We start from the raw sequence: 230,686 nt of genomic DNA, 5'->3' as shown, positions 1-230,686 counted from the left end.
CATGCGGCGCTCGGCGAACTGGAATTCGTTCCAGCCGCCCACCACCCTCACCCACTGCGGATTCGGCGTGCGGTCGGCCTGTTCCTTCAGCATGCGCAGGGCGTCAGCCAGCGAGGGCACGCCTTCCCAGCGCAGCTCGAGGTTGTAGTTGAGGCCTCCGCGGATCAGGTGCAGGTGCGAGTCGTTCAGGCCCGGCACCACGGTGCGGCCGTTCAGGTCGATCACCTGGCTGCCGTCGCGGCGGTGGCGCATCACGTAGTCGGTGTCGCCCACGGCCAGGAAGCGCCCGTCCTGGATGGCGACGGCGCTGGCCTGGGGCTGTTCGCGGTCGATCGTGTTGAAGCAACCGTTAATCAGGATGAGAGGCGGCAGAATGAGCGGTGGGGTGGACTGTGCTTGGTTCATGCGTGTACTCCAAATGTCGCCGGGCGTGACGCGCCCGGCGGGTTTGCGGCAACCGCCGCGCGCTTTGGAGGGCGTGCGGCGGCGATAACTTCGGTAAAACTTAGCGTGCTGGAACGGGCGCCAGCACCTCGTGCGTGCCCTGGGCGCGCGCCGGGGCCTTGTGCACCATGGTGTAGGCATAGTCCACGCCCATGCCGTAGGCGCCCGAGTGCTCGGTGACGATCTTCATCACGTCGTTATAGGTATCGCGGTGGGCCCAGTCGCGCTGCCACTCGAGCAGCACCTGCTGCCAGGTCACCGGCACCACGCCGGCCTGCACCATGCGCAGCATGGCCATGTCGTGCGCTTCCTTGGTGGTGCCGCCCGAGGCGTCCGACACCATATAGATCTCATAGTCGCCTTCCAGCATCGCGCACAGGGCGAAGGTGGTGTTGCACACCTCGGTCCACAGGCCGGCCACGATGACCTTCTTGCGGCCGTTGGCCTTGAGCGCATCGCGCACCTTCTGGTCGTCCCACGAGTTCATCGAGGTACGCTCCAGGATCTGATGGCCCGGGAACACGTCCAGCAGCTCCGGGTAGGTGTTGCCCGAGAACGATTCGGTTTCGACCGTGGTGATCGTGGTCGGGATGTTGAACACCTTGGCCGCCTTGGCGAGGCCGACGACGTTGTTCTTCAGGGTCTGGCGGTCGATCGACTGCACGCCGAACGCCATCTGTGGCTGGTGGTCGATGACGATCAGCTGCGAATTCTGCGGGGTCAGGACTTCGAGTTTTGGATTGCTCATGATGTTCTCCTTTTGGTGATGAAAATTTGAGGATCAGCCCTGGCGCGGGCCGTCCTTGACGCCAGGCTCCGGCGCCTTGGCGGCCACGCCGGTGATCTTGGGTTTGCATTCGCTGGCGAACCAGCTGGCGGTGATCGGAGCGCCCTCGATCAGGCGCTTGGCGACCGGGACGATCTGTTCGCCGATCAGCATGCCGAGCAGGCCGATCAGGGCAATGGCGGGCGGCGCCGGCGAGCGCACGTTGATCAGGCCGTACAACAGGCCGGCCAGGATGCCGGCGCCCAGTGAAATCAGATACATGTCCAGCTCCTCCTTGCGGGAGGCGCCAACCCGGCGCCCGTTCATTCCAGTATCGTTAGACCATCGCCGCGGCGATAGAATCAGATTGCTATTTTCAAAGCCCGGGGGCTTGGTGTGTTCCGCGCCTTGGCGCTACCATGGCGCCATCACGCACCACGGGACCTACAATTGCTCAAGCTCAGCCTCGACGCCCTCCAGATCATCGAAACCATCGCCCGCCGCGGCTCCTTCGCCGGGGCCGCGAAAGAACTGTTTCGCGTGCCCTCGACCATCTCCTACACGGTCTCCAAGCTCGAGGACGACCTCGGCGTGCGCCTGTTCGACCGCTTCGGCCCCAAGGTGACCCTCACCGCGGCCGGCCAGGAACTGCTCAAGGAAGGCCGCTACCTGTTGCGCGCCGCCGGCGACCTCGAATCGCGGGTGCGGCGCGTGGCCTCGGGCTGGGAGACCGAGATCGCCCTGGGCATGGATTCGGTGCTGTCGGCCGGCGCCCTGCAGCCCGATATCGAAGCCTTCTATGGCGTGGCCGACCAGACCCGGCTACGCATCGTGCGCGAGTCGCTGTCGGGCACCTGGGACGCCCTGCTCGACCGCCGCGTCGACCTGCTGGTGGGCGCCGCCGGCGAGGGCCCGTCGGGCGGCGGCTATACCGCCGAACCGCTCGGCACCAGCGCCTTCGTGTTCACGGTCGCCCCGCACCATCCGCTGGCAAGGCTAGAACATCCGCTCGACAAGACCGACTTGCTTCCCTACCGGGCGATCTCGGTTTCGGACTCGGCGCGGGTGCTCGGCGCACGCACCGTCGGCCTGCTGTTCGGGCAGGAGACACTGGCGGTGCCCGATATGCGCACCAAGTACGAGTTCCAGGTCCAGGGCCTCGGCTTCGGTTTTCTACCGGAAGCATGGGCGCGACCAGCCATCGACCAGGGCTTGCTGATCGAAAAACAGGTGGTGGAGCCGAAGGCGGACGAGACTTTCTATCTCGCCTGGCGCAGCGGCGAGGATGGCGCCGCGCTCAAGTGGTGGATCGAGCGCATGCGGATGGGCGCGACATTCGCCCGCATGCTGCCCGACCCGTGCGCGGGTCCCGTAGAGGCTTAAACGGCCTCGGTGTGGATGTGGATCGTGCCGGATAGGGTCTTGTGGACCGGGCACTTGTTGGCGATGTCGAGCAGGCGGGCGCGTTCGTCATCGCTCAATTGGCCGACGAATTCGATCTGGCGGCGCAGCTCGTAGGCGCCGTCCTGCTGGCCGTGGTCGATGGCGACCCGCACGTCGTCGAGTTGCATGCCTTTGCGCTTCGCGTACATCGTCACGGTCAGCGCGGTGCAGGCGGCCAGGGACGCGGCCAGCAGATCGTGCGGTTCGGGGCCGCTGTCGTCGCCGCCGAAGGCTTCCGGCGCATCGGTGGTCAAGCAGTGCTTGCCGATCCTGATCTTGTATTGAAGCTTATCGTTGCCGCGGGTGGTCGTCACTTGCATGGTCGTCTCCTGTTATCGTGGTGATCGTGGCGCCGCCCCGCTGGCGGGACGGCGTTCTACATGGCTCCTGATGCTTGCTTACTGTGGCAGGTCGAACAATAACACTTCGGCGCCGGCGGCCTGGGCCAGGGTCACGGCTTCTTCACCCGTGACCTTCAGCGCGTCGCCGCCTTCCAGGGCGATGCCATTGACCGTCACCTGGCCACGCACCACGTGGACATATGCCTGGCGGCCGGCGCCCAGAGTAAGTTTGACCTCGTCCTCGCCATCGAGGATGGTCGCATACAGGGCGGCATCCTGGCGGATCGAGACCGAACCTTCGCGGCCGTCGGGCGACCCGATCAGGCGCAGCTTGCCGGTCTTGTCGGCCGCGTCGAAGTGCTTTTCCTCGTAGCGTGGCTCGGCGCCGCCCACGTTCGGCATGATCCAGATTTGCAGGAAGTGCACGCCCTCGGTTTTCGAGTGGTTGTACTCGCTGTGCACCACACCGGAACCCGCGCTCATGATCTGCACGTCGCCGTAGCGCAGCACCGAACCGTTGCCCATGCTGTCCTTGTGCTCCAGCGCGCCGTCGAGCACATAGGAGATGATCTCCATGTCGCGGTGGCCGTGCGAATCGAAACCGCGGCCTGGTTGCACCTTGTCCTCGTTGATGACGCGCAGCGGACCGAAGCCCATGTGCTTCGGATCGTGGTAGTGGCCGAAGGAAAAGGTGTGCTTCGAGTCCAGCCAGCCAAAGCTTGCGCCGCCGCGTTCATTGCTTTTACGTACGTTCAACATGGTGTCATCCTTTCGTGGTGGTGATCATCGAAGCGCTCGATCGCCAGGGCGGGGAATCCGCCGGTCGATCTGTCTTGCGTTCGATGCGATGGAGTCATTATGCTCGCGCCACGAGGACTTGAAAAACGGGTAATTTAGCGTCCTATCATCGAGATTTTCGAACATACCCTCGAAGCCCTGCGGGCGGCCGCGACGCTGCCACCCGCAGGGTCTCTCCCTCATCAGAACTTCAGACTGGCGCGGGCATAGTAATAGCCGCCGTTGATGCCGAAGGGAGAGAAGGCCGGGTAGATCGTCACCGCGCCATTGTCCAGGTTGGCGCGCTGCTCCGCCAGCACTAAAGGGTTGACCATGTCCGGGTACTCGTTGAACAGGTTGTTGGCGCCCAGCGACAGGGTCCACGCCTTGCTGAACTGGTAGCTCACCTCGAGATCGGTCAGCAGCTTGTGCTTGATCGTGTTCTCGTAGTAGATCGAGCCGTCCGACGAGAACTGCTCCGACGATTTGCCGAAGTAGTTCTCGCGCAGGTTGACGGTCCAGGCGCCCACCTTCCACAGCGCGCCCAGGTTCACCCGCATGCGCGGCGAGGCGGTCTCCAGGTGCGAGATCGCGGTCTCGTCGAGCAGGGTCTGCGGTTGCAGCTGGGGCGGCGCCTGGTTGATCTTGATGACCTCCACATGGTTGTAGTTGGCCGCCGCCGACCAGTCGACCCGCCCGTAGCTGCCGTAGTTGCTGGTCATGGTGGCCACCGCCTCCATGCCCCGGCTGCGCGTATTGACCGCGTTGGAGAAGATGTTGATCCCGGTCTGGACCACGGTCGGGTCGAGCACATTGCCGTTGGCGAGGATGGCCGCCGTCACCGCCGGCGCATTGACCGCGCCGCCGGAGCCGTACAGCGCGCCGCTGCCGACGATGCGGTCGCGGATCGTGATCTGGTAGGCGTCGAGCGTGATCGCCAGGCCGGGTCTCGGGTTGAGCACCAGGCCGGCGCTGATATTGGTCGAGGCTTCGGGCTTGAGGCCATCGATGCCCACCAGCCGCGCGCCCGGTGAATTCGGCGCCAGCTGCACGAAGGCGCTGCGCGGCGAGACGTTGGTGGCCGAGTAATACGACTCGGCCAGGGTCGGCGCGCGGAAGCCGTTGCTGTAGGTCGCGCGCAGCGCCACCGCCGGCGAGAAGTCGTAGCGGCTGGTCAGCTTGCCGACCTTGGCGTTGCCGAAGTCGCTGAAGCGCTCGTAGCGGCCGGCGATGTCCACCGTCCAGCCGGGCAGCGGCTGGACCGCCAGGTTGACGTAGGCGGCCTTGTTGTTGCGGTCATGGCTGCCGGCATCGGTGAGCGAGAAGCCCGGGTACGACTGCGAGCCCTCCTTGTAGCGTGAGGCCGCATCGCCGGCGACGATCTCGTAGGTGTCGCGGCGGTGCTCGAGGCCCAGGGCCAAGGTCAGCGGCGAGGCCCAGCCGACGTCGAATTCGCGGCTCAGGTCGAAGTTATTGGCCCACTGGCTGGCGCGGAACTCGCCGGCATCGAACTCGAGCGGCGTGGCGCCGGTGTCGGTGTACAGCGAGATATTGGCCGAGTTGGCCACCCCGAGCTTGGCCACGTCCTTGCCGTAGGTGCTCGACAGGTCCCAGTTCCAGGTGCCGAACAGCCGGCCCTTGATGCCGAGGGTGAAGGCATAGTCTTCCTCGTCGAAGGTCTCTTGCGGGCTGAAGCCGAAGGGATAGATCTGCGGCAGCCGGTTCGGCATGCGGTAGTTCTCCCAGGCGCGCGCTTCCTTCTTGCCATAGGTCGCGAAGCTGTACAGCGAGGTATCGCTGTTGAAGTCGACCCCGAAATTGGCGGCGGCGATGTGCTGGCGGTACTGGGCGTCGCCCTGGATCTTGTTCAGGTAGGGGTAGCCGGGTGCGTTGACCAGGGAAGGCATCTCGGCCATGGTGGCCGGGTCCACCACGCGCGGATCGATGCCGCCGCGCTCCGAGAAGCCGTGGTATTTGGTCTCGGCGGTCAGGCTCAGGAAGGCGTCGGCGAACGGGGTCAGGCCGATATTGGCCATGCCATCGCCGGTATGGCCGCCGCCGTCCATATAGCCGCCGCCGTTGACGTTGGCGGTGCCGCCGCGGCTGTTCGACTTGAGGATGATGTTGATCACGCCGGCGATGGCGTCGGTGCCGTATTGCGCCGCGGCACCGTCCTGCAGCACCTCGATGCGGTCGATCGCCGCCACCGGAATGTAGTTCAGGTCGGCCGCCGCGCCGCCCTGGTAAGGGCCGCCCAGCACCGCCAGGTTGGCGGTGCCGTGACGCCGCTTGCCGTTGACCAGCACCAGCGTATTGTTCGGACTCAGGCCGCGCAGCCGCGCCGACAGCGTCATGTTCGCCATATCGCTGCCGAAGGCCTGGGCATTCAGCGAAGGCAGGTTCTGCGACAGCGCCTGGATCAGGTCGGGCTGGCCCGTGCGGCCCAGCGAGGCCGCGTCCAGCACCTGGATCGGCGAGGCGCTGTTCTCGACCGTGAGGCCCGCGGCCCGGGTGCCGGTGACGATCACCACGCCGCTGTTGGCGACGCCCTGCGCGGCGGCATCAGGCGCCGGCGCCGCGGCGCTGGCGGGCGCATTGTCCTCGTCGCGCCCGGCGTCCGGGCCGGGTTCGGCGGCGGCGTGGGCGCAGATGCCGCAGGTGAGCAGGCCGGCGATGCCGGTATGAAGAAAGCCTTTGACCATGTGTTTCCCCTAGTTGGAATTGTTGGACGAGAACAGCCCTGCTTGCTTCTTGCGTTTTGCTTGCCTACTTCTTCGCGGCGACCACCTCGATCTCCACCAGCCAGCCCGGATTGCTCAGGGCCGCCACCTGCATCACCGCGCGCGCCGGCAGATTGGGCTGGGCGCCGCCGAAGAACTGGGTATAGCCGGCCATGAAGCCGGTGACGTCGGCGCGGCCGCCGTGCTCCGGGTCGCCCACCAGGAACACCTGCATCTTGACCACGTCGCCCATGCCCAGGCCCATTCCCTGCAGGATGTCGCGGATGCGCTGCAGGACGCCGACCGTCTGGGTGCGGGTGTCGCCGAAGGCCGCGATCGAGTTCGGATCGCGCTCCTTGTGCACGACCGGCGGCACCTGGCCGCTGATGAAGTGAATGGTGGCGTTGGGCGGCACGCTCACTGCCTGGGCGATCGGGAAATCGGAGTTCGGGATCTTGTGGCGCACGATGTCCTGGGCGCTGGCCGCGACCGGCAACAGCAGGGGCAGCAGGAGCAGCGAGGCGGCGAGTCGTATGGCGGGACGGCGGTCGACAATCTTCATCAGCAGGCCTTTCATGGTGGTTGGAAGAAAACGGTTCAATGCTTGTTGCCGAAACGGTTACGGCTGGCCGGCGGCAGTTGCAGGGCAGTGCGCAGCGCGCCGACCTCGGCGTCCCCGACCGGCGCGGCGCGGTTGCCCCAGCTGGCGCGGACATAGCTCAGTACGGCTGCGATGTCGGCGTCATCGAGGCTGCCGCTGAAGTCGGGCATGCCGCCGCGGCCCTTGAGCAGCACCTCGGTCGCCTCGGCCGGGGCGCCAATCGCCAGCGCGCTGCCGGCCAGCGCCGGGAAGGCGCCGGGGATGCCGCGTCCGTCGGCCTGGTGGCAGGCCGCGCAATTCTTCGCGAACAGGGTCTTGCCGTCGGCGGCTACTGGCGCCGTCTGGGCCAAGGCCGCACCCGCGCACAGCCAGGCAGCCAGCGCCAAACGCGTGAAAATGGGCTTCATGCGCTCGCCCTCCGGTGCAGCCGTTCGATCTGCTGCCAGGCCGATTCGATGGCCCCGGCCTGCCAGCCGGTGAGATAACTCAGGTGTTCGCCGGCGAGCTGCACCCTGCCCTCGCCCTCGAGCAGCAGCGGATAGGCGTCGCGGCGCGCCGCCTCGTTCCATTCGGCCCAGCCACCCAGGCTGTACTGCACGCGGTGCCAGGCCACCGAGAACGCGTTCTCGTAGGCGCTGCGATAGGCGGGGAAGATTTTTTCGCCGGCGGCCAGCGCGAATTCGGCCCGCTGCGCCGGCGACAGCGCACTGACTTCGATGGCGTCGAGCGCGTAGTTGTAGTAGCCGAGCACCACACCCTTGCGCTGCTGCCAGCCGCTCGACGGCAGCGAGATCGTGTTGATGCCCTTGAGATCGGTGAGGACGTGGCCGCCGTAGATATGGTCGTCCTCTTCCCAGAAGCGGCGCCCCATCTGCAGGCCGATCTTGCCGACCGGGGCATAGGGCACGGCCTTGAGCGCCGCCTTGAAGCCGGGCGAGAAATCGGTGTCGATCATGCGCAGCACCGATAGCGGCAAGGTGCACAGGCAATAATCGGCCTTCACGCTCGAGGCCTGGCCGCTGGCGGTGTCGTGCAGGTCGATGGTGACGCCGGCGGCGTCCTGGCGGATACGCCGCACCTCGGCCCCGTAGCGGATCGTGTCGCCCAGGCGGGCGGCGAAGGCCTGCGGGATGCGGTCCATGCCGCCCACCGGCTGGAACATGGTCGCGTGCATCGGAAATTCTTGCACCGCGCTGTACACCTTGCCCACCCTGGCCGCGAGCAGGTCGCCGAAGGCCAGCGGGTCGGACGGCGTGCCGGCGCCCGGCACCAGGCCGGCGCCCGGATTGGTGGCGAAGCCACGCCCGCTGCGGCCCTTGTAGGCCAGGTCGCCCGCGCCGAGGGCGCCTTCGCGCGCCAGGTAGTCGAGCAGCAGCATCTGGTCCTCGCTGCTCAATCGCACGTCGAGCTGGCGCGACTGGACCGACTTGGCCAGCAGTTCGGCGACGTGGCCGCGCATGTCGGCCTTGATCTGCGCCCCGCGCAGGCGCCGCTTCGACAATGGTCCGCCTTCCTCAAGATAGACCCAGGCGTGGTCGTTCTCGTTCACCATCACCTCGAGCGGCACCGCGAATTCGCGGGCGTAATGCAGGGTCGACTGGTGGTCGAGCGGGATGCGCCACGGTCCGTGGTTGATGTAGTGGCCGCGGTCGAAGCGGCACAGCTGTTCCTCGCCACCGAGCTCGCGCAGCCTGAAACCCCGGCGCGCCGTCTGGCAGCGCCCGCCGGCGTAGGGGCGCGCCTCGAGCACCTGCACCCGGTAGCCCAGCTTGCGGAGCTCGTAGGCCGCGCAGAGGCCAGCCAGCCCGGCGCCGAGGATGGCGACCTTCTTGCCCTTGCCGCTGCCCGTGAGCGGCGGCGGCGCCGTCACCTTCGAGGCGATGCCCATGCCCCACGCATTCATCGACTTCAACAACAGCGCCGAGCCGCCGACGGCGGCCGCGCGGTACAGGAAAGCACGCCGGGTCAGCGGCGATTTCACAGCGCTCATCCACACCTCCACATGTCAATACAAAGGACTCAAACAGGTGGCCTCAGAGCAATCGCCATGCCATCAAGGCGAGGATTTCGCGCTATAAAATCCGGACAAAATAAAGATTATTTATCAATGATCCGAATGTAAGAAGGCTGTAAGTCAATCTATGCATACGGAATTCGGCGCCGTCAGTTCACACTCGTATGTACAGAAAAGTCTGGCGAAATTTGAATGATGGCGGCGCAAACATTATTCAGATCCACCGATAGCAGCAGCGCAGCGGCCCGGGCGGTGGGCGGCATGCGACCCGCCAAGGTCCGCCGACGCGGCCGTGCACCGCCGTGGCGTCACGACGCACCTTATTGGGCTGGGGAAATAATCAACGCACCGCTGCGGGCGGCAGCAAGCCGTCGCGCACGATCCAGTAGCTGAACTGGCCGTAGCTCGGGATGGCTCCGGGCGCGGCATCGACGAAGTGCTCGGCCAGCATCTGGCGGTAGGCCGCGGCCGGCGAGAAACGGCGGTGCGTCGCCGCGTAGCGCGCCACCGCGTCGCGGAACAGCGCACGCAGCGCATCGTCGATGTTGGCGCCCGGCGCCGCGTCCTTGCGCGGCCGACCACGCTTGACGCCAGCACTCGTCATGCGCGTCTTGCCGCGCGCGCCTGAGTTGGCGTAATCCGGCAGCAGCGCGTCGGTGGTCTGGCCCCGTTCCCAGTAGCGGCGCAGGTAACGCATGATGTTGGCGGGAGCGATGCCATGCGCGGCGCTGCATGCCGCCACCATGGCGGCGCGCTCGCGCGGCAGGTACAGCGCCGGGAGGTCCTGGTGCAGCGTGCGCACCACGTTCCAGGCCTTCAGTTGACGGCGGCGCTGGCTATCGGACGGGGCGCCCGCGGGGCTGACGGCGCGCCAGGGATCGGGCCGCAGCAGGCGCGCGCGCCGCTCCCGTACCGCCGCGTACAAGACGCGCAAGGACGCCGTCCGGGGCACGGCTCCCGGAATGCCAAGCGCATAAAAATAGACCTGGGCGCCGGCCGGGTCGATCCACAGGATGCGGAGCGGACGGCCGGGAGCATCAAGATACTCGATGACGTCGTTCGGGAGGAACATGGGCGGGTCCTGTCGTTCAGGTGCCTCGCCCGTATGCAAGGACCGCGCCAGTGGCGCGGAAGCGGCGGCGCCGGGCGGCGCCGCCGATGAATCATTTCTGTGCCAGGATCCACTTGGCCAGCGTCTGCGCCTCGGCATCGCTGACCTGCGGATTGGCCGGCATCGGAATCGGGCCCCAGGTGCCGCTGCTGCCCTTCTGGATCTTCAATGCCAGGCGCGCCTCCGCTCCGGCGTCCTTCGCGTACTTGGTCGCGACATCCTTGTAGGACGGGCCGACCAGCTTGGAGGCGACGGTGTGGCAGGCCATGCAGGCCTTGGCCTTGGCCAGGTCGGCGCTGGCGTGGGCTGCGGGCATCGCGGCGGCGGCGGCGATGGTCGCGGCCAGGATCATGGTGTTCTTCATAGGTGCTCCTGTAAGGACTGTAGTGACAATGGGGCGCTGTGCAGAGGGACCGACCGCCTCGTCCCTCACGCACCCGGCATGATAGCCGACAATGCCGCGCGATTGCGACCCCATCAAGTGAGGATCGCCAGTTGCGGCCAGGGCGTATGGACGATGATCGCGGTCGATCCGCACGCGACCAGCATGACCGCGGCGGCCATCAGTGCGATCCGCAGGTATTCACTCGGACGCATGGCGGCCTCCCGCCACGGTGAGTGTGGCGCCGTCATGCCGGTTGTGGCGCAGCCAGCCTGCGCGCACCGCGACGATCCCCCTCCAGCGCCGGGGCGCTTGTGGCTGGAGCCAGGCGGAAGGCCGCGACCAGGCGACCCAAGCCGACCGCCTGCCGTTCCAGTTCCGCGGTCGCGGCAAGCGAATGGCCGGCCAGGTCGGCGTCGTGGCGCGTGGCCTCGTCGATCGACACCAGCGAGCGGCTCAGTTGCTCGACGCCGGTGCTCTGCTCGCGCGAGGCGGCGCTGATCTCGGCCATGATGGCCGCCACCTGGCCGGCGCCGGTCGCGACCTCCTTGACCGCCGCGCCGGCGTCGCCCGCCACCCGGGCCCCGGCCTGCACCCGCGCCAGCGCTTCCTCGATCAATTGGCGGATCTCGCGCGCCGAAGCGGCGCTGCGGTTGGCCAGGTGGCGCACCTCACCGGCCACCACGGCGAAACCACGCCCGCTCTCGCCGGCGCGCGCCGCCTCGACCGCCGCGTTCAGCGACAGCAGATTGGTCTGGAACGCGATCTCGTCGATCACGGCCACGATGCCCGACATGCGCTGGGCCGATTCGCTGATGCTATCCATGGTGGCGCCCACTTCCGCCATTGCGCCGGCACCGTCGACCGCGGCGCGCGCGCCGCTGGCGGCCAGCTCGCTGGCGCGCAGCGCATTGGCCGCGTTGTTGGCGACCGTGGCGCTCATCTCTTCCATCGTGGCCGCGGTTTCCTCCAGCGTCGCCGCCTGGGTGCTGGCGCGCTGGGCCAGCTCGCGGCTGCCCGCCACGATGTCGCCCGCCACCCGCTCGACGTGCACCGCGCCGGCGCGGATCTGGCGCACCATATCCTCCAGCCGCGCATGCATGCGGGCCAGCGCCACCAGCAGCTGGCCCGTTTCGTCGTTGCCGCGGGCGACGATCTCGCCGTCGAGCCGGCCCTGGGCCACGCGTCCGGCGATCGCCACCGCTTCCTGCAGCGGCGCCGCGATCTGGCGCGCGATCCAGTACGCCAGCAGGCCGCCGACGATCACCGCGCCCACCAGCAGAGCGACGATCCGCGCGTGGGCCTGGCGATAGACCGTCTCGGCCTGCGCCGCGGCGGCCGCGCTGCCCGCCTCGTCGAGGTCGACCAGCCGGTTCACCAGGTCGGTACTGCGGAAATTATGGCGCCGCGATTCGCCCCGCAGCAGCGTACGCGCCGCGGCCTTGTCGCCGGCCCGCGACAGCGCCGTCACCTGGCCCGCGGCGTCCTGGTAGGTCTTCAGCGACGCCTCGAACTGCACCAGCGTGTCGCCTTCGGCGCCGGGGAGCGCCAGGCCGCGGTAGGTGTCGAGCTGCGAACGCAGGGTGGCCATCTGGCGCGCCATTTCGGACTCGTAATAGACATGGTCGGCGTCGCCGTCGGACAGCACGTGCTGCACCTCGTAGGTGCGGTAGCGCAGAAGGGAACCCTTGATCTGCAGGATCCCGCTCACGCTGGGCTGCCATTTGTGCTGCATCTCGCCCACCGCCGCGTGCAGCTTGCCCATCTGGGCCACGCCGAAGGCGGCCAGCAATACCATCAGCGCCGCCATCGCGGCGACGGCCAGCATGATCTTGGTGGCGATTTTCAAGTCCTGGAACCATTTCATTATTCATTATCCTTCTCAGGTTGCGGGCCGCGTCGGGGCCCGGAACGGTGCGTGGGACCGCTCATGAGACTGATGATATGCAGGCAAGCCCGGCCCCACCATGCGATGTTGGTATCGGCTAGCTATACCTAGGTTTAATGCCGGCCCACTCCCGCCAGACGGTTACTTGCCATATACTCCAGTTGGTCGAAAGACCAGGACAAGGGATGCGGCAAGCGCCGCCTATAACAAAAGAAAGAGGACATGTTCCAGTCACCGGATTCGAACCTGCGCGCCGCCGGGGTGGTGCTGCTCACGCTCGCGATCTTCGCGGTCGACGCCTTCACGGCGCTCGACATCGCCATCGCGGTGCTGTACGTGGTGGTAGTGCTGTGCGCCACCAGCGTCTGGTCGCGCCGCGGCGTACTGCTTACCGGCGTCGCCTGCGCGACGCTGACGGTGGGCGCCTTCGCCCTCACCCACCACGAGGTGGTGTCCAGCCCGATGGCGCGCTGCCTGGTCAGCGTCGCCGCGATCGCGATCACCACGGTGCTGGCCCTGGCCGGCATGGCGGCCACCGATGCACTGCGCCAGCGTTCGGAGTCGCTGCGCCTGTCCGAGGCCTTCCTCGCCAGCACCCAGCGCATCAGCCGCACCAGCAGCTTCCGCTTCCAGGCCCCGGGCGGCGCGATGCACTGGTCGGAAGAAGCCGCGCGCATCTACGGCGTCGGACTCGACGTCACGCCCACGCAGGCGCTGGTGCGCGAACGCACCCATCCCGACGACTTGCCGCTGCTGGAGGACGTCATCGCCCAGTCCGACCGCGGCGAGGCGACGATCGAGCTGCGCCACCGCCTGCGCATGCCGGACGGCGCGGTCAAGCACGTGCACATGATCGCGCGCCTGGCGGCGGACCGCGACGGCAAGTTCGAATACCTGGGCGCGCTGATGGACGTCAGCGCCGCCCACGAGGCGGCCGAGACCCTGCACCGTACCCAGGCCCAGCTGGCGCACGCGACCCGCGTCACCACCCTGGGCGAGCTGGCGGCCTCGATCGCGCACGAAGTCAACCAGCCGCTGGCGGCGGTGTCCACCAACGGCAACGCCTGCCTGCGCTGGCTGAACCGTCCCGAGCCCGACCTGCTGGAAGCGCGCCTGGCGCTCGACCGGATCCTGGCCGACACCTGCCGCGCCAGCGAAGTGATCAAGCGTATCCGCGCGCTGGCGCGCAAGGGCGAGGCCCAGCGCCTGCCGCTCGACGTCAATACCCTGCTGCGCGATACCGCGGCCCTGGTCCAGCGCGAACTGAGCAACCACCGCATCGTGCTCCTGCTGAACCTGGCGCCGGGCCTGCCGCCGGTCGAAGGGGACGCGGTCCAGCTGCAGCAGGTGGTGATCAACCTCCTGATGAACGCGATGCAGGCGATCGACGGCGCGGCGCCGGAGTGGCTGCGGCGCCAGCAACGCATCGTGTTGTCCACGCGGCTGGACGGCGGCCAGGTCGAGATCGAGGTGGCCGACAGCGGTCCGGGCCTGAGCGAACTCCAGGCCGGCCGCCTGTTCGAGGCCTTCTATACCACCAAGGCCGACGGCATGGGCATGGGCCTGGCGATCTGCCGCTCGATCGTCGAGGCGCACGGCGGCAGCATTCGCGCCGTGGCGCAGGCCGGACCGGGGGCGACCCTGGCGTTCACGCTGCCGTGCGCCGCAGCGAAGGTGGAGGATACGATGAACGCCGTGACGGGGGCGCCGGCATGAGTGCAGACCTGAATGCGGAAAAAAGCGCGCCGACGGTCTTCATCGTCGACGACGACGCCCCGCTGCGCGCCGCGCTCGCGAGCCTGCTCGGCTCCTGCGGCTTCCAGGCCGTGGCCTGCGCCTCGGGCGCCGAATTCCTGGCCAGCGCGCTGCCCGACGGACCCTGCTGCCTGCTGCTCGACGTGCGCCTGCAGGGCGCCAGCGGACTCGATTTCCAGGCCGAGCTGGGGCGGCGCCGGATCGACCTGCCGATCGTGTTCATGACCGGCCACGGCGACATCCCGATGACGGTGCGCGCGATGAAGGCCGGCGCGGTCGACTTCCTGGCCAAGCCGTTCCGCGAGCAGGACCTGCTCGACGCGGTGGCGACGGCGCTGGCGCGCGACGGCGAGCGGCGTGCCAGCGCACGCGCGGCCGACGAACTGGCGGCGCGCTATGCCGGCCTCACGCCGCGCGAACGCGAGATCATGGGACTGGCCGCGAGTGGCCTGATGAACAAGCAGATCGCCGGCCAGGTGGGCACCAGCGAAATCACGGTCAAGATCCACCGCGCGAACGCGATGCGCAAGATGCAGGCCAAGACCTTCGCCGACCTGGTGCGCATGGCCGAGGCGCTGGGCCTGGACGTAGCGCAAGCGCGACCCGGATCCTATACCCGGGTATGATGTCGCGCGGCCGGGAATGCCGTTATCCTGCTTGCGAGAACAGGACGCCTTTCGCCTCCTGAACCGGAGCGCCCAGTGTCACAGTTAACCATTTCCATCATCGACGACGACGACTCGGTGCGCCAGGCGCTCGGCAGCCTGGTGCGCTCGCTCGGCTTCGCCGCCGCGCTGTTCGGCTCGGCCGAGCAGTTCATCGAGGCCGGCGGCGTCAAGGCCAGCGCGGTCGTCGTCACCGACGTCCAGATGCCCGGCATGAACGGGGTCGACCTGCAGGATCGCCTGCGCCGCGAAGGGCACACCGTGCCCATGATCTTCATCACCGCCTTCCCCGAGGAGGCGCTGCGCAAGCGCGCCTTTGCCGCCGGCGCCTGCTGCTTCCTGGGCAAGCCCTTCGACGGCGACATCATGATCCGCTGTATCGAAGCGGCGCTGTCGCCCGACACCCCGATCTATTGAGGCGCGACTCATCCCCGACCATACTCAGGTGTGATGGCAGGCAAGGCAATAGCTGCATACGATGGCCGGCATGGAGGAACCGAACATGCCCGAGCAATCCCAACTGCGCCTGCCGCGCCGCCTGACCGAATGGATCCTGTTCGCCGCCGGACTCCTGTCGAGCGGGGCGATCCTGGTGTACATGATTCTTGCCGAGCGCGCCAGCGCGATCGACGGCGACGCCGCGCGCATGCGCGCCCAGGCGCTGGTGATCGACCAGGCGCTGCATCGCCAGCTGGCCGGCGTGCGTTCGGCGCTCGAGAGCGCGCGCCAGGCCCTGCAGCCCGGCAGCGCCTGCGACGCCGCCTGCCGCCACACGCTGCTGCAGTCGCTGCGGCGCTCGATGCCCGGGGTGCGCGCCCTGCTGTCGATCGGGCCCGACGGCCGCATCGCGCTGTCCGACGACGACATCGGCGACCACCGCCTGGACGACCGGCGCTACCTGGACGGCCTGCACCACCTGTGCAATGCGCGCACCATGACGGTGTCCGATCCGTTCGAGAATGCGCCCGGTGAATTCAATATCAAGGTGTCGATGTCGCGCGGCCTGGACAACGGCTGCGGCCGCGGCGCGGTCAGCGCGATCCTGAATCCCGACTACTTCGACGCCGTGATGCGCTCGGCCCTGTATGCGCCCGATATGTATATCGCGATCGCCGATGCCGGCGGCCGGCGCCTGCTCTACGTGCCGCCTGACCCGGCCATGATGCGGCGCGGCCTGCCGGACCGCATGGTCGGCCGCCACCGGGCCGGCGGCGAGCCGGTGTCGGTCACGCGCGACCGGCGCGACGACGGCGTCGAGCAACTGGTGGTCCAGCGCAGCATGACGCTGGACGGCCTGCAGATCGACCGCGAGCTGGTAATCGCGCTCGGACGCGACGCCTCCGAAGTGACGCGGGCCTGGCGCCGCCTGGCCCTGACCTGCGGCATCGGCTGGGCCGCGTTCTGGCTGACCTGCTGCGCCGGCTTGCTGATGGCGCAAGCCCGGCGCCGCTCCCTGCGCGCGCTCGAACGGGCCGCGGAACTGGACCGGATCGATGCCGCCGAGCGCGTCGAGCTGGCCCTGAACGGCGCCAGCCTGGCGCTGTGGGACTGGGACCTGGCGGGCGGCCGCCTGCAGGTCGACGCGCGCGGCTGCGCCATGCTTGGCTACACGATGCCGGAACAGGAGCAGGGTCGCATCGACTGGTCCGCGCTGGTACACCCGGAAGACGCCGACGCCTTCCTGGGCGAGCTCGAACGCCACCAGGCCGGGCTGACTCCGAGCTTCGAGGCCGAATTCCGCATGCGCCACCGCGCCGGCCACTGGATCTGGATCCAGTCGCGCGGCAAGGTCGTGGCGCGGGCCGCCGACGGCGCCGCACTGCGCATGGTCGGCACCCGCTCCGACATCAGCGCGCGCCGCCAGGCCGAGGCCGAGATCGCCCACCTGGCCTTCTACGACGGCCTGACCAAGCTGCCCAACCGGCGCCTGCTGATGGACCGCCTGAGCCACGCGCTGGCCAAGGCCGAACGCGCCGGCGAATTCGGCGCCGTGCTGTTCGTCGACCTGGACAACTTCAAGACCCTGAACGACACCCTGGGCCACGACATGGGCGACCGCCTGCTCGAGATGGTGGCGTTCCGCCTGCAGCTGGTCACGCGCGAAGCCGATACCGTGGCGCGCCTGGGCGGCGACGAATTCGTGGTGCTGCTCGAAGACCTCGGCAAATCGGCAGTCACCGCCTCGGCCACCGCCGAGATCGTGGCGCAAAAGGTCCTCGACACCCTGAGCATGCCCTACCAGCTCGACGGCCACGAGCTGCGCAGCACGCCGAGCATCGGCGTGGTGCTGTTCGGCGACGTCCACCATACGATCGGCGACCTGCTGCGCCAGGCCGATATGGCGATGTACGAGGCCAAGGCGGCCGGCCGCGCCACCTTCCGCTTCTTCGATCCCGGCATGCAGGCGGCGGTCGATGCCGCCACCCGGCTGGAAGCCGACCTGCGCCAGGCGCTGGCGGCGCGCCAGTTCGCGCTCCACTACCAGCCGGTGGTCGACGCCGACGGCAGCCTGGTCGGGGTCGAGGCCCTGATCCGCTGGCACCATCCGCAGCATGGCCTGGTCTCGCCGGCCGCCTTCATCGGCCAGGCCGAAAAGGCGGGCCTGATCGTCGCCATCGGCGACTGGGTGCTCGAAGAAGCCTGCGCCCAGCTCGCGGCCTGGGCCGCTCACCCCGCGGCGGCCCGCCTGTCGGTCGCGGTCAACGTCAGCGCCGGCCAGTTCCACGGCAGCGGCTTCGTCGACCGGGTGCGCGCCATCCTCGAGCGTAGCGGCGCCGATCCGCGCCTGCTCAAGTTCGAGCTCACCGAAAGCATGCTGTTGCACGACGCCGAGGACATGGCCGGGCGGATCGGCGCCCTGCGCGCCTGCGGCATCGGCTTCGCGCTGGACGACTTCGGCACCGGATATTCCTCGCTCAACTACCTGCGCCGCCTGCCGCTCGACCAGCTCAAGATCGACCAGTCCTTCGTGCGCGACATGCTGGCCAATCCCAGCGCCGCCGGCATCGTGCAAGCCATCGTGCACCTGGCCGACAGCCTGGGGCTTGACTTGGTGGCGGAAGGCGTCGAAAGCGCCGAACAATGGCGCCACCTGCGCGACCTCGGTTGCGAGCGCTTCCAGGGCTTCCTGTTCGCGGCGCCCATGCGGGCCGCCGAACTGATGCATCGCTACCACCTCGGGGCCGCCGTCCGCGCGGCCTGATCCCCGTCCTCGCCTTGTTCCCGGCCGTTTGGCCGGGGCGTTTCGTCTCATTCTTGCTACCTGGTCACAAATAGGAATAGGAATGATTCGTATTTGTGTTTAGAATGTTGCCGGTTAGACCTCTTTACATAAATTTACAGCTGTAATTACAGTCCTTAAAACAACAACGGAACCGAGATGCCCACACCTACTTTCCACGCGCCGCTGCTGCGCCGCACCCTGCTCAGCCTCGCCGTCGGCGCCCTGCCCTTCGCCGCCCACGCCAACGTCGGCGGCACTGCCGCACCGGCCGACATGGCGACCGTCGTCATCTCGGCCTCGGGCTTCGAGCAGACCATCCGCGAAGCGCCGGCCTCGATCACCGTGCTGACCCGCGAACAGCTCGAGAAGGAACGCTTCGGCAACCTGGCCCAGGCGCTGGAAAGCGTGGAAGGCATCGACGTTGCCGCCGCCGGCGACAAGACCGGCGGCATGAATATCAGCGTGCGCGGCATGCCGAGCGACTACACCCTGATCCTGATCGACGGCCGGCGTCAGAACGCGGCCGGCAACGTGACGCCGAACGGCTTCGGCGGCACCTCGACCAGCTTCATGCCGCCGGTCAGCGCCATCGAGCGCATCGAGGTCATCCGCGGCCCGATGTCGACCCTGTACGGTTCGGACGCGATGGGCGGCGTGATCAACATCATCACGCGCAAGGTCGGCAAGCAATGGGGCGGCACGGTGTCGGCCGACTACACCCTGCAAGAGGAATCGCGCTTTGGCGACGTCAAGGGCGCCAAGTTCTACCTGAACGGTCCGCTCGCCACCGACGTGCTGGGCCTGGCGCTGCGCGGCAGCGTCCTGCGCCGCAATGAAGCCACCATCAGCTATGACAACCAGAACGGCGAAGTGAACCTGAACATGGGTTCCAATCCGGTCAAGGCCAAGGTCGACAACGTCGGCGCGCGCCTGGCCTTCACGCCCAACCGCTACCACGAGTTCACCCTGGACGCGGACCGCACCCGCCAGACCTACGACAATTCGCGCGGCCAGGTCGGCACCCAGAGCGTGCAAGGCGGCTACGGTCCGGAACAGAAATACAACCGCGACCAGGCCACCCTGGCCTACAAGGCGCGCCTGCCGTTCGGCACCTGGGACAGCAGCTATATGGTCAACAAGACCGAGACCATCGGGCGCACCATCCCGCCCGGCACGCCGGGCATGGTGGCAGGCAGCGCGCGCGTGCTGGAAGTGGAAAGCAAGGTGTTCGATACCAAGCTGCTGGTCCCATGGGGCAACCACCTGACCACCATCGGCGCCCAGCACTGGGATGCCGAGATGGTCGACGGCGTCGCGCCCGAAGTCTTCGCCTTCACCCAGAAAGCGCTGTTCCTGGAAGACGAATGGCGCTTCCACGAGCGCCTGGCCCTGACCCTCGGCGCGCGCTACGACGACCACAGCATCTTCGGCGGCCAGACCAGCCCGCGCGCCTACCTGGTGTGGACGACGTCGCCGCGCTGGACCTTCAAGGGCGGCATCAGCAAGGGCTATAAAACCCCGCGCGTCGAGCAGCTCTCGCCCGGCATCAACGGCTTCGGCGGCCAGGGCACGATCCCTCTGGTCGGCAGCCCGAACCTGAAACCCGAAACCAGCGTGACGACTGAGCTGGGCGCCTACTTCGACAACGGCGCCGGCTGGACCGCCAACGCGACCGTGTTCAACAATGAGTTCGAGGACAAGATCACCAGCGGCACCGGCCTCTTGAACTGCTCCTACCGCCTGGCGCCGAACCGCCCTGGTTGCGTCAGCTTCGGCAACTGGCCGAACGTCGATGCCTTCGGCCAGTCGATCAACGTCGACGAGGCGGTGACCCGCGGCCTGGAACTGGCGACGCGCTTCCCGATCGCCGCCGGCTGGGCCGCGAGCGCGAACTACACCTATACCGAGAGCGAACAGAAAAGCGGCGCCAGCGCCGGCAAGCCGCTGTCCGACACGCCCGAGCACTCGCTCAATGCGCGCCTGACCTGGGACATCTCGCCGCAGTGGAACACGTGGCTGCGCGCTGAATACCGCAGCGAGCGCTATCGCGACCCAGGTACCTCGGCCGCCACCCGCGCCGCCAAGGCGACGCTGGGCGACTACAAGGCCTACGGCATGCTGCACCTGGGCACCGCCTACCAGCTCAGCCCAACCATCTCGATCAATGCCGCCGTCTACAACCTGCTCAACAAGGACTTCGTCGATTACCGTCCTTACCAGTCGTCGCCGACGGCGGCGCCGACCTATAGCAGCGTGTACGTCAACAATATGGATGGCCGTCGCTTGTGGGTGTCGATGAACGTCGACTTCTGACCAATCCGGTCAACGCTTCTTCTTGCCCGGCTTCGGGCAGGGGAAGCGCCGGCGCAGCTCGGCCAGCACCAGCGGCGCCGCGTTTTCTTTGAGTTCGGCCGGCTTGCGCGTCGCCTTCAGGCGGCGCACGACGGCCAGGTTCAGTTCTTGCGGCAGCACTGGCCTCGCCAGACACCATTCGCGGCCATGGCCGGCATCCTTGATGCCGTTCAGGTAGGCGTCCACCTTTTCGCGGTTGATGTAGTCGAGCTGGGTCTTCGGCTCCTTGAGCCGATGCTCGACCACTTCCTGGCCGGTCATCGCATTGAACGGATACACATAGGGAATCGCGGCCAGCGCGCCGGCTGGCATGCAGGCCACGAGCGCTATCCAGGCGCCGGCTTTCATGGTGTCTCCTGTGGAGCAGTCAGCGCCCCATGGTGCGGTGGCGTCCCCTGCCGCCGCTTGCGGACCCTCAATCGTGCGCCAGCCGCAGGTCCGGGTCGGCGTCGAACACCCCCGCCAGCCAGTCGGCAAAGGCGCGCAGGCGCGGATTGGCGATGCCGCCTTGCGGATACAGCAGCGACACCGGCATCGGCGTTGGGCACACCCCCGGCAACACCTCCACCAGCCGGCCCGCCTGGCCACGCAGCTGGTAGCGCGCCAGCTGGGTCAATCCCAGGCCCTGCAGCGCGAGAATCAGGTTGGCGTCGGCGTCGTTGACCGAGACACTGCCTTTCACGGCGACCTTGCGCACCCCGTCCGCCCCCTGCAATTCCCAGTCGAAGGCGCGCCCGGTGCGGCCCGAGAAGTGGACAATGCCGTCGTGGCCTGCCAGCTCGTCGAGCGAGGACGGCACGCCGCGCCGGGCCAGGTAGTCGGGCGCGGCCGCGATCGTGAATTGCATCAGGCCGATGCGGCGCGCCACCAGGCTGGAATCCGGCAGCTCGCCCACCCGCAGCGCGCAATCGATGCCCTCGCCGGTCAGGTCGACCAGGCGGTCGCCGATGCCGATGGAGAGCTCAATGCCGGGCCAGGCGCGGCGGAATTCGGCGATACGGGGCAGCACGATGGCGCGGCCCAGGGCGCCCGGCAGGTCGATGCGCAGCCGTCCCTGCATGCGGCGCCCGTCGACGCCCAGGAAATCGGCTTCCGCCGTCTCGATCGCGGCCAGGATGGCGGCGCATTGTTCATAGTAGCGCTCACCGTCCCGCGTGAGCGACAGGCGGCGCGTGGTGCGCTGCAAGAGCTGGGCGCCCAGGTGGCGCTCGAGGTTCTGCATGGTCGCCGTTAGCGAGGCGCGCGGCAGGTTGAGCGATTCGGCGGCCTTCGTGAAGCTATTGGCCTCGACGATCCGCACGAAGGTCTGCATCGCCTTGACCTTGTCCATGATTGTTCACATTAAATGAATTGTATGTGGGCATTATGCCCTAATTATCCTTGCCTCATGCCTGCCTAGAATGGAACTGTTCAAATAGCCCATCGAGGAGCACGCCATGACAACAAGCACCCAGACACATATATCGAGCGGCATGACGATGCTGCTGGCCGCCGCCGCCGGCATCATCGTCGCCAACCTGTATTACGCCCAGCCGCTGGTCGGCCCGATCGGCGCCGCCCTCGGCATGCCCCCGGGCGCCGCCGGCCTGGTGGTCACCCTCACCCAGATCGGCTACTGTCTCGGCCTGCTGTTCATCGTCCCCCTGGGCGACCTGGTCGAGAACCGGCGCCTGATCGTGAGCGGCCTGGTCGCCACCGGCGCCGCCCTGGCGCTGGCCGCGAATGCCGGCGCGGCCTGGCAGTTCCTGCTGGCCGCCCTGGCCATCGGCCTGGGCGCCGTGGTGGCCCAGGTGCTGGTGCCGTTCGCGGCCCACCTGGCGCCGGAAGCGACGCGCGGCCAGACCGTGGGCAAGGTAGTCAGCGGCCTGCTGCTCGGGATCATGGTGGCGCGGCCGGTGGCCAGCGTACTGGCCGGCTTCGGTGGCTGGCAAGCCGTGTTCGGGATCGCCGCGGCGCTGGTGCTGCTGCTGGCCGTGGTGCTGCACTTCAAGCTGCCGCAGCGCCGACCGGCCGCCACCCAGCGCTACGGCGCCCTGATCGCGTCGCTGTGGCCGGTGCTGGCCAATACGGTCGTGCTGCGCCGCCGTGCGCTGTACCACGCCGGCCTGTTCGGCGCCTTCAGCCTGTTCTGGACGGTGGTGCCGCAAGCCCTGGCCGGCCCGGACTTCGGCCTGAGCCAGAACGGCATCGCGCTGTTCGCCCTGGTGGGCATGGCCGGTGCGGTGGCCTCGCCGATCGCCGGCCGCCTGGCTGACAACGGACACACGCTGGGCGCCACCGCGATCGCGCTGGCGGTCGGCGCGCTGAGCTTCACGCTGCCGCTGTTTGCGCCGGATTCGAAGCCGCTGGCGCTCGGCCTGCTGGCCCTGGCCGCCATCGCGCTCGACGCCGCCGTCGCCGCCAACCTGGTGCTGGGCCAGCGCGCGCTGTTCGCCCTCGGCGCCGAGATCCGCAGCCGCCTGAATGGCTTGTACTTCGCCCTGTTCTTCGCCGGCGGCGCGCTCGGCTCGGCCCTCGGCGGCTGGATCTACGCCGAATATGGCTGGCATGCGGCGTTGGTGACCGGCATGCTGCTGCCTGCCCTGGCGCTGCCGGCCTGGTTGTGGGAAGCGGCCGAGCACACGGCCAACCGCCAGCAAGCCTGAAGCGCAGCCTGCGTGGCCGCCCCGGATATGCTTTAATCAGGCATCACAATGACTCCCGGGGCCAGCATGCAAGCCAATGAAACCACCCCGCCGGCCGCGCCGGCGGAACTCGACGAAGCCACCCTCGAATGGGTGCGCAAGGTCTTCCAGCACGCCCGCGCCGGCGATGCCGAACCGCTCGGCGCGCTGCTGGCCCAGGGCTTGCCGCCCAATCTGCGCAACGAGCGCGGCGACAGCCTCCTGATGCTGGCCTGCTACCACGGCCATCACGATGCCGCGCGCGTGCTGCTGGAGCACGGCGCCGATCCGCAATTGATGAACGATGCATCCCAGACGCCGCTGCACGGCGCCGCCTTCAAGGGTGACTTGACGGTGACAAAGCTGCTGCTGGACCACGGCGCCATCGCCGACCATGCGGGACCGGCGGGCAAGACCGCGCTGATGTTCGCCGCCATGTTCAACCGGGTCGAGATCGCCCGCCTGCTGATCGAACGCGGCGCCGACCCGTCACGGCGCGATGCCGACGGCGTCAGCGCCCACGATCTGGCGCAGCGCATGGGCGCGGCCGACACCGCGGCCTTGCTGGCGCCGCAGGCCTGAATCGAAGCTCCGGAATCAGCGCGCCCGGCGCCGGCGTGCGAACCCGATGGCCGCCAGGCCCAGGCCGGCCAGCAGCACGCTCGACGGTTCCGGCACCTCGCCCACGATCGGCGCGTTGGACAGGTAGCCGGTCGAGCCCGAGCAGGGGTCGTACTGGTAGCCGCAGCCGAACGGCTCGTCGCTATGCGCGTCCAGGACCGTGAACAGGCTGCCGAGGCTCTCGATTTCGAAGTGCGAATTGCCGTCGTTGGCGTAGATGTATCCGTTCAGCAGGCCGCCGGGCAGGAAGGTCACGTTCAGCCGGATCTGATCGAAATAGTGCTCGGGCAGCTTGAGGTGGCCATAGTCGATGGAATTCGCGCGGCCATCTTCCGCCCACGGATCCTCATACCAGTAGCGCAGCGACAGCAGGCTGTCCTGTTTGTCGAGGCACGGCTCGCCCAGGTCACACATATTGACGAAGTCGAGCTCCAGGCTGCCCTGCGCGACCGCTTCGTCCGAAAAGACGAGTTCGATGTTCAGGCCCGGCGGCGAGGTCGCCGAAGTGCTGGCCTCGTGCCATGAATAGGTGACGGCGGCCTGCGCCGGCTGGGCCAGCAGTGCGGCCGCGAACAGTAATGGGGTGATACGTACCATCGGCTTACTCCTTGTGGGTATTCACCCTGGATGAGCAAAAAGCGGGCCCATCACGTTCACAGCGACAACTCCTTGATTTTACGAAATATTTTCGAGAGGCTGTAAAGACGCTGGCCCAGAGTGTTAAATTTTCCGACAGCTCTCTTATTGGAACTAGTGCTTAAGGACATCTCCAAGGGTCTGTTTTTGATGTATATTGAATGCATCTTCAGCAGGAGGTCCGCATGCGCGCGAACGCCGCCACCGATCCGCTTCCCGGCCGTTATCCAACACCCATCTCGGCCGACGCGCCGCTGTGGCGGCTGGGCTTTCGCCCCTTCTACCTGCTGGCCGCCGCCTTTGCCGCGACGGCGGTGCCGGCCTGGTTGCTGGCCTATCTGGGCCTGCTGCCCCACGGGCCGGTGAACCTGCTGTGGCATGTACACGAGATGGTATTAGGGTTCGCGGTCGCGGTGGTCGCCGGCTTCCTGTTGACAGCGGTGCAGAGCTGGACCGGCCTGCCGACGCCGCGCGGCCGCAGCCTGCAGGCCCTGGTGCTGCTGTGGATCGCCGGGCGCTGCGCCGCCCTTGGCGCGCCGCCGCTGCTGTATGCCGTGGTCGACGTGGCCTTCCTGTTCGCGGTGGCGGGCGTGATCCTGCGCCTGCTGCTGCGCGCCAACAACCGCCGCAACCTGCCGATCTGCCTCGTGATCGCCCTGCTGGGGGTGTGCAACCTGGTCTTCCACCTGGCGATGCACGGCGTGCTGGCGGTCTCGCCGCTGACGCCCGTGCATGGCGCGATCCTGCTGCTGGTGCTGCTGGTGGCGGTCATCGGCGGCCGCGTCGGCCCCATGTTCACCCGTAACGGGGCGCCAGGCAGCCGCGCGCGCAACCTGCCGCGGCTCGACCTGACCTGCATCGTCTCGATCGCCGTGCTTGCCCTGTGCTGGCTGGCCGGGGCGCCCGGCTGGGCGCTGCTGGCGGCGGGCGTCGTGGCGGCGGTGCTCAATGGCGGGCGCTTCATCCTGTGGGATCCGCTGTCGACGCTGCGTACGCCGCTCCTGTGGTCGTTCCACCTGTCGTATGCGATGCTGGTGGCCGGCCTGCTGGCCCTGGGCCTGGCCGGCGTCGGCGTGGTCTCGGGCAGCGCCGCCCTGCACCTGCTGGCGGCGGGCGCCATGACCGGCATGATCGGCGCCATGATCACCCGTACCGCGCGCGGCCATACCGGCCGCACCCTGCAGGCGGAGCGCCCCGAGGTGGCGATGTTTGCGCTGCTGCCGCTGGCGGTCGGCGCGCGGCTGGCTGCCAACCTGTTCGACGGCCCGGCGCGCGGCCACACGCTGGCCCTGTCGGCCGCACTGTGGTCGCTGGCCTTCATCATCTACCTGCTGCGCTATGGGCCCTGGCTGGCCAGTCCACGCCTCGACGGCAAACCAGGATGATGGCGATGAGCGCACGAGACGACTTACCCCTGCCCCTGGATCGCCCGGCCCTTGCCGTGCTGGTCGACGTCTTCTATGACCAGGTCAGGCGCGATCCGCTGCTCGGCCCCGTGTTCGCCGGCGTGATCGCGGACGGCGAGTGGGAGCACCACAAGGAGCGCATGGTGGCATTCTGGAGCACCGCGATGTTGAAGGCGCGCGAATTTCGCGGCAACGTCTTCGGCAAGCACCAGGCCATGCCCCAACTCACGCCGGCGCACTTCGCGCGCTGGCTGGCCCTGTTCGAGGTGACGGCCGGCACGCTATTCGCGCCCGCCGACACCGAGGCCCTGGTCGACGCGGCGCGCGGCATGGCGCGCGGCCTGCAGATCGGGCTGTTCGGCCGGGCCGCCTGAAGCGGAACTGCCCGTCAGCCAGCGGGCGTATATTTGCGCACCGCCACCGGACGATCGACCAGCGCCGGCAGGTCGGCCACCAGGGCTGCCATGTGCGCGCTGGCGTCGTGCAGCGCCACCGCCTCGGCATCGCGCCAGTATTCCACCATGATGAACTCGCGCGGGTCGTCGTTCGAGCGCTGCAAATCGTACAGGATGCAGCCGGCTTCCTTGCGGGTCTCGCTCGTCATCTCCTGCATGCGGGCCGCGAGCGCGGCTTCCTGGCCTGCCTTGGCGTACAGGGTGGCGATGATGGTCACTTGTGGGTGCATGATATTCCTTCGTAATGGAGGCGCCACGGTCCGAAAATTGCCTGGCGCCGCCCAGCAGTATAGGACGTCCCGCGGCCGCCTGCCGGGCGCCCACGATTTCCACTCCGGCATCCGCATCCCCTATAATCGTAGCCGCCCCCGCCCTGCCCGGGGGCGAGCTACCACCACTACCTAGGATTCCGATGAAAGCCCTGCCTCTTGCCGTATTGCTCCTTGCCTCCGGTTCCGCGCTCGCCAATGACGCTGCCATCCTGAAATGCCGCGCCGTGAGCGACGTCGCGGCACGCGTGGCCTGCTATGACGCGATTCCCGTCGGAGCGGCCAGGCCGGCGGCGGCCGGCGCGCCGGTGGCGGCGGCCGCCACCGCCGAGGAACACTTCGGCATGGAAGCGGTCAAGCAGCGCGAGGCGCAGCCCAAATCGGTGCAGAGCACCATTGTCGGCAGCTTCGATGGCTGGGGTCCGGGTTCGCAGATCCGCCTGGCCAACGGTCAGGTGTGGCGCGTGATCGACGGCAGCGACGCGGTCCTGGCGCCGCGTAACGACGTCAAGGTCAGCATCGAACGCAATCTGCTGGGCACCATCTTCATGCGCGTGGACGGCACCAACGCCTCGGCCAAGGTGCGCCGCGTCCAGTGATTCAGTTTAGCGGGCGCGCCATATAGACCGCGCCCGCCGGATACGTGAGCAGTCCCGCATCGCCGGTCGCCCGAGCCGCGAAGCCGAAGCCGTTCCAGAAGCGCGTGCTGTCCTGCACCGAGACCAGCGCGGCATGAGACAAACCCAGGCCGCGGCCGAGATCTAGCAGACCTTCCACCAGCGCGCGCGCAAGGCCCTGCCCGAGCGCGCGCGGCTCGACCGCCAGGTCATGCAGGTACAGGGTATCGGCATCCGGCGCGACCTCGAACGTCGCCCCCAGCTCGGTCACCCGCCCCAGGCGCGAGGGATAGGCGAACAGGTAGCCGCATACGCCGTCGGCGTCGCTCACGGCCAGGCAGCTGGCGGCGGCAGCATCCAGTCGCGCCTTCACCACCGCGGCCGGTTCCTGCATCGGCGGCGGATAGCAGGCCGCCTGCACGCGCAGCACGGCATCGAGATCGGCGGGCAGCATCGGACGAATGGTCATCGGCATGGCGGTTCGGGAAAAGCGCGCATCGTAGCACGCATGACGCACACGCTTGACGGCGCCTGCCTCATCCCTCATTCTATATATTCTGACAACATCGCAACATCGTAACATCGCCTTTGCCAGCGCCGCCGACCGGGCAGCGCCGGATACCAGAGCTGCCGCCGGCCCACCTGGCCGGTGTCGCGTGAAGGACGGGCACATTGCATCCAGCCCCTAACCGACAGGAATCACTCATGAGCAGCATCGCCCCGGCGTCCACCGGCCGCATCGAATACATCCTCAACGCCAGCTGCCCGGCCGGCACCGGCATCGTCGCCGCCGTGGCGACCTTCCTCGCCGAGCGCGACTGCTATATCTGCGCGCTGGAGCAGTTCGACGACGATTCGACCGCGCGCTTCTTCATGCGCGCCGTGTTTCGCCAGCAAGAACATTCGCCGCCAATCGAGCGCATCCGCAGCGAGTTCGCCGAGCTCGTGGCCGGCAACCTCGACATGCAGTGGAAGATGTTCGACCCGCTCGATCCGGTGCGCACCGTGATCATGGTCTCGAAGACCGACCATTGCCTGGACGATCTGCTGTACCGCCGCCGCAATGGCGAACTGAATATGCAGATCACGGCGGTGGTGTCGAACCACCTCGACCTGCGCCCGATGGTCGAGCGCGAAGGCATCCGCTTCGTGTTCCTGCCGGTCGACAAGGACAACAAGACGCAGCAAGAGGCGCGCCTGTTCGAGATTTTCGAGGAGACCGGTTCCGAGCTGGTGATCCTGGCGCGCTATATGCAGATCCTGTCGGACGAGCTGGCGCGGCGCCTTGCCGGCAAGTGCATCAATATCCACCACTCCTTCCTGCCCGGCTTCAAGGGCGCCAAGCCCTACCAGCAAGCCTTCGACCGCGGCGTCAAGCTGATCGGCGCAACCGCCCACTACGCCACGCCGGACCTCGACGAAGGCCCGATCATCGAGCAGGTGCTGACGCGGGTCGACCACAACTACCGGGTCGACCAGCTGACCCGTGTCGGGCGCGACAACGAATGCCTGGCGCTGGCGACGGCGGTCAAGTTCCACATCGAGCGCCGCGTCTTTGTCGACGGCAATAAAACGGTGGTATTCCGCGGTCCCTGAGCAAAATTACAACTAAGCTCAGGAATGGGTGCGTCACCTAACCGTGACGCCCCCGCTGCACGGGTAAGGTCATGGCTTCTCATAGAGGGGAAATGACCATGGAACTTCACCAGCAGTATCCGGTCCGCCTGCGTATCAACGGGCAAGACCGCGAATTCAACGTCGAGTCCTGGGTGACCTTGCTTGACCTGTTGCGCGAACGCGCAGGCATGACCGGCACCAAGAAGGGCTGCGACCAGGGACAATGCGGCGCATGCACGGTGCTGGTGGACGGCAAGCGCATCAATTCCTGCCTGACCCTGGCGGTCATGCAGGACGGCAAGGAAATCACCACGGTCGAAGGCCTGGCGAATGGCGAAGACCTGCACCCGCTCCAGCAAGCCTTCATCGAGTGCGACGCCTTCCAGTGCGGCTACTGTACCCCCGGACAGCTGTGTTCGGCGGTGGGCCTGATGAACGAGGGCCAGGCCCAGTCGCGCGACGATGTGCGCGAACTCATGAGCGGCAATATCTGCCGCTGCGGCGCCTATCCGCAGATCGCGGACGCCGTGATCCAGGTGATGGACCTGCGCAAGAACCAGAGTGGCGACAAGCCGGCCTTCACGACCGGGGCGGTGCTCGCATGAATCCATTCATCTTCACCCAATCGAAAGACCTCGATGGCGTGCTGGCGGCCTTGAGCGCCGGCGAAGCGCGCCCGATCGCAGGCGGCACCAACCTGCTCGACCTGATGAAGGAAGGCGTGATGCGCCCTTCGCAGCTGGTCGACATCAACGGGCTCAAGATCGAGGGGCTCGACCTGGATAAAGTCGAGATCGGCGACGACGGTGGCCTGCTGCTGGGCGCCCTCGCCCGCAACGCCGATACGGCCTACGACCCGCTGGTGCGCGAGCGCTATCCGCTGCTGTCGAGCGCGATCCTGGCCGGCGCCTCGCCCCAGTTGCGCAATATGGCGAGCAATGGCGGCAACCTGATGCAGCGCACCCGCTGCGTCTATTTCTATGACGTCGGCACCGCCTGCAACAAGCGCGAGCCCGGCACCGGCTGCCCGGCCAAGGACGGCGTCAACCGCCAGCACGCGATCCTGGGCACGAGCGAGAGCTGCATCGCGACCCACCCGTCCGATATGTGCGTGGCCCTGCGCGCGCTCGACGCGACCGTGCACGTCCAGTCCAGCAGCGGCAAGCGCCAGATCCCCTTCGCCGACTTCCACCGCCTGCCCGAAGACCGCCCCGAGATCGACAACACCCTGCAGCCGGGCGAGCTGATCACCCACATCACCGTGCCGCAGGCCGAGCGCTTCATGGCCCACAGCGCCTACATCAAGGTGCGCGACCGTCTGTCCTATGCGTTCGCGCTCGTGTCGGTGGCGGCCGCGCTCGACCTCGATGCCGGCGGCACGATCAAGGCCGCGCGCATCGCGCTCGGCGGCGTGGCCCATAAACCGTGGCGGGTCGAAGCGGCCGAAGCCCAACTGGTGGGCAAGGCAGCCGGCGAACAAGCCTTCGCCGCCGCAGCCGACGCCATCCTGCAAGGCGCGCGCGGCTACGGCCACAACGATTTCAAGCTGACCCTGGCGAAGAACGCCATCGTTCAGGCCCTGACCAGCGCCGCCCGCGGCACCGATATTGCAAGCGGAAGCGACCGCGCCCCAGAGGGAGACAACGCATGACCGACCTGATTCCAGAACTGCGTGCCCCGAGCGCGCCGGCCGGCACCGGCCGCGTCAAGAGCGGCATGGCCGTCTCGCGCGTCGACGGCCGCGCCAAGGTTACCGGCCAGGCCCAGTACGCGGCCGAAGTGTTCGCCCCCGACCTGTGCTACGGCGTGGTCGTCAGCGGCACCGTGGCCAAGGGCCGCATCACCCGCATCGACACCGTCGACGCCCTCACCGCGCATGGCGTGATTTCCGTGATGACCCACGAGAACCGCCCCAAGATGCGCTCCTTCGACATCGCCTGGAAGGACATGACGGCGCCCGCCGGCTCGCCTTTCCGCCCCCTGTTCTCGGACCAGATCTTCTACAGCGGCCAGCCGGTCGCGCTGGTGATCGCCGACACCTTCGAAGCGGCGCGCCACGCGGCCCAGCTGGTGCGGGTGCACTACGACGTCGAGGAGCACGAGACCAATCACCTTGAACGCCTCGACGAAGCCTACGAGCCCAAGAAGATGAAGGCCGGCTTCACGCCGCCCAGCTCCACCGGCGACGGCGAAAAGGCGTTCGCGAATGCCCCGGTCAAGATCGACTCGCAGTACTACAACGGCGTCGAGCACCACAATCCGATGGAGATGTTCGCCTCCACCGTGATCTACGGCGAGGATGGCCACCTCACCATCTACGACAAGACGCAAAGCTCGCAGAACAGCCGCTGGTACGTCTCGCACGGCTTCGGCATCTCGAAGGACAAGGTCACGGTGCGCAATCCCTACGTCGGCGGCGCCTTCGGTTCCGGCCTGCGTCCGCAGTACCAGCTGCCGCTGGCCGTGATGGGCGCGCTGCAGCTGAAGCGCTCGGTGCGCGTCGTGCTCACCCGCCAGCAGATGTTCAGCTTCGGCCACCGCCCCGAGACCTGGCACCGCGTCCGCCTCGGCGCCGACCAGGACGGCACGCTCAAGGCGATCTGGCACGAGGCGATCCAGGAGACCTCGCGCCTCGAGGACTACGTGGAAGTGATCGTCAACTGGTCCGGCCAGCTGTATGCCTGCCCCGACGTCAAGCTGGGCTACCACGTGGTGGCGCATGACCGCTTCACCCCGCTGGACATGCGCGCGCCGGGCGCCGCCCACGGCGTTCACGCGCTCGAAGTGGCGATGGACGAGCTGGCGTACGAACTCAAGATGGACCCGCTGGCCCTGCGCCTGAAGAACTACACCGACGTCGCCCCGATCGAGGACAAGCCGTTCTCGACCAAGGAGCTGCGCGAATGCTACCGCCAGGGCGCCGAGCGCTTCGGCTGGGACCAGCGCCCGCTCGAACCGCGCACGATGCGCGACGGCGAAGAGCTGGTGGGCTGGGGTATGGCGACCGGGATCTGGGATGCGCTGGTCATGGTGGCGCGCGTGAGCGCCGTGATGCACGCCGACGGCCGCCTGGTGGTCAGCAGCGCGGCGACCGACATCGGCACCGGGACCTATACCGCGATGTCGATCGTGGCCGCCGAACAACTGGGCCTGCCGATGGAAAAGGTGACCTTCCAGCTGGGCGACTCAACCTTGCCGATGGCGCCGATCGAGGGCGGCTCCTCGCATATGGCGACCGTGGGTTCGGGCGTGCATGGCGCCTGCGAGAAGCTCAAGAAGACGCTGCTCAAGATGGCCACCGGGATCAAGGATTCGCCCATCGACGGCGCCCGCATGCGCGACGTCGAATTCGGCGACGGCGCCATCTTCCTCAAGAAGGATCCGGCGCGGCGCGTCGAAATCGCCAGCGTGCTGCGTGAGGAGGGCAAGGACAGCGTCGAGGAGAAATTCTTCATGACGCCGCAGATGCTCAAGCAGCGCAAGTACGCGCGCGCGGTGCACTCGGCCGTGTTCTGCGAAGTGCGCGTCAACGAGAAGCTGGGCATGGTGCGCGTGACCCGCGTGGTGAGTGCGATCGCGGCCGGGCGCATCATCAGCGCCAAGACCGCGGCCAGCCAGATCAGCGGCGGCGTGGTGTGGGGCATCAGCCAGGCCCTGCATGAAGAAACCCATACCGATGAAAAGTACGGGCGCTTCATGAACCACAACTTCGCCGAATACCACGTGGCGGTGAACGCCGACATCCACGACATCGACGTGATCTTCGTGGAAGAAGACGACCGCATCGTGAGCAAGCAGCTCGGCGCCAAGGGCGTGGGCGAGATCGGGATCGTGGGCGTGGCGGCGGCTGTATCGAACGCCATCTTCCACGCGACCGGCAAACGCCTGCGCACCACGCCGATGACCCCGGCCAAGCTGCTGATGGGCGACCGGGAACTTCCGGTGCCAGCGCCGGTGTAAGCCGGTTCTGCCGGCACTGATCAGACGCCGACGGCCTTCACCGTCGGCGTTGTCGTTTCGACTTTTTCATCTTGTGGTGTGCTGCTTTTGCCGACCCTCGTCACACCCATGCGACATACGTATTTCCACGTAGTTGCATATCAATATGTTTACTGGTACAACCCTAGCTGCGTAAGACAACGCTAGAGCGCAGCGATGCACCACAAAGGTGCGGGCCGCCGACCCCATACCAAAAACGAGATTGACGAGGACGACAAACATGAAGCTCAAGATGCTGTGCGCTGTCGCGTGCCTGGCTGCCTTCGGCAGCGGCCTGGCCCAGGCCCAGAACTACCCCACCAAGACCATCACCATGATCGTGCCGTTCGCGGCCGGCGGCCCGACCGACACGGTCGCGCGCCTGGTCGCGCAATCGATGGGCACCACCCTCAAGCAGCAGATCATCATCGAGAACGTCGGCGGCGCCGGCGGCACCATCGGTGCGGCGCGCGCGGCCAAGGCCGCGCCCGACGGCTACACCCTGTTCCTGCACCACATCGGCCAGTCGACCGCCCCTGCCCTGTACCGCAAGCTGCCGTACAACGCGATCGACAGCTTCGAGCCGATCGGCCTGATCACCGACGTGCCGATGACCGTGGTCGCCCGCGGCAACTTCCCGGCCAAGGACATGAAAGAGCTGATCACCTACGTGAAGGCCAACAAGGACAAGGTCACCTACGCCCACGCCGGCCTGGGTTCGGCCTCGCACCTGTGCGGCATGCTGCTGCAGACCGCGATGGGCGTCGAGCTGACCACCGTGCCCTACAAAGGCACCGGCCCGGCGATGAACGATCTGCTGGGCGGCCAGGTGGACTTCATGTGCGACCAGACCACCAATACCACCAGCCAGATCAAGAGCGGCAAGATCAAGGCCTATGGCGTGACGACCAAGACCGTCGTGCCGTCGCTGCCGAACCTGCCGACCCTGGCCTCGGGCGCGCTGCCGGGCTTCGAAGTGGGCGTCTGGCACGGCCTGTACGCGCCGAAGGGCACGCCGAAGCCGGTCGTGGACGCGCTGGCCAACGCCCTGCGCGCCTCGCTGCGCGATCCGAACGTGGTCAAGCGCTTCAACGACCTGGGCACCGAACCGGTGCCGACCAACCAGGCGACGCCGGAAGCGCTGCGCACCCACCTCAAGCAGCAGATCGACCTGTGGGGTCCGATCATCAAGAAGGCCGGCGCTTTCGCCGACTGAGCATGAGCATCTGATATTACGCACCGTACCGGTTCCACCGGGACGGTGCGTTTTGCTGTACCTGTCGTACCCGTCGTACCTGCCGCACCGTAGCTGAAACACATTTCGAACCACTGCATCTGTAACACCGCATTTGCACCACAAAAAAAGGGGACCACCACGTGCCAGCATTCATACGCCACCCAAAGGATTTTTGGAGTGGCATCGTCTTTCTCTTATTCGGCCTCTCCGCCATAGTCATCGGCCAGGACTATGAAATGGGCACGGCCGGCCGCATGGGTCCGGCCTACTTCCCGTCCGTGCTCGGCGGCCTGCTGTCGCTGGTCGGCGCTGCGTCGCTGATCCGCTCGTTCTTCCGCGAGGGCGAACCGATCGGCCGCCTGTACTGGCGCGAGCTGGCCCTGGTGCTGGTCGCCGTGCTGCTGTTCGGCTTCCTGGTGCGCGACGCCGGCCTGATTCCCGCAACCCTGGTGCTGATCATGATCAGCTCCTACGCCGGCCAGAAATTCAACCTGGCCAAGGCGATCGCACTCGCGATCGGCGCGGCGCTGTTTGCGGTGGGCCTGTTCGTCAAGCTGCTTGGCTTGCCGATGCCCATGTTCGGTCCCTGGTTCGGTGGAGCATAATTAAAAATGGAACTCTTCAGCAATCTCGCACTCGGCCTGGAAACGGCCTTTACCCTCCAGAACCTGTTCTACTGCCTGGTGGGCGTGTTCGTCGGCACCGCCGTCGGCGTGCTGCCGGGCTTGGGCCCTGTCGCCACCATCGCCATGCTGCTGCCGGCCACCTTCGGCCTGCCGCCGGAATCGGCCCTCATCATGTTGGCCGGTATCTACTACGGCGCGCAGTATGGCGGCTCCACCACAGCGATCCTGGTCAACCTGCCGGGTGAATCGTCTTCGGTCGTGACAGCCCTTGACGGCTACCAGATGGCGCGCAACGGCCAGGCCGGCAAGGCCCTGGCGACCGCCGCCATCGGCTCGTTCTTTGCCGGCACCATCGCCACCGTGCTGCTGGCCGTCGCGGCGCCGCCGCTGGCCGATATGGCGCTCGAATTCGGCCCGGCCGAGTACTTCTCGCTGATGGTGCTTGGCCTGGTGGCTTCGGTGGTCCTGGCCAGCGGTTCGCTGCTCAAGGCGATCGGCATGGTGCTACTGGGCCTGTTGCTGGGCGTAGTCGGCACCGACGTCAACTCGGGTTCGGCGCGCTACACCTTCGACTTGCCCGAACTGGCCGATGGCATCAACTTCGTGATCGTGGCGATGGGCATGTTCGGTATCGGCGAGATCATCCGCAACCTGGAGCACGACGAAAGCCGCAACCTGGTGATGAAGAAGGTCCAGGGCCTGATGCTCAACAAGGACGATTTCAAGCGTATCTTCTGGCCAGTCATCCGCGGCACCGGCCTCGGCTCGGTCCTGGGCATCCTGCCGGGCGGCGGCGCCATGCTGGCCTCGTTCGCCTCGTACTCGCTCGAAAAGAAAGTCTCCAAGAACGCGGCGCAGTTCGGCAAGGGCGCAATCGAAGGCGTTGCGGCGCCTGAAGCGGCGAACAATGCGGGCGCCCAGACCTCGTTCATCCCGATGCTGACCCTGGGCATTCCGTCGAACCCGGTGATGGCGCTGATGATCGGCGCGATGATCATCCAGGGCATCCAGCCAGGTCCGGCCGTGATGACCGAGCAGCCTGGCCTGTTCTGGGGCCTGATCGTCTCGATGTGGATCGGTAACCTGTTCCTGGTGGTGCTGAACCTGCCGATGATCGGCATCTGGGTGCGCATGATCATGGTGCCTTACCAGCTGCTGTATCCAGCTATCCTGCTGTTCTGCGCAATCGGTGTGTTCAGCCTCAACAACAGCACCTTCGACGTCTACCTGATGGCGATCTTCGGCCTCCTGGGCTACCTGTGCGCCAAGCTGGAACTGGAGCCTGCGCCGATGCTGCTCGGCTTCATCATCGGACCGATGATGGAAGAGTACCTGCGCCGCGCCCTGCTGCTGTCGCGCGCCGATCCGATGGTGTTCATCGAGCGTCCGATCTCGGGCGTGATGCTGGGCCTGGCCGCGGCGGCGATGATCGTCGTGCTGCTGCCGTCGCTGCGCAAGAAGCGCGAAGAGGCGTTCCAGGAAGACTGATTGTAACTGTAATTAACTCCTTCTGACGCCGTCAGTACCACTCTAGTGAGTAGTATTGACGGCTTTTTTATTTTTTAAATATCGCTTGTGGTCATTCAACTCTACTCCTGTGGGGGGATAGCAACATAAGGTGGATGGACCCTCTGTAGATGTCTGCACTTACCTATGAAATAATAATTAATCAACTACTAGACTAGATTAATAAATGCTTCCTCCACATGAAAAACCTCTAATCGCCCCAGAAGAAATACTCAAAGTGGCTGACGAAATTGACAGGCTTCGAAAGTGCTGCGCACCGTATAGTTGGGGACATGTTGAATTCCACATTGCGTCGTTGGACAGGAGACTCGTTGCTGCTCTCGGTGTGGATGGACGAGACGCGCTGATGGGATCTAGAGAAATTTCACAAAAGCCACTGACAAAAAATAAGCATAAGAAACTTGCAGATATTAGAATATCTCTCATTAAACTTTTCCGGGATCGCAATAGCTCTATTGCCCACGACTATTCGTTGAACTACCTAATCCCGTTTCGCTACCGCCAGCGAATTTTAAAAAAGGGTAATGAGCCGAATGTGTTGCCGTCGATTTCATATCTCGCATTGCTTTCTACACATAGTGCTAAGATCGTTGCCCGAATCGCATTAATCGCTACTTGGATTCTTATATACTTCGGATTTAAAGAACAGATTTCTAGCGAACTTCCCGCAATTGCTTCCTATCTCGATATTATTTTCTGGTCAGTCACAGTATTACTCTACATTACTTTAGCAAAACGAATATGGCACGCCATGCGCCATTCTCTTAGAAATATCGTCTTGATAAATAAAAAGAGCAGTAGCCAGATTGCGTTTGAAATCACGAATTACCTTGCCTTCGCAACCGTCGCATGTTTTACCGCAATAATAGCTCTTGTGCTTTTTGACCTAAGCGCTCATGACGCTGCTGCCGAGTTGGCTGATAGACAAGCCTTGGCATTGAAGGCTTTAAATCAAGCAGATGACCGTCATTGGCGAATTCAATTAGAACTACCTAACATTCCCGAAGTGGAATCGAGTTTCTTAGCTGATTTCGGTGGCTATGCTGGAACATTCGGGGATTTCTTGGGCGGCATTCTAAATCCAATCCTTACATTTGGAACGTTGCTGGCGCTTGCGATCACAGTGTTAATACAGCGAATTCAGTTAATAGACGAGAAAAAGCGCGCAGATGAATCGGCGCTCGTATCTAATCTGCAGACATTCGAAACAACTTTCTTTAACCTATTAAATCTGCACAGTGCGACGACTCTTGACTTAAAGTTCGCTCCGGACGAGATACTGCTTCCAAGCGAGGAGCAGCAACGCGAACAAAAAAAAATCAACGCTATTCAAGTAGAGAATCGGCAGGGAGCTGAGGTGAAGGGCCGGCCAATATTCCTTCATATAATGACAACGATACGTCAAAAATTCGACAAGGTAAATCGTTACAGTCCGGTCGATAAACACATAACTCAACCATCTCAAATATATGAAATCATTCAGAATAAGCACAACCATGTACTCGGGCACTATTTCAGGAACTTGTATCAAATTTTATCTTTTGTTGACCAGTATGCAGTGCACCTTACCAATGGCGACGACACAGAGGAATATCAAGCCAGAAAGAGATACACCAATATCCTTCGAGCCCAACTGTCTGCGCATGAGTTAAATATACTATTCTTTAATTGCATGGATTCCATTGTCGATGATGGGACGTTCCGCGCCCTACTGATAGAATATGAGTTTCTTGAGCACATGCCGATTGAGTACGTGTATAGCGAACACGAGTTGCGAATAAGTGGCTCGAATATTTCGATAAACTCAAAAATTGATCAGTATACTTCGCTTCCGGGCCTCTCAATATCTTCGACTGGCGCCTTCGGAAGAAATCCGCAATTTGATGAGTATCTAACAATCGGCAAGTTGTATATTTAATATCTGGTGAGAATGCAAATTCACTCACTCCGTTTATTGCCATGTAATTGGCGAAGTACCTATAAATGGTGCAATACACACGTTTATCTATAGTTTTTCTCCGCCGGATAAATATCATGGCCGTCAACGAGCTAGGCTTATTCATTTATTGAAGGGCTCATCCAATTTCATCTACCCAATGCGTGTTCCGCATAATGGCCGCGCCCTGATTGGAACATCGCGCCCATTGGAAGGCTGAAGCTGATATGTCAATAGCAAGACAAAAATCAATGCTCAAAATTGTAGATCAGCTTCTATGTGACTTGTTGGGCTCGGAGGTTATATTAGCTTGCAATATTGCGCGCTGGGCAGTGCTGGCATATGGAACTTGACTTTTAAGATACAGATGCAGTGCTTAATCATTCCGATTTTCCATTACAGCGTCGCCGCACGAATCCGGCGGACACGGCCAAGGCTGCGAACGACGATACCGCCACGTTTGCTGAAACGCGTTCCATGACGAAGCCGAACGCCATCGCGCCCAGGGTCTGGCCCACCGCAAGCGCCAGGAAAGCCAACGTCACGCCGGTCGCGGGTCGTTCGGGCAGCGCCGAGATGCCCCACACCAGATAGACACCGGTCAGCATCAAGTAGGCGGCGCCGAACAGGCCACCGCCCATGAGTACCAGCCACGGTAGCGCGCCGTCCAGGCCGACCGCGGCGACGGCCAGCCCCAACGCAATGTGAAACACGAGGTGCACGGCGCGCATGCCGAAACGCGCGATCAGGGATCCGGCCATCGCCCCCACCACGCCCGCACACCCGATGACGGCCCACAGCATGCCGACCTGACCACCGCTCCAGTCCAGATTGGCCGCCAGCAGGTCGGCGCCGAAGCTCCAGACCACCGTGCTCGCGGCCCCGCTCAGGCCCGCGGCCGCGGCCAGGCGCTTCAGGTCGGGAGTCAGCGGCGGCATCAGGGGCGATCGCCCGGCCGGCTGCGCGGCCGCGCCGGCCAACACTTTCAGCGTGGCCCAGGCCATCAGGACAGCGGCGCCGGCAAAGCCGGCATAAGCCAGCCGCCACTCGGCGCCCATCAGCGCCGCGACGGGGCCGGACAGGGCGACGCCGGCGCTGGTGCCGGCATTGATGAAGGTATTGGTCGCGTCCTGGCGGTCCGCAGGCACCATCGAGGTCACGGCCGCCGCCAGCGCCGGCGAGGCGAGCCCGGTGCTCGAGCCGGCCAGGATCACGTAGGCGGCGAGCCAGGCGGGCGAGGCGCTGCTGGCGATCCCGATCATGCCGACGGCGCCGGCCGCTCCTGCGGCGACGGCCACGCTGCACGGGCCGACCCGCTCGGTCAGCCAGGCCGCCACCACGATCGCCAGGCAAAAGCCGAGGAAGGAGCCGGCCGAGATGATTCCGGCCAGCGTGGAAGAGAGTTCGAAATCGTCTGCGATCGCCGGCAGGAACAGGCCGAAGGCGAAGCGCGCGAAGCCGTAGCAGACTGCGATCAGGCCAAAGCCGGTCGCGCCGAGAATGACGGTCCGGTTCATGCCGCGCGCGCCGCTGCAACCAGGTCCAGCGCCGCCCCGCATGCCGCCTCGATCGCGGCCGCCCCCTGCCAGGCACTGGCCGCCACCGCGCCCTCGAACAGTAGCACGATGTGCTCGGCCAGCACGTCGTCGGCGCGCCCGAGATCGGCCCCGACGATGCGCGCCACGTGCCGGCGCAGCCTGGCCTTGTGGGCCAATACCGCCGCCACGATCGCCGGTTCGGCGCCGCCAGTCTCGCAAAGGATGCGCAGGAACAAGCAGCCACGCGCGCCTTCGCGCCCGATCCAGCCTGCCAGCGCGCCGAACAGCGCCCGCACGTCGAGCCCGTCGACCTGCTCGAAGAAGCGCCGGTCGCGCGCAGCCAGCACTTCGCCCACTAGGGCGGCCTTGCTGCCGGCATGCTTGTACAGGGTGCGGCTCGACATCCTGGCCGCGCGGGCCAGGGTGTCCATATTGGTGGCCATATAGCCGTGCTCGTAGAACAGGCGTTCGGCGGTCGCGATTAGTGCTGGGTTCGTATCCATGGTCCAAGTGTAAAACGATCGTTTTACGTCACGGCGCACGCTTCAATCAGATTGATTTCTAATCGCCGGACCCCGTCAACTCGACAGATTGTAATTTGGTGCATCCAAGAACTTGAAAGATCGACAACCGCGCCCCACTTTACTGATGCCGGCTCCTGCTGTGGTCGGTAGCTCAGATAGGATAGGCAATCTCCAATTTCAAAATTGGAGAAAAATTGTCTAGCAAGAAAAAGGTGGTCAACGCGTTTATACTCGTGTTTTCCCACGTTGCAAAAAACTTTACGATGTACTTAAGCTTGATTGGAGCCTTATACACTGCTGATTACACCCACTTGCTATTTATCCTAATGCGACTGATATACAAGTTTGCATTTCCATTGTGGAATGATTATATTAAATCAAAGAAAGCGAAGAGAAATGATATCAATTCATAAATATAAAGCGCTGTAAACTTATCTTAGCCCGGAGGTTGACCCTCCACACCGGCATTCGACTACCAGACAGTCGTTTGAAGCGGTATCACAGCTAGGGCACACGCAACTTTGGCGATTACAGGAGCATCAGCGTTGGAACAGACACATCAACTTGAGAATAATTATGCCGTGCCGCAGGGCGATACGGATAATTCTGCTCGCGTTGACGAGTCGTCTCAGCAGCTGGAATTTGCTTTCCCTGATACGCCAGCCGATTTGCCTGACAGGGCGTTTGACGATGAGGGTCCTGTAATTCGCAGACTCCCAATTCGCGCGATCAAGAGCGTTACGCAATGGGCTTTAATGATGGCCGAAGGCATTGCGCTTTCCTCCCATCAATCCCGACGTTCAAATGACCTAAATAGTCAAATCAGGGACGCGTTCTTTCGATTTGTGAGCTCCGCAAGAGAAGAGCTCAAGTATACAGCGCATCCAGTTGCAATGAGCGTAACGCTAGGCCTTCCGTTCCGCAATAAAGAAATTTTTCACCGCCCGACTTTTCGTCCGGTTTTTAGGTTTGGCCCGAAAGCGCGCGCGCCGCCATGGAAAATCCCAACCGAATTACATCAAGCGACCTGTTGCCATTCCACTTGATTCCAAGTCCACACCACAATCATCTATAAAGCTTTAACCTAGAGGAAGCACTTAACTGATGCTCACTCTAAGTTTACCTCGAATACTTCTAGTCGAACCTGCGCTGCATGGCCAGCAGCACGGCGCCCACCAGCCCCACCCCCATCACGACCCAGAACAGATCCTGCCCCGCCAGCAGGCCGGCCTGGCGCGCCATCTCGGCGCCGCCATCCAGAAGCGCGGTCGACTTCTCGGCCAGGCGCGACGAGTGCAGCGCCGTGCGCTCCTGCAGCGCGATATTGGTCACGCCGACGCCCAGCGCCAGGCCGACCTGGCCCAGCATGTTCTTCAGTTGCTGGGCGTGCGCGAACACCACGTTGTCGGCCTGCAGATCCTTGAACGAGTGGATCGCGGCGGTGGCCATGCCGAGCGTCAGGAAGCCGCCGAACAGGCCGAGCCACAGCATCACCGTGTCCCAGGCATCGGCGCGCGGATCGAGGGTCGCGAAGCGCCAGCCCAGCGCCGCCAGCATCAGGAAGCCGGTCACGAAGAACCTGGTCGGATGCGGATTGCGCTTGACCAGCTGCAGCATCACCGTGAACACGACGAAGGTCGACAGCAGGCCGACGCCTTGCAGCACGCCGGCCTGTTCCAGTCCCATGCCCAGGCCCTTCTGTACCGCCTGCGGCAACAGGGTATTGACCATGCCGAGCACCGCGTAGCAGACCGCGAAGATGATCAGGCCCAGGCGGTAGCGCGCACTGGCCAGGATGTTCAGGTGCAGGAAGGGTTCACGGCGGCGCGCCTTGAGCAGGCCGAAGGCCAGCAGCAAGCCAAGGCCCAGCGCAAGGTGGCCCAGCAGCGCTCCGCGCTCGCCGCCATGCCAGTCGTAAGTCAGGTGCTGCAGGGCGTACAGCGTGACCGCGGCGCCGCCGCCGAGCAGGATCGCATCCGGCACGTGGAGGCGCGTCGGGGTGCCGTCCAGCGTGTCTGCGCCCACCGGCAGCCAGCGCGCCGCGATGCCGGCGCCGATCGCGGCCAGCGCCGCCAGCAGCAGGAACATGCCGCCCCAGGCCTCGTGCCCGACGAACTTCGCCGCCGCCAGTGGACCGAGCGCCAGGCCGAGCGACAGCGCGCCACCGAATGCCGCAATCCCCTGCAGGCGCTGGGGCGACGGCGGAATCAGGTTCACCATCATGCGCGAGGCCGTCATGAACACGCCGCCGCCCATGGCCATCAACAGCCGGCCACCGGCGAAGGCGGCGACGCTGCCGCTGCCCGCGCAGAGCCAGGCGCCGAGCATATAGAACACCACGCCGCCGAGCAGGTAGTTGCGCCAGCCGAGGCGCTGCACCAGCACCGTCAGCTGAGAGATCGACAGCACCGCCACCGCCGCGTACAGCGCCGAGACGGTTGCGTATTCCTCGGGCGAGGCGCCGACGTGGCCCATGATGGCTGGGGCCGCGAACACCGTCATGCCCGTCGAGAGGAACTCGATGAAATTGAAGACGAAGATCCCGGCCAGCAAGGCCGGACGCGGAATGCTTACACTAGCGGGGGCGTTCATCGCCTGCCCTTTCCATCAACGCGACGCCACCGCGCCCGGGTGGCCGAGCGCGCGCCGGATCGCCTCCTCGGCGCCATGCGACTCGGTCTCGAACACGACCGTCTTGTAATGCTGGCGCACGGCGCCGGCCTGCATCAGGCTCGGGCCCTGCTTGCCAGTGGTGTCGATTGCCACCTTCATCGACAGGCCCAGGCGCAGCGGATGGCGCGCCAGGTCGGCCGGATCGAGCGCGATGCGCACCGGCACCCGCTGCACCACTTTGATCCAGTTGCCGGTCGCGTTCTGCGCCGGGACGGCCGCGAAGGCGCTGCCGGTGCCGGCTTCCTGGCCGACCACGCGGCCATGGAAGACGACGTCCTTGCCGTACACATCGGAGGTGACCGCCACCGGCTGGCCGATGCGCACGTCCTTGAGCTGGGTTTCCTTCAGGTTGGCGGTGACCCACATCTGGTCCAGCGGCACGATCGCCATCAGGGGCGTGCCCTGCGCCACGCGCTGGCCGATCTGGACGTTGCGGCGGGCGACGATGCCGCCCACCGGCGCGGCCAGCGTGGTGCGCGCCAGGCCCAGCGAGGCGTCGCGCAGCTGGGCGATCGCGGCCAGCACGTCGGGATGGCTTTCGACCGTGGTGCCGTCGACCATGGCCAGCGCCGAGCCGACCTGCTGGCGCGCGGCCGTCAAGGCGGCGCGCGCAGCGGCCACGGCGTCTTGGGCGTGGCGAATGTCCTCGCCCGAGACCGCCCCGGTGTCGGCCAGCTTGCGCCGGCGTTCCAGGTCGCTGGTGGCCTTGCCGAGATCCGCCTCGCGCTGGGCGACCGTCGCACGCAGCTGCTCGACGCCCGCGAATTGCGCCCGCACCTGGCGCGCCGACTTGGCCAGCGCCGCCTCGGCACGGTCCTGGGCCAGGCGCGCGTCGACTTCGTTGAGCTGCACCAGCAGCTCGCCGGGCCGCACGAAATCGGTGTTGTCGGCCGCGATGCGGGTCACGGTGCCGCCGACTTGCGGCGTCACCTGCACCAGGTTGCCCTCGACATAGGCGTCTTCGGTGTGCTGGCTGTTCCAGCCGATGCCCAGCACCTCGGGCGAAGACCAGGCGATGCCGGCGGCGGCGGCCAGCACGGAGACGGTCAGGCCGATCGCGATCTTGCGGCGGCCCTGGGGAGTGTTATTCGTATTCTTGGTGTCCATGGCGTTCTCGATTGTTCAATGTACGGCCAGAGCCTGGTAACCGCCACCCAGCGCGCGCACCAGGTTCACATCCAGCTCGTAGGCACGGGCGTCCAGGTCGGCCTGGGCGCGGCGCTGGGCCACCACCTGCGTCTCGGCGATCAGCACCTGCACAAAGTTGCCGAGGCCAGCGCGGTAGCGCTGCTCGGCCAGGTCGTAGGCCTGCTCGGCCGCGCCCAATGCCAGGTCCTGTTCGCGCACCCGTTCGCCCAGCCAGCGCAGCGACGTCAGCTGCGCCGTCACGTCGCGCAGTGCCTCGACCACGGCGCCGTTGTAGTTCTCGACCGCGACGTCGAATTCGGCGTTGCGCGCCGCGAGATTGCTGCGCAGCCGGCCGCCGTCGAGCAGCGGCAGTGTCACCAGAGGGCCGGCCGCAAAGCTGCGGCTGCCGCCCTGCAGCAGGCGGTCGAAGCCCAGGCTGGCCAGGCCGCCGGTCACGCTCAGGTTCACCGTTGGATAGAACTGCGCCTTGGCGACGTCGATCTCTCCGCTGGCCGCCTCGACCTGCCAGCGCAGCGCGACCAGTTCCGGCCGGCGGCCCAGCAGCGCGGCCGGCACGTCGACCGGTGCAGCCGCCGGGCGCTCAAGGCGCAGCTGCGGACGGGCGATCGTCTCGGCCGCGTCCTGGCCCTGCCCGCCCAGAGCCGCGATCTGGCCACGGGTCAGCGCGATCGCCTCGTCCAGCGCCGCGATCTGGCCGCGCGCGGACGGCACCCCGATTTCGGCCTGCTTGAGCTCCGCATTGCTGTCGAGCTGGGCGGAGACGCGCTGCTGCACCAGCTCGAGGATGCGGCTTCTCTGGCGCAGCTCGCGCTCGGCCAGGTCGCGCTGCGCGTACAGGTGGTCCAGGCGCAGATAGGCTTGCACGACCGCCGTCGATACGGCAAGGCGCGCGGCCTGGGCTTCGGCCTGGCGCGCATTGACGCGGCCGGCGGCGGCGGTCACGCCCGCTGCGTTCTTGCCCCAGAAATCGAGTTCATAATTCAGGTTGACGCTGGCGTCGTTGACCCACTGCCAGCTGCCGGCCAGTGGCTTGGGCACGCTGCCGTTTTCGCTGTAGCGCTGGCGCGCGGAACGGGCCGAGGCATTGGCCTGCGGCCCCAGGCTCGCTGCGGCCAGACCCTCCAGGGCCGCCGCCTGGCGCACCCGCGCGAGCGCACCGGCAATCGTCGGGCTGGAATCGCGTGCATTCGCCACCAGTTGGTCGAGCTGGGGATCGCCATAGGCGCGCCACCAGTCCTGGGCCGGCCAGGCGGCGGTCTCGGTCGCCAACGACCCAATAGCGCGCGATGAATTCGCAGCCGCGTCCTGATTCAGGCGGGCCAATTGCGGCTGCGCGCCCATCGACACGCAACCACTGAGAACGAGCATCGCAGAAACAAGCGCCAGGCGGGTCGATAACCGGCCTGGCGCGGGAAGAGATGGAAGCATGATGTGCCTCGGCAAAAAATACTGAATAGCCGAAGCATAGTTGCTGTGAGTTATTTAGGCCATGCCATAAGCGGCATGGGGATTATGCAGATTCTGCATAACCAGTCTCTGCGCCCAGCGTATTGGTGAGTGTCGTGAGCACGAACTCGCGCAGCCAGCGGTTGGCCGGGTCGCGATGGCTGCGCTCGTGCCAGTACAGCGCCAGCTGCAGCGGCGGCAGCTCGACCGGCATGGGCGCCAGCACCAGGCCGAGGTCGCGCGCCAGCGGCCGCGCCAGGCGCAGCGGGATGGTGGCGATGGCGTCGGTATGCAGCGCGATGTGGGCGGCCGAGGTGAAACTCGGCACGTGGCAAAGGATGCGCGAGGGTTCCAGCAGCGTCTCGAGCTTGCGGGTCACAGCCACGTTGTGGTGGCTGGTGTGCTCCATCTCGATCAGCACGTGGCGGTGGGTCAGCCAGGCGTCGCGGTCGAGTTGCCCGGCCCAGGGATGGTCGCGCCGCATCAGGCAGGCGTATTCGTCATCCCACAGCTTGCGCTGGCGGATGTTGTTGAGCAGGTGCGGAAAGCGGCCGATGGCCAGGTCGATGTGGCCGCGTTCGAGCTGGGCTTCGAGCGAGCCGGGATCGATGTGCACGCTGCGCAGCTGCAGCCCGGCGGCGCCGTTTTCCAGCTTCGCCAGCCCATCCAGCAGTTGAGGCAGGATGTTCACCACCGCGCCGTCGACCATGTACAGGCCGAAGGAACGGGTGGCAGTCAGCGGATCGAATGCGGCCGGGCCGCCTTCGAGCTGGCGCGCCGCGTCCAGCACCGCCGCCACCGGCCCGGCCAGCTCGAGCGCGCGCGCGGTGGGCTGCATGCGCTGGCCCGAACGCACCAACAGCGGGTCGCCGAAATGGCGCCGCAGTTTCGCCAGCGCGCGGCTGACGGTGGGCTGGGTCATGCCGAGTAGTTCAGCGGTGCGGGTAAGGCTGCCCTCGCGCAGGAGGCTGTCGAGGATCAGTAATTGGGAAAGGTCGGGGATCACGGCCGCATCATAACATTGCGGCAATGATCCCCTGGGCGCCGGCTCAGCCGCCCAGCACCTTGCGCAGCGTGCGCGACAGGTCTTCGGCCGAGAACTTGGCGACATAGGCGTCGGCGCGCACGTTCTTGACGTGTTCCTCGTTGGTGCTGCCCGACAGCGAAGAGTGAATCACGACCGGCAGGTTGCCGAAGCGGTTGCTCGACTTGATGTTGCGGGTGAGCGTGAAGCCGTCCATCTCGGGCATCTCGAGGTCGGTCAGCACCATGGCCACGCGGTCGTACACGGTACGGCCTTCGGCTTCGGCCGCGGCGGCGATCGTGCCCAGCTGGTCCCAGGCTTCCTTGCCGCTCTTGGTCATGATGTAGGGCAGGCCCATTGCGTCCAGGCCCTGCTCGATCAGCGCGCGCGCCACCACCGAGTCGTCGGCCGCCAGGATCACGGAACCCGGCTTGATCGAGATCTTGGCGCCCACTGCCTGTTCCATGTTCTCGCGCTCCTGGGTCGGGTTCAGGTTGCGCAGGATGGTCTCGACGTCCAGCACCTGGGCCAGGCGTGCCGGCTGGCCTTCCTGCTCGGGCAGGCGCGCGATGCTGGTCACCATGCCGCTGCCGGCGCTATGCTCGGCGGTCATCACCTGGCTCCAGTCCAGGCGCACGATCTCTTCCACGCTCTCGACGGCGAAGGCCTGGGTGGTGCGCGCGAACTCGGTCACCAGCATGATGTTCAGGCCCGACTTGGGCTTGACGCCGGTGATGCCCGGCAGGTCGAGCACCTGGATGATCTGGCCGCGCAGGTTGACCACGCCCAGCACATGGCGCGGGGCGCCGGCCACCGCCGTGATCTCGGGCATGGCCACGATTTCGCGGATCTTGAAGACGTTGATGCCGAACAGCTCGTTGTGGTTGCCCTGCTCGTCACCGCCCAGGCGGAACAACAGCAATTCGAATTTATTGGTGCCGGTCAGGTTGCTGCGTTCGTCGACTTCTTGTTGTACCGATTTCATGTTCCATCCTGGATTAATAGTGCTGCACGGAAACCATTGCGGAAGTCATTGTAGTCGTGCGGCTCTTTCTTGGGTCAATACGACGCACGAGCCTTGCTGATTTTGCCGGAACCAGTGCAAAAAAACCACGGATTGTCACACGAGGCCTGTCAGGTAATATACGCCGATGACAACAAATACCGCCGCCGTCTTGATCATGGTGACGGCGAAGATGTCGCGGTAGGCTTCGCGGTGGGTCAGGCCGGTGACGGCCAGCAAGGTGATCACGGCGCCGTTGTGCGGCAAGGTGTCCATGCCGCCGCTGGCCATCGCCACCACCCGGTGCATCACCTCGAGCGAAATCCCGGCATTTTCAGCGCCGCGGATGAAGACGTCGGACATCGCCGCCAGCGCGATGCTCATGCCGCCCGAGGCCGAGCCGGTGATGCCGGCCAGTGAGCTGACCGAAACCGCCGCGTTCACCAGCGGGTTCGGGATGCTGCGCAGCGCATCGCTCACCACCAGGAAGCCCGGCAGCGCCGCGATCACGCCGCCAAAGCCGTATTCGGAGGCCGTATTCATCGCCGCCAGCAGCGCGCCGCCCACCGCCGCCTTGCTGCCGTCGGCAAAGCGCTTCGCCACCCGTCCGAATGCAGTCGCGATCACGAACAGGATCCCCAGCAGCAGCGCCGCCTGCACCGCCCAGATCGCGGTCACGGTCTTGATTGTCGTCGTTACCGGCGTCGCGATGCCCGGCAGGATCTCTGGGGGCACCGTGTGGCTGTCGCCGCCGTACCAGATCGGAATCATGCGGGTGAAGACGAAGTTGGCGACACCTACCAGCAGCAGCGGCGCCACTGCCAGCAGCGGATGCGGCAAGCCGCCGGCGCCCGTGTCCACGCGTTCCGGCTCGTTCACCAGCGAGGTGCCGTAGCCCTCCCCTTTGGCGGCGGCGGTGCGGCGGCGCCATTCCAGGTAAGTCAGGCCGACCGCCAGGATGAACAGCGCGCCCACGGCGCCCAGCACCGGCGCGGCCCACGAGGTGGTCTGGAAGAAGGTGGTCGGGATGATGTTCTGGATCTGCGGGGTGCCGGGCAAGGCATCCATCGTGAACGAAAAAGCGCCCAGCGCGATCGCCCCCGGCAGCAGGCGCTTGGGAATGTCGCTTTGGCGATAGAGTTCGGCCGCGAACGGGTAGACCGCGAACACGACCACGAACAGCGACACGCCGCCATAGGTGAGCAAGGCGCATACGGCGACGATGACGGCATTGGCGCGCTCCGCGCCGATATAGCGGATCGCGGCCGCCACGATGGACTCGGAAAAGCCGGATAGTTCGATCACCTTGCCGAACACCGCGCCGAGCATGAACACCGGGAAGTACAGCTTGACGAAACCGACCATCTTTTCCATGAAGATGCCGGAAAAGACCGGGGCGACCTGCGCCGGGTCGGTGAGCAGCACGGCGCCGAGGGCGGCGACCGGCGCGAACAGGATGACGCTGTAACCGCGGTAGGCGGCGAACATCAGGAAGGCCAGTGCGGCCAGGACGATCAGGAAGGACAAGTCGACTCCATGTGATGGCGTGTAAAGACGCCATCATTATAGAAAGGGAACGCTGCCGTGGGCCAGCGTTTGCGCCGATGCGGCACATGCTTATGCAGGCAGCATCGGCAAACCACGTCGTTCCCGCGCAGGCGGGAACCCAAGTTTGCACGCATATCGACAGCGCAAGCAAACTTGGGTCCCCGCCTGCGCGGGGACGACGACTAGGTAACGTTATCCTCGACCCGCGGCGTCGTCGAGCCACTGGCCAGCGTGATGCGGGTGCGCTTGGCCAGCGGCGCGCTCGGCGCGGCGCCATTGGCGTCCAGCGGCTTGACCTTGGTGAACACCACGCTGAATGAAGCCGCGGTCACGGTCGCCACCGCATAGCCTTGGGCATCGTGGTCGGCATAGGCGAAGGCGGGATTGTTCGCGCGCAGTACCTGGTCGAAGCCCTGCGGCGTGGCCACCAGCGGCGCCAGCGGCGTGCTGCCGGCGCCGGCCCGCAGGTACTGGTAGAACGAGGAGCTGCTGATGCCGGCGCTGACGAAGTCCACCGCCACCGGCCGGCCGCTGCGCGGGTCGTTGCTGTCGTAGATCACGCCGCACTGGAAGGCGTGCAGGTCGCCCGTGATCGCCACCACGTTCTTCACGTCGTTGCTGGCCAGGTGGTCCAGCATCTCGGCGCGGTAGGAAGGGAAACCGTCCCAGCCGTCGGCGTTCACGATATACAGGTTGTTGTACGGCGCCGGCGCCAGGGTGCGCATGTCGAGCCACATGCGGTTGAGGGTCACTTCATTGCCCCACACCTTCCAGGTGGCGGTCGAACCCTTCATGGTGTCCTTCCACCATTGGGTCTGGGTCGGTCCGAGCAGGCCCGGATTGCGCCCCAGCGCCGCCTTGGCGCCGGCCTCGAACTGGGCCAGCAGCGGCTGCGGCACGAAGTAGCGCGAACCGATCGAATCGTCGCCGTTCACCGGGTCGCCCTGCAGCATGCTGGCGTAGGCCGCTTCATTGACCACGTGGTCGTCGCGGTACAGCCGCTGGTCGGTCATCACCAGGTGCATCAGAGTGCCGAAGCGGAAATCGCGGTAGATGCGGATATTGTCGTAGCCGGCCTTGTTCAGGTCGAACGAGACGTCGCCCCAGTCGATCGGCATGTACTCGGCCCAGGCCTGGGTGGCGTTGCGGCGGCGCGAGGTCTGCTGCTGGTTGGCGTTGTCGTAGGTCTGGTGGTCTTGCCAGCAATCGTCAGAGAATTCATGGTCGTCCCAGATCACGATCATCGGGCACTTGGCGTGCAGCGCCTGCAGGCGTGCATCACCGCGATAGGTGCGGTACAAGGTGCGGTAGTCGGCCAGGGTGTTGGCGTAGCGCGCACCGCCTTCGATCGTCACGCCATCGGGCAGATTGATGCGCGCATGGGCCGGCTCGGCGCGGCCGGACTGGAAGTCGGCGCCGACCGTCTCGTAGACGTAGTCGCCCAGGTGGACGATGAAATCGAGTTCTTCGGCCGCCAGCATGCCCATCGCGGCCCAGTGATTGATGCTCCAGTCCTGGCAGGTCATCCAGGCGAAGCGCATCTGCGCCGGGGTGCTGGCGGCGGCCGGCGCGGTTTTGGCCTGGCCCACCGGGCTCAGGTCGGCGCCGGCGCGGAAGCGGTAGTAATAGCGCGTGGCTGGGGCCAGGCCGGTGAGCTTGGCGCGCACCGTGTGGTCGTAGGTCGGCATCGCCCTCAGCTCCACCACGCCGGTGACCTGGGTGAACGCCACATCCGTCGCCACCTCGAGCCGCAACTCGACCTCTTCGCCGCCGCTCTTTGGCGCGCAGCGGGTCCAGAATACGATGCTGCCCTCTTTCGGATCACCGCTGGCGACGCCCAGCGGGAAGCTGAAGCTGCCCTGTGGCGGCGTGTCGTCCGAGCCGCCGCATGCGGCCAGCAGGCCGCCGGCGCTGGCGACGGTGAAATATGCGCTACTGCGTAAGAAGCCCCGACGATCCACTTGCCACCTCCCTGTTGAAAATGTGTCGGCAGTCTAGCGGGCCGATATTTCCGAGGCATGACAGGGCGAAGCGCGGCCTAGAACAGGGTTTGCTGCGGGCTGGTAAGATTGGCAAAGCTGTCGCCCAGGAAGGGCAGGATGGCGTCGGCGACGGGTTCGAGCTGGCGCGTGAGGTAGTGTTCGTAGTCGATCGCGCCGTGGCGTGCTTCCATCGGCTCCGGGCCGTTCAAGGTCATCACGTAGCGGATCCAGCCGCCCTTGCGGTAGAGCGCGGTGCGGCCCTGGCGCAGGTGGTGCTCGTCGGCCATGCGCGCTGCGCGCACGTGCGGCGGGACGTTGCGCTGGTACTCCTCCAGTGGCCGGCGCAGGCGCTTGCGGTAGACGAGATGGTCGTCGCATTCGCCGCGCAGCATGCGCGCGACCAGTTCGCGCACATAGTCTTCGTAGGGCTGACCCTTGAAGATGCGCTCATAGAGGCCCTGCTGGAAGGCTTGCGCGAGCGGCGTCCAGTCGGTGCGCACCGTCTCCAGGCCTTTATAGACCATCTCTTCGCCGCCGTCCTTGGTGGCCGCCAGGCCGGCGTAGCGCTTCTTGCTCCCTTCGTCGGAACCACGCACTGTCGGCATCAGGAAGCGGCGGAAGTGGACGTCGTACTCCAGTTCGAGCGCGCTCTCGATGCCCAATTCGGCCTGCAGGTAAGTGCGCCACCAGCCGTTGACGTGGTCGACCAGCGCCTGTCCGATGCGGCGCGCATCGTCTTCGGCATGTTCGCGCCCCAGCCAGACGAAGGTCGAATCGGTGTCGCCGTAGATCACCTGGTAGCCCTGCTCCTCGATCAGCTCGCGCGTGCGGTGCATGATGTCGTGGCCGCGCATCGTGATCGACGAGGCCAGGCGCGGGTCGAAGAAGCGGCAGCCGGTGGTGCCGAGCACACCGTAGAAGGCGTTCATGATGATTTTCAGCGCCTGTGACAGCGGCGCATTGCTGTCCTTCTTGGCGGCTTCGCGGCCGGCCCAGACCTGGGTCACGATGCCGGGCAGGCAGTGCCTGGTGCGCGAAAAGCGTCCGCCGCGATAGCCCGGCACCGTGGTTTCCTCGGGCTCGCGCAAGCCCTCGACCAGGCCGAGCGGATCGATCAGGAAGGTGCGGATGATCGAGGGATACAGGCTTTTGTAGTCCAGCACCAGCACCGAGTCGTAGAGGCCCGAGCGCGAATCCATCACGAAGCCGCCGGGACTGTCGGCGCCGGCGACGTCGCCGATATTGGGTGACACCCGCCCCTGACGGTGCAGCAGCGGCATGTACAGGTGCTCGAACGCCGCCACCGAACCGCCGCTGCGGTCGGCCGCCAACCCGGTCACGCTGGCGCGTTCCAGCAGGAAGGCCATCAGCTTCGTTTTATCGAAGATGCGGGTGACCAGCTCGCAATCCTTGAGGTTATAGTAAGCCAGCGCCGGCTTGTCCTCGGCGAACATGCGGTCGATCTCGGCCATGCGGTCGTGCGGGTTGTCGATCGCCTTGCCCTCGCCCAGCAGGGAGCGCGACACGTTTTCGAGACTGAAGGATGGGAAGCTCCAGGTGGCCGAATGCAGGGCGTCGATGCCGTCGATCACCAGGCGGCCGGCGATGCAGATGAAGTAGTGTTCCTGCTTGCCACCGTGCTCGCGCCATTCGATTGCGCTGCCGTCGCGACCCAGGCGCAGCGGTCGATTGAAACGGTCGGCGTGCTTTTGCAGCACCCGCATGTCGAACTGGATCAGGTTCCAGCCGATGATGGCGTCGGGATCGTGGCGGATGAACCACTCCTCCAGCCGGTCGAGCAGTGCGAGGCGGGTGTCGCAGTATTCGAGTTCAAAATCCCGTTCGCCATCCTCTCCATTGGGTGGCCCGAGCATATAGACCTGGCGCTGGCCGCATCCTTCGAGCCCGATCGAGCGCAGCTCGCCCTGGAAGGTGGTCTCGATATCGAGTGAGACCGTGCGGATCGTCGGCCGGTAGCCGGGCGCCGGCTTCAGGACGGCGTCGACCAGCAACAGCGGATCGCCGTCGACCGGCGTGCCGCCAAAGCTCACCGGCGCCGTGATGAAGCGCTCCATCAGGTAGCGCTCGGGCGGACGCACATCGCCCTCGAACACGTCGAGGCCGTGCTGGCGCAGCTGCTTTTCGATGCGCATCAGCTGGCGGTATTTGCGGCAATACAGGCCGGCGACCGGCCGGTGGCGAAAATCGAGCAGGTCGAGTGGGCGCAGCTCCCATCCGCGTTCATCGCTCAGCAGCTGCTCGACGGTGGCGCGCTGCTCCGCCGGGATGAAAGCCACCGGCTTTTGTACCGGCAGCCGCAGGCGGCGCGGCCCGGCATCGGTGGCGAGCCAGAACTCGACCTCGCAGCCGGTGGCGGTGTCGCGCCAGTGGCGCGTCAGGAGAAAGCCAGTGTCCATCAGCGGTAGCGCTGCAGCTCGGCCTCGGTGAAGCCGGCCTGGCGCCGGCCTTCGATATTGAACGGTCCCTTGAGGACGGGCGCCTTGTAGCGCACGGTCAGTTCGTCGTAGGTGGCGATCGGCTCCAGACCGCGTTCCTCGCACAGGCTGAAGTACCAGCGGTTGCCGATCTCGACGTGCCCTACTTCGTCCACCAGCAGCCGGTCGAGGATCAGGGCCGCGGCCAGGTCGCCGGCCTGGGCGATCTTCTTGCGCAGCGGCGGAATCGCATCGAGCCCGCGCGCCTCCAGGGTGCGCGGCACCAGCGCCATGCGCGCCATGACGTCGTCACTCGTCTTGGCCACCATCTCCCACAGGCTGTCGTGGCCGGGGAAGTCACCGTAGGCATAGCCGAGCGTGGCCAGGTGGGCGCTCAGCATCGTGAAGTGCAGCGCTTCTTCGTCGGCCACGCGCAGCCAGTCGAGGTAATACTGTTCCGGCATGCCGTGAAAACGCCAAAGCGCGTCCAAAGCCAGGTTGATGGCGTTGAATTCAATGTGTGCGAGGGCGTGGACCAGCATGGCCCGGCCCTCGGGCGTGGCCATCGAGCGGCGGCCGACCTGCAGCGGCGGCACCAGTTCGGGACGGACCGGCCGGCCGGGGATGCCGGCGGGCGCGACGAGCGCGATGCCGGTGTCGATGCGCACGTCCCCGCCCTGGCAGGCGGCAGTCAATGCGGCGACCGCCTGGGCCTTGGTTGCGGGATCGGTTTCGAGCAGCGCGTGCAGCGCGGCGGCGCGGAGTTCCATGGTGATGACTAGTCAGGCGAAAGACGGCATTTTACTCAATCCGTCTTCCTCCGTGGACGGGAAGGTATATACGCAGCGCTTGCGCATCGCCAAGTCTCGATGCACATGAGCATGCAATAGTTTCCTGATTGTTCTTTGTGACCCAACAGGAGGTTCTGAATGCGCTGGATGCAATGGTGCAGAGCTCACCGCCGATTGACTGTCCTGGCGCTGATCATATTGTTCGTCGTCATCTATTTTCAGCTGAACTCCGTTGAGGTCCAGGCGCGGAAACTGGGCAATCGGCCATTTACTCCGGAAGCGTGGGCGACCGCATCCCAGCTAATGCGGGCAGAGATGACTGCATCCCTGCTGGACCAGTACGACACGTCGAGCTTCACCCGGCACGACGTCGTCGCCCTGCTCGGACCGCCCACCGGCTACTATGACCACGACACGAACCCAGCCTATTTCGTCGGACCCACGACGGTCGAAAGCATGTATGGCAAGGGTTACCTCCTGGTTTTCCAGACAAACAAATATGATGGAGAGGTCGACAGCGTCTTCTTCTTTCCGGAAGTGGAATAAGTCGTCCGGCCGGACCAGCCCTACATCTGCCGGAACAAATGTGCATACACGGGACTCACCCGAGGCTTATCTGCCCGCCCGCGCAGGTTCAGGGTCACTTTGCCCATGTCATCACGCCCCGCGCTTAACACGCACGCCATATTTACCACCATGCTGCGGCTGACCTGGCGGAACCGGTCCGGATCCAGCTGCGGCAGCAAATCCTTCAGCGGCACCCGGATCAGTGCCTCGCTGTCCACCGTCGCCACGTTCACGTACTTGTCGACCGCCTGGAAGAACACCACGTCCGCCACCGGAATCATGCGCACCACATTGCCGACCGCCGCCCGCACAGTCGTCAAGCGCTCGCTCGACGCTGCCGCCGGCAGCAGCGCCTGGAGCTGGCCGAGCAGCTGGGCCAGCGAGTCCGGGTCCGCCACGCCCACTGCCGGCTCCCGGCGCGCCTCGACCAGCGTGCGCAGGCGCTCTACCGTCTTAGCCAGCCGCCCCGCGCTGACCGGCTTGAGCACGTAGTCGACCGCGGCCCGTTCGAAAGCCTCGACCGCGTAGTCGTCGAAGGCGGTCACGAACACGATGTGCGGGAACGGCTGTGGCCCTTCCCAGCGCTCGGCCAACTCCTCGGCCGCCTCCAGCCCGGTCTGGCCGGGCATGCGGATGTCGAGGAACAGTACGTCCGGACGCAACGCCAGCGCCTGCTCCACCGCCTCCAGGCCATTCGGCGCCTTGCCCACGATTTCCAGTTCCGGCCACAAGCCCTGCAAGGTCTTGGCCAGGGTAGCTGCGAGGATCGGTTCGTCTTCTGCAATCAGGGCGCGGGTCATGCGGTGGTCTCCAGGGGAAGGGTCAGTCGGGCCAGCGTGCCTTGTGGCGAGGCTGGCGTCAGGGTAATCGTCGCGCGATCGCCGTACAAGGCCTCGAGACGCTCGCGGGTGGTCGATACGCCCACCCCGCTTCCGCGCCGACTGGACACCTGTATCAGGCCCAGGCCTGTGTCGCGCACCTCGATCACGAGGCTGTCGCCGGCCACGCTGGCCTTGACGACGATCTCGCCGCCATCGACCTTTGGCTCCAGCCCGTGCACGATCGCGTTTTCCACCAGCGGCTGCAGCAGCATCGTGGGCAGGCGCGCCGTCTTCAGTTCGGGCGGCAGCTCGAGGCGATAGGCCAGCCGCTCGCCCATGCGCACCCCCATCAGGCCCAGATAAGCTTGCATTGCCGCGAATTCCTGCTCCAGGGTCGTGCTCTCGGCGCGCGAGACGCTCAGGGTCGCGCGCAGGTACTGGATCAGCTGGTCGAGCATCTCGCTGGCGCGGTCGGGGTCGATGGCGATCAGGCCCTGCAGGTTGGCCAGCGTATTGAACAGCATGTGCGGCTCGATCTGGGCCTGCAGCAGACGCAGTTGCACCTGCAGCGCCTGGCGCTCGATGATCTCGGCGCGCAGCCTTGCCGCCGCATGCTCTTCCTCGATGCGGCGCACGCGCTCGCGGTACCTCACCAGCACGACCATTATCATGGTGCCCAGCATGGTGAACAAGACCATGCTCATACGGGCTGGCGTCGGATACTCGGCCAGCGTCGGCGTGGAGATCCCGAGCATCATGCCGCCGACGCGCAAGCCGGTGAAGTGCGCCACCGGCGCCGTCGCGACAGCCAGCGCCAGGAAAGGCACCCATTCGCGCACGCCCCAGCCGCGCCGGTCCCACCATAGCAGCCGGCCGCCGTTGACGATGGTGAAGGCAACGATGCCGATCACGATCGACACCACCAGATTTTCGACGAAGTGCCCGGTCACCAGGCCGATGAAGACCGCCGCGACGACGCTGACCGCCATCGACAGCGGCAGGTCGGCGAGCAGGCGACGCATGCGCGAACGCGGCGCAGGCAGGAGAGATCGGATGGGACTGGACATGCTGGCTCGCTTGACTGAAAGTAAAGCCATTGTGCCCAGCAGGCGGGAGTCCGGCAATCCGCGTTGCGACGAACCGGAGAAAGGATGGCGCCAAGCGGCTCCGGCGTCGACCGAAACCGCTCGAGGTGGCGTTTAAAAGCGGTAGTTGACCTTCACCGACGCCACCCGGCCGCGCGGATCGCCCTGGGTGTAATCGAAGAACGCGGTCGACGAATCCCACGACGGACGCTTGTCGCCCAGGTTATGCACGATGAAGCTGACGGTGGCCGCCTCGGTCGCCTTCCACGCCAGGTTCAGGTCGAAGGTGCCATATGGCTTGACGCGTTCGCCCGGACGGGTGGTCTGCTCGTAGCCATCGATGTAGTTCCACACCAGCGTATTGCTCCAGTCCTGGATGTCCCAGGTCAGGCCCGTCACGCCGCGCCACTTCGGGATCGAGCCGAAGTAATTGTTGCCGGCGCCCTCGGTCAGCGGCCGGCCGACGGCCAGCGGCTGTTCGAACGTCAGCACGCGGCTCAGTTGTGCGTTCACGGTCAGCTTGCCGTAGGCGGCCAGCGGCTGCACGTGGCGCAGGTCGATGTCGAAGCCGGATACCGAGCGGTTGCCCTGGTTGGCATACTGGCGGTACAGGGTCAGGATGCGGCCCTGGGCATCGCGCACGATCTTGCCCGGAGCGCTCGCTTCGTTGGCGATGATGTTGTCGGCCGATTCGGTGCCGATCACACCTTCCGTGCGGATGCGGTAGAAGTCCAGGCCCAGGCTGGTGCGGTTGTTCGGGGCTAGTACGATGCCGAAGTTGGCATTGGTCGAACGTTCCGGCGACAGGTCGGGGTTGGCGATCGTCAGGTTGGTGATGCCGCGCGCCTGGGTCGGCGAGATCGGATCGCGCGGATCGACCACGTTGCCGTAGCTGACCGAGGTCGAGTTGGTGATCTCGGGCAGCGACGGCGCACGGAAGCCTCGCGACAGCGTGCCGCGCACCAGCAGCCACGGCGCCGCCTGCCAGCGCACGCTGGCTTTCGGCGAGAAGGCGCTGCCGAAGTCGTCGTAATGGTCGCCGCGGCCGGCCAGGTTGACGCTCAAGTCTTTCAGCACCGGCACGTTCAGCTCGGCGAACAGCGCCGCCACGTCGCGGCTGCCGTCGATGATGTTGATCGCCGGTCGCAGCTCGGTGCCCGACAATACCGCGGTCGAGGTCTGCGAATCCATCTCTTCGCGGCGCCACTGGGCGCCCGCGGCGAAGCCGAGGGCGCCGGCCGGCAGCTGCGCCAGTTCGCGGGTGGCGCTCAGGTCGACGGTGGTGAGCTTCGATTCGGCCGGGCGCAAGGTCGACAGGCGCAGGCGGTTGCGTACTTCTTCGCTGTTGTTGGCCTGGTTGACGAAGTCATAGCTGCCGTCCGCCAGCACCTTCTCGAACTCGTAGCGGTTGACGAAGTTCTGTACGCTCTCTTTCAGCTCGCTGCCGGAATGGCCGACCGAGGCATCGTATTCCCAGCCGCCGGCATAGCCTTTCACGCCGGTCAGCACGCGGAAGAACTCGACGCGGCCCTGCTTCATGCGCGGGCCCAGGTCGAACAGGGTGGCGTTGAACGGCAGCGGCGTGGCGTCGGGATTGTTCGGATGGCCGACCGGCAGCACGACGTTGATATTGTCCAGCTGCTGGGTGCCGTTGTTCCAGGCGCGCAGGCCGGTGCCGACGGTCAGCGGCGCGCTGAAGGTCTGGTCGGCGCGCGAGCGGCCGTACAGCACCTCGGCATAGGCCTCGTGGTCCTGGCCCAGCTTGACGGTGCCGCGCAGCGAGGCGTGGGCGCGCTGGATGCCCGGGATCAGGGTCTTGTAGGTGGCCGGGTTATAGGCCAGCACGTTACCGCTCCGGCCCGGGGTGATCTCGCCATACGGCTGGACTGCCAGCGGGCCCGCATTCGCGCCGGACGCTCCGCCCAGCCACTGGGTCGGATCGTTGTTGACGTAATTGGTCGGCACCCAGGCCAGGGTGCCGTTCGGATTGCCGCGGAAGTCGCTGCCCGCCATCCAGCCCACCTGGTCCTGCTGCAGCTTGTCGCGCCACTGCGCGTCTGCCGAGAACACGACACTATAGCCATCCTCGACCAGCGAACCGAAGCCGGTCTGCAGGGTCACGCTCTTGTCGTCCTGGCCGGTGCCCTCGGTGGAGCGGCCGACCTGGGCGCTGATCTCGGTGCCCTTGACCTCTTTATAGAGAATGATGTTGACCACGCCGGCGACGGCGTCCGAACCGTAGACCGACGAGGCGCCGTCCTTGAGCACCTCGATGCGCTGCACCGCCGCCATCGGCAGGCTGTTCAGGTCGACGAAGACTTCCTGCAGGTTCTGGGCGGTGGCATAGGGGCTGACGCGCTTGCCGTTCACCAGGATCAGGGTGTTCTTCTGGCCCAGGCCGCGCAGCGACAGGCCGGCGGTTCCAGCCGAGAAGCTGCCGGTAAACTGCTCGTTATAGCTGTTGCCGCTATTGGCCGAGATCGAGCGGATCACGTCGGCGATGCTGGACTTGCCGGTGGCGGCCAGCTCCTTGGCGGAGATGACCTGAACGGCGCTGGCGCCTTCCTTCTGGGTGGTGCGGATGTTGGAGCCGGTGACGACGACTTTCTCGATGTCCTGGGCGGCGGCGTGTTGCGAGAATGCGGCGGCGAGCGCCACGACGATAGCGAGTGGTTTGTGCATGGTATTCCTGGTGGTGGTCTACCCGCCGGCGGTGCTCCCGGCCCCGCAGCGGGCGTGCGCTTCCTGCCCCATCCTTGTTGGACAGGTACGGAAGACGGCGGTATGGATCAGGCGATCAGGTGCGCGGCATTCGACAGCACGACCCGACGATGCTCGGCATGTGCGCCGCGCGGGTTCGTGAAGTGGGATGCTGCAAATGCGTCATGGCTGAATGATCGTTGAATTCCTGTGGAAGACGCATAATACCTAGCGGAAATGCTATGCCAAACGAATAAATAAATACAAGCTTATGCAAATCGCCATCGAAACGCCCTGCCGGCCATGCGATTGACCGCACTTGCTCAACATGTCATATTGCAATTTTTTCTATCCCAAGGAAGTCCACGCATGCGTCACCTTGTCTCTGCCCTCGGCTTTTCCGTCGTCCTCGCCGGCTGCGCGGTCCATGCCGAAGCGCCACGCGCGCCCTCCAATACAGCGCTGACCAGCCAGATCTCGGCCGACTCGCTGCGCGGCCACCTGTCCTTCCTGTCGTCCGACCTGCTGGAGGGCCGCGGCACACCATCGCGCGGCGTCGACCTGGCCGCCGAATACATCGCAGCCCAGTTCCGCCGCGCCGGCCTGGAAGCAGCGGGCGACGACGGCTACTACCAGACCGCCAACTGGCAATACGCCATGCGCGGCGAGAAAGACATCACGATCACGGTGACGGCCGGTGGCAAGACGATCGATGTGCCACTGGGCGGCGCCTCGGCCAACTTCGTCGATCCGGTTACCCTCAAGAACACGCCTGCCGTGTTCATGCAGTGGCAGGCGGCGCTGGACGACAAGAGTGCGGCCAACGGCAAGGTGCTGGTCGTGCCCGCCGCGGCGATTCCCGGCGCGGCCGCCACCCTGCAAGCCAAGCTGCAGAGCAAGCCTGCGCTGATCGTGATGATCGACCGCGAACGCCGCCACGGCCGCACCCAGGGCGGCTGGCTGATCGACCCTAGCCAGCCGGTGGCCAAGGACGGCCCGCCGGTCGTGCTGCTGCACGCGGCCGACGTCGCCGGCATGCTCGAACAGGGCGGCGCCAGCGTGGCCGCCAGGGTGGTGGCGCCGACCGTCAGCCCGGTCAAGCTGCGCAATGTGATCGGCGTCCTGCGCGGGTCGGATCCGCAACTGAAGAGCACTTACGTGATGCTCAGCGCCCACTACGACCACCTGGGCATCCGCGACGGCGAGATCTATAACGGCGCCAACGACGACGGCAGCGGCACCGTGTCGATGATCGAGATCGCTGCGGCCATGTCCGCACAAAAGGAGCGTCCGCGCCGCAGCATCGTGTTCGTCGCCCTGTTCGGCGAAGAGCTGGGACTGCTCGGATCGCGCTACTACGCGAAGAACCCGGTGTTCCCGCTGAAGGACACCGTAATGAACCTGAACCTCGAGCAGCTGGGCCGCACCGATGACAGCGAAGGCCCGCAAGTGGGCTCGGCGACCATGACCGGCTTCGACTACTCGACCGTCGGCACGACCCTGCAGCGCGCCGCCGATAGCACCGGCATCCGCTTCTGGAAACACCCGACCAATAGCGACCGCTATTTCGCGCGCAGCGACAACCAGGCGCTGGCCGATGCCGGCGTGCCGGCCCACACGCTGGCGGTGGCCTTCGGCTTCCCTGACTACCACGGCAAGGACGACACCTGGGACAAGATCGACTACGACAATATGGCGCGCGTGAGCCGCATGATCGCCGTCGCCCTGCAGGACATCGCCAACGACACGGCCAAGCCGGCATGGACCGACGTGCCCAACGCCGCCAAATACCGCGAGGCGGCGCGCGCGCTGCACGCCGCGCCTTGACGTCAGCCTCCACGTGATCGCCGGCCTGTCGATCCGCCCAGCCGGCGCGCCTGCGCCGATACGGGTCGACAGCATGCGGCTGATCGCGGGCAGCGGCGCCGAGGGCGACCGCCATCTCGATCCGCTGTCCCCCCGCCAGCTGCTACTGGCTTCCTGTGCCAGCTACGCCGACCTTCTGCTCCCGCCGCAGGCGCTGCGCGAAAACCTCCTGTTCGACGACGACATCGACCGCCTGCCTTCCGGAACCGTGCTGCAGATCGGGGACGAAGCGAAGGTGCGCCTGATGTTTGCCTGCGAAGCCTGCGGCCGGCTCGACCTGCATGGCGAGCGGCTGGCGGCAAGGATCGGCGCCAGGCGCGGCGTCCTCGCGCGCGTGGTCGAGGGCGGCGTCATTCGTCCGGGCGATCCGGTGCGCGATCTCGGCCAGGGTTTCGCATCGTGGCCGGAAGACTGGCGCCTGCGCATCGCCCAGGTGCTCGACGCCGTCCCTGCAGGCGCCGTGGTCGAATACGCCCAGTTGGCGCGCCTGGCGGGCATCCAGTCCAGCTATTGCCGTGCCTTTCCACGTCTGCTGCGCGGGCTAGGCGCCACGTACGCGCACAAGGCCGTCGCGGCGCGCACGCTCACTTCCCGGCCGCGCTGGACGGGTGCGGGCCTGTTCGATCAGGACCCGCTTCCGCCTTCCCGCCCAGGATCTCCTCGCTGATCCATGCCTTGACGGCCGCCGTATCGAAAATATTCCCACTGAAGACGCGGGTAGGACGATGCGGAATATTGTCCCCCCGCTCGCGGCCGTCACGCGTCACGACCGGCACCTCGATCACGCCATTATTGCTTGGCAGCGGCGCCCCGAACCCGGTGCCGGTGCGCGAGTCGACCGAGGTCTCGACGCCCACCTGCTCGACTCCCGGAAACCGTTTCAGTTCATCGACGAACACCATGCACGCGCTGGCGCAGTTGTAATCGGTCAGCAGCAGCACCCTGGCCTTGACCGGGTTGACCGGCTCCTTCGCCGGCTGCGGGATACCACGCGCATTGGGCGGCGTGACGAAGACCGTCTTCCCGGCCTCGACGGCCTGGCGGTACTTGACGTAGCCCTTGTCGAACGGCGTGCCGTCAGCAGGAGGTATGAGGTCGCCGGTCTCGGCGGCTTCGTCGGCGGCAAAGTACGCCATGATCTCGGGCGTAGTCCGGTAGACGTGCGAGATCCCCAGGCGCGAACGGGCGTGATAGTCGGCATACTCCTTGCCATACAGCGCGCGCAGGAAACCCATGAACCACTCATAGGAGCCGCCGCCGTTGCCACGCACGTCGAGGACGATGACGGATTTGTCCCGCAATGCCGGTGCATCGGCCATGAGCTGTTTGAACGCCTTGCCTTCGGCCTGTGTCTGCATGTGGAATATACCCATGCGCACCCAGGAACCATCGGCGCCGAATGGCGTAACGCCCGTAACCCGGTCGGTGAATGCGATCGCGCTGCGCATATCCGCCGCAAACCTGCTCGCCGCGACCGTCTGCCAATCGAGGGCGACGTTGCGGCCGCCGATCCGGCAGCTGCGCGGTCGCGGCACGAACGGGCTGCCACCATCCCGGAAGACCAGGGGCGCGGCCCGCGCCTTGGTCGACTCCACGCCGGCGATCAGCTGTTCGTAGGTGGCGACACGGCCCACCAGCGCATCCATCGGCTGGCCGTCGCATTGCGTGATCTCCTGACCGGCGAGGTCGCTGCCCTGGGTGGCCACGAGGTAGCGGCCGCCACGATAGGCTGCCATGAAGCCGGGCCACTGGTAGGTGGACGGGGTCAGCGTATGGCGCAGGACCAGATGCAGGTCCTGGAGGGAGCCGACGAAATGGCCAAGCGCGTGACGATAGCCGGCGTAGCTGTCGACGCGCGTCGACTCGGCGTCGAACGTGCGCCGCGCCGTGGCCAGCTTCGCGTGGAAATCGCCGTTCGCCGGGTGGACGGCGGAGATGGATTGGCGCTCGATCCAGTCGTTGATGAAATCCGCGTCCGCCCGCGCCATCGCGGCCCAGGGATTCTGCGGGGCCGCCGCAAGCGCCAGCGACGCGTGCAGGCCGCACAGACCGAAGGCCAGCGCCTTGATCGCGCGAGGCAGTGATAACGTGCTTGTCATGATTCCTCGTTGCTGTCGATGGAAGTACATTGCAGCAAGAGTTTTACCATGTCCCGGTTGCTTCGAATGGATCGCCAACTGCGATTGTGTGTCGCAGATCGTGCGCTACCGGTGCGACGGTGCCTTCGGCTTGAGCCGCGCAACGCCCAGGATCACCAGCGCCAGCCCTCCCAGCTGGTAGATCGACAGCGGCTCTCCCAATAGCAGCCATGCTGCGAACAAGGTCAGCACCGGCCCCAGGTTGCCCACCGCCGCCGCCTGCGCCGCGCCCATGCGCCCGATCGCCAGCGCCAGCCAGTAGATCGGCAGCGCGGTCGAGACCACGGCCATCAGTGCGCCATTGAGCCAGACCGCCGGCGGCAGCGCCGGCAGCGCGGCCAGGTCGCCAGCGGCCATGAAGTGCCCCAGCACGAACACGCACGAAGCGCTGCCGGCCAGGCCGGCCAGGCGCATGGAACCGATCCGGCCCACGAGCGCGCCGGTGCCGAGGTAGTACAGCGCATAGGTTACGGCGCTGGCGAATACCCAGGCCGAGCCCACCATCACGTCACGGCTCCAGCCGGTTACCTGCAGGTCGTGCACGAAGCCGATGCCCAGGCCCAGGTAGCAGATGGCCAGCGCCTGCAGGGTACGCGTCGAGGGCCGCTGGCGCGTGAGGGCAACCTGGAACAGCAGCACCAGGGTCGGATAAAGGTAGAGGATCAGCCGTTCGAGTCCGGCCGTGATGGTTTCGAGCCCGTAGAAGTCGAACAGGCTGGACAGATAGTAGCCAAGAAAACCCAGCACGGCGACGTGGATGCCGTCCTTGGCGGACAGCGGCTCGGCGTCGGGATCGCGCGCCAGCCACGCCAGCCATAGGAACAGCGGCAGCGCGAAGCCCATGCGCAGCGCCAGCAGGGTCAGCGCATCGACGGGCGCCGCCGCATAACCCAGCTTGACGAATACCGCCTTCATGCTGAAGCCGGCGGCGGCCAGCACCGCGTACAGGCGGCCATCCTGCGACCAGCTGCGCAGACGTGCTTGGGTGGGACTCATGATCGGGCTTCGGTGGCAAAGTCCTTATTCTGCCGAGAAAGCTTCCACGTTAGAATGCGTCAATCCTGGACCAGGCCTTCGCGTTTCGAGAAACCCATGCACTTCGACCTCACCGATCTTCGCCTGCTGCTCGCCATCGCCGACTTTGGAAGCCTGAGCAAGGCGGCCGAGCGCTTCCCGATCGCCCTGTCGGCCGCCAGTAATCGCCTGCGTGGGTTCGAGGAAGATTGCGGCGTCGTCGTCTTCACGCGCTCCGCCGGTGGCATGACACCGACGCCGGCCGGCCGCTTCATCCTGGAACGCGCCGCGCGCGTGGTCAGCGAGGCCGACCAGCTGCGAGACACCGTGCGCGAACTGCGCGGGCCGCAGCGCAGCGCGGTGCGCCTGGCCGGCACCACGGTGGCGATCAGCACCTTCCTGCCGGCGGCGCTGGGGGTATTCCTGGCCGACCACCCGTCGGTCGACCTGCAGCTCGAGGAGCGCACCAGCCGCGACATCCTGCAGGCGGTGCGCGACCGCGACATCGAGATCGGCATCCTGGACGGCAACGTGGCCACCGGCGACGTGATCTCGCTGCCCTTTCGCACCGACCGCCTGGTGCTGCTGGTGCCGAACGGCCACCCACTCGAAGAACGCACGGACACCCGGATGCGCGACGCCTTCGAGTTCTCTTTCGTCTGCCTGCCGGCCGAGCGGCCGATGCAGCACTTCATCGAGTCGCGCGCGGTCCAGAGCGGGCGGCCGCTCAAGGTGCGGGTGCGGGCGCCCAGCTTCGACGCCATCGCCCAACTCGTTGCGCAGGACGCCGGCATCGCCATGCTGCCCGAGGCTGCGGCAAGCCGCTTTGCACGCGAGCTGCCGGTTGGCATCGTGCTGCTCGACGAAACCTGGGCCAACCGGGAACTTCGGGTGTGCTTCGCCGATCCGACCACCTTGTCGCCGCACGCCGAAACGTTGTTACGTTATCTAGCGCACAGCGGATGAGTGTTGGAAATGTTGTAATGCTTCCGTCGCGCACGATTGCGGTCGTAGCGTGAGTCAAAGAATTAGCAGTAGGTGTAAGCTAAACGACAACATTTATTTTAAGGAGCACACCATGAAAACCACCATCGCCCTCTCCGCCCTCATGCTGTCCGTCGCCGTCCTGGCAACCGGCTGCAACAAAAACGACAATATGGGCCCAGCGCAAGAAGCCGGCGCCGCCGTCGACAATGCCGGCCGCGCCGTGGCCAATGAAACCCGCGAAGGCGTGGCCGCTGCCGACGCCGCCGCCGAGCGCGCCGGCGACCGTATCGAAGCTGCCGGCGACCGCGCCGAAGCCGCTGCCGACCGCGCTGGCGACCGTATCGACAACGCCACCGCAGAAGTGCGCCAGGAATCGCGTGAAGCGGCAGCCGAAGCCAAGGATGCCGTCAGCGACACCACCGCCGCTGCTGGCCGCAGCGTCGAACGCGCCGGCGAAAAAATGCAGGACGCTTCGAAGTAATCCGGTAGCATCTGACGCATCGACAAGCCGCAAGGCCGGGTAACCGGCTTTGCGGCTTTGCGGCTTGTTCTCTGCTATGCTGGAGCGCCCAACGCACAGCAGATGCCCGCATTCATGCCACGTCCGCACCTGTCTTTCCTGGCGCTTCATCTCGCCTGCCTCTCCCTTTTCCTCACCCCTGCCGCACTCGCCTCCGCCGCCCTGCCATCGCATCGCCTCGACAATGGCGTGGTAGAAGCGCGCGTATCGGAAGTCGCCGGCGGCCGCCTGCTGTCGTTCGCGCTGAAGGGCCAGCCCAACTTCCTGCTCATCGACGAAGCCGCCGGCGATCCCGATGCGCCTCCGGACGCGACATCGGGCTATATCCGCTACCAGGGTCATGAGGTCTGGATCGGTCCGCAACGCGAGTGGTGGGTGCACCAGGACGTCAATCCGGCGCGCGCCGCGGCCAAGGCGACCTGGCCGCCCGACCCCTGGCTGAGTCTCGCGAAGTACGCACTGGTGCACAAAAAGCAGGACGAGATCGTGCTGGACAGCCCGGCCAGTCCGGTGTCCGGCATCGGCCTGCGCAAGCGCTATGCCCTGGTCGCAGGCAAGCCTGGCAGCCTGCGGCTGGACGCCGAGGCCACCAACCACAGCGGCAAGCTGGCGGGTCGCGACATCTGGTTCAATACGCGCGTGCCGGCGCACACGATGGCCTATGTGCCGGTGGCGGCGCGGGAAGACGTTCGGATCGAGCCGGCTGGAGCGCTGCACTACACATTGGGCGGCGGCCTGTTGTCGCTGGATTTGCCGATGCCGGGTGACGCACCACGCAAGGGCAAGCTGTTCGCCCAGCCGTCACACGGATGGCTGGCGGCGTTCCGCGATGGCCAGGCGCTGGTGATCCAGTTCACCCACCAGCCGCGCGCCGCGATCCACCCGGCCCAGGGCCAGGTCGAGCTGTACCAGGACGCCGACGCGCGCGCGGCGGACAAGGGCATGCTGGAGCTGGAAGTGCACGCGCCCTATGTCGAGCTGGCGCCCGGAGAAGCGATGCGGGCGTCGGAGCTGTGGACCATCCTGCCCTACCACGGTCCCGCCACCCGCGACGCCCACCTGGAATTCCTGCGCCGGCATGCGGCGCAGCTCGGAATTTTAATCCCGTAAGAACGGCGTCTCGGCCACGCCCTTGACACCGGGTCGCAGCAACACCACGGCGCCGGCATCCCCCCCCGTGCCCGGATCGATCGACGTCACCAGCAGCAGGTCGAGATCCGGCCCGCCGAATGCGCACATCGACGGCTTGGCCATCGGCAGTTCGATCTCGCGATCGAGCTTGCCCGCCGGCGTATAGCGCTGCACCACGCCGCCATCGTTGGCGCAGGTCCAGTAGCAACCGTCGGCATCGACCGCGGCGCCATCGGGCCGGCCCTTCTGGCCGTTCAGGTCGAGGAACACCCGCTGGTCATGGGGCAGGCCGGCGTCGACGTCGTAGTCGAAGGCCCAGACCATGCGGCGCTGCGGGTGGGAGTCGGACAGATACATCGTCTTCCCGTCTGGCGACCAGGCCAGCCCGTTCTGGGTCAGCATATCCGACACCACCGGCCCGTGCAGGCCGTCACGGCCCGAGTAGCGATACAGCCCGCCGACCGCGCGCGCGGCGCCCATATCCATGAACATGGTGCCGCTCCAGAAGCGGCCCTGGCGATCGCAGCGGCCGTCGTTGAAGCGCATGCCCTCGCCCAGCTCCGTGGCCGGCGGCGCGGCCAGCCGGCTGGCGCCGACCGAGCCGTCGTCGTTCAGGTCGAGATGGAAGATCCCGCTCTCCATCCCCGCCACCAGTTCGCCGCCGCCGCTGCCGGCAATGCAGGCCACCATTTCCGGCGCCAGCCAGCGGCGCAGTTCCCCGCTGGCGTGGTCGCGCCGCCAGATGCGGCGGGCGGGAATATCGACCCAGTACCAGGCCTGTTCCCCCGCATGCCACATCGGGCTCTCACCGGTCGCGCAATGCACGCCGGCGACGATTTCCATTTCCATCGACATCCTTACAGGTCCTTGATTTCACGGTGCTGCGGCACCAGCGCCTTCATCACGCACCAGGCCACCAGATAAGCCAGCGCGCAGATCGAGAACATGATCATATAGCCGGTCGACAGCTGGCCCAGCGCGCCATAGTGGTCGAACAGCCAGCCACCGAGCTTGGTCAACAGCACGCCGCCCAGGCCGCCGGCCATGCCGCCGATACCGACCACCGAGCCGACGCTGTGTTTCGGGAACATGTCCGACACCGTCGTGAACAGATTGGCCGACCAGGCCTGGTGGGCCGAGGCGCCGATGCCGATCAGGATAACGGGAATCCAGAAGCCCAGGTAACCCAGCGGTTGCGCCAGCAGCACTACCAGCGGGCACAGGGCGATCAGCAGCATGGCGCGCATGCGGCCATGGTAGATATCGGAGCCGCGGTTCAGGAAGTAGGTCGGCAGCCAGCCGCCGCCGATGCTGCCCACCATCGTCATGCTGTACAAGACGGCCAGCGGCAGGATCATGGCAGTGGCCGACATGCCGTATTGCGCCGACATGTACTTGGGCAGCCAGAACAGGAAGAACCACCACACGCCGTCGGTCAGGAATTTACCGGCGACGAAGGCCCAGGTCTGGCGGTAGCTGAGCAGCTTGAACCACGAGCTTTTCGCCACTTGCGTGTTGTCGACCGCGGCCGGGCTGACGCCGGCGTCGCTGTTGATGTAGGCCAGTTCGGCCGCGCCGACGCGCGGCGAGCGTTCCGGCACGTCGTACAGCCAGATCCAGATCCCCATCCAGACGAAGCCGATGGCGCCGATCACGATGAAGGCCGCCTGCCAGCCCCAGAACTCGGCGATCACCGGCACCGTCAGCGGCGCCAGGATGGCGCCGACGTTGGCGCCCGAGTTGAAGATGCCGGTCGCGAACGAGCGCTCGCGCTTGGGGAAGTATTCGGCGGTGGCCTTGATCGCGGCCGGGAAGTTGCCGGCTTCGCCGATGGCAAGGATCGCGCGGCCGATCATGAAGCCGGCGATCGACACCGGCACCACGGCCAGCCCGATGGAGGTGAACACGGTGTTGACCGCCTCCCCGATCCAGATCGCGTAGGCGTGGGCGATGGCGCCGAGCGACCAGACGACGATGGCCACCACGTAGGCGCGCTTGGTGCCCATGCGGTCGATCACGCGACCGGCGAACAGCATCGAGATGGCGTAGACGAACTGGAAGGTGGCTGCGATGTTCGCGTAGTCGGTGTTGGACCAGCCGAATTCGGCGGACAACATCGGTGCGAGCAGGCTGAGGACCTGGCGGTCCAGGTAATTGATGGTGGTGGCGAAAAACAGCAGTGCGCAAATCGTCCAGCGATATTTGCCCACCACCGTCTGTGCCGGTGCGAGGTCGATGACTTGCTGATTCATGGTGATCAGTTCTTTACAAGTTAAAACAGCCGGTGTCTCCCCCGGCTGGTGCTGCGACAGAAACTTAAGGCGTTACGCTTTCCCTCCAGCTTGCAGGGTGCCGTCCTGCAGGCGCGCGAGACCCAGCGGATTCTCATCGCGCAGCGCTTCCGGCAGCAGATTGGCAGGTACGTTCTGGTAGCACACCGGCCGCAGGAAGCGGTCGATCGCGCTGGCGCCGACCGAGGTCGTGCGGCTGTCGCTGGTGGCCGGGAACGGACCACCGTGGACCATGGCGTGCGCCACTTCGACGCCGGTCGGGAAGCCGTTGAACAGCACCCGGCCCGCCTTGCGTTCCAGGATCGGCAGCAGTGCGCCGGCAACGCCGTGGTCCTGGGCCTGGGCGTGGACGGTGACGGTCAGCTGGCCGTGCAATGCCTCGGCCGCCTTCAGCAGCTGATCGGCGTCCTTGAAGCGCACCAGCACCGCGGCCGGGCCGAACACTTCGTCCTCGAGCGCCGCGTTACCCAGATAGGTGTCGGCATCGCACACGTACAGCGCGGCGCGCGCGGCGCAACCGGTGCCCTGCTCGCCGCCCTGGGCGACCAGCTGCAAGCCCTCGACCTGGCCGAACTTGGCCACGCCGGTGTTGTAGGCTTCGTGGATGCCGGCGGTGAGCATGGTGCCGGCGCCCTTGCCTGCCACCGCTTCGCTGGCGGCCTTGACGAAGGCGTCCAGGTCGGCGCCTTCGAGCGCGAACAGCAGGCCCGGGTTGGTGCAGAACTGGCCGACGCCCAGCGTCAGCGAATCGACAAAGCCTTGCGCCAGGCCGGCGCCGCCGGCCTGCAGCGCGGCCGGCAGCAGGAATACCGGATTCACGCTGCTCATTTCGGCGTAGACGGGAATCGGCTCGGAACGGCCGGCGGCGGTGCGCATCAGCGCGGTGCCGCCCTGGCGCGAACCGGTAAAGCCCACCGCCTTGATCGCAGGGTGCGCCACCAGCTGCTGGCCGACCGTGCGGCCATCGCCGTACAGCATCGAGAACACGCCTTCCGGCACGCCGGCTTCTTTCGCAGCGCGCTGGACGGCGCGGCCGACCAGTTCCGAAGTGCCTGGGTGGGCGGCATGGGCCTTGACCACGACAGGGCAGCCGGCCGCCAGCGCCGAGGCGGTGTCGCCACCGGCCACCGAGAACGCCAGCGGGAAGTTACTGGCGCCGAACACGACCACCGGGCCGAGGCCGATCTTGCGCAAGCGCAGGTCGGGACGCGGCGGCGTACGGTCAGGCAGCGCGCTGTCGACCGTCGCGTCCATGAAGTAACCGTCGCGCACCACCTTGGCGAACAAGCGCAACTGGGTCACCGTGCGCATCCGCTCACCTTCCAGGCGCGCCTGCGGCAGGCCGGTTTCGAGCATGGCGCGCTCGATCAGTTCCGGGCCCACGGCCAGGATCTGTTCGGCGATCGCTTCCAGGAAGCGTGCGCGCTGTTCGAGCGGCAGCGCGCGGTAAGGGTCGAAGGCCTGGCCGGCCAGCGCGCAGGCGCGCTCGACGTCGTCGCCGGTCGCCTGGCCGAAGCCCGGCTCCAGGTTGGCGCGGGTGGCCGGGTTGAAGCCGAAGGCCTCGCCGGCGGTGCCGCGCACGCACTGCTGGCCAATGATCATTTCACCGAGAATCGTCATGATTACAGCACTCCGTTCTTCTTCAGCAGGTCGAGCAGCATCGCGTCTTCTTCGGCGGTCAGGTCGGTCAGCGGCGGACGCACCGGACCGGCGCCATGGCCGACCAGGCGGGCGCCGGCCTTGATGATGCTGACGGCGTAGCCGGCCTTGCGGTTGCGGATCTCGAGGTAAGGCAGGAAGAACTCGTCGATCAGGCGGTTGGTGGTGGCGAAATCGTCGTTGGCGGTGGCGTGGTAGAAATCCATCGCCAGTTGCGGCGCGAAGTTGAACACGGCCGATGAGTAGACCGGGGTGCCCAGGGCTTTATAGGCGCCGGCATACACTTCTGCGGTCGGCAGGCCGCCCAGGTAGCTGAAGCGGTCGCCCAGCTTGCGCCAGATCGAGACCATCAGTTCGATGTCGCCGTTGCCGTCCTTGAAGCCGATCAGGTTCGGGCAGCGGTCGGCCAGCTTGGCCAGCGAATCCGGGGTCAGGCGGCAGTTGGCGCGGTTGTAGACCACGACGCCGATCTTCACGGAGCGGCACACCGCTTCGACGTGGGCGATCAGGCCGTCCTGGCTGGCTTCGGTCAGGTAGTGCGGCAGCAGCAGCAGGCCCTTGGCGCCCTGGCGCTCGGCTTCCTGGGCATGCGCGATGGCGGTGCGGGTCGGGCCGCCGCAACCGGCCAGGATCGGCACCACGCTGGCGCAGGTGTCGACCGCGGTCTTGATGATCTGGCCGTATTCCTCGCCATGCAGCGAGAAGTATTCGCCGGTGCCGCCGGCTGCGAACAGCGCGGTCGCGCCGAACGGCGCCAGCCATTCGAGGCGTGCGGCATAGCCTTTTGGATCGAACTCGCCCTGCGCGTCGAAGTCGGTGATCGGGAAGGACAGCAGGCCGTGCGACAGGACTTGCTTGAGTTCATTTGGTTGCATTGCTAGGTCTCCGTAGGTCTAGGTGTTGGACGAAAAGTCGTGCGATCAGGCATATGCCAAAATCAAGTTGTAAGTCATCGTACAACCTAGCGAAGTCGTCCGCAAGCAAAATGTGCGGCTATTTTTTAGTTGAGGGCTCCTTCCAGGCGGCGCTGCGCCTGCACCAGGCGTTCGCGGCTGTTGGACAGGTGGGTGCGCATCGCCGCGCGCGCCGCTTCCGGGTCGCGCCGCTCGATGGCGCGGAAGATATCGTCGTGCTCGCGGCTGACGCGCTCGAGGAAATCGGCTGGCTTGTCCTGTTCCAGCTTGGGCGTATCCAGGCGCGCGCGCGGGATGATGGCATTGCCCAGCTGCGCGAGGATGTCGACGAAATAGCGGTTGCCGGTGGCCTGGGCGATCAAGAGGTGAAAGCGCTTGTCGGCGTCCACCGCCGACCTGCCCTCGGCCATCGCCTGCTGCATCTCGAGCAGCGCGCCGGCCAGCTCGTCGACCTGGTCTTCGCTGCGGCGCACTGCCGCCAGGCCCGCTGTCTCGGTCTCCACGCCGATACGCAGCTCGAGGATGGACAGCACGTCGCGCAGGGTCAGGATGCTTTCGGCGTCCAGGCCAAGGCCCGACTGCGGCCGCTCCAGCACGAAGGTGCCGATGCCGTGCCGGGTCTGCACCAGGCCAGCCGCCTGCAGGTGCGAGATCGCCTCGCGCACCACGGTGCGGCTGACCCCGTACTGCGTCATCAGGGACGATTCGGTGGGCAGCTTGTCGCCCGGCTTGAGCATGCCGTCGCGGATGATGCCGCTGACCTGCTCAACCACGCCCTGTGCCAGACTGCGGTGCTTGCGCTGCGGGAGTACCATGGTTGCCTAGTAAAGAAAGTGAAAAGAAGTCCCCTGATTATACCCCAGCACCAGTTGTCAGACATCTTATGAGCAGACGTCTTTTCTCGCATCATTGGTATGTCCACCTTGCGGGATTGGTCTGGCCAAATTAGAATCGTCTGACCGTCACCCACCCGTCGGTCATCACGCCGACAGCAGCCCCGCCACATGAAAAAAGTCCCAGCAACCGCCGAGCCAGGCCAGGAGCCGCGCCTGTACCGCGTCGTCGCCGCGCGTATCCAGGATCTGATCCGGGAAGAAAAGATCCAACCCGGCACCCGGTTGCCGGCCGAGCGCGAGCTGGCCGCCAAGCTCGAAGTAAGCCGGGCCTCGCTGCGCGAGGCACTGATCGTGCTGGAGTTGTCGGGCATCGTCGAGGTGCGCGGCGGTTCAGGGGTCTATGTGAGCGAGAAGGCGGTGGCGCCGTCCGACGTGCCGGAAGCCGGCCCAGGCCCCTTCGAGGTGCTGGCCGCGCGCCGCATGATCGAGTCCGAGATCGCCGCCCTCGCCGCCAAGAACGCCACCGATTCGGCCATCGACGCCATCCTCAAGGCGGTGGAAGAGATGGAGCGCCAGCACGACGACCGCGCCAGCAACGAGAACGCCGACCGTAACTTCCACCTGGCGCTGGCGCGCGCCACCGGCAACACTGCCATGGTGGGCGTGATCGAATACCTGTGGGCCCAGCGCGGCAGCCTGTGGCACAAGCTGAAGGAACACTTTCAGACCGAGGAATTGCGCAAGCAGACCCTGATCGACCACCGCAACATCCTGGCTGCCATCGCCGCGCACGATGCGCCCGGCGCCAAGGCAGCGATGCGGGCCCACCTGGAGCGCGTGACGCGCACCTTCTCGCGCGGCTAGTTGATCGAATGGCCTGACCGCTTGCTTAATTGGTCAGGCCAAAATAGAATCCGGCAAACCCTTTGGAGTTTGCCAATGCCGTTCTTTTTCCGCGCCCTTCCCCTCCTGCTGGCCTTTCTTGCAACCGGCGCCGGCGCCGCTCCCGACCAGCCGCTGCGCCTGATCCTCGTGGGTGACTCCACCATGGCCAGCAGCACCGGCTATGGTGACGCCCTGTGCGCCCGCCTTACCTCGGATACCGCATGCCACAACCTGGCGCGCGGCGGCCGCAGCTCGGGGAGCTTCCGCGCCGAGGGTCGCTGGGACGAGGTGCTATCCCTGCTGCGCGCTGGCGATGGGTTCAGGGTGAGCTATGTGCTGATCCAGTTCGGCCACAACGACCAGCCGGGCAAACCGGGGCGGTCGACCGACTATGTGAACGAATTCCCCGCCAATATGCGGCGCTACGTCGAGGAGACACGGGCCGCCGGCGGCATCCCGGTGCTGGTGACGCCGCTGACCCGGCGCAACTTCCGCGGCGACTGGGTGCATGACGACCTCGCCCCATGGTCGTCCGCGGTACGCCAGGTGGCGCGTGAGACGAAGGCCGCGCTGGTCGACCTGAACGTGCTGTCGATGGCCGACGTCCAGGCCATGGGGCCGCGGCAGGCCGACACCCTGGCCCGCGCCGGTGCAAACTTCGACCACACCCACGTCGGTCCGGCCGGCGCCGAACGCTATGGGAGCATGATGGCGCGCGCGCTTCGACGTCAGGAGCCTGGCTTGGCCGCCGCATTCGGGAGCGCCCGATGAGCGCCGCGCTGGCCGCACTCACGCTGGCACTCGCCAGCGCCGTCAGCGAGCGACAGCACGCGCCCTCCGACGGCTGGGCCGCCCAGGAAGGCGGCACGCGCGGCGGCGCCATGGCAGCGCCGAGCCACGTCTACACGGTGCGCACTCCAGATGAATTGCTGGCGGCGCTGCAGGCCCCGGCGCCGGCCCGCATCGTACGCGTCGCAGCCAGCATCGACATGAGTGCGGACCAGCCTTTCAGCGACAGCGCGGACCAGGCGCGCCGTGGCATGGTGCGCGTTCCCGCCAATACCACCCTGCTCGGCGTGACGCCGGACGCCGGCTTCGTCAACGCAAGCCTCGTCGTATCGGGGGTGTCCCAGGTCATCGTGCGTAACCTTCAGCTACGCAATCCCTGCGACGTCGACCCCAAGTGGGATCCACAGGATGGCGCCAGGGGCAACTGGAATTCGCGCTATGACGGCATCAGCGTCTCGAATGCGCGTCACGTCTGGATCGACCACAACAGCTTTACCGATGCGCCGGTCACGGACGATACCCAGCCGGTGGAGAACGGCATGCCGAAGCAGTGCCACGACGGCGCACTGGACATCACCAATGGGTCCGACTTCGTCAGCGTCACCTACAACCGCTTCGCACTGCACGAAAAGAACACCCTGGTAGGCGGCAGCGACCGCGCGCAAGGCGATCGCGAACACCTGCGCGTGACCTTCAAGGGCAATCTGTTCGAGCACGTAAGCGAACGCGCGCCACGCGTGCGCTACGGCCAGGTTCACTTGCTGAACAACTATCACGTTGGCGACCGCAAGCATCCCGTGTATGCGCACGCCTACAGCGTGGGCGTCGGCACCGAAGCCCACGTGATCACGCATGCCAATGCCTACGAGATCCTGGGTGCGACGACCTGCGCACAGGTGGTGCGCGCGCCAGGCGGCAGCGCCGGCGTTCATGTCGACCAGGGGTCGGCCCTGAATGGCCAGCCGCTCACCGGCTGTCCGCATGGCGGCGACGTCGGCTGGCGCGTGCCTTACCGTTTCGACGCCCTGCCCGCCCACGAGGTCCCGCGCCACGTGCTCGCCCATGCCGGGCCGCGGACCATCGACCGGGCGGACGGCGTGGTCGAGGCACGTCTGGTGTTGAAGGCCGGCGCTGCGCCCTTCGTCCTGCAGGCGCGACGTGACGACCAGGGTGGCTGGCAAGGCGCCAGCGTGCGCGCCATCGATGACGGCGCCACGCTACAGGTGGAGCTGCTGGAAGCACGCGGCGGCGCACCGGTGCGCCTCAAGCAGGTGAGGCGGCGCGCGCCGTTGCCGGGTACACCTATGGTACTGCGCGTGGAAAGCCAGGCCGGCATGCTGTCGGCCTGGCTCGATGGCGAGCGCGTTACGTCGAGCCAGGTCGCGCCGCTGGCCGCCAGCGCACCGGCGGCCTGGGAAGCAGCCGGGCATGCCCTGCTCGACTTGCGCGACGGCCCGGCCGGGCTGCCCGCGGAACGTATCGCACTGCGGATCGGGGCGAATACGCTGGCGTTGCAGGCCGGGGATCCGCCCGAGCGGATCGCCATCGTGGGGCAGGCATCGGTCGCCACCTCCAGCGATCCGGGCATCGCGTCGGTCTCCATCTCGAACGAAGGCTTGCTGGTCACGCCGCACAAGCCTGGCCATGCCACCATCGCCGTCGGCGGCCCCGACCCGTCCTGGCAGCAGACTGCGTTGATGCTGGAAGTGGCCAAGCCATTCGCCGGCCCTCGTCGCACGACGCTGCCGGATGCGCGCCTGCGCCCGGCGCATGCCGAGCGTGGCGTCCCGCCGGACACGCCGCTCCTGATGACGTTCCAGCGTCCGCCGGTCCTGAGCGGCGCAGGCAGCGTGCGCATCGTGCGGCGCCATGACGGCGCGCAGCTCGCCACGATCCGGCCCGGCGAGACCGTCATCGCGCTCGGGCCGGCCGGCAAGCAGCGCCTGCTGCGCCACCATGCGATCACGGTCGAAGGCAATGCGGTGCGCGTGCGCCTGCCGCTCAAACTCGACCATGGCATGGAGTACGAGGCCGTCGTCGATCCGGCCCTGCTGCGCGACCCGGCGTTCAGGGGCGCGCGCTGGACCTTCCGCACGACGTCCTATCCGCCGGTCGGCGATAGCGTGACAGTGGATGACGACGGCCGCGCCGATTTCCGCACCGTGCAGGGCGCCCTCGACCACGCGATGACGCTGCCGCAAGCACAAGCGGTGACCGTCAACGTGCGCGACGGCGTCTATCCGGAGCTGCTTTACCTGCGCGACAAGGACAAGCTGATGCTGCGCGGGCAGAGTCGCGAGGCCACCATCATCCGGGCCGCCAACAGCGATGCGCGCAATCCCGGCTCCGAAGGGCGCGCCTTGTTCCTGGCCCAGGGCAGCGACCTGCTCGAGATCCGCGATATGACGCTTCACAACACGACGCGCCGCAGCGACGGCCACTCCGCCCAGGCCGAAACGGTCTTCTTCAGCAACGACAAAGGCCGGTTCATCGCCCGCAATGCCGCTTTCCTCAGCGAGCAGGACACGTTGCAACTGACCGGCTACACCTGGATCTACCGTTCGCTGGTCGAGGGTAATGTCGATTTCATCTGGGGGAACAACCGCGCCGCGCTGTTCGAGGAGAGCGAGATCCGCAGCGTCGGCGACAGCGCGTCGATGCAGAACGGCGGCTACCTGGTGCAGGCAAGGACAGTCGAACGTGAAGATCCTGGCTTCGTCTTCCTGCGCTCGCGGCTGACCCAGGGGCCCGGGCCGGTGGGGAACCTGCCGCCGCCCGGCAGCGTGTATCTGGCCCGCTCTCCGGGGACCGCCCACACCTGGGACAACGTGACCTTCATCGGCAACACGGTAGACCGCCACATCGCCGCCGACGCCTGGCTGCGCCAACCGGCGCCGAATCCACTCGTTGGCGATTCGATGTCGGGCTGGCGCGAATCCGGCAATACGGCGCCAGATGGCATGCCGCGATCCTTCGGCGCTTATCGGATGAGTGAAGACGAAGCGCGCGACTGGTCGACCCGCAGCCGCATATTCAAGCGCTTCAACGACGGCCAGGGCTGGGAGCCCGGGCCGTGAACCGGTTCAGGGCGTGATGCGGACGTAATCGACGTCCGCCTGCGCGCCCGGCGCGCCGGTGGCGAACAGCGCCAGTTGCGCGCCGACCCAGCGCCCCATGCGTGCCTCGAACGGCGTGCCGAGCGCAACGAAGCCGACGTCATCTGCACTGTACGAGAACGCCACCCGCGCACCTTCCGTCACATCGATCCGCAGGCGAACGTCGGAGCCTGGCAGCGCCGCCCCCATTTCTTCCACGCACGGCCCGCCCTCACCGCAGCGCATCGTCACCATGCGTGGCACTCCGGCGACCTGGCGCACCCCGAACCAGTTGTCCGCCAGGCCCGCAACGCCAAAACCGACCTGGTCGCCATCGCGCGCGGCGTTCAGCCGCACGTTCGCCGTCGCGCTGAACGTCGGCGCCACGAACTTATGGGTCAGCGCCGATGCGAGCTGACGCAACGGCGCCGCCGGCTGGGCGTTCAGGCGCAGCTTTCCGCCGCCCAGCGCATACCAGTCGGCCTTCCAGTTGCCAGCCCATTGCCACTGCGGGCCGAGGCTGGCGCCTTCGAACTCGTCGCCGACCACAGGCTCGCGTCTCGCAAAGACGCCCGCCACGGGCTTCGCATGCTCCAGCACCGGCTGGCCCACGCCAGGGGCGCCGGACGGCTCCCCGATCAACGGCCAGCCATCCTGCCAGCGCATCGGCTGCAGGTGCACCACGCGCCCATAGGCGCGCTTGTCCTGGAAGTGGAAGAACCAGTCCGTCCCTTGCGGCGTCCTGACCCAGGCGCCCTGGTGCGGTCCGTTGACGTCGGTCGTCGACTGGGCCAGCACGATGCGGTCCTCGTACGGCCCTTCGATCGAGCGCGACCGGAACACCGACTGCCAGCCATGCTCGACGCCGCCGGCCGGGGCGAAGACGTAGTACCAACCGTCGGCCTTGTACAGCTTCGGTCCTTCCAATGTACGGTAAGCCGGCAGGCGATTGCCGTCGATGACCACCTTGCCCTGGTCATCAAGCAGGCTACGACCGTCCGATGCCATGCGGCGCAGGGTCAAGACGTTGTTGAAACCGGCGCGGCTTTTCGCCCAGGCGTGCAGCAGCCAGGCCTTGCCGTCGTCGTCCCATAGCGGCGTCGGATCGATGATGCCCTTGCCCGGCAAGAGCAGGTGCGGCGAACTCCACGGCCCGTTGAAACTGGTCGCCGTGGTGACGAACACGCCGTGGTCCGGATCGGGATAGAAAATCCAGAACTTGCCGTCGTGGTAGCGCAGGCACGGCGCCCAGACGCCCTTGCCGTGCTGGGGCGTTGCGAACGCCGCCTCAGGCACGAGACGCGGCAGCGCGTGGCCCATCAGCTCCCAGTTGACCATGTCCTTCGACGTCAGCAGGGGCAGGCCGGGTGCATTGGCGAAGCTCGACGCCACCATGTAATAGGTGTCGCCCACACGGATCACGTCCGGATCGGAATAGTCGGCGTGCAGGATCGGATTGCGGTAGCGGCCATTACCCAGGTCGGGCGACCATGGCGCGCGCGCAGGCGGCGGACGTAGCACGCGGCCCAGGAAACCATCCATCGCATCGACGGTCGGCGCCAGCAACGGGTCGAACAGCCAGAACGCATGTGGCGTGCCGGGCAGCGCCACGGTCTCGGCCAGGACGCCATGACCCTGCAGTTTCGCCGTCATCGCTTCGCGGCCGGCGGAAAAACGCGGCACGCCGCTCACGATGAACAGCACCGGCGGGCTCGCCATGTCCACGTGCGCGATCGGCGAGGCAGCGTGCCAGGTCTCGCGCCGCTCGGCGTAACGGCCGCCGAGCCAGGCGCCGGCCGCCGACGGGTTCTTGGCTGGATCGTCCTCGTGGCGCAATGCTTCGCTGGAGGTGAAGTCGGACAGGCCATCGATATTCACGACCGCCTGAATGGCGCCGTGATCCGTCATGCCAACCAGGGCCGCGATCTGCCCGCCGGCCGAGCCGCCTGCGATCGCCACGCGCGCGGGGTCGATGCCGAAGCGCTCAGCGCTCGCCTGCAGCCAGCCCACGGCATACCTGACGTCGTCGATCGCCGCCGGGTAAGGTGCCTGGCCGGACAGGCGATAGCTGACGCTGGCGGCAGCATAGCCACGCGCGGCCAGCCGCGCCGCCAATGGGGCCATCTCGCTACGGTCGCCGCTGCGCCAGCCGCCGCCGTGGACCAGCACGACCAGCGGCGCCGGCTTCTTGCCTGGTGCGGGAAGGTAGAGGTCGAGCGCCAGGGATGTGTCGCCCCGCCGCGCATAGACGAGGTCCTTGCGCACCTGGACCGGCGCTGGCGCCGTGCTGGCGGCGATGCGGATGAACGGATAGTCGGCAGCCAGCTTGCGGTAGGTCGTCTCGGCGTTGTATGGCTGCCCGTGTGCGGCCGCCGTAGCGAGCGGCAGCAACAGCGCCAGCGGCCAGCGCCTCACAGCGCACTGCCCCGGAACACGACGCGCCGGCGCAGGCTGGCGCCCGGCGCCAGGATGCTCAGGCCCGGATAGCCCGGCAGATTATGGGCATTGATCGGGTGGTCGACCGGTTCGAAACAGAAGAAGTCGCGTCCGGGCGGTGCGTACAGGATGAAGTAATCCATGTTTGCCTCGATGCTCAGGCCCACACCGCGCGCGGGCCAGTCGATCTGGGCCTTGCCATTCCAGCCTTCGAAGACGTTGTCTACGCCATTTTCGGGAAGGCGGGCCGGATCGATGAAGTTCCAGTCCGGAGGCAGGAGACTGCGCATCGCCGGTAGCTTGTCGGCGCCTGCGAGCCACACCTGCGTTGCCCTGGCGCGCAATCGCGCCCCCTGTGGATCTGGCAGCCATGGATGCAGGCCGAGGCCGAACGGCAAGGCGTGGTCCCCGCAGTTGCGTACTTCCAGCTCCACCACCAGCGCATCGCCTTCGAGTGTGTAGCGCAGCGCGGCGTCGTAGGAGAACGGCGAAGCGGCATGGCGCTCGAGCCGCAGCTGCACTGAATCGGAGGTGTACGAGGCCACTTCCCACGCCTGCTGCCAGCCATCGCCGTGGATCGGACAGGGTTCACCGGCGCGGTTCGGCGCCGGCACGTGGCGCCGGTCATCGAACGCGAAGCCGGATGGCGCCATGCGGTTCGACCACGGCACGAGTGGGAAGCACGCCAGTTGGGAAGGCAACGGCACGTCCTGCACGTCTGCCGCCAGGGGACGCAACAACGGCTGCGGTGTCGATCCATCGAGCCAGTCGAGGCGACCGAGGCCGCCCCCCGCCTGCGGCACGACATCGGCCCGCAGCTGGCCGTTCTCGAGCTGCAGGCGCTGCAGCATCAGTACTGCGGACCGTCGAGCAGGAATTTCCCGCCCTGGTACATCGTGGTCACGTCGTCCTGGGCCGGGAACTCGGAGGTGTCCGGGAACAGGTGGGCGAACTTGCTCGAGCTGTCCTTCGGCTTGTAGCCCAGGTGCGAGGCCAGGCGGTTGTCCCACCAGGTGCTGTCGTTGTCCGACTGGCCGTACACGATGGTGTGGCCGACGCGCGGCGCGAACAGCGAGCAGCGCAGCAGCTCGGTCAGGTCGTCGTAGGAGAGGAAGGTGCTCATCATGCGCTTGTTGGCCGGCTCCGGGAAGCTCGATCCGATGCGGATGCAGACGGTCTCGATGCCGAAACGGTCGAAGTAGTAGCGCCCCATCTGTTCGCCGAACACCTTCGACAGGCCATAGTAGCTGTCCGGGCGGGTCGGCGAATTCGCGTCGAGCACCTCGGTGGTACGGTGGTAGCCGATGGCGTGGTTGGAGCTGGCGAACACCACGCGCCGGGTGCCGGCCTTGTGCAGCGCCTCGTACAGGTTGGCCACGCCGAGGATATTGGCCTGCATGATAGGCTCGAACGGCTTCTCGGTCGAAATGCCGCCGAAATGCAGCACCGCGTCCACCCCTTCGAGCAGCTTGATCACCGCGTCCTTGTCGGCCAAATCGCACTGGACGATTTCCTCGCCCTCGCGTGCTTCTCCCATGTTCGCCACGTCCGACAGGCGCACCACCTCGGCCCACGGCTTGATGCGGTCGCGCAGCACCTTGCCCAGGCCGCCGGCGGCGCCGGTCAGCAGGATGCGCTTGAACGGCTTGCCAATCTTCTTCGTACTGCCAACTGCTTCGGTCATTCCACGACTCCTCTATCTCTATTATTTACGTCACCGGCGCCGGATTGAACAGCGCCAGCGAATTATGCAGTTTCCACTGCTCGGCCCAGGTGCGGCGGCCGCTGGCCACGTCGAGGATCATGCGGAACAACTCCCAGCCCACGTCCTCGATGCTCGCCTCGCCCGTGGCGATGCGGCCGGCGTCGACGTCCATCAGGTCGTGCCAGCGGCGCGCCAGGTCGGAACGGGTCGCCATCTTGATCACCGGGACCGCAGCCAGCCCATAAGGCGTGCCGCGGCCGGTGGTGAAGATGTGGACGTTCATCCCGGCGGCCATCTGCAGCGTACCGCAAATGAAGTCGCTGGCCGGCGTAGCAGCGTAGATCAGGCCCTTCTGCGCGAGCTTGTCGCCGGGCGAGAGCACGCCGGTGATGGCCGTGCTGCCCGACTTGACGATCGATCCCATCGCCTTTTCGACGATATTGGACAGGCCGCCCTTCTTGTTTCCCGGCGTCGTGTTCGCGCTGCGGTCCACACCGCCCCGCACCAGGTAGTCATCGTACCACTGCATCTCGCGCACCATGGCCTGGGCGATTTCCGGCGTCGCGGCGCGCGCGGTCAGCTGGTCGATCCCGTCGCGCACTTCGGTCGTCTCGGAGAACATGACGGTGCCGCCGGCGCGCACGATCAGGTCGGTGGCGTAGCCCACCGCCGGATTGGCGGTGACGCCCGAGAATGCGTCGCTGCCGCCGCACTGCACGCCCACCACCAGGCTCGATGCCGGGCAGGTCTCGCGGCGGCGGGCATTCAGCTTTTGCAGGTGCCGTTCGGCGGTCGCCATCAGGTTGTCGATCATCGACATGAAGCCGACGTGCTGCTGGTCCTGCAGGGTCACGACCGACGGCTGGGCCGAGCCGATCGGGATCGAACCGGCCGGGAACAGGCGCGTCGGCGGCAGCTTCTCGCAGCCCAGGCTGACGACCATCACGTCGTCACCGAAATTCGGGTTCTTCGACAGGTTACGGATGGTGCGGATCGGGATTTCGGCGCCGGGCGCGTCGATCGCGACGCCGCAGCCATAGATGTGTTCGAGCGACACCACGTCGTCGACGTTCGGATAGCGCGGCAGCAGTTCGTCGCGGATGCGCTTGACCGCATACTCGATCACGCCCGACACGCATTGCACGGTGCTGGTGATCGCCAGCAGGTTGCGGGTGCCGACCGAACCGTCGGCGTTGCGGTAGCCCTCGAAGGTGAAGCCCTCCAGCGGCGGGAAATCGGTCACGGCATGGGTGCCGATCGGCAGGTTGTCGAGCGAACGCGCGGCCGGCATGTGCAGCACCTTCTCCGAGATCCAGCTGCCGCGCGGGATGGCGCCATTGGCGTAGCCGATCACGACGCCATACCGGATCACCGGATCGTTATCGAGCAGGTCGACCAGCGCCACCTTGTGCCCCTGCGGCACCCCCTCGACCAGCACCAGGCCATCGGCAAGAACGGTGCCGGCGGGCAGGCCGCCATCGTTGGCGACGATCGCTACATTGTCGCTGGCCTGCATGCGGATGGTACGGGGTACGAGCTGATTCATAGGGTCTGCCTGCGAGTTCATAGGGGTCTGCAATGGTGAGCTGCCATGCCTGATGTTTTTTTCAGTATGCCACACAAAAATGAAAAGTGGCTAGTCCACCTTGCGATTTTGGTCTGACCAAATTAGAATGGCCTGACCAAAAGAGCAGTACCTGAAGTTTAAGCAACACGGGTAACACAACAACGCCGATTGGAGACACATGAAACTGCATTTGCTGGCAGCCCTGTTGGGCTGCGCGCTCGCTTGCGGACCCGCCCTCGCCGAGGGCAAGTACCGCAATCCCGACAATACCAACCTGGGCGACCCGGGTGAAGGGACTTACCCGATCCCTTACAAGATGCCGGTCGTGGCCGAAGTGACGGCCCAGCTGCAATCGATCCGGTCCTTCATGGATCGCGCCACGCCGACCCGCGTCGTCAGCAAGCGCACCGGCCAGCCGATCACCGACCTCAGGACACCGAACGCCGACGCGGTGTTCGAGCGCAGCGCAGGCGACTACGGCATCCAGGTGTACGAAATGGGCGTGGTCCACTCGGGCCTGATCAAGGCGGCCCAGATCACCGGCGACAACGGCTTCACCGGCATGACGCGCCGCCACTTCCAGTTCTTCAACGACACCCTTCCTTATTTCCGCGCCCAGGAGCAGAAGTTCAAGCTCGAGCGCGGCAACAGTTTCTCGCGCTTCCTCGATCCGCGCTCGCTGGACGACACCGGCTCGATGTGCGCTGCGCTGATCCGGGCCCGCCTGGCCAAGGTCGGTCCCGATCTGCAGAACATGATCGACACCTGCAGCGACTGGGTCGCCAAGCACCAGTTCCGCCTGGAAGACGGCACCATGGCGCGCAAGCGTCCGCAAGAAGTCTCGCTGTGGGCCGACGATATGTATATGAGCATCCCGGCGCTGGCCGAGATGGGCCGCCTGACGGGCAAGCGCGAACACTTCGACGACGCCGTCAACAATGTGCTGGGCATGTCGAGCCGCATGTTCAATCCGCAGCTGGGCCTGTACACCCACGGCTGGCACGCCAACCACCAGGACGCGCCGCGCTTCTACTGGGCGCGCGCCAACGGCTGGGCGGTGCTGGCGATGTCCGACCTGCTCGACGTGCTGCCGAAAGACCACCCGGGCTATCCGAAGGTGCTGGCCCAGTTGCGCGCCTCGCTGAAAGGCATCGCCGAACTGCAGAGCGGCAGCGGCATGTGGCACCAGATGCTGGACCGGAACGACTCTTATCTGGAGACTTCGGCCAGCGCCATGTTCACCTATGTGTTCGCGCATGCCGTGAATGAGGGCTGGGTCAGCCCGACCACCTATGGCTCGATCGCGCAGGCCGGCTGGAACGCGCTGTCGACCCGCATCAATTCGCTGGGCCAGGTGGAAGGCACCTGCGTCGGCACGACGCTCGCAAGCGACATGGTCTATTACTACCACCGCCCGACCAGCGTCGACGCCCTGCACGGCTACGGTCCGATGCTGATGGCCGGCGCCGAGATCATCCGCCTGGTGAAGAATCCGGCCTTCGAGGTCCAGCACAAGGTGCGCACCTACCACTACATGCCCAAGGGCGGCCAGACCGACTACCGCGAACACCACTAATCGGGGGACAAGATGAAACGACTCGTACTAGCAGCCATGCTGGGGACGGCGCTCGCGCCGAGCCTGGCCCAGGACAAATTCGCGGTCACCGTACAGCACGACCTGTCGATCGCGCGGCCATCGGAGACCATTGCGATCCCCTGGAAGCAGGTCAATGCCGCCATGCCGGGCGCGATGGTGCAGAAGATCGCGGTCAAGGACGCGAGTGGCCGCGTGCTGCCGCACCAGGTCACCAACGTCGCCCCGCAGGCCAAGGACCCGAACAACGAAGGCGTCGCCTACGGCGAACTGCTGTTCCAGCACAGCTTCGGCGCCGGCGAGAAGAGCGCCAGCTTCACCGTCGAGCGCATCGACGGCGTGGCCCCGCCCTTCCCTATCAAGGCCTTCGCGCGCCAGGTGCCGGAGCGCCTGGACGATTTCGCCTGGGAGAACGACAAGGTCGCGCACCGCACCTATGGCCCGGCGCTGGCGGCGCCGGCGCCGGCCGGCGTGGTCAAGGAAGTGCTGGTGACCAGCGGCCTGGATATCTGGTTCAAGCGGGTGGACTACCCGATCGTCGACCGCTGGTACAACAAGGGCCATGACCATTACCACAAGGACCAGGGTGAAGGCATGGACATGTACAACGTCGGCAAGTCGCGCGGCGCCGGCGGCACCGGCATCTGGGACGGCAAGACGCTGTACACGGGCGTGAACTACGCCAGCTACAAGATCCTGGCGAATGGTCCGATCCGCGCCGTGTTCGAGCTGCGCTATGCGCCATGGGATGCGGGCGGCCGCCAGGTCAGCGAAGTCAAGCGCTTCACGGTCGACGCGGGCCACTGGCTGGACCGCATCGACAGCACCTTCACGACCAGCGATGCTGCGCCGCTGACGGTGGCCGTGGGCCTGAACAAGACGCCGGGCGACAAGGGCCAGGATCCGAAGATCGCGGTCGGCCGCGACGGCAAGGTCTTGCTGCAATGGGTAGAGCAGAAGAGCAACGACGCCTTCGGCACCGCGGTCGTGCTGCCGGGCGCCGAGGGCTTCGCCCAGGATGCGCTCAACGAACTGGTGTTCGCGAAGGCCACGCCGGGCCATCCGCTGCGCTACTACGCCGGCGCCGCCTGGAGCCGGGCCGGCGAAATCACCAGCCGCGCCCAATGGGAACGCCAGGCCCAGGACATCACCGCACGCGACGCCAGCCCGGTGCGCGTGACCATCCAGCCTGCGAAGTAAGGGATCTCGATGAATTTTCAAGAAAAACGCCGCGCCCTGCTGCGCACCGTCCCCGCCGCCTCGCTGATGCTGGGCGGCGTCAAGACCGCTGCAGCGCACCAGGCCGGCGCGCTGGCCGCCACGGGAGCATTGACGACCGCGGCAGCGAATGTGGCCACGGCTGCTGCCGATCCCTGGCAGCGCGCCGCCGCCATTGTGGCCCGCTTCGCCACCCCGCTGACCTTCCGTGACGAGGATTTTCCGATCACCGCGCACGGCGCCAAACCGTGCACGCTGGTCAAGGTGAAAGGTCAGACCGAATCGCTGGTCGAAGGCACCCTGGACACGCCGGCGCCGGGCTCACCGGACTGCTATCCGGCGATCGCCGCCGCGATCGCGGCCTGTCACGCCAAGGGCGGCGGCCGGGTCGTGATCCCGAAAGGAGAATGGTATTGCGCAGGCCCGATCGTGCTGCGCTCGAACGTGCACGTGCACCTGGCGGCTGGCGCGCGCGTGCACTTCGCCGCCAATCCGGCCCATTACGCGCGCCACGGCGACCATGACTGCGGCAAAAACGGCAAGCTGGTGCTGTCGCGCTGGCAGGGCAACGACTGCCTGAATTATTCACCGATGGTGTACGCCATCAACCAGACCAACATCGCCCTCACCGGTGAAGACTGGACCAGCATCCTCAATGGCCAGGGCGGCGTGCCGTTCGAGCCGGGCTTCGCCGAGGGGCCGGAGTGCTGGTGGGACTGGAAGGGACGTGGCAAACCAGTACGCAAGCGCACCGAGGTTTACGCCAACCCAAACAATCCTCCGCTCGACAAGGTCGTCCCTGGCATCGATGCGCAGCGCCAGGCCAGCATCCAGGGCGAGGGAGATCGCTGGCAGACGGATTCGCGCTACCTGCCGGCGCTGTCCGAAGCCGGCGTGCCGGTGGAGCGGCGCGTATTCGGCCACGGCCACTACCTGCGCCCTTGCATGATCGAGCTGATCGGCTGTAATAAAGTGCTGCTGCAGGGTTACCAGGTCAATGCCGCGCCGTTCTGGCTGCATCACCCGGTGAACTGCCGCGATCTGTTGATCCGGCGTGTGAACATGGAAAGCCTGGGCCCGAACAGCGACGGCTTCGATCCGGAAGCCTGCGACGGCGTGCTGGTCGACGACTGCCTGTTCAACAACGGCGACGACTGCATCGCGATCAAGGCCGGCAAGAACCTCGATACCCAGCACGGCCCGACCCGCAATATCGTCATCCAGAACTGCGTGATGAACAGCGGCCATGGCGGCGTCACCCTCGGCAGCGAGATGGCGGGCGGCATCGAATACGTGTTCGCGGAAAAGCTCGAGTTCCGCAACATCCACTGGAAGGACGATCCGCTGAACACGGCGATCCGCCTCAAGACCAATATGAACCGGGGTGGCTTCCTGCGCCACCTGTACGTGCGCGACGTCACCCTGCCCCACGGCGTGTCGATCGAGCCGATGCTGTACAAGCCGCTGCCGGGAGCCAACGAGATCAACGTGCCGGTGGCGTCGAGCGCGGGCGCCATCATTACCATCGACTGCGACTACGTACCGGGCGACGACACGATGCGCATCCGGCCGCCGCAGGTGTCCGATATCGACATCCGCAATGTCCGCGCCAGCAATGTCGATACCGGCAAGGGCAGTTTCTCGTGCTACCAGGCCTTCATGTTGCTGGGACCGGTCGCGTCGAGCTTCAACGGCAAGCCGGGCACGCCAATCCCGCCGATCGCGCGCATTCGCATCAGCGACTCGGATTTCGGCACGCCCGCCAACGCCAAGCAGCCGTGGTTCATCCACAACGCCGTCGAGATCACGCTCGACAACGTCACCATCGGTGGCAAGCGCTACAAGCAGGTCTTGTCGACAAAGACCTGACTTGCAACAGGTCAGACCAGTTGAAAAATATTTTTTAATTGGTCTGACCAAAAACGCAAAAGTTGACATAGAATTCAACAACTGGCCTGACCACCGGGATCAACACCGGGGGGACCAAATAATCACAAAGTAGCGGCGGCGGACATGTTCATAGTCCACCGGATCAAAAACGCATGGAGACAAAATGAACCACAATCCCCACCGCGCAGTCCTGCGCAAACTCACCCTTTGCCTGCTCGGCACCGCCTCGGTGTCGGCCCTCTCGCTCGGCCCGGCATTTGCCCAGGAAGTAGCGGCCGCAGCGACCGGCGGCGACACCGCCAACGCCCAGACCGTGGTCGTGACCGGCCTGCGCGCCTCGCTCGAAAGCGCGCTGAATGCGAAGCGCCAGGACAACGGCATCGTCGACGTCATCAAGTCGGAAGACATGGGCAAGTTCCCGGACACGAACCTGGCCGAGTCGCTGCAGCGCGTGCCGGGCGTGGTGATCGACCGCGACGCCGGCGAAGGCCGCAGCATCACCGTGCGCGGCCTGGGTCAGGACTTTACCCGCGTGCGGATCAATGGCATCGAAGGCCTGGCCACCACCGGCGGCACCGACAGTTCGGGCGGCACCAACCGCGGCCGCGGCTTCGACTTCAACGTGTTTGCATCGGAGCTGTTTTCCGCCCTGACGGTGCGCAAGAGCTCCTCGGCCGACGTCGACGAAGGCTCGCTCGGCGCCACCGTCGACCTGCAGACCCTGCGTCCGTTCGACCTGCGCGGCTTCAACGCCACCGTTGCCCTGAAGGGCAAGTACAACGACGGCTCGGAGAAAACCGATCCACGTGCGGCCTTCATGGTCTCGAACACCTTCTTCGACCGCAAGGTCGGCGTGCTGTTCTCGGGCGCCTACTCCAAGCGCCGCGTGCTGGAAGACGGTTTCAGCACCGTGCGCTGGGATAACGGCCCATCCTCGGGCGGCTGGTGCGCACCGCAAGGCATGGTCGCCAATCCGAGCAACTCGACCGCGACCACCTGCGGCCCGGCCGCGCAAGGCGCCGAGCGCCTGCCCGGCATGCCCGAGAACATCGCCGCCTATAACGCGGCCAGCGACCCGAACAACTTCCATCCACGCCTGCCGCGCTATGGCCGCCTGACCCACGACCAGGACCGCCTGGGCCTGACCGGTTCGGTGCAATGGCGTCCGCAACGCGGCACCCTGCTGACCTTCGACATGCTGTACTCGAAGCTCGATGCGACCCGTCAGGAAGACTTCTTGCAAGCGACCTCGTTCAGCCGCAGCGCCAGCCAGGGCGGCAAGCCGCAGGTCGGCGTGCTCGAAGCGCAGTACGCGCCGAACGGCTCGCTCCTGTACGGCCGCTACAACAACGTCGACATCCGCTCCGAGCAGCGCTTCGATGAACTGAAGACCACCTTCACCCAGCCGACGCTGACCCTGGAACACAAGCTCTCCGACACCTGGAGCATGAGCGCCAAGTACGGCCGCGCCGAGTCGAAGTTCCGCAATCCGATCCAGACCACGGTCACACTCGACGCCCTGAACGTGGATGGCTACAGCATCGACTTCCGTGGCGACAGCCGCCGTCCGCTGATTACGTATCCGTTCGACGTCAACGGCGGCCCGCTCGGCCTGATCGGCGTGCCGCAGGTCGCCAGCGGCACCCAGCCGACGACCGTGCCGAATACCACCACCAGCGAGATCCGCATCCGTCCGCAGGGCACCGACAACGTCAACAACGTCGCCCAGTTCGACCTGGCCTGGGAAGCGAGCGACAGCTTGACCTTCAAGGGCGGCGTCAACAGCAAGAAGTACACGTCGGAGACCTATGAGTTCCGCCGCGTGAACCAGAACGACACGATCTTCGCGCCACCGGCTGGCGCCACCGGCCTGACCTCGAACATGACCGGCTTCGGCAGCCAGCTCGGCATGCCGGCCGGGAACGCCACCGGCTGGGTGATGCCGAACCTGGCGGCCATCGCCGCCGCCTACGACATCTACTGCAACTGCATCAAGAGCGGTCCTGCCGGCGGCCCGGGCGACTTCACCCTGTCGTCGATCGAGAACGGCAATGCGCGTGGCAACAACCGCTCGGTGACCGAGAAGAGCGACGGCGTCTACCTGATGGGCGAGTTCCGCCACGACCTGTGGAATATTCCGGTGCGCGGCAACATCGGTGTGCGCTACGTGAAGACCGACCTCGAAACCATCGGCTATCAGGCGGCCGGCGGCGGCACCGCTGTGAAAGTGGAGCACGACTACACCGACACCCTGCCCTCGTTCAACCTGACCGCCAACGTGACCGACGAGTTCATCGTGCGCTTCGGCGCGGCCAAGGTGATGACCCGTCCGCAGCTGGGCTTCCTGTCGCCGGGCGGCAGCATCGCCACCACCGGCAACCTGTCGATCAACTCGGGCAACCCGTTCCTGAAGCCGTTCCGCGCCAAGACCTTCGACAGCAGCTTCGAGTACTACTTCGCCAACAAGGCCTTCGTCGGCCTGGGCCTGTTCCAGAAGAACATCGACACCTATATCCAGAGCCTGCGCACCAACGTGGCGTTCCGGGATTCGGGCCTGCCGATGTCGCTGCTGCCGGCGAACTTCACGGGTGAGGAAGTGTTCCAGCAAACGCTGCCGGTCAATACCGATGGCGGCAAGCTGAAGGGCTTCGAGCTAAGCTACCAGCAGCCGTTCACCTTCCTGCCGGGCTGGGGCAAGAACTTCGGCACCCTGCTGAACTACACCAAGGTGAGCTCGAAGATCGAATACCTGGTCTCGCCGACCGGCGGCGCCACCATCACCGACGACCTGCTGAACCTGTCGCCGAAATCGTGGAACGCCACCTTCTTCTATGACGACGGAAAGTTCAGCGCACGCGTCTCGGGCGCCAAGCGCTCGGGCTTCGTGACCCGCGTGCCGGGCCAGAACAACAACGATGTCGAGGGCAAGAACGAAACCTTCAACGTCGACCTGTCGCTGTCGTACAAGGTCAATGAAAACCTCGAGTTCACGCTCGAAGGCGTCAACCTGACCAACGAGGAAAACGACCAGTTCATCAGCCGCGCGCGTAACAGCGTGGTGGTCAACAACGTGACCGGCCGCGAGTATCTGTTCGGCCTGCGCTACAAGTTCTAAATTCAGTCTCTTGGTGGCTTTGGAGCCCGCGCTTGCGCGGGCTTTTTTTCGTCCATCCCTTCGCTCCTACGCGGACGACGGCAAGCTTGCCGCTTTTGCCAGACTTTATTCGGTCATGTAAGCTACAATCAAAGACCATTTCAGGCGAGCGCACGACGCAAGCGATCTATACAACCTGTCAGCGAAAGAGACATGAGCACCTCGAACGAGCAAGATAACAGCCTTCCCCTCGACATGACCATCTTCGGCGGCATGGGCGACCTCGCCATGCGCAAGCTGTTGCCCGCCCTGTACATGGCCTTCCTGCACGGTAACCTGCCGCCATCGACCCGCATCCTGTCGACCGGCCGCCAGGACTACGATCGCGCCGCCTATCTGGCCTTCGTCGAGGAACACTCACGCTCCTTCATCAGCGCCGCCAATTTCAACGAGAAAAGCTGGGCCGGCTTCCTCGACCTGCTGGTCTACGTGCGCCTGGACGTCTCTAACGCCGAGCTCTTCGACACCCTGCGCGACGCCTCGCGCGACGGCGCCCAGCGCGTGTTCTACCTCGCCACCGCGCCGTCGCTGTTCACCACCATCTGCGACAAGCTGGCCGCCACCGGCCTGGTCGACGCCAACGCGCGCGTGGTGCTCGAAAAACCGCTGGGCCGCGACCTGGCCTCGGCAGTCGAGATCAACGAGGCGGTCGGCAAGCATTTCGCCGAATCGCAGATCTACCGCATCGACCACTACCTGGGTAAAGAGACGGTGCAGAACCTGATGGTACTGCGCTTCGGGAACTCGATCCTGGAACCGCTGTGGCGCGCGCCGAACATCGCGAGCGTGCAGATCACGGTCGCCGAAGAAGTCGGCGTGGGCAGCCGCGCCGGTTTCTACGACAGCGCCGGCGCGATGCGCGACATGGTGCAGAACCACCTGATGCAGCTGCTGTGCATCGTCGCCATGGAGCCGCCGACCTCGCTGTCGCCGGACGCGGTGCGCGACGAGAAGCTTAAAGTGATCCGTTCGCTGCGCCGCATGACGCTGGCCGACATCGCGCGCGACACGGTGCGCGGCCAGTACAGCCGCGGCGTGAGCGGCAACCAGGAGGTCAAGGGCTACCACGAAGAGAGCAACGTGCCTGCCGCCAGCCACACCGAGACCTTCGTGGCCCTGCGCGCCCACATCGATACCTGGCGCTGGTCGAAGGTGCCGTTCTACCTGCGCACCGGCAAGCGCATGGCCCGCCGCTCGTCCAAGATCGTGATCGAGTTCGCCAATCCGCCATTCCCGCTGTTCCCGGAAACCCCGGGCGGCGTCGCCAACCGCCTGGTGATCGAACTGCAGCCCGAAGAAGCAATCAAGCTGCAGCTCTTCGCCAAGCAACCCGGCAGCGGCATGCTGATGCAGCAGGTCGCACTCAACCTCGACCTGCAGTCGGCCTTCCAGCAGCGCCGCGCCGAAGCCTACGAGCGCCTGCTGATCGACGTGGTGCGCGGTCGCCTGACCCACTTCATGCGCCGCGACGAACTGGAAGCGGCCTGGGAATGGGTCGAGCCGATCATCAACGGCTGGGAAACCCTGAACGAGAAGCCGCATCCGTATGCGGCCGGCTCGTGGGGTCCGGCGGAGTCGTTCGCGCTGCTGGCGCGCGACGGCTTCGGCTGGGTCGAGTAAGCCTGTTTCGACCGGGCGGCTAGTCCGCCCGCTTATCTTCCAGATTGGCGCGCACCCGCGCCAGCAGCGCCATCAGCTGGGACTGTTCATCGTCGGACAGTCCGGCGAGCGCCGCTTCCCTCAATACGCCGCTCTGTCGGTGCAGTCCCGCGAACACTTCCTGTCCAGCTGCGCTCAGCGTCAGCCGCGTGCTGCGCCGGTCCTGCTCGTCGGCGGCCGCTTCCAGCAACTGTGCTTCGCGCAGCGCGCGAATCAGGCGCGCCACCTGGGCTTTATCCCTTCCCGAATGCGCCACCAGATCGCTCTGGGTGGCGCCGGGATGGCGGGCGAAATATCCCAGCGCCTTCATCTCCATATGCGCGAGCTCGTGCGGGCCGCTACGCAGGCCGCGCAGCTGCCGCGCACGGAACAGATGCACGATCGAATGCATCGTCTCCAGGGGATCGTCCGCACGGTTGCCGTGGATTTGGTTGACTCTATCAACTTCTTTTTGCATAATGGTGGACACTATCAACTAATTCTGGAGTGTAGCATGCCTGAATCCCATATTCCCTCCATCGAGCGCGTGCGCCACGACCTCAAGATGCGCGAGGTCGAGGTTGCGCGCATCGAGCAGCTCAGCCCCGGCTTTGTCAGCATCACCTTCAAGGGCGCCGCACTCTCGGATTTCACGTCGCTGTCCTTCGACGACCACGTCAAGTTCATGTTCGACGATGCCGGCGGCCAGCAGGTTCGGCGCGACTATACGCCACGCCGCTTCGACCGCCAAGCCTGCGAGGTCGACCTCGAGTTTGCCCTGCACGGCCATGGCGGCGCGGCCGAGTGGGCGCGCAATGCCACGGTCGGATCGAAAGCCATCATCGGTGGCCCGCGCGGCTCGATGATCCTGCCGTTGGAGATGGACTGGCACCTGCTGGTCGGCGACGCCAGCGCGCTGCCGGCCGTCACGCGGCGCCTGGAAGAACTGCCGTCCGCGGCCCGGGTCCAGGCCGTGCTGCTGGTCGATGCGGCCGACCGCCGCGAGTTTGCCACCCAGGCCAATGCCGACGTCCATTGGGCCACGTCGAACGAGGAATTGCTGCAGGCGCTGAATGCCCTGCCACTGCCAGGTGGCGCCGGCCTGGCGTGGGGCGGTGGCGAGGCCGCGCTGATGGCCCAGGTACGCCAGCTATTGATCGACAAGGGCCTGCCGCGCCAGGCCGCACGGATCTCGGCCTACTGGAAACAGAGCGTGGCCGATCACCACGAGCATCTGGATTGAAGCTCGGCTAGACCACCGGCGTCGGCAACGGCTCGCCATCGAAGTGGGCCCGCAGATTGGCTACCGCGAGCTGGCCCATCGCGCGTCGCGCTTCCACGGTGAAGCTGCCGACGTGGGGCGTGAGCACCACGTTATCGAGCGCGAACAGCGCCGGCGGCACGTTCGGCTCGTCCTCGAACACGTCCAGCCCGGCCGCACCGAGCCGACCGTCCTGCAGGGCCGCGACCAGCGCCGCCTCGTCCACCACCGAACCGCGCGCGATATTCACCAGCGTGCCTTCCGGCCCAAGCGCCTCGATCACGTCCAGCCCGATCATGTGCCGGGTGTCGGGGCCGCCCGGCATGCACAGCACCAGCATATCGCTTTCTTCGGCCAGCGCCAGCAGCGAACTGCTGCGTTTTTCCGGCGCCGGCCCCGGGCTGCGCTGGTGGTAACGGATCTCCATCCCGAAGCCCTGCAAGCGCTGCGCCACCGCCTGGCCGATGCGGCCGAAGCCGACGATGCCCGCCACCTTGCCTTTCAGGCTACGCGCCTGCGTCAGGGGGCCCTTGGCCGGCCACGCGCCGGCGCGCACGTAGCGGTCCAGCAGCGGCAGGCGGCGCACGGCCGACAGCAGCAGCGTGACGGCGAAATCGGCCACGTCGTCGGTCAGCACGTCGGGCGTGTTGGTGACGTGGATGCCCTTGTCCGCCAGCAGCGCCAGCGGCACCGCATCGACGCCCACGCCGTGCACCGACACGATCTCCAGCGCCGGCAGGCTGGCCACCAGCTCCGGCGTCACGCCAAGCGTGCCGGTGGTGAGGACGGCGCGGATACCGCCCGCGATCGCGTCGAAGGCCGGCTCGCCGGCCACCGGAATCGCCGGCACGAAATGGCACTGGAATGCCTGCTCCACCTGTGCGCGCACTTCTGGCGACCACACGCTGCCCAACACGAGAATCTCTGGCTTCATCGGTAAATACCCTGCCTTGTCGCTAACAATGGATAGGTCGAGTATGCCAGAGGAGCAGCTCATGCGCCGGTCGCCGGCCTCTTCCCCTGCGCCGCTGCCTTTCGCTACGGCTATATCTACTCGTACAGAGTTTTACCTAGCGCAAACAGGCTTGCGATTCGAATCGTGCGCAGTTGGAGCCCGGCGGTAGTTGGCGTAGAGTCTCGTGATCGCCAATTCGACGGGATCGCCATCCATGTACGCCAGCAACTGGAACAATCTCGGGGCCTTCGGAGACCTCGGCACGCAAGCCCTCAAGCAAATGGACCGCAGCCGCCAGGCGCGCGGCAAGATGCTGGATCGCGCCGGTTACGGGCCGCAACAGACCCCGTCGACCGTGATCCTCGAACAGCCCGGCCTCAAGCTGCACCGCTACCAGGACGCCCCCGGCGGCGGCCCGGCGGTGCTGCTGGTGCCGGCGCCGATCAAGCGCGCCTATATCTGGGACCTGGCGCCCGACATCAGCGTGGTGCAGCGTTGGAGCGAGCGCGGCTACCGGGTCTACCTGGCCGAATGGCTGCCGATGCCCGACGCTGACGGCGACGTCGGCCTGGACGACTATGGCGACCGCATGCTGTCGGCCTGCCAGCAGGCGATCATGGAGGACAGCGGGCAAGAGCAGTTGACGATCGTCGGCCACTCGCTGGGCGGCATCCTGGCCGCCATCTACAGCTGCACCCATCCCGACCGCGTGGCCGCGACCGTCCTGCTCGAGTCGCCGTTGCACTTCGAACAGGCCAGTTGCTGCTTCTCGCCGCTGGTCAACGCCACCCCACATGCACGCGGCATCGCCGACGCCTTCCGCCACGTGCCGGGCGTCTACCTGAACATGATGAGCGCCATGGCCGAACCGCAGGCCTTCCAGTGGGAGCGCATCGCCGACCGCTGGCTGTCGCTGCTCGACCCGAAGGCAATGGCCACCCATATGCGGGTCGAGCGCTGGACCCATGACGAATTCCCACTGCCCGGCCGGCTGTTCACCGATATCGTCGAGTCGCTGTACCGCAACGACGACTTCATGCAGGGCCGGCTCGACGTCGGTGGCCGCACGATCGGCCCGCGCGACCTGCGCGCTCCGCTGCTGTGCGTGGTCGACTTCCGCAGCAAGGTGATCCCGCCCGAAGCCGTGCTGCCCTTCCACGAAGCCGCCAGCAGCGAACGCAAGCGCGTGCTCGAATACCAGGGCGACGTCGGCGTCAACCTGCAGCACGTCGGCGTGCTGGTCGGCCGCAGTGCCCACGCCGCCATCTGGCCGGCTATCTTTGAGTGGCTGGGCTCGCCGGCGCTGGCGAATGCATCGAACGATGGAAGCAAACGTTCGCTGCCGGCTCTCGCGGCCAGCGCCGGGGCAGACGCCAAGGCTTTGCCGGCAGCGGACTAGTACCTGGACGCGGGCGCGGCGTCGTTCCGCGCCATGCATTGCACATTCCTCCGCGTCCAGCCCAACCAAACTGTATTTATCTTTATAGCAATTCAATCGCGCGCCATCTGCTCTGCGGTCTGGATAACATCCAGTACCGAAAAGCGGGTGAGCGTTAGTGTGTTTATAGGCTCCCCATGTGCAACCAAGCGCCACCCGGTCATCGGCCGGCGCCGCGCCCAACTGATCACGACATGGATGCCATAGAAGCGCAACGCACTGTCTCAGCCCCTCGCGACACCCGACCTCGTCCCACCATCGGCCTGCGCGAAGCGGTCGCCGTCATCGTCGGCGTCGTGATCGGCGCCGGCATCTTCAAGGCTCCGTCGCTGGTCGCCAGCATGAGCGGCGGCGCCACGGCCATGTTCACCCTGTGGATCATGGGCGGCGTGGTCTCGCTCATCGGCGCCCTGTGCTACGCCGAACTGACCACCTCGTATCCGCATGCCGGCGGCGACTACCATTACCTGCACCGCGCCTATGGCCGCTCGGTCGCCTTCCTGTTCGGCTGGGCGCGCTTCTCGGTGATCACCACCGGCTCGATCGCGCTGCTCGGCTTCGTGTTCGGCGACTACATGCAGCAGGCGATTCCGCTGACGATGCTGCCGGCCGGCTGGGGCAGCACAACGTACGCCGTCGCCGTGATCGCTGGACTGTCGGCGCTCAACCTGCGCGGCATCCGCACCGGGACCGGCACCCAGACCTTCCTGACGGTCGCGGAAATCCTCGGCCTGCTGCTCATCGTCGGCGCCGCCGCGCTGTTCACCGATCCGGCGCCCGCACCGGCCGCCGTTGCGACGACCGCCGCCGGCGCATCCGGCGCGACCGCCGCCGCCCTCGGGATGGCGATGGTCTTCGTCCTCCTCACCTACGGCGGCTGGAACGAAGCCGCCTACATCAGCGCCGAGATGCGTGGCGGTCCGCGCGACATGGTCAAGGCGCTGACCATGGGCATCGTCATCATCACCGTGCTCTACCTGATGGTGACCTGGGCTTACTGGAAGGTGCTCGGCATGGACGGCATGGCCGCCTCCGAGGCGGTCGCGGCCGACGTCATGAAGGCTGCCTTCGGCCCGGCCGGCGAAAAAATCATTTCGGTGCTGGTGGCGATCTCGGCCCTCACTTCGATCAACGCCACCATGATCGTCGGCGCCCGCACCAGCTACGCCATGGGCCTCGACTGGAAAAAGCTGGGCCGCCTGGCCGAGTGGGACAGCGAGCGCGGCACGCCGACGGTCGCCATGACGGTGCAGTGCGTCGCGGCCCTGGCGCTGGTCGCGACCGGCGCCGCACTGGGCGGCGGCTTCAAGTCCATGGTCGAATTCACGGCGCCCGTGTTCTGGCTGTTCTTCCTGCTGACCGGTATCTCACTGTTCGTGCTGCGTCGGCGCGAGCCAAACGTGCCACGGCCGTTCAAGGTGCCGCTGTACCCGGTGCTGCCGCTGCTGTTCTGCGCCAGCTGCGCCTATATGTTGTGGTCGAGCCTGTCGTACGTGTACAGCCAGCAGCTCGGCGGCCTGAACGCCGCCTGGATCGGCGTCGCCGTGCTGGCCATCGGCGTCGTGTTGTTGCTGCTGTTGCGCTCGAAGACTGACCAATAGATGCCATCCGTTTTATCCCCCCAAGTCCAAACCTGACCAAGGAGCTGTGCAGATGAACCCGCAACCTCGCCGCCGTATCCTGCTGCTGTCCACCGCCGCCGCCACCGGCCTGATGATGTTCCCGTTCGGCCGTGCGCTGGCGCAGGCAACTGCCGCCACCGCCGCCACGCCGCGCCTCGACGTGCCTTACGTGCCGACCCCGCAAGAGGTGGTCGACAAGATGCTCGACCTGGCCAAGGTCGGCAAGAACGACACCCTGTTCGACCTGGGCTGCGGCGATGGCCGCATCGTCGTCACGGCTGCCAAGGAGCGTGGCGCGCGCGGCACCGGTATCGACATTGATCCGACCCGTATTGCGGAAGCCAAGGAGAACGCCAAGAAGGCCGGCGTTTCCGACCGCGCCCAGTTCCGTGTCGGGGATCTGTTCAAGACCGATTTTTCGACGGCCACCGTGGTGACCCTGTATCTGCTGCCGACAATTAATGCGAAGCTGCGTCCGCAATTGTGGAAGCAACTCAAGGTCGGTACGCGCGTGGTGTCGCATGCCTTCGATATGGGGTCGGAATGGCCGGCGGAGAAGACCGTCGAGGTGGATGGCCGGACGATTTATTATTGGACCATTACCGAAGCGAACAAGAAGGAAGTAGCTTGATTAAATAGCAGACACGAGCCCCGAGTGGGGCTCGAGCCGCAAGGCAACTCATCCTGTGATCAGAGCAGATTGTCTCCATGCTTGGTTACCTTGACGGTTCCATTCCTCGATCGTAGATTCCTTTCCTCCTCGACGGCCTCGCGGAATTCGACTCCGGCCGCTGCTGCAGCTTCAGGATAAACGGCAACTCGATCGCCGATCTCGTCGCCAACGATGGCATACGGATCGTCGACTTCTATCAGGCAGTCCTTCTCAACATCATCTGGCCACACAGGAATTTTACTGGTCCGCATTGCGAAGATGCGGAACAGGCTGGTTAAAGCACACAACGGCCAAGCCACTAGGTATATCACAAAGGGTACCGACGCGAAATTTGCAAATACTCGCTCTGTGCCAACACGGATGCTCTCTCTCCTTCCATCCAGAGGCATGCAGAATTGAACCTGGCCTGCAACTGCCTCTGGCCCATCCTCCATGTAACGCCTGATGAATTCCCAATGTGATCGAATGAAGTCGTACTCAGATGGACCGCTTACGCCTGGGTCGATGTCGTTCGAATTCAAAGGTCCTGTGTAACTTAGAGCGAACGTCCTTCTTATAGTCGAAGTATTCGGCTCAAGAATATGCCCGCGGACCTCCCATTCATGCAACCCCTTCATATGACCGAGGGTGAAAAAGATCTCATCCCAAGGTGTGGTACTCACCGTCCCGTCCGTATGGAAAACGTGAACGACTCGCTTCTTACGATTGAATCTCATCGGGTAATGCGTGAAAGTGAAGCAATCCCTGAGCAAAATCCAGATTCCAGCAAGAAATGTGGAGGCTGCAATAGGTGCAATCATTAATATTATTTCGACATCATAGGGCAGCAAGGGCCACCCACCGGATTTTGAGAACGCTATGGAAATCATCGAGCCCATCATCCACACTGGAATCGCAGTTGCAGGAATCAAAAAAAGCAAAAGACTGCCGCGCCAACCATACCATTTATCAACAGACTCAAGGAATGTTGAGTTCATTTTAATCACACAAAGCTGAAAACGGGGTTCGACATTCAGCCTTTGTTTTTGTGCCAACCGGTGCCTAACCTCCCTTTCGCTCAAATACCGATTGACTTTATACTTGGGAAACAACCCAAAATAATTCATGGATAAACCCCCTTGAATACTTGAGCAAACTGCTCTTGCTCAATTTTTATATTCGAATATCGCTGATCACGCAGTACTCCCCATGGACATCGCTCAAGCCAATCTTGCAATGAATCATCTTTAAAAAATTCAATCAATATTCCAATAGCCACTAGTAAGACTGCGAGCGCAAGCGTTATCGGAAACGCCGCCCCAAAAAGAACTGCTATCGTCATGCATAAACCTAAGCCCGCCGATATCGCATAAGCAACAGCGAGTAAGCCAGAGCCGTTCTCGCTAATCACTTCCCCAATCTTGACAACATCTAATGCCGCGAAGATAAGGCCTGCCGCCAAACCGGCACCTTTTCCAATAAACATCAGCGCCCTAGCCGTTAGTGACGCAAACTTTTGCCCAAAGCGAAGTCCTTGACGTGCACGCGATTCCAGTGCGTTACTTATCACTTCAGATGTGGTCCCCACTAAGCCGCCAATCGCTGCCATCCGCCGCCAACGGGCGTCTCGCCTTTCATTGGAAAGGCTCGTTTGCTCATCTTCATACAGCTTTGTCAAACAAACAGTCTGCAGGATTGCTGTCACAACTCCCCATCGAACTTGTTGATTAACTATCGATCGCCAGCGTTCTAAACGAAGTGATTCCAATTGCTCCACCGATCGCAAGCTAGACTTCAACTGTGCTTCTTGTGCAATTCGACTCATACCGCCGGGCAGGTTCTCGATAGAGGCGCTATCGGCACTAACCACCCAACGCAATTTTCTGCTTCCTTCGACCCGCTTGCCGCGTATTCGCAAGCGCTCCAACTCGAGGCTTACCGCCGCGCGCAGCTGATTCTCGCTAATCACCGCACCACTCGTCCGTATCATCTGCTTCGCGAGATACCTCACGAACTGCGATCGCTTCCCACTGATTTCGAAGACAGTGACGGCATCTCCAGAGATGAACCCCAACATCATCAGGGCCTTATGTAAGCCGGGTCGGCCATCCACGACTTTACCCAGGATTCGGGCCACAGGGCCTGATATTTGCGCAATATACAATGCAAGCCCGTTTGTGGAATTATTATCCAACGCTTCAATTGCGGCCTTGTAAGCTTCGAACAGGCTGTCCCATGGTATTTGCCGACTATCGAGAGCGATTTTTGAAGATGCCTCTATCGAATCTGCAACTGCAGACTGGTTAAGGATTGAGGCCCTCAAAATAACATTCTTTTTATCTTGAAAATTGCCCTGAAGGAGTTCTACATATAATTTATTGCAGCAGGCTTTATCCTGTGTTCCAGCGAGACAGCTGGTCACCACATTCGTATAAGCCACTCCACACAGAGCATTGGATGGATCATAATTAAATTCAAAATAATCCGTGAATGTCGCGCTCTTGAACCATTCCACATGCCGCAGAGCCAACGGCGCGATGGATTGCTCATCGAATACCTTGAGCTTCGCATCGAATTCCACCCGCCATCGCTGACGAGCGGCGTCATCGAACTTCCTGTCGTATTTCGACCACGCGGACGCAGTAGCTCGGTCAAGCTCATCAGCCGTGACCTCTCGCACATTCGAGGTCTTGTTACGTATTGACTCCGACAGAACATGTCCTAGCGGGTTTATCGCTTCCATTTTCGACGCGGCCATCCGTGCAGCCTCGATCTCTTCCGTTTCAGCCCTGCCAATGATCGAATTTTTAATCTGATCGATTCCCGCACTTGCAGCAAGATTCCTCTGATCTGTAGGATTTTTCGCTAGGAACGACTCAAGCAGATGGGTCATCAGGAAGGCAAGCTCCTGTACTATTCCTGCTGGGTCAGGCACCGTGACAATCAATCCTTTTCCTGCCTGTATGCCCTCGAACTCCTTCACCAGCTTCTCACCGCCGCCGAAGCACGAACAATATCGGAATGGACTCGCATCAATCATCGGCTTGATACGCGGCGATGGCAGCGAATACTCTGCTACAACCGCTTCCACCTGGCGGATCGACGTATGCGGCGCGCTCTTCCCCGCCATGACGCTGCGGACATCTACTTCCACCATATGACGCCTGCGAACCTCCCGGTCCTCGTTATCCTTGCGCACCTTCTCGGTCCACAGTGTGTCGCTGAAACCGATCCATACCGAGGTAGCGTTGCGTGGATCGGAAATCGTGATACAGCCAGCAGCTTCGCGATGGCCATCGATCGTGCAATTAAAAGGTCCAGTTGGAGTAAGCAACGGCGTGAGAATCGACGTCAGCGAAAGCTTGTAGAGAAGCGCCTCCGGTGTCACGAAGTAGCAATCCCACCTCCGCCTGGCTTCGTCATATACGTTGACGTAGCCACTGCGCAGCAACCGCTTGGTATAGTAGGCAGTCGTGGACGGCAATGCTATCGACGGGCCTTTTGCAGCCGGAACCCCTGAGCCAGAAGGCGCCACTGCATCACGCACGAGCAATAGAGGCAATCCCCGCTTGTCGCAGAACTCGCATTTCTTCGACGCTTGCATGACAGTCTCCGGTTTGTACCTACTTATCGCTCCGCAGAGCGTGCCAGACATCGGGGTTGATCAGTGCGAAATGGTCAGACAGATAGGAATCGTGGCAGCTTGACGCATGGAGTCTTATGGCGGCAGCGACGCTGAGCTCATCATCGAAACCGGCGCGGCAAACGAGGGCACGAAACGCGAACTCGGTGAGATCCTCGATCTCCCGCAGTCCATATCGCGACACCGCACGATCCAGCGCCTCCTCGGCTGCCTCGCTACACCTATCCACCTGTGCGGCATCTCGTGTACCCGCACGTTGAAGTGCACGATTCACGATCCCTATTCGCCCGATGCGTGCCCAGTCCCTGTGCGCGGGCGCTTCATTGGCACGGTCCAAGCCAGGCTGCTGGGCCCTCGATTTGATCTCACGCTCCACCCATTCACCTCCGATCCGATAGGCGATGGCCTCGACGCGCCCGAACAAGTCGCGACACTGTGCAGGGGAAAGGATGCGAAATAGCTGATGTAATACCCGGGGGTCATGCATACGTAGCCAGACAAGACCTCCGCCATAAGGGGACGCGAGCTGCATGGCATTCCAATGGCGCTCGACTTCGTCCATGCCTAACGTCGCCTTCAGCATCACTGCCACAAGCGGCGTTCTCATTTCGGGTGCAGCGGCATCGTTACCAGCGATGAGCGTTTCCAGCTCTGGTTCGCTTGCGGACCTCAGGTCGACCAAGGCAGGCATCAGGTGCGCGCTGCGTGCCAATCTTCGCGGCACCAGCGGCGCGACACGCACTCCCGTCGGGACCAGTGCGCGCATCGCGGCATCGACCACGCCATATGCATGGCCCCTGACAAATTCATTCATATGCGTCGCCATGGCGTCTTCCAAGTCAAGAGACCGGCACGATGCCGTCCCCCGCAGTAGCGGCGCCCGCCGCACGCATTTCACATAGTTTCAGCTCCCCGGGCTGCGGTAATTTCACCTCGGAGGATGCCTTCTGCGGCCCGCCAAGTTCCTTTTTGCCGGCTTTGAATTCGACCTTGCCGGGAGCATGCACTTCGATATTGCCACCCTCCAGGCGTATGCAAGCGCCCTGGGCAGTCAATAGCACGTGCTTGTTCGGTGCGCGCACCGTCACCGACTTGGTGATACTGGCCACCGTGACAGATTTGTCGGCAACGAACCGGCTCACTCCGGATTGGCTTTGCACGCTCAGGCGACCACTAGCCGCATGAAACTTCATCCCTGTTTCCTGAAGCGGTCGCGCCTTGTCGTCCGCCTTGCCATAACTGAACAGGCTGATACCGGCAGCAGCCATGACCGATATACCTTCCTGCGCGACGATCCCGACGTCTCCACCCGCCGTCAGCGCCCCTGTCTGTTCCGCCGCGAAGATGACATTCGCTGGTGTGACCGCGACGATGCCTGCCGGACTCCAGAGCTGCAAGAGGGCTTCACCATAGGCGGTAGCGCGACTCGGATCTCCGCCGGCGGAACCGGATCTCCCAGTCGCAGTCCCAGCCAGAGCCTTGGAGGTCTCGCGCATCGCCGCCAGCGCCGGCAACGCATCTTGCGACGGTTCGCCGGAAAGCACCGCCTGGTGGTCACGGGCACGCTTGGCCAAGTCTTCCTGCAGTTGGCAGCACTGCTCGACCTGCCCGCTTGCGGCCGAACTCAATTGGTCGCGTGCGCCGTCCTGCATTCCGCCAGCCAGCAGCAGGCCGTTTCCGGCCCTGAGTGCGGCGGCATGCGCGGTCATGAGCTCAGCGCCGGCACCAACCGTTTCCAGTCGCTGGTTATCTGCTCGGTGCCGCAAGTGGCCAAGATTGAGTTCCGCCATGCCATCATGCGCGCGCTGATGCCGCTGCAGGCCGAGACCGGACTGGCCCGGGCTGTCGTCGAACACCAGCTGACTGTAGGCATCCGTGCCAAGCTGGCTGCCGCGCATCGCCTGCGACTTGAATCCTGACAATACCGCTGGATGCGCATGTCCGCCTTCCTCGCCAGCAAACCATGGCGCCGCATTGCCGGTCGCAGCACCGCCGCCGCAATGCACCTGGTTATGCTGCGCATCCTGCTGCCCGCGGCCGTTGTACAGGCTCGCAATGGCCACTGGCCGGTCGATATCCCCGTCCAGGAAATCGATCAGGACCTCTTGCCCGACCCTCGGAACGAAGGTGGCTCCCCAGTTGCCTCCAGCTACCGGGGCCACCACCCTTACCCAGGTGCCGGCCATGTCGTTACCCGGCGCTCCCGTGTGCCCGTCGGGCGAGGGGTGCTCCAGGCGGCTGTGGCTGGCCATCCCGCGTTGCCAATGAAACTGCACCTTGATGCGATGATCCCGATCGGTATGTACTACCGAGCCCGGCGGGCCGACCACGATGGCCGTCTGCTGCCCCTGGACTGTTGGACGTGGATGAAGCAGCTGGCCAAAACCATTCTTGTCACTCGTTCGATATGGAATGCTGGCCAGGATCGCTTCGACGCAATTGCGATACAGTGGGCGCTCGACTTTCCGGGCGCCCGCGGTTTGCAGATCGCGTTCGGCGAGCAGCGCGCAGCCGGTAGGTCCGGGCCCGAGCAGGTCGGTGATCTCGCCAAGGAGCTCCGCCGGAAGGTTATTGTGCATCAGGTGAACAACACGGGTTGCAAGAAAGGTGCGCGCTTCATCGCCCTTCTCGCGATCGAATAGCGCATGGCTGCGCAAGGTGAATGTCGTACCTGCCATCAAGGTACGCACCGTGCCGGCGCAAACATGCACGACACGACGCGCCTGCAAGGCCTGCAACTGGACCTCGGCCAGGCGATTGCCTTGGGCGCGGCTCGAATACGCATATACCCCGGGCATATCGCGACTGCGAAGCGGCGGGCCTTCCGCATTCCATTCGTCGGCGTTCACCGGCCGCGTCCGCGCCGCCCGGTAGTCCCAGGTATCCAGGTCGATTGAATTGGTATGTGATTTCGCCTCGGTACGCCAACGATCGATGCTATCGGCCTTCATTACCGCGCCAGGCCGTGTAAATTCCGCGACGGCTTGCCTGTTGCGCCGGAATACGCCATTGTGGTCGCCGATGACCATCGTATGCATTCCGTACGATTGGCTGCCAGGATTGCCTTCGTGCTCGAAGTAGTAGAACAGCCCCTCCTCGAGCATGAGACGCTCGATGAAGGCCAGATCGCTCTCCTGATACTGGGTAGTCAGGCTTCGTTTCGGGTAGACACCTCGCTCGATTACCTCGATTCTCCACGCGGGATCCAGTCGTCCCTTGCCCTGATATCCGCGGAATACGGTCTCGAGAATCTCGATGACGTCCATGCCCTGAAACACCCTGCTGTCGCGTCCAACTCCCATGAAGGCGGTCCATGGCTCAACCGTCAACACGTACCGCGCAAACCCTCCATCCGATCCTGCCAACTCGGCCGCCGTCACGTACCCATGAAACGCGCGATGGCTGAAGCGTGATTCAGCGGTGAGCAATTGCAGCAGCGCTGGCTGACCGAGCAGACTACGCAAGGATAAATGGGAGTCCGTCGACAGCACATCGATCCTGAAACGGAATCCGGCGCTGATCGCTTCCTCGCCGCGCACGCATTCGGCCAGCAGTCCAGGGCCGACAGGCGTGTGCAGCGCGAGCAGGCGGGTGTCTTGTGTGAAGCGAACGAGCGAGGCGAGCGCGACTTCCGCTGGTTTCGGCATGTGCCCTCCGTGCAGCGCCACCGACCGCGGAAAATTTCCTATGTCTACATGTGGCGCGGGAAACATCGAGGATTACACGCGACATGCGAGTGGATGCTCTTGAGAAAACTCAGGCAATCACGGACAAGCTTTTTCACTCATACAATGGAAGTACCAAGCACTATCCAGCTTCGTGGATAATCATCGCCTATGCACAATCCGAGAATTCATCGTTACCCATGAACCAGCTCCTGGCCATGCGCGCCTTCGTGCGCGTAATCGACACCGGCTCGTTCAGCCGCGCCTCGGACCAGCTGGGCTTGCCACGCTCCACCGTCAGCAAGCTGGTCGGCGATCTCGAGGTCCACCTCGGCAACAAATTGATGCACCGGACGACGCGCACGGTGGCGGCAACGGCCGAGGGCGTCGAGTACTACCAGCAAGCCACCCGCCTGCTCACTGAATTGGACGCGATGGACCACGCCATGCGCGGCCAGAAGCGCAAGCCGCACGGTCATCTTCGGATCGATGCCCCGGCCTCATTCGCCACTTCGCTCCTGATTCCCGCCCTGCCCGCTTTTCACCGCGAATACCCGGACATTACCCTGGCGCTCGGCATCAGCGACCGTCCCGCGAATATCGTCGGCGAAGGCGTCGACTGCGTGATCCGCGCCGGCGAGGTGCATGAAATGTCAATGGTCGGCCGCAAGCTGCTCGACCTGCGCTACGGCACTTTCGCGTCGCCCACCTATCTCGAACGGGCGGGAACGCCACGCACGCCCGCCGACCTCGAGCAACACGTGCGCCTGGGATACTTTTTTGCAGCCACGACAAAGCCGAATCCGCTGGTCTTCGAGCGTAGCGACGAGCGCTTGGAGATCGAGACCAGCGAATTATCCACCAATGATGGCAACGGCCTGCTGGCATTGCTGCGGGCCGGCATGGGCATCGGCCAGCATTTCACGCAGATGGTGCAGCCTGCGATCGACGCCGGCGAGCTGGTGCCGATCCTGCAGGATTGGAACCGCCCCGCCATGCCCTTCCACATCCTGTATCCGCCGAACCGGCACCAGAACGCCCGCCTCACGGTGTTCGTCGACTGGCTGATCGACACTTTCCGAGACTAGCGCCGCCCAAGCGCCGGGATGATTACTCGATAATCGCGGTCACCCGGATCTCGATCCGCATGCCCGGAGCGCCGAGTTCCGCCACACCCAGCTCGGTCCAGATCGGCGCGCGATTCGGCATGTACTGGCGGAACAATCGCGCCATCGTCTCGTTGGTCTCGGGAGGAAAGCCGCCAACGTGATAAGAGTTCACGTGGATCACGTGCTCCCACGTGGCGCCGGCCGCCACCAGTACGCGTTCGACATTCTTGAAAGCCAGTTCGATCTCGTCCTCGAGCCGATCCGGAAACTGCAGCTCGTCGGTCCAGCCGCCCTGTCCCGAGATCTCGACGCGGTTGCCGACCTTTACAGCCTGCGAATAGCCCAGCTTTTTATAAAACATCTCGCCGTAACCCGGGGTCACAAAGAATTCTGGTTTGTCCACGTTCCTGTCCTTTCGGTTTCTGAAGTGACGCCAGCTTAGCCCCTTCCCGCTTCCAGATACAGACCGGTTCGCTGCCAATACCATCCATCCAGCTGCACAATCCTGGCTAATTAGGCCAATGCAGCTGTCATACATTGACATAAATAGATGAGAATCGTTATCATTCGTAGTCGCATTCATTTGTCATAGGTAGACATGTGCTCTTCGAGCGCTGGTCCGCCACCCACTCATCGTTAAAAACAGGAAAAAAGATGGAAAAGCAGGTCAGCGCCAACGGAAGCCGTAAATTGAAGACCCTGACGGTCTGTGTGGGCCTCGCGCTCCCGTTCATCGCTCAAGCGCAGTCCACCGAGAGCAACACCGCCGCCGGCACCACCTCGATGCCGCAAGTGCAGGTCCAGGCCCAGAAACTGGCCGACGACGTCGGCTCGTACACCATCGGCCGCACCCGCACCGCCACCCCGCTCGACATGTCGCTGCGCGACACCCCGCAATCGGTCTCGGTCATCACCCAACAGCGTATCGAAGACCAGGGCCTGCTCACCATCACCGACGTGGTCAACAACGTCACCGGCGTCTCGGTCAACCAGTACGAGACCCACCGCGGCAGCTTCACGGCGCGCGGCTTCGAAGTCACCAATCTGCAGATCGACAACATCCCGACCACCTGGGACGCCGCCTGGAGCGCCGGCGAGGTGCTGGGCAGCCTCGCCCTGTACGACCGCGTCGAAGTGGTGCGCGGCGCGACCGGCCTGATGACCGGCGCCGGCACCCCGTCGGCCGCACTGAACCTGGTGCGCAAGCGCGCCTTCAGCAAGAAGCTGGCCGGCCGCATCGAAGCCACCGTCGGCCGCTGGGACAAGCGCCACATCATGGCCGACGTCTCGACCCCGCTGAACGAATCGGGCAGCGTGCGCGGCCGCTTCGTCGGCGAGTTCGGCGAAGGCGACAGCTGGGTCAAGCACCTGGAGAACAAGGACCGCACCTTCTACGGCACGATCGAAGCCGACATCGGCCGCGACGGCACCTTCTCGGCCGGCTTCAGCCGCCAGAAGATGAGCCCACGCGGCCCGATGTGGGGCGGCCTGCCGTACCGCTACACCGATGGCTCGGTCATCCCTGAAGACCGTTCCCTGACCACCGGCACCCCATGGGCCGGCTACGACAACCAGTACGACAACTTCTTCGCCGACTACGAGCACCGCTTCGACAATGGCTGGAACGTGCGCTTCACCTATACCGACGCCACCCGCGACGGCGATTCGCGCCTGCTGTACCTGTCGGGCGTGCCGGATCGCGTCACCGGCGCCGGCATCGGCACCTTCGCCGGTTCCTACGTCATCCAGACCAAGCAGAAGGACTTCGGCATCCACGCCAGCGGCCCGTTCTCGGCCTTCGGCCGCGAGCACCAGGCGGCCATCGGCTACCTGCATGCCAAGACCGACTTCTATTCGAACAACCGTCTCGCGCAATTCCCCGGCTTGCCCGAAGGCGTGGCGCCGCCGGTCGACAACTTCAACAACTGGAACCCGGCCGCCTACCCGGTCCCGACCTGGGGCGCGCAAGCACGCTACCAGGACAGCGAAACCACCCAGCAAGGCCTGTACGGTATGGCGCGCTTCTCGCTCACCGACCGCCTCAAGGCCATCGTCGGCGCGCGCGTGACCAAGTACGAGAAGGAAGGCGGCGGCGCGTGGGAAGCTCCGTACGAAATCAAGCACTCCAACGAGATCACGCCGTACGCCGGCCTGGTGTTCGACCTGAACGACACCTATTCGCTGTACGCCAGCCACACCAGCATCTTCCAGCCGCAGAACCTGCGTGACCTGTCCAACAACCTGCTCGACCCGATCGAGGGCAAGGCGAGCGAGGCCGGCATCAAGGGCGAGTTCTTCGACCGTCGCGTGAATGCGTCGCTGGCCGTGTTCCACCTGAAGCAGGACAAGCTGGGCCAGGCCGCCGGCCGTATCGATCGTGACGGCCCGACCGGCCCGCTGCTCGAAGAGACCTACTACCGCGCTGCGGACGGCGCCACCAGCAAGGGCATCGAGCTGGACGTCTCGGGCGAGATCATCTCTGGCCTGAACGCCAGCATCGGCTACGCGATCTTCCGCGCCAAGGATGCGACGGGCACCGACTTCAACTCGATCTACCCACGCAAGACCCTGCGCGCCTTCGCTTCCTACCGCCTGCCGGGCGCATGGAGCAAGCTCACCATCGGCGGCGGCGTCAATTGGGAAGGCAGCACCTACACGATCGACGGCACCGTGGCCCCTGGCATCGACGGCCGCATCGAGCAGGATTCGTTCGCCCTGGTCAACCTGATGGCGCGCTACGACTTCACCAAGCAGCTGTCGGCTCAGCTGAACGTGAGCAACGCGACCGACGAGACCCACTTCGCGATGTTCTCGGCCTTCAACCAGCTCACCTACGGTGCGCCGCGCAACACCTCGCTGACCCTGCGTTACCGCTTCTGATGTCCTGAAGCGTTGACCCGGACGGGGCGCCGCAGCGATGCGGCGCCCCGTTTGCTTTGGGCCTGCTACGTCGATTTCTCCCAGCCGGTAGAATGAGGTTCAATTGTCACATCGGGAGCAAACACATGAAACGAACCGCACTGGTCGTCGGCGTCACCGGCATCGGCGGCAACCACGTGGCACGCGAACTGCTGGCCGGGGGCTGGGATGTGGTCGGCCTGTCGCGCCGGGCGCCGCAAGACCTGCCCGCCGTGCGCCACGTGGCCGCCGACCTGCTCGACCCTGCGGCGCTGGGCGCCGCGCTGGCCGACGTCGAGCCGACCCACGTCTTCATCACCACCTGGATGCGCCAGGACACCGAAGCCGAGAACATTCGCGTCAACGCCGCCCTGGTGCGCAACCTGCTCGATGCGCTGGCGCCCAAAAAGAGCGTGCGCCACGTCGCGCTGGTGACCGGCCTGAAACACTACCTGGGCCCGTTCGAAGCCTATGCCAGCTCCGGCACGCTGCCCGATACCCCGCTGCGCGAGAGCCAGCCGCGCCTGCCGCTCGAGAATTTCTATTATGCGCAGGAAGACGAGGTCTATGCAGCGGCCGAGCGCGACCGCTTCACCTGGACCGTGCACCGTCCGCACACCGTGATCGGGCTAGCGGTCGGCAACGCGATGAACCTGGGCACCACCCTGGCCGTGTACGCGACCATCTGCAAGGAGACCGGCCGGCCATTCCAGTTCCCGGGTTCCGCGGCGCAGTGGAACGGGCTGTCGGACGTCACCGATGCGCGCATGCTGGCCAGGCAACTGGTATGGGCCGCCGATACCGACGCCGCACGCAACGAGGCGTTCAATATCGTCAATGGCGACGTGTTCCGCTGGAGCTGGCTGTGGCCGAAACTGGCCGCCTTCTTCGGCGTGGAAGCGGCGGGCTTCAACGGCGCCATCCAGCCATTGGAAGCTGCGATGGCGAACGACCACGCGCTGTGGCGCGAGATCGCCGCGCGCCACGGCCTGGTCGAGGCCGACCTGGATCGCCTGGCCTCGCCCTGGCATACCGACCTCGATCTGGGCCGCCCACTGGAAGTGATGACCGACATGGCCAACAGCCGGCGCCTCGGTTTTACCGCTTACCAGGCCACCGACGATTCGTTCTACGACCTGTTCGCACGCCTGCGCGCCGAACGCCTGATCCCCTGATCGTTCAGCCGGCCGGACAGGCCGGCGCCTGCCCCTCGGCTTGGGCCCGCACCGCCTGCGCGATCGTGGCCGAGAGCTTGTCCAGCGCCGCCCGGTGGCCTGCCACCAGGGCGTCGTGGCCCATTCCCACCGGTTCCTGGAACACGCTGCGGCAGGTCTGCATCTGGCCGCCAGGCTGACTCCCCTCAAGTCGGCGCACGCTCCACACCACATCGAGCAGCGCCAGGCTCCCGGTGCGCGATTCGAAGCGCTGCACGTCGGCGCCGATCCGGTACAGCGTGCTGCCGTCCGGCGCCGCGCTGCGGTAGACGTCCACCCCGCCCAGCCGGGCCGCGATCCCGAGCGACAGGCTGTTGCCGATCTCCTCGGCCAGCGGACCGGCCCAGCGGTGGTGTTCCTCGAGGTCGATCGTGCCTTCGCCGGTGCTGACCACCATCTGCGGGCGGCGCAGCTGGGCCGGCACGGTCACCGGCCGCATCTCGAAATACAGCGGCGCGGCGCTAGCCGCGGGCGGCGTCGCCGTCGCCGAGCCACCGCTCAGCGTGTAGAAGCGGTCGACAGGCGTGCTGCTGCAGGCGCCCAGGACGGCGGCGAATGCCGTAGCGACCAAGGCGCGGCGAGGGAATGGGAACGACGTCATCACTTCTTCTCCTGGGGTTTGCCGCGGATGATCGACTGCGGATTACGTTCGAGGTAGTCGGCCAGCGCATTGAGCTTGGCCATCGTGTCCGTCACTTCCTGCAGCGCCTGGCGCAGGTCGGACTGCAGCGGCGAATCCTGGGCCAGCAGGTTCTCGGCGCGCGCAAAAGTACCTTTAGCGGCGGTCAGCGTGCCCGTCATCTCCGGCAGCACCTCGCCTTCGAGGCGCGACAGGGTCGCATTCGCCTGCGCCAGCGTGCGATTCAGGTTATTGCCGATCTCGTCGAACGGCACCTTGTCCAGCTTGTTGGCGATCCGCGCCACCTGGCTTTGCAGCTCGTCGAGCTGGCCCGGCACGGTCGGCAGCACCACCAGCTCGCCCTGCTGGCCGATCGCGGCCTTGGCCGCGTTGGGGAAGAAGTCGAGCGCCACGTACAGCTGGCCGGTGAGGATGTTCCCGTTGCGCAGCTGGGCGCGCAGGCCGCGGCCCACCATCATGCCCATCATGTCCTTGCCCTCGCGGCCCTGGTTCAGGGCGTTCATGAAGTCCTGGCCCAGGCGGCCCGGGTACATATCGATCGTTACCGGCATATTGAAGCGGCGCCGCTCGCGGTCCCATTCGATGCCCACGCTGCGCACCTCGCCCAGCGCCACGCCGCGGAAGTCGACCGGCGCGCCCGGCGCCAGGCCGCGCAGCGTCTGGTCAAAATACAGCACTGCGCTGGTGGCCGGGCCGTCGGGCGGACGCAGGGCCGCGGCGCGGTCTTCGGCGAGGCGGTAGCGGCTGCCCGCCGGGGCCGGCGCGGCCGGCTTCCTGCCGTCGGTCGACTCGAAGGCGATGCCGCCGGTGGCCAGCGCTGCCAGCGACTGGGTGTTGAGTTTCAGGCCGCTCGCGTCCAGGCGCAGGTCGACGCCGCTGGCGTGGTACCAGCGCGTGTCCATGCCGACGAAGCCGATATACGGATCCTCGACGAACACCGACATGTCGATGCCCTGGCCGGCCTTGTCCAGTTCGACCTTGGCCACCTGGCCGACCCGCACGCGCCGGAAGAAGACCGGCGAACCAGGCGCCACCGAGCCCAGCGTGTCGGCGTGCAACAGGTATTCGCGGCCCTTCAGGCCGATCGGGATCGGCGGCGCCGTCTCCAGGCCGGTGAAGGCATTGCTGGAATCCTCGGAGGCGCCGGGCGCGGCGCCGATATAGGGGCCGGACAGCAGAGTGCCGAGCCCCGACACGCCGCTGGCGCCGATCTGGGGACGCACCACCCAGAAGCGCGAATCCTTCGCCGTGAAGCGGCCGGCCTCCTTGGCCATCTCGATCTTGGCCACCACCCGATTGCCGTCGTCGGCCAGCGTCACCGACACCACGCGGCCGATGTCGACGTCCTTGTACTTGACCCGGGTCGTGTTCGCCTCCAGCCCTTCGCCGGTGGCGAAATACACGTACACCGTGGGCCCCTTGTTGGTTACCCATTGGACCACCTGCCAGGCGCCGATGAGGGCCGCCAGCAGCGGGATCAGCCAGATCAGCGACGGCAGCCAGCGGCTCGGGCGGTCGACGTCGGGCGAGGCGGGCCCCTGCGGCGGTCGTGCGCCGTCCGGTTCAGACATGTCGTTCTCCATTCGATTCAATAGGGTCCCAGATCAGGCGCGGGTCGAACTGGTGCGAGGCAACCATGGTCAGGATCACCACGCAGCCGAAAGCGATCGCGCCGGGGCCGGCGGTGATCGTGGCCAGCGCCTCGAAGCGCACCAGGGCCACGGTCAGCGCGACCACGAAAATGTCGAGCATCGACCAGCGGCCGACGAATTCCACTACCCGGTAGGCGCGGGTGCGCGCCAGCGGCGCGGCGCGCGAGCGCAGCTGGGCGGTGGCGTTGAGCCAGGCCAGCGCAACCAGCTTCGACACCGGCACGACAACGCTGGCGACGAAGATGATGATGGCCAGGCCCGGCGAGCCGGTGTTCCAGAACAGCACCACCCCGCTCATGATGGTGTCGCCCTCGGCGCCGCCGCCGATCATGCGCGAGTACATCACGGGCAGCAGGTTGGCGGGTACGTAGAGCAGCGTCGCCGCGGCCAGCATCACCCAGGTCCAGCCGATGCTGTTCGGGATCCGGCGGTGCAGCGCCGCGCCACAGCGGCGGCAGTGACAGGCGCCGTCCTTCGAGCGCTGCCAGGGATAGCCGTTGACCAGGCCGCAGGCACGGCAAGTCAGGAGTGTATCCGGCGCGTGGGCCACGGCGACTGCCGCGGCGCCCTGCGGCGGGCGCGGCGCCAGGCGGTCGGCCAGCTCCCATAGCGCCTTGGGTTCGTAGCGCATCACGAGCGCGCACAGGATGGTGAGCACACCGAATGCGAACAGCCCCGGATGCGGCACCACCCGTGCCAGGCTGGTCATCTTGATGACCGTGATCAGGATGCCGATCATCAGCACCTCGGTCATGGCCCAGTGGCGTGCGCCCTGAACCACACGCAGCACGAGGTGAAAGCCGGGGACGCGCCGGCCGCGCCGCAGGCCGATGGCGACGTATAGCAACGCGCCCAGTTCCAGCCCCGGGAAGACGACGGCGCACAACAGCACCATGGCCGCGACCACCTGCATCCCGGCGTTCCACAGCACACCCACCGCCTGCAGCAGGGTCGCGCCGGTCGCCATGCCGCCCAGTTCGAGCGTGACGATCGGGAAGCTCTGGGCCAGCAGGTAGACCAGCAAGGCGCCCAGGGTCAGCGCCACCAGCGAATCGGCGCGGCGCAGCGGTCCGCCGGCGTGCCAGCGGTACAACTCGTGGCGGCAGCGCGTGCAGCGCGCGCGCTCGCACGAGTTCAGCGGCTCCCGATGGTACAGGCAACCGCAGTCATGACAGCCGATCAGATGCTCCGCGCTCAATCGTTCTCCTCGCTCTGCTACATTAGTGCTTTCGCACTATGTATTATGACCGGAAGCAATTGAGCGCGTCTTTTCGATCGAATCGCGTGCTTTCCGAGGGTCAGAAGCGAACCTTGACGAAAGCCGATGGTCCCTTCAGTTTCAGGTCGAGGTCGGCGGTGCGGTCGCCGTTGCGGTGCAGGTCGATCTTCTGGACGGTGTAGTCGAGCACCAGGCCGACGTTCTTGTGCGGGAACCATTCGACGCCGACTGCGCCGTTCCAGACATGGCCTTCGACCGTGCCGCCATTCTTCTTGATGCCCGAGGCTTCGGCGTACAGGCGCCATTGCTCGTTCAGCGAGTGGCGCCATGCCAGTTCGACGGTCGGCGCCCAGACGCTGTCGCTGCCCGAGGCCGAACCGCTCCACGAGTAGTTCTCGACCGGGTTCGAGGCGGAGAGGTTGGCTTCGGCCGAACCGGAGATCTTGGCGCGCAGGTAGGCCGCGCCCAAGCCCACGCCGAAGGCGTTCTTTTCCTTGCCCATCCACCATTTGTAAGCGAAACGCGCCATTTCCAGGCGCAGGTCGGCGTCGGCCGTGATGGTGCCGCTGACCGGACGGCCTTCGTAGACCGTGTCGCCGCTGGCGCTGCCGGCCCAGTCTTCATCGAAGCGGAAGTAATCGAACGACAGGCCATGGCTGTCGCCGATCAGCATCTCGGCCTTCACGCGCGGCAGGGTGACGTCGTCGATTTTCTCGTCGGGCGTGTCGACGCGGCCGTAGCGGGTGTCGCCGCCCAGGTGGATCTTCGGCTCGGCATAGAAGGCGCCGGCCGAGATGCTCATGCGGTCGAGGGCAGGCGACTGCTGGGCCTGGGCCATGCCGGCGCTTGCCGCGCCCAGCAGGATGGCGCCCTTCAGGGCCGAGACGAGTGTGGTGTGAACGGTGCACAAGGCGGTGCGCGACGCGGTGCGGGACATGGAGCTCTCCGATAAATAATGTTGTTCAAATGCCCGCCAGACTATGTCTTGACGCGGCGACATTTATTATCGCAAGATGTCATTTAAACAATGCGCACGATTGAACTGACTTTGTGGTCAGCAAGAGACACTTCACCAAAAGTCGAAACATATGTTAGTTGACGCACCGCGCCGCGCAAATGGTCGCCGTATGGGCGATGGCATGGTTTATCATCAAGCAACATCAACTACTTCCACCGCGCCGATGAAGCAATACACGCTGCCGCAGAACTCATTCCTCCTGCTACTGGCGATCGTCACGATCGCTTTCATCTGGGTGCTGCTGCCCTATTCCGGAGCCGTGTTCTGGGGCGTGGTGTTCGCCATCCTGTTCGCGCCGCTGCAATCGCGCCTGCTGCGCGTGACCAAGGGTCGGCCGACCGCCGCCGCCCTGCTCTCGCTGCTGGTGATCATCCTGATGGTCCTGTTTCCGCTGGCCCTGATTACCTCGTCGCTGATCAATGAGGTCACCGTCATCTACGCCCGCGTCAGTGCCGGCGAGGTCAATTTTGCCTCTTACTTCAATCTCGTGATCCGCGCCCTGCCCGACTGGGCGATTTCGCTGCTCGAACGTTTCGAACTGACCAACCTGGCCTCGCTGCAGGACAAGATCACCGAAGGCGCGGCCCAGATCAGCCAGGCCACGGCGCACTACGCCCTCAATATCGGCCGCAACACGCTGGACTTCGTGGTCAGCATGACCATCATGCTGTACCTGCTGTTCTTCCTGCTGCGCGACGGCCGCATCCTGGCGGCGCGCATCCAGCGCGCGGTGCCCCTGTCGGTCGAGTACAAGGGCCGCCTGTTCCAGAATTTCACGACGGTGATCCGGGCCACGGTCAAGGGCAATGTGCTGGTGGCGATGGCCCAGGGTGCGCTGGGCGGCCTGATCTTCTGGGCGCTGGACGTCAGCGGCGCGCTGCTGTGGGGCGTGGTGATGGCCTTCCTGTCGCTGCTGCCGGCGGTCGGCGCGGCCCTGGTATGGGCGCCGGTTGCGGTTTACTTCCTGGCGACCGGCGACATCTGGCAGGGCGTCGTGCTGGCCGCCTACGGCGTGCTGGTGATCGGCCTGGTCGACAACATCCTGCGCCCGATCCTGGTCGGCAAGGACACCAAATTGCCGGATTATGTGATCCTGCTGTCGACGCTGGGCGGGATGGCGCTGTTCGGGCTGAATGGCTTCGTGATCGGGCCAGTGATCGCGGCACTGTTCATCGCGGCCTGGGATCTGTTCTCGCGGGCCGACGAGTTCCACGAACCGAGCGAAACGTAGGCAGTCGCCTCCCGACTATCGATCCGGAAAGCAAGGCACGGCATGAGAAGACAGATTGACACGACGCGCGTGAGCGAGGGCAGGCCCAGGTCCGCCGGGCTGCGGGGAAGCGGCAGTGAATCGGCCATTCGACACGCCGACAAGCGGCCGGGAAGTGTTGCACAACAACGGCTGTCGGAAATGGCCAACAACAGCGCGCACATCGTGCAACAGCACGCCTTCCAACGCATGGCGAATGAGCGCGTCGATGGGCGCCATGCGGCGCAGTTGGAGGCAATGGCGAGCGAGAATCGCACCGGCCTGCCCGACGCCTTGAAGGCCGGTATCGAACGTCTGTCCGGCTATGCGCTGGACGATGTGAGGGTCCACTACAATTCCGCCAGTCCGGCGCTGCTCCGGGCAAACGCCTACGCGCAAGGCACCGACATCCATCTCGCCTCCGGCCAGGAACGACATCTGGCGCATGAGGCGTGGCACGTGGTGCAGCAAAAGCAGGGGCGCGTCAAACCCACCGTACAAATGAAAACTGGCGAACTGGTCAATGACGACGACGGCCTCGAGGCGGAAGCCGATGTGATGGGTCGCCATGCTGTCCAGCTGGCTGCGGCCTGCGGTCAGGAGCGTCCTGAACATTTCAGGAACCATTCCGCCAGTCACGCACGTCCCGTTTTTCAGTTAGCGAAGGGAGACTATGATCCGGACGCCGACAACGCCGAGAAGATCGCCGCCAGGCAGAAAGAAGGATTGCCCGGCCTCGAACTGAGTGACGCCTTGATCAAGAAGAAGTGGCGCAAAGTCAATCGTCTCGCCGGAGAATTCGATCGGAAGAAGGCATATCTCGAGCCGCTCATTCCGGGCATGCTGGACCGATTGCGTTCGCTGCTGCAAACGCTGAAGGACGAACCGGCGGCGCCGGCGGCGTCGAAGGAAAAAAGCCTGGGCCTGATGACGTTCGTCGTTGCGGGACTCGACAAGCTGCCGGCCAGAGACCTCACCTGGCACGAGTTCGATACATTGAGCATGCTCGGCCCCCTCCTTCACTGGCTGAACGACGGAATGGACGACGACTCGAAAGACGCCAGCGCAGCGTATCCGGCCAGCGTCAACGCTACGCTGAAGAAGTTGAGGCGCCAGCAGGCGGAGCGCGTCGGCCCGAGCGTCGTCGCCCATCGGGGCGCTGGCCCGACCAACAGGACACGCGGCGGCTTGATCACGCAAACCGACCCGCGACGAACATCACGGCCCGCGGAGAATTCCGAAGAAGCGTTCGAGTCCGCGCTGTCGCAGACGACCGGGGTCATTCCGGTTGGCCTGGACGGCGTCCACCCCCTCGGCCTGGACGGCGTGGAATGCGATGTCTTCCTGTCCAGCGATGGCGTCCCGATCCTCAGCCATGAAGGCGCGGTGATGGAGCAGCTCAGTACGGCGCGTCAGGGCATACACGCCGCATTCGCGGGCCGGCCGCATGTCGAGGACTCGACGAGGGACGAGCTGGTCGCAGTCCAGCGCACGGAATCTGCAAAGAGCCGCTTCATGGATTTGCCGCGCTTCCTTGACATGACCGTCGATACCGCGAGCAAATACCATTCCGTCACCGGCAAGCCGTTCAGGATCGAAATCGAAATGAAAGGAAAGCCGCACGAATCGGCAGATCCGCCTGTGGACTCCATCAAGCATCCCGACAGATACCGGGCGCTGCTGCCGCAGCAGGTGGCCAAGGCCATCAGCAAGTTCAAGAAAACGCATCCGGACGTGCCGACCGAAATCATTATCTTCAATAATAGCGCGGAGGATTCCGCATCGTACGGGATGGTGCGAAGCACGAAGTCGCGGCTGGGCGGGCTCTATACCGGCTTGGGGAGTCCCGACGCGGACCTGGGGAGATCGGCTGGGGTGGATGAACTGAGGATGCCGGTGTCGGCCAAGAACGCCAGGGCTATCGGACACCCGAATTATGAGGAGTTCATACTTACCCTGGTGCCGGGCTCGGAACGGGATCTCACGCTCGAAAAAACCGAAGGCGTGAACCGGTTCGAAGCGCTCGACTTCAAACCTGACGTCACCGATCTGGAGAAGCTGCTGGTCTCACCGATGAAGAAGCGAGCGGACCTGCAGCAGACGGTCGCCCTCTTCACTTCCGCGCTGGAGCAGCGTATCGCCGAGCTCACACGACAGCTCGCACTCATCGAGAAATCACTGGACGAATTGCTCGCACCGCCACATGCATCCGCTGCGACATCGAAGAAGGGTTCCAAGCCGCTCGTCGCCATCAGCCCTCAAGACGAGGAGAAGAGGAAGCATCAGTTGGACGAAGATGGGCGGCAGATAAAAGCCGAACTCGTCAAGCTGGAAGGCGAACTCGCAGAGGCGAAAAAACCAGTCCAGTCGGAAATTGATCAAATCGCCGCCCTGACGGGTGAAATCACACCAGTGCAGAAACAGATCGACTATATCAAGCTGGTGAACAGCCAAATGCTGAAACCTGGCGCGGACGTCAAGGAGATCAAAGCGATCCTGAAAGCGATAGCAGAAAAAGACGCGAAGAACGTGCACCTCCTGACCGATACGCCACGCAATGCCGCGATCTACAAACAGCCCCCTTCCTGACAAGTTGCAGGGGCGGCAAACAGATTGCCGCCCCTGTCGTTCAAGAACCACCTTCGCGCAGGCAGGTCGACCATGACACATCTGTACATGCTGCGGTTCGACGGCGTATATTACGGTCCTACCGAAAACGGTGTTCGCAAAATATTTCGCTTTTATCCCGATGAGACAGTGATCGAGGCGACGACGGCAGCTGGATTATCGGAAATCGTCCCCTGGCTCAGAAAAGAACTGTTCACCGAAAGCCAGCACAGCATCGGTCGCTATCGCCGTTGCGGACCCGACATCTTCGTTGCCGCCACCAATGCCCCCGGTTATGGAACGATCGAATACTCAGGCATGTTGGTTTCGCCGGATGAGATCCGGATCGAGAGCAGGAGCCTGATCAACGGCAATCAGGCCCGCTACACGGTCCATTTCGTCCCTCTCGGGCTGGAAGGATAAGCCCACCAACCCGATCGGTTCGCAGATCCGGTTCGCCCTACGGCAGCTTGCGGCGCGACTTCTTGAAGTAGTAGCGCGACACCAACGCCGCCGCCACGATGCCGCCGGTGCCGTACAGCGCCAGCGTGTATTTCAGGTAGCCCGTCAGCAACGGATCGCTCACCACCAGCACCCCCAGCGTCACCAGCGGCAGGGCCAGCAACGCCAACATGCCCGCGAAGTACAGGCCGCTGTTGTCGACGCGTTCGTTGCAGCCGCGGCAGTTGAAGTACACCGCCCCCACACCGATCGCCAGCGCCAGCGATCCCCAGAACAGCCAGCGCAACTCCAGGCGGTATGGACACAGGATGCCGGCGCGGTAGATGATGTTGTCGGTCGGGTCACCGAAGGGCTGCAGGAACGCTTTCAGAAGCCTGTTGGCATCGTTGTCCTTCAGCTTGTCATCCTCGTCGGGTACACCGGCGAAGGCGAGCGGCCAGAAGCCGATTCCGCGGTAGTTGGCCGCGGCGAACACGATATCGTCGGCCAGTTGGGCCGATCCGACGCCGTCGTACGCGACCACCGGCGCCAGCGTCCACTGCAGGCGCGCGGCGTCGGCGCCGTGCAGCGCGTTCTGGATCCCGGTGCGCAGGGCCTTTTTGCTGTCCCGGGTCGGCTCCTGGAGCAGGGCCAGGATCGGTATATCCTTCCCCATCTGCCGGCCACTGTCCGCGAACGTCGCCTCGACCGGATTGACTTCCTTGATCAGGTCAATCAGGTTCCGGTAGGCGAACGGGCCTGTTCGGCCCAGGTCCTTGTAGTCGACCGCCATACTGATTCGCCGCTTGGGGTTCATCTTGTCGAGCCGCTTGTGCAGGTCAATCACGAACGCGTTGTACAAGTCCTTGTCCACCGCCGGAAAATCGCGGAAGTACAGCACGACGCCGTCGCCGCCGGTCGGACCGGCATCCTGGCCCAGCGAAGCCAGCCATATCGCGGCCTGGCCGCCATCGTCCGGCTCGCTTCCCAGCAGGCCCTCGATATGTTCCTCCAGCGCCTTGAGGACTTCCTGCTTGCGCTTGACTGTGAGCGTGCCCCATTCCGACCAGTCGCTGCGCGACACCACCCAGTCCACCTTCACGTCATGCCGATGGGCGGCGCGCATCATCGACGCCAGGTGATCGGGAACGATCAGTTTCTCCATGCCCGGCGGCCCCCGTAGCGCGCCGCTGTTGTCGACCGTCACCCCGTACAGTCCGATGCGCGTGAGCGAACCGAAGTCGATCTGACGCTCACCTGCGTCGAGCCACAGCGGATAGAATCCATACACCATCCCGTCCTGGTTCGGACGCGCACAACGACACCAGTCGGGCGCCCAGTTTTTTTTCTTGCGCACCGCTCGTGCGGGCACGGTGTTCGACATCTCGAAGTCCATCTCGCCTTCCAGGCGCGGAATCACGTCCCGGGCGAGTCTATATGCGATCTCATCGGCCTGCAGCTGCTCGGCTGCATTGCACCCATACCTCGCGCGTAGCTGCACTATCCGTTTGAACGACGCTTCGTCTCCGTGCATCAGCGCCTTGAGTTGCGCGAGACCAGGCTCGTCGAGCTTTCCCTGCAACCCTCCCGGCATGTCCTCGACCGGCCTTTTCTGCGGCACATCGGGACACATGCCCAGCGCACGCCTCACCTGCCAATCGAGAGCGGCATCGAACAGTTCCCTGGTCGGATACTGCGCATCCTCGAGGCCTGCGAACAAGACGGCAAGCGCCGGGTCGGGCTGCCCGCCCGCCGCCAGCTTGTCGGCTATTTCCGCGGGCACCTGGTAGCGCACGACGCGCGCGCCACGCACAATATCCAGCATCTTGTTCTCGACCGCCTCAAGCTGTCCGTCGGCAGCGGCAGTCTCGCTCAGCACGTCTTGGAACTCCAGGGCGTCCGCATACTCCTTGCGCGGGACCTTTTTCAATGCAATCACCGCGGCCTCGGGCATTCCTTCAGCTTGCAGGCGCTGCAGAAGTTCGTCGCTTACCAGATAGGCGTCGACTCTCGAATGGCGCTTGACCAGCGCCAGCGCCCCCTTCGGCGGAACGATTCCTTTCAATTCCTCGCGCACGTCCTCCTCGAAGATACTCTCCTGCACCGGCGGGCGGCCGGACAGCCGCCCGATGAGCTGGGCCACCGCGGCCAGGTCGCCGCTATTTTCGGTGCGCTTGGGGTCGTAGCCGAACGTCAGCTCGATCGGTGCGGCGCCGCGACGCACCGGCGGCGGCGCGCTCCGGTACTGCCTGATCAATGCAATGACCTGAGAGGCATCGCCCGAACGGCGCCGCTGCAGGCTGAGCTTCCGGGCCGGGTCAGGCTGGCCGGCGATCCATTCTTCGAATCCGGCGCTGGATAGGATCTGGACCCAGTCCGGGTAGGCGGTGGCAATCAGCGCGACCTGTTCCAGCGACGCCACCACGGCGCGCTCGAAATTGGGGTCGCTGGCAACGATGCCGTAGTCGCGGCAGAATTGGGTGAGCCACTTGAGCGTGACCGGCCCCACCACGTTATCCGTCAGCAGGCGCCGCTGGCCGCCGGCATCCTGCTGGAACTCAGGATTCGCGCCGTAGATGTCTCCCAAATGATCCTGGATCTGCTTGCCGCTGGTAGCGTTGTACTGACGGAAGACGTGCGCCGCCGCCGGTGTCTCGAGGCGACTGAGCAGGGCCCGCACGTCGGCGTCGGAGGTGTCCGGGCTAGGAACGTGCTCGGCAACCGGCGTTGCCTCTTTCGACGAGGACTGCTTGTCGGCATCGTCGCGTGTGCAACCAGATAACGCGACGGACAGCGCGATGCAAAATACGATGGCAATCGGCTTCATGTCAGAATGTCTTTCCTTCCTTGATCATTTCCTTGCGCACGCCCAGCAGCAGCTCGGCCTGCGTGACGTGGTCGCGTCCCTGGCGCGTGGCGCTGATGGCCGCGTGGCGCACCACATTGGTCATGGCCCCGCCAGCCAGCTCGTAGCCCTCGGCCAGCGCGCGCAGGTCGACGTCCGGTCCCAGCCGGCGCGGGTCGCGGAACATGCCCTGCCACAGGCGCAGGCGCTGGGTCGCGTCCGGCATGCCGAAATACACGGCGCTCTGGAAGCGACGGGCGAAGGCCTGGTCGATATTCGCCTTCAGGTTGCTGGCCAAGATCACCACGCCCGGAAAATCCTCGACCCGCTGCAGCAGGTAGGCGATTTCCTGGTTGGCGTGGCGGTCGTTCGAGGTATTGCCTTCGGTGCGGGTGCCGAACAGTGCGTCGGCCTCGTCGAAGAACAGTATCCAGCGCCGGTCCTGGGCCTGGTCGAACACATTGGCCAGGTTTTTCTCGGTCTCGCCGATGTATTTCGAGACCATCATCGACAGGTCGATGCGGTAGACGTCGACCCCGGCGCTGGCGCCGATCAGGGTCGCCGTCAGCGTCTTGCCAGTGCCGGGCGGGCCGTAGAACAGGCAGCGGTAGCCCGGCTTCACGGCGCGTTCCAGGCCCCACTCCTCCAGCAGCTTGCCGGATTCGCGGATCCACAAGCCGACGCTCTCGACGTCGTGGCGCGCTTCCGGCGCCAGCACCAGGTCGTCCCAGCCGAGCCGGGTCGTGATCAGCTTGGCCGGGAACTGGCGGTCGTAGTCCGGCTTGTGGCGCGCCCCGGTGGTGAAGCGCTGCAGGTATTCCGGGGACAGGCTGAGCATCGCACCGAGCTGCGGCTCGCCGGCGGCGGGTTGTTCGAGGCGCACGATGCGGCGCCGCATCAGCGGATGGTCGTCGTCGAACAGCGCCAGTACCCGGAAGCGCTGCGCCAGGTCGTCGCCCGCCAGCAGGAAGGCGGCGGTCTCGCAGGTCGGCAGGAAGCCTTCATGCGTCTTGCCGCGCCAGCCGCCGAACTCGGTGAAGCGCTGGCCCTGCAGCTTGTTCTGGGTGAAGAACAGGTCGAGCGCCTGCGGCCGTACGTGCGGCAGCAGCGCCAGCATCAGCACCAGCCGTTCTTCCATGCCGAAGCCCAGTTCATTTACCAGGGCCGCGTACTCGGACGCGTCGCCATCCAGGCCGGGAGGGGCCTCGAGCGCGCACGGCGCGTCGCCGTCGCCGAAATAATGGGTGAAGCGCGCGTGCAGCACCCTGCCGAACCAGTCGGCTTCGCGCGCCAGCGCCGCGGCATTGGCCAGCAACATCGGCTGCTCCATCGTGGACGTTGTCACAGGCCCCTCCTCAACGCCAGTGCACGAGCAGCGGGGCCGCCATCCACGGCAGGCGGATGGTCGAGAAGCTCCAGGGCAGACGGTCGAGCAGCATGTCCATCTGTCCGTGACTCACCCGAATTTGCCAGCGCTGCCCGTCCGGTTCCAGCCGGCCCCGGCGCATCAGGAATGCCCCGCGCAGCCCGTCCGCCGAGGAGTTCTCCACTCCACGCCATTGGGCAATGAACGCCCTCAGCATCTCCTCGGCCCCCTGGCGCTCGGCCTGGGTGAGCACGACGTCGGCGGCGACCGGTTCCTCTGGCGCCAGCCCGCACAGCAATTTGTTGAGGGGCAGTGCATGGGCGGGCGCGCCGCTCGCTCCCGACGCCACGAACTGCAGCAGGTGCACTGCGCGCCCGGCGGCGGCCGGGCCCGCGAACGCCCCATCCACGGTCAGCTTCAGCATGGCGAACAGGCGCGGCAGGAAGTGACCGAGCAGGACCAGGCCGGCATTATCCAGGTAAATGAACTCACCGTCCCGTACGACCTGCGTCGCGTCACCGGCGCTCGCCGGTGCGTCCGCCGGCGCGGGGCGGTCGTCGACGGTGGGTGCAGCGGCCGTCGGCGCCGGCGCCGGCGCGCGGGGCGTCTCGACTTGCACCCGCGCCGGTTCCACCCGCGCGGTGACGGGCACGGGGCCACGCCAGGCCGCCAGCAGCGCCTCCTGGGCCGAAGAATCCGGCCCGGCTGCCGCGCGCAGCACCTCGACGCACGCGCTCTCGAGATCGGCAACGGCACGCAGCGTGCGCTGCGCGGCCAGCTCGAAAGCGCCGCCCCACAGGGCGCGCTGCCATCCGCTTCCCAGCACATGGGCGATGGTCTCGCGCCGGTCGGCGATGGCGCGCACGGCAACGCCCAGGTCGGGGCGGGACAGGACGACCAGGTCGGCCAGCATCCACTGCGGCAGGCCGGCGCGCAGCGCCGCGCGCCACAGGGGGCGCCGGTGCGCCGCGCGCAAGGCGCGCAATACCTCTTCGGGGCGCTTCTCCAGCAATGCGCTCCATGCGGGCGGCGGCGGCCCATCCTCGCCAGCCAGTAGCGCCGCGAGCAGCACTTGCTCAGGCCTGCCTGCGATATGGGCGTTATCCGTCGTCTTTTCCATGTCTGTCATCCTTCTCATTTTTTCTGTTCGTCTACATCAATGCCAGGTCACGTGCAGCGGCGCCGGCATCCACGCGAAGCGCACGATCGAAAAGCTCCACGGCAGGCGGTCCATCAACATGTCGAATGGACCGTGCACGACCGACAGCTCCCAGCCCTGCGGGCCCAGGGCCAGCTCCCCGTCGCGCATCAGGAAGGACTGGCGCAGCCCTTCCACCGAGGTGCGTCCGAGCGCGCTCCAGCTGGCGATCATCGCCTCCAGCAAGCCCTCGATGGTCTCGCGCTCGACCGCCGTGAGCGCGATGCCGACCGGGACCGGCGCCTCCAGCGGCAGGCCGCACAGCAGCTTGTTCAGGGGCAGCGCATACTCCGGCGTGCTGCTGGCGCCCGATACCGCGAACTGCAGCAGGTGCACGGCGCGCTCGGCGGCGTCGAGGTCGACGAAAGCGCCATCCACCACCAGTCCCAGCATCCCAAACAGGCGCGGCAGGTAAGGCGCCATCAGCACCATGCCGGCATTTTCGAGGGCAATGCGCTCTCCCTCGGGAATACCGGGCGCGTCGTCGGCGGCGTGCGCGGCGGCTGACGGCTTCGTGACGGGGGCCTGGCGCACCGGCGCCGCCGGGGACGGGGCGGCACGCCATGCCTCCAGCAGCGCCACCTGCGCCTGCGCGCCCGGCACGGCGGCGCGCAATACCTGCTCGCAGGCGGCGGCGAAGTCGGGAGCGGCCGCGCGGGCCGGCCGCGCCGCCAGGTCGAAGGCGCCGCGCCACAGCGCGTCTTGCCAGCCGCTGCCCAGCACCGGGGAGACGACGTCGCCACGTTCGGCAATGCCGCGCACGGCGGCCGCAAGTTCGGGCCGCGAAAGCGCGACCAGGTCGGCCAGCATCCGTTGCGGCAGGCCCTCGCGCAATGCCCGGCGCCAGCCGCGCCGGCTTCCGGCCGCGCGCAGCGTCCGCAGCACGTCGTCGCGCCGTCCTTCGAGCAGCGCGCTCCATGCGGGCGGCGGCGGATCGCCGTCGGCGGCCAACAGCGCCGCGACGATTGCGCTTCGGGGTTCGCTTGCCGTGTGCGTCGCTTCCGCCTGCGCACCTCCTTGAAGGACGATCGCTTCGAGGTCCAGCGGCGCGCCGCGCTCCAGTGCATCCATGACCGCGCGCAGGCAGGCCTGCTCGCCGCCGCTGGTCCGTGCCGCGGCCGCGATCGCCTCCACCATGACGGCGCGGCGCGCGGGCGGGATGCGGCCTTTCCGGTCGAGATGGCTGCGGATGCGCTCGATCCACCGCGCGGCGTCGAGCGCCGCCGCCGGCGGCAACATGGGAGCACGCGTCGCGCCGGTCAGCGCGGTCTCCAGCACCGCGCATACGTCGAGCAGGCGTCCCGCCGCCGGATCGGGCGGGGTGGTGAAGGCGCGGCCGGCTGCCTCCTCGAATCCCTCCCGCTCGCCGGCCCGCGCCCGCGCAGCGTTGGACAGCAGGCGCCGCAAAGCGCGTCCCGCGCCGCCATCCGGGGCCGCCGGCTGCCATGGCCGAGAACTCGGTGGTGCGGCGGCCTGGCGCAGCCGGAGGACGTCACCTGGGACACCCAGATAGCGGTCGCGCAGTTGCGCGACTTGCCGAGACGTCGGGCCGCCCAGGGCGGCTTCCAGCAGCTCGGCCCAGGCCTCCACGCGCGGATAGCCCGGATGCGCGCGTGCGCGCAGCTCGACGCCGTCGGCGATGGCAAGCAGCGCGCTGGCGGCGCCAAGCTGCGCCGCCTTGTCCACCAGTGCCCGCAAGGCCTGCACGCTACTGGCGCCCGCGAGCTGGCGCAGCCGCGCGCGCACCGGCGCGCCGGGAGCGAGCGCCGATATCCCGGCCAGGAGCGCGGCGCCATCCTGCACCGCCCCGGCCTGGTCGGGCGGCGCGGCAAGGCGGTCGAGTATCTCGCCGCGCAATATCCTCGATGACGGCAATGGCGCCTGCCCCGCCGCGGCGCGCACAACGGCGCCCATCAGCGCGGACCAGACCAGCAGGCGCAGCCGCCGCGGCGCGATGCCCGCCTCGAGCCCCGCGCGCTGCAGCTCGTCCGCCAACGCGTACAGCGCCTCGGCCCGGGCCGGCACCGCCCGCGCCAGCACGTCGCGCAACTGCCGTTCGGGAAACTGCTCCACCAAGCGGCGCACCGCGGCCGGACGTGCGAGAGCGGTGGCCAGCATGCGCCACAGCGGTTGCGGCGACGTCGAAGCCAGCAAGCCGTCGAGCAGCGTCACGTGGGTTTCCTCGAGCGGCGCCTGCTCATGGCCGGCCGCTCCGGCCGCCGCATGCGTTCCCAGCAGGCGGCCCTTGCGCAGGAAAGCCGCTAGGCGCTCGATTGCGGAGGCACCGCGCCACGCCGCGGGCGCATCTTGCGTCCCCTCGTGCGTCTCCTTCCGGCCGTGGCGCGCAACCCGTGCGATGACTTCGTCCAGGCGAACGCACAGGGCCTGCACCGAGGCCGCGGTCACCGTCGGCGAGAGGCAGGCCTCGAACACATCCGCCCACGACCGCGCATGCAGGCCCGGCGCCGGGCCAGCCGCGCCGGGTGCAGAGGCCAGCCCCCGGCCCAGCGCACGCAAGCGGACGATGACGGCAGACGCGAAGGCTGGAGCGAAGCGCGCCAGCAAGGTTTCGCGCAGGTGCACCGGAATCGCGGACACGAGCCGGCGCGCGCCGCCGGGCGAGGCAAGCGTGCGCCGCAGCGCAGCAGCCAGTGCGCCCTCCAGCGCTCCAGCGTCGACCGCATCCGCCGAACTTGCCGCGTCGACGGCCAGCAGGCGTTCCAGCTGCGCCGCGCGGCCATGATCGGCATGCCCCGCGCGCCACCAGGCTTCGAACCCGTCGAGTGCACCCTTGTCCCGCCGAACCCGGGCGTTCGCGCCACGCCGGCGCGGCGCGGCGTCGGGCGGGGCCACGGCATCCAGGCGACCGCACAAGGCTTCCACCGACGCCGAGGACGGCGCCGGCCCCAGGCACAGCGCGTACACCTGCGCCCAGCAATCGCGCAGGGCCTCCGGCCTGGACGACAGGCGCCGGCCCAGGCGTTGCAGCAAGGTGACCAGCCGCGGCGCCAGCGACGGCACGGCGAACCACAACAGCGCGATGCCCAGCTGCTCGGGCAGCGCCGCTGCCAGGCGGCGCGGCCCCTCCGGCAAGGCCACCGTGCGCGCCAGCGCGGCGACGAGCGCCTTCGCCAGCGGCCGCCCGGCGCCCGGGTCATTGTCGCCACCGGCCGCCGTGGCCCGCGCCAGCATCCGTTCCATCCGCGCCGCGCGCGCGGCATCGGCCTGGCCGCCGCGCCACCACGCCTCGAGCTCGTCCAACGCCGCCGGCATCCGGTCCTGGGGCGCGGCCGGCGCTTCCTCCCGCGCCGGCGCCGGCATGAGCTCCGCGTCCAGGCGTTCGCACAAGACCTGCACTGCGGCCGCCGACACCGGCGGCGCCAGGCACGCGGTCAACAGCCGTGCCCAGGCATCGATACACGTTTCCGGCGCCTGGGCGTGGCGCGCGCGCAGCCGCTGCATCAGCGCGATCGCGCGTGGCGCCAGGCCCGGCAGTGAGAAGCGGATCAGCGATTCACGCAGGCGTTCCGGCAGCGCGCGCGCCAACCGCAGCGCGCCGTCGGGCGCGGACAGCACGCTGGCCAGCGCCGCTGCCAGCGCCGCCCGCAGGCGCGCTTCCAGGCCTTCCGTCTCCACCCTGGCCAGCAGCGCCTCGAGCCGCGCGGCGCCGGCCGGATCGAAGCGGCCGCCGCGCCACCAGGCTTCGAGCCCTTCCAGTTGCGCATCGGCCCGTGCGGATTCGTGCGCCGCCGGCCGTCCGTCCCGCAGCGCACGCAGCAACAGGTCGTGCCAGGCGGTGCACACGTCGTCCTCCAGCGCCGGCAGGTCCAGGCCCGCGCCGTCCTGCGATTCCAGCAGCAGCGCCAGCAGCGCCGCCTGTCCGGGCGCCGCCGCATGCACGATGCCGGCCAGCTGGCGCTGCGGGAACTGTGCGACCAGCCGGCGCAGCGCCGCCGGGCTCTCCGACGCCCTGGCCAGCATCCGCAGCAGCGCCTCGCGCGATGCGCGGGTGCGCCCGGCGCGTTCGAGCAGGCGCGCGAGCAAAAGGACGTGCGGCTCGCCTGCCAGCGGCGGTGCGCCGTCGAAGCGGCCACGCTCAAGGAAAGCCGCCAGCTGCGCGAGCTCATTCGGCACCACGACATCAGCGGCGGCGGGAGCGCCGTGATCGGCCAATGGCGCGCCCTGCGCCGCCGCATCCAGCACCGCGTACAGGCGCGCACGCACCGCATCGCTCCGCACGGCCACGCCCACGCCCACGCCGTCCATGCCGGCCACGAGCAGCTCCAGCCAGCAGCGCGCGTGCGCCTCGGCGGCGCGGCCGCGGTCGCCCACCCGCGACACCAGTTGCCGTTCGACCTCGCTCATCAGCGCCAGCAGGCGCGCGGCGCCGGACGGCATCAGGAAGCGCAGCAAGCGCTCGCGCAGGTACAGCGGCATGGCGTCGGCCAGCCGGCGCGCCGCGTCCGGGGTCGACAGCGCGCCTTCCAGTGCGCCTCCCAGCGCCCGCGCCAGGCCATCGCGTACCGCCATCCCGCCGCCGGATGCCAGCAGCCGCTCCAGCACGGCCGCGGCGCCGGCATCGCGCTCGCCGCGCCGCCACCATGCCGCCAGGCGCTCGCCGTCTTCCGGCGCCAGCGCCGCACGGTCCGGCGCGGCCGTCGGGTATCCGATCGCCGCGGCCACCGCCGCCAGGCCGGCGGCCGGCGCCGTAGTTCCCAGCGCCACGCCCAGCACCCAGGTCCAGGCCAGCGCGGCGTCCGCTGCGCCGGGTCCAATCTCCAGGGCGGCGCGCCAGGCCAGCAGCGCGCGCGCCTGTCCCGGCGCCGCCGCTGCCAGCACCGCCTCGAGCTGCCGAGGCGGGAACTGCTCCGCCAGCCGCCGCAGGGCCTGCGGCTGCCGGATGGCGTCGGCGAGCATCCGCACCAGTGCCCAGGGCGCCGACGCCAGCAGGCCGTCCAGCAATTCCACGTGCAGCTCGCCGCGTCGCGGCGGCGCATCCCAGCCCAGCCGCCCACTGCGCAGGAAGGCCGCCAGCCGCGTCAGCGCGTCGTCCTGGGCGCTCCTGATGGTGGGGAGATCGAACCCGGCCTGGCCGCCGGTCCGCGCCTGGGTCGCGCCAGCCGCCAGCCGCGCCTGCTGGCGCGCCGCCGCCAGCGCATCCTCCAGCAGCGCACGCAGGCGCGCCGGCGCCTGTTCGCGCAGCGCATGGCGCTCGATCGTGCCCAGGTCGAGCGCGAGCGACGGCAGCACCAGGACGGCGCCGGGTTCGTCGCAGGCGTCCATCACCTCGTCGAGCACGGACAGCAGCGAGTCCTTGACCAGGCGCAGCAGCTGCCCCTCGTCCTGCAGCTCGGGATCCGGCGGATCGAACTCGAAGGCGACGTCGAGCCGCTCGATCAGGTGCGGGGCGCTCATCGAGGTCGCCTCATGCGGCTTCCTTGCGGTGCACGCGCAGGAAGTGCACCAGCGCGCCGGCCGCGTCATGCAGCGGCTGCGCGAGGCCCGCGCGCGCATCTTCCGCGGCCGCATGCCAGTCGCGCAGCGTCCCGCGCCAGGCATCGTGCAAGCCCTCGAAGCCGGCCATGTCGGCGGGGCCGAGCCACAGGAAGCCGGGCTGGATATGGGCCGGGCAATGCTCGCGCACGGTCTCCTCGACGAAGTTGCGGAAACCGCGATCGGCGCAGCGCAGGGTCCAGCGCGGCAACACCACGCTGATGTGGGCCGCGTAGAAGGCCGGATTGCCGAGGCCCTCGTCGCCCTGCAGTTCCTGGTCTTCGCGGCCCAGGCCCGGCCGCAGCAGCACGTGCTCCACGAGGTGCATGCCCTCGCAGCCCCGGTTCAGGCGCGCCAGTTCCGCCACTGCCGCATGGGCCGCCGCCACCGCTTCGGTGCGCCGCCCGTGGCTGGCCAGCAGGCGCCAGCGCGCGCCGGCCTGCACGTGCAGTTCGTAGGCGCCGTCCCGGCGCGCCAGCCGGTAGTTGGACAACAGCGCGCCGTCGCGGAACAGCGCTTCGTCGAGCCGGGCCGCGCGCGCCGGCAGCGCGCCCCGGGCCGCCACTGCCCGGACACTCGCGGGCGGCACCGGCAGCCAGTCGTCCGGCGCCGCCGGCGCCGCGGCGCCCGGCTCCGGCCCCTCTTCGTCGGCGAGCGCCAGGCGCGCGCCATCGCGGACCGGGCACAGGCTGCGATGGCGCTCGCCGCCGTCGAAGCCGAGCAGGATGGCGGCGCGCCGGACCAGCGGCGCCACCGCGTCGGGCGCGTCCAGCGGCAGCGTGTAGTCGGCGCCGCTGCCGCGGCCAGCGCTCAGTTCGACCAGCTCCGCCAGCAGGCGCCGCTTGGCGTCGAGCAGCCAGGCATCGGTGTCGTGCGGATGATAATGGTTGAAGCGCCGCAACGCGGTCTGCGTAAATGTCTCGCCATAGATCGCCAGCAGGTAGTCGTAGACCCGCCCCTTGCGTTCCATGTGCTCGTCCTGGCGGCCCAGCACCCGCGCCAGGCGCGCGCGCGTGGCTTCCGGCCCTTCGCGGTACAGCGCATCCAGGCCCGGCGCCGCCGGGCCGTCCAGGTACTGGGAACCGTAGCTGCGCGCGTCCTCGTGCCCGAGCCCGAACAGCCGCGGAAAGTCCTGCAGGTTCTGCAGGTAGTTCGCCATCAGCTGCTCCATCGGATACAGGTAGCCCTGCAGCTGGCGCGCCTGGGCCTTGCGTTCGGCGCTCGCGCTGTCGGGCAGGCCGTACTTGCCGATCCCGTACACGGCCGGGAACTCGTGCTGGACCGAGTAATAGGCATGCAGCTCGCGGTGGGTGCCTGACGGCAGCGCGTAGCGGGTGCGCGCACCGCTGTCGTCGGCGCGGAAGGCGTGCTGCTCGAAGCGCAGCTTGGCCAGCTCCAGCCTGGCCTCCTCGTACAGCAGGCGGTTGGCGCTGCGCCAGGCCGGCACCGGCGGAATCGTCTGTTCGCTCACGCCATACTCGATGCCCTGCTCCGGCTGCACCCGCAGCAGCTCGGCCAGCTGCTCGCCCATGGGGAAGGCCAGCACCGCGCAGCTGCCGTCGGCGCGGTCGCGCGGGATCGCCGGCACCGGACGCAGGCCGGCATCGACGATCGACAGCGCGCGGATGCGGCGCACCCCGTCGATCTTCTGGATCACCCCGATCAGTTCGCTCACCGACACTGGCGCCTCGTCGTCGGCCCCGTGGCGCACGCTGACGTGGCCGTGGCGCGTGGCCGGACCGTCGTAGACGCGCTCCGGGCTCCAGTCGAGGGCGATCACGTCGCGCAGGCGCTGCGCCGACAGGCCCGAGGACAGGTACTGGCCGCAGTCGAACAGGATCTGGGCCAGCACCTCGGCCTGGGAACGTTCGCCCCAGGTGTCGATCTCGCCGCGCAGGTAATAAGCGCGCGGCCGCAGCACGCGCACCCTGGCCAGGTCGGCGCCCAGCGCCCGGCTGGCCGCGTACGCCGCGCGCACGCGGCGCGCCAATACGGCCTCGTCCGCCGCTTCGTGCGCCGCAGCCGCCGCCGAGCCGTCGTGCTCGGGCAGCACGTCGATCGCGAGCAGGCCGCCGCCCTCGGCCCGGATCCAGATGTCGGCCAGTTCCGGGATCTCGCCGTACAGCAGGCGCCGGTAATCCTCGATCGTTAGCGGCGCGCCGGGCAGGATCTCTTCCGGCGGGTACAGGGCCAGGCCGGCGTAGTCGATACTGCCGTCCGGTCCTGCCAGGTAATCGGCCATGTCGAAGCCGGTGCGGTAGGCCAGGTCGGTCAGGCCGTAGGCCAGCTGTTCGAGCGTGGTCACGCCAGGATCGTGCAGGTTGAAGTCGGTCCAGACCTCGCCGCACAGGCGCTGCAACGCCGCGATGCCGGCGCCGCGCAGGGCGTCGAAGCTGGCCTCCTCGGTCATGCCGGCAGCGGGGAGCAGGCCCGCTCCGGCCGTCATGCCGTCCCCTCCAGCGCCGTGCGCGCGGCCCCCTGCGGCAATGCCGCGAGCTGCGCTTCCAGGCCACGCACCAGCGTGTGCACCCGGCGGTACGGCAGGTCGGACAGGGCCGACACTACCAGCGCGAGCTCGCCCGCGTCGAGCACGAACGGCGCCGCGCCGCCGCGCGTGTCGATCCCGTCCGTCCAGTCCCGGGCCCAGGCTTCCAGGCGCGCCATCAGCGCCTGCACCTGGCCATAGGGACGCAGGCCGAGCGCCTCGGCCACCAGCCGCGCCTGGCGCGGCGCGAGCTGCAGGGCGAAGCGCGCCACGCCGTCAACGCGGCCGCTCACGCTTCCTCCGGCGCGATGCTGCCGTCCATGCGCGGATCCAGCCACAGGGAGGTCAGGTGGTACTGGATGCGGGTATTCTCGCCATAGGTGCAGCCGACCCGCAGCTGCAGGTAGTAGTTGCCCGGCACCGCCTTGTCGTCCAGCCAACGCAGCTGCAGGCGGTGGCGCCGCGAGCCGTAATGGGCCTGGTGATAGGTGACCTCACCCTTGGCGTCGAAGGCGCGCAGCGCGAACGCGTGCATCAGCGCGTACTTGCCGGAATCGGGGCGGCCAGCGCCGGCCGTCACTTCCAGTGCCGTGCAACCCTGGTAGGGGCCGCCGATGGTGTGCCACTCGGCGCCGGCCGGCGCCGGCCGGCTGCCGGCGGCGCCGACCCGGCCGCTGCTGGCGACCACGCCGTCCACGTCCAGCTGGTGGCGCGGATAGCGGGTGTTGACGCCGATCCGGCCGTCGGTCCTGCCGTCACCGTTGGGCCCCAGCAAGGTCAGGACCGCATAGCCGCCGCCCTCGGCCTCGTCGTCGGCATCCACCTCCGCGGGCGCCGCGCCGCGCCGCGCCGCGTCCAGGGTCAGGCGCGCCGTGCGCCCGTCCAGCCCAAAGGCCCAGGCGGTGCTTTCCTCTTCCACCGCGCCGTACAGGCTGAGGACGCGGCTGTTGCCGCTGATCTGGGTAAGGCGCAGGCCGTCGTGCTCGTTGTGGGCGATGCCGTCGTCGTGGATGTTCAGCACCGATTCGATCAGGTCGCTGAAATCGCCGGCCGACGGCATCTCGCCCTCGCCGAAGCGTCTCTTCAGCGTGTCTCTATTTCGCTTGGTCATTGTCGGTCTCGGATGAAATGATGAAAGTGCTGCCGATTTCCAGCTTGCCGATGCCGGTGCGCCTGGCGACACGCGACTGCTCGCTGCCGGCCACCAGGATGGCGTGGCGCCGGATCGGTACTGCCACGCTCCACGGATAGAGCGGCGTCACGTCTGGCGCCGGCTCGCCCTTGCGGCCGGGCACCGCGGTATCGGTGAGCAAATAGCGTTCGGTCCCGGCGTCGCTCACGCTGAGCATCGAGAATTCGCTGACCGCCAGGACGCCCGGCTGCGCCAGCAGGAAGGCCTCGACGTCATGCTGGCGCAAGGTCCAGCCGAACAGGCTGGTGTTGCCCGCCGGGTTCCAGGGCGAGATGAAGTCCGAGACCAGCCGGTCGAGCAGGTTCACGTGGCGGCCGTGGTCCAGGCCCGGCGCCAGCCGCACGGTGCAGCGCACCTGGATGCGCTGGTAGAACGGGTTGGCGACCTCGAGGCGCACCTCGGCGCCGACACGCGCGGCCAGGAAGGCCTGCACCCGCGCCACCACGTCGCCGTTCAAGCGCGGCAGCACGTTCAGGTGGCCACTCGACGCGAACGCCGGCAGCGCCACCACCAGCACGTGCCCCGGGCAGGCGCCGCCATCCGGCCTGAGCTCCAGCGACAGGTTGGGAAAGCACTTGACGCGGTCGATGTCCGGAAAGCGCTCCAGCACCAGCCGCTCGTAATCGTCGGGCACGATCGCGCGGCCCTTGTGGCGCAGGCGTTCGGCGCTGCGGCGCCTCAGCTCGACCCGGTCTTCCGGCAGGCGCCCGCCGCTGGAAGCCGTCATCTGGGTCACGCGGACCAGGCCGGGAATGGCCTGGCGCGGGCGCCGGATCGTGGCCGCCGCGATGCGCTCCGGCGCGCCCGCCGTCATGTCGTCCGCGGCGCGCCACACCTGCAGCGCATGCGGATGGACCGAGTACAGCTGGCAGAAGCGGTTCAGCTCTTCCTCGCACGACACCCGCAGCCAGACCAGCCCCTCCGGCATGATGGTGTTGTCGCAGCCCGCGTCCAGCGGCAGCGCCAGCGTGACGATGCCGGGGCGGATGAAGCCCTGGGTCGAATCGCCCAGCACGGCGTGCGGCGGCAGCGCGATCCAGCGGTTGCCGGCCAGGTAGGCCCAGCTGATGTGGCGCTCGTGCTGGCCCGACATCGGCAGCGCGTCCTCGACCAGGTTGAAGAACAGGCTCAGGGGCGCATCCAGCACGCTTGCGCTCAGGCCCAGGTACAGGTTGCCCGAATAATCGATCGAGGGCAGCAGCAGGTCGCCGTGTTCGCTGCCGCCACGCGCCGCCTCCCAGCCGAAGGGATGCAGGCGCAGCAGCGCTTCGCCGGACTGCGCCGGCGTCGGCCCGATCGTGCTGGTGGCCGCGTAAGTCATCGTCACCGTCTCCAGCGTCGGCGTGTACGGCGGATTCGGCAGCGCATGCGCGTCGCGCCGGTAGCGCCATTGGCTGTTGCGGGTCAGCACCCGCGCCAGCTGGTAGGGATAGTCGCGGTGGCCGAAGGCGAATTCGCCGGTGTCGAGGGTCAAGCGGAAGAAGCCGCTGCTGGCGCCGGGTTCCCAGGCGAACGGCTGGTCCGGCGCGCAGCGTCCCAGGGGCAGCGGGCGCGCCAGGTGCAGCACCGGGCCCAGGTCGACCACTTCGCTGGCGGCGACGCCGGGCGTACCCGCCTGGCGCCGGCCGGCCGGCGCGTCGGCGAACAGCACCTTCGCCGGCCGCGCCTGGACCTTGGTCTCCACCGGCTGCCAGCGGCCATCGGCCAGCGCCGCCACCGTGCAGCGCACGTCGCGGAACGGTTCGCCGTCATAGCCGCCGTACCAGGCGCGCAGGCCGCCGGCCACCTGCGGCAGGCCGCCCCACTCGAACGCCAGCGTGGCCTCCGTCAACCGTTTGCAGGCCGTCTCGGCGCTGCCCACCACCAGCCAGGCGCCATGCGCCGGCAGCGGGCCGAAAGGCTGGAATGGCGCCGCCGGCGACAGCGCGCCCATCTGGTTGTACAGCGTCAGCGAGCGGTGCCCGCTCACCTTGACGTCGACCTGGGCGCGCGCCATCGGCAGGCCACGCAGCAGGCCATAGGGATACAGGTAGCCTTCGCCATTGAGTTCGAAGCGCAGCAGCGGGCAGGCGCCCGTGACGCCCGGGCCGTGCAGCGCCGGGTCGTAGGGCGCCACCGCGCCGGCCTCGTGCCCGAGCGTGAAATGGATGTGCAGCGCGTCGTGGACACCACCCTGCTCGCCCTCCCCGGCGGCGTCGAACGTGGCGCTGTAGGCCGGCACTGCCATCCAGCCGTCGACGCCGGTCAGCGCCAGCGTGAACATCCGGCGCAGCACCTTGTAGCGCACTTCGGCCTGCGATTCGCGCATCTGCGTGGCCAGTTCCGCCAACCGGCCGCCAAGGGTCTCGTCGCCCGCGGCGCTGTTGCGCTGGGCGCCCAGCAGCAAGGTCACGTGCACGCTGCGTTCGCCCTCGCGCATGAGCAGCACGTTGCTGGCCAGGGCGAAGCCGAGGCGCGCGGCCTGTCCCGGGGCCGCGCCGGTGGCCGTGCGCGGCGCGCCGAACAAGGGCCGCGGCGCCAGGTTGGCCCGGTCGAGCGCCTGGTCCGGCTCCAGCACCGGCAGGCTGGCCAGGCGGCAGGCGGTGGGATAGCCCTTGCGCTGGCCGTGGCGCCATTCCCACAGCGCGTTCTCGGGCGCGGTCAGCCGATTGCGCTCGCAGAAGAGCGTGTACATCGCACGCAGGCGCGCGTCGCCCACCACCAGTGCCTCGCGCGGCGCGAACACCAGGTCGCCCAGCTGGCGTCCAGCCGGGGCCAGGAAGGCGGCGCCGGCCGGCACCACGGTGCGTGCGCCCGGCGCGGCGGGGGCAAACACCAGGAAGGTCGAATCGCATTCCGCCGGTTTCGGGCGCATGCGCAGCACGCGATCGTAGTAGAAATCGAGGTGGCGTTCGGTCAGGGTGTTGGCCGCGTCCTGGGCCCGCCGGTAGATCTGGACGAAGGCCAGCAGCAGGCCCGCGCCCGGATCGTGGACCCCGCTCGACAGGCTCTGTTCGAGGCGCTGGGCGGCGCCGCACTGGACCATCTCGATGGCCTTGGCCAGCTGGTTGAACCAGGTGCGGCACAGCGCGCGCAGCTCGTCGTCGCGTACCGCCCCGCCCGGGTCCAGGCCCAGCATCGCGCTCAACTCGGCCACCAGCGCCGGCGCGTCGCGTCCCGCATTCCATTCGGGGCGCGACGCGCGGTAGGCAAGCGCCCGCCGCAGCGATGGCGGCAGATTGGCCAGCACGCCGGCGATCAGGGTGCCGAGGTCGATCCCGACCGGGCTGCCGCGCTCGAGCAGCACCCTGGACCAGGTCTCCAGCCGCTCGACCATCGCGGACAGCAGCACGGTCGGCGAGCCGCCGCGCGGCGCCGGCATGCCGCCCGGGGCCATGCCGTCCAGCGCGCGGTCCACCAGGGCGTCGAAGCCGGCGCGGTTGCGGTGCACGCGCAGCGACAGGATCTCGGCCATCACCAGCGTCTCGTCGTCGCCGAAATAGTCGCGCCAGCTGCGGTCCCAGCTCGCATCCGGGCCCTCGGTCGCGAAGCGCACCAGGCCGGCGTAGTGCAGCGCCAGCGTCATCAACTGGGCCTGGGTCAGCTCGTCGATGTCGATGTAATGCGGCGCCAGTGCCGCCGGCAGGCGAGTGCGCTGCGCCAGCCCCTCGCGCATGCTCATGAAGCCGTTTCCACGTGGAAGGGATAGACCAGGTTGGCCCGGGTGTTGGTGGCGCGGATGCGGTACACGACCTCGATCGGCAGCACGCCGTGCGCGTCGGGGCCGGGCAGCACCGCCACCCGCTCGACCTCGACCCGCGGCTCGCAGCGCGCGATCGCCTGCAGGATGGCCTGGCGGATCTCGGTGACCACGCTTTCGCTGACGTGCTCGAACACCAGCGCGTGCAGGTTGCAGCCGTACAGCGGGTGCATGATCCGCTCGCCCGGCCGGGTGGCCAGGAGGATGCCCAGGCTTTCGCGGATATCGCGCTCGCTCGACACCATGGCGGTGCGGCCGTCGCGGCCGAACTGCGGCGGGAAGGCCCATCCGGTCCCCAGGAACGATGGGGTCTTGCGCGCTGCGCTCACCTCAGCCCCCGATCAGGACGGTCGGATAGCCGATCACGACGCTGCCGCCGTGGGCGCAGGTGTCGCCCATGCGCGCCGCCGGGCGGCCGCCGATCATCACCGTGGCCGATCCCTTGACGATGCTGTCGGGCGGCCCCACGCAGACGCAGGCGTCGCCCACCACCGCCGCCGGCAACTTGCCGATCAGGACCGTGGGGACGCCGGGGCCGATCACGGGCCCGCCGACGTGCGGGATCGGCGGGACGCCGGGCGTCACCATTGGGCAGGCATGCATGTCGGTCAGGCGGGCGGCGGGCGGCATCGTGTCCTCAGTTGATCATCACCAGGGCGCCCTTGACCGTGGTCTGGCCGCTGGCGGACAGCTCGGCGCTGGCCGAACCCTTGGCGGTCAGGGCCACCTTGGCGGTACTGGCGATGTTCAGGGCGTCGTGCTTGATGTCGGCCTTGCTCGACAGCGCGACGTTGCCGACCGCGTCCAGCGTGATCTTGCCCTTGGCCGTGATCGCGATGTCCTTCGGGCTGTCGAGGGTGATGCCGCTCGTGTCCAGCGTCACCTTGTTGCCGGTCTGGTCCTGCAGCAGGATCGACTTGGCGTCGTCGCTCAACACGATCTTGTTCTCGGCGGGCGTGGTGATCGTGATCGACTTCTTGTCGTCGTCGAACTCCACTTTCAGCTTGCTGCGCGTGACGATCGCCTTGGTGAAGTTGTCCGACGTGAGCTCATACGGCGCCTTGCGCTTGCTGCTGTACAGGCTCCCGAGGATCACCGGGTGCGACGGGTCGGCGTTCAGGAAACCCAGTACCACCTCGTCCCCGATCTCGGGGATGAAGAAATTGCCGATCCCGTCCGAGGCGTAGTAGCCGGCCAGGCGCGCCCACACGCCGGCCGTCTCGGCCTTGGTGACCGGCAGCGAGACCTGGATCTTGTACTGCGCTTCCGGGTCTTCGTCGAGCTTCAGGACCACCCCGACCTGGAGGCCGGACACGCCCGCCGTCAGGCCGGACGCCTGCGGCGCGCCCAGCTCGCCACGCTCGGACGGCGTCTCGGGCGCCAGCCCGAATTCCGCCTCGGTAGTCCAGTCGCCCTCGGCGATCATGTGGGTCACGCTGGAGAGCCAGGCGTCGCCGTCGAAGCGCTTGCCAGCGCCGCTCACCGTCAGCAGGGTGCCTGGCTTGGCCAGCGCGCTGCCGACGAAGCGCATGCGTCCGCGCACGCGCGCCAGCCCGGCGCGCATCTGGCGCGCCGCGGTCCATGCTTTCAGGCCTTCGCTGTCGAGCGCCGCCGCCGACTGCAGGCGGAAATTGTCGAGCCCGAGCACGCCGGCCAGCGTCGTGCCGTCCAGGTCGCCCTGGCTGTTGAGCGTGGCCGGGCTGGCGCTCTGTTCCACCACGTCCTGGGTCGACGGATCCCAGGCCACCCCGCCGACCGCCGTCAGCTGGCTCCTGGCGTCGACGTCGCCGTCGAACTCGAGCAGGTCGGTGCCGTATTTGACCGACAGCGCGGCCGCGGTCGAGGTGTCCGGCGCGGCCAGTGTCACCTTGCCGGCATCGACCAGCGCCAGCAGGCCGTTGGCCTCGGCCCGCGCCAGCACGAAGTCCCAGTCGCTGGCCTCGAACTGCACCAGCTCCTTGTAGGTGACCGTGGTCGAATCGACGCTCGCGTCCAGTCCGTGCGCCTTGATCAGCTTGGAAAGGATCGCGTCGTCGCTCATGTCGACGAAGTTGGCGCTGCGCCGCCCGACCGTCATCTTGATCGCCTTGTCGCGGCACTCGACCACCAGCCGGCTGCGGCCGAACGGCCCGATGCGCACCCCGTGGCGGATCACGATGCCGCTGAAAATGACGTCGGCGGCGCTGCCATGGCCGGCCTTGATCTCGACCGCGGCGCCCGGCTTGAACAGGTCGCCGTCGCTCAGGGCCAGGCGCTGGTTCGCATCGACCTCGCTGTCGTCGAGCAGGATGATGCGGGCCGAGGGGATGCGATTGACCGCATGGGTGACTTCGAGCGTCAGGATCTGCGCCTTGTCGGACAGCGCCGTGCCGTCGCAGGTGATGACGACCTTGACGTCGCCCTTGCTGTTTTCGAGAGGGGATTGTGCCATGTTGAACCTTGTCAGGGACAGTCGATCGACGTTCCGGCCGCTACGTTGCGCATCGACGTCAGGCCGTTGAAGCGCGCGACCGCGGCCGCCATGCCCGCGTCGCCATAGGCGGCGAAGCACAGTTCCGGCAGGCGCATGCCGGCGTCGACCTGCAGCTGCTTTGTCATCGTCGCCGCGTCCGCGCTGTCCGCCACGGCGTCGGTGTCGGGAATGTACTCCTCGATCTTCATCGAGACCCGTGCGCGTAGCGGGATGCCGTCCGGCGCGAACAGGGTGTATTTGGTGGTCAGGCTGGTGACGCGGCCAAGGTAGTACAGCGAGCCCCAGACCAGTTCCACCACCGGATACACCATCTTCTCGCCACTGGGCGCAATCTGCACCACCGCCATCAGGTCGTCCAGCTGCGCCTCGACGCTCTGCGCCGAGCCGGTCGGCCCCGGCACCACGCCAGTGCCGTCCAGGACCAGGTCCTCGAGGGTCAGCGCCTCGCCGACCCGACCGTCGCACTTGCCGCGCTTGCTCATGCTGACGGTACGCTCGATCGCGTAGCCGGTCGGGTTGATCATCGCCTGGAACGGAGTGACCGAGCCAGCTTTGTTGTTGTCGACGTCCCAGCTGCTAATCTTGAACCACTGTTTCCCGGCCATGTCAGCGCTCCCGCTGCAGTTCGAGCAGTTCCTGGATCATGCGCCGGCATTCGACACGCCAGTCGGAAGGCGGCTTGCAGCAGTCCTCCTTCGGGTCCTGGGGCGCTGCGTCCCCGGCGCCCGGCTGGGCCGCCTGGCGCTGGACGACTTTCGAGGAGATCGACAGGTTACGGATTTCAATGGCCATGCTGTTACAGGATTCGGATGGAATAGGTATAGCTCAGGGTGATGGTCTCGATCGCGACGGCGCTCGTCATCGCGTCGAAGTTGCCCATTTCCCACTGGGTCGGATAAGCGTCGGAGAACAGCCAGGCGCGCAGCGGATCGCCCTGCTCGTCGAGCAGGTAGACCGAGACCGGCGCTGTACGGATCTGGCTTCCAAGCCCTCCCTCCAGCGTCATCCGGCACCACTGCGCCAGTGCCGACCCGGCCGACGCCACGCCGCGCTTGAGCACCAGCGGCTTGTATTTCACGCCGGTCGGCAAGCGGTGCACGAAGCGCGTTTCGCCTCCTTCGGGCACCTCCTCGACCTGCATCTCGCCGCCGATGCCCGACACTTCCTGGAAGCTGGTCTCGTCCATGAGGGCGCCTGCGAAGAACGCCACCCGGAACGAGTAGGCGACCGGGAAGGCCGGCCCGGCGTCGCCGCTCACGACGCCACCCCGCGCATCATGCTGTCAGCGCCCATCAGCTGTTGGCGATGGTCAGGCCCTCGTGCGCGATCTCGATGGTCTCGATCGCCACTTCGTTGCCTTCCGCCTTCAGGTCGGTGCTGGTGATCTTGATCGGGAACGCGTTGAGCAGGGTCCAGACCATGGTCGGGGCGCCGGTCTCGTCGAGCAGGCTGATGGTCACCGGCTTGCGCTTGATGGTGTTCATCTTGATCTCGTTGAACCAGTCCCAGAACTTGTTATCGCCCTTGTAGACGCCCTTCTTCATGGTCACGTTACCGACCTTCATCATGCCCGGCATCTTCATCACGCCGAACGACTTGCTGTCGCCGGAGCGGTACTTGAGCTCTTCCATCTCGACCTGGAGGCCGCTGACCTCCTGGAAGGACATCACTTCGGAGTCCCATTTCACTTCGAAATAGAACTTGGGGAGGGGCCACAGGTTCTTGGATTGTGCGGAACCGTCGTCTGCCATCGTATCCTCGCTTTGCTATGTTCAATAAGGTGGTTGGGTGTCGCGGCCCGCGGGCTTACGACTTCTGCATCTGCTGCTGGAAGGTGATCTCGATGAACTCGGCCGGGCGCGACAGGGCGACCAGGATCGTCATGTTCATGCGTCCTTCCAGGATGTCTTCGCCGGTCATGGTCTCGCCCAGGCCGCAGAACACGCTGAAGGCGTCGCTCGGCGAGGCGCCGGCCAGGCCGCCGCGCTTCCAGATCCCGGTCAGGAAGTTGCTTGCCATGCCCTTGACCGTGACCCAGGTGTTGGCGGTGTTCGGCTCGAACACGTAGGCGGCCATCGCCAGGCGCAGCGATTCCTCGAGCATGATCATGGTGCGGCGCACGTTGACGTAGCGCCAGTCGAGGCTATTGCCGTCCAGGGTGCGCGCACCCCAAACCAGCACGCCCGAACCGATGAAGGCGCGGATCGCGTTGATAGACTTGCCCGAGGTGGTCACGTTCAGGTCTTCCTGCTCGGCGTGGCTGACGCTGACGACCGGCGCGATGACCGAGTTCAGGCTGACGTTGGCCGGGGCCTTCCACACGCCGCGGCCGTTGTCGACGCTGGTGTACACGCCGGCCATGGCCGCCGCCGGCGGCAGGCGGTTCAGGCGGCGCGCGAGGCGGCCCATCAGGCTGGCATACAGGGGGCTGAACTTGGCCAGCAGCTGGTGCAGGTCGAGCTGCCCCTTGGCCACCTCGCCCTCGTTCTTGTAACGCTCGCCGTCGATCTCCCAGGCCGCGTCCAGGTTGTTCACCGCCGTCACCTTCTCATCGAAGCCCTTGCGCGGGATCGCGTCGGCGGGCGCGTTGGCCGGGTCGAGCTTCATGTCGGCCGTGAGCAGGGTCTTGAGCAGGCCCTTGTCGTTCAGGTTCAGGAAGCTCAGCGCGGTCTCGGGCACGATGGTGGTGTCGACCCAGGGATAGTAGGCCGCGCCGAAATGCAGGTTGTTCACGCCCAGGGCGTCGCGGAACTGCGCGATCGGGTCGCCAGCCGGGTCCTTGCGGTCGCGCCAGCCGTCGTAGACGTCGAGGATCGCGAAACGGTTCTTCATCACTTCGCCGCAGTGCTGGAGCACGGCCTGCTGAACCTTGATCGCGGTCGCGCCGGCGCTGTCCTCGGTGCCCTTGAGCAGCATGGCGTCCGGCACGACGACCATGGTCGGTTCCTGTTCCTTGCGCAGCACGTCCAGGCCGGCCACGATCGGATCGGCCTCGATGGCGTCGCCGTAGCCGCCCACCGACACCACGTAGCAGGGACCGCCGCCGTTCTGGAAGAACAGCTGCATGCTGTAGTACAGCAGGTAGGCGCCGCTGTCCTGACTCATGCGGTAGGCCTTGCGCGGACCGGTCGGGTTGGCAGGATCGGGCACCACGACGTCGTCGTCGCCGGCATCCTTCAGGTCGACCTCGGTCAGGTTGAAGCGCGCCGCCGGCGGGCCGCCGAAGTAGTCGATGAACTCGGTCATCGACGTGATGCGCCAGGCCTTCCGGTTCAGCGTCGTGCCTTTGTTGTCGGCCTTTTCGGTATGGCCGATGAACGCCGGGACGGCGGTGGCCACTTCCACGACCGAATTCGGGAAGGCGTCCTTTTCTAGGATATATACACCAGGGGTTTTGTATGCCACGTCCTCAGCTCCGCAAGTTAATAATTGACAAAAATTTCCGATACCAGCACCGCGTGTCCATCGACCTCCGCCTTCCGGCGGATGCCCGCGCACGCCACGGGCAATCTCTTCACCAGCACCTTGTCGCCGAACGCCGCCTGCTCGCGCAACTGGAAGCGGCGCGCCGAGCGCGCGCGCAGCGCGAGCGCGCGGTCGGACACGAACACGGCGGCCTTCCGTCCGTCCAGGCCGGCGCCATCGACGCGCCTGAACTCCACCTCGTCGTCGAGGTCGACGATCGACAGCGCACGTTCGGCGAGTCCGTCCATCAGGTAGTACTTCCAGTGGCTGGCCGCGGCGCCCAGGCGCACGACGTAGCGCGGCGCCGAATTCGACTCGGCGGCATCCTGTGGCGCAATGCGCAGCAGCAGCGCCGGGCGCGGCGCGCCGGGCTGGCGCGGCAGGTCCGGCGCCAGCGCCTCCTCGCCCAGCAGTTCGCCGGCATGCAGGCGCCATGCGCCGGACGGCTCGCGCACCGCCTGCCGGCTATCCGCCAGCAGCGCCTGGCCCCGCTCCGGCTGGAGGAAGGTGTAGGTGCCGAACAGCGGATCGTCGACTCGCACCTCGAACACGAGGTCGGCGTCGTCTTGCGCGGGCAGCAGGTCCCAGTCGCGCTCCGGGACCAGCACCACGACGCCGTCGTCCACCTGCCGCATCAAGGCGCCGGCACGCTTGAGCAGACGGCCGGTCGGCTCGTCCGGCAGCGCGCGCCAGCCGCCGAAGCGGCCCCCATGGTAGGCATGCTCGACGTCGAAGCGGAACCACTCGCGGTAGGCGCTCATGGGGCGTCCGCCGGGCGATAGCTGGCGGCCGCATCCGGCGCGGTGACCGGAGAGATCCGCCCCTGGATGTCGCCGCCGCCGACACCCACCATGCGCACGCGGTACAGCACCGACGGCAGGTAGCGCCCGCCGAGCACGCCCCAGATATTGCTCATGGCCTGGGGCGAGGTATTCTCGATGTCCAGCACCAGCTTGCTGATGCGCTGGTCGAGGTCGGGCGAATTGGCGTGATCGATCACCGGCTGGCGATGGAAGAATCCGATGACCAGCGACAGGAATTTGAGGGATTCCGGGTAATTCGCACCCGTGAAATTGGCCGCCACCATCAGGTAGATATTCAGGAACAGGGGCTGGGAGCCGGAAAATGCCATGCCGCGGCCTTCGGACGGGCGCTGGGGCAGCGTATCCTTCTCGATCGAGGTCAGGAACAGAATTACCCGGTTATTGACGTTCGGCGCCGGCGAGCCATCGGGCCCCAATAAATTGGAGACGAGGACAATATCTTCGGACGTACCCAGCAGGCCTCTCAGGTATTCATTGAGTTGTGCCGCTATCTGACTGATTGCGCGGTCAATCATATACTTCCTGAAACAAACGGCCGTCACAATTCCCCGGCAGACGCGTAAGACGCTCTGCCGAAAAACATCCCTGTATGCACGTGTGGTCGGGTGCTGTGCACCTCGCGCCGCGCTATCTATATTTACTCGTCTCGCGAACCGATGCGAGAGGCGTGCCGCAATCACTGACGAAGGACGGCCGCCGCCGCGCATTCAAATTGAACCGCAAACGAACAGATATCGATAATGCCCGCTGCAGCGGAAAAACTCCATATACTTTGCGGATATATTTTTGCGCTACGTTGCCAAATAACGCTTGTCATTGAGGGGTAGGCTCGGATATTCTCCACGCGCGACGGATTTCCCTGCGAAGTATTGCCAGGATCGCTTTTTAATTCGGATCCACTGTGACAATGTCACGAAATCTTGAATAAAAAGTCAATCCGCTCACCATTCAATGTGAATATCCACTTCGTGGCAAATGGCGTATTCAACTTCAAGCAAATGCGTGTTCGCGATATGAAAGACGATAAAGGTCGGGTTGCAGGTCGGGCGAAGAGAACGATAATGCCCGCAGTTTGTCAATAACTGGATTTACGAGGGTGGATGATTGCCAGCAGCGTTGCAGTAGTGCATGCCTATTTTGCCAGTTCCCAGCCAGTCTCGGTCATCGTGTAGCTGAACGTTGCGCCGTTATTGACCAGCATGAAGCAATCATCATTCGTGGCGCCACGCACAGCCGCTTCGATGGCGCCAGCATCGATCGAAACATCGTTGAACAGGACCCCCGAAGCGCCTTTCAGCAAACGCACGAGCTCCTGCCCCGTTGGCCGCTCATCCAAACGCAGTTGATTCAGCTCTGGCAGCACACTCAGTTCGCTGAGAAACTTACGTAGCTGGGTCAGATCATCCCATCTCGCCCGCGCTTGTTTCATCAGTTTGTCCCGCAACGTGGCGTCCATGAGTGCGGGTGTCAACAGGTCTTCGTTCCGATCGACGACCTCGTTTCGATAGTATATGTTCAGCCAGGGTGCCTCGATCTTGCTGACGAGCTCGTTCACATGGGATTCCTCAACGCCTTTACTCAACAGATACGCGTGGAAAGGCCGGAGCAGACCGCTCGGGTGATCACGCGCGAAGTCATCGAGTTCCGCGTTGGCAACGGGCAGCAAATGGTGCGTGATGTCGCGTCGGTTTGCGGCGCGACGATCCTGCTGCGAACTGCGCGCAATGACCTGGGCACCCTGCTGCCGAGCCCATGTGTAGATGACGTACCGCAGATCGTCCGGCAGGATGTCCATTTTCACGGCGAGTTCTTTCAGCATCGGATCGTTCAGAAGCCGGTACTCTCCAGTTCCTGCTCCTGGTACCATACCGCAGGTGCCTGATGCCTCCTTGGTGCTTCCGGTGAGGCTATTCGCCAAATACTGGATACCATGCCTCTTGCAGTAATCACGCACGATACGATCGGGCGTGGCCGGACTCATTCGATTCTCGACCACGGAAATATCGCTGCCTGCATCGCGCATCTTGCTACGCATAGTATCGAGGTCGAAACCCGCAACGCCTTCGGCGACCGCCACATTGCTCACTCCCGCCCGGCATTGATAAGTCTGGCTCAGCACCGCAAGTTCTTCCAATGCGCGGTCGAGGTCCGCTGGCGAGCCGGGCACTTCGTGCAGCATGACGGTATGAATGATAACTCCTGGCGTACGCGCCAGCCGGGCCAATTCCGCAGCGGCGCCATCAAGCTTCTCGAGCTTGAACTTGTAGATAATGCGCACAGGGCTGATAATCGGGAATGTACGAAACAGGCGATAGGTCGCACCGTCATGGTATCCGTAAGCACAGTCGAAATCCCTGTAGCCCTCGCCATAGGCGTCGCGGATTTCTTCGGGCGTACTGCCATCGGTGCCGTACACGGTCGACTGAAGGGGCCGTGCAAGCGCCGCGTCATGATCTGGATGGGTGAGCGTATCTTCGCGAATGAACAACCCTTCCGGCTGCTCCACGCCATTGACCGACAGGACTGCGTACCAGAGGTAATGGGCAGGGCCGGTGCGGTCCTCTTCCGAGTGGTCTTCCTGGTTGGGGCCACGGCGTGAGCGGCGCCGCACATCCGTGTCGATGATTACCTGATCACCGTGCGAAACCTCGGCGCCCTCGTTATCATTCTCTTCACGAAACAAGCCGCCTTCGCGCAGTGCGACGAGATGGGTCAAGCCCGTGACTTTCTTCGGCAGGGGTTTGCGCTGCACGACCGGTGAGGGAGGCTGCCTGAAGCCGGTGCTATCCTGGGCCGATACGCCCGCCACGCGCTGTGCCGCAACCAGACTCCCGGCATCAGGGTGGACTTCGAACCGCGCGGCTTTTTCCCCCATCGTGTCGGCCTCCTTCTCGAGCGATGGAGCATCGTTGAGCGGGCCCGTCTTTGTTTGCAACGTTGGCGCGACCCGTCCCTGAGCTTGCTGCACGACGTGCCACGCCTCATGCGGCAGATGTCTTTCTTGCCCCGCACCGAGATGAATCTCGCCCCCTTGGGTATATGCATGGGCCTGCAACTGGGCCGGCTTCTCGGAGTTGTAGTGCACCCGTATATGATCCACGCGCATGCCCGAGAGCGACTCTATTCCCGATTTCAGGCGATTGGGCAGGCCTGTATTATTGATACTCTCCTCGTGCGGCGCCGGCGACATGCCGGCGGACGCCAGACCTTCCCCTTGTCCACGGCCTGCCGAGCCGAAAAGCGCATTCGTTTCATGGCGCTGCGCCACCATCCGCGGCCCGCCATGAATGGCATCACCTGGCGCCCGTTGCTGTAACACGCGCGGGCTGTTATTTGACATCTTCGCCAGTTCGCGTTGCGCCGCAGCCGCAGGCCGACTGTCCACAAAACTCCCCTCGCCCTTGGTCGTACTGGCAACGTCCAGACGGTGGGCATCGGTGTCGTCTCTTGTCTGTTGTGGTACCTGCATTTTCGAGGACCCTGGTCGATGAGTAGAGTGATCGAAGCGATTGCAGGATCATAACCCGACTATCCCGTGAGCAGAACGACAAAGCTGCTTCGGCTGTCTGGTGCAGGTGTTACGACACTCCCATCAGGCCGCGCCTGATACCGTATTCAGCGTCGTCCATAGCTGGGAGTGACCGCCCCGAAAATAAAAAAACCCCGCACGGGGCGGGGCGTCCAGACTGGCTGTAGCGGATACTCAGTTCGCCTGTCCGTGCGCCTTCAGGCGACGGGCTACTGCCGGCGACACCGCATCGGCGCCCCGGGTCATGCGGTACAGGGCCCAGACGTCATTCGCGTCGGCGCTGCGTGCCACCGCGGCCGGCGCCGCCTTTGCGCGCACGAAGTTGGCGAGGGTGTCGGTGAAGGCCGACAGCTGGGCTGCGAGGGATGGACGGAGCGACAAGGTGGACATGATGTTCTCTTTCGTGTGTGATCTGGTATGACTCCAGTATGGGCTCTCCAAGATAGAAATCAAATTGCGATTCATGATGAACATCATTCATGAATCAACTATCTCACCATGATGCAGTCATACGCATCGCGCATGAGGCTTATCGCACTATGAGGCCGCTGACGCCGCCCCACCCCGCCTAGTCGGACAATCAGGTCGCCACCGTCATCACCGAACGCATGATCTGCAACACCGCCGGTCCCAGCAGCACGACCAGCAGCGCCGGGAAGATGCAGAAGATCAGCGGGAACAACAGCTTGGTCGCGATTTTCGCGGCCGTCTCTTCGATCAGCTGGCGGCGGCGCGTGCGCAGTTGATCGGACTGCACGCGCAGCGCGGTGCCGATGCTGGTGCCGAAACGCTCGGCCTGGATCAGCATCTTGGCCAGCGAGTCGACGTCTTCGACGCCGGTGCGCAGGGCCAGGTTGCGTAGCGCTTTTTCCTTGCTGCTGCCGGCGCGCAGCTCGAGCGTCACCAGTTGCAGTTCCTCGGCCAGCACCGGGCTTTTCAGGCCGATTTCGCTGCCGACCCGCGCCAGCGCGGCATCCATCGCCAGGCCAGCCTCGACGCAGACCGTCATCAGGTCCAGCGCATCCGGGAAGCTTTCGAAGATCTCGCGCTGGCGGTTGGCGATACGGCGCTTGAGGGCGATGTCCGGCACGTAGTAGCCGATGGCGGCCGCCCCCACCAGGTACAGGAAGGTCAGCGCAAGCGGCCGCTCGTTGTGATGCGGCAGCGCGATATACACCAGCAGCGGCAGGCCGATCGTCAGCGCGGTCTTGCCGGCGTGGAACAGACCCGGCACCGACGGCGAGCGCCAGCCGGCGTTGATGAAGCGCAGGCGCACCGGCGAGGTTTCCCAGCCGTCGGCCGGCACCGACAGCTTGGCCAGCGGCTCGGCCAGGCGCGCCAGGCGCTCGCGCCAGCCGTCGGTGCGGCTGACCCTGGCCACGTCGCGCTCGTCGAGCGCCGCCAGGCGGGCTTTCACGGGGTCGCGCGTCAGCAGCAGCATGGCCACCACGGCAACGCCGAAGACCAGCACGAACATCGCCGCCAGCATCACGATTTGAGGCATCGTCATTGTCAGAATCCTTGAATCTCGATATTTACATGCGGATGCGCACGATCTTGCGGATCGCCAGCACACCGAAGGCCATCATGCCCAGCGCCGCGCCGCTGATCTGGCGGCCCACCGGGTCGTCGATCAGTACACCCATCGTTCCCGGATTGACCGCGAACATCATGGCGCCGGCGCCGAACGGCAGCAGGCACAGCACCCAGGCCGAGATCCGCCCTTCGGCCGACAGCACGCGCACCTGGCCGGCCAGTTTCTGGCGGTCGCGGATGATGCTGGAAATCGAGGTCAGGAGCTCGGTCAGGTTGCCGCCGCTCTCGCGCTGGATCAGCACCGCGACCACGAAGTACTGCAAGTCCATGCTGGGCACGCGCTGCGCCAGGTTGTTCAGCGCGTCGGCCATCGAAACCCCGAAATTCACTTCGTCGAAGGCGATCTTGAATTCTTCGCCCAGCGGCGCCGCTACTTCATCGGTGACCAGCTTCAAGGCGGTCGGGAAGGCGTGGCCGGCGCGCATCGCGCGGCTCATCATGTCCAGCGCCTCGGGCAGCTGGCGCTCGAAGCGCACCATGCGCGCGTCGCGCGCACGCACCAGGCGCAGCAGCGGCAGGCCGGCCGCGCCGATCGCGCAACCGAGCACCGCGGGCAGCGGCAGGCGCAGCACCAGGGCCGCCACCAGGCCCACACCGAAGCAGGCAGCGCACACGGCCAGCAGCGAGGAGACCAGTTGCGCACTGCCTGCCTGCAGCAGCATGCGGTCCAGCCGGCGCACGCCCGGAACGCGGCGCAGCAGCGGTTCCAGCTCGGGATTGCCGGCCAGGCGGCGCTCCTTGGTGATCGTGACGTCTTCCTGGCGCGTATCGCTCTTGATGACGCCGCGCAGGCGGCGCGCGACGCGCTCGGCCTCGGGATCGCGGCTGGCGTGCCAGGCGACGTAGACGCCCCAGACCAGCAGCATGACCGCCGCGAACAGCATCAGGATGAACAGGATGAAGGTGGTGTCCATGTCAGGCTCAACGTGGCTCGAAGATATGCGGCGCCAGGTTCACGCCGAAGGTGCGCAGGCGCTCGGCGAAGTGCGGACGCACGCCGGTGGCGCTCGATTGTCCGATCACGGCGCCGTCGTCGGCCACGCCGGTCTGGCGGAAGGCGAAGATCTCCTGCATCGTGATCACCTCCCCTTCCATGCCCGTCACTTCCGAGATCGACAGCACCTTGCGCTTGCCGTCCGTCAGGCGCGAAACCTGGACCACCACCCCGACCGCGGAGGCGATCTGCTGGCGCATGGCCTTGGGCGGCAGGTTCGGCGCCGCCATGCTGATCATGTTTTCCAGGCGCGTCAGGGCATCGCGCGGGGTGTTGGCGTGGATGGTCGCCATCGAGCCTTCGTGGCCCGTGTTCATGGCGCCCAGCATGTCCATCGCCTCTTCGCCGCGCACCTCGCCCAGGATGATGCGGTCGGGACGCATCCGCAGCGCGTTCTTGACCAGCGCGCGCTGGCTCACTTCGCCCTTGCCTTCGATGTTCGGCGGACGGGTTTCCAGGCGCACCACGTGCGGCTGCTGCAGTTGCAGCTCGGCTGCGTCCTCGACCGTCACCACGCGCTCGTAGTGGCTGATGAAACCCGAGATCACGTTGAGCATGGTGGTCTTGCCGCTGCCGGTGCCGCCCGAGATCAGGATATTGACCTTGGCCTTGCCCAGGCCTTGCAGCACCTCGGCCATGTCGGCCGTCATGCTGCCGTAGGAGACCAGGTCGGCCAGGCGCAGCGGGTCGGCACTGAAACGCCGGATCGACATCACCGGGCCGTCGATCGCCAGCGGCGGGATGATCGCGTTCACGCGCGAGCCGTCCGGCAGGCGGGCGTCGACCATTGGGCTCGATTCGTCGATGCGGCGGCCCACGCGCGAGACGATCTTGTCGATGATCTTCATCAGGTGGGCGTCATCGGTAAAGGTGACGTCGGTCAGCTCCAGCTTGCCGCGCCGCTCGACGTAGACCTGCTTGTGGGTGTTGACCAGGATGTCCGACACGCTCGGATCGGCCAGCAGCGGCTCCAGCGGGCCGAAGCCGAGCATCTCGTTCTGGATGTCGCGCGTCAGCGTCTTGCGCTCGGCGTCGTTGATGACGACCATCTCTTCTTCGAGCAGGCGCTCGACCAGCAGGCGCAGCTCCTGGCGGATCTGGTCCTGGTTCAGGCGCTGCATGCTTTCCAGGTCGACGCGGTCGAGCAGCGCCTCGTGGATGCGGGCCTTGAGCTGGTGGTAGGCGCGGTTGTCGATCGGGCCGCCGCGCTGGGCGACCGGGCGCGTGACCGTGCCCGAGCCAATGCTCGCGGTTGTGCTGCCGCTCATGCTGGCAAGGCGCTCGCGCAGGGAGGATGGTGGCGTCATGTTCATCTCGGTCTTTCTCTATCTCGGGCGACGGTCAGACGTCGGTCAGACGTCAGTCTTCCTGCGCTTGAAGAAGCGCGTCATCAGGCTGGCGCCCTGCACCGGCTCGGCTTCGCCGGTCAGGCCGCGCGCCATCGTCATCAGGGCCATGCTCAGCTGGCTGTCCGGCGCCAAGCGCGTGACCGGCACGCCCTGGTTGACCGACCTGGCCGCCGCGTCGTAATGGTTCGGCATTGTGCGCAGGTGCGTGGTGTCGAATGCCTCTTCGAGGTCCTTCAGCCGGATGTCGCTGTTGTTGTCATGGCGATTGACGATCAGCTCGACCTTGTCGTTACCGTATTCGAGGTTGCGGAACACGGTCAGCAGGCGCTTGCCGTCCCGGATATAGGGCAAGGTGGTCTGCAACACCGGGTAGATGGTGTCGGCGTGGTCCAGCGCGCGGATGCTGACCGGGTCCAGGCTGCGGCCGACGTCGAGCACGATGAAGTCGTACTGGCGGCGCGCCAGCTTGATGATGGCGTCGATATGTTCGGGCTTGACGTCGCTGGCGTGGGCCGGATCGGACGGCGCCGCCAGCACGCTGAAGTTGGGCGTCACGCTGACCATGCTCGAGGACAGGAAGGACGGATCCAGGCGGTGGATCTGCGTCGCGACGTCCGACAGCGTGGCCAGCGGCTTGCTGTCCGAGACGAACAGCGAGGCGTCGCCGAACTGCAGGTTCATGTCGATCAGCGCCACGCGCTTGGCGCCGCCGGCGCTCAGGGCGTAGGCCAGGTTGGTGGCGAGGAAGGTCGAGCCGCTGCCGCCCTTGCACGAAATGAAGGCCAGCACCCGGCCCTGGGCCGCGCCCTGGCTGCCCAGCTTCTCGGCGACGTGGTCGACGGCCGCGACCAGGTCGGCCGGCAGCGGCTTGGCGGCCAGCACTTCGCGCACGCCGGCGCGCATCGCGCGCAGCAGGAAGTCCTGCGACAGGTCCTCGGACAACACGATGAAAGCCATGCGCGGGAACAGGTGGCCCAGGCGCTCGAGCTGGTCGAGCTCGCCCTCGTCGGCGCGCGGCGCGTCGACGATCAGGAGGTCGGGCACGGCCTCGTCGGCCATGGTCGACAGGCGCGCGGCGGTGCCGGCGATCATGTCGACTTCGTCGCTGCCCGGCCGGGCGCGCAACTGGCGCGACAGCTCGATCAGGTGGCGCTCGTCGCGCGAAAGGACTGCGATCTTCATGGTGGCTCTCTTGCTGGTCTTTTATTTGTTGCCGAAGGCGCTGGCGCTGTCCTGCGCGGCCGGCGTCACATACGATTGCTGGTAGTTGGCATAGCCGGCCACCGCGGCGCGCGCATCGAGGCCGCGGTCCACGCGCGGCTGCGCCGGCACCGCCTGGCTGGCGAAGATGGCGCGCACGCTGTCGCCATTGGTCGACGGGCCGTCGGTGGCGCAACCGGCCAGGATGCACAGGGAGGCCAGCAGGCTGGCATACGAGATCGTCTTCATCATCATTCCTTCGGGGTTGCGGCGGCAGCGGCAGGCTTGCCTTCGTGCTGGCCGCCGAGCAGGAACTCGGCGCGGGTCGGCGGCACGTATTTATCGGTCGGCAGCGCCGGCACGGCTTCCATCGGCTTGGCCAGGCGCGGCGTCACGATGAACACCAGCTCGGTGCGGTCGTTCTGGAAGTCGCTGCTGCGGAACAGCGTGCCCAGCACGGGAATCTCGCCCAGGAACGGGAAGCGCTTGATATTGCTGGTCACGTTGTTGCGGATCAGGCCACCGATGGCGAAGCTCTGGCCGTCCAGCAGCTGCACCGTGGTCGAGGCGCGGCGGGTGGTAAACGACGGCAGGATCGCGCTCGCGCTGCTCGAGCCGCCGGCGCTGATGCCGATGCCTTCGCGGTTCAGTTCCGACACTTCCGGCGCCACGCGCAGGTTGATGCGCCCGCCCGCCAGCACGGTCGGCGTAAATTTAACCGCCACGCCGTATTCCTTCTCTTCGAGCGTGATGGTGTTGGCGCCCGCGCTGCCCGACTGGGCAACCGGGATGAAGATCTTGCCGCCGGCGAGGAAGCTGGCTTCCTGGCCGCTGATGGCCATCACGTTCGGCTCGGCCAGGATCTTGACCAGGCCGTCGCGCTTCTCGCCGTCGACCGTCAGTTCCTTGATGCCGGTGCCGACGCCGCCGATGGTGCCGGCGCCGCCGCTGAGCAGGGCCGAGGCGATACCGTAGGTCCAGTTGCCGTTGGTCTTGCTGAAGCCGGCCTTGGCGCCGAGCTGGTCGACCAGCGACTTCGACACCTCGGCGATCTTCACCTCCAGCATCACCTGCTGCGGGGCCGCGATGGACAGCATATTCAGTACCTTGGCGCCGCCGGCCGCGCTGGCGCCACCGCCGGCAGCGGCTGCGGGCGCGCCCACGCCGGCCGGCGACGGGCTGCCGGCGCCGGCGCTGGCCCCGGCATCGGCGCCGGACGGCGTTGCCGATGCCTGGAAGGCACCGGCCAGTTCCACCAGCTGGCTGGCCACGACGGCGTCGCTCACCATGCCCGACAGGATCAGGGCGTTGCCGCTGTTGCCGATGCGGATGTCCTTCTCTTGCGGGAACAGCGTGTCGAACTGGCTGCGCAGGGCAGCCGTGTCGATGCCGACGGAGATATCGATCACAGTCGACTTCTTGTCGCGGCCCGATACGATCATATTGGTGGCGCCGACGCTGCGCGCCACGATCACGACCTCGCCCGCGTTCGGGACCACCACATTGGCCACTTGCGGGTCGCCCACGGTGACCTGGCTGGCCGGGGTGCAGAAGCGCTTGATGACCGATTTGCCGCGCACCAGTTCCAGGCGCGGGGCGGAATCGCTACGCAGGTCGATGCAGTCGGCGGCGGTGGCCAGGCCGGCGTTCAGCGCCAGGGCCAGGGTCAGGCTCGTTGCGAGCAGGGTCTTGCGCATCTTCTCGTTACTCGGTTGGTTCATCATGGTGTCGTCACTCAAAAGCTTTGCGAAGCGGCGTCCAGGCCGCGGATCACGAGCACGCCGTCGGTCCGCGGCGCGGCATTCTGGCGTACCGGGGCTGCGGCGCGCGGCGCCGGCTCGTAGGCGGGTGCGGCGACCGGCTGGGCGGCGCTGCGTTCCGGCAGGCCCAGCACGGACTCGCGGGTGGCGCCGGCGGTGGCCGCCGGTTGCGGGTCGACCTGGTTGCGCAGCACCAGCGACAGTTCGCCGATCGAGCGCGCCAGGTCCAGCTTCTCCACCTGGTCCGGCGCCAGTTCGAGGGTCACGGCATTGACGACGCGCGGCTTGCTGTCGTCGACCGTCGATTCCTGGGCCACGGCCAGCACCAGGATCCGCTCCAGCACGATCTTCGAGATCGCGCCGGAGCCGGCGCCGGACAGGTCGCTGCCGGTGGCCTGCATATTGACCAGGATGTCGACGTAGTTGCCCGGCAGCGCGAAGCCGGCCACGCCGACCACGTCGTTGACGCGCACCGTCATGGCGCGCTTGCCGGCGCTGACCACCGACGACAGGCCGCCCAGCGTCCCTTTCGGCGCCAGCTTCGATTCGAGGATCGGCTCACCGACCAGGATCTCGGCGCGCGCGATACGGCCTTCGAGCGCCTTGAGGTCGGTGATCGCACCCGGCGGCACCGAGGTGGCCGGCCATTCGGCCAGCTGCAGGCTGGTCGGGGCCAGGCGCGAACCCTGGTTGATGTTGGCGATGGCCACCACCACCTGGCTGCCCGACGGGCCCTGCTCGCCCATCCACTTGGCGGCCATCACGACCGCGCCCAGCGCCAGCAGCAGGGCCGCGCCGATGATCAGGATTGCTCTCGAATTACGCATTGTTGTACTCCACAGTGCCGCGGTCGCGGCGTTCAGTCTCTAGGGGACGGCCGGCGGCGCCGGCGGCAAAATAGTTATCCCAGGCCCAGTCGATGGTGCGGGGCGACAGTTCCGGGGTTCGTTCTTCATAGCGCGCCAGGTCGCGCAGCTGGCGCATCAGGTCGCGCGGGTAGCAGGCCAGCAGCGGCACCTGGCGTTCCTCGTGGCGCGCCAGCAGGTAATCGAAGGCGGCGCCGTCGAACTCCACGCCGGCGCTGGCGCAGGCCTGGCGGAACAGCGCCGCGTATTCGCCGAGCGATGCCGCCGGGACCTCGATCTTGTAGCCCAGGCGGCGCAGGAAGGCGCCGTCCGACAGCCGCTGCGGTACGAAGTTCGACGAGAACACGACGATCACGTCGAACGGGATCTGGAAACTGTGGCCGGTGTGCAGCGTGAGGTAGTCGACGCTGCGGTCCATCGGCACGATCCAGCGGTTCATCAGGGCTTCCGGGGTGCAGCGCTGGCGCCCCAGGTCATCGATGATGAAGATGCCGTTATTCGACTTCAGGTGCGGCGGCGCCTGGTACAGGCGCGTGTGCGCATCGAAGCGCAGGTCCAGCATGTCCAGCGTCAGCTCGCCGCCGGCCAGGGCCGCCGGGCGGCGCACGCCGCGCACCCAGCGCGCGTCCGGCGCGCTGCCGCGATCCAGGCCGCTGCCGATCGAGCTTTCCTCGTCGGCCGCCACGTGCTGCACGGCGTCGAAGAAGGGAATCACCTCGCCATCGACCATCAGGGCATACGGTACCGCGATCGTGCCGACCAGCAGGTCGCGCAGGCGCTCGGCCAGGTAGGTCTTGCCGCTGCCGGCCAGGCCGTGCAAGAAGATCGCGCGGCCCGAGTTCATCGCCGCGCCCAGCTGGTCCAGGACCAGCGGGTTGACCACGATGCCGCCGAACGCGGCCGCCATGGCGCCGCGCGTGACCTGCATCGCCGCCACGCTCTGTTCTTTCACCTGGGCGGTATAGGACGCCAGCGTCACCGGCGCCGGACCGGCGTAGGCGTTGCGGGCGGCCGCGTTGGCGGCGCGCGCGCGGCCGGCGTCGGTCAGGATGTAGGACAGGTCGGCGTCGGTGCCGCTGTTGCCGACGCGGGCAATCTCGCACAGCTTCTCGGCGCGCAGGAAGACGACCAGCGGATCGATGACGCTGACGTTCAGCTTCAGGTGGCTCGCCAGTTCCGCCAGGCGCAGCTGGCCGCGCTGGTGCAGCACTTTCGACACCAGCTCGATCAGGAACAGGAACGGCAGGCCGGTGTCGTCGACCGTGCGCGGGGCACGGGCGTTGGCCGGGGCCAGCAGGACGTCGCTCACAGCGGCAACTTCCCGTGCACGCCGATCCACAGCATGCAGCCGACGGTGGCGACCGCGATCGCCACCGCGTAAGGCAGGCGGCCGCTGGCCGCTTGCGGCGGGGTCACCGGCGCGACGAGGCTGCCGGTCAGGGCCGATGCCGTGGTGTGCATGGCCATCTGCCAGGCATTGCCGACCAGGCGGCGCAGGCTGCGCTGCCAGGCCGCGAATACCAGCGCCAGCACGCCGCCGGCGACCAGGGTGACCAGGGCAACCGCCAGGATCTGGTCGACGCCGACGAAGGCGCCCACCATCGCCAGCAGCTTGACGTCGCCGGCGCCCATCATGCGCAGCGCGTACATCGGCAGCAGCAGCGCCAGGCCCAGGCCCCAGCCGCCCAGCGACTGCAGCAGGCCCAGGCCACCCACCTGCCCGCCGATCAGCCCATCGCCCGCAGGCAGCAGCGCGTGCAAGGCAAACGCCGCCAGCGCGCCGGGAAACACGATGGCGTTCGGGATGCGGCGTGCGCGTACATCGTGCCAGACGGCGGCGCCAAGCAGTGCGAACAGCAGGAAGAGTGGCAGGCTTGTCAAGATGGGCTCCGGTCAAAAAAAATCCGGCACGAAACGTCCGTGCCGGATGGGGGCCGCGTGGCGGCCGCTGTGTCGACGCTTAGGCGGCTGCCGGGGTCTTGGTGGCGATACGCTTGGCCAGGTTGTCGAACAGGGTGTTCAGGTTGGTGCCCAGCAGGCTGACGCCGGCGATGATGACGCCTGCGATCAGGGCGGCGATCAGTGCGTATTCGATTGCGGTGACGCCGTCTTCTTCTTTGATCAGGTTTTTGATGAAGTTCATGGTAAATCCTTTCAGTGATGTCAATTAGTTGGGCTTTATGCGCTCGTCCACACGGCCAACGCCGCGATGAAACAGACGACTGCGAGCAGGACGCTCAGGACCAGGTACGACATCGCCGGGCTGCCGCTTCTTTCATACTGCAGCTCCGGATTGTCTTCCCGCTTCTGTTCGGTGTCGTACACTTTCGCTCCTGTCCTCTTGCCGCCGTACCGTGTGAATCGATACGCAGCGCATGAGTTGAATATTACGGACAGGCCGATTTGTTGCCATCCGTCAAAACTACCTTTTTGAGGGGGACTTGTCGCCGTGGCGGTCTAGGACATAAGTCCTAGACGCCTTGTGGGAAGAGACTGACAGGGGGCGCGGCGGCCCATGAGGCCGCCGGCATTGGGCACGGTCAGGACAGGCCGTGCTTGGTGGCGTAGACGTACAGTTCGAGGCGGTTGGCCACGTCCAGCTTCTGGTAAATCGTGGTCAGGTGGTTGCGCAGGGTGCGCTCCGAGATGAAGGCGCGCTCGGCCAGGTCCTTGTTGAGGGCGCCCTTGCCCTGCACGATCATGCCGATCACCTCGCGTTCGCGCGCCGTCAGCGAGGCGATGCGCTGGGTTTCCGGATCGGCTTTCGGACTCGGGGCCACCAGTTGGCCCAGCAATACCTGCATCAGCGACTGGTCGAGCCACAGCTCGCCATCATGCACCTTGCGCACGGCCGCCAGCACGTCGTCGGTCGGCGCTTCCTTGCTGACCACGCCACGGGCGCCAGCCTTGACGGCCGCCGCCAGGGTGGCCTGGTCGCGGTTGGCGCTCAGGATCACGACCCTGGTCGAGCCGTTTTCGAGCAGGGCCGGCAGGAAGTCGATCGAGCTGCTGCCCTTCAGGTCGAGGTCGAGCAGCACGATATCGGGCCGGAATTGCGTGCACAAGTCCCTGGCTTCGGCGCCGTCGCTGGCGCTGCCGACCAGCTGGAAGGCATCGCCCTCGGCCTGGATCAGGCGCTCGAGGCCCCACAGCATGGTTTTATGGTCGTCGACCAGCAGGATACGAATGGTCATCTCTCTCCTTGGAGTGTGTCGTTATCAGTTTGGAATGCGGATGCGCAGCAGGGTCTGGCGGCCGTCGGCCTCGACTTCCAGTTTGCCGCCCAGGCCCTGGACCCGCTCCGCGATGGAGCGCGGCACGAAGGGCAGCGGGGCCTGGCCGGGCACGGTCGCCGGGTTGAAGATATCGATGGCGAGCATGCCGCCCTCTTCTTCGACCACCACGCCGGCGGTGCGGGCCCGGGTATGCTTGCAAATATTGTTGATGCCTTCGGTGACGATCTGGAATACCTCGGCCGCCATGCGGTCGTTGACCATGCTGTCGGCATGCATTTCCAGCATCACGTCCACCCCATAAAAGGACTCCACCTGGTGCAGCTGGCGCCGCAAGGCGATCAGCAACTCCGGTTCTTCCTGGCGCCCGCTGCGAAAGCGCTGGGCGAAGTCGCGCATGTCACCGATCACCCCCGAGCACATGTCCATCAGGCGATCGAGCTCGGGCGCGACCGGACTGCCGTCGCCAGCCTGGTTGCGGATCGCCGCCACCGCATGGCGCAGGCCGATGTACGGCTGGATGGTGCTGTCATGCAAGTCGCGCGCGATGGTCTGGCGCTCGCGGAAAGCGGCTTCGGACGCCAGCCGGTCGAGCAGGTCGATGGTTTCGATGACCGGAAACGCCTGCTGCACGATGTGTCTCAGGAAGCCGGCATCGCTGCGCCGCAGGCGGGCGCCGGTGACGAAGATGCGGCCGCTGCCCTTGCGCAGCGGCAGCGAGGCGCTGACGAAACCCTCGGCGTCCAGCAGGTCGGCGACGTGGCCGCAGGCGTCGGGGTCGGCCCTGTGCCAGTCGCGCTTGCCGATTCCCTGGCGCAGGGCGGTGGCCGTCCCCAGCACGAACAGATTGAAGTGGCGCGGCGGGGCCAGGTAGAGGATGGCGCCGTCGCCCAGTTGCAGCAGGGGCGCGACGTCGTCCGCATCCGGACGGCTGCGGCCGATCGCGCGGCCGCTCTTGGGGTGATGGGCCGTGTTCATGGTCCAGCGCTCATGGCTGTCCTGCATCAGCAGCACGCAGGTGTCGCCGCCATAGAAGCGCAGGATTTTCTCCATCAGCGAATCGAGCGTGTGCTGCACCCCGAAGCGCGGGTTGGACAGGCGGCTGACGTCGCGCAGCAGCGCCAGGCGCCGGCGCTGGTCGACCGCCAGTCCACCCCAGAACGCGACCATATAGCCAAGCGCCAGCACGAAGGTCGCGCGCAGCAGCAGGATGTGCAGCGAGGCCAGGCCCTGGGCGGCCAGCACCGACAAAGCCACTACGCCGACCGAACCGAGGGTGAGCTTGGCGCCGGCGTCGAAGCCGTGGCGGAACGAGGCGGCCAGGATGGCAAAGAAGAAGAACGAGAAGAACGGGCTGGCCGTGCCGCCGCTGGCCCAGACGATCAGGCCGTACCAGCCGATGTCGACCCAGTACACCAGCGGACCATGCGAGAAGCCGGCGCGGTAGCCTGCAATAACGAGCAGGGTCAGGCTGTGCAGGACGTAGGCGGCGAACACGAGCCAGGTCCAGCTGCCCGACAACGTCACCCCGCCCGGTCCGATATACAGGGTAAGCAGGGCCGAAACGGACAGCAGCACGCGCATGCCGAACACCATCCACACCTCGGCATCGGCCGCGGCCACGCGCTGTTCGGTGTCGGGCTGCCCGGCGCGCGCGCGGGCGCCTGTACGAAGGAAGGAAGGGACGATGCTCGCTAACCAAGTCATGTTGTGTGGCGCCGACAAAGGCGTTGAATCATTTTTAAAAGCGACACGGGAAATGATTTTTGCCCTGTAGAATCCCCGAAGCTTACCGCATGCCCCACGCCACTTTCCGTAAAATTGCCAGAGTAACGATGTATTCCATTCCTCGCCGTCAGTCCGGCGCCACACTCGTCGAGATGGCGCTGATCGCACCGGTCTTCTTGCTGGTGCTGGTCGCGATCATCGAGCTGAGCATGATGTTCTTCGCCACGCTCACGATGCAATATGCCGTGCGCGAAGGCGCGCGCTTCGCGATCACGGGCCGCAACTCGGAATCCGCGACCGGCAACCAGCAGCGTTACGCCAACGTCATCGCCAAGATCAAGGACAACTCGCTCGGCATGTACGAGCGCACCGATCCCCAGATCTCGGTCAACGGCACCAAATACTCGACCACCTCCTTCAGTAACGGCATGTTCGGCGCTCCCGGCGACATCGTCGTCATCCAGCTCGACTGTGGCTGGCCCGTGACGACGCCGCTGCTGTCGAGCTTCTTCACCAAGGGTGTCTATCAATTCACGGTCGCGGCGACCATGCGCAACGAGATATTCCCATGACGCATAACGAAGTCGAGCGCACGGTCGCTACTGTACCGAAAAGTTGCGACCGGCAGCGCGGCGTTGCCGCGGTCGAGCTCGCCCTGCTGCTACCGATGCTGGTGATCCTGGCCCTGTGCGCCATCGACGGCGCGCGCGCACTGCAGGCCAACATCATCATCACGAATATCGGGCGCGAAGGCGCCAACCTGGCCGCGCGCGGCAGCATCGACCTCGAGGACGGCAGCCAGGACATCATCTATGCCGTGATGGCGAGCGCGCCGCCGCTCAACGTCAACCAGCAAGGCATGATGTACATCACGCGCGTGATGGGCGTGGGCACGACGCGCAGCGTCGTGCTGGACCAGTACCGCTGGGACGACGCCGCGCGCAACCTCGGCGCGCGCAAGAGCACCTACCAGCCGACCAGCCGAATCTATGCCTGCGGCGCGTGGAACAGCGCCGGCAAATGCACCAGCATCAGCACCACGTCGCGCCCGACCGCGGCAGTGCTGACGGGTAAACTCGACGATGGCGAGATCGTCTACGTGGTCGAGACCTTCTATAAGTTCGACATGCTGGTCAATGCCTTCTCATTCGGCAAAGATTCCGCCCTTCCCGTCTTCGGGCCCGACCTGTATTCCATGAGCGTGTTCTGATATGGCTCCGATTCTTCACCGGCAGCGCGGCGCCATCGCCATCATGGTGGCTATTTCCATGCTCGTCCTTCTCGGCGTGGTCGGCCTGGCGATCGACGGCGGCCTGGCCTACCTGGTCAAGGCGCGCCTGAACGCCGCGGTCGATTCGGCCGCGCTGGCCGGCGCCCGTGCGGTTACCACCGGTAATAATGAGGCCGAACAGCGAGCCAGCGCCAAAGTAGCAGCGGAAGATTTCTTCAAGGCGAATATTCCAGATAATTACTTGCTGTCGGCACCGAAGATCCTGAGTACCACGGTCACGTTCAAAGCCGGGCAGGCCATCATCGACGTGGTAGCCGACGCGAAGATGCCGGTGTCGATCATGCAGGTTATGGGCTTTCAATCGCTGACACCGGTTGCCGCGGCGCAGACGATACGCAGCGACCTGGATATGGCGCTGGTCATCGATACCTCGGGCTCCTTGAAAGGTTCGGCGGCCACGGTGCGCAACTCATCGAAGAGTTTCCTCAGTAGATTTAACGTGACACAGGACCGTGTGGCCTTGATCCACTTCGCTTCCGGGGTGGAGACGGATAATCCGTTCGACACATCAACCCGCGGATTCGACCGTACCTCGATGAATGCCACGATCACCAATTACAACTTTGCTGGAGGCACGTCGTCGTTCGAGGGCGTATGGAAGGCGCGTGAGCAGCTCAATTCGGTACCGCTGGCCAATCGGTCCACCATGCGCGTGATCGTTTTCTTTTCCGATGGCGCGCCGACCTCGTTCGGCTCGTCCCTGACTTTCAACACCCCGAGCGACTGCACACGCGTCGGCTCCGTCGATCGTGTGCTGGATGGTGGCGGCCTTGGCAACCTGGCCAATAGCGAGCTCATTTTGCTCAGCGAAGGCTGCAAGACCTGGCGCTACACCACCGTCAACAAGAAAACGGTCGCTGTTCCAGCCGTGCGCCAGCTTCCAGCCTGGTACAACGCGCGGGCTGGATCGGTGCGCGAGTTTCCTATCGTGACGACCACCCCGCGGGTCGTCACCGCCGACATCAGTACCGCAGAGCTGTTTGAACGCAATATCCTGCGCGCCTCTCGCAATCTCGCGGAAAGTGTTGCCGAGAAATCCAGGACCGAGGGCATCACCGTGTTCACGCTCGGATTCGGGGCGGCGCTGAAGGAATCGGAGCCGTCGGATCCGGACACTGGCGAAATGATCCTGAAGTGCATGGCCAATACCGCCGACGCGCCAAAGCGCTGTCAAAAGCCGTCGCAGCCGGTCGGCATGTATTGCTACGCCGCCACCGACGCCGACTTGTCGCCCTGCTTCTCGCGCCTAGCCTCGGCCATCCTGCGCATATCGCAATAAAGTCCGCGGCGGGCGTCATCGCCCGGCAGCCGCCGGGCGACGACCTCCCTCACATCAGCTTGTCGAGCGTGATCGGCAACTCCCTCACCCGCTTGCCGCAGGCGTTGTAGACGGCGTTGGCGATCGCCGCCATCGTGCCGGTGATGCCGATCTCGCCCACCCCGCGCATGCCGGCCGGCGCATGCGGATCGGGGATGTCGAGCCACATCACCTCGACCTCCGGCACGTCGAGGTGGGCCGGCACGTGGTATTCCGACAGGCTGGCATTGACCACGCGGCCATTGCGCTCGTCGAGATGCGTCTCTTCCATCAACGCCGCGCCCAGGCCCATGATCATCCCGCCCCGCAGCTGGCTGGCGGCGGTCTTGGCGTTGAGGATGCGGCCGACGTCGAAGGAACCGAGCAGGCGCGTCACGCGCGGCTCGCCGGTGACGACATTGACCCGCGCCTCGCAGAAGATCGCGCCATAGGAATGCATCGACCAGTGCTCGCTCTCCTGCGACGGCGGCGCCTTGGCCGTCACTTCCACCTCGTCGCGGCCGGCCCGCGCCAGGATGTCGGCATAGCTTTCCCAGCGGCCGGCATCGTCGGCCTTGCACAGGCCGCCGTCGCGCGAACGCACTTGTTCAGGTTTCAAGCCCGCCAGCGGCGATTCGCGACCGGCCAGCTTCAGCAGCTCGGCGCACAGCGCTGCGTGCGCCGCCTTGACCGCCGCCGCGACCACGGCCGTCTGCTGCGAGCCGCCGGCCAGCACCGCGCCCGGTAGCGCCGAGTCGCCATAGTCGAAGCTCACCTGTTCCATCGGCAGCCCCAGCCGCACCGCGCACAGCTGGGTCTGGGCGGTAGCCGTCCCCATCCCCATCTCGTGCACGCCGACCGACACCCGCGCATGGCCGTCGCGCGACAGGACGATGCGGGCCGCCCCGCCCTCCATCCGATAGTAAGGAAACACCGCGGTGGCGCAGCCCAGGCCGACCAGCCATTCGCCTTCCTGGCGCATGCGTGGCTTCGCGTGGCGCTCCTGCCAGCCGAAGGCCTGGGCGCCGGCGCGATAGGCTTCGATCAGGTGGCGCGATGAAAACGGCGTGCCCTCGGTCGGATCCTGCACCGGCTCGTTGCGCCGGCGCAGCACGATCGGGTCGATGCCCAGCTGCTCGGCCAGCTCGTCGACCGCGCTCTCGAGGGCGAACGACCCGACCGATTCACCCGGCGCGCGCATCGGGACGTTGGCGACCATATTCATGTTCATCGCCTGCACCTCGAGCTTCATGGACGGGGCCGCATACAGCACGCGCGCATTGTGGATGAATGGCTCGGGCATTGCGTTGTATTCGGTCATCACCGCCACGCCGGTGTGGATCAGGGACATGAAACGGCCGTCACGGTCGGCGCCGATGGCCACCCGCTGCGCGGTCGTCGTGCGCCCGCCGACGGCGCGGCACACGCCCTCGCGCGACAGCATGATGCGCACCGGTCTGCCCGACGCCTTGGACGCGGCGGCGGCCAGCAGGTGGTGGCGCCATACCAGCTTGCCGCCAAAACCGCCGCCGACGAAGGGCGACGTGACCCGCACCTGTTCCTGCGCGATACCGAATACCTGGGCCAGCGTGAAGGCGGCATTGACAACGCCCTGGGTGGAATCGTGGACCCGCAGGACCTCGCCTTCCCAGGCGACCGTCACCGCGTGCAGCTCGATCGCGTGATGGTTCTGGCGCGGGGTGCCGTAGAGCTGGTCGACCCGCTGCGCCGCCGACGCCAGCGCGGCCTCGGCGTCACCGATGACGTTCTGCAGCGGCGCCCCCATGAATTCGGCCACTTTTATTCCGGCCGCGCGCGCCGCCTCCATGCTGGTCACCCCGTCCTCGACGTCGTAGCGCACGCGCAGCAGGGACGCCGCATGGTCGGCCTGCTCGCGGCTCTCCGCCAGCACCAGGGCCACCGGTTGGCCGTTCCAGTGCACGCGATCGTCCTGGAACACCGGCAGCGCGTCCCCGCTGCCGCCCAGCGGCTCGCGCATCAGCAGCGGCGGCGGCTGCATCTTCGGGGCATTGAGGTGGCTCATCACCAGCACGACGCCGGGCGCCGCCTCGGCCTTCGCGACGTCGAGGGCGGCGATGCGCCCTTTCGCCACCGTGCTGTACACGAGGGCGCCATGCACCATGCCGTCGAGCGCGAACTCGGCGGCATATTTCGCCTCGCCCTTCACCTTGACGGGGCCGTCCAGGCGCGACACGGGCGCGCCGATCAGCGGATCGTCGCTGGACGTCAGGGGATCGGGCTTGCCGCCCGTGACATAGCGGTCGGGCGCGAGCGCCACCGCCTTCTGCATGATCGCCTGGCCGGCCTTCTGGATGTTCTGCACGATCTTCATGCTCTCGCTCCTCAAGAATGTGCGGTGGCCAGGCGGTCGAGCACGGCCACTATCGTGCGCTGCGCCAGCGGGATCTTGAACGCGTTGTCGCGCAAGGGCCTGGCGTCGACCATCTCGGCCCGCGCCGCGGCCTCGAAATGGACGGCATCGGCCGGCTGGCCGCGCAGCATCTGCTCCAGCGTCGAGGCGCGCCACGGCCTGTGCGCGACGCCGCCCAGCGCCAGCCGCACGTCGCTCACCACTCCGTCCCGGACCTCGAGTGCGGCCGCCACCGACACCAGGGCGAAGGCATAGCTGGCGCGGTCGCGCACCTTGCGGTAGGTGGAGTTGGCGCCGAAGGCCAGCGCCGGGATCTCGATCGCCGTGATCAGTTCGCCGGGCTGGAGGACAGTCTCGCGCTCGGGACGATCCTCGGGCAGCAGGTGAAAGCCGGTGAACGGCACCTGGCGCGTACCGCCCACGCCCTGCAGATGGACGACGGCGTCGAGCGCGGCCAGCGCCACGCACATATCGGACGGGTGGGTGGCGATGCAGGCGCTCGATGCCCCCAGCACCGCGTGCATGCGGTGCACGCCCTGGAGCGCGTCGCAGCCCTCGCCCGGATTGCGCTTGTTGCAGTGGGCGCCGTCACGGTCGTAGAAATAGGTGCAGCGGGTGCGCTGCAGGACGTTGCCGGCCACGGTGGCCATATTGCGGATCTGGCCCGAGGCGCCGGAAGCGATGGCGCGTGACAGCAGCGGAAAGCGTGCGCGGCCACCATGTCGACGAAGTCGTGATATGCGGCGCCATGAGCCATATGTGCGTCGACGCCTGCAGCCGCGCCGCCAACGACTTCGGCTTCAAGGTCACGGTGGTGCACGATGCCTGCGCCTCGCGCGACCTGGAATTCGGCGGAGTCAGGGTGCCGGCGGCGCACGCCCATGCCGCCTTCATGGCGGCGCTCGGATTCGCCTATGCCGACATGCGCTCCACGGACGAGGTCACGACGCCGTGACGGCCATCGCCACCCGCCGCGCGACCGCCTCTCCGGCGTAGTGGCGGGTCGCGTTCGTCAGGCGGTAGCGCACCCCGTGCAGCCCATAATCGACCTCGACCAGCGAACGGGCCACGAGCCCCGACAGGCACCACTTCACGGCGGCGCCGTCGATCTCGGGGCAGGCACACTCCCTGGCGGCGTCGTCGAGGGTGAAGCTCCGGCGAAACACCGACAGGCGGTGCAGGACGGCACGCTCGCGCGGCGCGAGCAGGCGCCAGCTCCAGTCCAGCAGAGCGTCGGCCGAGCGGTGGCGTCCTTGCGCCTCTGCGCTCGCGCCATATGGCGCATCGCCCGCGCCGGCCAGCGCCGCAATGCCGTCGGTCCTGGCGCGCGCCGCGGCCAGGCCGATCAGCAAGGGGTTGCCGTCCAGTTGGCGGCACAGGTGTGCCGTCTTCGCCCGGCCGGCCGGATCGAGCCTGGTTCCACACCGCAGCGCGAACAGTTCCAGTGCCGCCGGCAAGGCCAATGGCGCCAGCCGGTGCACCCACTCGGCGCGCAGGTCCAGCGCCTCGCGGCTGGTCGCCAGCACGTGCAGCCGTGGCGCGGCCTCGAGCAGCGCCTCGGCCAGCAGCGCAGCCGGATCGGCGAGGTGGCCGCAATTGTCCAGCACCAGCAACAGCCGTCGTTCGGCCAGGGCGGCGCACAGGGCGGGGAGCGAGCCACCCAGCGTCAGCCCGACCGCGCCTGCTACCGCGTCCGTCAGCCGGGCACCGTCGGCCAGCGGCGCCAGGTCCAGGTAGGCCACGCGGCCATCGAAGCGCGGCGCCACACGGCGCGCCACCGCCAGCGCCAGCGCGCTCTTGCCCAGGCCGCCGGCGCCGACGACCGTGACCAGGCGCCGCTCGCCGACCATGCGGACCAGGGAAGCAACCGTCTCCTCCCGACCCAGCAGCGGCGCGGAGCCGTCCGGCAGCCCCGCGACCCTCGGCAAGGCGGCCGGTGCAGTCCGGCGCACGGCGGCGACGAACACATAGCCGCGCCCCAGCACGTTGACGATGTAGCGGCTGCCATCCTCGCCATCCCCGAGCGCGCGGCGCACGGCGGCGACGTGGGCGCGCAGCCGGCCCTGCTCCATGTCGGTCCGGGACGCCAGGCGGGCGACGATCTCGTCCTTGCCCACCACCTCGCCGGCGCGCACGGCCAGCAGCGCCAGCAATTCCAGCGCACGGGCGCCGAGCGGCAGCGCACACCCGTCCCGGCGCAGCGCGCGCCGGTCGAGCGACAGCGTAAAGGGGCCGAACGATAGCTCGCCTTCCGTCTCCATTCACCACCTCCACTGTCAATCTTATGATCACGATCATATGACTTGGATCAAGCGGCCGATGTTAAAAAGTGTGAAATCCTGGTGAGCTAAAAGTCTTGCAACAGGAGCAAGGCGGCGCGCCGGTCGGCGCCGTCATGGCCGTCGCCCAGGGCCAGCACCAGCGGTTGCAGCAGCGCCCTCGCCCGCGCGCCGTCTCCGGCGTCACGCCACAGACGGGCCAGGCTGATCGCGCAGCGCAGCTCCCAGGCCAGCGCGCCCTGGGCGCGGGCAGCGGCCAGGCCCCGTTCGAACAAGGCCTCGGCCGCCCTTGCCGCGCCCGCTCCCGGCAGCAGGCGTTCGCCGCTGGCGCGCCAGACCTCGGCAGCGCACCAGCCGACCTGGCCCTGGGCGCAGCGCTGCGCGGCCGCATCCACCCCGGCGCCGGCGGCCGCGCCAAGCCAGGTCACCAGGTGATCGCCCTGGACCGCGTCCAGGCCCCGGGCGGCGCCCGGCAGCGTCTCCAGGCGGCCCGAACGTGCCACTAGCACCTGGCGCGCCAGCCTGGCCCAGTCGCTCCAGTAGGCCAGCCCATGGCGTTCGGCATGCTCTTCCAGCTGACCGGCCAGGTCGCGCGCCCAAGCGTCGTCGCCGCGCCACAAGGCCACCGGCAAGGCGCCCAGCGCCAGGGCCCAGGCCAGCGACGCCGGCGCGCCGTCGCTGGCCGCGAGCGTGAGCAGATCGCGCGCCAGTGCCGCCGCCGCGCGCCCCTCGCCCAGCAGCCAGCGCGTGCGCGCCAGCAGCGCGCCGCGGACGACGTCGGCGCCGACCGGTCCGGCCAGGCGCAGCGGCGCCCGCGCATCCAGGGTCGCAGGCCGCTGCCGGGCCAGGCGCAGCGCCGCCTCATGCTCGCCCAACATGTGCAGGCTCGCGGCCGGCAGGCGGCGCGCCACCGCCAGCGTGCGCGCCAACCCACCCTGCGCCGCCACCCGCGCCATGCGCAGCGCGTGCTCGTGGGCGCTGCGATACAGGCCGGCGCCAAGGCAGCACACGGCGCAGACATACAGGGCTTCGGCCAGGGCTTCCGGCTGTCCGCCGGCCTCGGCCTGGCCGATTGCGCGCAGCCATGGTTCCCAGTCCGCGACCACGCCGCTGGCGATGGCGGCGTGCAGGCGTACCGCGTCGAGCGGGTCGGCGGCCGTTCCGGCGCCGATCGCTTCCAGCGCCGCGCGCACGTGGCGCTCGAGTTCCCGCTCGCCGAACAGGCCCGCGCCCAGCACCGCCGGCGCAGCCACCAGGCGCACGCCCAGCGCGCGCTCGCCGCCGGGGCCGAAGGCCCAGTCGAGCGCGGCGCGCAGATTGCCCGCCACATGGCTGGCGCAAGCCAGCCATGTGTCATAGTCGAGCGTGTCCCAGGCGCGCTCGCACTCGTCCAGCAGGCCCAGGGTGTACAGCGCGTGGCGCGCCGCCAGTGCGTTGCGCTCGGGGTCCTCGGCCAGGCGCTCGATCGCATAGGCGCGGGTGATCCCGAGCAGCACGAAGCGCGCGTCCGGCCCACCGGTGTCGGCCGCGACCAGCGACTTGGACACCAGGTCCAGCAGGCAGCTCACCATGCAACCGGCGGCGCCGGGGCCCACCACCGCCAGCGCCGCCTCGAGAGAGAACGGGCCGACGAACAGCGCGCAGTGGCGCAGCACGCGCTGCTCGTCGGGCGACAGCAGTTCATGGCTCCAGTCGAGCAGCGCGCGCAGGGTGCGGTGACGCGGCAGCACGGTGCGGCGCCCGCTGCCGAGCAGGCGCAGGCGGTCGCCCAGCTGCTCCACCACGCCCTGCACACCCAGCAGGCCCACCTGGGCGGCGGCGAACTCGATCGCCAGCGGCACCCCATCAACCCGGCGGCACAGCTTGACGGCCGCCGGCAGCTCGGCCTGTCCAAGCCGGAAGGAATCCATCCCGGCCTCGGCCCGGCTGGCCAGCAGCTGCAGGGCCGGATAGCGCAGCGCCTGTTCGAGGCTCAAGGCGGGATCGTCGGGCGGACAGGCGAGCGGCCCCAGTCGCAGCACCCACTCGCCGTCGGCGTCCAGCGGCTCGCGGCTGGTGGCGACGACGTCGATCCCGGGGGCCAGGCGCAGCAGGCATTCGGCAAGCGAGGTCGCGGCCTCGATCAGGTGCTCGCAGTTGTCCAGCACGATCAACATGCGGCGCGGCGCCAGCCAGCGCTCCAGCAGCGCGCGCACGCCCTCGCCGTCCGGCTCCAGGCCCAGGCTGGCGGCCAGCGCATCGGGGATCTGGATCGCGCTGCTCAAGATGCCCAGGTCGACGAAGCAGGCGCCGTCGGCATAGCCGTCCTGCAGCTGCCGGGCCAGGCACAGCGCCAGCGTGGTCTTGCCGATGCCGCCATGGCCGACGATAGTGACCAGGCGACAGCGCGGCAGCAGCGCCCGCAATTGCTCCATCACGTCCTCGCGCCCCAGCATGCTCGTCATCCGCAGCGGCAAGGGGCGCGGGCCGGCGGGCGGCGCCACACTGGCATCGGCATCGACCTCGGCATCGAGGCGCAGCGCGACCACCGGCGCCACGAAACTGTAGCCGCGCCCCGGCACGTTGGCGATATGGCGTGAGGCGCCGGGGCCGTCGCCGAGCGCCTTGCGCAGCGCCCCGATGTGCACCCGCAGGCAGCTATCCTCGACCACGGTGCCGGGCCAGATCGTGCGTTCGAGTTCGGCGCGGCTGACCACTTCGCCGGCCCGCTCGACCAGCACCAGCAGCAGCTCCAGCGCACGCCCGCCCAGCCGCACCGGGGTCGGCCCCAGGAACAGCTGGCGCGCCTGGCGCAGCAGTCGGAAGGCGCCGAAGACATAGACGGGCGCCTCGCCCTGCGGCTCCTGTCTTACTCCCACGCTGCGCTCCGCACCTGTTCCTGTTTCTGTTCCTGATCGTCACGGGCGGTGTGCAGCAGGCGCTCCGCGACGATCCACGCCTCGCCGCTGGCAGCCAGTTGCGCCGCCGCATAGCGGCGGGTCGTGTTCAACAGGCGGTAGCGTGGCGCGTCGAACTCATCGACGCCGTCTTCGGCGACCAGCAGTGAGCAGGCGGCCAGTCCCGCCAGGGCCCGCCCGGCCTCGCCCCGTCCAAGCGCACCAAAGGCGCACACCCGCAGCGCAGTCTTCGGCGCGAAGGCGCCCGCGAATACCGACAGCCGGCGCAGGAGCGTGCGCTCCGCCTCGTCCAGCAGGCGATGGCTGGCATCGAGCATGGCCCCTAGCGAGGCATGGCGCGGACCGGCCAGGCGCCGGCTGCGCGTCAACAGAAGGAGCAGGTCGTCCAGGCGCGCCGCCAGCCCCTCGACGCCCAGCGCCTCGACCCGCGCGGCGGCCAGTTCGAGCGCCAGCGGCAGGCCGTCCAGTTGGCGGCACAGTGCGGCCACGCAGGCCAGGTTGGCCGGGGTCAGCGCGAAGCCGCTGCTATTGGCCTCGGCGCGCTCGACGAACAGGGCGATCGCGGGCCACGCCAGCGCTTGCCGGCAATCGAGCGCGGCATCCGGCGCGGGCACGTCCAGCGGCGGCACCCCGACCACCCGCTCGCCGGCGACGCCGAGGGGCGCGCGGCTGGTGGCCAGGACCGTGACGCGCGCGTCCGCGCCGGCCAGGCGCGCGGCCACGGCCGCCGCCGCCGGCAACGCGGCTTCGCAGTTGTCGAGCACCAGCAGGGACTGGCGCTCGCGCAGTGCGCGCCAGTCCATCGCCGCCGGGTCGATGCCGCCGGCGCAGTCGACCACCTGGCAACCGTCGGCATCATGGCGCGCCTGCGCGGCCGCATGGGCCAGCGCCGTCTTGCCGCTGCCGCCGGCGCCGACCAGGGTCGTCACCCGGCCCGGCGCCAGGCTGCTTGCGAGCCGCTCCAGCAGGGCCGCGCGTCCGACCAGCCGCCCCGGACGCGGACCGCGCAGCGGCGCCAGCGGGCCGGCCGCCACGCTTTTGACGAAGCGGTAGCCGCGCCCGGGCAAGGTCAGGATGTACTGGTCGGACGGATTCTCGCCGAGCGCCTTGCGCATCGCCGACATATGCACCCGCAAGCCGTTCTCCTCGACCACCGAATGCGGCCACACGGCCACGACCAGTTCGTGGTGGCTGACCACCTCGCCGGCGCGCGCGATCAGCGCGACCAGCAGGTCGAAGGCGCGCCCGCCGAGCGGCACCGGCGTCTCGCCGCGCACCAGCAGCTTGCGCGCCGGGTACAGCGCAAAGCGCCCGAAGGTGTAATCGGGCCCGCCCCGCACCGGCCGGGCGTGCTGCATGCCGGCGGACGGCGGTGGTGGCGGCGCGGTAGAGGTATCGGTATGCATGTGATCGGTCAAACACACGGCATGGCGCACGGTATTGCGCGTCGATACCGCTACCTTAAATGGTTGCCGACCCGATGACAAGAAGTAAATATGCAACAGCTCAGCCCAGGTGCTTGCGCAGGAAGGCCAGCGTACGCCAGTTGGCCAGTTCGGCCGAGGCCCGGTCGAAATGGGCGCCGCCGGGGCGCGCGAACGCGTGCCACTGGCCCGGATAGCCGTTGATCGTGACGCCGGGACGGTCCGCGAGGGCGGCGCGGATCGCGGCCTGGGCCGGCTTGTCGATGTATTCGTCCTCTTCGGCCAAGTGCATCAGGAGTGGCGTGTCGATCCGGGCGGCGCGCTCGAGGAAGCGTTCGGTGCCACCGCCATAGTAGGCCACACCCGCATCGGCGGCGCCGGTGGCGGCCACCAGGTAGGTCAGCAAGCCGCCCAGGCAGTAGCCCATCACGCCGACCCGGCCCGAGCCACCTTCCAGGCTGCGCGCGGCGGCGATGGCGGCGACGACGTCGGCGGCGCCCTGGTCGAAATCGTAGGCCCGGTACAGGGCGAATCCACGCTCCTGGTGGGCCGGCTCGCCCTCGCTCATCGACAGATCGCGCTCGCTACGCCAGAACAGGTCCGGACACAGCGCGATGAAGCCGTGGCCGGCCATCTCATGGGCGATGCTGCGGATGCCGGCATTGACCCCGAAGATCTCCTGCAAGACCACCACCACGGGGGCCGGCGCGCTTGCCTGGTCCGGACGCGCGACGTGGGCGGAGAAGCTGCCGTCGGCGACGGCGATATCGATGGTGTAGTCCATGGCTCTTCCTTCTGTCAGGTGTTGTCGGGCTGGAAATTCGAGTCTACTCACCCTGGACGGCGCCGCGGGTGAATTCTCGTGAAACGGTGCGCGGCCGCCGGGCTGCGCACCGTTTCACGATCCTTCACTACCTGCCGGCGCCAGGCACTGCATACACTGGCTGCCAAGCTTTTCCGTCAACCACATCCACCCCAGGGAGAACCCCGCATGACCATCTACACCACCAAGGAAGGCGTCGAACTCTATTACAAAGACTGGGGCAGCGGCCAGCCCATCGTGTTCTGCCACGGCTGGCCACTGAACTCGGACAGCTGGGAATCGCAGATGATCTTCTTCGCCGACCAGGGCTACCGCTGCATCGCCCACGACCGCCGCGGCCACGGCCGCTCGAGCCAGCCGTGGGATGGCAACGACATGGACCATTACGCCGACGACCTGGCCGAGCTGCTCACCCACCTCGACGTCAAGGATGCGGTGCTGTTCGGCTTTTCGACCGGCGGCGGCGAAGTGGCACGCTATATCGGCCGCCACGGTACCGCGCGCATCGCCAAGGCCGGCCTGATCTCGGCGGTGCCGCCGCTGATGCTCAAGACCGAGGCGAATCCGGGCGGCCTGCCGCTGGAGGTGTTCGACGGCCTGCGCGCCGCCCAGCTGGCCGACCGCTCCCAGTTCTACCTCGATGTCCCGAGCGGCCCGTTCTACGGCTTCAACCGGCCCGGCGCCAAGGTCTCGCAAGGGCTGATCCAGTCATGGTGGATGCAGGGCATGCTGGGCGGCCACAAGAACACCTATGACTCGATCAAGGCGTTCTCGGAGACCGATTTCACCGAAGACCTGAAGAAGTTCACAATCCCGACCCTGATCGTCCACGGCGACGACGACCAGATCGTGCCGATCGACGCCGCCGGGCGCGCCTCCAAACGCCTGATCCCGCACGCGCAGCTGATCGTGTATCCGGGCGCGCCGCACGGCCTGACCGACACCCACAAGGATCAGGTCAATGCCGACCTCCTGGCCTTCGTGCGCGGCTGACCGCTCCCCCATAATCCAGAGGACGATGCCATGAAAGAGCTGACCACCGCCGCGGGCGCCCCCGTGGTCGACAACCAGAACACCATGACTGCCGGCCCGCGTGGCCCGGCCCTGCTGCAGGACGTGTGGTTCCTGGAGAAGCTGGCCCACTTCGACCGCGAAGTGATCCCCGAACGCCGCATGCACGCCAAGGGCGGCGGCGCCTTCGGCACCTTCACCGTAACCCACGACATCACGCGCTACACCAAGGCGCGCATGTTCTCCGAGGTCGGCAAGAAGACCGACCTGTTCCTGCGCTTTTCGACGGTGGCCGGCGAGCGCGGCGCCGCCGACGCCGAACGCGACATCCGCGGCTTCGCGATCAAGTTCTATACCGAGCAGGGTAACTGGGACCTGGTCGGCAACAACACGCCCGTGTTCTTCCTGCGCGACCCGCTCAAGTTCCCCGACCTGAACCATGCCATCAAGCGCGATCCGCGCACCGGCCTGCGCAGCGCCGACAACAACTGGGATTTCTGGTCCAGCCTGCCCGAGGCGCTGCACCAGGTGACGATCGTCATGAGCGACCGCGGCATTCCCAGGAGTTTTCGCCACATGCACGGCTTCGGCAGCCATACCTTCAGCTTCATCAGCGCCGCCAACGAGCGCTTCTGGGTCAAGTTCACCCTCAAGACCCAGCAGGGCATCCAGAACCTGAGCGACCTTGACGCCGGCGCCCTGATCGGCCGCGACCGCGAAAGCCATCTGCGCGACCTGTATGACAGCATCGAGGCCGGCGACTTCCCGCGCTGGACCCTGTACGTGCAGATCATGCCCGAGAAAGAGGCGGCCACCTATCGCTACAACCCCTTCGACCTGACCAAGGTCTGGCTGCATGCCGACTATCCTTTGACCGAAGTCGGCGTGCTGGAGCTGAACCGCAACCCGGACAACAACTTCGCCGACGTCGAGCAGGCCGGCTTCAACCCGGCCCACATCGTGCCGGGAATCGGCTTCTCGCCCGACAAGATGCTGCAGGGCCGCCTGTTCTCCTACGGCGACGCACTGCGCTACCGGCTGGGCGTAAACCACCACCAGATTCCGGTGAATGCGCCGCGCTGCCCGGTGCACAGCTACCACCGCGACGGCGCGATGCGGGTCGACGGCAACCGTGGCGGCACCACCTCGTACGAGCCGAACCGCCACGGCGAGTGGCAGGAACAGCCCGACTTCAGGGAGCCGCCGCTGTCGCTCGAAGGCGCCGCCGACCACTGGAACCACCGGGTCGACGCCGACTATTACTCGCAGCCCGCGCTGCTGTTCCAGAAGATGTCGCCGGCCCAGCGCGAGGCGCTGTTCCAGAACACGGCACGCGCGATCGCCGGCGCGTCGGACGAGGTCAAGGCGCGCCACATCGCCAACTGTACGATGTGCGATCCGGCCTATGGCGAGGGCGTGGCGCGCGCCATCCTGCAGGGCAGCGAGGGGAGCTGAACACGGGCGCGGCCAGCCAAGGAAAGGCGCGGACGGGCCCGGTGCTATAGAATCCGCATCCTCGGTGCGGATTGCACCTTTCAAGTCCAGAGGTAAGCCGTGTTCCCCGTTTCCGCGCTCGACATGGGCGCCGCCATGAAAACCCTGGTGCTGACGCTCGACCTGGTCGGCACCTTCGTGTTTGCCCTGAGCGGCGCCACCGCCGGCCTGCGGCGCCAGCTCGACCTGTTCGGCGTGCTGGTGCTGTCCTTCGTCGCCGCCACCTCGGGCGGCATCGTGCGCGACCTCCTGATCGGCGCCACGCCGCCGGCCGCCTTCACCGACTGGCGCTATCTTGGCGTGTCGCTGCTGGCCGGGATGGCGATCTTCTTCTGGTCGCCCGCCCTGCACCGCCTGCGCCACCCGGTGCTGGTGTTCGACGGCGCCGGCCTGGCCCTGTTCTGCGTCGCCGGCGCCCAGAAGGCGCTGGTGTTCGGCCTGGAGCCGGTGATGGCGGCGCTGCTCGGCATGTTGACCGGCATCGGCGGCGGCGTCGCGCGCGACGTGCTGCTGTCGAACGTGCCGGCCGTGTTCAGGTCGGATATCTACGCCGTCGCCGCACTGGCCGGCGCCACCGTGGTGGTGGCCGGCGACGCACTGGGGCTGCCCAGCACCCCGACCGCACTGGCCGGCGCCGCCCTGTGCTTCGGCCTGCGCCTGGCGGCCATCCGCTATGGCTGGCACTTGCCGACGGCACGCGCGCCGGAACAGGCCGAGGGCGAGCAGGAGGCGGGCCGCGACGGCCGCTAGAAGTACTTGGAAAGGTAGAACGCGCCGGAGTCCGGGAAGATCGTCACGATGCGCGCATTGCCCAGTGTCGGCAGCAGGCGGGCGATCCCCGCCGCCACGCAGGCGCTCGAACCGCCGGCCAGGATGCCCTCTTCGCGCGCCAGCCGGTGGATCCAGGCCAGCGCTTCTTCGTCGGGCACCTGGACCACGTCGTCGACTACCGCCGGCTCGAACACGGGCGAGGCACAGCCCTTGCCGACGCCCTCGATCGCGCTGGAGAATTCGCCGCCCGCCGGCAGGTCGGTCACCAGTTTCCGATACGCCGAATCCAGCGGCTCGACCCCGATCACGCGGATCGCCGGATTTCGCTCCTTGAGGTAGCGCCCGATGCCCGAGATCGTCCCGCCCGAGCCTACGCCGCACACGAAGACGTCGATCTGGCCTTCCATCTGCGCCCACAGTTCGGGCGCGGTGTCGCCGTAGTGGGCCTGGCTGTTGAGGGTCGAGCGGTATTGGTCGAGGTGGTGGGCGCCACCCTGGCGGGCGATCTCCAGGGCCGTCTCCTGGTAGTCGGGACCGCGCTCGCCGTCGCATACGCGCACCGTGGCGCCATAGGCTTCGATGCGCCGGATCTTTTCACGGCTGGTGGCGACGGGGACGGCGACCTCGCAGTCCAGCCCAAGCACGGCGCTGGCCATGGCCAAGGCAGCGCCCGTATTGCCGGAAGACGCCTCGACCACGCGCCCCGCCTGCGGCGGCAGCTTGCGCAGCATGGCCCTCACCATGCGGTCCTTGATGCTGCCGCCGGGATTCATGAATTCCAGCTTGGCCACCACGTTGGCGTCCGCGAATACACGGCCAAGCCTGACCACGGGGGTGTTGCCGATCGCTTCCATGACAGATGACTTGATGTGGGATTGCACGCCACTTCCTTTCGAACGGGACCCGCACATGCCCTATCCGTCCAGCGGATATGCCGGCTGCATGCGAGGCACAACGAACAAGCGCCCGCACAAGGGCGGGCGCTGACGGCGCATCGTCATAACAGGATGCGATTCGATTGTAGTGCTTAATCTGCGTCAATGTCAGGAATTTTTTCTGCGCTATTTCCCCTAAGTTATGAGGTTCGACCGCTTCAGGTGCGCGCACCGAGACCGAAGCCCGGTTCCAGCTGACCTGTGACCGACGGCTCAACCGGTTCGCGCTGCAGCACCTTGCGGTACAAGACCCCGGCCAGTGCACCGCCGAGCAAGGGAGCGAGCCAGAACAACCATAGCTGGGCCATCGCCCAGCCGCCGACGAACAGCGCCGGGCCGGTGCTGCGCGCCGGGTTGACCGAGGTATTCGTCACCGGGATGCTGATCAGGTGCACCAGGGCCAGCGCCAGGCCGATGGCGATGCCGGCGAAGCCGACCGGCGCCCGCGTGTGGGTCGCACCCAGCACCACCAGCACGAACATGAAGCTCATCACCAGCTCGCACACGAAGGCCGCCTCGAGCGAATAGCCGCCAGGCGAGTGCGCGCCATAGCCATTCGCCGCGAAGCCGGCCTGGACATCGAAGCCGGCCTTGCCGCTGGCGATCACATAGATCAGGGCTGCGGCCAGCACGGCGCCGGCTACCTGCGCCACGACGTAGGGCGCCAGGTGGCGCGCCGGGAAGCGGCCGCCGGCCCACAGGCCCACCGACACGGCGGGATTGAAATGGCCGCCCGAGATCGGGCCGAGCGCATAGGCCGCCGTCAGCACGGTCAGGCCGAAGGCCAGCGAGACCCCGGTCAGGCCGATCCCGACCTCGGGAAAGGTCGCGGCCAGCACGGCGCTGCCGCAGCCGCCCAGCACCAGCCAGAATGTGCCGATGAACTCGGCCAGTAGTTTGTTCAACATGACGCCCTCCCCCATCGTGCCGGGCGCACGTACGGCGCGCGCCTGCGGATTGCCATCGTGCTCTGGCCGGTGGCAAGTGCCTATTGGACCAAAGGGCGATGGGGAGAATGGGGCTCGGGACCGAACGCGGGCGCCCTCAGCCACCGTCCTTGTCGACGCCGTCGCCGGCGAACACCGCGCCCGCCTCGAGCTCCAGGGTCTCGCGCACCAGCTGGGCCAGCGACGTCGCGCCCATCTTTTCCATCACCCGGGCGCGGTGCACCTTGATCGTCTTTTCGGCGATGCCCAGGTCGAAGGCGATCTGCTTGTTCAGGCGGCCCGAGACCACATGGCGCAGCACCTGCTGCTCGCGCCGGGTCAGCGTATCAAGGTGGGCGCGGATGCGCTGCAGCTCGCGCCGCACCGCGCGCTCATGGGCGTCGCGCGCCAGCGCATGCCGGACGGCGGCCACGAAACTGTCCGCCTCGAGCGGCTTGAGCAGGAAGTCGTCGGCCCCGGCCTTCATGGCCCGCACGCCCAGTTCGACGTCACCGCCGCCGGCGACGAACACGATGGCGCGCTCGGCGCCGCCCTGCTGGAGTTCGCGTAGCAGCGCCAGGCCGTCCAGGCCTGGCATGCGCACATCGATCACGGCGCAGCCGGGCATCGCGGGATCGTGGGCGCGCAGGAAACCGTCGGTGCGGTCGAATGCGGCGGCACGCAGGCCCACGGCCTGCAGCAGGCACGCCATGTAATCCAGCGTCCCGGCATCGCCATCGACAAGATAGGTCAGGGGTTCGATCGTATGCATAGGCAACTCCCGCTGCAAGCGTGCACCGGATGCCGCCGCCCTCGCGCGGCACCTGCGACTTCCGCTGTCAATCACCATCTGCGCATCGAGCGCGGTGCAGACGATTCTAGATGCGCGCCCACCCTCGCACGGGAGGACAGGTGGCATATTTGATATGTCACAAACATCGGGTGCGCTTAGCCAGCCTCCTGCGAAACCAATCTTGAGTAACGCGGTCGCACAGCATCTGTCTTTCCGCGCACCCCGGTTCTGACCGCACTGCGCTTGTAGAAATGCTCATCAGAAGCGGAAGCCGACACCGATATACAGGCCCTGCATCGTCGTGTCGAGTTCGATGCGTTCGCCACTGTACTTGGTCTTGAGTTGGCGGTAGCCGAACTTGATCGAGCGGTCCGGCCGCCAGGCATAGCTGGCGCCTACCAGCAACTGCCAGGCGTAATCGCTGCCGTCGAAAGTGCCGACATCGAGGTAGCCGACCAGGTTCCAGCCCGGGTCGAGCGGATAGTGCCCGCGCACGCCGATATAGGGATCGAGCGCATCCTTGCTCTGGCCGCGCTCGACGCCGCCCAGTCCGAGCGTCGGCTTCAGGTAATTGAAGCGCAGGCCGGCGATCAGGTCGACCGGCGCCGGCCCCTCGAGCGCACGCCAGGCGCCGCCCAGCATATACATTTGCTGCACCGCTTCCACGTCCACCGTGCCGCGGGGGCTGGCGACGTCATCCGAGAGCTTGATGTAGATGGCGTCGAACAGGATGCCCCAGCGCCCCTTGCGCGCTTCGAAGGCGCCGGTCAATCCGAAATCGATCTTGTCCACCAGGTCGGAAAAGCTGTGGTCGCTTTCGACCGACAGGTCGCCCACCCTGGTGGCGCCGTCGAGGCCGGCGGCCCACAGATACGGCGACGCCTCGTACTCCCAATGCTCGCCAGCCTGGCCCTGGGCGGCGCACTGGCCCGCCCAGGCCGTCAACATTGCGCACGCTCCCAGCGCAGCTGCCGTCTTGCTCGTGAGACGAATGTTCATGCCAACCTCCGATAGTCAGGACCTGCGATGGAGAAGGAGTGCGGCCACTTGCTAGGGCAGCCCGATGAACAGGTACAGCGACGAACGCCCGCCCTGCGCCAGCCCGGCGCCGAAGTACAGCGGGCCCAGCGGCGTCATGCCGCCCAGGTAGATGGAGGCCGCGGCTTGCCAGCCGTCGAGCCCTGTCTCGGTGTAGCGATTGCGCGCACTGCCCGCCTCGAGCGACATGCCGATGCGCAGGTCGCCGCTCAGCCCCAGCGGCATGCGGCCGATAATCTTTTCCCCGCGCAGGATGGCAAAGCGCACATCGTCGGCAAGGATCTGATTGCGCACATAGCCGGACAGGTTCAGGAAGCCGCCGAGCGCCCCCGCTTCGGCCAGCGGCAGCCGCCCGTCGGTCGAGCCGGTATAGTGCAGCCGGCCGTTGAGCACGTAATCGCCCCAGACACGCGCCGCGCGCAGCTCGGTCACCAGGCGGCTGTAGTCGCCGTGGTCATGCCGAAACCAGGCTGCGCGCGCCGACCAGCCGCGGCTGGGAAAGAAGGCGCGGTCGAGCTGGTCGAAGTCGGCCACGACCTGCCAGCCACGCAGGGTTGTCTCGCCGGTCGGCAAGGTCGCCGGCCCGGTCTCGACCGTGGCGTCGTATTTGCGCACTGTCCGTTCCAGGCGCAACTGGCCGGCGGTGCCGGCATTCATGCCAAGTCCAAGGCTGGCGCCGCGGTTGCGCAAACGGTATTCGGCGATGCGGCTGTCGTTCTGGTAGACATTGAGCCGGTCGCGTGCCACGGCCAGCGCCGGCTGGACGAAGAAGCGCTGGCGCGCCTCGATCGGCTGGTAGAACTGGGTGAATAGCGTGGCGCGTTCGCCGATCTGGACCCCGGACAGCCATTCGCCACCGAGCGGGTTGAGCCATTTGCGGTGATAGGCCATGCGCAGCGCGAAGTCGTTTTCCTTGTTCGAGGCCTGCAGGTCCACACCGAAGCGCAGGTAATCCGGCCCCCAGCTCTTCTCGGCGGGCGTAACCTGCAGGATGCGCCGCGCGCGGGTGCCCAGCAGCGCATAGTCGACGCTCTCGAAGTCGCCTTCGCCATACACCTTGGCCAGGCCAGCCTCGAGGCGCACGGTGTCGAGCGGCTGGCCGGGCGCAATATCGAGGTGGTCATGCACCAGCACCGGGTTGACATGGCGCAGCCCGGCGATCACGACGCCATCGATGGGCTCCGCCGGCTGCGGCGGGCCGCGCAGGCGGGCGGTCCACGCCGCGTAGTCGGCGGCGGGCAGCGCAAGGCGCGCCAGCTGCGGCGCCACCGCCTCGGCCGCCTTCTTGCCGCGCGCCGCGCCCTCGCGGAACTTGCCGAAATCGGCCGCCGTGATGCCCTTCAGGTCGGGCTGGATATAGATGTCGCGCGGTCCCAGCAAGGCGCGCGAAGCCTGGGCGTTCTGCTCTGTGAGGATATTGATCATTTGCAGGGACACGCTGGCCAGCGACTCCACCTGCTGCGGCTGCAGCAGCGGCGAGCCGACGTCGACCGCGATGACGACGTCGGCCTGGCAGCGCTCGCGCACCTCGCGCACCGGCAGGTTGTCGACCAGGCCGCCGTCGACCAGGTAGCGTCCCTTGTAGGGCACCGGGGCCAGCACCGCCGGCACGCTCATGCTGGCGCGCATGGCGGCCGCCAGCTCGCCGCTACGGAACACCACCCGCTCGCCGGTGCCGATGTCGGTGGCCATGATCGACAGCGGCAGCGGCAGGCTCTCGATGGTGCGTTCGCCGCGATCGGCGCCGACCAGGGAGTTGAAGAACAGCTTGATCTTCTGACCGCCGACCAGGCCGCGCGCCATGCGCAGGCCGTCCGGGGTGACGCCCGCTTCCAGGCTGGGGTAATAGCTTTGCGCCAAGCGCCGCTCGCGGTAATTGGTCTCGCTGCGGGCCGGGTCGTCGTCGAACAGGTCGTGCCAGTCGACCTTGCCCATGCGCTCGAGCATCTGCGGCGGCGCGAGCCCGCCGAGCCAGGCGCCCGCGACCAGCGAGCCCATGCTGGTGCCGGCAACACAATGGACCGGCACCCGCAAGGCGTCGAGTACCTCCAGCACGCCGACGTGGGCGGTGCCGCGCGCCCCGCCGCCGCCCAGCACGAGGCCGATGCGCGGCCCCGGCTGCGCCCATGCCGAGGGCCAGGCCGAGATCAGGGTGAGCGCCAATAGCAAGGCCAGGCGCAGGCAGGTGCTCGCCGTCATTGTCCTCATGTCCTTTGCACTGTCGTGGCCGTCGATCGGCTTTGCGGTAGGACCAAAGGACAATAGGCTTGTTCCGTCGAATCGCCCAAGATGACGATGGCCATCAGACTTTTGAGGGATCCTTCAAATGAAAACTACCTTCGGCACAGTGCTTGCGGTCATGGCGCTGGCAGGCTGCCAATCGAGCCAGACCACGCAACCTGGCGATGTCGGTACGGCCCAGGCCCAGCGCTCGGGTTTCCTGGGCGACTATTCCCAGCTCAAGCCGGCGCCCGACCGCGACGGCGTCGAGCTGTACATCGACCGCTCGGTCGACTACACGCGCTACACCAAGCTGCTGCTCGATCCGATCCAGGTGCTGGCCACGCCCGCGCCCGGCCAGCCGCCGCCCGCACCCGACGCGGTCGCGCGCATGAGCGCCGACTTCCAGCAGTCGCTGCAGCGGGCGCTGGCGCCGACCTACCAGGTCGTCACCGCAGCCGGTCCCGACGTGCTGCGCGTGCGCATCGCGATCACCAATCTGCAGACCGTCAAGCCGCCCACCGGCGCCAGCGACTTCCTGCCGATCAAGGCGCTGTACAACGCCGGGCGCGCGGCGGCCGGCACCTCGCCGCGCCTGGTCGAGATGACCGCCGAGATGGAAGCGCTGGCGCCGGATGGCCGGCGGGTCGTCGCCGCCACCGCCACCCGGCGCGGCGACCAGACCCTGCCGCAGGGCGAACAGATCACCTGGGCCGAGCTGCAGTCGATCAGCGACTACTGGGCGGGCAACTTCCGCACCCGGCTCGACGAAATGCGGGGAAGCGGGACGGCGCGCGCCAGCGCCGACGAATAGGACGCTGCCATGTCCATGGCCCGCCAGCTGTCCAGCGCCGCCCTGCTCGCAGCCTGCATCAGCGGCGCCCAGGCCCAGCGCCCGGTCGCCTATCCATCCCAGGGCCAGGGCCAGGCGCGCCAGGACCGCGATGACGGCGAATGCCAGGTCTGGGCCAGGAAGGAGACCGGCGTCGATCCGGCCGCGCTCGCGGCCAATCCTCCGCGATCGGCGCCGGCGTCGGCACCCTGGCCGGCGGCCACCGCGCGCGACAGAACCAGGCCGGCCGCAATGCGGCCAACGCCGGCGCGCAGCAGTCCGCCCTCGACGAATACAACCGCGCCTGGAATGCCTGCATGCGCGGGCGCGGCTATACCGTTGAGTAATCACGTCCTCAGGATGCAGCGAAAGCCGAGATGGCAGGTCGCGGTGTCGAGCGGATGCGGGTAGCGCGCCGCCGGCCGGTAGCGCCGGCAGTAATTCGGTGCACACAGGTGCGAGCCGCCCTTGATGGTCTTGCGCGCGATCCTTTGAGCACCGCCAGGCTGGCCCGCCTGGTAACTGCCGTCAAGGGCGCCGCCGCGCGGATCGAGCGGCACGCAGCAGGCCTTGTGCGCGGCCGCCGGATGGCGCGCCCGGTACCAGTCCGCCGTCCATTCCCAGACGTTGCCCGCCATCTGGTACAGGCCATAGCCGTTGGGCGCGAAGGCGCGCACCGGCATCGTGCCCGCCGCGGTCGAGGGCGGCAGCCGCTGCCAGGGGAACTGGCCGTGCCAGGTATTCGCCATCGGGGCGCCGTCGGGCAAGAAGTCGGCGCCCCACACGTAGTCGGCGCCATCCAGGCCGCCGCGCGCCGCGAATTCCCATTCGGCCTCGGTCGGCAGCTCCAGACCGGCCCAGCGCGCATAGGCCAGCGCATCCTCGTGCACCACCTGCACCACCGGATGGTCGTCCAGGCCCGCCAGCGAACTGTCTGGCCCGCGCGGATGTTTCCAGTCGGCGCCACCCACATAGGCCCACCAGTTGCCAATGTCGCGCAGGTCGACCCGCCCCGGCGGCTTGAAGAACACCATCCCGCCCGGCACCAGCATGCCGGGAATCGCCCCCGGATACAGGGCCGGATCGGGATCGCGCTCGGCCAGCGTCACATAGCCGGTGGCGTCGACGAAGCGCGCGAAGTCGGCGTTGGTGACGACCGTCACGGCCATCCAGAAGCCGGACACCCGCACCGGGTGCGACGGCGCCTCCTCGGGATAGTGGCGGTCGGACCCCATCCGGAACTGTCCGCCGGGGATCCAGGCCAGGCCCGGCCGCGGCGCCGGGCCCGGGGCCGGCGCCGCGGCCAGCCAGGCGGCGCGGCGGTCGATGCCGGCCGCCGCCAGGATGACTGTTTCCTGCATATGCTCCTCCTTCAGTGATAGGCGCCGCCGGCCGCATCGTTCATCTTCTCGAGCGCCTGGTCGATCGTGAAGCTGGCCGCCTTCTGGCGCGGCGGGAAATCCTTGAACGTTTCCAGGAAATCGGTCACGATGGCCTGCCCCGCCAGGGCCAGGTAGCCGTTGTGGGCGTACCAATCCCAGTAGCTGTTCGACGTGATGTCGGCCCGCTCGAAGGGGTCGGTGCGCAGGTTGTACAGCTTGGGGATGCGTAGCGGGATGAAAGGATCCACCCACACCTGCAAGGTCCCGGCCACGCGCTGCTCCATGAACACCAGCTTCCAGTGGTCGAAGCGCAGCGCCACCAGGTCGCCGTCGTCCGAGAAGTAGATGAAGCCCTTGCGCGGCGACTTCGCCTCGTCGCCGCTGAGATAGGGCAGCAGGTTGTAGCCGTCCAGATGCACGCAGAAGCGCTTGTCGCCGGCCTGGTGACCGGCCTTGCACTTGTTGACGATGTCCGGCTCGCCGGCCATGGCCAGGAAGGTCGGCAGCCAGTCATGGTGCTGCACGATTTCGTTGGACACGACCCCGGCCGGGATGCGGCCTGGCCAGCGCACCGCCATCGGCACCCGGAATGCGCCTTCCCAGTTGGTGTTCTTCTCGCTGCGAAACGGCGTCATGGCGCCGTCGGGCCAGGTATTCATGTGCGGCCCGTTGTCCGTGCCGTACATGACGAAGGTGTCGTCGGCGATGCCCAGCCGGTCCAGCAGGTCGAGCAGCCGGCCCACGTCGCGGTCATGGTCGATCATGGTGTCGTGATAGGGCGACTGCCAGCGTCCGGCCTGGCCGACGCTTTCCGGCTTGGTGTGGGTGAACAGGTGCATATGGGTAGTGTTGACCCAGCAGAAGAAGGGCTGGCCCTCGCCGTGCTTGCGCGTGATGAAATCCTCGGCAGCGTCCACGAACTCGTCGTCGCAGGTCTCCATGCGCTTGGCCGTGAGCGGGCCGGTATCCTCGATGCGCTGGCGCCCCACCCTGCCCCAGCGCGGCAAGGTGGTGTCGTCGTCCTGGTCCGAGGCCCAGGAGCGCAACACGCCGCGCGGGCCGAAGCGCGCACGGTACTCGGGAAAGTCCTCGACTTTCGGATAGTTGGGCGATTCCGGGTCCTCCTCGGCGTTGAGGTGGTAGAGATTGCCGAAGAACTCGTCGAATCCATGCACCGTGGGCAAGAATTCGTTGCGGTCTCCCAGGTGGTTCTTGCCGAACTGGGCGGTCGCATAGCCGAGCGGCTTGAGCAGGTCGGCGATGCTCGGGTCCTCGGCGCGCAGGCCGATCGGTGCGCCTGGTATGCCTACCTTCGACAAGCCGGTGCGAAACACGCTCTGGCCGGTGATGAAGGACGAGCGTCCCGCGGTGCAGGATTGCTCGCCGTAGCAGTCGGTGAAGCGCATGCCCTCGTTGGCGATGCGGTCGATGTTCGGCGTCCGGTAGCCCATCAGGCCGTCCGAATAACAACTCAGGTTGGTAATGCCGATATCGTCGCCCCAGATCACCAGGATGTTCGGCCTGGCGCCGGAGGATGTCGATGTTTGTGCCATCGTGCTCTCCTTCGTGTTGAAAGATGAAAAAATCAGGCGACCGGCCCGAAGCCGATCACCATGTCCCCGATCGCGAACAGCCCGATCAACAGCATGGCCAGCGCCACCAGCAGGGTCAGCGACACCGGAAAGGCGCTCTGGGCGTGGATCAGGCCCTCGGCCGCCATCTCGCTGCGTTCCTTGCGCAGGCCGCGCATGAACGCCACGTGAAAGCCGATGCCGCACACCAGCATCGCGATCCCGAGCAGCACCAGCGACACCCCGAAGCCCCGCGCCGCGCCCCCGCCCTCCACGAGCACCTTGGCCTGGGCCAGCTTGAGGAACAGCTGGAAGATCGTGAAGCCAAAGCTGATCAGCGACAGCGAGGTGCGGATCACCGACATCAGGGTGCGGTCGGCGCTCATGCGGGTGCGCTGGAACGACATGCCGGTGCGGCGCGCCGACAGCTCGACCGCCGGGTCCTCGAAGGGATTGCCGCTGCGCGGCGCGGAGACGGTATCCATGTCCTCTATCCCTCAGTCCACCGGTTCGGCTGGCGGGAAGGTCCATTCTCCGGACACCAGCTCGGGCCGTGGCCGATACAGGCGCACGGTGTAGTTCCAGCCTGGCATCACCGGCAGGCAGTTGACGGCGCTGGCATGCTCATGGTCGTTGCCGCAGCCGCCGAACTGCACCAGCACCGTGCCGTCCATGTCGCGCCGCGCCGTGTAGCCGTTTACCGTGTAGGCGTCGCGCGCATTCGGCTCGAAATAGCCGCGCGCGTTGTAGACGCTGATCGACCAGAAGCCGTCTACCGGCACCTCGCCCAGTCGCAGCCGGTGCACGGTGCGGCCGTCGTTGCGCGCCGGCGCCACGCCGAGGTAGATCGCGTGCTGCTCGGGATTGCCGCCCCAGCCGACGGCGGTGCCGACCAGGTGGCGCACCGGATCGACCTGCTCGCGGGTGCCGAAGGTGCGGTGTGAATCCGGCAGGCTGGCGCCCAGCGCGACCAGTGCGTCGCGCACCCGGCCCTGACTGGTCGCGTCCCAATCCGGGACCTCGAAGCGCCCGGCCCGCGCCTGGTCGATCGCGATCCGGTCCTGCAGCGCGTGCGCGCGCTCGAAGTCGCCCGGCGCGGTGGGATCGACCAGGGTGCGCACCGCCACCATCATGTAGCGCGTGCCGACCCGGTCGCGGCTGAAGGTAACCGTCCCGCCATACCAGACGCCGAATGCGTAGTGGTCCTCGTCCAGCGCCATCAGCGACATGAAGCGCGCGCCGGCATCGGGCAGCGTGATCGTGACGGGGCCGGCGTCGAGATCGAGCACGGCGGCTGAATACAAGGTGTCGCGGTTGGCCCGCACCACCGCCTGGGCATCGATCGGCATCAGCTCGCGCCGGTGATCGAACCTGCCGATGCCGCCAGCCAGCTTGATCGTCGAGGCGAAATACATATCGCTCTCGGCGCGCGTGAAGTTGTCGATATTTACCGCAACCGGCTGGACGCGCGCCAGCTCGGGGTTGATCGGTTTGTTCATGGTGTCCTCCCCATTCGCCTGGAAGCGGCTAGCGCCGCCGGAAGCCGCCGCCGCGATGGCCGCCGAAATTGCGCTGCAGGTTCATCGCGGAGCGGTCGAAGTTACGGGTACGCATGTCGCCCATCTGGCGCGCACCGCGATCGCCATCGAGCCGCTGGCGCATCGTCGCGGCGCCCTGCCTGTCGCCGGCGGCGCTCCAGCCCTGGGCGCCGTGCCGCTCCCAGCCGGCGCCGGTATTGCGGTACACCTGGCCGTCGCGCCCGGCATACACATCGTTACCGACCCGCGCCACCGCGCCGCCCCCGGCGCCGCGCGCGCCGGCCACCCGTTCGGCCTGGCCGCTGGCGCGGTCGACCACCACACCGCTTCCGCCCTGCACCGCCCTGCCGCTCGCCGGGTCGGCGATCACGCCGCGCCGGCCAGCGGCCGCGACGCCGCGCGCGGGGTCGGCCGCAATCCCGCGTCCGCCGGCGGCCACCGCGCCGCGCGGCCCCTGGGCCACGCCGCGTGCGCCGGCCGCGAACTCACCGGTGTACACATTGCGCACCGCGCTGCGCTGGCCGGCGGACGCCACGCCGGTGCGCGAGTTATACGAAGAGCCGACCCGGCTGGCCCAGGCATTGCCGCTCCAGGCATCGAAGCCGCCCGCGGCGCGCCCCACGCTGGCGCGATTGCCCCACTGCGAATAGATATTGCCCGTATAGCCCGCCCAGCCACGCGCACCCCAGGCGACGGCGCCGCCGCGCGCGCCATAGGCGGCGCCCCATGCCGGCGCCGCCCACGCGCCCCAGTAGGGATAAGCGCCCCAACCCCAGCCGCAGGACGAGGTGGCCGCGCCCCAGGCCCAGCCCAGGCCGAAGGCCACCGCCCAGCCGGTCCAGGGCGTGTAGGCCACCGACGCGCCATAGCCATAGGTGACGGGCGTGCCATACCAGTAGCTGCCCATCCAGGGCTGGTAGGCATAGCCGGTGCCGTAGACCACGACGCCGCTGCCGGGATCGACCAGGGTGCCCTGGTAGGCCGGGGTATAGCCGACGGTCACACTGCCGTCCTCGACGCCGTAGATGCGCACCGCGGTCACGTAGTACAGCGGCGACTCGGGCGGGATCGCATAGATCTCGGCCGGCACGCTCGTCGCCACCCGGTACGGGCCGGCGGGTGCGCTGGCGCTGAACCAGACGCCGTCCTGCACCGCGTAGTAGCTGCTTGGCCCGGCCTCGATAATGGTGGTGGCAGTATTGACAATGTAGCGCAACGAGGTGCCGGCGATCGGCCTGAACTGGGGAGCGCCGTCGAACACCGGCGCCGGCAAGGTGGTTTGCGCGACCTGCACCGTCGCCGTCTGCGGAATGGCGGCCGCGATCGCCGCCTCGCGCGCCTGGGCCGTGCCGGCCACCGAGGACTTGACGTTCTCCTTGGCGCTATCGTCCGGAATCGCCGCGAAATCGGGCGGCAGCGCGGATGGCGCCACGTACTCCCAGGGGCCGCCCTCGTCGGCCGCGCGGAACCAGCGGCCCGAAGCCAGCACATAGCTGCGGTTGTCGGTTGTCGACTTGAACATGTTACCGGTGGTGTTGTCGACGTACAGCAGGCGGGTGCCGGCGATCGGGACGTAGCGCGGGGCGCCGTCGGTCACCACCAGTTCGGTCGGCGCGGTGGCGACGTAAATCGCCGGCGCCCCGGCGGCCAGGCGCGGCGCCGGATCGTCCGGCCCCGCCTGGCCGGTCAGCGGATCGGCCAGGTGCGCGTCCGATACCTGGCGCCAGGCCCGTTCGAGCTCGGCGCCGGGCGCGGCCAGCACGCTCCAACGGCCGTCCAGGGCCGGCGCGCTCATCCAGCCATCGAAGATCTTGAGGTAGTGCACGCCGCGCGCATCGCGCAGCAGCAGCGGCCGGGTATTGATCACGCGCTCGAGCGGCAAATCGGCCAGGCGGCGGTAGACCGGCGCGCCGTCGATGCTCACCAGGAGCGCCGGCACGCTGGAAAAGACGAAGCGCGGCGGCGTATTGCGCAGCGCTTGCTGCGCACCCGCGCGCCCGGCGCCGAGCACCTGCAGGTCCGCCTCCAGGCGGTCGAGTTCGAGGGTACGCGAACGGCCTGCGAGTTCGGCGCGGATCGCCGCCTCCCAGGCGCCCTTTTCGGCGGCAGAGGCGGAAGGAAACTCGGACTGCACGATGCGCGCCTGGGCCAGGGTCACGCCCCGGGTGCCCTTGTCGACCAGGGTGTCGGCCTCGAGCGTGACGACGCCATAGCGGGTACCCGGCGGCTCGCCACCGCTGGCCCCGACGGCGGCGCGCGCCTGCAGCCGCGCGCCATCCCAGGCGTCGAGCTGGGGCTGGTACATGGTCAGGGTGGTGGCGCCGGCGCGCACCTGGCGCGGCCAGGGCGCGGCTTCCGGTGGCGCGGCATCTTCCTGCGGCGCCTGCGCGGCCGCCTGCGGGTTTTCCGGCAGGCTTTCCTGCGGCCCTTGCGCCGCGCACGACACGCCGGCTGCCAGCACCACCGCCAGCGCAAGCAGCGAGCCGGGCCTCATTGCAGCACCCCCGCGGCCGGCGCGAACACGGTGCGCCAGGCGCCGGCCATGCCGGCCACGATCCAGCCATCGCGGGCCGCCCGCAGCAGGGCCTCCTCGGCGCCGCCGGTATAGGCATATTCGCGCTCGGCGTCGTCGTGGTGGATCAGCAGGCACATCGAAGCGCCGGTTCCGCGCGCGCAGTAATCGAGCATCTGGATGTCGCCGTTGGCGTTCCCGGCGGCGAAGATCGGCCGCCGTCCCAGCCGGCTCCAGATGCGAACCGGCTTCATCGGTCCGTCGTCGAACACCTCGACCGCGGCGGTATGGACGATGTCCCCCACGTCCTCGCGGTACTCGAGCGCGACCGAACTGCCGACCACGTTCTCGGGCGGGATCCCGTACACCTCCTCGGTCACCGTGCGCATGAAGTCGCGCGTGCCGCCGCTGGCGATGCAGTTGGTGAAGCCATGCCCGGCCAGGTAGTGCAGCAGCTCGGTCATCGGCGCATAGGTGCATTCCAGATAGGGCCGGCCCAGTTGCGGATGGCGCCCGGCGCGCAGGAAGTCGGCGGCCGCGCGCGCGAAGTCATCGGTGCTGAGGCCCACATAGCACTGCAGCAGGCCATCGACCATGGCGTGCAGGGCGGTGTCGTCGCCCCGGTAGTGCTGCTCGATGGCGGCGCCCAGCCACGCATAGTCGCGCGCCATTACCGCCTTCCAGGGCTGGCGCTCGGCCAGCTTTGGCTCGCGTTCGGCCATGCGCGCGAGCTGGCGGAACAGGAACTCGGCCTGGATCGGGCCGGGCTTCTCGCACCACAACGTACCGTCGTTGTCGAACACGGCGATCCGGCCGGACGGCGGCACATGGGCGCTCGACTCTTCGTCCGTCACTCGCCGCACGAAGGCGATGATCTCGTCGCGCGCGGGACCGTCGGTCCAGGATGGCAGCACCGTTGTCATTGGCGTCTCCTCATTGCGGCACCAGCGTGTGGCGCCGCAGCCAAAGCTGGTAGGGAATGGCCGCCAGCAGGCCGACGATGACGAATAGCAGGACCGTCGCCCGCACCTCATCGCCCAGCGAGTTGGCGCTGGCGACGAGCATCGCAATGCCGGGATGGCGCGTCGCACTCGACAGCGCCAGCGCGACCCGGTCGTGCGGCTCCGGCCCTCCCAGCAGGTGGCCGGCCACCAGGCCCGCCAGCACCACGGCCAGGATGACCAGCACCGTACCGTCGCCGACCAGGCGCGCCAGCTCGGGCGCCGCGCTCACCAGCACCGGCAGGCAGGCCAGCGCCAGAAAGCCGACGGCGACATTGCCGACCACCGGCGCGGCGTGCGCGGCCGGACCGGGCGCCAGCGCGCGCAGGCCCAGGCCGAGTCCCAGCGGCACGAACAGGGAAACGAACACCAGCTGCGCCACCGCCAGCGGGTCCACCGCGGCGTGGGCATCGAACAGCCAAGCCAGGATCGCCACCGCCGCCGGCACCGTCACGATCGACAGCACGCCGACCGCCACCAGCAGGCCATAGGCATAGGGCTTGCGCCCGCCGGACCGGATTTCCCTGGGCAGCGCGAGCGGCGGCAGCGGCGATACCGCCATCAGCACGATCGCGATCTCGACCGATTCCTTCAGCGGCAGCAGCGCCACCAGCAGCGCCGCGACCAGCGGCACCACGACCACCACCGCCAGCAGGGCGCGCGCCAGAAGTCGCGGACGGCGTAGTACGTACAGGCCGTCGCCCCTGGCGATGTCCAGGCCGATGCTCAGCGCCAGCAGCAGCAGGCTCGCATGCAGCGCCAGCGCCACCAGCTCGTGCAACATGTCCATGTATGGTCTCCCCAGCCGGCCCCCGTCCACAGTGCGCCGACCGTCCACCGATGTTAGCCGCGGCGAGCGCGCGGCGGCATTGGACCATGGTCCCAAGGAATAAACGTGTTGGACGAAAGTCCAATAGCGCCGGCGTCAAGGGCGGCGTTAGGCTGTGACAGCCCGCAGCGGCGCCTGCATCCAACTGCCCATCCACTTCCCTATGAGGTCATCATGAAGGCACAACCAGGCAACACGAGACGCTTGCTGATGCCGACCATCCTGGGCGCCACGCTGGCGCTGGCCGCCTGCGCCGGGCAGCCCACCCGCGACGAGACTCAAGCTCGAGTCGACGCCGCCCAGGCCACCCTGAACAACTTCGTGCGCGATCCCGACATGGGCTGGTTCCGCGAACACGTCGGCCACGCCAAAGCGGTCCTGATCAGTCCCGACATCGTGCAGGCCGGCTTCATCGTCGGCGGCTCGGGCGGCTCGGCGGTCCTCATCGCGCGCAAGGGCGATGCCTGGGCCGGGCCGGCCTTCTACCGCATCGCGGCCGGCTCCATCGGACTGCAGGCCGGCGCCCAGGCGTCCGAGATGGTGGCCCTGGTGATGACCGAGAAGGGCCTCAATTCACTGCTGTCGACCACGTTCAAGCTGGGCGCCGACGTGAGCGTCGCCGCCGGCCCGGTCGGCGCCGGCACCGGTGCGCCGCTCAATGCCGACATGGTGGTGTACACGCGCTCGAAGGGCCTGTATGGCGGCCTGAACCTGGATGGAACCGTGATCTCGGTCGACGACGGCCGCAACCACGCCTATTACGGCGCGGGGGCAACGCCGGTCGAGATCCTGGTCACGCGCAGCGTCAGCAATCCGCAAGGCCAGACGCTGGCCCGGGTCGCGTCCAGCGCGGTCAACGGCGACGCTGGCGATCAGTAAGGGCGCGCCAGCAGGCGGCGCAGCTGGGCCGCCTGGTAGGCGCCGAAGGTGTCGCCGAACAGGCAGCGGATCAAGGGGTCGTCGACCAGTTCGGCATCTTGCAGTGCTTGCTCGGTCTCGGCATCGAAGACGGCGCCGTTGATGCGCACATACATCGAGGTCAGCGATTCTCCGAGCGCCAGCGCCGCATGCAGCTTGGCGGACGGCACCTCTGTAGTCCAGCTGAGCGGGCCCGCATCGGCACCAGGATCCAGCAGGACCGCGCGCTCGCCGTCGAGGCGGTAGTGATAGTCGCGCGCCTCGCCCGCATGGTCGAATATCGACAGACGCCAGATGCGGGGCCGCTCGAAGTAGTCCGAGTCCGCCTCGGTCGCGCCGTAGCGTTCGGCCAGCCCGCGCAGGCAGTAATCCGTCACGATTGCCTGTTCCTCCGGCGTCAGGGGTGCGAAATGGCGGGCGATCTCGCCAGTAGACGGCGGCGCCGCATTGCCTTCGTAGACGTAGTCGACGTCTTGCGCGCCCACCGGAATGACCCAGGCCAGCGGCGGCGCCGGGTGCAGGCCGCCGGCATCGAGCCGCATCGATACCGAGGGGTTCAGGCGCACCACCTGCGCCTCCGGCATGGCCGCTCCCACCTCCTGCGCAAAGCGGGCGTAGGAGATCGGGAAGAAGGCGCGGTTATACCAGGACCACGGCTCTTGCTGGAACTGGCAGGAGCTCGGCACGATGTAGCGCGGCGCCAGCGCGCGCAGCTGGGCGATCCATTCTTCCGGCAGGCCGGGCGGCGCGGCGGCGTGGCGCGACGGCGCCAGCACCTCGAGCTCGCGCATGGTCTGGAACGGCCACAGCACCATGTCCCACGGTCCCTGCGCGACCAGCTTGGCCAGCGTGTCGTCGTCGATCCAGGAGTCGACCACGTTCAGCACATTCATGCCGGCCGCGCGCACCTGGAACATCGAATCGACGTCGATATCCATCGCCTCGCGCGGGATGACGGTGAACGGGCCCACCTCGACCTCCCGGTCCAGCGCCAGCGCATGGACGCTGGTGAATCCCAGCTGGCGCAGCATGTCGAACAGCGCCTCGAACTGGCAATACAGGTAGATCGGCGTAGCGCGCTCCAACAGGTCCAGGCTCTCGAGCGAGCAATGGTCGTCGTGGAAGTGCGAGATGAAGACGGCGTCGAAACGCTGGCGCCGGATGGCATCCAGGTCGAAGCGCACGTCGGGGAAGGCGTGGCAGTTGCGGCTGAAGGGATTCTCGAAGATGGTATCGAAGGCGATACGGCTGCCCCCGTACTCGAAGACATACCCCGCGTGCAGGATCCTCGATATCGTCAGCTCCGCCATGTCCTGTCCCCTCCCGGTGAAAGGCGGCATTCTACACGCCGGCCGCCTGCCGCAGCCCGTCTGGCTGTAGAATCGCGTCTTTGCCCGGCCGCATCCCATGTCGACATCGCACTCCCAGCAGACGCACTCGGAACTGATCCTCGGACTCGACGACCGTCCGCCTCCGCTGCTCGGCATGCTGGCCGCCCTGCAGCACCTGCTGGCCATCATCGTCCCCATCGTCACACCGGGCCTCCTGATCTGCCAGGCGCTGGGCGTGTCCAGCCGCGACACCAACCTGATCGTCTCGATGTCGCTGGTGATCTCGGGCATCGCCACCTTCGTGCAATGCCGCCGCTTTGGCCCGTTCGGCGCGGGGCTGCTGATCGTACAGGGCACCAGCTTCAACTTCGTCGGCCCGCTGATCGCCGGCGGCGCCCTGATGGTCAAGCAGGGCACGCCGGTGGAGGCGGTGATGGCGGCGATCTTCGGCGTCGTGGTGGCCGGCTCCTTCATCGAAATGGGCGTCTCGCGCGTGCTGCCCTTCGTCAAACGCCTGATCACGCCGCTGGTCACGGGCATCGTAGTGCTGATGATCGGTCTCACCCTGATCAAGGTCGGCCTGATCAGCATGGGCGGCGGCTACGCGGCCATGGCCAACGGCAGCTTCGCCAACGGCGAGAACCTGCTGCTTTCCGGCGTGGTGCTGGCCATCATCGTGATCCTGAACCGGGTGCCGGTGGTCTGGATGCGCAGCGCCGCCATCGTCATTGCGCTGGCCGTCGGCTACGCGCTGGCCGGCTGGATGGGACGCCTGGACTTTACCGGCATGCACGAGGCGCCGCTGTTCCAGGTGCCCACGCCCCTGCACTTCGGCCTGGGCTTCTCATGGTCGCTGTTCATCCCGATGATCGTGATCTACCTGGTCACCTCGCTGGAAGCGGTCGGCGACGTGACGGCCACCAGCAAGGTCTCGCGCCAGCCGGTCGAGGGGCCGCTGTGGATGCAGCGCATCAAGGGCGGGGTGCTGGTGAACGGCGCCAACTCCCTGCTGGCCGGCATCTTCAACACCTTCCCCAGCTCGATCTTCGCCCAGAACAACGGCGTGATCCAGCTGACCGGCATCGCCAGCCGCCACGTCGGCATGTGGATCGCCCTGTTCCTGGTGATCCTGGGCCTGTTCCCGGCCGTCGCCGGCGTGATCCAGGCAGTGCCGGAGCCGGTGCTGGGCGGCGCCGCCATGGTCATGTTCGGCGCCGTCGCTGCGGCCGGCATCAACATCCTGGCCAGCGTCACGCTCGACCGCCGCGCGCTGCTGGTGATCGCGGTATCGCTGGCGCTGGGGCTGGGCGTGTCCCAGGTGCCCGAATTCCTGGCCCATATGCCGGCCGCGGTGCGCAACGTGCTCGAATCGGGCGTCGCCACCGGCGGCCTGTGCGCGCTACTGCTGAACTGGTTCCTGCCCGAGCAGGCAGCAGGCCCGAAAGAATCGCAATGAACTGGAAGCGGCTGGCCAGGGGCTTGCTGGCGCCGCCGGTCGTGGCGGTGACGGCGTGGGGCGCACTGGCGCTGCGGTTCCAGCTGGCGCCGTCGCCTGCGCTGGCCATCGGCGGCGCCTGGACCCTGCTCGGCCTGGCCGTGGCGCTGGTCCTGGCGCGTGCGCCGGGCTGGCGGTACGAACGCAGGCTGCTGCTGGCGGGCGCGCTGGCAGCGCTTGCGATGCTGGGGTGGTGGCAGTCGCTCGCGCCGTCGCACGATCGACCGTGGGCCGACGACGTCGCGCGCCTGCTGGAATCGACGGTCGACGGCGACCACCTGGAGCTGCGCAATGTGCGCGCCTTCGAGTGGCGCACCGAGACCGACTACACGCCGCGCTGGGAAACCCGGCGCTACGACCTGTCACGGCTCGAGTCGGCCGACCTGGTCCTGTCCTACTGGATGGGACCGCACATCGCCCACACCCTGGTGTCGTTCGGCTTCAGCGACGGGCAAAGGCTGGTGTTCTCGCTCGAGATCCGCAAGGAGCGTGACGAGGAATTTTCCGCCATCGGCGGGTTCTTCCGCAAGTTCGAGCAGGTGATCGTCGCGTCCGACGAGCGCGACCTGATCCGCACGCGCAGCAACGCGCGCGGCGAGCAAGTCTATCTGTACCGGCTGCGGGCGACGCCCGCGCAGCTGCGTTCGGTGCTGCTGGACTACCTGGCGCGCGCCGAGCGGCTACGGCGCCAGCCGGAGTTCTACAATACCCTGACCAGCAACTGCACCACGATCCTGTTCGAGGTGGCGCGCCAGATCGATCCCGCCCTGCCGCTCGACTACCGCCTGCTGGCGTCGGGGCACTTCGCCGAATACGCGTACGACCAGGGCGCGCTGACCTCGGGCCTGCCCTACGCGGTCTTGCGCGAGCGTGGCCACATCAATGCGCGCGCAAAAGCTTCCGATACCAATGCGCACGACTTTTCGCAGGCGATCCGGGCCGGCGTGCCGGGCATTGCCGCGCCAACTGTTCCCGATCAACTGTTGAAGATCAATAGGCGTTGACCCCTCATCGATAGAATCGACTCAGGTTCGATTTGCTCCTGCGACGCTGCCAGGAATCGATAAGGAAACGCAATGGTATCGGGTCGACATCCGCCGTGGCAACGCCAGCCTGGACCCGCGGCCCAGGACGGCGCGTTCGCCATCATGTTCGTGCCGTTGCTGGTGCTGGTGGTGGCGTTTGCCGGCCTGGCGCTGGACATGGGCATGGTCTACAACCGCAAGGTCGAGCTGAGCGGCATGGCCAAGGCCGCCGCGCTGGCCGCGGCCAAGGAACTCAACGGCAAGAGCAGCGGCATCACGGCCGCCAGGACCCGTGCACGCGAAGCCGCCGAGCGCTTCACCTATAGCTACGGCACCGCGATTGCATGGAGCGAGTCCGCCCTCAGCTTCGGCACCACGCCGGCGCGCGGCGGCGCCTGGGTCGGCGCTGACGGGGCCGGCAACGGCGCCGCCTACTTCTATGCGAAGGTGGATACCGCGGCGCTCGGCGCGGAGACCGCCAGTATCAGCACCATCTTCATGCGCGTCCTCTCGAGCAGCCTGGCCACGATCGAAGTGGCCGACACGGCGATCGCCGGCCGCGCCGGCATCCAGGCAGTGCCGCTCGCCATCTGCGCGATGTCGGAGACCGCGGCCAGCGAACGCTCCAACTCCGACCTGAGCCAACACGAACTGGTCGAGTACGGCTTCCGGCGCGGCATCAGCTACGACCTAATGCAGCTCAACCCGAGAGCCACCACAGCCGCGCGCTACATGATCAATCCGGTCATCCCGCCGGGCATGGCCAGCACCTCGTTCAATACGGGCATCCTGGGACCCTTCGTGTGCGCCGGCTCCCTGTGGATGCCCCGTCTGACCGGCGGCCCGATCCGGGTATCGTCGCTGCCGGCGACTGCGCCGCTGGCCGGACTGGCCACCCAGCTCAACTCGCGCTTCGATGACTACAGCCATAACCTGTGCTTTCCCGCCGGCGGCGCTCCCGATACCAATATCCGCGCCTATGCCTACGACACCGCCGGCGGCGCACCGTGGATGTCCCCGGCCACCGGCCTTCTCGCCGCCAGGACCACTATCGAACGCGGCCGGCTCGAGACCGTGGCCGATATTCCCCATCCGGGCAGCGGGATGGCCGGCGTCAACGCCGGCTCCTTCGGGCCGCTGTGGTCGTACGCCAAGGCCGTCAGATTCTCGTCATACAGCGCCGGCGTTCCCGAGCCGTCCGGCGGCTACACGCCGTTCGCCACCGCCGACTGGCCCAAGCTGTACCGGACCGACATTGCGGCCAACAAATATCCCGGCTCGGGCCAGTACACGCCTTACTATCCATACAACACCATGAACCCGCCCACGGTGTCCGCGCCATCGAGCCTGCGCGAGAACTACGCCACGCCGCTGCGGCGGGTGCTGTACGTGCCCTTGCTGTCGTGTGCGGGCGCGGCGCCGTCCGGCTCCAACGTCGAGGCCACCGTCCTCGGGATCGGGAAGTTCTTCATGACGGTGCCCGCCACCAGCGACACCCTCATTGCCGAATTCGCCGGTACGGCATCCGAGCAGGCGATCCCCGGCGCAGTGGAGCTCTATCCATGAACCTCGCACTCCCTTGGCGCCGGCAACGCGGCGTCGCCGCCGTGGAATTCGCCGTCCTTCTGCCATGCCTGGCGCTCGTACTGGCGTCCCTGATCCTGTGCGCCCGCTTGATGTGGCACTACACCGTCGCGCACAAGGCGGCGCAGGACGCGGCGCGCTACATGGCCACGGTGCCGGCCGTCGAGATGCGCTCGCCCGCCCTGGCCGTCGAGGCGAAGGCGGTGGCGGTCGAGATCGCGAAAAGGGAAATGGTCGACCTGGCGCTGGGCCGGAACGCGGCAACCACCGACGTGCAATGCGACAGCTACAACTGCGGCTTCTTGATCGGCGAAGTGCCGAGCACGGTCAAGGTCGCGCTGGCGCTCCGGATCCGCGATCCCATCTTCAATCTCTATCTCGGGCCGTACGGCTTGCCGATCGTGGTCAACGTGGTGGAGCCCTATGTCGGCAAGTAATCCAGCCAGGCCGCGCACGCTGCGCCGCCAGCGCGGCACCGCCGCCGTCGAGTTCGCGCTGCTCGCGTGGATATTCTTCCTGCTCATCTTCGGCATCATCGAGGTCGCGCGCATGCTTTACATCTACGGCACGCTGCAGGAAGTGACCCGCCGAGCCGCCTCCAGCGCCGCGCACGTGTACCCGACCGACAGTGCAGGCATCGCCCGGCTCAAGTACGCGGCGGTGTTTCGCACCAGCCCCGGCGAGCTGCCGCTGGCGTCGCCGGTATCTGACGCCCACCTGCAGATCGACTACCTGGCCCTGACTCGCGACCCCGACGACGATAAGCTGAGCCTGGCGCTGGTCGCCCCGGGTTCGATACCCAACTCGGCGGCACGCAACCGGCAAATCTGCATGGCCAATCCGAATGCCGCGAACTGCATCCGTTTCGTCCAGGTGCGCGTCTGCGGCAGCGCCGACGACGGCGCCGGCGAGTGCCCGCGGGTGCGCTCGCGCATCCTGCTGCCGTTCGTCGACATGCGCGTGCCGCTGCACCGGGCGACCACGATCGTGCCGGTGGAATCGTTCGGCTACCAGGCCGGCGAATCCCCCTGCCCCTGCCCCTGAAAAGGGTCAGCGCGCCTGCAGGGCCGCGATCCGCTCTTCGATCGGCGGATGGCTCGAGAACAGCGCCATCGCGCCGCCCTTGCCCGAGATGCCGAATGCGCTCATATTCTTCGGCAGCTCGCCTTCGGCCATGCCGCCCAGGCGGCGCAGGGCCGCGACCATCGGCTGCGACTGGCCCATGATGTTGGCAGCGCCGCGGTCGGCGCGGAACTCGCGCTGGCGCGAGAACCAGGCCACGATGATGCTGGCCAGGATGCCGAACACGATCTCGCACACGATCACGGTGACCATGTAGCCGATGCCGGGACCGGTGTTTTCCTCGTCATTCTTGCGCAGCATGCCATCCACGAAGTAGCCGACGATGCGCGCGATGAAGATCACGAAGGTGTTGACCACGCCCTGGATCAGGGTCAGCGTGACCATGTCGCCGTTGGCGATGTGGGCCACCTCGTGCGCCAGCACGGCCTCGACTTCCTGCTCGGTCATCGACTGCAGCAGGCCGGTCGACACCGCGACCAGCGACGAGTTCCTGGTGGCGCCGGTGGCGAAGGCGTTCGGTTCGCCCTCATAGATCGCCACCTCGGGCATGCCGATGCCGGCGCGCTGGGCCTGGGCCGCCACGGTGTTGAGCAGCCACTGTTCGGTCGAGTTGGACGGCTGGGTGATCACGCGGGCCTTGGTCGACCACTTGGCGATCGGCTTGGACAGCAGCAGCGAGATGAAGGCGCCGCCGAAGCCCATCAGGCCGGCGAACATCAGCAGCTTGGTCAGATCCAGGCCGTTCGAGGTGAGGAAGCGGTTCACGCCCAGCAGGCTGGCGGTGATGCCCAGCACCAGCATGATGCCCAGGTTAGTCGCGATAAACAAAAGAGTACGTTTCATGATGTCCTTCTTGGTACGGTTGCGGTAAAAAAATGGGTTCAGGCGGCCTGCTCGGCGTCGTCGGTCACGATGCGCTGGACCAGCACCTTGGCGATGCGGCGCTCCTCCACGCTCAGGATGCGATAGCGCAGGCCGTCGATCTCGATCTCCTGGCCCGGCTCCGGCATGCTCTCGAAGCGCGCCAGCAGGAAGCCGGCCAGCGAGGTGTAGTCATCGTCGATGCTCACCAGGCCCTCGGTCTCCAGCACCTGCTCCAGCTGGTGCAGGTCGGCCGTGCCGATCACTTCCCACTCGCCGGGACCCTTGGGCTGGATCGCCAGCTGCTCGTCCTCGTCGGGGAACTCACCGGCGATCGCCTCCAGGATGTCAACCGGGGTCAAGAGGCCCTGGACGATGCCGAATTCGTCGGTCACCAGCACCAGCTGGCCGTGGGCGCGCTTGAGCGTGTCCATGGCCTTGAGCACGCCGGCGGTATCGGGCAGCAGGATCGGTTTCCTTATTGGACCATTGGGACCATTGGAGCCATTGCCGTCGACGACTTCGTCGTCGATGCGCGCCTGCAGCACCAGCTGGCTGATCAGGTCCTTGGTGCGGGCGATGCCGACCAGGTTGTCGAGCTGGCCGCGGCAGACCGGCATCCGGCTGTGCGGCGACTCCTGCAACTGGCGCAGGATGTCGTCGGCCTCGTCGTCGAGATTCACCCAGGACATCTCCGAACGCGGCGTCATGATCGAACGGATCGAGCGGTCGGCCAGGGTCAGCACGCCGCTGACCATATTGCGCTCCTCGACGCCGAAGGCCTGTGCTTCTTCCTGCTCCTCGTCGTGGGCATCCGGCTCGGCATCCTGGCGCCGCTTGCCGCCCATCAGGCGCAGCACGGTGTCGGCGGTGCGGTCGCGCAGCGGCATGCGCGCCTCGTTCTTGAGGAAGTTACGGCGCGCGAACTGGTTCAGGGCTTCGATCAGGATCGAGAAACCGATCGCGGCGTACAGATAACCTTTCGGGATGTGGAAGCCCAGGCCCTCGGCCACCAGCGACAGGCCGATCATCAAGAGGAAAGAGAGGCACAGCACGACCACGGTCGGATGCGCATTGACGAAGCGGGTCAGCGGCTTGGACGCCAGGATCATGACGCCGATCGAGATGATCACGGCCGCCATCATGACGCCCAGCTCATCGACCATGCCGACCGCGGTGATCACGGCGTCGAGCGAGAACACGGCGTCCAGCACCACGATCTGCACGATCACGGCGCCGAAGCTGGCATACACCTTCGACTGGGTGTGGACATGGGTCACGCCTTCCAGGCGTTCGTGCAGCTCGACGGTGGCCTTGAACAGCAGGAACACGCCGCCCAGCAGCAGGATCAGGTCGCGCCCGGAGGGCGACCATGGCCCCAGCGCGAACAGCGGCGTGGTAAGCGTCACCAGCCAGGAAACGATGGTCAACAGGCCCAGGCGCATCAGCATGGCCAGGGTCAGGCCGATCAGGCGCGCCTTGTCGCGCTGGTGCGGCGGCAGCTTGTCGGCCAGGATCGCGATGAAGATCAGGTTGTCGATGCCCAGGACGATTTCCAGGACAACGAGTGTGAGCAGACCCGCCCAGATTGCCGGGTCGAATAGCCATTCCATGGTATTACCTCGTTATTTTGCTAAATGTGTGTCGCGGCCGCGATCGCGGGCACGGCGGCGCAGTCGGGTGACGTGCGCCGCGATGCGGGGATCGTGATCGGCCAGGGGCGCCGCGCAGGCGGCGAAGCAGGCCCTCAGGCCATGCGCGGGGGTTTTAGCGGTGGAAACGAGGAGTGATTGGCGCGTGGCGGCGCCGGGGGCGCGATCGCGCCTCCCGGGGCGCCGTCCACTTGCAGGCCGAGGTCTTCGTAGACGGAGTCGTGGACATCGGCGCCGGCTGGCGGCTCATCGGGATCGATCTCGCAGCCGGCCTGGCAATCGTAGCCGCCCGACAGGTAGGCATCGGCGAACAGGGGCACGGCCGCATCGGTCTCGAGCGCAGCAGTGTGGATGAGGACTTCGGAAGGTGTGACGTGTTCCGTCGCGCCGGCCGGCTGCATCGCGGATGCGGCCATGGCCAGGGCAAACATGTTCAGGGGGAGCAGCAGGGTCAGGCAGATGACGAAAAATCGTCTCATATACAGTGCGAGAGTCGGAACGCTGTCAGTATAGCATGCGTTCGCCTAGCTCCGCCCCGCCGCGCACAAGCGGGCATAGCGCGCCGGCGTCACCCCCACCGCCAGCCGGAAGCGGCGTGTGAAATAACTCTGGTCGGCATAGCCCACCAGCGCCGCCACCTGCGCCAGCGGCAGCCGGCCCTGCCGGATCAGCTCCTGGGCGCGCCGCATGCGCGCCTGCTCGAGCCAGGCGATGGCGCTGGCGCCGGTGCTGCGCCGGAACAGCCGCGCGAAATGAAAGCGGCTGACGTTGGCGACGTTCGCCAGCATCTGCAAGTCGATCTCTTCGCCCAAGTGGGCCTCGATGAACTCCTTCACCCGCTGCAGGCTGCGCGGGTTCAGGCCGCGCGGGGCCGGCGCCAGGGGCGCCAGCTGGCAGTTGAAGCGGTGCACCAGGTGCAGCGCCAGCGCGCTCGACAAAGCCTGGCTCACATAGGCCTGGGCCGGATGCGGCGCGCGCTCGATCTCGGCCAGGAACAGCGCCACGATGCGCTCGACGAAAGGGTCGCGCGCCGAAAAACAGTTGGCCAGCTCGGTGCGGGGCAGCGCGCCGCGCAGCGCCGTCTCGGCCGCCTGCTGCAGCAGCGCCGGCGGCACCCGCATCAGCATGATCGCGCCGGGTCCGTCCCAGGCCCATTCGGACGGCATGCCGCGCGGATGCACGCCGATATTGCCGGGACCGATCATGGCGCTATGGGTCTTGCCGTCGCGCACCTGGGTCAGGCGCACGGCGCCCGAGATGCGCATCCCGATCACGTCCTGCTCGACCACGCCGGAGCCGACGCTTCCCGCCGCGGTCCACTCGTAGACGCTGACGCCGACGCCGCTCCAGGCACTCCCGTGGCTGGACGCGACCGGGGTGGCCAGCAGCCGGTTATCCGGTACAGGTGAAGGGTGCATGACCGCCTCCCACTGATGGCAAGTAAATACCAAATCTTGGCAATAACTTACCACGCCACGGACCATGTTTTAAAGATAATCGCATCAGGTGCTGGCAGCTGCCGCCGACCACCAGACGATACCCCGTCCTTGGCCACACCTCGCTACCTGCTGTTGGTGGCAGCCGCCGGCACCCGATCCGTGACGTTCGACGAGGGAGGATGCACATGCTTATCACTAGCCAGCAGGCGCAAGCGATGATCGACGCGGCGCAGTCGAGGGCCCAGGCCCTGGGCGTACCCGCCGTGATCGCGGTCATCGACGGCGGCTGCCACCTGAAGGCGTTCCAGCGCATGGATGGCGCCCCGCTGGGATCGATCGACATCGCCCTGGGCAAGGCCAGGACCGCGGCCCTGTTCGGATGCAATAGCGAAGACGTCTGGGAATACTGCAAGCCGGGCGCGCCGGCGCCCGGTCTCGAGCTCAGCAACGGCGGGCTCATGACCTTCGCCGGCGGCATTTCGTTCAGGTCCGGGGATGGCGCGGTGGTCGGCGCGGTCGGCGTCTCGGGCGGGGCGGTATCCCAGGACCAGGAGATCGCCCGCGCCGGCGCCGCGGCCTACGCAGTCTGAACCCTTCCTTCTTTTCTCCAACAACAAGGAGTATTCACATGTCCAAGACTATCCTGATCACCGGCGCCGCCGTCGGATTCGGCCGCGGCGCCGCCATCGGCATGGCAAAGAACGGCCATAACATCATCTCCACCGTCCATGTGTCGTCACAGGTGACCGCCTTGCGCGAGCAGGTCCAGGAACTCGGCCTGGCCGACCGCATCCGGGTCGAACGCCTCGACCTGACCGATCCCTACGACATCGACCAGGCGCTGACATGGGACTATGACGTCCTGTGGAACAATGCCGGCATGGGCGAGGCCGGGCCGGTCTGGGAAATCCCGATCGACCTGGTACGCAAGAACTACGAGGTGAACGTGTTCCTCCCGCTCACGCTCACCCAGCGCGTGGTGCGCAAGTGGATCGACGGTGGCCAGCCGCAAGGCAAGAAGGTCGTATTTACCTCGTCGATGGGCGGCCTGTTCACGCCGGCCAACTGGGGCACCTATGTCTCGACCAAGCACGCGCTGGAAGCGATCGCCGAGGCGCTGCAGCAGGAGCTGGCCGCCTACGGGATCCGGATCCAGACCATCAACCCCGGCGCCTACTACACCGGCTACAACGAGACGATGGCGGACAATCCTTTCCGCTGGCTCGACGAGCGCAAGCACCTCACCAGCCGCGCCCAGCTGCGCAAGGGCTTCGACGACTTCTTCGCCACGCCGGAAGGCAAGATGGACCCGAAAGAGATGATCGACCGGATGATCGAGATCGTCCCGGCCGACAGCGGCAAGTTCCGCAACGTGATACCCAAGGTGATCGAGGACATGCTCAAGCAGCACCAGCTGGCCGCCTGGGATAACACGATCTAGGCCATGTCGATCTTTCGAACCCTGTGCCTGGCGGCCCTGCTGCTGGCTGCCGGCACGCCCTTCCCGCTGCGGGCGGGCGATTCCAGCGATGCCAGCGCCGCCATGAAGACAGAGACTGAATCGGCCAACAGGGAAAGCGTGCGCGCCGCCTTCCAGGCCTGGGCCGAGGGCACCGGTGGACCGTTCGCCCTGCTGGCCGACGACGCGCAGTGGACCATCGTGGGGCGCTCGCTGGCCTCGCGTACCTATTCCGACAAGGCCGCCTTCATGAGCGAAGTGATCCACCCCTTCAATGCGCGCATGGCCAAGCCGCTGCGGCCAACCGTGCGCAAGCTGGTCGCGGACGGCGATACGGTGATCGTCTTCTTCGACGCCCAGGGCACGGCGCTCGACGGCAAGCCCTACGTCAACACTTATACCTGGATCATGGAAATGCGCGACGGGCGGGCGCTGCGGGTGTGGGCCTTCTTCGATGCCATCGAGTTCAACGAGCTCTGGACCCGGGTCAAACCTGCCAACCCGCCGCCATGAGCGCCCCTGCCGCCGGCCACACCCAGGCGGCGCCCGTCGAGCTGCTGCCGATCCTGATGCTGCTCGGCGCGGCCGTGCTGGCCGTCCCGCTGTTCAAGCGCCTGGGACTGGGTTCGGTCACCGGCTACCTGGCCGCCGGCATGATCGTCGGGCCATTCGGCCTGCAGGTCATCGCCGATCCCCAGGCCATCCTGCACGTCGCCGAACTGGGCGTGGTGATGTTCCTGTTCGTGATCGGCCTGGAGATGCAGCCCTCGCGGCTGTGGACGATGCGCGGCGAGATCTTCGGCCTCGGCTTCGCCCAGGTGGCCGGCGCCAGCGCCCTGCTCACCGCCTTCGGCATGGTGCTGGGCTTTCCGTTCGCCCAGAGCTTCGTCGGCGGCACCGGCTTCGTGCTCACCTCGACCGCCATCGTCATGCAGATGCTGGAAGAGCGCCGCGTGCGCGGCCTGCCGCGCGGCCGGCGTACCATCGCCATCCTGCTGCTGGAGGACCTGGCGATCGTTCCGCTGCTGGCGGCGGTCGCCCTGCTGGCGCCGGACACCGAACGCATCGCCGGCCGGGAAAGGATCGAAGCACTAGGCATCGGCGCCGCGAGCATCGCCGGCCTGGTGCTGGCCGGGCGCTATCTGCTCGACCCGCTATTCAGGATACTGGGCCAGGCGCGGGCGCGCGAAGTCATGACCGCCGCCGCCCTGCTGGTCGTGCTGGGCGCGGCCTATGCCATGCAGCTGGGCGGCCTGTCGATGGCCATGGGCGCTTTCCTGGCCGGGGTCCTGCTGTCGGAATCGACTTTTCGTCACCAGCTGGAAGCCGACATCGAGCCGTTTCGCGGCATCCTGCTCGGCCTGTTCTTCCTCGGCGTCGGCATGGCCCTCGACCTGGGCGTGATTGTCAGCGGCTGGCAACAGGTGGCGCTGGCCGTGGCCGGCTACATGCTGCTCAAGATGGCGGTCATCTATGGCGTCGCCCGCATGTTCGACCTCGACAACCGCGAGGCGGTCGGCCGCGCCGTGCTGATGGCCCAGGGCGGCGAGTTCGCTTTCGTGCTGTATGCGGCCGCCACCGCCGCTGGCATCCTCGACGCCCGCCAGAACGCCATCCTTACCACCGCCGTCATCGTCTCGATGATCCTGACGCCGTTCCTGATCATGCTGTACGACGCCTTCATGCCGAAGTGGGCGCCTTCGACCGCGTCGGTGACGCCGCCATCGGACCTGTCGGCCAACGTGCTGTTGATCGGCTTCGGCCGTTTCGGCCAGATCGCCAGCCAGCCGCTACTCGAGAACGGCTACTCGCTGTCGATCATCGAGACCAGCACCCAGGCGATCTTCGACCTGGAGCCGCTCGGCTTCAAGGTCCATTACGGCGACGGCACCCGGCTCGACATCCTGCAGGCGGCCGGCGCCATGGAGGCGCGGCTGATCGTGGTGGCGATCGACGACCGCCAGGCCTGCCTCAGGATCGTGGAGATCGCCAGGGCCGAATTCCCGCACACCCCGGTGCTGGCGCGCGCCTTCGACCGCGAGCACGCGCTTGAGCTGATCCGGCTCGGGGTGGACTGGCAGGTGCGCGAAACCTTCGAATCGGCGCTGACCCTGGCCGGCAAGGCCCTCGAACTGCTCGAGCCCGACGCCCGGGTGCGCGACGCGGTAATGGACGCCGTGCGCCGGCGCGATGCCGAACGGCTGGCGATCCAGGTTACCGAGGGGCTATACGCGGCGCCTGGACTGATCCGGAATAATGCGCAAGGCCGTGAGCGCTGAAGCGCGCCAGCCGCCGAGCATGCTTCATCGAGGCGTCATATACTCGGGTTAGACTATCGGCGCAGCATTTTTTTGCGATCCGATACCGGATTTTCCAGGACCGTTCGTCTCCCCATGTAACACATGCTCAAAGATCTGGACGAGTGGTTCATCCACGAGATACTTCCCGTCGAGGGCGCGCTGATGCGCTACCTGCGCCGGAACTGGCGGGATGCGTCCGAATGGCCGGACCTGCGCCAGGAGGTCTACGCGCGCGTGTACGAGGCGGCGCGCGGCGGCTATCCGGAGCGTCCGGCGGCCTTCGTGCTGGCCACGGCGCGCAACCTGCTGATCGACCGCGCCCGCAAGAGCCAGGTGGTGTCGATCGAAGCCTTCGCCGAACTCGACGACATGGCGACCGACGAACTGACGCCGGAACGCCATGCCAGCGGGCGCGCCGAACTGGAAGTGCTGGAAGAGGCGATCGAGGCGCTGCCGCCGCGCTGCCGCGAGGTGGTGGTGCGGCGCAAGGTGGACGGCCTGTCGCAGCGCGAGGTGGCGCAAGAGATGGGGATCACCGAGGATACGGTGGAAAGGCAGATCGCGAACGGCATGCGCGCTTTGGCCGACGCGCTGTTCGCGCGCGGCATCGGCGCTGGCATCGCGAAGCTGGAGCGCAAGCTGCGCAAGAGAGGCACGGATGACTGACACGAACAGGAAGGCCGCGACGGTCGAGGAAGAAGCGGCCGCCTGGCTGGCGCGCCAGGATCGGCGCGACTGGGACGCCGCGCAGCAAGCCGGGCTCGATGCCTGGCTGGCGGCGGACACCCGCCACCGGGTGGCATGGCTGCGCCTGCGCGCCGCCTGGGGTGAGTCAGATGCCCTACGCGGCAGCGAGCGCGCGCCTGCAGCCACGCCGCCCCTGGCACGCTTTTCGCCCTGGCGCATCGCCGCCGGCGTCGCGCTCGCCTGCGCCCTCGGCGCCCAGTTGGCGTCGATGAGGGACGATCACGGCGTGCAGCGCTATGCGACCGCGGTCGGCGAGAGCCGCCTGGTCGCGCTGGCCGACGGCTCGCGCGTCACGCTCAACACCGACACCCGGCTGCGTTCATCGCAGGAGGATGCGCGCACCGTCTGGCTCGATAGCGGCGAAGCCTATTTCGACGTCGCCCACGATCCGGCGCACCCCTTCGTCATCGAGGCGGGCGCCAGCCGCATCACGGTGCTGGGCACCCGTTTCACGGTGCGCCGCGAGGACGGCGGCACCCGCGTGCTGGTAGCCCAGGGCCGGGTGCGGGTCAGCGATGGCGCCGCCGCGGTCGAACTCGCGCCCGACGAGGAAGCGCTGGCCCACGCCGGCGCCATCGCGCGCAGCGTGCACGACGCCGCGCATACCGATCGCCAGCTCGCCTGGCGTGAAGGCCGGATCGTGTTCGACCGGACGCCCCTGGGCGAAGCGGTCGACGAGTTCAATCGCTACAACGCGCGCAAGATCGTCGTCGACAGCCCGGAAGTCGCCGGCATCGTCCTGGGCGGCAGCTTCGCACCGACCAATGTCGACGGTTTCCTGCGCCTGCTCGAACAGGGTTTCGGCCTGCGCACGGAACGGCGCGGCAAGGACGTCGTGATCAGCCGCTGATGTTTTTTTGCGGGCGCCATGCCGGATTTTTCTCGACGGTCCGTCATTGAGGGGAGCAGCACACAATCGAGCCGCATGGCTCCTCTCACACCAGGAAAAACGACGATGGCCCAATCCACCCTCACCACCCTGATCGGCGCGCTGTGCGCCGCCATGTTCTGCGGCGCAGTCCAGGCCCAGGCGATGCCGCTGCAGATCCCGGCCGGCGATCTCAAGACGGCGCTCGACCGCTATGCGGCCCAGAGCGGCGTGCAACTGCTGTACCGCGCCGACGACGTCCAGGGACGCACGAGCCCCGGCGTCCAGGGCAGCCTGGATCCGGCGCAGGCGCTGGCTGGGCTGCTGGCCGGCACCGGCATGGCGACCCGCAAGGATGGCAGCAACGCCATCCTCGTCTTTCGTTCCGGCCAGGACGACGCCGCCACCACCGCCAGCGAAACCGCAGAAAGTGAACTGACCACGGTGACCGTCACCGCCCAGAAGCGCACGCAATCGGCGCAGGCGGTGCCGATCGCCATGACCGCGCTGTCGGCCAAGACTCTGGACGTGCACCGCGTCCAGGGCCTGCAAGACCTGGCGCGCCTGACCCCGGGCCTGCTGGTGTCGAGCTTCAGCCAGGCCAATCCGACGATCGCGATCCGCGGCATCAGCAATACCTTCAACCAGATCGGCGTCAACAAACCGGTGGGCATCGTGGTCGACGACGTCTTCATCCCGCGCAACAGCGCGGCCAGCTTCGAACTGTTCGACCTCGAATCGATCGCCGTGCTCAAGGGTCCGCAAGGCACGCTGTTCGGCCGCAACGTGACCGGCGGCGCGATCGTGATCACCACCCGCCAGCCCGATCCGGCGCAGTTCGCGGCCGAAGCAGAACTCATCGTCGGCAATCATGGCGAGCGCCAGGCCAAGGGCGTGCTCAACGTTCCGTTGTCCAAGAATGCCGCCTTCAAGATCTCGACCTCGCTGCGCAAGCGCGACGGCCTGGGGCGCGATCGCCTGACGGGACGCGAACAGGACGACATCGACAGCCAGAACTTCCGCGCCCAGGCCTATGCCCGCGCGGGCAGCGGCTTCGACGCCACCTTCAGCGCCGACTATGGCGACGACCGCAACGGCGGGCGCACGCTGTCGTCCGACACGCTGGGCAACGACGGCGACGTGCGCACCTCCGAAGTCGGGGTCGAGCAGCGCTTCGCGCGCATCATCGCCGGCCTGTCCGCCAAGCTGGTCTGGCGCCTGGACGCGGGCGAGATCACGTCGATCAGCGCCTGGCGCAAGTCGCAGTCGGGCGAGGATTATTCAGGCGTTGGCGCCCATTACTCGCTGCTGACCGGCGGCAGCCAGAGCATCACCCGCGACGCCGACCAGATCACGACCTTCTCGCAAGAGCTGCGCTATGCAAGCCCCAAATGGGCGCGCGGCGACTTCGTGGCGGGCCTTTATTTTGCCGACGAGAATGGCGATCGCCAGCTCGGCGTGCGCGGCCTGGCCGCCGGCACGGGCCTGCTGGCCAGCTCTACGCTCGCCGAGCAGTCAGTCGACAGCCGCAGCGCCGCGGTGTTCGCCGACGGCACGCTGCACCTGACGGACACGCTCGACCTGACCGTCGGCGCGCGCACCACGCGCGACCGCAAGCGCGTCAGCCTCGTGCGCAGCGACCTGGTGCGGCCGGCGAACGGCTGGCGCGTCGATGGCCTGGCCCACAGCTGGACCGAGACCACGCCGCGCGCGGTGCTGAGCTGGACGCCCCGCAGCGGCCTGATGGCCTACCTGAGCGCCAGCCGCGGCTTCACCAGCGGCGGCTACAACGCCGATGCCACCAGCGTCGCGGCCTTCAGCATGCCCTTCGACCCGGAAACCGTGACCAATACCGAACTCGGGCTCAAGTCGCAATGGCTGCAGAACCGGGTGCGCCTGAACGCCGCCCTGTTCCGCATGAAGTATCGCGACAAGCAGGAGTTCGTCAACAATACCCTGACCGGCATCCTCTCCATCGTCAATGCCGGCAAGGCCAGCGTCGACGGCGCCGAAGTCGAACTGGCCTGGAAGGCAGCGTCCTGGCTCGACCTGTCGGCCAGCTTTGGCTACCTCGACGGGCGCTACGACCGGTTCGTGGTCGGCACCGTCAACAATAGCGGCAACCCGCTGTCGAATTCGCCGCGGCGCCAGGCCGGCCTGGCCGCCAACTTCAGTTATCCGGTCTCGTTCGGCTATCTGGTCGGCGCCGCCAGCTATGCGTGGAAGGACAGCTACAACACGGGCGCCGCCAACGACCCCAACCTGCAGCTGCCCGGCTTCGGCCTGGCCAACCTGTCGGCCGGCGTCGAGTCGCCCGACCGCAGCTGGCGCCTGTTGGCCTGGGTCAAGAATGCGAACGATACCGACTACCTGCTGACGCGCTCGACCCAGGTCGTGCGCGCGCGCTACGCCGGCGAGCCGCGCACCTTCGGCCTGAGCCTGACGGGACGCTTCTGATGGCCGCCCCGTCGATGCAGCGCCGGGCGCTGCTGGCGGCGCTGCTGGCCGGCCCGGCCTGGCATTGGCCGTCGTCCGCGCTGGCCACCGCCGGCGAGGTGCCCGACCGGCTTGGCGAGCGCCTGGCGCCCTGGAAGCCCGGCTGGCTGGACATCCACCACATCGCCACCGGCCGCGGCAACGCGAGCTTCGTCCTGCTGCCGGACGGCACCAGCCTCCTGATCGATGCCGGCGCCTCGTCGAACGCCCTCGACGTCTCGGTGGCGCCGCGTCCCGACGCCAGCCGCCGTCCCGGGGAGTGGATCGGCCGCTATGCGGCACGCCACCTGCGCCGGGCCGGGCTGGACGGCATCGATTACCTGCTGGCGACCCACGTGCATCCGGACCATACGGACGGCGTCGCCGACGTCGCCGAGCAGCTCCCGGTGCGCACCGTGATCGACCGCGGCTTTCCCGACTACGCCTATCCGCAGCGCGTCGACGCTCCGTTCGCCGCCGGCTACCGGGCCTGGGTCACGGCGCGGCGCGCGGCCGGGCTGGCGGTCGAGCGGTTCCGGGTCGGCAGCGCCAGCCAGGTCGCGCCACGCGGCCATCGGCCGGGCGTGCCGGACTGGGAAGTCCGCACGGTGGCCGCCAATGGCGTGGTCTGGACCGGCCAGGGCGAATCGACCCGTTCGCTGTTCCCGGACCTGGCTACCCTGCCGTGCGCCGACTGGCCCAATGAGAACCAGTGCTCGGCGGCGCTGCGCATCGGCTACGGCCCGTTCAGCTATTTCACGGGCGGCGACCTGACCAGCTATACGGCCGACGGCTCGCTGCCATGGCAGGACGTGCTGGGGCCGGCGACGCGCGCGGCCGGCTCCGTCACCGTGGCCACCGCCGACCACCACGGGATGTTCGACGGCCTGGACGGCGACATCGTGCGCAGCCTGCGGCCACGGGTGTGGGTGATCCAGTCCTGGCACATCGCCCACCCGGACATGCTGCAGCTCGAGCGCATGTTCAGCGAGCGCCACTATCCAGGGCCGCGCGACGTGTTCGCCACCTCCGTGATGCGCGAAAACCTGCTGGCCAACGGTCGCCTGACGCGGCGCCTGCGCAGCCACGACGGCCACGTCGTCGTGCGGGTGGCGCCGGGCGGCGGCCACTTCCATGTGGCGGTCACCGGCAACGCCGACGAGGCCGATATCGTGCAACTGGCGACGGCGCACATGGCACCTTGAGCACTGCGCCTTGTCATATGGGTGACACACCGTGGCGCTAGACTGGGCCGGTCACCCGGTGTTTTTTCTCGTGAACGGCCGCTCATCCGCCGGCCCCGCACCGGGCGGATTTTCTTGTTCCCTGAGGATGCATTCATGCCTACCGCCCAACCTACCGATCTCACCCGCCGCGTGCAGCGCGACCTCACCGACAGCTACGACGAAGAACTCGAGCTGGAACTCGACGACCGCGACCTCGACCCGGACACGCTGCTGCCCTCGCCTACCCGCAGCGAGCAGGAGAAGGAAAGCCGACGCCAGTATTTCCATGAGCTGTTCCGTCTGCAGGCCGAGCTGGTCAAGCTGCAGGACTGGGTCGTGCACACCGGCCACAAGGTCGTGATCCTGTTCGAAGGCCGCGACGCCGCCGGCAAGGGCGGCGTCATCAAGCGCATCGCCCAGCGCCTCAATCCCCGTGTGTGCCGGGTGGCCGCGCTGCCGGCGCCGAACGACCGCGAGCGCACCCAGTGGTATTTCCAGCGCTACGTCTCGCACCTCCCGGCAGCGGGCGAGATCGTGCTGTTCGACCGCAGCTGGTACAACCGCGCCGGCGTCGAGCGCGTGATGGGCTTCTGCACCGACAGCCAGTACGAGGAATTCTTCCAGACGGTGCCGGAGTTCGAGCGCATGCTGGTGCGCTCCGGCATCCAGCTGATCAAGTACTGGTTCTCGATCTCGGACGAGGAACAGAACGCGCGCTTCCTGAGCCGCATCCACGATCCGCTCAAGCAGTGGAAACTGAGCCCGATGGACCTGGAATCGCGCCGGCGCTGGGAAGAATACACGCGGGCCAAGGAAATCATGCTCGAGCGGACCCACATTCCCGAAGCGCGCTGGTGGGTGGTGCAAGGGGTGGACAAGAAGCGTGCGCGCCTGAATTGCATCCATCACCTGCTGCAGCAGATGCCCTACGTCGAGGTCGAGCGGCCCGTGATTGCGCTGCCGGAACGGGAATACCACGACGATTACGTGCGGCGGCCGGTGCCGCCCGAGATCATCGTGCCGGAGGTGTTCTAGCCCACGGCCGGCGCGCAGCCGGCCTGTGGTCGGTCACAGAAGCGGAGCGACGAATTTCTGTCCAGGAACTGTTCTTTTTGCTAAGCTTCACATCGGTTTTCCGCGTGGCGATCCCATCACGCCGGCCTCCTGGACTTGACCGATGACCTTGCAAGAACATTCTGAGACAGATTTCCCTGCGCGGGCGGACGACGACGATGCAGCGCTCGAAGCGTTGCGGCAGCACAGCGTCGGCATGGGCGGCCCCGCCAGCGGACCGGACTGGCAACGCCAGGTGCGGGCCCTGTACCGGCGCGGCATCTCGATCGAGACCGCGCTGCAATTCCTGTATCGCCAACGCCCGAACCGGCAGGTGTTCGAGACCTGGCTGCTGGAGACCGGCCGGCCGCAGCCGGCCGTCCCGGATGCGGCGGCCTGCATCGAGGATGGCGCACTCTCTGCGGCCCAGCGCGCATTCTGGGACCGCCATGGCTATCTCGTGCTGCCGGGGGTCGTCCCGCGCGCGCAGTGCGAGGCGGCGTGCCAGGCAATCTGGGACTTCCTCGGCGCCAGTGCCGACGATCCCGGCTCCTGGTATCGCGAGCATCCCGGCAAGCGCGGCATGATGCTCGACTTCTACGACCATCCGGCGCTGGCGGCCAACCGCGCCGCGCCGCTGGTACGGCGCGCCTGCGAACAGCTGTACGGCAGCACGGCGATCTACCCGTCCATCGACAAGGTCAGCTTCAATCCACCCGAGGACGGCGGTTCGCGCTTCCAGGGCAGCCCCCTGCACTGGGATGCAAGCCTGTCCCTGCCGATGCCGTTCCGGCTGCAGGGATTGCTGTACCTCGGCGATTGCGGGCCGCTCGATGGCGCCTTCCACTGCGTTCCCGGCTTTCACCGGCGTCTGCCGGAATGGCTGGCGCGGGTGCCGGCAGGCGTCCACCCGCGCGACTGGGCGCTGCGCGACCTGGAGCCGACCGCGGTGCCGGGCCAGGCTGGCGACTTCCTCCTGTGGCACCAGGCCCTGCCCCATTGCGCCACGCCCAATCGCGGCACGCTGCCGCGCATGGTGCAATACCTGACCTACCTGCCCGACACCATCGACCATCAAGCACAGTGGATCTGACCATGAACGACACGACGAACGACGAGCTCGCGCGCCTGCGCGCGATTGCCCGCGCCATCCTGGCCACCGGTTCCGACCTGCACGCGGCCATCGGGCCGGTCCAGGACCTGCGCCAGCTCGCCGAACGCCTGTCCACCATGGACAGATCGGTGCAACGCAATATCTGCGACGGCGAGAGCTGGCTGCCGTCCGGGCTGGCGGTGTCGCCGCTCACGGCCGCCCTGTGTGCGCACGAAGTATTGCGCAGCGCCGCCTTCATCCAGGGCGCGTCGCGGGCCATGGAACAGGCGGCAAAGCGCTGCCAGGGACGTCCGGTGCGGGTGCTGTACGCCGGCTGCGGACCGTTCGCCTTCCTGCTGCTGCCCCTGCTGGCGCTGTGGTCGACGGAGCGGGCGACCTTCACCATGCTCGACATCCATGCCGACGCGCTGGCGCCGGCGCGCAGGCTGGTGGCGGACCTCGGCCTGGATGCGGGCGTGACGTCCTGGATCCAGGCCGACGCCGCGACGATCCGGCTCGACCCGGCCGCCCTGCCGGACGTGATCGTCAGCGAAACCATGAGCGCGGCCCTGAAGCGCGAACCACAGGTGTCGATCGCCCGCAACCTGCTCGCCCAGGCCCCGGGCGCGTTGATGGTGCCGGCCTCGGTGCGGGTCGACTGCGCGCTGAGCGAACGGCCGGACGCGAGCACCGTCTGGCGCGACGGCGTCCGCCTGGGGCAGGTGTTCGCGCTGGACGCGGCCGCCGCGACGGCCTGGGACGCCGAGGTGGACGGCGCGCTGCCGGCGGCCACGTTCACCATTCCGGCCGATATCGCGCCGCTCACCACGCTGCGCCTGTTCACCGACATCACGGTCTTCGACGGCATCGGCCTGACCGGGGGCGACTGCAGCCTGAACACGCCGCGCTACCTGCCGGGCAAGCCGCTGTTCGCCGCCGGCCAGAAGGTGCGCTTTTACTACCGCCTGGGCGCCGACCCGGGCCTCGACTACGCCGTGCTGCCGGGCTGACGGCGCCCATGTGCCGAAGCCGGCTTTGTCATCCGGCGCAAATGCCGACCGGCCTGCGCGCCGGCAGCCTCACCTGCGCCACCAGGCCGCCTTCGGGATGGTTGCGCAATTCCAGCCGGCCGCCATGCGCCTCGACGATGCCGCGTGCGATGCCCAGTCCCAGTCCCATGCCGCCATCGTTGCTGTCGCGCCCATGGGCCAGCCGCACATAGGGATCGAACAGGCTGGCCAGCGCGTCCTCCGGCACGCCCGGCCCGTGGTCACGCACCTCGACCACAACGCTGCCCGGCTCCTCGCGCACCGCGATTGCGGCACGGGCGCCATAGAACAGCGCATTGTCGAGGAGGTTGCCCAACGCCCGCTTGAGCGCCAGCGGCTTGCCGCGCACCGTGATGCCGGACGGCTGGTAACCCACCTCGTGGCCGGCCAGCTGCGCGCTCTTGACCATCCGCCCCAGCAGCGCGTCGAGGCGGATATCGGCCGGATTCTCGTGGATGTCGCTGTCCTTCACGCACTGCAACGCGCCCTTGACCATCATGTCCAGTTCATCCAGGTCTTCCTCGAAGTCGTTGCGCAAGGCATCGTCGTCGAGCAGTTCGGCGCGCAGTTTCAAGCGCGTGATCGGCGTGCGCAGGTCGTGCGAGATCGAGATGAACAGGCGTTCGCGGTCCTCGATGTAACGGGCGATGCGCTCGCGCATGGCGCCGAAGGCACGCGCCGTGTTGACGAACTCGCGGCTGCCGGTTTCGGGCAATGGCGGACTGGCGTCGTCGTGGCCCTGGCCGACGGCGGCGGCGGCATCGGACAACGCTGCCAGCGGCCGCGTGATCGAGCGCACGACCAGCAGGCAAAGCAGCAGCACCACGGCCAGCGACAGCGCCTGCGGCATCAATCGGTCCCAACTGAACGGGTCGCTGCCGCTCAGGAAGTAAGGATTGGGCATCAGCGCCGCCATGTACAGCCAGTTTCCCGGTTCGATCTCGGTCTGGATCACCAGGATCGGGGCCGGATCGGGCTGCAGCAGCAGCACGTGCTGGACCCAGGCGTTCGGCAAGTCTTCCAGGCGCACGTCGTGCTCGGCCACCACCAGCCGGTCTGGCCAGGCGAAAGCCAGCCGGAACCCCGGCGAATTCGGCAGGTCGCCCTTGAGCGTCGCGGCCACCGTGGCGATCGCCTTGTCGGCCAATGGATGCGGCGCGATCTGCTCGACCGGCACGTAGGCATGGTTCAGGTTGACGAAGAAGCGCGTGCCGCCCATCTCGCGCAACTGCTGGATGATCAGCGCGCGGTAGGCCGGCGGCAGGCTGCGAAAGAAGCGGATCGCGCCGGCCGCGCTGTGCGCCACATATCTGGCAGCCGACTGCGTCTCGACCTGCGACTTGTAGCGCAGCTGGCTGGCCCAGATCGCGCTGGCCGCTATCTGCGTGACGAGCAGGCCCGCCGCCATCACCAGCATCAGGCGACCCAGCAGCGAGGCCGGCACCAGGCGCCGCAGAAGCCCGTCAGACACTGGACACGCTGACGTCGGCCGAGAACACATAGCCTGCGCCGCGCACGGTTTTGATCAGCGCCGGCTGCTTGCCGTCGTCGTTCAGCCGCAGCCGCAGGCGGCTGACCTGGACGTCGAGCGATCGGTCGGTCGGGCCGACGTCGCGCCCACGCGTCTCCTCGCACAGCAGGCCGCGGTCGAGGACGATGCCGGGATGCTCGACGAAATACTTCAGCAGCTGGAAATCGAGCCCGGTCAGCGCCACCTGGGCGCCATCGGAATCGAGCACCTTGCGCTCGGTGAGGTCGAGCGTGAAACCCACGAAGCGGTAGTAGCGCGCGGCAGGCGCCTCTACCGCCGAACGGCGCAGGATCGCCTTGATGCGAGCCAGCAGCTCGCGCGGGCTGTAGGGCTTGGCGATATAGTCGTCGGCGCCCAGCTCCAGGCCGACGATGCGGTCGGTCTCGTCCGAGCTGGCGGTGAGCATGATGATCGGCACATTGGAGCGCTGGCGCACCTGGCGGCACAGCATGAAGCCGTCGGTATCGGGCAGCATCACGTCCAGGATCACCAGGCACAAGCCGTCGGCCTGGGCCTGCAGCGCGGCCAGGAAGCTCTCGCCGTCATGCGACAGGATTACCTCGTACTGGTTCTTCTCCAGGTAGGTCTTGAGCAGTTCCCGGGTCTTCTGGTCATCGTCCACGATCAGTATCTTGCGCACCTGCCACTCCAAGAGGTTTGAGATTGAATAGCCGGAACAGCGCGCCGAGGCGGCGCTGGGCCTGGGACGGCGGCACCCTGTCGTCCAGGAAGAAGCGGTGCACCTCGGCGATGATCGCGTCGCGGCTCGCTTCGTCGAGCGCCATGCGGTGCACCAGGCTGGGCGCCTGCACCGCGGCGCCGCGCGCGAACACGGTCCACGATTGACGCGCGCAGCTGTCCATCGTGCCCGGGTCGGCATCGCGCCGCACCGGCACCCCGCCCTTGAGCGCATTGAAGCCGGCTTGCACGACGGGCGCCACCATCAGCCGCGCCATCTTTTCCTGGGCCGCCATCTGGCGATAGTCGCCCGCGAACATGGCCAGCGTGTCGACGCTGTACAGGTGATAGCCGGCGGTATCGGGCGCCGCGGCGCAGCCGAAGTCGCGGTCCGGCAGCGCCTTGAACTCGGCCAGTTCGGCCTTGGCCCAGTCGCCCATGATCATCATGCCGGCCTGGCCGCGCGCGAAACGGCGCACCACCTCGGGCCAGGGACGCTCGTCGATCTCGTCCTGCAGCCAGCCCTTGATGGTGCGCAGGCGCAGCAAGGCCTCGTGGGTGCGACGGTCGGCCGCCGCGGCCGGGCTGCGCTGCACGAACAGTTCGCGGTAGAAGGCGGGCCCGCTTTCGGCCAGCACCAGGTTCTCGAACAGGGCCGCCACCTGCCAGGCCTCGCTGCTCTGGGCCAGCGGCGCCACGCCGGCCGCGCGCAGGCGCCGCGCCACCTCTTCGAACTGGCGCCAGGTGACGGGCGGCGTCAGGCCGAGACGGGCGAACAGCGGGCGGTTGTAGTACAGCGTATTGACGCGATGAATGCCGAGCGGCGCCGCCACCACGTGGCGACGGTGGACGACGAGCTGCTGGATGGTCGGGAACAGGAAGCCGGCCCAATCGCCAGAATCTGCGACCTTGTCGAGTTCGAGCAACAGGCCCAGGTCGGCCCACTCGGCGATCGACGGGCCGATCAACTGGGTCACTTCAGGCGCATCGCCGGCCAACACCCTGCCCTTGAGGACCTTGCCGGCGCCAAGGCCGGCGCCGCCAGGAATGGCGGCGTCCTGCCAGGCGATGCCTTCGTCGGCGAGCCGGGTCGCCAGCATGTCGGCGGCCTTGCGTTCGCTGGCCGAGGTCCACCAGTGCAGGACTTGCAGCCCAGGGCCGGGGGTGGCGACAGATGGCGCGGCGGCGCAGGTGCAGGCCAGGGCCAACGCCCATCTCATGACACCAGGCCAGGCCACTTTCTTCATCGACGCCATCACCCACGATCCCGCTGAAAGCACCGATTATAACAAGCGTATCAGCGCCGTTCGATACTGGCGACGTGGCCCATCCTGCCGTTGCGGTCGAAGGCCGCGGCGCGGATCGTGCCACGCGCCGCGATCGGGCCGTTCACGACCGGACTGCTCGCATTGGGCATGCTGCCATCGACCGTGTAACGCAGCACCATCCCGGGCAGAACGTGATTTACCTTCACCTGCCCGCCCTCTTCGATCATCCCCGGCGGCGCGATGCGGTAAGCGACCTTCGAACCATCCAGGTCGAGGCGCGGCAGCACGCGCTGGCCGAGGGCGTTGACGAAGCCGGTCCAGGCGGCACGGTGCAGCAGGTCCGCTTTCGCCGCATCGTTCTCGCGGGCCCAGGCCGGATCCGCAGCCCAGCCGCGCTCGGCCACCGCCACCAGGCGCGGCATCACCAGGTAGTCGATGCGCGCCGGGTCGAGCACGGTCTCGACGAACAGATTGGCCTGCAGGCCGCGCACGCGGCGCTTGCCGTAGTCGGTCAGGCGGTCCTTGCCGATGCGCGCGGCCTCGGGCGCATTCTTGTTGATGTCGAGCGGGATGAAGTCGTGGACGGTGTCCAACTCCACGTAGGCGCCCCAGTTCACGCCATGTTCGTCGGGATTGGCGTTATGGGCCATGTCCATATACATGCGCGTCACCGGCGTCAGCACGATGTCGTACCCGGCATTGGCCAGGCGGTAGGCCAGGTCTTCGTTGCCCGTGGTGTTATTCCACACATAGGCCGAGAAACCGCGTTCGGGGAAACGCGGATTCGGGATCAGCTTGGGCCGGCCGTCGAGCATCGTCTGGCGTGCGGCCAGTTCTTCCCAGCCCGACATGAACACGCCATGCTTGCGCAGGATGCCATCGACACGGTCATAGAAATAATCCCACAGGTCGACCACGGTTTCCAGATTGTGTTTCTTCATCATGGCGGCGCTGACGGGCGACTTTTCCCAGGCGCCGTGGGCCAGCTCGTCGCCGCCCATGTGGATGGTCGACAGCGGCACACCGGCCTCGCGGTGCAGCTTGACCACCTCGTCCACCACGTGCTCGATGAAGGTGTAGCTCGACTCATGGCCCGGGTTGATCACATTGTCGCCGAACAGCTGCGGCGAGTTGTACACCGAACGGTCTTCGAGATCGTTGAGCAGGTACTTCGCGTAGTCCGGATCGCCAGCCGCCTTCAGGCGGTGGTAGCGCGATTCCATCGCCTGCACGGCGGCGCGCGCGTGGCCCGGCATCTCGACCTCGGGGATCACCTCGATGTGGCGCGCCTGTGCATAGCGCAGGATGTCCTTGTACTCGTCGCGGGTGAAGTAACCGCTGCCGCTGGGGTCCTTCGGGTCGGGTCCTGAGCCATAGGCCGGTTGCAGGCGCACGCCGGGCTTGGCGGCATGGCCGCGCACGGCGCCGATGTCGGTCAGCTCGGGCAGGCCGGCGATCTCGAGGCGCCAGCCTTCGTCGTCGGTCAGGTGAAAGTGGAATTTGTTCAGCTTGAAGCGCGCCATCAGGTCGAGCCACTTGAACACGGTGTCCTTGCCATGGAAGTTGCGCGACACGTCCAGCATGAAGCCCCGGTAGCCGAAGCGCGGAGCATCGACGATGGTCAGTTCGGGCAGCGCCGGCGACTTCGTCCCCGGCAGCGGCATCAGGTCGCGCAGCGACTGCAGGCCGTGGGCCACGCCGGCCGCGCTGTTGCCGACGATGGCGATGCCGCCATTGGCCGCGATCGTCAGGCGGTAGGCTTCGGGCGACGTCTGGCCGGGCACGCTGCCCACGGAGAGTCGCAGCGCAGGACCGCCGCTGGCCGGCAGGTCAGCCGGGAACAAGGAGCGCGCCAGCGCCGCCTCGTTGGCAAGGTTCGATGATGCTTCCACCTTAGGCTTGCCCTTGAGCGCCAGCGTGCCCTTCCCGGCATCGAGCTGCAATGGCGTCGGCAAGACTTTCGGCACGGCGGACGCGGGAAGCAGCGCGGCGCGCGCGTTGCGCTCGTAGGTATCCTGCGCGGTGACCAGCGAATGCGGGCTGTCCTTGACGCCGGCTTGCGGCGGCTGCGCCAGCGGCACCACGCTGTAGGCAAGCGCGACACCGGTATCCGGCGCGGCGTCGTACACCAGGTAGGGGCCGGACGGCGCCTTCGACGAGGTGTAGACCGAATCCGAATGCTGGTAGTCGAAGGCGATCGTCTGTCCCGCCGCCAGGCCCTTGAAGCCGGGGCCCGGATACAGGCGGAACAGGCCGCCGGCGATCTGCTCGAGCAAAAGGCCGCTCGACTGCACGCCCTTGGGCATGCGGTCGATCGCGTTGAAATATAGCGACCAGCCCTGCGCCGGTAATGCCTGGGTGTCGCGATTGGTCAGCGTGAAGCGCGCCGGCGATGTCCCTTTCGAAAGCTGTGCACTCGCCACGGGACGCTGCAACTCCCACTGCAGGTGCAGCTTCGCGCCGTTCGCCACGGCGCCGGCGGATGTCGCCGCGGCCTGCGCCTCTTGCGCCGTCGCCGGCAGCGCGAAGGCCATCATGGCCGCCATCAGGGTCGACGCCACGGCGCCGCCAACCATCTTTGTCTTGCCCAAGTGTCTCTCCTTATCGCGCAGATGCGCGCTCGTCCATATCATTTTTGCCCTGGTCGGCCTTGCTCGACCCTGTTCTGCAGCCTCACGGCGCCATCGCTCGGCGCCAGGCTGCCGTTCAACACCTGCGAAGTCACGGCCCACAGTTCGACCTCCATGCTCGGCTGACCGCGATTGAGCACCTGCGCATTGACGCGGATCGTCGAGGCGCAGCGCTTGCGCCATTCGGCCATCTGCTTGGCCACCGGGTCGCGCACCGCGATCAGATGGTGCGACAACGTGAAGAAGCCGGTCAGGCGATTGGTGTACAGGTCGGCGAATTCCTGCGACCCCACCCAGGCCATGAATTTGTAGGCGTCTTCCTTGTTCTTGGAATTGCGGTTCACGCCCAGCCCCAGGTCCATGTGGTCCGAGATGTGGCAGGCATGGCCCTGCCTGGGCAGTGGCGGCGGGAACACACCCAGGGCCAGGCCCGGTGTGCGGCTGAAGTGCGCGATGTCCCACGATCCGGCCGGGTAGATCGCCGCACCGCCCGATGCGAACCTGGCCTGGCTGGCCGCATAGGTCTGCTTCGTCGCGCCTGCCGGAAGGTAGCGGCCCAGGCGCGCCGTGAAATCGAGGGCATCGACGAAGGGCTGGTCGGTGAGCTTCGCGCGCCCGGCGATCAGGGCTTTGCGCCCCTCCTCGCCGCGCCAGAAATTCGGGCCGATATTCGTGTAGACGATCTGGCTCGACTCCCACTGCTCGGCCGTGCCCAGCGCCAGCGGCGTCACCCCCGCCTTTTTCAGGACGTCGAGCACGCGGAAGAAGTCGTCCACCGTGCGCGGCGGCTGCAGGTCGTGACGCCGGAAGATATCCTTGTTATAGAAGAAGCCGTGGATGACGGAAGCCACCGGCATGCAGAAGGTGTCCTTGCCGTCGTCGGTCTGCCAGGCCACCAGGCTCGACTGATCGAAATTCTGCAGGCCCGGCTTGCCATTCAGGCGATCGAGGTGCCCACCCCGGTACAGCGCCAGCGACAGGTCGAACGGCCGGCATGCGATCAGGTCGCCCGCCGTGCCCCTGGCCAGGCGCGCGCCCAGTGCGGCGTCGTAGCCGGTCGGCGCGGTCGGCGCGAATTTCACCGTGACGTCGGGATGGTGGCGCGCGAAGGCCGGTAGCAGGACGTTTTCCCACAAGGCCTTGTCGTCCACGCGCCAACTCTCGATCACCAGCGTGCCGGCGCTGGCAGGCAGCAGCAGCGCCGCCAGCAGCGCGCCGGGCATGCCCTTCAGGATCCCTCTCACCCGTGCTGCCCCGCCGCGCCGCGCTTGGCCTTGGGCGCCGCGAACAGCCGCTCGATCTCCTCCAGCGACTTGCCGCGGGTTTCGGGCAGGAAGAAGGTGGCGGTAATGAAGTAAATGGCGGTGCAGGCGCCCCAGAACAGGAACATCATGTGGTAGCCGAAGTGGCCGACGATCGGCAGGAAGGCGCCAGCGATCAACGTGCCCGTCCCCTGGTTGATCAGCAGCGCCACGCCCATGCCCACCGACCGGATCCGGGTCGGCATCAGCTCGGACAGGGCCAGCCACACGCACACGCCGGGGCCGATCGAGAACGAGGCGATGAAGAAGGCGATGAACAGGGCCGCCAGCTGGCCGCTGCGTTCGTCCGGCGTGGGCCCGACGGTGGCGCGCACGATCTCCAGCGGCACGCCGTCCGGCGCGCCCTTCGGCGGCTGCACCGATACCCGCTGGGCCATGTACACGCGGCGGGCGGCGTCGAGCGTGGTTCGCGCCTCGGCCGGTAGGCCCGCGATCATCTGCTGGGCAGCGTCCAGCGCCGCCGGGTCGCCGCGGCCGCTCCACGCTGCTCGAGCACCGTCGAGCAAGGTGCGCTGGGCTGGCGGCAAGGTCGCCGCCAGCGCCGCCTCGCGCGCCAGCACGGCCTGGGCTTCGGCGGTCGGCGTATAGGCTTCGGCCACCTGCTGCGCATCGCCATACTGATACAGGATCGTCAGTTGCACCGGGCCGGCGGCATTGCCCAGCTTGGCGTCGACCAGGTTGAGGTCGAGCGCATTATTACGTACCAGCGCCGCCACCTCGGCGTGCACGTCGACCCGCTCCGACTCGAAGCGGTGGAACAGCAGCGCCAGCAGGCATAGCGAGACCATGATGCCGGCGGTGCCGATCTTGAGCAGGAAGACGCGCCCCTTGCGCTCGACCAGCACGATGGCCCCGACCGTCATCACCATGTTCAGGATCTTGATCGCCGTGCCGTGGCTGGCCGCGCTCACCGGATCGAGGCCGGCATGCTGCAGGATGGTGGACATGAACTGCAGCAGCGAGTTGATGCCGGTCGCCTGGTTGCAGCCCAGGATCACGCAGGCCAGCACGAACGGCAGCACATAGCGCCGCTCGGTCAGCATTTCGGTCAGGGCGGCGCCGCGCGACAGCTTCGGGCGCGCGCGTTCTTCGGCCAGCGAGGTCTGGATCTCGTCGACCTCGATTGCACAGGCACTGGCCGGACGCAGGCGCCCCAGCACGGCGCGCGCCTGTTCGGTGCGGCCCTTGCGCATCAGCCAGCGCGGCGACTCGGACACGAACAGGCAGCCAAGCAGGAACAGCGCGCCGGGATACACGACCGCCATGAACATGCTGCGCCAGGCGTGGTCGGCGGCCGCGGTCGCGGCGACGGCGTCGCTGCCGGCGGCCTGGATCGCCAGTTCGGCGTTGCCCAGGTAGTGGTTACCGATGAAGGCGGCCAGCACGATGCCGGCCGTGAGAGCAAACTGGAACAAGGCAAGTCCGCGGCCGCGCCTGTCGGCCGGCAGGCATTCGGCCAGGTACAGCGGCACCACGACCGCGATCACGCCGCCGGATAAACCTTGCAGCAGGCGCCCGAGCAGCAGCGGCACGAAGGATTGCGACAGGTAGATCACGGTGACGCTGCCGACGAACAGCAATGCGCTCACCACCAGCATGGGCTTGCGGCCTAGCCAGTCGGCCAGCATGCCGGCCACCACCGAGCCGAGGATCGAGCCGGCCATCACGGCCGCCACCACCAACGACAGCTGGCCTTCGGTCAGGCTTGTCGCCCGGTGCAGGTAGGGCAAGGCGGGATCGATGATCCCGATGTCGATCCCGTACAGCAGCCCGCCAAGGCCGCAGATCGCCGTCAGGAAGAACAGGTGCATGCGTTGCTTGTTTTCGTTGGCCATTCCTTGCCTTTGCCTTGATCGATGCTTCGTGTTCCAGGAGCGCAGCCGCCCGGTCTCCGGCGCGCGGCTGCGTCCTGCCGTCTACTACTGGAGATTACCAGCTCGTACCGACCCGCAGTCCAAACATGCGCGGATCGTTGTAGGACGCCAGCGTGAAGCGCTCGTCCGGGCCGCCGATGCCGGCCCAGGTCTTGGCGCGCTTGTCGAAGGCGTTGCGCACGTACAGCTCCGCATACCAGGGGTAGCGGTCGCCGTCCGGTCCATTCAGGCGCAGCGAGCCATCCACCTGGGCATAGGCGCCCTGCACGCTCGACAGGTGGGCTTCGTCCAGGTTGCGCAGGTTGAAGAACATCTTGTCCTGCCAGCGCGCCTGGACCCACGGCGTCAGCATCCAGCCATTACTGAAGTGGAAGTCCTGCGAGAAGCTCAGGTTCATCGTGCGCGGCGGCGAATACGGCAGGCGGTTGCCGACCACATTGTATGGACGCAGCTGGGACAGGGAGGTATCCGGACCGGAGTAATAATCCGGGCATGGCGTGATGCCCTGGGCCAGGCGCGAGCCGCAACCCAGGTCGTCGCTGAAGGTATGGTAGTCGGCCACCTTGGCCGAAAGGAGCGAGGCCGAATAGGTGAGCCGCGCGTCACGCCATGGGCGGTACTGGCCTTCCAGTTCGAGCCCCTTGATGTTGGCGCGGCCGATATTGCGGGTCGACCACCAGCTGATCACCGCATTGCACCCCGGCTCTTCCGCGGCGCAAGGACGCTTGTTCTGACCGACCGTGTGCTGGCCCGTCATCTGCATGTCCTTGTAGCGGCTGTAGAACAGGGTGGCCGACAAGGTCAGGCGATCGTCCAGCATCTTGCCCTTGTAGCCGAACTCCAGGTTGGTGACGGTCTCGGGGCTGTACGGCAGGAAGGAATACTGCGGGCCGCTCGGGCCGGTGGCGCAGTCATACGGCACGCCGTTCGGGTCCAGCATATTGCCGCACAGGTTGAAGCGGTCGTTGAAGCCGCCGGCCTTGTAGCCGGTCGACAGCGAGGTGTAGAACATATTGCGCGCATCGACCTGCCAGGTCAGGCCCAGGCGGCCGGTGGTCTTGCGCCAGGCGTCCTTGTGGTTGCTGATCGAGGCCGCGGCCGGGAAGGCGCCGCTGCCGTAATAGGCGCCCATGCCCGGCAACAGCATGCTCGAATCGATACCCTGCCAGCCCGGCGTGCCCGGGGCGCCAGGCGTGTACAGGCCATTGAAATAGTCGGTGCCATAGGCTTCCCAGAACTGGCCGTTGGCGTCCTCGCGCTCGTCGCGGCTGGTGCGCACGCCGGCGGTGAAGGTCCATTTGGGGATGAATTCCCAGTCGGCCTGGGCGAAGACGGCCTTCGATTCCGAGATGCGGTGCGGCTGGTGGTAGAAGTTCGCGGTCGGATAGCCATTGGGGCCGCCGCCGCGGAAGTCCTGGCCGTAGTCGAGGGTGTTCTTTTCTTTCATGTAGAACAGGCCGGCCACGTAGCGCAGCTTGCCGAAGTTCTGGCGCAGCTGCAGCTCGTGCACGTCGGACGCGAATTTCGAGTTCAGCGTGTACGTGCCGTTGTCATACACCGGCCAGCGGTCGCCGATGCTGGTGGCGGTGGCGTCCACGTCGGCCTCGATTGGATGGTAGCCGCCGTCGCTGTCCTGCTGCTGGAAGCGGCGCTGGATCGCATGCGCATAGCTGTACTCCACGTCCGTTTGCGCATTGACGTTCCACACCAGGTTCGAGCGTGCGGTGCGGATCGACATATCGGTGATGCCAGGGATGTTGATCGCCACGCTGTACTTGCCCCCGGTACAGGCATACGCTGTGCCAGCGGCCTGGTCGCAATCCTTCATGGCGATGTCGCCGGCGTCGTTGTTCTGGTAATTCTCGAACGCCACCAGCCATTGCAGATTGTCGGTCACCTTCCACAGGCCCGAGATGCGGGCGGCCCACTGGTCGCGGTTGGTGTAGTAGTCGCCTTTGCCCACGTCGCGGTTCAGGCGCTGGTCGGTGTCGGGAATGCCGTCGGCGTAGAAGCCCTTCGAGGGCATATTGACGTCGTAGTCGTCGCGCCGCTGGTCGATCCAGCCGTCGCGCTTGACGCCGCTGGCGGTGAGGCGCAGCGCGAAGCGATCGTTGACCGGCAGGTTCTGCACGACCGAAAGCTGGCGCTGGTTGTAGTTGCCGACGTCCAGCATCACATTGCCCTCACTGCTGCCGATGACCGGCTTGTTCGGGATGATGTTGATGCTGCCGCCGGTCGAGTTGCGGCCGAACAGCGTGCCCTGGGGGCCGCGCAGCACTTCCAGGCGATCCAGGTCGAACAGCAGCGCCAGTGCGCCTTGCGGACGCGGCGAATAGATGCCGGCCACGTGCAGGCCGACAGCCGGGTTGCCGATCTCGGTGAAATCCGAATTGGACACGCCGCGGATCGCGATCTGCACGCCCGAGCTGCCGTCGACCGCGCCGCCCAGCTGCAGGTTCGGGATGTCGCCGGTCAGCGCCTTGATGTTGACCACGCCCTTGCGGGTCAACTCTTCCTGGGTCACGGCGGAGACGGCGACCGGCGTCTTCAACAGAGAAGTGCTGTAGCGGGTGGCGGTGACCATCACTTCCTGGATGGTGTCCGGGGATGGCGGCGGCGCTTCCGTCACCGCCTCCTGCGCCGACACGGGAGCGGCCAGCAGCGCCATGGCGCCGGCAACGGCGGAACTGATCAAGGTCTTCCTGCGGTTCGATTCAAGCATGCTGTTTTCCTTTTGGTAGCGTGACGGTCATGCCGTCATCTCGAGTGATCCCACCTGGCTGTGTGCTGCTGTCGTTTCCACTTTCTTCGTTGCATGTTTTGACAGTAGCACCGTTGCCAGAGCAGGCCAAACGAGGCCGCCGACCGCGCCGAAATAATCATAAGCATCTGATTTTTATACGATTTCGTTTCAGGCGCCCATCCGGTGCTTACACTTCTTTACGTTGCGCCGGATTTTTCTCCGGGAAATCCCTGAGGCATGGGATTTCAAGCGAGGCAAGTATTCAAAACCTTACAATTCATTACAGAGCACTGTGCCGTAATTGCAACAAGGTGCTCAGAGCTTGACGTAGATGCCGCGCCGGTCCATCGCATACGCCACGATCCAGCAGGCCAGCATGTACCCCAGCGCGAACAGGAAGGACGCCAGGACAGGCTCGGTCCAGGGCAGGATCGCCTCCTGGTACAGCCACTGATACAGCGACATGCCGCCCACCCGCAGGCGCACCAGCGCCACCACGCCGAGCGTCGACAGCATGTAGATGAACAGCGTGTTCTTGCCGAAAACGTCGAAGAAGTAGGTCCCGGCGCGCAGCCCTCGCATATCGATCGCCCACACCAGCACGGCCAGCAGCATCAGGTTCCAGCCAACGCTGACCACGACGTAGGAGCTGGTCCACAGCTTCTTGTTGATCGGGAGGACGGCATCCCAGCCGTGGGCAACCAGGATGCAGGCGGCGCCCGCCGCGAGCAGCGTCGCCACCGTGCGCAGGCTGCGGCCATTGCGCCCGATCCAGGCGACGGCAAGGTAGCCGCCAAGGACATTGACGACGGCCGGCAAGGTGCTCAGGATGCCTTCCGGGTCGAAGGGCATGCCGTCGCCCGTGTACATATGCGAGGCGCCCAGCACGGCCAGGTCGAGCGTGCGCACGGCGTTGCCGGCCAGGGAGTAGTCGCCGAACTGCCGCAGCACCCACCAGTAGCCGAGCAGCAGGACCGCGCCGGCAGCCAGCGCGCCGCGCACGCCGCCGTAGCGCACGACCAGGGCCGCAATCAGGTAGCACAGGCCGATGCGCTGCAGGACGCCCATGATGCGGACGTCATCGAAGGGGATGAAGGCGCCGTCGGGCGTGTAGAACGGGAACCAGTACAGCAGGAAGCCGCACAGGAAGATCAGGGCCCCGCGCCGGAACACCGTGCGCAGGAAGGACGCATCGTCCATGGCCGCCAGCTTCTTCATGCTCAGGGAGAGCGCACAGCCCACCACGAACAGGAAGGATGGGAACACGAGGTCGGTCAGCGTGTAGCCGTGCCAGGGCGCGTGCATCAGCGGCGCGTACTGCGCGCCCCAGCTGCCTGGCGTGTTCACGACGATCATCAGGGCCAGGGTCAGGCCGCGCAGGACGTCGATCGAAAGATTGCGGGAAGTGGTCGAAGGTGGCATCTCGGGGTTTCCGTGTGACGTGACGGTTTCGACCGTAACACGCGGAAACAGCGAGCGGCAATGGCTTGCGCCGAGCGGCCCCGGATTTCGCAAGCCATTGATTTAAAAGGAATTGCGAACAAGGATGACGCCGCAGGGCTTACACTTCTTTACATAGGACTGCGCACGTCCCCCTCTTCTTCGCGCTCGCCGAAGTCGGCCAGCAAGCCATCGCGCAGCGCCACGAATTCGGCGTCACGGCGCTGGCGTGGATGCGCCAGCCGCACGTCCTGGATGCGGCGCACCCGACCCGGGCGCGCCTCGAGCACCACCACACGGTCGGCAAGGTACACCGCCTCTTCGATATCGTGGGTCACCATCAGCATCGTGATGCCCTCCTCCTGCCACAGGCGGCGCAGCTCCTTCTGCATGTGCAGGCGCGTGAGGGCGTCGAGCGCGCCGAGGGGCTCGTCGAGCAGCAGCACGTCGGGCCGCCCGACCAGGGCGCGGGCGATCGCGGCGCGCTGCGACATGCCGCCCGAGAGCTGGTGCGGATAAGCCCCGGCAAAACCGTCCAGGCCCACGCGCGCGATCTCGGCCGCCACCCGGCTGCGGCGCTCGGCGGCGGGAACGTCGGTATTGGTAAAGGCCATCGCCACGTTCTGCTCCACCGTCAGCCATGGGAACAGGCGGTGATCCTGGAAGATCAGCCCGCGTTCCAGGGTCGGCCCCTCGATCGGCACGTCGTCGTGGAGCAGCGCGCCCTGGTAGTCGGGATCGAGCCCGGCCAGCAGGCGCAGCAGGGTCGACTTGCCGCAGCCGGAGCCACCGACGATGGCGACAAATTCACCCGGTTCGACCGTCAGCGAGATATCGTCGAGCACCAGAAGCGATTCGCCCTTTAATGGGAACGACTTGCTGACGTGTTCGATGCGCAGGCCGGCGCCGCGCCGCGGCCCTTGCGCCAGCGGATTGTGGATGGCAAGTGGAGTCGCAAGCGTCATGGTCTTTCTCCTTGTTTCAA

Annotated in this window: 189 protein-coding genes (2 of these 189 running past the window's edge); 70 read left to right on the top strand and 119 right to left on the bottom strand. The window is 66.8% G+C overall.

Features of this window, described 5'->3' with window-relative positions:
• The 3 genes from SOM28_RS03985 to SOM28_RS03975 all read right to left on the bottom strand — a co-directional run.
• Positions 1-405: the start of an amidohydrolase gene (locus tag SOM28_RS03985; protein ID WP_320467285.1), read on the bottom strand. It extends 1,491 nt beyond the left edge of the window; 405 of the gene's 1,896 nt are visible here — the first part of the coding sequence; it begins with the start codon at positions 403-405; its stop codon lies off the left edge, out of view.
• A gap of 100 nt (positions 406-505) precedes the next feature.
• Positions 506-1,192: a hydrolase gene (locus tag SOM28_RS03980; RefSeq protein WP_123070156.1), complete on the bottom strand. Its 687-nt coding sequence runs from the start codon at positions 1,190-1,192 to the stop codon at positions 506-508.
• 33 nt (positions 1,193-1,225) lie between these two features.
• Complete coding sequence (locus SOM28_RS03975) at positions 1,226-1,498, bottom strand: XapX domain-containing protein (RefSeq protein WP_123070161.1); 273 nt, start codon at positions 1,496-1,498, stop codon at positions 1,226-1,228.
• Positions 1,499-1,660: 162 nt separating this feature from the next.
• On the opposite strand from SOM28_RS03975, the gene SOM28_RS03970 reads away from it, so the two are divergent.
• Positions 1,661-2,593 carry a LysR substrate-binding domain-containing protein gene (locus SOM28_RS03970; protein WP_320467284.1) on the top strand — a complete coding sequence of 311 codons (933 nt, stop codon included), beginning with the start codon at positions 1,661-1,663 and terminating at the stop codon, positions 2,591-2,593.
• On the opposite strand, the gene SOM28_RS03965 is transcribed toward SOM28_RS03970, so the two are convergent.
• From SOM28_RS03965 to SOM28_RS03925, 9 genes are all read right to left on the bottom strand, one after another.
• On the bottom strand, positions 2,590-2,973 hold the full coding sequence (locus SOM28_RS03965; protein ID WP_320467283.1) for an OsmC family protein: 384 nt from the start codon (positions 2,971-2,973) through the stop codon (positions 2,590-2,592). The two genes, SOM28_RS03970 and SOM28_RS03965, sit on opposite strands and share 4 nt — an antisense overlap.
• Positions 2,974-3,051: 78 nt before the next feature.
• Positions 3,052-3,753, bottom strand: a complete 702-nt coding sequence (locus SOM28_RS03960) for a pirin family protein (protein ID WP_320467282.1) — start codon at positions 3,751-3,753, stop codon at positions 3,052-3,054.
• Between the two features lie 221 nt (positions 3,754-3,974).
• Entirely contained in the window at positions 3,975-6,473 is a 2,499-nt protein-coding gene (locus SOM28_RS03955) for a TonB-dependent receptor plug domain-containing protein (RefSeq protein ID WP_320467281.1), read from the bottom strand.
• A gap of 64 nt (positions 6,474-6,537) precedes the next feature.
• Positions 6,538-7,068 carry a RidA family protein gene (locus tag SOM28_RS03950; protein ID WP_320467280.1) on the bottom strand — a complete coding sequence of 177 codons (531 nt, stop codon included), beginning with the start codon at positions 7,066-7,068 and terminating at the stop codon, positions 6,538-6,540.
• 20 nt (positions 7,069-7,088) lie between these two features.
• A complete protein-coding gene (locus SOM28_RS03945; RefSeq protein WP_320467279.1) occupies positions 7,089-7,499 on the bottom strand; it encodes a c-type cytochrome in 411 nt (136 codons plus the stop codon).
• Positions 7,496-9,082 (bottom strand): flavin monoamine oxidase family protein, encoded by a 1,587-nt coding sequence (locus SOM28_RS03940; RefSeq protein WP_320467278.1) that lies wholly within the window; start codon positions 9,080-9,082, stop codon positions 7,496-7,498. Before SOM28_RS03940 ends, SOM28_RS03945 begins: the two co-directional genes overlap by 4 nt.
• 364 nt (positions 9,083-9,446) lie before the next feature.
• Positions 9,447-10,178 carry a hypothetical protein gene (locus tag SOM28_RS03935; RefSeq protein WP_320467277.1) on the bottom strand — a complete coding sequence of 244 codons (732 nt, stop codon included), beginning with the start codon at positions 10,176-10,178 and terminating at the stop codon, positions 9,447-9,449.
• A gap of 91 nt (positions 10,179-10,269) precedes the next feature.
• Positions 10,270-10,581: a c-type cytochrome gene (locus SOM28_RS03930; protein ID WP_320467276.1), complete on the bottom strand. Its 312-nt coding sequence runs from the start codon at positions 10,579-10,581 to the stop codon at positions 10,270-10,272.
• A gap of 265 nt (positions 10,582-10,846) precedes the next feature.
• The gene (locus SOM28_RS03925; RefSeq protein ID WP_320467275.1) at positions 10,847-12,466 is read right to left on the bottom strand and encodes a methyl-accepting chemotaxis protein; all 1,620 of its coding nucleotides are present in this window, start codon (positions 12,464-12,466) and stop codon (positions 10,847-10,849) included.
• Positions 12,467-12,709: 243 nt separating this feature from the next.
• On the opposite strand from SOM28_RS03925, the gene SOM28_RS03920 reads away from it, so the two are divergent.
• From SOM28_RS03920 to SOM28_RS03900, 5 genes are all read left to right on the top strand, one after another.
• Positions 12,710-14,203, top strand: coding sequence for an ATP-binding protein (locus tag SOM28_RS03920; protein ID WP_320467274.1), 1,494 nt, complete (start codon positions 12,710-12,712; stop codon positions 14,201-14,203).
• Complete coding sequence (locus SOM28_RS03915; RefSeq protein WP_320467273.1) at positions 14,200-14,868, top strand: response regulator transcription factor; 669 nt, start codon at positions 14,200-14,202, stop codon at positions 14,866-14,868. Before SOM28_RS03920 ends, SOM28_RS03915 begins: the two co-directional genes overlap by 4 nt.
• 75 nt (positions 14,869-14,943) lie before the next feature.
• Positions 14,944-15,324, top strand: a complete 381-nt coding sequence (locus SOM28_RS03910; RefSeq protein WP_123070480.1) for a response regulator transcription factor — start codon at positions 14,944-14,946, stop codon at positions 15,322-15,324.
• 85 nt (positions 15,325-15,409) lie between these two features.
• Complete coding sequence (locus tag SOM28_RS03905) at positions 15,410-18,109, top strand: putative bifunctional diguanylate cyclase/phosphodiesterase (protein ID WP_320467272.1); 2,700 nt, start codon at positions 15,410-15,412, stop codon at positions 18,107-18,109.
• 177 nt (positions 18,110-18,286) lie between these two features.
• Complete coding sequence (locus SOM28_RS03900; RefSeq protein ID WP_320467271.1) at positions 18,287-20,443, top strand: TonB-dependent receptor domain-containing protein; 2,157 nt, start codon at positions 18,287-18,289, stop codon at positions 20,441-20,443.
• Between the two features lie 9 nt (positions 20,444-20,452).
• Here SOM28_RS03900 and SOM28_RS03895 read toward each other — a convergent pair whose 3' ends face one another.
• Together SOM28_RS03895 and SOM28_RS03890 are read right to left on the bottom strand one after the other, a co-directional pair.
• Positions 20,453-20,830: a Rap1a/Tai family immunity protein gene (locus SOM28_RS03895; protein ID WP_123070483.1), complete on the bottom strand. Its 378-nt coding sequence runs from the start codon at positions 20,828-20,830 to the stop codon at positions 20,453-20,455.
• A 67-nt stretch (positions 20,831-20,897) separates the two neighbouring features.
• A complete protein-coding gene (locus SOM28_RS03890) occupies positions 20,898-21,812 on the bottom strand; it encodes a LysR family transcriptional regulator (RefSeq protein ID WP_320467270.1) in 915 nt (304 codons plus the stop codon).
• Positions 21,813-21,918: 106 nt separating this feature from the next.
• Here SOM28_RS03890 and SOM28_RS03885 point away from each other — a divergent pair, with 106 nt between their 5' ends.
• Together SOM28_RS03885 and SOM28_RS03880 are read left to right on the top strand one after the other, a co-directional pair.
• Positions 21,919-23,127, top strand: coding sequence for an MFS transporter (locus tag SOM28_RS03885; protein ID WP_123070485.1), 1,209 nt, complete (start codon positions 21,919-21,921; stop codon positions 23,125-23,127).
• Between the two features lie 66 nt (positions 23,128-23,193).
• Positions 23,194-23,727 (top strand): ankyrin repeat domain-containing protein, encoded by a 534-nt coding sequence (locus SOM28_RS03880; RefSeq protein WP_320467269.1) that lies wholly within the window; start codon positions 23,194-23,196, stop codon positions 23,725-23,727.
• A 15-nt stretch (positions 23,728-23,742) separates the two neighbouring features.
• Here SOM28_RS03880 and SOM28_RS03875 read toward each other — a convergent pair whose 3' ends face one another.
• Positions 23,743-24,363, bottom strand: coding sequence for a PEP-CTERM sorting domain-containing protein (locus SOM28_RS03875; RefSeq protein ID WP_123070487.1), 621 nt, complete (start codon positions 24,361-24,363; stop codon positions 23,743-23,745).
• Positions 24,364-24,587: 224 nt separating this feature from the next.
• On the opposite strand from SOM28_RS03875, the gene SOM28_RS03870 reads away from it, so the two are divergent.
• Together SOM28_RS03870 and SOM28_RS03865 are read left to right on the top strand one after the other, a co-directional pair.
• Positions 24,588-25,787: an NnrS family protein gene (locus SOM28_RS03870; RefSeq protein ID WP_320467268.1), complete on the top strand. Its 1,200-nt coding sequence runs from the start codon at positions 24,588-24,590 to the stop codon at positions 25,785-25,787.
• Positions 25,788-25,792: 5 nt separating this feature from the next.
• Complete coding sequence (locus SOM28_RS03865; RefSeq protein ID WP_320467267.1) at positions 25,793-26,182, top strand: group III truncated hemoglobin; 390 nt, start codon at positions 25,793-25,795, stop codon at positions 26,180-26,182.
• Between the two features lie 14 nt (positions 26,183-26,196).
• On the opposite strand, the gene SOM28_RS03860 is transcribed toward SOM28_RS03865, so the two are convergent.
• Positions 26,197-26,493: a putative quinol monooxygenase gene (locus tag SOM28_RS03860; RefSeq protein WP_320467266.1), complete on the bottom strand. Its 297-nt coding sequence runs from the start codon at positions 26,491-26,493 to the stop codon at positions 26,197-26,199.
• 182 nt (positions 26,494-26,675) lie between these two features.
• Between SOM28_RS03860 and SOM28_RS03855 the strand changes: the two genes are divergently transcribed.
• Entirely contained in the window at positions 26,676-27,131 is a 456-nt protein-coding gene (locus SOM28_RS03855; RefSeq protein ID WP_320467265.1) for a hypothetical protein, read from the top strand.
• Position 27,132: 1 nt separating this feature from the next.
• On the opposite strand, the gene SOM28_RS03850 is transcribed toward SOM28_RS03855, so the two are convergent.
• Positions 27,133-27,696 carry a GNAT family N-acetyltransferase gene (locus SOM28_RS03850; RefSeq protein WP_320467264.1) on the bottom strand — a complete coding sequence of 188 codons (564 nt, stop codon included), beginning with the start codon at positions 27,694-27,696 and terminating at the stop codon, positions 27,133-27,135.
• Positions 27,697-27,854: 158 nt separating this feature from the next.
• Here SOM28_RS03850 and purU point away from each other — a divergent pair, with 158 nt between their 5' ends.
• From purU to SOM28_RS03810, 8 genes are all read left to right on the top strand, one after another.
• Positions 27,855-28,745, top strand: a complete 891-nt coding sequence (purU, locus tag SOM28_RS03845; protein ID WP_123071106.1) for a formyltetrahydrofolate deformylase — start codon at positions 27,855-27,857, stop codon at positions 28,743-28,745.
• Between the two features lie 98 nt (positions 28,746-28,843).
• A complete protein-coding gene (locus SOM28_RS03840) occupies positions 28,844-29,371 on the top strand; it encodes a (2Fe-2S)-binding protein (protein ID WP_320467263.1) in 528 nt (175 codons plus the stop codon).
• Complete coding sequence (locus tag SOM28_RS03835; RefSeq protein ID WP_320467262.1) at positions 29,368-30,417, top strand: FAD binding domain-containing protein; 1,050 nt, start codon at positions 29,368-29,370, stop codon at positions 30,415-30,417. Before SOM28_RS03840 ends, SOM28_RS03835 begins: the two co-directional genes overlap by 4 nt.
• Positions 30,414-32,726 carry a xanthine dehydrogenase family protein molybdopterin-binding subunit gene (locus SOM28_RS03830; RefSeq protein ID WP_320467261.1) on the top strand — a complete coding sequence of 771 codons (2,313 nt, stop codon included), beginning with the start codon at positions 30,414-30,416 and terminating at the stop codon, positions 32,724-32,726. The genes SOM28_RS03835 and SOM28_RS03830 overlap by 4 nt, the downstream gene beginning before the upstream one ends.
• Before the next feature lie 259 nt (positions 32,727-32,985).
• Positions 32,986-33,960: a tripartite tricarboxylate transporter substrate binding protein BugD gene (locus tag SOM28_RS03825; protein WP_123071109.1), complete on the top strand. Its 975-nt coding sequence runs from the start codon at positions 32,986-32,988 to the stop codon at positions 33,958-33,960.
• 161 nt (positions 33,961-34,121) lie between these two features.
• A complete protein-coding gene (locus SOM28_RS03820; protein ID WP_123071110.1) occupies positions 34,122-34,586 on the top strand; it encodes a tripartite tricarboxylate transporter TctB family protein in 465 nt (154 codons plus the stop codon).
• 6 nt (positions 34,587-34,592) lie between these two features.
• Positions 34,593-36,095: a tripartite tricarboxylate transporter permease gene (locus SOM28_RS03815; protein WP_123071111.1), complete on the top strand. Its 1,503-nt coding sequence runs from the start codon at positions 34,593-34,595 to the stop codon at positions 36,093-36,095.
• A 205-nt stretch (positions 36,096-36,300) separates the two neighbouring features.
• Positions 36,301-38,052, top strand: a complete 1,752-nt coding sequence (locus SOM28_RS03810; RefSeq protein WP_320467260.1) for a putative phage abortive infection protein — start codon at positions 36,301-36,303, stop codon at positions 38,050-38,052.
• 398 nt (positions 38,053-38,450) lie between these two features.
• Here SOM28_RS03810 and SOM28_RS03805 read toward each other — a convergent pair whose 3' ends face one another.
• Both SOM28_RS03805 and SOM28_RS03800 read right to left on the bottom strand, forming a co-directional pair.
• The gene (locus tag SOM28_RS03805; protein ID WP_320467259.1) at positions 38,451-39,587 is read right to left on the bottom strand and encodes an MFS transporter; all 1,137 of its coding nucleotides are present in this window, start codon (positions 39,585-39,587) and stop codon (positions 38,451-38,453) included.
• Positions 39,584-40,111 carry a TetR/AcrR family transcriptional regulator gene (locus SOM28_RS03800; RefSeq protein ID WP_320467258.1) on the bottom strand — a complete coding sequence of 176 codons (528 nt, stop codon included), beginning with the start codon at positions 40,109-40,111 and terminating at the stop codon, positions 39,584-39,586. Before SOM28_RS03800 ends, SOM28_RS03805 begins: the two co-directional genes overlap by 4 nt.
• Before the next feature lie 566 nt (positions 40,112-40,677).
• Here SOM28_RS03800 and SOM28_RS03795 point away from each other — a divergent pair.
• Positions 40,678-41,178 (top strand): hypothetical protein, encoded by a 501-nt coding sequence (locus SOM28_RS03795; RefSeq protein ID WP_320467257.1) that lies wholly within the window; start codon positions 40,678-40,680, stop codon positions 41,176-41,178.
• Between the two features lie 88 nt (positions 41,179-41,266).
• On the opposite strand, the gene SOM28_RS03790 is transcribed toward SOM28_RS03795, so the two are convergent.
• From SOM28_RS03790 to SOM28_RS03750, 9 genes are all read right to left on the bottom strand, one after another.
• Positions 41,267-42,724, bottom strand: coding sequence for an MFS transporter (locus SOM28_RS03790; RefSeq protein WP_320467256.1), 1,458 nt, complete (start codon positions 42,722-42,724; stop codon positions 41,267-41,269).
• Positions 42,725-42,739: 15 nt separating this feature from the next.
• Positions 42,740-43,912 (bottom strand): HlyD family secretion protein, encoded by a 1,173-nt coding sequence (locus SOM28_RS03785; RefSeq protein ID WP_320467255.1) that lies wholly within the window; start codon positions 43,910-43,912, stop codon positions 42,740-42,742.
• 15 nt (positions 43,913-43,927) lie between these two features.
• On the bottom strand, positions 43,928-45,322 hold the full coding sequence (locus tag SOM28_RS03780; protein WP_320467254.1) for an efflux transporter outer membrane subunit: 1,395 nt from the start codon (positions 45,320-45,322) through the stop codon (positions 43,928-43,930).
• A gap of 142 nt (positions 45,323-45,464) precedes the next feature.
• Entirely contained in the window at positions 45,465-46,406 is a 942-nt protein-coding gene (locus SOM28_RS03775; protein ID WP_123070531.1) for a LysR family transcriptional regulator, read from the bottom strand.
• Positions 46,407-46,449: 43 nt separating this feature from the next.
• Positions 46,450-47,409, bottom strand: a complete 960-nt coding sequence (locus SOM28_RS03770; RefSeq protein ID WP_320467253.1) for a chemotaxis protein — start codon at positions 47,407-47,409, stop codon at positions 46,450-46,452.
• Positions 47,410-47,544: 135 nt separating this feature from the next.
• Positions 47,545-48,954, bottom strand: a complete 1,410-nt coding sequence (locus tag SOM28_RS03765; protein WP_320467252.1) for a GntP family permease — start codon at positions 48,952-48,954, stop codon at positions 47,545-47,547.
• Positions 48,955-49,157: 203 nt separating this feature from the next.
• Entirely contained in the window at positions 49,158-50,936 is a 1,779-nt protein-coding gene (locus SOM28_RS03760) for an alkaline phosphatase D family protein (protein ID WP_320467251.1), read from the bottom strand.
• Between the two features lie 77 nt (positions 50,937-51,013).
• Positions 51,014-53,374 (bottom strand): DNA polymerase II, encoded by a 2,361-nt coding sequence (locus SOM28_RS03755; RefSeq protein WP_320467250.1) that lies wholly within the window; start codon positions 53,372-53,374, stop codon positions 51,014-51,016.
• Positions 53,374-54,162, bottom strand: a complete 789-nt coding sequence (locus SOM28_RS03750; protein WP_320467249.1) for a ferritin-like domain-containing protein — start codon at positions 54,160-54,162, stop codon at positions 53,374-53,376. Before SOM28_RS03750 ends, SOM28_RS03755 begins: the two co-directional genes overlap by 1 nt.
• 159 nt (positions 54,163-54,321) lie before the next feature.
• Here SOM28_RS03750 and SOM28_RS03745 point away from each other — a divergent pair, with 159 nt between their 5' ends.
• Entirely contained in the window at positions 54,322-54,729 is a 408-nt protein-coding gene (locus SOM28_RS03745) for a hypothetical protein (RefSeq protein ID WP_320467248.1), read from the top strand.
• Between the two features lie 20 nt (positions 54,730-54,749).
• On the opposite strand, the gene SOM28_RS03740 is transcribed toward SOM28_RS03745, so the two are convergent.
• From SOM28_RS03740 to SOM28_RS03730, 3 genes are all read right to left on the bottom strand, one after another.
• On the bottom strand, positions 54,750-55,550 hold the full coding sequence (locus SOM28_RS03740) for a LytR/AlgR family response regulator transcription factor (protein WP_320467247.1): 801 nt from the start codon (positions 55,548-55,550) through the stop codon (positions 54,750-54,752).
• The gene (locus tag SOM28_RS03735) at positions 55,547-56,593 is read right to left on the bottom strand and encodes a sensor histidine kinase (RefSeq protein WP_320467246.1); all 1,047 of its coding nucleotides are present in this window, start codon (positions 56,591-56,593) and stop codon (positions 55,547-55,549) included. The genes SOM28_RS03740 and SOM28_RS03735 overlap by 4 nt, the downstream gene beginning before the upstream one ends.
• Before the next feature lie 177 nt (positions 56,594-56,770).
• Positions 56,771-59,338: a TonB-dependent receptor plug domain-containing protein gene (locus SOM28_RS03730; protein WP_320467245.1), complete on the bottom strand. Its 2,568-nt coding sequence runs from the start codon at positions 59,336-59,338 to the stop codon at positions 56,771-56,773.
• 387 nt (positions 59,339-59,725) lie between these two features.
• On the opposite strand from SOM28_RS03730, the gene SOM28_RS03725 reads away from it, so the two are divergent.
• Together SOM28_RS03725 and SOM28_RS03720 are read left to right on the top strand one after the other, a co-directional pair.
• Positions 59,726-61,183 (top strand): M28 family peptidase, encoded by a 1,458-nt coding sequence (locus tag SOM28_RS03725; protein WP_320467244.1) that lies wholly within the window; start codon positions 59,726-59,728, stop codon positions 61,181-61,183.
• A 13-nt stretch (positions 61,184-61,196) separates the two neighbouring features.
• The gene (locus SOM28_RS03720; protein ID WP_320467243.1) at positions 61,197-61,889 is read left to right on the top strand and encodes an MOSC domain-containing protein; all 693 of its coding nucleotides are present in this window, start codon (positions 61,197-61,199) and stop codon (positions 61,887-61,889) included.
• Here the strand turns inward: SOM28_RS03720 and SOM28_RS03715 are convergent.
• Together SOM28_RS03715 and SOM28_RS03710 are read right to left on the bottom strand one after the other, a co-directional pair.
• Positions 61,807-63,321: a S41 family peptidase gene (locus tag SOM28_RS03715; RefSeq protein ID WP_320467242.1), complete on the bottom strand. Its 1,515-nt coding sequence runs from the start codon at positions 63,319-63,321 to the stop codon at positions 61,807-61,809. The genes SOM28_RS03720 and SOM28_RS03715 overlap by 83 nt on opposite strands.
• Before the next feature lie 105 nt (positions 63,322-63,426).
• Entirely contained in the window at positions 63,427-64,356 is a 930-nt protein-coding gene (locus SOM28_RS03710; RefSeq protein WP_320467241.1) for a DMT family transporter, read from the bottom strand.
• A 96-nt stretch (positions 64,357-64,452) separates the two neighbouring features.
• Between SOM28_RS03710 and SOM28_RS03705 the strand changes: the two genes are divergently transcribed.
• The 3 genes from SOM28_RS03705 to SOM28_RS03695 all read left to right on the top strand — a co-directional run bounded on the left by SOM28_RS03705 (position 64,453) and on the right by SOM28_RS03695 (position 66,991).
• Positions 64,453-65,340, top strand: coding sequence for a LysR family transcriptional regulator (locus tag SOM28_RS03705; protein WP_320467240.1), 888 nt, complete (start codon positions 64,453-64,455; stop codon positions 65,338-65,340).
• Between the two features lie 112 nt (positions 65,341-65,452).
• Positions 65,453-65,842: a hypothetical protein gene (locus SOM28_RS03700; RefSeq protein WP_123070517.1), complete on the top strand. Its 390-nt coding sequence runs from the start codon at positions 65,453-65,455 to the stop codon at positions 65,840-65,842.
• A gap of 114 nt (positions 65,843-65,956) precedes the next feature.
• Positions 65,957-66,991 carry a DUF4380 domain-containing protein gene (locus tag SOM28_RS03695; protein ID WP_320467239.1) on the top strand — a complete coding sequence of 345 codons (1,035 nt, stop codon included), beginning with the start codon at positions 65,957-65,959 and terminating at the stop codon, positions 66,989-66,991.
• On the opposite strand, the gene SOM28_RS03690 is transcribed toward SOM28_RS03695, so the two are convergent.
• From SOM28_RS03690 to SOM28_RS03670, 5 genes are all read right to left on the bottom strand, one after another.
• Positions 66,980-67,855, bottom strand: coding sequence for an SMP-30/gluconolactonase/LRE family protein (locus SOM28_RS03690; RefSeq protein WP_320467320.1), 876 nt, complete (start codon positions 67,853-67,855; stop codon positions 66,980-66,982). The genes SOM28_RS03695 and SOM28_RS03690 overlap by 12 nt on opposite strands.
• Positions 67,856-67,869: 14 nt before the next feature.
• Positions 67,870-69,264: an MFS transporter gene (locus SOM28_RS03685; RefSeq protein WP_320467238.1), complete on the bottom strand. Its 1,395-nt coding sequence runs from the start codon at positions 69,262-69,264 to the stop codon at positions 67,870-67,872.
• Positions 69,265-69,336: 72 nt separating this feature from the next.
• On the bottom strand, positions 69,337-70,923 hold the full coding sequence (locus tag SOM28_RS03680) for an aldehyde dehydrogenase (NADP(+)) (protein WP_320467237.1): 1,587 nt from the start codon (positions 70,921-70,923) through the stop codon (positions 69,337-69,339).
• A 2-nt stretch (positions 70,924-70,925) separates the two neighbouring features.
• Complete coding sequence (gene kdgD, locus SOM28_RS03675; RefSeq protein WP_320467236.1) at positions 70,926-71,837, bottom strand: 5-dehydro-4-deoxyglucarate dehydratase; 912 nt, start codon at positions 71,835-71,837, stop codon at positions 70,926-70,928.
• Positions 71,838-71,962: 125 nt separating this feature from the next.
• Positions 71,963-72,691, bottom strand: coding sequence for a FadR/GntR family transcriptional regulator (locus SOM28_RS03670; protein WP_123068185.1), 729 nt, complete (start codon positions 72,689-72,691; stop codon positions 71,963-71,965).
• A gap of 189 nt (positions 72,692-72,880) precedes the next feature.
• On the opposite strand from SOM28_RS03670, the gene SOM28_RS03665 reads away from it, so the two are divergent.
• The 3 genes from SOM28_RS03665 to SOM28_RS03655 all read left to right on the top strand — a co-directional run bounded on the left by SOM28_RS03665 (position 72,881) and on the right by SOM28_RS03655 (position 77,463).
• Positions 72,881-73,576 (top strand): FadR/GntR family transcriptional regulator, encoded by a 696-nt coding sequence (locus SOM28_RS03665; RefSeq protein WP_123068184.1) that lies wholly within the window; start codon positions 72,881-72,883, stop codon positions 73,574-73,576.
• A gap of 75 nt (positions 73,577-73,651) precedes the next feature.
• The gene (locus tag SOM28_RS03660; RefSeq protein WP_320467235.1) at positions 73,652-74,368 is read left to right on the top strand and encodes a rhamnogalacturonan acetylesterase; all 717 of its coding nucleotides are present in this window, start codon (positions 73,652-73,654) and stop codon (positions 74,366-74,368) included.
• Complete coding sequence (locus tag SOM28_RS03655; RefSeq protein WP_123068182.1) at positions 74,365-77,463, top strand: pectinesterase family protein; 3,099 nt, start codon at positions 74,365-74,367, stop codon at positions 77,461-77,463. The genes SOM28_RS03660 and SOM28_RS03655 overlap by 4 nt, the downstream gene beginning before the upstream one ends.
• 6 nt (positions 77,464-77,469) lie before the next feature.
• On the opposite strand, the gene SOM28_RS03650 is transcribed toward SOM28_RS03655, so the two are convergent.
• Genes SOM28_RS03650 through garD form a run of 4 tightly spaced genes read right to left on the bottom strand, consistent with a single transcriptional unit; the run spans position 77,470 to position 83,168 of the window.
• Positions 77,470-79,896, bottom strand: coding sequence for a family 43 glycosylhydrolase (locus SOM28_RS03650; RefSeq protein ID WP_320467234.1), 2,427 nt, complete (start codon positions 79,894-79,896; stop codon positions 77,470-77,472).
• Positions 79,893-80,768: an aldose 1-epimerase gene (locus SOM28_RS03645; RefSeq protein WP_320467233.1), complete on the bottom strand. Its 876-nt coding sequence runs from the start codon at positions 80,766-80,768 to the stop codon at positions 79,893-79,895. Before SOM28_RS03645 ends, SOM28_RS03650 begins: the two co-directional genes overlap by 4 nt.
• Entirely contained in the window at positions 80,768-81,601 is an 834-nt protein-coding gene (locus SOM28_RS03640; protein WP_320467232.1) for an NAD-dependent epimerase/dehydratase family protein, read from the bottom strand. Before SOM28_RS03640 ends, SOM28_RS03645 begins: the two co-directional genes overlap by 1 nt.
• A 25-nt stretch (positions 81,602-81,626) precedes the next feature.
• Entirely contained in the window at positions 81,627-83,168 is a 1,542-nt protein-coding gene (garD, locus tag SOM28_RS03635) for a galactarate dehydratase (RefSeq protein ID WP_320467231.1), read from the bottom strand.
• A 199-nt stretch (positions 83,169-83,367) separates the two neighbouring features.
• Between garD and SOM28_RS03630 the strand changes: the two genes are divergently transcribed.
• From SOM28_RS03630 to zwf, 5 genes are all read left to right on the top strand, one after another.
• Positions 83,368-84,765, top strand: a complete 1,398-nt coding sequence (locus SOM28_RS03630; protein ID WP_320467230.1) for a glycoside hydrolase family 88/105 protein — start codon at positions 83,368-83,370, stop codon at positions 84,763-84,765.
• A gap of 12 nt (positions 84,766-84,777) precedes the next feature.
• On the top strand, positions 84,778-85,983 hold the full coding sequence (locus tag SOM28_RS03625) for a BT3233 family polysaccharide utilization protein (RefSeq protein ID WP_320467229.1): 1,206 nt from the start codon (positions 84,778-84,780) through the stop codon (positions 85,981-85,983).
• Positions 85,984-85,992: 9 nt separating this feature from the next.
• The gene (locus SOM28_RS03620) at positions 85,993-87,870 is read left to right on the top strand and encodes a glycoside hydrolase family 28 protein (RefSeq protein ID WP_320467228.1); all 1,878 of its coding nucleotides are present in this window, start codon (positions 85,993-85,995) and stop codon (positions 87,868-87,870) included.
• Positions 87,871-88,054: 184 nt separating this feature from the next.
• Positions 88,055-91,006 carry a TonB-dependent receptor gene (locus SOM28_RS03615; protein WP_320467227.1) on the top strand — a complete coding sequence of 984 codons (2,952 nt, stop codon included), beginning with the start codon at positions 88,055-88,057 and terminating at the stop codon, positions 91,004-91,006.
• A 192-nt stretch (positions 91,007-91,198) separates the two neighbouring features.
• A complete protein-coding gene (zwf, locus tag SOM28_RS03610; RefSeq protein WP_320467226.1) occupies positions 91,199-92,665 on the top strand; it encodes a glucose-6-phosphate dehydrogenase in 1,467 nt (488 codons plus the stop codon).
• A gap of 19 nt (positions 92,666-92,684) precedes the next feature.
• On the opposite strand, the gene SOM28_RS03605 is transcribed toward zwf, so the two are convergent.
• Positions 92,685-93,173 (bottom strand): MarR family winged helix-turn-helix transcriptional regulator, encoded by a 489-nt coding sequence (locus SOM28_RS03605; protein WP_320467225.1) that lies wholly within the window; start codon positions 93,171-93,173, stop codon positions 92,685-92,687.
• A 24-nt stretch (positions 93,174-93,197) separates the two neighbouring features.
• On the opposite strand from SOM28_RS03605, the gene SOM28_RS03600 reads away from it, so the two are divergent.
• Positions 93,198-93,926 carry a siderophore-interacting protein gene (locus SOM28_RS03600; RefSeq protein WP_320467224.1) on the top strand — a complete coding sequence of 243 codons (729 nt, stop codon included), beginning with the start codon at positions 93,198-93,200 and terminating at the stop codon, positions 93,924-93,926.
• 7 nt (positions 93,927-93,933) lie between these two features.
• Here the strand turns inward: SOM28_RS03600 and SOM28_RS03595 are convergent, their stop codons facing one another.
• A complete protein-coding gene (locus SOM28_RS03595) occupies positions 93,934-94,878 on the bottom strand; it encodes a 2-hydroxyacid dehydrogenase (RefSeq protein ID WP_320467223.1) in 945 nt (314 codons plus the stop codon).
• 235 nt (positions 94,879-95,113) lie between these two features.
• Between SOM28_RS03595 and SOM28_RS03590 the strand changes: the two genes are divergently transcribed.
• From SOM28_RS03590 to SOM28_RS03580, 3 genes are all read left to right on the top strand, one after another.
• Entirely contained in the window at positions 95,114-96,298 is a 1,185-nt protein-coding gene (locus tag SOM28_RS03590; RefSeq protein WP_320467222.1) for an alpha/beta fold hydrolase, read from the top strand.
• Positions 96,299-96,531: 233 nt separating this feature from the next.
• Positions 96,532-97,938: an APC family permease gene (locus SOM28_RS03585; protein WP_320467221.1), complete on the top strand. Its 1,407-nt coding sequence runs from the start codon at positions 96,532-96,534 to the stop codon at positions 97,936-97,938.
• Between the two features lie 52 nt (positions 97,939-97,990).
• Positions 97,991-98,590 (top strand): class I SAM-dependent methyltransferase, encoded by a 600-nt coding sequence (locus SOM28_RS03580; protein WP_320467220.1) that lies wholly within the window; start codon positions 97,991-97,993, stop codon positions 98,588-98,590.
• A gap of 59 nt (positions 98,591-98,649) precedes the next feature.
• Here SOM28_RS03580 and SOM28_RS03575 read toward each other — a convergent pair whose 3' ends face one another.
• The 4 genes from SOM28_RS03575 to SOM28_RS03560 are packed head-to-tail and all read right to left on the bottom strand — an operon-like array spanning position 98,650 to position 105,901.
• Positions 98,650-99,738 carry a DUF6708 domain-containing protein gene (locus SOM28_RS03575; protein WP_320467219.1) on the bottom strand — a complete coding sequence of 363 codons (1,089 nt, stop codon included), beginning with the start codon at positions 99,736-99,738 and terminating at the stop codon, positions 98,650-98,652.
• Positions 99,735-102,215: a T6SS effector BTH_I2691 family protein gene (locus SOM28_RS03570; RefSeq protein WP_320467218.1), complete on the bottom strand. Its 2,481-nt coding sequence runs from the start codon at positions 102,213-102,215 to the stop codon at positions 99,735-99,737. Before SOM28_RS03570 ends, SOM28_RS03575 begins: the two co-directional genes overlap by 4 nt.
• A 19-nt stretch (positions 102,216-102,234) precedes the next feature.
• Positions 102,235-103,080, bottom strand: coding sequence for a DUF4123 domain-containing protein (locus tag SOM28_RS03565; RefSeq protein WP_320467217.1), 846 nt, complete (start codon positions 103,078-103,080; stop codon positions 102,235-102,237).
• A gap of 13 nt (positions 103,081-103,093) precedes the next feature.
• On the bottom strand, positions 103,094-105,901 hold the full coding sequence (locus SOM28_RS03560; RefSeq protein WP_320467216.1) for a type VI secretion system Vgr family protein: 2,808 nt from the start codon (positions 105,899-105,901) through the stop codon (positions 103,094-103,096).
• Positions 105,902-106,119: 218 nt separating this feature from the next.
• Here SOM28_RS03560 and SOM28_RS03555 point away from each other — a divergent pair, with 218 nt between their 5' ends.
• Positions 106,120-107,007: a LysR family transcriptional regulator gene (locus tag SOM28_RS03555; RefSeq protein WP_320467215.1), complete on the top strand. Its 888-nt coding sequence runs from the start codon at positions 106,120-106,122 to the stop codon at positions 107,005-107,007.
• Between the two features lie 22 nt (positions 107,008-107,029).
• Here the strand turns inward: SOM28_RS03555 and SOM28_RS03550 are convergent, their stop codons facing one another.
• Positions 107,030-107,431 (bottom strand): RidA family protein, encoded by a 402-nt coding sequence (locus SOM28_RS03550; RefSeq protein WP_320467214.1) that lies wholly within the window; start codon positions 107,429-107,431, stop codon positions 107,030-107,032.
• Between the two features lie 251 nt (positions 107,432-107,682).
• Here SOM28_RS03550 and SOM28_RS03545 point away from each other — a divergent pair, with 251 nt between their 5' ends.
• Both SOM28_RS03545 and SOM28_RS03540 read left to right on the top strand, forming a co-directional pair.
• Complete coding sequence (locus tag SOM28_RS03545; RefSeq protein WP_320467213.1) at positions 107,683-109,908, top strand: TonB-dependent siderophore receptor; 2,226 nt, start codon at positions 107,683-107,685, stop codon at positions 109,906-109,908.
• Between the two features lie 125 nt (positions 109,909-110,033).
• Positions 110,034-111,101 (top strand): SDR family oxidoreductase, encoded by a 1,068-nt coding sequence (locus tag SOM28_RS03540; RefSeq protein ID WP_320467212.1) that lies wholly within the window; start codon positions 110,034-110,036, stop codon positions 111,099-111,101.
• 4 nt (positions 111,102-111,105) lie between these two features.
• Here the strand turns inward: SOM28_RS03540 and SOM28_RS03535 are convergent, their stop codons facing one another.
• The 4 genes from SOM28_RS03535 to SOM28_RS03520 form a co-directional block, all read right to left on the bottom strand.
• Complete coding sequence (locus SOM28_RS03535; protein WP_320467211.1) at positions 111,106-111,741, bottom strand: PqiC family protein; 636 nt, start codon at positions 111,739-111,741, stop codon at positions 111,106-111,108.
• On the bottom strand, positions 111,741-113,351 hold the full coding sequence (locus SOM28_RS03530) for a PqiB family protein (RefSeq protein WP_320467210.1): 1,611 nt from the start codon (positions 113,349-113,351) through the stop codon (positions 111,741-111,743). Before SOM28_RS03530 ends, SOM28_RS03535 begins: the two co-directional genes overlap by 1 nt.
• Positions 113,344-114,630, bottom strand: a complete 1,287-nt coding sequence (locus SOM28_RS03525) for a paraquat-inducible protein A (RefSeq protein WP_123068219.1) — start codon at positions 114,628-114,630, stop codon at positions 113,344-113,346. Before SOM28_RS03525 ends, SOM28_RS03530 begins: the two co-directional genes overlap by 8 nt.
• Positions 114,631-114,730: 100 nt before the next feature.
• A complete protein-coding gene (locus SOM28_RS03520) occupies positions 114,731-115,588 on the bottom strand; it encodes a hypothetical protein (RefSeq protein WP_123068218.1) in 858 nt (285 codons plus the stop codon).
• A gap of 244 nt (positions 115,589-115,832) precedes the next feature.
• Here SOM28_RS03520 and SOM28_RS03515 point away from each other — a divergent pair, with 244 nt between their 5' ends.
• From SOM28_RS03515 to SOM28_RS03505, 3 genes are all read left to right on the top strand, one after another.
• Entirely contained in the window at positions 115,833-116,900 is a 1,068-nt protein-coding gene (locus SOM28_RS03515) for an AI-2E family transporter (protein ID WP_123068217.1), read from the top strand.
• A 42-nt stretch (positions 116,901-116,942) separates the two neighbouring features.
• Positions 116,943-119,507 carry an eCIS core domain-containing protein gene (locus tag SOM28_RS03510; protein ID WP_320467209.1) on the top strand — a complete coding sequence of 855 codons (2,565 nt, stop codon included), beginning with the start codon at positions 116,943-116,945 and terminating at the stop codon, positions 119,505-119,507.
• A 72-nt stretch (positions 119,508-119,579) separates the two neighbouring features.
• Positions 119,580-119,948, top strand: coding sequence for a hypothetical protein (locus tag SOM28_RS03505; protein ID WP_320467208.1), 369 nt, complete (start codon positions 119,580-119,582; stop codon positions 119,946-119,948).
• A 37-nt stretch (positions 119,949-119,985) separates the two neighbouring features.
• On the opposite strand, the gene SOM28_RS03500 is transcribed toward SOM28_RS03505, so the two are convergent.
• From SOM28_RS03500 to SOM28_RS03340, 33 genes are all read right to left on the bottom strand, one after another.
• Entirely contained in the window at positions 119,986-122,793 is a 2,808-nt protein-coding gene (locus SOM28_RS03500) for a hypothetical protein (RefSeq protein WP_320467207.1), read from the bottom strand.
• A 1-nt stretch (position 122,794) separates the two neighbouring features.
• Entirely contained in the window at positions 122,795-124,156 is a 1,362-nt protein-coding gene (locus SOM28_RS03495; RefSeq protein WP_229414839.1) for an ATP-binding protein, read from the bottom strand.
• A 10-nt stretch (positions 124,157-124,166) separates the two neighbouring features.
• Complete coding sequence (locus tag SOM28_RS03490; protein ID WP_320467206.1) at positions 124,167-125,297, bottom strand: contractile injection system tape measure protein; 1,131 nt, start codon at positions 125,295-125,297, stop codon at positions 124,167-124,169.
• Between the two features lie 36 nt (positions 125,298-125,333).
• Positions 125,334-130,790, bottom strand: a complete 5,457-nt coding sequence (locus SOM28_RS03485; protein ID WP_320467205.1) for a contractile injection system tape measure protein — start codon at positions 130,788-130,790, stop codon at positions 125,334-125,336.
• 10 nt (positions 130,791-130,800) lie between these two features.
• On the bottom strand, positions 130,801-133,314 hold the full coding sequence (locus SOM28_RS03480; protein WP_320467204.1) for a hypothetical protein: 2,514 nt from the start codon (positions 133,312-133,314) through the stop codon (positions 130,801-130,803).
• Positions 133,311-133,646 carry a hypothetical protein gene (locus SOM28_RS03475; RefSeq protein WP_123070629.1) on the bottom strand — a complete coding sequence of 112 codons (336 nt, stop codon included), beginning with the start codon at positions 133,644-133,646 and terminating at the stop codon, positions 133,311-133,313. Before SOM28_RS03475 ends, SOM28_RS03480 begins: the two co-directional genes overlap by 4 nt.
• Positions 133,643-134,464 carry a hypothetical protein gene (locus SOM28_RS03470; protein WP_320467203.1) on the bottom strand — a complete coding sequence of 274 codons (822 nt, stop codon included), beginning with the start codon at positions 134,462-134,464 and terminating at the stop codon, positions 133,643-133,645. Before SOM28_RS03470 ends, SOM28_RS03475 begins: the two co-directional genes overlap by 4 nt.
• The gene (locus SOM28_RS03465; RefSeq protein WP_320467202.1) at positions 134,448-138,206 is read right to left on the bottom strand and encodes a baseplate J/gp47 family protein; all 3,759 of its coding nucleotides are present in this window, start codon (positions 138,204-138,206) and stop codon (positions 134,448-134,450) included. Before SOM28_RS03465 ends, SOM28_RS03470 begins: the two co-directional genes overlap by 17 nt.
• A complete protein-coding gene (locus SOM28_RS03460) occupies positions 138,203-138,613 on the bottom strand; it encodes a GPW/gp25 family protein (protein WP_229414820.1) in 411 nt (136 codons plus the stop codon). The genes SOM28_RS03465 and SOM28_RS03460 overlap by 4 nt, the downstream gene beginning before the upstream one ends.
• 1 nt (position 138,614) lies before the next feature.
• Positions 138,615-138,914, bottom strand: coding sequence for a PAAR domain-containing protein (locus SOM28_RS03455; RefSeq protein WP_320467201.1), 300 nt, complete (start codon positions 138,912-138,914; stop codon positions 138,615-138,617).
• A gap of 7 nt (positions 138,915-138,921) precedes the next feature.
• Positions 138,922-140,715, bottom strand: coding sequence for a type VI secretion system tip protein VgrG (vgrG, locus tag SOM28_RS03450; protein ID WP_320467200.1), 1,794 nt, complete (start codon positions 140,713-140,715; stop codon positions 138,922-138,924).
• 11 nt (positions 140,716-140,726) lie between these two features.
• Entirely contained in the window at positions 140,727-141,362 is a 636-nt protein-coding gene (locus tag SOM28_RS03445) for a CIS tube protein (RefSeq protein ID WP_123067948.1), read from the bottom strand.
• Between the two features lies 1 nt (position 141,363).
• The gene (locus SOM28_RS03440) at positions 141,364-141,549 is read right to left on the bottom strand and encodes a DUF5908 family protein (protein WP_123067947.1); all 186 of its coding nucleotides are present in this window, start codon (positions 141,547-141,549) and stop codon (positions 141,364-141,366) included.
• 4 nt (positions 141,550-141,553) lie between these two features.
• Positions 141,554-142,015, bottom strand: a complete 462-nt coding sequence (locus SOM28_RS03435; RefSeq protein WP_320467199.1) for a phage tail protein — start codon at positions 142,013-142,015, stop codon at positions 141,554-141,556.
• A gap of 34 nt (positions 142,016-142,049) precedes the next feature.
• Positions 142,050-142,508 (bottom strand): phage tail protein, encoded by a 459-nt coding sequence (locus tag SOM28_RS03430; RefSeq protein ID WP_123067946.1) that lies wholly within the window; start codon positions 142,506-142,508, stop codon positions 142,050-142,052.
• A 55-nt stretch (positions 142,509-142,563) separates the two neighbouring features.
• A complete protein-coding gene (locus SOM28_RS03425; protein ID WP_123067945.1) occupies positions 142,564-144,162 on the bottom strand; it encodes a phage tail sheath family protein in 1,599 nt (532 codons plus the stop codon).
• 17 nt (positions 144,163-144,179) lie between these two features.
• On the bottom strand, positions 144,180-144,983 hold the full coding sequence (locus SOM28_RS03420) for a hypothetical protein (protein WP_123067944.1): 804 nt from the start codon (positions 144,981-144,983) through the stop codon (positions 144,180-144,182).
• Entirely contained in the window at positions 144,980-145,561 is a 582-nt protein-coding gene (locus tag SOM28_RS03415) for a Pvc16 family protein (RefSeq protein ID WP_320467198.1), read from the bottom strand. Before SOM28_RS03415 ends, SOM28_RS03420 begins: the two co-directional genes overlap by 4 nt.
• Before the next feature lie 617 nt (positions 145,562-146,178).
• The gene (locus SOM28_RS03410; RefSeq protein ID WP_320467197.1) at positions 146,179-148,515 is read right to left on the bottom strand and encodes an eCIS core domain-containing protein; all 2,337 of its coding nucleotides are present in this window, start codon (positions 148,513-148,515) and stop codon (positions 146,179-146,181) included.
• A 234-nt stretch (positions 148,516-148,749) separates the two neighbouring features.
• Complete coding sequence (locus tag SOM28_RS03405) at positions 148,750-148,965, bottom strand: hypothetical protein (RefSeq protein WP_320467196.1); 216 nt, start codon at positions 148,963-148,965, stop codon at positions 148,750-148,752.
• Between the two features lie 190 nt (positions 148,966-149,155).
• Positions 149,156-150,085: a type II secretion system F family protein gene (locus SOM28_RS03400; RefSeq protein ID WP_123067940.1), complete on the bottom strand. Its 930-nt coding sequence runs from the start codon at positions 150,083-150,085 to the stop codon at positions 149,156-149,158.
• 25 nt (positions 150,086-150,110) lie between these two features.
• Positions 150,111-151,085, bottom strand: a complete 975-nt coding sequence (locus tag SOM28_RS03395) for a type II secretion system F family protein (protein ID WP_320467195.1) — start codon at positions 151,083-151,085, stop codon at positions 150,111-150,113.
• Between the two features lie 7 nt (positions 151,086-151,092).
• A complete protein-coding gene (locus SOM28_RS03390) occupies positions 151,093-152,478 on the bottom strand; it encodes a TadA family conjugal transfer-associated ATPase (protein WP_320467194.1) in 1,386 nt (461 codons plus the stop codon).
• Positions 152,479-152,517: 39 nt separating this feature from the next.
• On the bottom strand, positions 152,518-153,696 hold the full coding sequence (locus tag SOM28_RS03385; RefSeq protein WP_320467193.1) for a CpaE/TadZ family protein: 1,179 nt from the start codon (positions 153,694-153,696) through the stop codon (positions 152,518-152,520).
• A 21-nt stretch (positions 153,697-153,717) separates the two neighbouring features.
• Positions 153,718-153,963 (bottom strand): hypothetical protein, encoded by a 246-nt coding sequence (locus SOM28_RS03380; protein ID WP_123067936.1) that lies wholly within the window; start codon positions 153,961-153,963, stop codon positions 153,718-153,720.
• Positions 153,964-153,965: 2 nt separating this feature from the next.
• Positions 153,966-155,435: a type II and III secretion system protein family protein gene (locus SOM28_RS03375; RefSeq protein ID WP_320467192.1), complete on the bottom strand. Its 1,470-nt coding sequence runs from the start codon at positions 155,433-155,435 to the stop codon at positions 153,966-153,968.
• Between the two features lie 14 nt (positions 155,436-155,449).
• On the bottom strand, positions 155,450-156,301 hold the full coding sequence (cpaB, locus tag SOM28_RS03370) for a Flp pilus assembly protein CpaB (protein ID WP_123070918.1): 852 nt from the start codon (positions 156,299-156,301) through the stop codon (positions 155,450-155,452).
• Positions 156,294-157,649 carry a DUF8689 domain-containing protein gene (locus SOM28_RS03365; protein WP_123070917.1) on the bottom strand — a complete coding sequence of 452 codons (1,356 nt, stop codon included), beginning with the start codon at positions 157,647-157,649 and terminating at the stop codon, positions 156,294-156,296. Before SOM28_RS03365 ends, cpaB begins: the two co-directional genes overlap by 8 nt.
• Positions 157,646-158,221: an A24 family peptidase gene (locus tag SOM28_RS03360; protein ID WP_320467191.1), complete on the bottom strand. Its 576-nt coding sequence runs from the start codon at positions 158,219-158,221 to the stop codon at positions 157,646-157,648. The genes SOM28_RS03365 and SOM28_RS03360 overlap by 4 nt, the downstream gene beginning before the upstream one ends.
• 79 nt (positions 158,222-158,300) lie before the next feature.
• A complete protein-coding gene (locus SOM28_RS03355) occupies positions 158,301-158,483 on the bottom strand; it encodes a Flp family type IVb pilin (RefSeq protein WP_123069789.1) in 183 nt (60 codons plus the stop codon).
• A 35-nt stretch (positions 158,484-158,518) separates the two neighbouring features.
• Positions 158,519-158,665 (bottom strand): hypothetical protein, encoded by a 147-nt coding sequence (locus SOM28_RS03350; RefSeq protein ID WP_183407439.1) that lies wholly within the window; start codon positions 158,663-158,665, stop codon positions 158,519-158,521.
• Between the two features lie 215 nt (positions 158,666-158,880).
• Positions 158,881-159,534: a response regulator transcription factor gene (locus SOM28_RS03345; RefSeq protein WP_320467190.1), complete on the bottom strand. Its 654-nt coding sequence runs from the start codon at positions 159,532-159,534 to the stop codon at positions 158,881-158,883.
• A gap of 24 nt (positions 159,535-159,558) precedes the next feature.
• Positions 159,559-161,280, bottom strand: coding sequence for a sensor histidine kinase (locus SOM28_RS03340; RefSeq protein WP_320467189.1), 1,722 nt, complete (start codon positions 161,278-161,280; stop codon positions 159,559-159,561).
• 128 nt (positions 161,281-161,408) lie between these two features.
• On the opposite strand from SOM28_RS03340, the gene SOM28_RS03335 reads away from it, so the two are divergent.
• The 3 genes from SOM28_RS03335 to SOM28_RS03325 are packed head-to-tail and all read left to right on the top strand — an operon-like array spanning position 161,409 to position 163,871.
• Positions 161,409-161,873: a TadE/TadG family type IV pilus assembly protein gene (locus tag SOM28_RS03335; protein ID WP_320467188.1), complete on the top strand. Its 465-nt coding sequence runs from the start codon at positions 161,409-161,411 to the stop codon at positions 161,871-161,873.
• Positions 161,870-162,511 (top strand): TadE/TadG family type IV pilus assembly protein, encoded by a 642-nt coding sequence (locus SOM28_RS03330; RefSeq protein ID WP_123069793.1) that lies wholly within the window; start codon positions 161,870-161,872, stop codon positions 162,509-162,511. Before SOM28_RS03335 ends, SOM28_RS03330 begins: the two co-directional genes overlap by 4 nt.
• A gap of 1 nt (position 162,512) precedes the next feature.
• On the top strand, positions 162,513-163,871 hold the full coding sequence (locus tag SOM28_RS03325; RefSeq protein WP_123069794.1) for a VWA domain-containing protein: 1,359 nt from the start codon (positions 162,513-162,515) through the stop codon (positions 163,869-163,871).
• 49 nt (positions 163,872-163,920) lie between these two features.
• Here SOM28_RS03325 and SOM28_RS03320 read toward each other — a convergent pair whose 3' ends face one another.
• Both SOM28_RS03320 and SOM28_RS03315 read right to left on the bottom strand, forming a co-directional pair.
• Positions 163,921-166,242 carry a xanthine dehydrogenase family protein molybdopterin-binding subunit gene (locus SOM28_RS03320; RefSeq protein WP_320467187.1) on the bottom strand — a complete coding sequence of 774 codons (2,322 nt, stop codon included), beginning with the start codon at positions 166,240-166,242 and terminating at the stop codon, positions 163,921-163,923.
• 11 nt (positions 166,243-166,253) lie between these two features.
• The gene (locus SOM28_RS03315) at positions 166,254-166,964 is read right to left on the bottom strand and encodes an FAD binding domain-containing protein (RefSeq protein ID WP_414675136.1); all 711 of its coding nucleotides are present in this window, start codon (positions 166,962-166,964) and stop codon (positions 166,254-166,256) included.
• A gap of 5 nt (positions 166,965-166,969) precedes the next feature.
• On the opposite strand from SOM28_RS03315, the gene SOM28_RS03310 reads away from it, so the two are divergent.
• Complete coding sequence (locus tag SOM28_RS03310; protein ID WP_414675128.1) at positions 166,970-167,236, top strand: isochorismatase family protein; 267 nt, start codon at positions 166,970-166,972, stop codon at positions 167,234-167,236.
• Here the strand turns inward: SOM28_RS03310 and SOM28_RS03305 are convergent.
• The 4 genes from SOM28_RS03305 to SOM28_RS03290 all read right to left on the bottom strand — a co-directional run bounded on the left by SOM28_RS03305 (position 167,223) and on the right by SOM28_RS03290 (position 173,665).
• Positions 167,223-168,542 (bottom strand): ATP-binding protein, encoded by a 1,320-nt coding sequence (locus tag SOM28_RS03305; protein WP_320467186.1) that lies wholly within the window; start codon positions 168,540-168,542, stop codon positions 167,223-167,225. The genes SOM28_RS03310 and SOM28_RS03305 overlap by 14 nt on opposite strands.
• A gap of 86 nt (positions 168,543-168,628) precedes the next feature.
• Positions 168,629-171,418, bottom strand: a complete 2,790-nt coding sequence (locus tag SOM28_RS03300) for an ATP-binding protein (RefSeq protein WP_320467185.1) — start codon at positions 171,416-171,418, stop codon at positions 168,629-168,631.
• Positions 171,409-172,863 carry a winged helix-turn-helix domain-containing protein gene (locus SOM28_RS03295; protein ID WP_320467184.1) on the bottom strand — a complete coding sequence of 485 codons (1,455 nt, stop codon included), beginning with the start codon at positions 172,861-172,863 and terminating at the stop codon, positions 171,409-171,411. The genes SOM28_RS03300 and SOM28_RS03295 overlap by 10 nt, the downstream gene beginning before the upstream one ends.
• A 100-nt stretch (positions 172,864-172,963) precedes the next feature.
• Entirely contained in the window at positions 172,964-173,665 is a 702-nt protein-coding gene (locus SOM28_RS03290) for a dienelactone hydrolase family protein (protein ID WP_320467183.1), read from the bottom strand.
• Positions 173,666-173,872: 207 nt separating this feature from the next.
• Between SOM28_RS03290 and SOM28_RS03285 the strand changes: the two genes are divergently transcribed.
• From SOM28_RS03285 to SOM28_RS03275, 3 genes are all read left to right on the top strand, one after another.
• Positions 173,873-174,697, top strand: coding sequence for an alpha/beta fold hydrolase (locus SOM28_RS03285; protein ID WP_320467182.1), 825 nt, complete (start codon positions 173,873-173,875; stop codon positions 174,695-174,697).
• Positions 174,698-174,727: 30 nt separating this feature from the next.
• Entirely contained in the window at positions 174,728-176,170 is a 1,443-nt protein-coding gene (locus tag SOM28_RS03280; RefSeq protein ID WP_320467181.1) for a catalase, read from the top strand.
• A gap of 99 nt (positions 176,171-176,269) precedes the next feature.
• Complete coding sequence (locus SOM28_RS03275) at positions 176,270-176,959, top strand: trimeric intracellular cation channel family protein (RefSeq protein WP_320467180.1); 690 nt, start codon at positions 176,270-176,272, stop codon at positions 176,957-176,959.
• On the opposite strand, the gene SOM28_RS03270 is transcribed toward SOM28_RS03275, so the two are convergent.
• From SOM28_RS03270 to SOM28_RS03250, 5 genes are all read right to left on the bottom strand, one after another.
• Positions 176,956-177,861 (bottom strand): PLP-dependent cysteine synthase family protein, encoded by a 906-nt coding sequence (locus tag SOM28_RS03270; RefSeq protein ID WP_320467179.1) that lies wholly within the window; start codon positions 177,859-177,861, stop codon positions 176,956-176,958. The genes SOM28_RS03275 and SOM28_RS03270 overlap by 4 nt on opposite strands.
• Before the next feature lie 212 nt (positions 177,862-178,073).
• A complete protein-coding gene (aqpZ, locus tag SOM28_RS03265) occupies positions 178,074-178,823 on the bottom strand; it encodes an aquaporin Z (protein WP_147937415.1) in 750 nt (249 codons plus the stop codon).
• A gap of 136 nt (positions 178,824-178,959) precedes the next feature.
• Positions 178,960-179,613, bottom strand: a complete 654-nt coding sequence (locus SOM28_RS03260; protein ID WP_183407516.1) for a response regulator transcription factor — start codon at positions 179,611-179,613, stop codon at positions 178,960-178,962.
• A 279-nt stretch (positions 179,614-179,892) separates the two neighbouring features.
• The gene (locus SOM28_RS03255; protein ID WP_320467178.1) at positions 179,893-180,633 is read right to left on the bottom strand and encodes a porin family protein; all 741 of its coding nucleotides are present in this window, start codon (positions 180,631-180,633) and stop codon (positions 179,893-179,895) included.
• A 51-nt stretch (positions 180,634-180,684) separates the two neighbouring features.
• Positions 180,685-182,871, bottom strand: a complete 2,187-nt coding sequence (locus SOM28_RS03250; RefSeq protein WP_320467177.1) for a patatin-like phospholipase family protein — start codon at positions 182,869-182,871, stop codon at positions 180,685-180,687.
• Positions 182,872-182,998: 127 nt separating this feature from the next.
• Here SOM28_RS03250 and SOM28_RS03245 point away from each other — a divergent pair, with 127 nt between their 5' ends.
• Positions 182,999-183,706, top strand: coding sequence for a DUF3313 domain-containing protein (locus SOM28_RS03245; RefSeq protein ID WP_320467176.1), 708 nt, complete (start codon positions 182,999-183,001; stop codon positions 183,704-183,706).
• 140 nt (positions 183,707-183,846) lie between these two features.
• Positions 183,847-184,071, top strand: coding sequence for a hypothetical protein (locus tag SOM28_RS03240; protein ID WP_307719556.1), 225 nt, complete (start codon positions 183,847-183,849; stop codon positions 184,069-184,071).
• Here SOM28_RS03240 and SOM28_RS03235 read toward each other — a convergent pair whose 3' ends face one another.
• Genes SOM28_RS03235 through SOM28_RS03205 form a run of 7 tightly spaced genes read right to left on the bottom strand, consistent with a single transcriptional unit; the run spans position 184,072 to position 192,518 of the window.
• Positions 184,072-185,085 carry a formylglycine-generating enzyme family protein gene (locus SOM28_RS03235; RefSeq protein ID WP_320467175.1) on the bottom strand — a complete coding sequence of 338 codons (1,014 nt, stop codon included), beginning with the start codon at positions 185,083-185,085 and terminating at the stop codon, positions 184,072-184,074.
• 11 nt (positions 185,086-185,096) lie between these two features.
• Positions 185,097-186,659 (bottom strand): arylsulfatase, encoded by a 1,563-nt coding sequence (locus tag SOM28_RS03230; protein WP_123071199.1) that lies wholly within the window; start codon positions 186,657-186,659, stop codon positions 185,097-185,099.
• A gap of 32 nt (positions 186,660-186,691) precedes the next feature.
• The gene (locus SOM28_RS03225; protein WP_221176204.1) at positions 186,692-187,162 is read right to left on the bottom strand and encodes a YidH family protein; all 471 of its coding nucleotides are present in this window, start codon (positions 187,160-187,162) and stop codon (positions 186,692-186,694) included.
• A gap of 12 nt (positions 187,163-187,174) precedes the next feature.
• On the bottom strand, positions 187,175-188,176 hold the full coding sequence (locus tag SOM28_RS03220) for a DUF1254 domain-containing protein (RefSeq protein WP_320467174.1): 1,002 nt from the start codon (positions 188,174-188,176) through the stop codon (positions 187,175-187,177).
• A 28-nt stretch (positions 188,177-188,204) separates the two neighbouring features.
• Positions 188,205-190,709: an autotransporter gene (locus SOM28_RS03215; protein WP_320467173.1), complete on the bottom strand. Its 2,505-nt coding sequence runs from the start codon at positions 190,707-190,709 to the stop codon at positions 188,205-188,207.
• A complete protein-coding gene (locus SOM28_RS03210; RefSeq protein WP_320467172.1) occupies positions 190,706-191,650 on the bottom strand; it encodes an HAD family hydrolase in 945 nt (314 codons plus the stop codon). Before SOM28_RS03210 ends, SOM28_RS03215 begins: the two co-directional genes overlap by 4 nt.
• A gap of 10 nt (positions 191,651-191,660) precedes the next feature.
• Entirely contained in the window at positions 191,661-192,518 is an 858-nt protein-coding gene (locus SOM28_RS03205) for a hypothetical protein (protein WP_320467171.1), read from the bottom strand.
• Positions 192,519-192,731: 213 nt separating this feature from the next.
• Between SOM28_RS03205 and SOM28_RS03200 the strand changes: the two genes are divergently transcribed.
• Positions 192,732-193,436, top strand: a complete 705-nt coding sequence (locus SOM28_RS03200) for a lipid-binding SYLF domain-containing protein (RefSeq protein WP_320467170.1) — start codon at positions 192,732-192,734, stop codon at positions 193,434-193,436.
• On the opposite strand, the gene SOM28_RS03195 is transcribed toward SOM28_RS03200, so the two are convergent.
• Positions 193,430-194,785, bottom strand: coding sequence for an MBL fold metallo-hydrolase (locus SOM28_RS03195; protein ID WP_320467169.1), 1,356 nt, complete (start codon positions 194,783-194,785; stop codon positions 193,430-193,432). The two genes, SOM28_RS03200 and SOM28_RS03195, sit on opposite strands and share 7 nt — an antisense overlap.
• Before the next feature lie 97 nt (positions 194,786-194,882).
• Here SOM28_RS03195 and SOM28_RS03190 point away from each other — a divergent pair, with 97 nt between their 5' ends.
• The 5 genes from SOM28_RS03190 (at position 194,883) to SOM28_RS03170 (ending at position 199,954) form a co-directional block, all read left to right on the top strand.
• Positions 194,883-196,262 carry a nucleobase:cation symporter-2 family protein gene (locus SOM28_RS03190; protein ID WP_320467168.1) on the top strand — a complete coding sequence of 460 codons (1,380 nt, stop codon included), beginning with the start codon at positions 194,883-194,885 and terminating at the stop codon, positions 196,260-196,262.
• The gene (locus SOM28_RS03185; protein WP_320467167.1) at positions 196,259-197,305 is read left to right on the top strand and encodes an Lnb N-terminal periplasmic domain-containing protein; all 1,047 of its coding nucleotides are present in this window, start codon (positions 196,259-196,261) and stop codon (positions 197,303-197,305) included. The genes SOM28_RS03190 and SOM28_RS03185 overlap by 4 nt, the downstream gene beginning before the upstream one ends.
• A 72-nt stretch (positions 197,306-197,377) precedes the next feature.
• Positions 197,378-198,892: a pilus assembly protein TadG-related protein gene (locus tag SOM28_RS03180; RefSeq protein ID WP_320467166.1), complete on the top strand. Its 1,515-nt coding sequence runs from the start codon at positions 197,378-197,380 to the stop codon at positions 198,890-198,892.
• Positions 198,889-199,347 carry a TadE/TadG family type IV pilus assembly protein gene (locus tag SOM28_RS03175; RefSeq protein WP_123068102.1) on the top strand — a complete coding sequence of 153 codons (459 nt, stop codon included), beginning with the start codon at positions 198,889-198,891 and terminating at the stop codon, positions 199,345-199,347. Before SOM28_RS03180 ends, SOM28_RS03175 begins: the two co-directional genes overlap by 4 nt.
• A complete protein-coding gene (locus SOM28_RS03170; RefSeq protein WP_123068101.1) occupies positions 199,334-199,954 on the top strand; it encodes a TadE/TadG family type IV pilus assembly protein in 621 nt (206 codons plus the stop codon). The genes SOM28_RS03175 and SOM28_RS03170 overlap by 14 nt, the downstream gene beginning before the upstream one ends.
• 6 nt (positions 199,955-199,960) lie before the next feature.
• Here SOM28_RS03170 and htpX read toward each other — a convergent pair whose 3' ends face one another.
• The 4 genes from htpX to SOM28_RS03150 form a co-directional block, all read right to left on the bottom strand.
• Positions 199,961-200,836 (bottom strand): protease HtpX, encoded by an 876-nt coding sequence (gene htpX / locus SOM28_RS03165; protein WP_123068100.1) that lies wholly within the window; start codon positions 200,834-200,836, stop codon positions 199,961-199,963.
• 38 nt (positions 200,837-200,874) lie between these two features.
• On the bottom strand, positions 200,875-202,467 hold the full coding sequence (locus SOM28_RS03160; RefSeq protein WP_320467165.1) for a TerC family protein: 1,593 nt from the start codon (positions 202,465-202,467) through the stop codon (positions 200,875-200,877).
• A 134-nt stretch (positions 202,468-202,601) separates the two neighbouring features.
• On the bottom strand, positions 202,602-202,985 hold the full coding sequence (locus SOM28_RS03155; RefSeq protein ID WP_123068098.1) for a hypothetical protein: 384 nt from the start codon (positions 202,983-202,985) through the stop codon (positions 202,602-202,604).
• A gap of 45 nt (positions 202,986-203,030) precedes the next feature.
• Complete coding sequence (locus SOM28_RS03150; protein ID WP_320467164.1) at positions 203,031-203,924, bottom strand: AraC family transcriptional regulator; 894 nt, start codon at positions 203,922-203,924, stop codon at positions 203,031-203,033.
• Positions 203,925-204,130: 206 nt separating this feature from the next.
• Here SOM28_RS03150 and SOM28_RS03145 point away from each other — a divergent pair, with 206 nt between their 5' ends.
• The 11 genes from SOM28_RS03145 (at position 204,131) to SOM28_RS03095 (ending at position 216,176) form a co-directional block, all read left to right on the top strand.
• Positions 204,131-204,535, top strand: coding sequence for a GlcG/HbpS family heme-binding protein (locus tag SOM28_RS03145; protein WP_320467163.1), 405 nt, complete (start codon positions 204,131-204,133; stop codon positions 204,533-204,535).
• A 38-nt stretch (positions 204,536-204,573) separates the two neighbouring features.
• Entirely contained in the window at positions 204,574-205,386 is an 813-nt protein-coding gene (locus SOM28_RS03140) for an SDR family oxidoreductase (protein ID WP_320467162.1), read from the top strand.
• Positions 205,387-205,389: 3 nt separating this feature from the next.
• Complete coding sequence (locus tag SOM28_RS03135) at positions 205,390-205,917, top strand: nuclear transport factor 2 family protein (RefSeq protein WP_320467161.1); 528 nt, start codon at positions 205,390-205,392, stop codon at positions 205,915-205,917.
• Positions 205,914-207,683: a monovalent cation:proton antiporter-2 (CPA2) family protein gene (locus SOM28_RS03130; protein WP_320467160.1), complete on the top strand. Its 1,770-nt coding sequence runs from the start codon at positions 205,914-205,916 to the stop codon at positions 207,681-207,683. The genes SOM28_RS03135 and SOM28_RS03130 overlap by 4 nt, the downstream gene beginning before the upstream one ends.
• A gap of 123 nt (positions 207,684-207,806) precedes the next feature.
• On the top strand, positions 207,807-208,370 hold the full coding sequence (locus tag SOM28_RS03125; RefSeq protein ID WP_320467159.1) for an RNA polymerase sigma factor: 564 nt from the start codon (positions 207,807-207,809) through the stop codon (positions 208,368-208,370).
• Positions 208,363-209,301: a FecR family protein gene (locus SOM28_RS03120; RefSeq protein ID WP_320467158.1), complete on the top strand. Its 939-nt coding sequence runs from the start codon at positions 208,363-208,365 to the stop codon at positions 209,299-209,301. The genes SOM28_RS03125 and SOM28_RS03120 overlap by 8 nt, the downstream gene beginning before the upstream one ends.
• Before the next feature lie 105 nt (positions 209,302-209,406).
• Positions 209,407-211,776 (top strand): TonB-dependent receptor, encoded by a 2,370-nt coding sequence (locus SOM28_RS03115; RefSeq protein WP_320467157.1) that lies wholly within the window; start codon positions 209,407-209,409, stop codon positions 211,774-211,776.
• Positions 211,776-212,999, top strand: coding sequence for a ComEC/Rec2 family competence protein (locus SOM28_RS03110; RefSeq protein WP_320467156.1), 1,224 nt, complete (start codon positions 211,776-211,778; stop codon positions 212,997-212,999). The genes SOM28_RS03115 and SOM28_RS03110 overlap by 1 nt, the downstream gene beginning before the upstream one ends.
• Positions 213,000-213,134: 135 nt before the next feature.
• Entirely contained in the window at positions 213,135-214,055 is a 921-nt protein-coding gene (gene ppk2, locus SOM28_RS03105; RefSeq protein WP_320467155.1) for a polyphosphate kinase 2, read from the top strand.
• Between the two features lie 142 nt (positions 214,056-214,197).
• A complete protein-coding gene (locus SOM28_RS03100) occupies positions 214,198-215,166 on the top strand; it encodes a phytanoyl-CoA dioxygenase family protein (RefSeq protein WP_320467154.1) in 969 nt (322 codons plus the stop codon).
• A 2-nt stretch (positions 215,167-215,168) separates the two neighbouring features.
• Positions 215,169-216,176, top strand: a complete 1,008-nt coding sequence (locus SOM28_RS03095; protein ID WP_320467153.1) for an SAM-dependent methyltransferase — start codon at positions 215,169-215,171, stop codon at positions 216,174-216,176.
• 28 nt (positions 216,177-216,204) lie between these two features.
• Here SOM28_RS03095 and SOM28_RS03090 read toward each other — a convergent pair whose 3' ends face one another.
• The 10 genes from SOM28_RS03090 to SOM28_RS03045 all read right to left on the bottom strand — a co-directional run.
• Positions 216,205-217,716: an ATP-binding protein gene (locus SOM28_RS03090; protein WP_414675126.1), complete on the bottom strand. Its 1,512-nt coding sequence runs from the start codon at positions 217,714-217,716 to the stop codon at positions 216,205-216,207.
• Positions 217,679-218,386, bottom strand: a complete 708-nt coding sequence (locus SOM28_RS03085) for a response regulator transcription factor (protein ID WP_320467152.1) — start codon at positions 218,384-218,386, stop codon at positions 217,679-217,681. The genes SOM28_RS03090 and SOM28_RS03085 overlap by 38 nt, the downstream gene beginning before the upstream one ends.
• Positions 218,358-219,644 carry an ABC transporter substrate-binding protein gene (locus tag SOM28_RS03080; protein ID WP_229414829.1) on the bottom strand — a complete coding sequence of 429 codons (1,287 nt, stop codon included), beginning with the start codon at positions 219,642-219,644 and terminating at the stop codon, positions 218,358-218,360. Before SOM28_RS03080 ends, SOM28_RS03085 begins: the two co-directional genes overlap by 29 nt.
• Positions 219,645-219,721: 77 nt before the next feature.
• Positions 219,722-222,283: a family 20 glycosylhydrolase gene (locus tag SOM28_RS03075; RefSeq protein ID WP_320467151.1), complete on the bottom strand. Its 2,562-nt coding sequence runs from the start codon at positions 222,281-222,283 to the stop codon at positions 219,722-219,724.
• Positions 222,284-222,321: 38 nt separating this feature from the next.
• Positions 222,322-223,545: an ABC transporter substrate-binding protein gene (locus tag SOM28_RS03070; protein WP_320467317.1), complete on the bottom strand. Its 1,224-nt coding sequence runs from the start codon at positions 223,543-223,545 to the stop codon at positions 222,322-222,324.
• Positions 223,546-223,562: 17 nt separating this feature from the next.
• Positions 223,563-225,479 (bottom strand): MFS transporter, encoded by a 1,917-nt coding sequence (locus SOM28_RS03065; RefSeq protein ID WP_320467150.1) that lies wholly within the window; start codon positions 225,477-225,479, stop codon positions 223,563-223,565.
• Positions 225,480-225,573: 94 nt separating this feature from the next.
• Positions 225,574-228,240, bottom strand: coding sequence for a TonB-dependent receptor (locus SOM28_RS03060; RefSeq protein WP_320467149.1), 2,667 nt, complete (start codon positions 228,238-228,240; stop codon positions 225,574-225,576).
• Positions 228,241-228,576: 336 nt separating this feature from the next.
• Positions 228,577-229,683, bottom strand: a complete 1,107-nt coding sequence (locus SOM28_RS03055; protein ID WP_320467148.1) for an acyltransferase family protein — start codon at positions 229,681-229,683, stop codon at positions 228,577-228,579.
• Between the two features lie 149 nt (positions 229,684-229,832).
• Positions 229,833-230,666, bottom strand: a complete 834-nt coding sequence (locus tag SOM28_RS03050) for an ABC transporter ATP-binding protein (RefSeq protein WP_123068084.1) — start codon at positions 230,664-230,666, stop codon at positions 229,833-229,835.
• Positions 230,663-230,686 carry the 3' end of an MFS transporter gene (locus tag SOM28_RS03045; protein WP_320467147.1) on the bottom strand. 1,185 nt of this gene lie beyond the right edge of the window, so 24 of the gene's 1,209 nt are visible here — the last part of the coding sequence; its start codon lies off the right edge, out of view; it ends in the stop codon at positions 230,663-230,665. Before SOM28_RS03045 ends, SOM28_RS03050 begins: the two co-directional genes overlap by 4 nt.

Source organism: Massilia sp. CFBP9026 (assembly GCF_034045165.1).
Taxonomy (GTDB): Bacteria; Pseudomonadota; Gammaproteobacteria; order Burkholderiales; family Burkholderiaceae_D; genus Telluria; species Telluria arenae.
The sequence above is the reverse complement of the archived record's forward strand: the minus strand, read 5'-3'. Positions and strand labels throughout refer to the sequence as shown.

Coding starts and splice junctions, on each gene's coding strand:
- SOM28_RS03980 (WP_123070156.1), bottom strand. CDS start 1,192: ATGAGCAATCCAAAACTCGAAGTCCTGACCCCGCAGAATTCGCAGCTG.
- SOM28_RS03965 (WP_320467283.1), bottom strand. CDS start 2,973: ATGCAAGTGACGACCACCCGCGGCAACGATAAGCTTCAATACAAGATC.
- SOM28_RS03960 (WP_320467282.1), bottom strand. CDS start 3,753: ATGTTGAACGTACGTAAAAGCAATGAACGCGGCGGCGCAAGCTTTGGC.
- SOM28_RS03955 (WP_320467281.1), bottom strand. CDS start 6,473: ATGGTCAAAGGCTTTCTTCATACCGGCATCGCCGGCCTGCTCACCTGC.
- SOM28_RS03950 (WP_320467280.1), bottom strand. CDS start 7,068: ATGAAAGGCCTGCTGATGAAGATTGTCGACCGCCGTCCCGCCATACGA.
- SOM28_RS03945 (WP_320467279.1), bottom strand. CDS start 7,499: ATGAAGCCCATTTTCACGCGTTTGGCGCTGGCTGCCTGGCTGTGCGCG.
- SOM28_RS03940 (WP_320467278.1), bottom strand. CDS start 9,082: ATGAGCGCTGTGAAATCGCCGCTGACCCGGCGTGCTTTCCTGTACCGC.
- SOM28_RS03935 (WP_320467277.1), bottom strand. CDS start 10,178: ATGTTCCTCCCGAACGACGTCATCGAGTATCTTGATGCTCCCGGCCGT.
- SOM28_RS03930 (WP_320467276.1), bottom strand. CDS start 10,581: ATGAAGAACACCATGATCCTGGCCGCGACCATCGCCGCCGCCGCCGCG.
- SOM28_RS03925 (WP_320467275.1), bottom strand. CDS start 12,466: ATGAAATGGTTCCAGGACTTGAAAATCGCCACCAAGATCATGCTGGCC.
- SOM28_RS03920 (WP_320467274.1), top strand. CDS start 12,710: ATGTTCCAGTCACCGGATTCGAACCTGCGCGCCGCCGGGGTGGTGCTG.
- SOM28_RS03915 (WP_320467273.1), top strand. CDS start 14,200: ATGAGTGCAGACCTGAATGCGGAAAAAAGCGCGCCGACGGTCTTCATC.
- SOM28_RS03905 (WP_320467272.1), top strand. CDS start 15,410: ATGCCCGAGCAATCCCAACTGCGCCTGCCGCGCCGCCTGACCGAATGG.
- SOM28_RS03900 (WP_320467271.1), top strand. CDS start 18,287: ATGCCCACACCTACTTTCCACGCGCCGCTGCTGCGCCGCACCCTGCTC.
- SOM28_RS03895 (WP_123070483.1), bottom strand. CDS start 20,830: ATGAAAGCCGGCGCCTGGATAGCGCTCGTGGCCTGCATGCCAGCCGGC.
- SOM28_RS03890 (WP_320467270.1), bottom strand. CDS start 21,812: ATGGACAAGGTCAAGGCGATGCAGACCTTCGTGCGGATCGTCGAGGCC.
- SOM28_RS03885 (WP_123070485.1), top strand. CDS start 21,919: ATGACAACAAGCACCCAGACACATATATCGAGCGGCATGACGATGCTG.
- SOM28_RS03880 (WP_320467269.1), top strand. CDS start 23,194: ATGCAAGCCAATGAAACCACCCCGCCGGCCGCGCCGGCGGAACTCGAC.
- SOM28_RS03875 (WP_123070487.1), bottom strand. CDS start 24,363: ATGGTACGTATCACCCCATTACTGTTCGCGGCCGCACTGCTGGCCCAG.
- SOM28_RS03870 (WP_320467268.1), top strand. CDS start 24,588: ATGCGCGCGAACGCCGCCACCGATCCGCTTCCCGGCCGTTATCCAACA.
- SOM28_RS03865 (WP_320467267.1), top strand. CDS start 25,793: ATGAGCGCACGAGACGACTTACCCCTGCCCCTGGATCGCCCGGCCCTT.
- SOM28_RS03860 (WP_320467266.1), bottom strand. CDS start 26,493: ATGCACCCACAAGTGACCATCATCGCCACCCTGTACGCCAAGGCAGGC.
- SOM28_RS03855 (WP_320467265.1), top strand. CDS start 26,676: ATGAAAGCCCTGCCTCTTGCCGTATTGCTCCTTGCCTCCGGTTCCGCG.
- SOM28_RS03850 (WP_320467264.1), bottom strand. CDS start 27,696: ATGAGGGATGAGGCAGGCGCCGTCAAGCGTGTGCGTCATGCGTGCTAC.
- purU (WP_123071106.1), top strand. CDS start 27,855: ATGAGCAGCATCGCCCCGGCGTCCACCGGCCGCATCGAATACATCCTC.
- SOM28_RS03840 (WP_320467263.1), top strand. CDS start 28,844: ATGGAACTTCACCAGCAGTATCCGGTCCGCCTGCGTATCAACGGGCAA.
- SOM28_RS03835 (WP_320467262.1), top strand. CDS start 29,368: ATGAATCCATTCATCTTCACCCAATCGAAAGACCTCGATGGCGTGCTG.
- SOM28_RS03830 (WP_320467261.1), top strand. CDS start 30,414: ATGACCGACCTGATTCCAGAACTGCGTGCCCCGAGCGCGCCGGCCGGC.
- SOM28_RS03825 (WP_123071109.1), top strand. CDS start 32,986: ATGAAGCTCAAGATGCTGTGCGCTGTCGCGTGCCTGGCTGCCTTCGGC.
- SOM28_RS03815 (WP_123071111.1), top strand. CDS start 34,593: ATGGAACTCTTCAGCAATCTCGCACTCGGCCTGGAAACGGCCTTTACC.
- SOM28_RS03810 (WP_320467260.1), top strand. CDS start 36,301: ATGCTTCCTCCACATGAAAAACCTCTAATCGCCCCAGAAGAAATACTC.
- SOM28_RS03805 (WP_320467259.1), bottom strand. CDS start 39,587: ATGAACCGGACCGTCATTCTCGGCGCGACCGGCTTTGGCCTGATCGCA.
- SOM28_RS03800 (WP_320467258.1), bottom strand. CDS start 40,111: ATGGATACGAACCCAGCACTAATCGCGACCGCCGAACGCCTGTTCTAC.
- SOM28_RS03790 (WP_320467256.1), bottom strand. CDS start 42,724: ATGAACGCCCCCGCTAGTGTAAGCATTCCGCGTCCGGCCTTGCTGGCC.
- SOM28_RS03785 (WP_320467255.1), bottom strand. CDS start 43,912: ATGGACACCAAGAATACGAATAACACTCCCCAGGGCCGCCGCAAGATC.
- SOM28_RS03780 (WP_320467254.1), bottom strand. CDS start 45,322: ATGCTCGTTCTCAGTGGTTGCGTGTCGATGGGCGCGCAGCCGCAATTG.
- SOM28_RS03770 (WP_320467253.1), bottom strand. CDS start 47,409: ATGAAATCGGTACAACAAGAAGTCGACGAACGCAGCAACCTGACCGGC.
- SOM28_RS03755 (WP_320467250.1), bottom strand. CDS start 53,374: ATGGACACTGGCTTTCTCCTGACGCGCCACTGGCGCGACACCGCCACC.
- SOM28_RS03750 (WP_320467249.1), bottom strand. CDS start 54,162: ATGGAACTCCGCGCCGCCGCGCTGCACGCGCTGCTCGAAACCGATCCC.
- SOM28_RS03745 (WP_320467248.1), top strand. CDS start 54,322: ATGCGCTGGATGCAATGGTGCAGAGCTCACCGCCGATTGACTGTCCTG.
- SOM28_RS03740 (WP_320467247.1), bottom strand. CDS start 55,550: ATGACCCGCGCCCTGATTGCAGAAGACGAACCGATCCTCGCAGCTACC.
- SOM28_RS03735 (WP_320467246.1), bottom strand. CDS start 56,593: ATGCGTCGCCTGCTCGCCGACCTGCCGCTGTCGATGGCGGTCAGCGTC.
- SOM28_RS03730 (WP_320467245.1), bottom strand. CDS start 59,338: ATGCACAAACCACTCGCTATCGTCGTGGCGCTCGCCGCCGCATTCTCG.
- SOM28_RS03725 (WP_320467244.1), top strand. CDS start 59,726: ATGCGTCACCTTGTCTCTGCCCTCGGCTTTTCCGTCGTCCTCGCCGGC.
- SOM28_RS03715 (WP_320467242.1), bottom strand. CDS start 63,321: ATGACAAGCACGTTATCACTGCCTCGCGCGATCAAGGCGCTGGCCTTC.
- SOM28_RS03710 (WP_320467241.1), bottom strand. CDS start 64,356: ATGAGTCCCACCCAAGCACGTCTGCGCAGCTGGTCGCAGGATGGCCGC.
- SOM28_RS03705 (WP_320467240.1), top strand. CDS start 64,453: ATGCACTTCGACCTCACCGATCTTCGCCTGCTGCTCGCCATCGCCGAC.
- SOM28_RS03700 (WP_123070517.1), top strand. CDS start 65,453: ATGAAAACCACCATCGCCCTCTCCGCCCTCATGCTGTCCGTCGCCGTC.
- SOM28_RS03695 (WP_320467239.1), top strand. CDS start 65,957: ATGCCACGTCCGCACCTGTCTTTCCTGGCGCTTCATCTCGCCTGCCTC.
- SOM28_RS03690 (WP_320467320.1), bottom strand. CDS start 67,855: ATGGAAATCGTCGCCGGCGTGCATTGCGCGACCGGTGAGAGCCCGATG.
- SOM28_RS03685 (WP_320467238.1), bottom strand. CDS start 69,264: ATGAATCAGCAAGTCATCGACCTCGCACCGGCACAGACGGTGGTGGGC.
- SOM28_RS03680 (WP_320467237.1), bottom strand. CDS start 70,923: ATGACGATTCTCGGTGAAATGATCATTGGCCAGCAGTGCGTGCGCGGC.
- kdgD (WP_320467236.1), bottom strand. CDS start 71,837: ATGCAACCAAATGAACTCAAGCAAGTCCTGTCGCACGGCCTGCTGTCC.
- SOM28_RS03670 (WP_123068185.1), bottom strand. CDS start 72,691: ATGGTACTCCCGCAGCGCAAGCACCGCAGTCTGGCACAGGGCGTGGTT.
- SOM28_RS03665 (WP_123068184.1), top strand. CDS start 72,881: ATGAAAAAAGTCCCAGCAACCGCCGAGCCAGGCCAGGAGCCGCGCCTG.
- SOM28_RS03660 (WP_320467235.1), top strand. CDS start 73,652: ATGCCGTTCTTTTTCCGCGCCCTTCCCCTCCTGCTGGCCTTTCTTGCA.
- SOM28_RS03655 (WP_123068182.1), top strand. CDS start 74,365: ATGAGCGCCGCGCTGGCCGCACTCACGCTGGCACTCGCCAGCGCCGTC.
- SOM28_RS03645 (WP_320467233.1), bottom strand. CDS start 80,768: ATGCTGCAGCGCCTGCAGCTCGAGAACGGCCAGCTGCGGGCCGATGTC.
- SOM28_RS03640 (WP_320467232.1), bottom strand. CDS start 81,601: ATGACCGAAGCAGTTGGCAGTACGAAGAAGATTGGCAAGCCGTTCAAG.
- garD (WP_320467231.1), bottom strand. CDS start 83,168: ATGAATCAGCTCGTACCCCGTACCATCCGCATGCAGGCCAGCGACAAT.
- SOM28_RS03630 (WP_320467230.1), top strand. CDS start 83,368: ATGAAACTGCATTTGCTGGCAGCCCTGTTGGGCTGCGCGCTCGCTTGC.
- SOM28_RS03625 (WP_320467229.1), top strand. CDS start 84,778: ATGAAACGACTCGTACTAGCAGCCATGCTGGGGACGGCGCTCGCGCCG.
- SOM28_RS03620 (WP_320467228.1), top strand. CDS start 85,993: ATGAATTTTCAAGAAAAACGCCGCGCCCTGCTGCGCACCGTCCCCGCC.
- SOM28_RS03615 (WP_320467227.1), top strand. CDS start 88,055: ATGAACCACAATCCCCACCGCGCAGTCCTGCGCAAACTCACCCTTTGC.
- zwf (WP_320467226.1), top strand. CDS start 91,199: ATGAGCACCTCGAACGAGCAAGATAACAGCCTTCCCCTCGACATGACC.
- SOM28_RS03600 (WP_320467224.1), top strand. CDS start 93,198: ATGCCTGAATCCCATATTCCCTCCATCGAGCGCGTGCGCCACGACCTC.
- SOM28_RS03595 (WP_320467223.1), bottom strand. CDS start 94,878: ATGAAGCCAGAGATTCTCGTGTTGGGCAGCGTGTGGTCGCCAGAAGTG.
- SOM28_RS03590 (WP_320467222.1), top strand. CDS start 95,114: ATGTACGCCAGCAACTGGAACAATCTCGGGGCCTTCGGAGACCTCGGC.
- SOM28_RS03585 (WP_320467221.1), top strand. CDS start 96,532: ATGGATGCCATAGAAGCGCAACGCACTGTCTCAGCCCCTCGCGACACC.
- SOM28_RS03580 (WP_320467220.1), top strand. CDS start 97,991: ATGAACCCGCAACCTCGCCGCCGTATCCTGCTGCTGTCCACCGCCGCC.
- SOM28_RS03575 (WP_320467219.1), bottom strand. CDS start 99,738: ATGAATTATTTTGGGTTGTTTCCCAAGTATAAAGTCAATCGGTATTTG.
- SOM28_RS03570 (WP_320467218.1), bottom strand. CDS start 102,215: ATGCAAGCGTCGAAGAAATGCGAGTTCTGCGACAAGCGGGGATTGCCT.
- SOM28_RS03565 (WP_320467217.1), bottom strand. CDS start 103,080: ATGGCGACGCATATGAATGAATTTGTCAGGGGCCATGCATATGGCGTG.
- SOM28_RS03560 (WP_320467216.1), bottom strand. CDS start 105,901: ATGCCGAAACCAGCGGAAGTCGCGCTCGCCTCGCTCGTTCGCTTCACA.
- SOM28_RS03555 (WP_320467215.1), top strand. CDS start 106,120: ATGAACCAGCTCCTGGCCATGCGCGCCTTCGTGCGCGTAATCGACACC.
- SOM28_RS03545 (WP_320467213.1), top strand. CDS start 107,683: ATGGAAAAGCAGGTCAGCGCCAACGGAAGCCGTAAATTGAAGACCCTG.
- SOM28_RS03540 (WP_320467212.1), top strand. CDS start 110,034: ATGAAACGAACCGCACTGGTCGTCGGCGTCACCGGCATCGGCGGCAAC.
- SOM28_RS03535 (WP_320467211.1), bottom strand. CDS start 111,741: ATGACGTCGTTCCCATTCCCTCGCCGCGCCTTGGTCGCTACGGCATTC.
- SOM28_RS03530 (WP_320467210.1), bottom strand. CDS start 113,351: ATGTCTGAACCGGACGGCGCACGACCGCCGCAGGGGCCCGCCTCGCCC.
- SOM28_RS03520 (WP_123068218.1), bottom strand. CDS start 115,588: ATGTCCCGCACCGCGTCGCGCACCGCCTTGTGCACCGTTCACACCACA.
- SOM28_RS03515 (WP_123068217.1), top strand. CDS start 115,833: ATGAAGCAATACACGCTGCCGCAGAACTCATTCCTCCTGCTACTGGCG.
- SOM28_RS03510 (WP_320467209.1), top strand. CDS start 116,943: ATGAGAAGACAGATTGACACGACGCGCGTGAGCGAGGGCAGGCCCAGG.
- SOM28_RS03505 (WP_320467208.1), top strand. CDS start 119,580: ATGACACATCTGTACATGCTGCGGTTCGACGGCGTATATTACGGTCCT.
- SOM28_RS03500 (WP_320467207.1), bottom strand. CDS start 122,793: ATGAAGCCGATTGCCATCGTATTTTGCATCGCGCTGTCCGTCGCGTTA.
- SOM28_RS03490 (WP_320467206.1), bottom strand. CDS start 125,297: ATGGAAAAGACGACGGATAACGCCCATATCGCAGGCAGGCCTGAGCAA.
- SOM28_RS03485 (WP_320467205.1), bottom strand. CDS start 130,790: ATGAGCGCCCCGCACCTGATCGAGCGGCTCGACGTCGCCTTCGAGTTC.
- SOM28_RS03480 (WP_320467204.1), bottom strand. CDS start 133,314: ATGACGGCCGGAGCGGGCCTGCTCCCCGCTGCCGGCATGACCGAGGAG.
- SOM28_RS03470 (WP_320467203.1), bottom strand. CDS start 134,464: ATGACCAAGCGAAATAGAGACACGCTGAAGAGACGCTTCGGCGAGGGC.
- SOM28_RS03465 (WP_320467202.1), bottom strand. CDS start 138,206: ATGAGCATGCGCGAGGGGCTGGCGCAGCGCACTCGCCTGCCGGCGGCA.
- SOM28_RS03455 (WP_320467201.1), bottom strand. CDS start 138,914: ATGCCGCCCGCCGCCCGCCTGACCGACATGCATGCCTGCCCAATGGTG.
- vgrG (WP_320467200.1), bottom strand. CDS start 140,715: ATGGCACAATCCCCTCTCGAAAACAGCAAGGGCGACGTCAAGGTCGTC.
- SOM28_RS03445 (WP_123067948.1), bottom strand. CDS start 141,362: ATGGCCGGGAAACAGTGGTTCAAGATTAGCAGCTGGGACGTCGACAAC.
- SOM28_RS03440 (WP_123067947.1), bottom strand. CDS start 141,549: ATGGCCATTGAAATCCGTAACCTGTCGATCTCCTCGAAAGTCGTCCAG.
- SOM28_RS03430 (WP_123067946.1), bottom strand. CDS start 142,508: ATGGCAGACGACGGTTCCGCACAATCCAAGAACCTGTGGCCCCTCCCC.
- SOM28_RS03420 (WP_123067944.1), bottom strand. CDS start 144,983: ATGAGCGCCTACCGCGAGTGGTTCCGCTTCGACGTCGAGCATGCCTAC.
- SOM28_RS03415 (WP_320467198.1), bottom strand. CDS start 145,561: ATGATTGACCGCGCAATCAGTCAGATAGCGGCACAACTCAATGAATAC.
- SOM28_RS03410 (WP_320467197.1), bottom strand. CDS start 148,515: ATGCAGGTACCACAACAGACAAGAGACGACACCGATGCCCACCGTCTG.
- SOM28_RS03405 (WP_320467196.1), bottom strand. CDS start 148,965: ATGTCCACCTTGTCGCTCCGTCCATCCCTCGCAGCCCAGCTGTCGGCC.
- SOM28_RS03400 (WP_123067940.1), bottom strand. CDS start 150,085: ATGACGATGCCTCAAATCGTGATGCTGGCGGCGATGTTCGTGCTGGTC.
- SOM28_RS03395 (WP_320467195.1), bottom strand. CDS start 151,085: ATGGACACCACCTTCATCCTGTTCATCCTGATGCTGTTCGCGGCGGTC.
- SOM28_RS03390 (WP_320467194.1), bottom strand. CDS start 152,478: ATGAACATGACGCCACCATCCTCCCTGCGCGAGCGCCTTGCCAGCATG.
- SOM28_RS03385 (WP_320467193.1), bottom strand. CDS start 153,696: ATGAAGATCGCAGTCCTTTCGCGCGACGAGCGCCACCTGATCGAGCTG.
- SOM28_RS03380 (WP_123067936.1), bottom strand. CDS start 153,963: ATGAAGACGATCTCGTATGCCAGCCTGCTGGCCTCCCTGTGCATCCTG.
- SOM28_RS03375 (WP_320467192.1), bottom strand. CDS start 155,435: ATGAACCAACCGAGTAACGAGAAGATGCGCAAGACCCTGCTCGCAACG.
- cpaB (WP_123070918.1), bottom strand. CDS start 156,301: ATGCGTAATTCGAGAGCAATCCTGATCATCGGCGCGGCCCTGCTGCTG.
- SOM28_RS03355 (WP_123069789.1), bottom strand. CDS start 158,483: ATGAACTTCATCAAAAACCTGATCAAAGAAGAAGACGGCGTCACCGCA.
- SOM28_RS03345 (WP_320467190.1), bottom strand. CDS start 159,534: ATGACCATTCGTATCCTGCTGGTCGACGACCATAAAACCATGCTGTGG.
- SOM28_RS03340 (WP_320467189.1), bottom strand. CDS start 161,280: ATGACTTGGTTAGCGAGCATCGTCCCTTCCTTCCTTCGTACAGGCGCC.
- SOM28_RS03335 (WP_320467188.1), top strand. CDS start 161,409: ATGTATTCCATTCCTCGCCGTCAGTCCGGCGCCACACTCGTCGAGATG.
- SOM28_RS03330 (WP_123069793.1), top strand. CDS start 161,870: ATGACGCATAACGAAGTCGAGCGCACGGTCGCTACTGTACCGAAAAGT.
- SOM28_RS03325 (WP_123069794.1), top strand. CDS start 162,513: ATGGCTCCGATTCTTCACCGGCAGCGCGGCGCCATCGCCATCATGGTG.
- SOM28_RS03320 (WP_320467187.1), bottom strand. CDS start 166,242: ATGAAGATCGTGCAGAACATCCAGAAGGCCGGCCAGGCGATCATGCAG.
- SOM28_RS03305 (WP_320467186.1), bottom strand. CDS start 168,542: ATGGAGACGGAAGGCGAGCTATCGTTCGGCCCCTTTACGCTGTCGCTC.
- SOM28_RS03295 (WP_320467184.1), bottom strand. CDS start 172,863: ATGCATACCGATACCTCTACCGCGCCGCCACCACCGCCGTCCGCCGGC.
- SOM28_RS03290 (WP_320467183.1), bottom strand. CDS start 173,665: ATGGACTACACCATCGATATCGCCGTCGCCGACGGCAGCTTCTCCGCC.
- SOM28_RS03285 (WP_320467182.1), top strand. CDS start 173,873: ATGACCATCTACACCACCAAGGAAGGCGTCGAACTCTATTACAAAGAC.
- SOM28_RS03280 (WP_320467181.1), top strand. CDS start 174,728: ATGAAAGAGCTGACCACCGCCGCGGGCGCCCCCGTGGTCGACAACCAG.
- aqpZ (WP_147937415.1), bottom strand. CDS start 178,823: ATGTTGAACAAACTACTGGCCGAGTTCATCGGCACATTCTGGCTGGTG.
- SOM28_RS03260 (WP_183407516.1), bottom strand. CDS start 179,613: ATGCATACGATCGAACCCCTGACCTATCTTGTCGATGGCGATGCCGGG.
- SOM28_RS03255 (WP_320467178.1), bottom strand. CDS start 180,633: ATGAACATTCGTCTCACGAGCAAGACGGCAGCTGCGCTGGGAGCGTGC.
- SOM28_RS03250 (WP_320467177.1), bottom strand. CDS start 182,871: ATGACGGCGAGCACCTGCCTGCGCCTGGCCTTGCTATTGGCGCTCACC.
- SOM28_RS03245 (WP_320467176.1), top strand. CDS start 182,999: ATGAAAACTACCTTCGGCACAGTGCTTGCGGTCATGGCGCTGGCAGGC.
- SOM28_RS03240 (WP_307719556.1), top strand. CDS start 183,847: ATGCCAGGTCTGGGCCAGGAAGGAGACCGGCGTCGATCCGGCCGCGCT.
- SOM28_RS03235 (WP_320467175.1), bottom strand. CDS start 185,085: ATGCAGGAAACAGTCATCCTGGCGGCGGCCGGCATCGACCGCCGCGCC.
- SOM28_RS03230 (WP_123071199.1), bottom strand. CDS start 186,659: ATGGCACAAACATCGACATCCTCCGGCGCCAGGCCGAACATCCTGGTG.
- SOM28_RS03225 (WP_221176204.1), bottom strand. CDS start 187,162: ATGGATACCGTCTCCGCGCCGCGCAGCGGCAATCCCTTCGAGGACCCG.
- SOM28_RS03220 (WP_320467174.1), bottom strand. CDS start 188,176: ATGAACAAACCGATCAACCCCGAGCTGGCGCGCGTCCAGCCGGTTGCG.
- SOM28_RS03215 (WP_320467173.1), bottom strand. CDS start 190,709: ATGAGGCCCGGCTCGCTGCTTGCGCTGGCGGTGGTGCTGGCAGCCGGC.
- SOM28_RS03210 (WP_320467172.1), bottom strand. CDS start 191,650: ATGACAACGGTGCTGCCATCCTGGACCGACGGTCCCGCGCGCGACGAG.
- SOM28_RS03205 (WP_320467171.1), bottom strand. CDS start 192,518: ATGGACATGTTGCACGAGCTGGTGGCGCTGGCGCTGCATGCGAGCCTG.
- SOM28_RS03200 (WP_320467170.1), top strand. CDS start 192,732: ATGAAGGCACAACCAGGCAACACGAGACGCTTGCTGATGCCGACCATC.
- SOM28_RS03195 (WP_320467169.1), bottom strand. CDS start 194,785: ATGGCGGAGCTGACGATATCGAGGATCCTGCACGCGGGGTATGTCTTC.
- SOM28_RS03190 (WP_320467168.1), top strand. CDS start 194,883: ATGTCGACATCGCACTCCCAGCAGACGCACTCGGAACTGATCCTCGGA.
- SOM28_RS03185 (WP_320467167.1), top strand. CDS start 196,259: ATGAACTGGAAGCGGCTGGCCAGGGGCTTGCTGGCGCCGCCGGTCGTG.
- SOM28_RS03180 (WP_320467166.1), top strand. CDS start 197,378: ATGGTATCGGGTCGACATCCGCCGTGGCAACGCCAGCCTGGACCCGCG.
- SOM28_RS03175 (WP_123068102.1), top strand. CDS start 198,889: ATGAACCTCGCACTCCCTTGGCGCCGGCAACGCGGCGTCGCCGCCGTG.
- SOM28_RS03170 (WP_123068101.1), top strand. CDS start 199,334: ATGTCGGCAAGTAATCCAGCCAGGCCGCGCACGCTGCGCCGCCAGCGC.
- htpX (WP_123068100.1), bottom strand. CDS start 200,836: ATGAAACGTACTCTTTTGTTTATCGCGACTAACCTGGGCATCATGCTG.
- SOM28_RS03160 (WP_320467165.1), bottom strand. CDS start 202,467: ATGGAATGGCTATTCGACCCGGCAATCTGGGCGGGTCTGCTCACACTC.
- SOM28_RS03155 (WP_123068098.1), bottom strand. CDS start 202,985: ATGAGACGATTTTTCGTCATCTGCCTGACCCTGCTGCTCCCCCTGAAC.
- SOM28_RS03150 (WP_320467164.1), bottom strand. CDS start 203,924: ATGCACCCTTCACCTGTACCGGATAACCGGCTGCTGGCCACCCCGGTC.
- SOM28_RS03145 (WP_320467163.1), top strand. CDS start 204,131: ATGCTTATCACTAGCCAGCAGGCGCAAGCGATGATCGACGCGGCGCAG.
- SOM28_RS03140 (WP_320467162.1), top strand. CDS start 204,574: ATGTCCAAGACTATCCTGATCACCGGCGCCGCCGTCGGATTCGGCCGC.
- SOM28_RS03135 (WP_320467161.1), top strand. CDS start 205,390: ATGTCGATCTTTCGAACCCTGTGCCTGGCGGCCCTGCTGCTGGCTGCC.
- SOM28_RS03130 (WP_320467160.1), top strand. CDS start 205,914: ATGAGCGCCCCTGCCGCCGGCCACACCCAGGCGGCGCCCGTCGAGCTG.
- SOM28_RS03125 (WP_320467159.1), top strand. CDS start 207,807: ATGCTCAAAGATCTGGACGAGTGGTTCATCCACGAGATACTTCCCGTC.
- SOM28_RS03120 (WP_320467158.1), top strand. CDS start 208,363: ATGACTGACACGAACAGGAAGGCCGCGACGGTCGAGGAAGAAGCGGCC.
- SOM28_RS03115 (WP_320467157.1), top strand. CDS start 209,407: ATGGCCCAATCCACCCTCACCACCCTGATCGGCGCGCTGTGCGCCGCC.
- SOM28_RS03110 (WP_320467156.1), top strand. CDS start 211,776: ATGGCCGCCCCGTCGATGCAGCGCCGGGCGCTGCTGGCGGCGCTGCTG.
- ppk2 (WP_320467155.1), top strand. CDS start 213,135: ATGCCTACCGCCCAACCTACCGATCTCACCCGCCGCGTGCAGCGCGAC.
- SOM28_RS03100 (WP_320467154.1), top strand. CDS start 214,198: ATGACCTTGCAAGAACATTCTGAGACAGATTTCCCTGCGCGGGCGGAC.
- SOM28_RS03095 (WP_320467153.1), top strand. CDS start 215,169: ATGAACGACACGACGAACGACGAGCTCGCGCGCCTGCGCGCGATTGCC.
- SOM28_RS03090 (WP_414675126.1), bottom strand. CDS start 217,716: ATGTGTTCTCGGCCGACGTCAGCGTGTCCAGTGTCTGACGGGCTTCTG.
- SOM28_RS03080 (WP_229414829.1), bottom strand. CDS start 219,644: ATGAGATGGGCGTTGGCCCTGGCCTGCACCTGCGCCGCCGCGCCATCT.
- SOM28_RS03070 (WP_320467317.1), bottom strand. CDS start 223,545: ATGCCCGGCGCGCTGCTGGCGGCGCTGCTGCTGCCTGCCAGCGCCGGC.
- SOM28_RS03065 (WP_320467150.1), bottom strand. CDS start 225,479: ATGGCCAACGAAAACAAGCAACGCATGCACCTGTTCTTCCTGACGGCG.
- SOM28_RS03060 (WP_320467149.1), bottom strand. CDS start 228,240: ATGCTTGAATCGAACCGCAGGAAGACCTTGATCAGTTCCGCCGTTGCC.
- SOM28_RS03055 (WP_320467148.1), bottom strand. CDS start 229,683: ATGCCACCTTCGACCACTTCCCGCAATCTTTCGATCGACGTCCTGCGC.
- SOM28_RS03050 (WP_123068084.1), bottom strand. CDS start 230,666: ATGACGCTTGCGACTCCACTTGCCATCCACAATCCGCTGGCGCAAGGG.